Origin of the sequence: Bordetella genomosp. 11 (assembly GCF_002261215.1) — a bacterium.
Taxonomy (GTDB): Bacteria; Pseudomonadota; Gammaproteobacteria; order Burkholderiales; family Burkholderiaceae_B; genus Bordetella_C.
Genome location: NZ_NEVS01000004.1, coordinates 1 through 228,373, shown reverse-complemented (window position 1 = coordinate 228,373; position 228,373 = coordinate 1). Strand labels below are relative to the sequence as shown.

Below are 228,373 nucleotides of genomic sequence, written 5' to 3'. Positions count from 1 at the left end.
GTCATGCACCCATCCAGGCTGGTTCGTGGCATTCACGAGCAACGCAACGGTCTTCTTGTCCATGTCCCATCCGATTCAGGCGTTCACGTCATACCTACTCCGCGCAGATAGTGCGCGCAGTAATGCGAGAGCTCCAGAATGCGTTCACCCTAGGCCGTACGAGCGACGGGGCATAGGGCGCTTCCTAGGTCGAAAGCACGGACCTACAACTATCGATCTACAGGCGAGGCCGCACCATGCCTTGTGCCTAGTGGCGGCCCGGGCCCTGGACCGGCCGCTACGCGGCGGGCGTGGTCGGCCGGGCGGCCGCCGCGGGGAGGCGAAATTCGAAGACGGCCCCCCGGCCCGATCGCGGCACCAGCCGTATATCGCCGCCATGCAAGGCGAGAATGCGATGCACGGCAAGCAGGCCCAGGCCGCCGGACTCGGCGCGATCCGAGCGCCATACGGAGGCGCGGGTGAAGAGATTTTCGCGCAGGGGCTCGGGTATACCCGGTCCGTCGTCGCCGACCGTGACGATGGCCGCGCCCCGGTCAGCGCTCATGCGAACGTCTACCGTACCGCCCGACGGGCTATGGCGGATGGCATTGTCGAGCAGATTGGTCAGAACCCGGTCGATCATGCCAATGTCCGCCTCCACAGGCGGTAGATCGCGGTCGAAGCCGGCCGACAGGTGCAGGCCGCGCGCTTCGGCCGCGAGCTCGAATTTCTGGAAGACATCCTGCACGAGGTCGGGCAGCGCGAAGACTTCCTTATCCGGCTGGATCAGGCCGGATTCCAGCCTCGCCAGCTCGAACAGGGATTGCGCCAGGCGGCCGACCTTGCGGCTTTGTCCCAGGGCGATCTCCAGGTAGCGGCGCCGGTCCGCGTCATCCAGGGTATCGGCCTTTATCAGCAGGGTTTCCAGGTATCCGTGCAGGGAGGTCAGCGGCGTGCGCAGGTCGTGTGAAATATTGGCGACGAGCTCGCGCCGCTGCTGGTCCTGCCGGCTGAGCTCGCGCCATTGCTCCGCGATGCGGGCCGCCATCTGGCGGAAGGCCTGTTCCAGCACGCCGATTTCATCGCCGCCGGCGGGCGGCATGGCGGCCGCCGGCGATGCGCGCAAGGTCTCGGTGGCGGCCTGCTCATTGGCGTCGAAGTCCCGCACCACCGCCGTCAATCGACGCAGCGGCCGCGTGATCAGGGCGAAGGCAACCAGCCCGGCTATCAGGCAGCACAGGGCCACGAGCCCCAGGGACATCAGCATCGTGCGCGTCGTCGCGCTGGCGGCCAGATTGGCCGACAGGGCGTCGCGCCGCTCTCCCTGCAGGACCACGTAGACATAGCCCGCGTTCTCGCCGCGTACCGTCAAAGGCGCGGCATCGAAGACCTTGCGCCCTGTCGCGCTGCGCGGATCGTCGCCAAGGACAGGCAGGGGGGCGCCGGCCAGCAGCTGCCGCACCGGCTCCATATCGACCCGCTCGCGCTTGAGGTGTCCACGCGGCGCCGCGTCGCCGACGATACGACCGTCCCTGGACAACAGGTAGACCTCGACGCTGGGGTTGACGGCCATCAGCTTGTCGAACAAATCCCGCACGGCGCCGGGACGCAGCCCGTCCGCGTCCATCAGCGGCGCGCTGTCGGCGATGTGCCGCGCCAGTCCGCTGGACAAGCGCTGCGCGGTTTCCTCTTCCCGCAAGTGGTTGGCGTTGATCTGCAGCCAGGCCGCCGCCGCCGTACATGCCAACAGCAGCACCGCGAAGACCAGGGACAGGCGCTGCGACAGGCTCAGGTGCCTCATGCGGCATCCCCGCCGCCGGCCGCCGCGAAACGGTAGCCCTTGCCCCATACCGTCAGGATGCGCCGGGGCTCCGCGGGATTGGCCTCTACCTTCAGGCGCAGCCGGTTGATGTGCGTATTGACCGTATGTTCGTAGCCATCGTGCTGGTAGCCCCAGACCTCGTGCAGCAGGTCCATGCGGGAGAAAACCTTGCCGGGATGGCGCGCGAAGAAATACAGCAGGTCGAACTCGCGCGGCGTCAGGTCCACGGCGTTGCCGTCGACGAAGGCCTCGCGCGCGAGCGGATCGATGCGCAGGCCGGCGATATCGAGCATGCCGCCTTCCATGCGGGCGTCGCGGGCCAGCGCCTCCACGCGGCGCAGCAGGGCCTTCACGCGGGCGACCAGCTCCATCATGGAGAAAGGCTTGGCCAGGTAGTCGTCGGCGCCCAGCTCCAGGCCGATGATGCGATGGACTTCGCTGGCGCGGGCGCTGGTTACGATGATGGGCGTGTAGCGGGTCATCGCGCGCGCGCGGCGGCAGATCTCCAGCCCGTCCACGCCCGGCAGCATGAGATCGAGCACGAGCAGGTCCCAGCCCCCGCCTTCCAGCAGGCGCAGGCCGTTGTCGCCGTCCGCGGCGTGGACCACGTCGTAGCCTTCGTCGCGCAGGTGCAGGCGCAGCAGTTCGGCGATATGGGCGTCGTCTTCGACGATAAGGATGCGTTTTGCGGAGGTCATATCGGTAACGGCGTCCGGGCGCCGGTATGGGCCGGCGGTCGCTATTGTCGCGCAGGCGCGCGCCGTCGCGGCGGCAATATCACGGTTAATTTAAGTTTCCGGGGGTGCGGCGGCGCCATAATTTGTTCGCCCCCGCCCCTTCGGAGCCCCATCATGACATTCGCCGCCCGTTTCCCGGCCAAATGGCCTTTCCTGGCGCTTGCCGCCTGCGCGGCCGCCGCGACGGTCCTGTTCGCCGGACATGCCCCCGCCCGCGCCGCCGAGGCCGCGGTCGCCATCCCGCCCCCCGTCCGGGACGAGCCCGCCACGACCGCCGCCACCGAAACCGCCGTCTTCGCCGGCGGCTGCTTCTGGGGCGTGCAAGGGGTATTCCAGCACGTGCGCGGCGTGAAGCAGGCGGTTTCCGGCTATGCCGGCGGCAGCGCCGGCACGGCGCACTACGATGACGTCAGCGGCGGCGACACCGGCCACGCGGAGTCGGTCGCGGTGACCTACGATCCGCGCCAGATCAGCTACGGCAAACTGCTGCAGGTATATTTTTCCGTGGCCCACGATCCTACGCAGCTGAACCGGCAAGGCCCGGATACCGGCACGCAGTACCGATCCACCGTGTTCTACGCCAACGATATGCAGCGCGAAGTGGCGCTTGCGTATATCGCCCAGCTGGGCAAGGCCGGCGTCTATGCCAAGCCCATCGTCACCACGCTGGAGAACCTGAAGGGCTTTTATCCGGCCGAGGCCTATCACCAGAACTTCCTGGTGAACAATCCGCGCTATCCGTACATCGTCTACAACGATCTGCCCAAGATCGCCAATCTGAAGCAGATGTTCGCGGATATCTACCAGGAGCAGCCGGTCCTGGTGGCGGTCAAATAGCGATCAATCCTTGCCTGGCTGCGCGGCAATGCCCGGCGCGGCGACGGAGGCCGCGACCTGCACCAGGCTGGGACGCCAGCGCCGCCTGCAGGATTCGACGCTTTTGCCGTCCTGCAGCGCCCGCAGGAACCCCGCGGCCTGTTCCACCGTCCGGAAGTGGTAAAAACTGCCGCCATGCCTGACCATGCGTCCGTCGCGACCTGAGTCCATGCTGCACCTCCAGGAGTGGAGAGTGTCGATAGCAAGGCGCATGCCCGGAAAATCGTACCGGCGACGGCCGGCACGGTCGGCCGGCAACCGCCGTCAGCGCAAAGCCGAATAGGCCGTGGGCGCCAGGAACTGGTTTTCCACCCGCTCGACGATGATCTTCTCGGCCTCGGTGGCATTGCGCTGGCGGACCCAGTCCGGATCCGCCTGGAAGGCGTTCCATTTCTGCTCGCGTTCGGCCAGGCTCTCCCATTTCAGCAGATAGGTCAGCGTCTGGTTGCTCGGCCCCGCCAGCGTGGTCCAGAAGCCGATCTGCTCGATGCCATACTTCTTGAAGAACCCCAACGTAATGTTGGTGAAGCGCTCGTTCAGCGCGGGCAGCCTGCCCGGAGCGCAGTGATAGACACGCATTTCGACGATCATCCGTTCATCTCCTTGGTTGGAACCGCGGACGGATCATACCGTCCCTCGGCGGATTGAATTGTATTATTGACTGACTGTCCGACATTACCTATCATCGCCCGATCCCGCATCCGAGACGGAGGAGACCCGCCATGCTTCCCGAGTACGAAGTCTTCGCCATCAAATATGGCGAACATCAACGCACCGCCAGCGCCAATTTCCTGGGCGGCGACCCGCACAACGGCCCCATGCCCATGGACTATTTCGTGTGGCTGATCCGCGATGCCGGGCGCACCTGGGTGGTGGACGCGGGCTTCGACGCCGACGAGGCGCGCGCGCGCGGCCGCAAACTGATCCATCCAATGCGCGATGCGATGAAGCTGATGGATGTGGACGTCGACGCGGTGCGCGATCTGATCGTCACACACATGCACTACGACCACATCGGCAATCTGGCGGCCTATCCCAACGCGGTCTTCCATCTGCAGGACCGCGAAATGGAGTACGCCACCGGCCGCTATATGGCTCACCGCTGCATGGCGGAAGCCTTCAACCTGCGCGACGTGCTGCAAATGGTCGAACAGGTCTATGCGGGCCGCGTCCGCTTTCACGATGGCGATGCCGAGATCGCGCCCGGGATCACCGTGCACCGTATCGGCGGACATACCAAGGGCTTGCAGGTGGTGCGCGTGCACACGGCGCGCGGCTGGGTCGTGCTGGCCTCCGATGCCTCGCACTATTACCGCAACATGGAGGAAGGCCGCCCGTTTCCCGCCGTGCTCAATGTCGGCGACATGCTGGAAGGCCACCGCCGGCTGGACACGCTGGCCGACAGCCACGCGCACATCGTGCCGGGCCACGATCCCCAGGTCCTGCTGCGCTATCCGCCGCCCGCGCCGGCGCTGGCCGGCAAGGTCGCGGTGCTGCACGTGCCTCCGTCGCAATAGGCAGGCGGCGCCGGCGCGCCCCACGCCATGGCGGCGCGCGGCGGCGTCCGGGCGATCGGCTAGGCGCCCCGCGCGGCCCACGCCTCTTCCAGGATGGGCACGGCCACCGCGGCGCCGTGGATGCCTATCGTGCTGACGATTTCCAGCACTTCCATGAGTTCCTGCGCGGTAGCCCCGTAGCCGATGGCGTTGCGCATATGCAGCTTCAGGCCGGGCAGGTACAGGTGCGTGGCCGACGCGTCGAAGGCGCAGTACATCAGCTCTTTGACCTTCGGCGCCAGCACTCCGGTGCGCCACGGCACGGAGGAAAAGTCGAGGTAGGCCTGGAAGAAATCGGGATCCAGTTCGAGCAGGCCGTCGAAGGTCTCGTGCCAATAGCCACGATTCTTGCGGAAGTCCCGCTTCAACGCCTCGCGGCGCTCGTCCAGCGGAGCGGGCGCGTCGCGCAGTCCTTCTTCCCGCAGCACCTCCAGCAGCACCGGAACACCCGCGTTGGCGGCGTGGATCCCCACAGTGCTGATCAGTTCCAGTACCTCCATCAATTCCTCGCGCGTCGCGCCATGGCGTATCGCGGCTTCGATATGCGCCTTGATGCCAGGACGGTACAGATGCGTGGCCGCCGCGTCGGCGGCGATGTGGATGAATTCCCTTACCTTGGGTTCCAGTTGCCCCTTAAGCCAGGGTACCGAGGCCAGGTTCAGATAGGCCTCGAAGAATCCCGGGTCCAGCCTGAGGATGCTTTCCCATTCCTCGCCCCAGGCGCCACGCAGGCGCACGAAGGCATCTTTCAGGTTTTGCTGTCGTTGCGTCAGCGCCATCATCGTGTCCCCTGGTCCTTGAGCCTGACGCCGCCCGAGACGTCGCCGATCGCATCGACCACGCGGTTGCTGATCTTGTCGCCATAACCCAGCGCCGTGGCCAGGCCGAAGCAGGACAAGGGGCCGGCCGCATTGAGCGACGCCACGCCCAGCTCGCGCGCCAGGTCCACGTACAGCACCACATCCTTGGTCATCAGCTTGCTCGTCAAACCGCCTTCCAGATAATTGCCATCGACGATGTACGGGAAGCGGTTCTGCGTGGCGAAGTTCACGCCGCTGCTGCTGTTCAATACCTCCAGCAGTTGATGCAGGTCCAGCCCGGCCTTCTTGCCGGCCACCATCACCTCGGCAGTCGCGGCCAGGCTGACCGCATTCAGGAAGTTGTTCAACAGCTTGGTCGCATGCCCCGCCCCGCTCGCGCCCATGTGCAGCGCCTTGGCGCTGAAGGGCTCGAATACCCAGCGCACCGCTTCCACGGCCTGGGCATCGCCGCCTATCATCAGCGTCAGCGTGCCTTTTTCGGCGGCCGCCGCGCCGCCCGAAATCCCCGCATCGATATAGTGGACGCCCTTGTCGCGGAACAGTTCGTGCAGCCGCATGGTCGAACTGGCCGCGGCGGTACTCAAGTCCACGATGGCCTGCCCCGCGCGGCAATGCGCGAGCACGCCGTCGGCGCCCTCGACCACCGCCTCGACCACATGGCTGTCCGGCAGCGACATCAGGATGACGTCGGCCGCGGCCACCACTTCGCCCACGCTACGCGCGGCCGCCGCGCCGCACGCAGCGGCCCGCGACGCGTCCGTATCGAAGCCGGTCACCGCGATGCCGGCGTCCACCAGGCGCCGCGTCATGCGTCCGCCCATATTGCCCAGGCCAATGAAGCCTGCCCTATCCTTGCGCATGGTCGTCATCCTTAAAAATCCACATCGCGGGTCTCGGGACCCATCATGGCGCCGATCGTGCCGATCACGCCGCCGATCACCAGCAATGCCACCGGCGCCAAGCGCATCGGCATGAGACGGCCCAGCCAGTTCATGTAGAAGGCATAGAACGACGGGATGATCACCGACAGGCTGAATCCCACGCCGAAGCCGGTGGCGCGCACGTCGGTCACGAAACGCTCGTTGATGTATGTGACGATCACGCCCCATGGCGAAGTCACCAGGATCGACAGCAGGACGACCAGCAGCATGATCACCGGCAGCGGCATGCCGCCGGCCCGCGAGAGCGCATAGAACAGGGCCGCGCCGACGGTCGCGATCAGCGGCCCCGCCACGAGGAAAAAGCGGCGGCGACCGATGCGCTGCCCCAGCATGCCGGAACCGATATAGCTGAAGAACAGCGTTCCATAGCACACCAGCAGCGTGGCGGCGGTGTCGAAAGCGCTCAGGTGCAGCGTGGCGGCCAGCAATCCCGTGGGCATATAGATGGTGATCAGATTCTGCGTCAGCCAGAAGCCGGTCATCAGAAGCAGCACCTGCAGCAGGTTGCGTCCGCTGCGTCCGCGAACCAGGTCCATCAGCGGCAGTTTCTCCCTGGCCGGTCCGGCGCCGGCGCCATCCTTCTTCACCTCGGTTTGCCAGATCTCCGACTCGGCGACCTTATGGATGTAATACCAGGCCAGTACGCCGGCCAACGCCGCGCCGATCAGGAAGGGAATCCGCCAGCCCACCTGCGCGTAAGGCGATTGCGCACCGGCCAGCGGGAAGAGCGCGAACATCAGCATCGCCACCAGATTGATGCAGACATAGGCGGCCGGAAACCCCGCCAGTATCAGGCCGCCGACGAATCCGCGCTGCGACTTGCGCGAGTATTCGATGGCCAGCGGCATGGCGCCGGTATACCCGCCACCCAGGAAAATGCCGTCGACGAACCGCAGCGCGACCAGCAACAGATAGGATGCGATGCCGATGCTGTCATAACCCGGCAGCAGGCCGATCAACAGTGTCACCACGCCGAAGCCCGACACCGACCAGATGGAAGCTTTGCGGCGGCCGATACGGTCGGCGACCATGCCGAAGATCAGCGCACCGATCGGTCGGCCCAGCAAGGTCGTGATGAATACCAGCGACGCCAGGAGGACCTCGGTTTCCGGGGCAATACCGCGTGGCTGGAAATAGAACAGCACCGGGGCCAGCACGACCACCGGCAGATAGATATCGAACATATCGATGAATTCCGAGAAGAACGCGCCCTTGATGGCATTCCTGCGTTTCTGCTCGGTGGAAGTGCCGGCGAGACGCACCGGCGCGGCTTGGGCTACTGAAACCATTTGGCTGCTTCCTCCTTTTTCGATCTTATTGACGGATTGTCTGACGACAAACCGGACTAAAAAAATGCCGCCGGAATCGGCGGTGCGGGACGGCCTCGGCGGGTCGATCGCATCATGGACGCCGTGTTGGGCCGATGGCGCGGAGAATGTCCGCGTAGCGGCGGGCCATCCAGGCGACGCGCCGATCGAGCGGCGGTCCAGGTACAGACTAGATCCCGTAATACAATCGGTCAATATTATTGACTCAGGGTTTTCCCGCAGCCACCCGGGAATGCGGCGTTCGCCGTCCTGCCCTGCGCCGACACCCACGCCCCGCAACGACGCCGCGGGCAGAACCGGCCCGCGCCGCGTGTATCCGCCGGCGTCCGGCGATTCAGCCGTTGATCATCCCGCCATCGATATTGATGATCTGGCCCGTGATGTAGCTGGCCGCGTCGCTGCACAGGAATACCACCGTGCCGGCGACTTCGTCGGCGGTCCCCCACCGCCCCAGCGGGATCTCGCGCCGTACCGCGTCGCCGCGCGCGGCGATCAACTGGGCCGGCATGGCCGTGTCGATAATGCCCGGCGCGACGGCATTGACCAGCACCTGTGGCGCCAGCCGCCGCGACAGCGCGCGCGTCAGGCCGGCGATGCCGCCCTTGGAAGCCGAATAGGCAAGATGGTCGAAAGAGCCCCGCCGATAGGCCAGCGAGGCGGCCATGACGATGCGGGCCCCTCGCCCGCCGCGATCGCACAGCCGGGGCGCCGCCGCGCTGGCCAGGTCGAAAGCCATGTCCAGGTTGACCGCCATCGTGCGGTCCCACACCGCCCGGCTTTCCGGCGCCAGGTCGTCGGTCTGGTAGATGCCGGCCATGTGGATCAGCCCGTACAGTTCGTCGATCGAATCGAAGACCTCCCTGCACGCGCCGGGTTCGCTAAGATCGGCGGCGACGATACGCCGTACGCCATCGGGGCGCAGCGTCGCCGCCACGCGCTGCAGCGCGGCTTCGTCACGGTCCATCAGGATCACGGAAGCGCCCAGCGCGTCGAGCTGGCGGGCGCAGGCGGCGCCTATGCCCCCCGCCGCGCCGGTAATCGCTATCGCCCGGTCCGACCATGTCTCGGTAGCCATGCTTGTCTCCTGTTCGATTTATCAGGTTTTTCGTATGGCGGCGGATATCCGCCGGCGCACCCGCGCACGCGGATTGCTCATGGACTCTACATCCGTTTTCGAACCGCCGGCTCGCCGCCGCCACGTCGCCGGATAGCTCTTCTGCAAGGTGTCGCGAAAAGGCAATATATCCCTGCAGCGCGTCCGCCTTACCGATGGCATAGTATCGCCACACGATTAAATAAAAGGCGCGTTGAGCATGACCCGCAACGCCAGACTGAAGGGGCACCGCCCCAGCATTGCCTCGGAGAGATGGGATGTCCGCTGCTCTACCTGATCAGCAACCGCGCTGCGTGGATGGCGCGCTGGAAGTATTCCCCGCCATCTTCGAGGAATTCCGCCATCCCGTTATCGTCAAGGATGAGCACTCCCGTTTTCTTTATATGAATCCGCTTGCCTGCGCCATGATGCGGCGGCCTTTGGCGGAGGTCATCGGAAGGACGGACTACGACTTCCTGCCCCACGACGAGGCGGATGCCATCGTCGCGGTCGACCGGGCGATATTCGCCACCGGCGAACCTCGCATCTTCGAAGAAACCATCACCTCGCCCGAGGGCAGCAAAACCTTCGTCACGCACAAGCACCGCATCCTGTTCCCGGAGTCGGGCCTCTCCCGCAGGCTGCTGCTCGTCCTGATCACGGATGTGACGCAATTGCGGGAAGCGGAACGCGTCCTGCGGGAAAGCGAGGAGCGCTACCGGTCGCTGGTCGAGCTTCATCCGCAGATCCCATGGATTGCCGATGCGGCCGGCCACGTCATCGAAGCCGGAGCGACGTGGACCCAGGTATCGGGCCTGTCTCCGCAATCCACCTACGGGTCCGGCTGGACCGACAGCGTCCATCCCGACGATCTGCCGCTGGCCCAGGAGCGCTGGGACGCTTCGGTCAGGACCGGAGATCCCTGCGATATCGAATACCGGGTTCGCCTGACCGACGGCACCTACAAATGGTTCAGGAGCCGCGCGGCGGCCCGCCTGGACGAGCATGGCCGGGTCTCGAGATGGTACGGACTGCTGGAGGACGTGCACGAACGCAAGAGCGCCGAAGAGGCCGTCCGCGAAAGCGAGATCCTGATCCGCAGCATCTTCCAGAGCAGCCCGGACTGTGTGCGGCTGCTGGACTTGAACGGAAAGCCGCTGCTCATGAACCGGGCGGGCCGCGAGATCTTCGGTTTGTCCGACGCTGCCGACGTGAGCGAAGCGCGATGGGACAAGGTGGTCGCGCCGGATAATATGCGCACGGTAACGGCCGCCTTCGAACGCGCGCGCGCGGGACACCGCGCGCGATTCGAAACGACGATCACCACCCACGACGGCAAGGAACGCTGCATGGACGTGGTCACCACGCCGGTGCCTGGCAAGGATGGAAAGCCGGCGCGCATCCTGACCATCTGGCGCGATATCACAGAGGCCAAGGCGGCCCGCGACGTGACCGAGTCGGCGCGGCGGGCGGCGGAGAAAGCGGCGGACCGGCTCGCATCCGTCCTGGAAAGTACCCTGGATTGCGTGCTCGTCGTGGATCCCGCCTGGCGGCTGACGTACATGAATTCGAATGCCCGGCGCCTGCTGGGCCTGGGAGACGAGGCGATAGGCACCGGCCTTTGGCGCCTTTACCCCGATGAAGAGAACGGCGCCTTCGCCGCCCAATGCCGCAAGGCGCTGGCGACGCGGGATTCGGTGACATTCGAGGAGTACGTCGCCGCCCTGGGCATGTGGCTGGAAGTCCACGCGGCCCCGACGGAAGAAGGACTCTCGATCTTCTTCCGCGACACGTCCGACCGGCGTCGCGCCGAGCAGGAGCGCTTCCAGGCGCTGACCCAGATATCGCACATGTCCCGGCACGATGCCCTGACGAACCTGCCGAACCGGGTGCTGTTCCGCGAACGCCTGGACCGCGACCTTGCCCGCCTGGCCCCCGGCACCCAACTGGCGATCCTGATACTGGATCTGGACGGCTTCAAGTCGGTGAACGACGCCTACGGCCATCCGGTGGGAGACCTGCTGCTGCGCCAGGCGGCGGACCGCCTGCGGTCGTGTGTCGACGACACCGACACCATCGCCCGCCTGGGAGGCGACGAGTTCGTCGTCATACAGCCAGCCGTCCGCGCCCCCGAGGATGTCGAGGAACTGGCGGAGCGGATCATCCGCACGCTGGATGAACCCTTCCAGCTGGAAGGCGTCTCCGTCACCATCGGGGCCAGCATCGGGATCGCTTTCGCGCCTGCCGCAGGCAGCACCGCGGACCAGCTGATCCGCGCCGCGGACGTCGCGCTCTATCGCGCCAAGTCGGAGGGTCGCGGCACCTATCGGCGGTATGTGGATAGCATGGATGCCAGCGTCCAGGCCCAGCAGGAGCTCAAGGTCGCATTGAAGGGCGCCATTGCCCGCCAGGAGCTGGAAGTCTACTTCCAGCCCGTGGTCGAACTGGCGACGAACAAGGTCAGTACCTGCGAGGCGCTTATACGCTGGCGACATCCCGGCAAAGGAATGATCTCCCCCGCGGAGTTCATCCCGCTGGCGGAGGAAAGCGGCCTGATCATCCCGATCGGGGAATGGGTACTGCAGACGGCGTGCCGCGAAGCCAGCCGCTGGCCGGACGGCACCGCCGTGGCGGTGAACCTGTCGCCGCTGCAATTCCGAAACGGCGATCTCGTGCATACGGTGTCGGCGGCGCTGGCCGCGTCGGGGCTTCCCGCCAGCCGCCTGCAATTGGAAATCACGGAATCCGTCATGCTGGACGAGTGCGATACGAATCTGCGGATACTGCAGGATATCCGCCTGCTGGGCGTGAAGATCGCCATGGACGACTTCGGCACCGGCTATTCGTCCCTGGGCTATCTGCGCACTTTCCCGTTCGATAAGATCAAGGTGGACGGCGCCTTCATCAGCGACTTGCCGGACGGCAGGGAGTCGCTGGCCATCATCCGCGCGGTCGCGGGCATCGGCCGCAGCCTGGGGATCACGACGACGGTGGAGGGCGTCGAAACCCAGGCGCAGCTTGACGCGGTGAAAAGGGAAGGCTTCGACGAAGCGCAAGGCTTCCTGTTTTCGCGGCCCGTGCCGGCGGCTGACATCGCCCGGGTGCTCGGCGCCATCCAGGGGTGATGGCTCAAGCCTGCCTGGGCCGGCCGCGGTTGGGCCGGGCGATCAGCCGGAGGTCTCCGGTCCACGGGCGCGAGCTGCCTCGCCGACCCGCAGCCGCGTTTCCGATTCGATGAACACGCGTTTGATGCGGCTATAGCGCGACCGTATCCGCGCATCGATGCGGTCCAGCGTTTCATGGGCCTGAGCACGATCCAGGGCCGGGGACAGCATCAGGCTGATGTTCACCAATATGAAGTCCGGGCCGATATGCATGGTCAGGACTTCATTGACGCGATCGACGCCGGGGGTCTCTTCGACCAATGCGCGGATACCGTCCACGACCTCTGGATTGGCACTCTCGCCGATCAGCAAGCCTTTGGTCTCCCTGGCCAACAGGATTGCCACCGACGCGAGTATCAGCCCGATGACGATCGAAGCCGCGCCGTCATACAGCATGTTGCCCGTGACTTCGCTCAGGGTCAGCCCCGCCAGGGCGAACAGCAGCCCCAACATCGCGGCGCTGTCTTCCAGCAACACCGCGAACGCCGTGGGATCCTTGCCGGCCTCGACCGCTTCCAGGTAACCCCGCTTGCCCTTCTGCCTTCTGAACTCCTTCAGCGCCACCACCCACGCACTACCCTCGAACAGCATGCTCAGGCCGAGCACGATGTAGTTGACGAGCGGATTTTCAATCGAAACCGGGTGGCGGAGGTGCCGGATGCCCTCGTAGACCGAGATGCCGGCACCGAGCGAAAAGATGAGCAGAGCGACCACGAAGCTCCAGAAATAGATCTCCTTGCCATGCCCGAACGGAAAGCGCTTATCTGGCGGTAGCTTGGCCCGCCGCATGCCGTACAACAGGAAGCCGCCGTTTCCCGTATCCACCAGCGAATGGACGGCTTCCGACAGCATCGCCGAGCTGCCGGTATACAGCGCGGCGAACAACTTCGTCAGGGCGATGAGCAGATTGCCGGTCAGGGCAACGTAAATGACCTTCTTGCTTCCGGTAGCCATGCATCGAGCATAACGCCGATGCCGCCGGCCGGCACCCGGCAGGGTGCGCTGGTTTGCAGCCTCCGAAACCGGTGTGATAGGCTCGAACCCAATCTGGCCCTGGCGAACGCCCTGCGCCACGGCCCTGCACGCGCGGGGCCACCCGCATCCGGCCACCTTCTCAATCGCACGGCATGCAGTCTGCCCGCGCTGGCGGCCACTGGCCCGCCCCACCCTTGCACAGGAATGACTTTACTTACACACTCCAGCCCCTCGCACATCAATGAAAAGCCCGCACCGGGCAAAACCGTCCGACACCTGCCCGCCCTTACCCCATTGCGGGGCATCGCGGCACTGTGGGTCGTCCTCTACCACTACGGTGTCTTGTATTTCCCGAACATCCATCCTGACCGGCATACCGCATTGCTGAATAAGGGCTACCTCGCGGTGGATCTATTCTTCATGCTAAGCGGCTTCGTGATGATGCATGTGTATCGGGAAGAGTTTGCCTCGCGGGTTTCGCCGCGCGGCTACTGGACATTCCTTTCGGCGCGCATCGCGCGTATATATCCGCTGCATCTGGCAGTGCTGGGCTTGTTCCTGCTGATCGCGCTGGGGTCGCGCGTGGCGGAGCACGCTTCAGGCGGACTCCTGTCAGGTATTCCGCTCTATGGCGTGCGATCCCTGTTCGCCCTGCTGGCGAATCTGTTCATGCTGCAGGGAATTCATGCCAGCACCCTAAGCTGGAATTACGCGGCGTGGTCCATCAGCCTGGAATTCATGGCTTACCTCGCGTTCCCTTTTGTTGCCACGCTGGTCTGGCGCAGCGGTTGGCGAGCGCAGGCCCTGCCGGTTCTCGGTGCATTCGCCGTGCTGGCGCTGCTCGCCTGGCTGACCCACGACGATTACAACCAATGGGACGGATGGACCACCTTCATGCGCTGCATTCCGGAGTTCCTGCTCGGCATGCTGCTGTACCAGGGATATGCCGCATCGGCGCGCGGCGCATTGCCATCGCGCGACGCGCTCGCGCTTGCCGCGATGGCCGCGCTGCTGGCGGCGCTGCACTTCCAGGCCCCGGATCTACTGACGGTCGTCCTGCTGGCCGCGCTGCTCGTGGCCGTGGCGTCGAACCGTGGCCGGGCGGCCGCATGGCTGGATAACAGAGTGTTCGTATGGCTGGGCGAGATCTCGTATGCCTTGTACCTGGTCCATGGACTTGTGCAGCACGCGACGACGCAAGTGCTATCGCTGGGCGTACGCATCCAGGACCGGCAGGAACTCTCCAGCAGCGCGTCGATTGCGCTGATGGCGGTCATGCTGGCGATCAGCCTGCTTCTGGCGACAGCCTGCTCCCACGCCATCGAAAAGCCCGCGCAACGCTACCTGCGCGGCGTGCTGTCGGGGTCGGGCTCCCGCGTTGCGCAGGATTCGAACCCACGACCCCTTGGTTCGTAGCCTCGTGTCGGGCGGCGACACTCAGTGGTCCAGCGCCGCCGCCAATACCGGCACGATTTCGAACAGGTCGCCTACCAATCCGTAATCCGCCACGCCGAAGATCGGCGCTTCGGCGTCCTTATTGATGGCGACGATGACCTTGGAGTCCTTCATGCCGGCCAGATGCTGGATGGCGCCCGATATCCCGATCGCCACGTACAACTGCGGCGCGACGATCTTGCCGGTCTGCCCCACCTGCCAGTCATTGGGCGCATAGCCGGCGTCGACGGCGGCGCGCGATGCGCCGAGCGCCGCGCCCAGCTTGTCAGCCAGGGGCTCAAGGATGTGGAAGTTGTCGGCGCTACCCAGACCGCGGCCGCCCGACACCACCGCACGCGCGCCGGCAAGTTCCGGGCGATCGCTCTTGGCCACTTCACGGCCCACGAAAGACGACAGGCCGCTGTCGGCCACGGCCGCCAGGCTTTCCACCGCCGCCGAGCCGCCTTGCGCGGCCACGGCGTCAAAGCCCGTGGTACGCACAGTGATTACCTTCACCGCGTCGGACGACTGCACCGTAGCGATGGCGTTGCCGGCATAAATGGGACGCTGGAAGGTGTCGGCCGATTCCACCGCGATGATATCGGAGATCTGCGCCACGTCCAGCTTGGCGGCCACGCGTGGAGCCACGTTCTTGCCCGACGCGGTGGCGGGGAACAGGATGTGGCCGTAGTCCCTGGCGATGGCCAGCACCTGGGCCGCCAGGTTCTCGGCCAGGCCTTCGGCCAGTTGTGGCGCGTCGGCCAACAGCACCTTGGACACGCCGGAGGCCTGCGCGGCCTGCTCGGCCACGGCACGGACATTGCTGCCAGCCACCAGCACGTGCACGTCGCCACCAATCCTGGCAGCGGCTGCGATGGCGTTCAGGGTGGCGCCCCGGAGCTGGGCGTTATCGTGTTCGGCAATAACCAGAATCGTCATCTTCAGACCACCTTCGCTTCGTTCTTCAGCTTGTCCACCAGCGTGGCCGCGTCGGGCACCTTGATACCGGCCTTACGCACGGGCGGCGCCGAAACCTTCAGGGTCTTCAGACGTGGCGAGGGGTCGACACCCAGGTCTTGCGGCGTGACCGTATCCAGCTGCTTCTTCTTGGCCTTCATGATGTTGGGCAACGTGACATAGCGCGGCTCGTTCAGGCGCAGGTCGGTGGTAACGATGGCCGGCAGCTTCAGCACCAGCGTTTCCAGGCCGCCGTCGACTTCGCGCGTAACCCTGACCCGGCCGTCTTCGACTTCGACCTTGCTGGCGTAGGTGGCCTGCGGCCAGTCCAGCAGCGCGGCCAGCATCTGACCCGTCTGGTTCGCATCGTCATCGATGGCCTGCTTGCCCAGGATCACCATCTGCGGCTGCTCCTTGTCGACCACGGCTTTGAGCAGCTTGGCCACGGCCAGTGGCTGCAGCACGGCGTCGGTCTGGATGAGGATCCCGCGATCGGCGCCGATGGCCATGGCGGTGCGCAAGGTTTCCTGGCTTTGCTGCACGCCAGCCGACACGGCGATGACTTCCGTGGCCGCGCCCTTCTCCTTCAGGCGCGTCGCTTCTTCCACCGCGATTTCGTCGAACGGGTTCATCGACATCTTCACGTTGTCGATGTCCACACCGGTTTGATCCGATTTCACGCGCACTTTTACGTTGTAGTCGACGACGCGCTTTACAGGTACAAGTATCTTCATCACATCCCCAATAAGATCGAAGGCTCAGGATCTCTTACCAACCGGAATTCGTGCGGTCACACGCGTGAGCGAGTCGCTCTTTCCGTAAACAACTGGGCCAGGCGAGCATGCGCCACCGCGACGATCTCGTCCTGGCGCCGTCCGATATGCTTCTTCAGAAGCTCGGAGCACGCGTCGCTGTCGCGGCTTGCAAGCGCATCGACAATCCGATTGTGGTCATGGTGCGTCGCCCGGCGCGTTGGGGCGCCGAGATCTATCCACCGCACGAACTGTATGCGCGCATTGATGTTTTCAAGGACGCGCGACATCTCCAGATTCCCGGCCAGGGAGACGAGGCGCACATGGAACGCCTCGTCCTGCGCGATCAGATCCATCTGGGTGCAACCTTCCGCAGCGCCGTCCTCACGGACCATGGCCGCAAGCGCCTGGATCTGCTCGTCGCTGGCCCGCTCGATGGCCAACTGTGCCGCGGCCACTTCCAGCGCGGCACGCAGCTCGTAAAGGCTGAAGAGCTCCTTGGGATCCAGATCCCTGAAAAAGAACCCTTTGCCCGCGACCGAGCGCAAGAACCCTTCTGTCGTCAGGCGATGTAGTGCCGCGCGCAAAGGCGTGCGGGAGACGTTCAATTCGCGGGCCAATTCACCCTCGTTCAATCGTTCCCCCGGCAGAAACGCGTGGGTTACCGCCTTTGCCCGCACTGCCGCATAGACGGACGCGGCGATGTTGTCAGCCAGAACCTCCCGGTCCATGGAGTCTGCAGTACTCATGTCGTTCAAGCGGCGCAAAGCCGTCCTTGTATGTGATGCGGGGGCAAGAAGAACCACCGCCGAAGTGCGGGTTGAGCGTCCATCCCCATGTTAACCCTATTGTACGCGATCTGAATTTCGATCAGAATTCAGCTCAGAATACAGAACAGCGTTCTTCTAGGCAGAACCAACACCACGCAGGAAGGGTTTTATGACGATCAAGAAAAGGGCCTGCATTGCGGGCGTTTTCGAACACCCGTTGCGCAAGGCAGAGCAGCATTCGGTTGCTCAATTGCACGCGGAATGCGCGCGAGGCGCCCTCGCGGATGCGGGTTTGAGTATCCAGGACGTTGATGCCTATTTCTGCGCTGGCGACGCCCCGGGGTTGGGCGCCCTGTCCATGGTGGATTACCTGGGCCTGCGGGTAAGACACATGGACACGACAGAGACCGGAGGGTCCTCTTATCTCATCCACGTCGCCCACGCCGCGCAGGCAATCGCGGCGGGCAAGTGCAATGTGGCATTGATTACGTTGGCCGGCAGGCCGCGATCGGATCCCTCGACCGCCCGGCCTCGGGCGTACGGAGCGACATCGCCTGACACCGCATTCGAACAACCCTTCGGGATGAATACGCTGGCGGGCTACGCCATGGTGGCGCGGCGCCACATGTTCGAGTACGGAACCACCGCGGAGCAATTGGCCTGGATCAAAGTCGCGGCATCCATCCACGCCCAGCACAACCCTCACGCCATGCTGCGGAAGCCCGTTACGGTGGAAGACGTTGTCAATTCCCCACTGGTCGCGGATCCGCTTCATCGCCTGGACTGCTGCGTCGTCAGCGACGGCGGCGGCGCATTGGTCGTCACCCGGCCCGAAATCGCGCGCAGCCTCGCCCGGCCGGTCATCGACGTGTTGGGCGCTGGCGAGGCTGCGCGCGGCGTCTATGGCAATGGCAGCGATCTATTGGTGACTGGCGCCGCGCAATCGGGGCCCCAGGCTTTTACAGAGGCGGGCGTGACGCCGGCCGACATCCAGTACGCGTCCATTTACGACAGCTTCACCATCACCGTGCTGCTTCAGTTGGAGGACCTGGGTTTCTGCGCCAAAGGGGAAGGCGGCCGTTTCGTTCAGGACGGCAATCTCGTTTCCGGTGTCGGAAGACTGCCCTTCAACACCGACGGCGGCGGCTTATGCAACAACCACCCGGCCAACCGCGGGGGCATTACCAAAGTGATCGAAGCGGTACGCCAACTCCGAGGCGAAGCGCATCCCGAGGTACAGGTACCCGGCTGCGAACTCGCCCTGGCGCAGGGAACAGGCGGAAACCTCGGCGCTCGCCATGGAAGTGCGACGCTAATACTAGGAAGGAGCTGATTGAATGTTCATAGACAACCGCGAGTGGCAAGCGCCGGCAACAAACCCCGAAAACGAGGCATTTTTCGCGGCCGCCGCCCAAGGCAGATTGCTCTACGGTCATTGCCGCGCCTGCGAACAGGCGCACTACTATCCCCGCCGCTTTTGCCCTCATTGCTTTTCCGCCGAGGTGGACTGGGTTCCGGCCAGCGGCCGAGGCATCATCTATTCGTACACCGAAAACAGTGGCGATCCGGGCGGCCAGGCACTCGCTTTCATCGAACTGGATGAAGGCGTCCGGATGCTGAGCAACATCGTGGATGCGTCGCTCGAGCGGCTACACATAGGCGCTGTCGTGCGTGTCGCGTTCGCCCGCGCTGGCGCGGTCAGAGTCCCCGTGTTTGTCCTGGACGAGGCGGAGCCAAGCGCATGAATCTCGACGCCGTGAAAGCATGGAGCAAAACGACGCTCCACGATTACACCCTGCGCGACTCCGCCCTCTATGCGCTGGCGGTCGGTGCGATCTCGGATCCCCTCGATCCTCGTCAATTGCGGATGGTCGACGAAACCGACCAAGTGCCGGTCCCCACGATGGCCGCGGTGATTGCGTCTCCCGGATTCTGGGCACGCGACGAGCGTACCTTGGGCATGGACGCCACCCGGCTGGTCCAGGGGGAGCAGCGCGTCGACCTGGACCGGCCTTTGCCGGCAGAGGGCCGCATACTGGGTACATCGCGGATCTGCCGTGTGGTCGACAAGGGGCCGTCGAAAGGCGCATTAGTCACGGTCCGCAAGACACTGCAGTCGGAAGACGGCGACCTCTACGGCCGCGCCTGGCAGTTGTTCTATTGCCGCGGCGATGGCGGCTTTTCGGCGAACGGCGCAGAGGACGTCATACTGGACGCCGATACGCCGGCGCCCTTGACCGCGGCGCCAACGCGCCAACCCGACCTGCGTGCCGAGTATGCCGTCCGAAGCGATGCCGCACTTCTATATCGCCTTTGCGGGGACCGCAACCGATTGCACATCGATCACTCGGCCGCCCAGCGAGCGGGCTTTCCGCGTCCCATCCTCCACGGCCTGGCGACTTATGGCTTTGCGGCCATCGCGATCATCCGCGCGTTCGCCGACGGAGACGCCACGCGGCTCCGCGGTTTCGATGCCCGGTTCTCCGCTCCGGTCTATCCCTCCGACGTCATCGAGTTCCGGATGTGGAACGAGGGAACCCACATCGCGCTTGAAGGCTACGTCGCCGCCCGCGACGCCATCGTCATCAGTCATGCCCAAGGGCGCTTGCAACTATCGAGGAACGAATCATGAAGCTATCCATGTCAGACAAGGTCGCGATCGTCACGGGCGCGGGAGGTGGCATCGGCCGCGACATCGCGCTACAGCTTGCGCAGGCCGGCGCGCGGGTAGTCGTCAACGACATTGGCGCGTCCCTGAACGGCGAAGGCAGCGATACAGGTCCCGCAGCCGCGGTCGTGGCAGAGATCCGGGCAGCCGGGAGCGAAGCCTCGGCCAATACGGACTCCATCGCGACACGCAAGGGAGCACAGAATCTGGTTCAACAGGCGATCGATACCTTCGGCCGGGTAGATTGCATCATCAATAACGCCGGAATCCTGCGGGACCGCTTCTTCCACAAGATGAGCGATGAAGAATGGGACTCGGTGCTCAAGGTCCATCTCTATGGTTCCTTCTACACCAGCAGCGCGGCGGCACCGTTTTTCAAGGAGCAAGGTAGCGGCGCGTATGTCCACATGACCTCGACCTCCGGTCTGGTCGGAAACCGCGCCCAGGCGAACTACGCGGCCGCGAAGATGGGCATCGTCGGCCTTTCAAGAACCATTGCCATCGACATGCAGCGCGCGGGCGTGCGGTCCAATTGCATCGCCCCCTTTGCCTGGGGGCGCATGGTCGCATCCATACCGGTGACGACCGAGGAACAGAAGCGCGCGGCGGAGCGTAAGCAGCAGTTGATGACGCCCGCGAAGGTCGCGCCCCTCGCTGTCTTCCTGGGCAGCGAGCTGGCAAGCGACATCAATGGCCAGGTGTTCGCCGTGCGTGGCAACGAGATCATGCTGATGAGCCAGCCGCGCCCGGTGAAGTCGGTCCACCAATCCGAAGGTTGGACGCCGGAGAGTATCGGAGAGATTGCCATGCCCGCCATGCGGGGTGCGCTCACACCGCTCGAGGAAACGGCCGACTTTTTCAACTGGCCCCCGATCTGACCGCGATTCGCGGCGCCCCTTTTTCTGCCTGCAATCGGCACACCTGGAGATACCGTGGATCTGAGCTACAGTCCGCAGGACCTGGAGTTTCGCAACACCGTCGTCGAATGGCTACGGGAAAACCTTCCGAACGACTTAAGGACCAAGGTACTGAATCACAAGCGCCTGGACCGGGAAGACTTCGTTCGTTGGCACAAGATCGTAGCAGCCCAGGGTTGGGCCGGGGCGAGCTGGCCCGTGGAATATGGCGGCACCGGCTGGAACACGGTGCAGCGTCACATCTGGGACGAAGCTTGCGCCGCCGCCGGAGCCCCGATCATCATGCCCTTCGGGGTGAACATGGTGGCTCCCGTCATCATGGCCTTCGGGACCGATGCCCAGAAACGCCATTATCTGCCACGCATTCTTAACTGCGACGATTGGTGGTGCCAGGGCTACTCCGAGCCTGGCGCCGGCTCCGACCTTGCGGCGATAAAGACACGTGCCGAACGCGCGGGCGATCACTACATCGTTAACGGCCAGAAAACCTGGACCACATGGGCGCAGTACGCCAACATGATTTTCTGCCTGGTGCGTACCGATCCCACTGCGCGCAAGCAGGAAGGAATCTCCTTCATCCTGATGGATATGAATTCGCCTGGCATTACCGTTAGGCCCATCGTCATGCTGGATGAGGAACACGAGGTCAACGAAGTGTTCTTCGACAACGTGAAGGTACCGGCGCAGAACCTGATCGGCGAAGAGAACAAGGGGTGGACCTACGCCAAATATTTGCTAGGCCACGAGCGCACCAATATCGCGGCCGTCGGCCGCTCGAAACGCGAGCTCCGATCGCTCAAGCGGCTGGCATACAAGCAGAGGAAGAATGGGGAATCCTTGCTCAAGGATCCCCTCTTTGCGGCCAAGGTCGCCTCGCTGGAAATCGACCTGATGGGGCTGGAGATGCTGGTGCTGAAGACCATCTCTCTGGGGGAACAGCAGAAATCCCCGACGCCGGAGGCTTCGATGCTGAAGGTAAAAGGCAGCGAGATCCAGTTAGCCATCGCGGAACTCATGCTCGAGTCCGTCGGACCCTATGGATCGCCATTCGACCCCGCCTTCATTGCCGGCGAGCGAGATCATTCCGTGACCGAGAACGACGACGCGGCGCCACTCGCCTCTCTGTATTTCAACTCCAGAAAGATCGCGATCTACGGTGGGTCCAACGAAATCCAGAAGAACGTCATCGCCAAACTGGTGTTGGGTCTCTAAGGAACGGCAACATGGATTTCAACTATACGCAGGATCAACAGCAGTTCGCCAACGCAGTGCGCCGATGGGTCGAGAAAGACTACGGCTTTGAAGCACGCCGCTCTATCATCCGCAGCGACTCCGGCGTGTCGGAGCGGGCATGGCACGCACTCTCCGAGCTTGGCGTTCTTGCCCTGCCGCTTCCAGAATCCGTTGGCGGATTGGGTGGAACCGTAATGGACATGTTCATCGTCATGGAGGAATTGGGCAGGGGCCTCGTCGTGGAACCTGTACTTTCAACGGCGATGGCAGCGGAGTTCCTCCGATTATCGGGTGGTCACACTGCACTCCTGGAGGAAGTTGGCGCGGGTAAGCTGACGCTGGCGTGCGCGCTTGGAGAACGACAGTCCCGTCACGAACTTTTCGATGTGGCCACATCAGCCAGGCTGCACGATGGCGGCTACGTCCTTGACGGCGCCAAAGCGATTGCCCTGCACGGTGCGCAGGCCGGTTATGTGATCGTATCGGCACGCACATCCGGAGGCCAGCGGGAGCCCGATGGCATCTCCCTCTTCCTCGTTCCCGCAAACGCCGCCGGCCTGACCGCGCGCGGCTACCGGACGATCGATGGGCTGCGCGCCGCGGACATCGAGCTGAGAAATGTCCGTGTGCCTTCCTCGGCCATGCTGTCTGCGCAAGGCAACGGTTGGGGAATGCTGGAAGCAGTGACCGATTATGGCATCGTATTGGCGTGTGGCGAGGCCATCGGCGCCATGGAAGCGCTGAACGCGGCGACATTGGAATATCTCAAAACCCGCCAGCAATTCGGCGTGCCAATCGGCAGCTTCCAGGCGTTGCAGCATCGTATGGTCGACATGGCGATTCATCTGGCACAGGCGCGCGCGGTCGCAACACTGGCAGCAGCGGAAATGTCCACGCCGTTGGATGCAGGCGACCGCGAGCGGTTGGCCTCGGCAGCCAAAGTGCGCGCGGGGCAGGCCATGAAGTTCATCTCGCAGCAGGCGGTGCAGTTGCACGGCGGAATGGGGCTCTCGGACGAGCTGGCGGTCTCCCACTACGTGAAGCGGCTGACCGTTATCGAAGCAATGTTGGGCGACACCGACCACCACCTGGCGCGGTTTTCCAGCCAGCCTCACTTCCTAAACGGGGTAGATCGCCCCTGAGGCGACGCGCGGCCGCTACCGCGCTCTATCCCTTCCCTTCCCTTATGCCATGCTGGAGTCATCATGAATAATCATGTTTTCCTGTCGGTATGCAGGATTCTTTGTATTTCCGCTTGCGTCGGCGTGCAGGCCAACGTCGCAGCCGCCCCGTCCGGCTTTCCAGAAAAGCCCATCCGGATCATCGTGCCCACCAATGCAGGGGGCAGTATCGATACGATTGCGCGGATTCTCAGCGCCGAATTGTCCAACCAACTGAAGCAGCCGGTCATCGTAGAAAACCGAACGGGCGCAAGTGGCATGATCGCGGCCTCCACAGTCGCCCAGGCGCCAGCCGACGGCTATACCCTGTTGATGACCCATACCGGCGTATTGCAGGCGGATCTGCTGCACAAAAATGCCTCTTACCGGCTCAGCGATCTCGCACCCGTGGCGGAAGTCGCCAATACCCCCGTCGCATTCGGGGTGGGGATCCAGGTTCCGGTCACTGACCTGCAGTCGTTCGTTGCGCTTGCGAAGAAGGAGCCTGAACAATTGAGCTACGGCTCGTACGGTAAGGGATCATCTGCCCATATCTGGGCGGCGCAGTTCTCCCAACATGCCGGGATACAGCTGATCCATGTTCCTTATGGCGGCGAAATTCCGGCGCTGCAGGACATGTTGGCTGGCCGCACGACCAGCGCCTGGGGCGCAGTGGGCACCTACAAGCAGTACGCCGACGCCCATAAGATCCGCATACTCGCCGTCGCCAATCCCGTGCGGGCCATATTGCTCCCCGACGTTCCGACCTTCATCGAGGCGGGTTATCCCGAAATGAACGCCAGCGGCTGGTGTGGAATCTTCGCGCCTGCCGCAACGCCCAAAGCCGTGATCGACACAATATCCAAAGCAGTCCTGACCGCCGTCCACCGCAAGGATGTTGCCGATCGCATGATCGTGACGGGACAAGAACCGACCGGCACCGATCAGGAGACTTTCGGCAAACGCGTTGCCCGTGATCGCGAGACCTGGGCCAAAGCCATTTCCGATCTCCATATCACCCTCGATTGACCGCAATCAAGCCATACGAACAGGTCGACCATGACACCACAGAAAGTCAGCCACTGGCCCGGGCATCTTCCACACCAGATTGCGACGCCCGGGACGAACCTTCACTTCAATCTCCTGGTGTCGGCAACCCGCTTCCCGGAAAAGGCAGTCTTGATCGACGAGCGTGGCACCCTGACCTACCGCGAACTGCTGGCGGCGGTGGAGCGGATGTCGGGATTCCTGGAGCACCGCCTGGGCGTCCGCAGTTCGGAGCCCGTCATGCTCTATATGCAAAACTGCCGGGAATTCATCGTTGCCTACTATGCGATCCTGCGCCTCGGCGCTGTGGTCGTGCCCGTCAATCCGATGAACAAGCGCGGCGAACTTGGACATTACCAGGCAGACACAGGTGCGCGCATCGCATTCACCAGCGCCGGCATGGTGCCCGAGCTCTTGGGAATGGAAAACCCGTCCGCCCTTGCCGGCATAGTCGTCGTCGATAGCCTGCCAGGGGATCCGGCAATATCGTCCGAAGCGGACCACCGCACGCCTGAGTTACATGATTTCGAAGGCGTGCTGGAGGAGGATTTCTCCCCTTCCCGTCCCGTGGACCAGAGCCCGGACCAGCTTGCCGTGATCCTTTACAGCTCGGGCACCACCGGCAGGCCAAAGGGCTGCATGCATACGCACCGCTCGATGATGGCCAGTATCAACACCGTTGCCCACTGGATGCATATGCAGTCGGAAACCGTTGTGTTGGCGGCCTTGCCGTTTTTTCATATTACGGGCATGCAGAACATGATGAACACGCCGATATACGTCGGCGGTACGTTGGTCTTGTTGCCGCGCTGGAATCGCGATAGCGCAGCCGAATTGATCGCCCGGCATAAGGTCACCCATTGGAATACGATGCCCACCGTGATGATCGATTTCCTGGCCAGCGATCGGCTTTCCAGCTACGACCTGCGCTCGCTCCGCCGCCTGGGCGGCGGCGGCGCCGGTATGCCGCAGGCAATCGGCGAACGAATAAAAGCACTGCTGGGCGTGGACTTTCTGGAAGGCTACGGGCTGTCGGAGGGCATGCCTTTCATGGGAAATCCGGCGGCTCATTTCAAGCGCCAGTGCCTGGGCGTTCCCCTGTTCAACACCGACGCTCGTATCGTCGATCCCGAAACCCTGCAGGAACTGGCAGGGAGCGCGATAGGCGAGATAGTGATATGCAGCGACAAGATGTTTGGCGGTTACTGGCGAAACGAACAGGCCACCCGCGATGCCTTCATCGATCTGGACGGAAGATCGTTCTTTCGTACCGGAGACCTGGGCTACGTGGATAGCGAAGGATATTTTTTCATCGTTGACCGCCTGAAGCGCATGGTCAATGCGTCGGGATACAAGGTGTGGCCGACGGAGATCGAAGCGTTGCTGCATGAGCATCCTGACGTGCAGGAGGCGTGCGTCATAGCCGCGCATGACCCGTATCGTGGCGAGACGGTAAAGGCAGTCATCGTGCTGCGTGAAGGCGCAAAGGGGCGCGTTGAGCCCTGCCATATCATCGACTGGTGCAAAGCCAGAATGGCGGCCTACAAGTATCCGAGGCTGATCGATTTCGTCGACGACCTGCCTCGGCTTGCCACAGGGAAGATCGCATGGCGCGAATTGCAGGATGCCGAGCGCGCTCGAGCGCGTGCACAGACTGCAGGCCAGACGTAAGGGCGAAAACGCCGCGGCGGTTTTTTGTTGCAGCGGCGTCGCATTCTTTCAACGCCAGGCAATAAAAAAGCGGCTTGATGGATACACCCATCAAACCGCTTTAAGTCGCTGATCCAGCGAGAGAAATTCTGGCGCGCCCGGCAGGATTCGAACCCACGACCCCTTGGTTCGTAGCCAAGTACTCTATCCAACTGAGCTACGGGCGCTTTGGTACTGCTGCTGAAGTTTTGCCGGGTTTGGTGAACATTCCTGGCAACGCCTCAGTAAAGAAGCAAGATTATAGCACGCTTTTCTTGCCCTTCAAGTCCCCGCGGCGTCGGTGTGGAACCACGCCGTGGGTCCATCCGGGCCACCCGCCTTTAACGAAAAAGACGCCGGCTGCCCCGGGAAAGCGCGCAACTATAGCAGAAAGTCCGCCGGTCCGCGGCGGCCCGGCAAGCCGCCCCTTGCGAAAGCGATCAGCCGGCCCGCCGCGCGGCACGGCGGGCCGGCGCGGAAACGCGCGGCATCGTCCCGCCCTTCGAACCCTGCCGGGATACCTGGCTGAAGTAATCCTTGATGGCATCGGTGAAGGCCGTGCGGCTGTGGCGCGCGCGCTCCAGCAAACCCACCCGGCGATGCACGTCCACACCGGGCAAGGGAACCACGCGCAGCGCGCGGTCCTGCGACCAGGCGACGTTGGCCAGGCGCGGCACGATGGATACGCCGAAGCCGTGCCGCACGAGTTCGATAATGGCCTCGACTGAGTTCAATTCCATGCTGTCGCGCACGCGGGCGTCCACGCGGTCCAGGACCTCCTGCACCAGGATGCCGGTCCAGGTATTGCGTTCGAAGCGCAGGAAGGGCGAGGATTCCAGCACGCGGTCCATCCTGGCCGGCAGCGCGAAATGCGGCTCGCGGGGCACGATCAGGATCATGGGCTCCGTGTACAGCGGCGTCCAGAGCAGGTTGGACGACAAGGGGTGCGGCGGCTGCGTCACGATGGCCGCATCGAGCTCGCCCCGCTCGACCCGCAGCGCGAAATCGCTGGACAGCCCGGCGAACAGGCGCACGTCCAGTCGCGGGTAGCGCTGCCGCACGGTCCATAGCGCGTCGGCAAAGGCGCCCATCAGCGCCGATACCAGCGCGCCCACGACCATGGTGCCCGACATGCCGTCCCCGCCCGCCTCCGCGCCCAGCGACTCGTAGCGGCGGACGATATCGGAGACTTCCGGCACCAAGGCCCGGCCGGCTGGGTTCAGCACCGCCGCGCGGGCGCTGCGATCGAAAAGCTGGCAGTTCAGGCTTTCTTCGAGCGCGCGTATCTGCAAACCCACGGCAGCGGGCGTCAGCCCGATTTCCTTGCCGGCCGCGGCGAAGGTGCCGTGGCGGGCCACGGCGAGGAAGGTCTTGAGCGTGCGGATGGAGGACATGAGCGCCTGGTTGGAAAAAAAGGGCTGAAGAGCGGCGATTGACTATGGGCTGCATGCGGTGATGGGGCTGGCGATACGAACCAGGCGAACGGGCGAACGTAACCGCCTGGCCATGACAAGTTCCGCTTTCGCTCAACCGAAGAATTATTAGCTTTTACTTTATAGATGCCGCATAGAACAATGGGGCGGGCCCTGCCAGGCTGCAAAGCGACTCCGGCCCGCGCAACGAGAACGACAACAATATCCACAATAGCGTGGCGCAGGACGCCCGCGGCGGGTGACACGCCACCGGAGGAGACCCTATGAAACGCATCGCCCCCCGCGCCGCGTGCGCGTCCGCGTGGACCCGCGTCGGTGCCGTCACGGTGCCGCGTGCCCGCGCCACCCTGGCGGCCCAGCCCCGCCTGAGAGCCTGGTCGGCGGCCCTGGCCTGTAGCGCCATCCTGGCCTCGACGGCATCCGCGCCCGCCGCGGCCGCCGAGGCCAGCTACCCCGATCATCCCATTACCGTCGTGGTGCCTTTCAGCGCCGGCGGCGATGCCGACCTGGCCGCGCGCAACCTGGCCAAGGCCGTGCACGCCTACCTGCCGCAGCCGCTGGTGGTCCTGAACAAAGGCGGCGCCAACGGCGCGATCGGCTCGATGTTCGTGCGCGATGCCGCGCCGGACGGCTATACCCTGCTGCTGGCGCGCGTCGGCTCGCAGGCCATCCTGCCCGCGCTGCAGGCCGACCTGAAGTACCGCTGGGACGACTTCACCCCGCTGGGCCTGCTCGACCTCAATCCCATGGTCTGCGTGGTCAATGGCGACGCGCCCTACCGCACGCTGGGCGAGCTGGTGCAGGCCATCCGCGCGCAGCCCGGAAAGCTGAACTACAGCACCTCCGGCCCGGCGACCGTGCTGAACCTGGCGACCCAGATACTGCTGGACGCCGCCGGCCTGTCCCCGCGGTCCGCGGTGCAGATCGTCTACAAGGGCGGCGGCGAGGCCACCGCCGCGGTGCTGTCGAAGGAGGTACAGTTCAGTTGCAACAACGTCACGGCCCTGATCGGCAACGTCAAGGCAGGCCGCCTGCGCGCCCTGGTCACCACCACCGCGCAGCGACTGCCGGAGCTGCCGGACGTGCCGACGGCCAAAGAGACAGGCTATCCGCAGCTGGAGCGCATCAGCGGCTGGAGCGCGCTGTACGGGCCGCCGGGCATGCCGGCGCCGCTGGTGCGGAAATGGGGCGACGTGTTGCAGAAGCTGGCCAAGGATAAGGATTGGCTGGCCGGCGTGCGCAATATCGGCTCCATTCCGAACGTCATGCCGCCGGCCGCCACCGCCCGTTTCGCGCAGGATCAATATCAGTTGTTCCGCGACCTGGGCAAGAAGCTCGATATCCAGATCAAATAAGGCGTGCGCCGCGCGCGCCGAAGAAAGGAGGAAGACCCCATCATGACCCGATCCCGCAACGGCGCCGACGCGCTCGTGCAAACCCTGGCCAGCGCCGGGGTCAAACGCATCTTCACGCTTTCGGGCAATCACATCATGCCGGTGTTCGACGCCTGCATCGACGCGCACATCGAACTTATCCATGTGCGGCATGAAGGCGCCGCGGTGCATATGGCCGACGCCTGGGCGCGCCTGACCGGCGAGGTGGGCGTGGCCATGGTCACCGGCGGCCCTGGGCATGCCAACGCGGTTTCGGCGCTGTACACCGCGGGCATGGCGGAATCGCCCGTCCTGCTGCTGTCCGGCCACGCGCCCAACAACCAGCTGGGCATGGGAGCCTTCCAGGAGATGCGCCAGGCCGAGGTCGCCGCGCCGCTGACCAAATGGTCCGGCACGGTGGCCAGCGCCGACAGCATGGCGCACGACGTCGGCCAGGCCATGCGCATCGCCCGCTCGGGCCGTCCCGGGCCCGTCAGCCTGGGCCTGCCCACCGATGCGCTGGAAGCGGCATGCGCGGCGCAAGCCGATGCGCCGCAATCCTTCGATCCGGTTCCCCAGGCACTGGATACCGACACCGCGGCGTCGCTGATCCGCCGCCTGCAGGCCGCGAAGCGGCCCCTGATCCTGACGGGGCCGGCGGCCATGATGGGCCGCACGCTGGCGCTCGCGCGCGAACTGGAATCCGCCTGCGGCATCCCGGTGGTCGGCATGGAAAGCCCGCGCGGTATCGGAGACCCCAGCCTGGGTGCCTTCGCGCAGATGCTGGCGCAGGCCGACTGCATCCTGCTGCTGGGGAAGCGGCTGGACTTCACGCTGAAGTTCGGCAAGGCGCCGGCCATCGCCGCGGCCTGCACCTTCCTGCAGGTCGACGCCGAAGCGGCGGAATTCGAACGCACGCGCCGCGCGGTGGGGCCGCGCCTGGCCGAATGCGCGCTGGCGGATACCGCCTCCGCGCTGGGCGCCCTGCTGCAAGCCACGGCGGCCGCCTCGAACGGGCACGACGCATGGACGCGCGACGTGCGCGACGCCATCGCCTATCGCCCGCCCGCGTGGCAAACGGCTGCTTCCGCCGTGCCGGGCCGCATGCATCCCGTGCAGGCGCTGGCCCCGTTGCAGAAGCTGCTGGACAGCCATCCCGATTCCGTCTTCATCGCCGATGGCGGCGAAATCGGCCAATGGGCCCAGGCCTGCCTGCGCGCGCCCAACCGCGTCATCAACGGCGTGGCCGGGTCCATCGGCGCGGCCCTGCCCTTCGCGCTGGCCGCGCGCCTGGCCCGGCCGGAGGCCCCCGTCGTCGCCGTCATGGGCGACGGCACCTTCGGCTTTCATACGGCGGAGATCGATACCGCCGTGCGCTACCGGCTGCCGTTCATCGCCGTGGTGGGCAACGACGCGCGCTGGAACGCGGAATACCAGATCCAGCTGCGCGACTACGGCAAGGACCGGCTGATCGGCTGCGAGCTGCTGCCCGCCCGCTACGATGCGGTCACCGCGGCGTTCGGCGGCTTCGGCAGGCAGGTCACGGATCCCGCCCAGGTCGCCGCCGCTGTCGACGACGCGCATCGCGCCGCGCTGCCCGCCTGCCTGAACATCATGATCGAGGGCTTGCCGGCGCCCAACATATCCCGCCCGGCGCAAGCCTGAGCCACGAGGAATCCGCAACGATGTGGGATTTCCTGGTGTCACACTTGGGCTCGGCGGCGACCGGTATCGATACCGGTGCGCTGCTGGTCGCCGGCCTGGCGCTGATGGGCGGCTACGTTATCTTCGGCATGACCGGCTTCGGCTCGGCGATCGTGGCCATGCCGCTGCTGACGCAGGTCATGCCGCTGCACAGCGCCGTGCCCATCATGCTGGTCTGCGACATGATTTCCGGCCTGCTGTTGGGCGCGACCAGCCGCAGCAACGTGCAGATGTCGGAGCTGCGCCGCATCGTCCCCTGGATGCTACTGGGGATGCTGGCGGGGCTGGGCCTGCTGATGTACGTGCCGGAGCGGCCCCTGCTTATCGTGCTGGGGGTGGGCGTGTTGCTGTATTCCCTTTGGCGGCTGAGGGGTGGCGATGCCTTCCGGCAGCTGGGCCCGCGCTGGGCGATTCCGCTGGGATTCAGTGGCGGGGGCCTTACCGCGATGTTCGGGACGGGTGGGCCGCTCTACACCATCTACCTGGCCGGCCGCCTGGAAGACCGCAACGCGCTGCGCGCCACCGTCAGCACGCTCATCATGCTGACGGGCCTGACGCGCCTGGTCATGTTCGCGGTGACGGGGCTGCTGCTGCAGCCGGCCGTGCTGGCGCTGTCGGTGTGGATGGTGCCCTGTTGCCTGTTGGGCGTGCGCGCCGGATCCTGGCTGCGGCATCGCGTGCCGGCGGCATACATCTTTCGTATGCTGTGGACGGTTCTTATCGTGGGCAGCGCCAGCCTGCTGGCGAAAGCGCTCGCCGGATAACGGTCGCTGCCCCGCCCCGCATCAGGCGGCATCCTTCAGCAGGCTCTGGCCGGGCGCGACCCGGGTAAAGGCCACCGGCTCGCGGGCGATGCGGATCGCATCGCCGTCCCGGCGCACGACGGTATAGGCCGAGGCATCCAGGTCGCCCGCCTGAGGGAAGTCCTCCCGGAAGTGCGCCCCGCGCGAATCCTCCCGCGCCAGGGCCGCTTCGGTGATGACCTGGCTGACTTCGACCAGGCTGCGCAGGTTAAGCCAATCGTGCCAGGTCAGGTTGAAGGCGCGATCCGTACCCGCCACGCCGACGACCGACAGGCGATCGCGCAATCCGGCCAGCGTATCGCGCGCCCGCAACAGGCCGGCGCGGTCGCGCATGATACCGACATCCGTCCACATGCAGTCATACAAGGCTTCGCGGATGGAATGCAGTCCTTCGGATGAACGCGCGAAAGGCGCCAGCGCGCCATCGACAGCCGCCGAAATCGCCTGCTCGTCGGGCGCGCGCCAGTCTCCTTCCTGTCGCACCCACTGCGCCATGCTGTCGCCGGCGATACCGCCGAAGACGGTCGAATTGGCCACGCCATTGCCGCCCAGCCGGTTCGCGCCGTGCACGCCGCCGGTGTCCTCGCCCGCCGCGAACAGCCCCTGCAGCGCCGTCCGGCAATCCGGCTGGAAGACGACGCCGCCCATCATGTAGTGCGCGGTCGGCACCACTTCCACCAGGCCGCCCGCGAGATCGAAGCCGCAATCCGCGCAGCGCTCCACCATGCCCTTGAATTGCCGGCGTACCGCGTCGACGCCCAGATGATGCATCTGGAGATAGACCCCGCCATTGGGCGACGTCCGCCCTTCGCGCATTTCGGCGTAGATGCCGCGCGATACGATGTCCCGCGTGGCGCGTTCGCCGCGCGGATCGTAGCGCTGCATGAAGCGCTCCTGGTTGCCGTTCAGCAGATACCCGCCCGCGCCGCGCAGCCCTTCTTCCAGCACGGTACCGGTCATCCGCGTGTCCGTCCCGGCGAGCAAGCCCGTGGGATGGAACTGGACCATTTCCATATCCCGCAGCGGCAGGCCGGCCGCCAGGGCCATCGCCAACCCGTCGCAGCTCTTGTCGCCTGAAGGCGTGTGGTACTTGTACATCGTCGGCCCGCCGCCCGTGGCCAGCAGCACCGCGCGCGCCTGCACGAAGACGAACTCACCGGTTCGCACATCGATCATCAGTACGCCCGCCAGCGCCTGCCCGTCCGGCGTGCGGATCAAGGCCAGCGCGCGATGTTCTTCCAGCCGGCCGATGCCGCGCCGCCACACCTGCTCCGAAAGGCGGTTGATGATCTCGATGCCGGTCAGGTCGCCCTTGTGCACCGTGCGGTCGAAGGTCTGGCCGGCGAACGCCTTCTGGTGCACCGTGCCGTCCGGGTTGCGATCGAAGAAGCAACCCAGCTCGTTCTCCAGTTCATGGATGCGTTCGATGGCCGTACTGACCAGTGTCCACGCGAGGTCCTGGTTGGACAGCCACTTGCTGCCCTCGATGGTGTCCATGAAATGGCGTTCCACCGAATCGCCGGGCGCCAGCGCCACGTTGTAGCCGCCCTGCACCATGCGCGTGCAGCCGCACTTGCCCAGCAGCCCCTTCACGGCCACCGTGATGGAGAGCCCGGGGTCGCGCCGGTGCGCATGCAGCGCGGCGAACAATCCCGCGCCACCCGCGCCCAGGATCAGGATGTCGGTCTTCAACCGCTTGATCGGCAGGGGCAGGCTCATGACGCGGCCACCCCCAGGCTGGCCAGGACCGCCGCGCGGCGGGCTTCGGTGTCATGCCGGACGGCGTCGTACAGGCTGCCGCCATGGCTATCCATGGCGACCAGCAGCGGACCGAAATCGCGGATCCGGAACCGCCACAGCGATTCGGGATTCAGGTCGTCCAGGTCCACGTCCTCGATCTGTTCGATCCAGGTGGTTTCCAGCGCGGCGGTGCCGCCGATGATGGCCAGATAGGCGCCGCCCAGCTCGCGGAAGGCATCCTGCGAGCCCTGGCGCAGCCCGCCCTTGCCGATGACCAGGCGCACGCCGTATTCGGCCATCAGCGGCCGCGTGAAGCGCTCCATGCGGTCCGATGTCGTGGTCCCGATGCAGACGGATTCGTAGCCCGCGGGGTTTGCCTCGCTGACCGGCACCTTGCGGACATTGGGCGCGGTGTGGATGACCGCGTGGCCGTTCAGGTCCATCCGGGTCTTGCGTCCCTTGTCGAACATATGGATCTGCGTGGCATCGCGGATGCCGTAGAGCGTCCGTTGCAGCGTGACCGTATCGTTCACGCGCAGCTGCCGGACCTGCGCCTCGGTGACCGGCATGGTGAGTTCGTGATGCGCCATGATCAGAATCCGTAATCGATGCCTTGCGGCGTGAAGACCGCGCGGGCGCGCCGCGCCGAATGGCATTGCATGTTCACCGCGACCGGGTTCATCGTGATGTGGGTGTGCGCGAGCTCGATGTGCACGGCGAAGGCCGTGCCGTCGCCGCCCAGCCCCTGCGGCCCCACGCCCAGCTGGTTGACGGCGGCCGACAGCGCGCGCTCCAGTTCGGCGCCGCCGGGATCCTGGCACTGCGTGCCCAGCGGCCGGGTGGCGGCGCGCTTGGCAAGCGCCACGCACAGGTCGGAGGTTCCGCCCACGCCGACGCCGACGATGGTGGGGGGACAGGTCTTGCCGCCCGCGGCGATGACGCAATCCACGACGAAGGCCTTGATCGCGTCCACGCCTTCGGCCGGCACGGCCATCTTCAGGAAGGAATTGTTCTCCGACCCGCTGCCCTTGGGAATCATCTCGATGGAAAGGCGGTCCGGCGTGTCGTCGAAGTCGATGTGGATGACCGGGACATCGAAACCGCAGGATGTATGGTTGTTCTTCCGCGTCAACGGGTGGACGACGGACGAACGCAGGGGATGTTCGCGCGTCGCGCGCTCGCAGCCCTTGCGGATGGCCTGCTTCAGCGCATGTCCGTCCACCTGCACGTTGCGGCCGATCGCCACGTTATAGATGGGGATGCCGGTGTCCTGGCAAAGCAGGTTTTCCTGATCCTCGGCCACGCGGATGTTGGTGCGCATGGTTTGCAGCACCCCGCGCGCGACCGGCGAGCTTTCCATTTCCGCCAGGCTGTCTATCCCCGCCTTGATATCGGGCGGCAGGATCTTCAGCGCGCGGACGTAAAGATCTTTGGCGGCCTCTTCCACCGCCGCGAGGTCTGGCTTCATGCAACGTCTCCATCGCGACGCGCCGCCGCGCCGGCAAGGGCCGTCGCGGCGCGCGATCGCAGCGTTCAATCGATGGAAAGATTCCGGCGTTCGACGATCGCCTTCCACTTCCCGGATTCGTCCTGGATACTTTTGAACAGTTGATCCGGCGTATTGCCCACCGGCGTCATGCCCTGGCCGGCCAGCTTTTCGCGCACGGCGGGCATCTGCAATACCTTGGCGGTGTCGCGCTGGATCTTGTCGATGACGGCCTTGGGCGTGCCGGCGGCGGTCACCAGGGCAAACCATCCCGTCGTTTCGTAGTTCGGCAGGCCGGCTTCCTTGGCGGTGGGCACGTCGGGCATCATGGGCGAGCGCGCCGGCCCAGTGACGGCCAGCGCGCGCGCCTTGCCGCTCTTGGCGAACACCGAGGCCGCGGCAATGTTGCCGACCACCAGTTGCACCTGTCCGGCCATCAGATCGTTATAGGCCAGCGCTTCGCCCTTATAGGGGACATGGGTGATCTGGATGCCGGCGGCGTCGGCCAGGTATTCGCCGGCCATGTGGACCTGGCTGCCATTGCCGGCCGAACCGAAGTTCAGTTTCTTCGGCTGGGACTTGGCCAGCGCGATCAACTCCTTCAGGTTGTGGGCCGGCACCGAGTTGTTCACCAGCACCAGCATCGGGCCGCTGGCCACGTTGGTGATGTAGTCGAAGTCCTTCAGCGTATAGGGCAGATTGCGGTACAGGTAAGGATTCACCGTGAACATGCTGCCCGAGGCCATCAGCAAGGTATAGCCGTCGGGCGGCGACTTGGCCGTCAGCGTCGCGCCGATCGCGCCGCCCGCGCCGGGGCGATTATCGATGACGACCGATTGGTGCCACATCTGGCCCAGCTCGGCCCCGACCACCCGCGCCACCACGTCCGTCGTGCCGCCGGCGGTAAACGGAACGATGATGCGGACGGGCTTGTCGGGCCAGGCGGAATCGGCATGTACGATGCCGGACATCGCCATGGCGGTCGTCGCGAAGGCCAGGATACAGGTGTGCAGCCAATTCCTGGGGCGCCTGGACAGCTCGTACAGATACTCGTGCATGATGGTTGTCTCCGTTGAATTTCCGGCTTCGCATCTGCGGCGAAGCTCGTACCGCGAAAGGGGCGGCGCGTCAGCGTCGCACCTTGCCCCCGTTGCGTCAATGCGCGATTACCGCAGCAACGCCAGCAGAAACGCCAGGCCCGTACAGGCGCCGACACCCAGTCCCACAGCCAGCCAATCCTTGCGCAAATGGGTCCAGGGCGCGAATTCGATGACGAGCAGCCGCAAGCCGCCCATCAGATGCAGCGAAAGCAGTACCACCAGGCCCCACTCCGCGAACTTGAACAGCGGCCGGTCCGCGAAGCGCAGGAAGCCATCCAGCGCCTGCTCCCCCTTGATCGCCTGCCCCAGGGCCCAGAAATGCACGGGCAGGAAGAGCGCCAGCGCCAGGCCCGACAACCGGTGCACCAGGAATGCCCAATACGCCGGGTGATTGCGGGCGCGCGCATCGTTGCGACGCATCATGCGACCACCCCGTACACCGCGCGCAATCCCATGACGGCAAGCACGAGCGCGAAGGCCAGCGCGGCCGCCACCGCCGGAGGTCCGCGCCAGCGCAGCCATTCCTCCGCGATGCGCAGCAGGCCGATGGGCACATGCACCGCGCAGGCCAGTACGAAGACGCCGTAGAAGATGGCGAAGCCGATGCTGCCCTGCGTGCGCGCCAGTATCTCGGCGCCCGTCAGGCCGCCGCGCACGGCATAGACGATGATGCCGATATGGACGGCGACGAATAGCGCCAGCACCATTGCGCTGACGCGCTGGTAGTACCAAAGCCGCGCCTGCGTGCGTACACCCATCGCGGCCATCACAGCTCCCCTTTTACGGCGGCCTTGGCCGCCATCCGCTTCAGGCCGGCGATGCCGGCCGTGGGCGAGATGGCCTTGGGACAGCGCTCCGTACAGCTGCCTTGCGTATGGCACGAATGGCAGCCGGCGTCGCCCGCCACGGCTCGCAGGCGCTCCGCGCCCTGCGTATCGCGCTCGTCGTTCATCAACGTCCAGGCGCGGTTCAATGCCGCGGGACCCAGGTAATCGGGGCGCCAGGTCACCACGTCGCAGGACGCGTAGCAGACACCGCAGCCTATGCATTCGATGCCGGCGTCCACCGCCTGCCGGCGTGGCGAGGCCGGCGGCACGCGCGCGAAATCGTCATGCCGCGACAGCGTGCCGGTAAAACTGCCCTTGGCCTGGGCCCATTTATCGAAGAAGCTGCTCATGTCGGTGACCAGGTCCTTGATGACCGGCAGATTGGACAGCGGCGCGACTTCCAGCCGGCCATCCGTGGCCACCTTGGAGACATGGGTGCGACAGGTCCAGCGGGCCTTGCCATTGACCGTCATCGCACAGGAACCGCACATGCCCACGCGGCAGGCATAGCGGTATCCCAGGTCGGGCTGCAGCTCGCGCTGGATGTAGGTGACGACATCCAGCACGGTTTGACTGGTGTGGCGCGGCACGCGGTAGGTAACGAACTCGCCCGCGCCGGCACTGCGCCATACCCTGACTTCCAACATATCCATGGCGTATCCATTCGCGATGGAGAGGCATGCCTCTCGTGGTGGCCGTATTGTCGAATGGCGCCTATAAAAAGCAAAAGCGAATATTTATGCGATTCGAGTAAAGAAAATCTTTATCAGGAAGCCAGGATGGCGGTGATGCGCCGGGTGATCTCGTCGATGCCGAATGGCTTGGTGACCAGCTCCACGCCAGGATCGCGCAGGCCCTCGGTCAGCGCCAGGCTCTGCGCATAGCCCGTGACCAGGATGACTTTGAGGCCGGGATGGACAGCGCGCGCCTGCTCGACCATGCGGCGCCCGTCCATGCCGGGCAGCCCGATGTCGCTGATCACCAGCTGGATACTGGGCGTGTCGTTCAGGATGCGCAGTCCCGACAGGCCGTCGGCCGCCTCCACCACCCGGCATTGCAGGTCCAGCAGCACTTCCACCAACAGGTCGCGCACCCGGGGATCGTCTTCCACGACCAGCACCAGCGGTTGTTGCGTCGCCCGCAGGGCGGCCGCCGGCTCCGGCCCGGCGGGCGCATCCTGCTCCGGCGCCGGACGGCCCGTGTACCGCGGCAGGTACAGGCGGATGGATGTGCCCTCGCCCGGCCGGCTGTCCAGGTCCGTGTAGCCGCCCGACTGGCGGACGAAACCGTACACCATGGACAAGCCCAGGCCCGTGCCTTCGCCCTGCGGCTTGGTACTGAAAAAGGGTTCGAACGCCTTGGCGGCCACGTCGGCGGGCATGCCGACGCCGGTATCGGTGACGCAGATGCAGACGTACTCGCCCGCGGTCAGGATAACCGCGCTGTCCACGGCGACATTGTCGAGATCCACATTGCGCGCGGTGATGGTCAGTGTGCCGCCGTCGGGCATGGCGTCGCGTGCATTGATCACCAGGTTCAGTATGGCGTTTTCGAGCTGATGGGGGTCGCACAGGACGTCCCACAGATCATCCTGCAGGTCGACTTCCAGGGCGATCCTTTCGCCCAGCGTACGCTCGAAGAGCTCGGTCAGCGCCCGGATCAGCGCATTGGGCGGCGTGGGCTTGGGCGCCAGGGGCTGGCGGCGCGAAAACGCCAGGAGGCGGTGCGTCAGCGCCGCGGCGCGCTTGGCCGATTCCATTGCCATGTCGGCGTAGCGCGTGATATCCACCACCATGCCGCGATCGGCCCGCTTCTGCATGAGCTGCAATGCGCCGATGATGCCGGTCAACAGGTTATTGAAGTCGTGCGCGATGCCGCCGGTCAGTTGGCCGACCGCTTCCATCTTCTGCGACTGCCGCAGCGCTTCATGCGCCAGTTCCAGCTCTGCCATGGCCTCGTTCTCGGCGGTCACGTCCTGGGCCACCGCGTGGACCAGGCCATCGCCGGGCACGGCCGTCCACGACAGGGTACGGAAGCTGCCGTCCCGATGCCGGCACTCGCACACGAAGCGCGATGTCGCATGCCCGCGCTGAAGCCGCTTGAGCTGGCTCTGCGCCAGCAAGGCGTAATCGGAACGCACCAGCGCCAGGATATTGTTGCCCAGCAGTTCCTCGTGCTTCCAGCCCAGCTGCACCGTCCACGCCGGATTGGCATCCAGCACGTAGCCATCGAAGTCCGTCACCACCATCAGGTCGTTGGCCAACTGCCAGGTGCGGTCGCGTTCCGCCTTGCCCCGCGCCACTTCGTTCAGCAGCAGCCTTTGGCTGCGGCGCAGGTCGTTGCGGGCGGCGACGACCATATCGATGTCGAAAGCAATGATAAGCCAGCCGCCCACGCGGCCGTCCTCATCGATAGGCGCGGCACGGGCCATGAACCAGCGCCACGTGTTGTCGGCGGCGCGCAGGAAGCGAATTTCCATCTCGCAACCCACGCCCCTCATCATGGCATCGTGCCAGGCCCGCTGCACCGGCTTGCGGTCGTCCGGGTGGATGGATTCCGTCCAGTGCCCGCGCAGCTCGCCGCCCTGCTCGCGGCCCGTATAGCGGGACCAGTAGGGACTGGTATAGATGACGCGCCCACGAACGTCGGTGAAGAACGTCATCTGCGGCGAGCTTTCGACCAGGGCGCGGAACCGGGCGTCGACCGCCTTCGCCCTGCTCTCTGCCAGATGCACTTCCGTCCGGTCCCGGACGATCTTCAGGTAGCCGATGTGCTCGCCCGTGAGATCGTCCAGGAAGGGCTGCATCAGCCCGGATGCCCAGAGCCGCGAGCCGTCCTTGCGCATGTGCCAGCGCTCGTCCTCGGCTCGGCCCTGCGTGCGCGCGGTCTCCGCTTCCAGGCGGTGGTCGCCGCGCCGACGCGACTCCGGCGTGAAGATCATCGCGGAGTCCGCTCCCAGCGCCTCGTCCTCTGCCCAACCGAACACTTTGCATGCGCCGCTATTCCAGCTGGTAATGCGCAAGGATAGATCCACCGTGAAGATCGCGAAGTCGGTAGCGCTTTCCAGCAATGCACGGGCAACGCGATCCGTTGAAACGCGTCCCTTCCCGCCGGCTTCGCTCATGGGCCTCTCCGTTTACGTGGATGGATACCGGCAAATTCCCTGCCGTTCCTTGCCCTGGCGGGCACGGCAGGGGAGGCGGATGGGTCCGTATGAATGAAGCCTAGCACCGCGCGCTCACCGTTGGTTGCAACGTTCGCCGTGAAAGAGGGTAACTTCGAATGCCCGCCATGGATCGACAAGGGAGACGACATGGATGCCTCAAGCGAGATCGTCATCGACGGCCATCGTGTCATTTGCAAGATAACCCGGCAAGGGGAAGGCGGCTATGGCGTTGTCATCGCCACGACACGAGAAGACGAGCAAGGCATGCCCCCGCCCCTGTCCTGGCGCGCGGCCGCGACGCGCAACTTCGATACCCGCGAAGACGCGGAGCGCCATGCCAGGTACGTGCTCCTGGGCGTGTGCAGCGTCAGCCAGAACGGCGATCCGGTCCTGTCCGTGACGTGACGCGCGCCTGACGCAGGCCAGCGTCCTCCCCCCACCGATCCGGCCGACCCGCGCTGTCCCCGCTTGCCCGCCGGCGCGCCAGCTTCGCATGGCGGCGCCATTCCCGCGCCGCCCCCCCGCGGCGCACATGACCGGGAGCTAAGCATTTCTTGGTTCGCACGGCGGCGGAAAGCGCACATCATGATCGGGCTGCGCATCCGATGGCGGACACCGACAAGATCCGCGCGCGGCACGGCGGCAAAGCCGGTCGTGGGGGGTCTCTCGCAGGAGACAGCAATGAGCAGCTATACAGGCGGACAAGGGGTGGTACATGCCCCCGGGCATGCCGGGCATGGCCACGACGAACACGCGCACGGCGTGCCGCACGGCTGGCGACGCTGGCTGATGGCGACGAACCACAAGGACATCGGCACGATGTACCTGATTTTCTCGTTCGTCATGCTGCTGGAAGGCGGGGTCCTCGCCCTGCTGCTGCGCACCGAGCTCTTCGAGCCCGGCATCCAGTTCTTCCAGCCCGAATTGTTCAACCAGTTCACCACCATGCACGGCCTGGTGATGGTGTTCGGCGCGATCATGCCGGCCTTCGTGGGTTTCGCGAACTGGATGATCCCGATGCAGATCGGCGCGGCCGACATGGCGTTCGCGCGGATGAACAACCTGAGTTTCTGGATCCTGCCGATGGCCGCGGTGCTGCTGACCGCGTCGTTCTTCGTGCCCGGCGGCGCGACGGCAGCCGGGTGGACGCTGTATGCCCCGCTGTCGGTCCAGATGGGCCCGGGCATGGATATGGCGATCTTCGCGCTGCACATCATGGGCGCCTCGTCCATTATGGGCGCGATCAACATCATCGTCACCATCCTGAACATGCGCGCGCCCGGCATGACGCTGATGAAGATGCCGCTATTCTGCTGGACCTGGCTGATCACCGCCTTCCTGCTGCTGGGGGTGATGCCGGTGCTGGCGGCAACCGTCACCATGGTCCTGACGGACCGCCACTTCGGCACCGATTTCTTCAACGCCGCCGCCGGCGGCGATCCGGTCCTGTACCAGCACCTGTTCTGGTTCTTCGGGCATCCGGAGGTCTACATCATGATCCTGCCGGCGTTCGGGATCATCTCGGCCGTCATCCCGACGTTCTCCCGCAAGCAGCTGTTCGGCTACGCATCCATGGTCTACGCCGTGGCGGCGATCGCGGTGCTGTCCTTCATCGTGTGGGCGCACCATATGTTCGCCACCGGCATGCCGGTGACCGGGCAGCTGTACTTCATGTACGCGACCATGCTGATCTCCATCCCCACCGGGGTGAAGGTGTTCAACTGGGTGGCCACGATGTGGCGGGGACAGCTCAGCTTCGAGACCCCGATGCTGTTCGCCATCGGCTTCATTTTCGTCTTCACGATAGGCGGCTTCACCGGCCTGATCCTGTCGATCGCGCCCATCGACATCCAGGTGCATGACACCTATTACGTGGTGGCGCACTTCCATTACGTCCTGGTGGCCGGCTCGCTGTTCGGGCTGTTCGCCGGCACCTATTACTGGATTCCGAAGTGGACCGGCTACATGTACAGCGAGAAGCTGGGCAAGCTGCACTTCTGGTCCTCGATGATCTCGTTCAACCTGACCTTCTTTCCCATGCATTTCCTGGGCCTGGCGGGCATGCCGCGCCGCTATGTCGACTACGCCGCGCAGTTCACGACCTTTCACCAGATCGCCACCATCGGCGCGTACTGGTTCGGCCTGTCGCAGCTGATCTTCCTGTATGCGGTGCTGCGCTGCTTCGCCGGGAAAGGGGCCAGGGCACCGGCCAGCCCCTGGGAAGGCGCGGCGGGACTGGAGTGGACAGTGCCCTCCCCGGCGCCCTTCCATACCTTCGAAACGCCGCCGGAAGTAAAGTAGACGGGCATACCGCTTGCCCACGGCCTTTCGCGCCTGGACGGAAACCCGCATGAGACGCCTTAGCCTGAACACCGACGACCTGGCGTCGGCAGCCCCGCCGGCAGCCGGCGGCTGGGCGTTTCCATGGCGCCCGCCGCGCGGGTCCCGGGTCTGGCGCCTCAAGCGCAACTGCGCGTTGCGGCCGGTGCAGTACGCGGCGGGCATCGGCCTGCTCATGGGGATGTCGACGCTGGTGGCGCTGGCCTGCTGGATACGCGGCATCTGGCTGGTGCCGGTTTTCTGCGGCCTGGAGCTCGCCGCCGTCGGCACCGCGGCGTTGGCGTACGCCCGCCACGCCATAGACGGCGAAACCGTCACGTTGACGGATGCGCGCGAGGTCCGGGTAGAGGTAGACCAGGGTTTGCGGCATGAAACCTATCTGCTGCCGGCGCAGGGACTGCGCGTGATCAAGGACGCCGACGACACCTTGTGGCTGCGCCAGGGCGCCACACGCCTGCAGGTCGGCGCCCATGCGTCCGCGGCGGTGCGCGAGGCGTTCGAGGCGGACCTGCGCGCCATGCTGGCGGGCGGTATGGGGCCCTAGACCGCTGGACCGCTGGGCCGCTAGGACCGCCCCAGGCCCAGCTTCTCCATGACTTCCTGGGCATCGATCACCATCGAGGCCACCTCGGCCACCGTCACGCGCAGGCTGGTCGCCCGGGCGCGCATGTGCTCGTAGGCCTTGATCTCGTCCATGCCCTGGTGGTCCACCAGCACTTTGATGGCCTTGTCGATCTGGCGCCGCGATTTGATGGTGGCTTCCAGCTTCTGGATCTTGGCCTGCTGGCGCTGCTGGAAGCCCTGCGCCGAACGTGCCAGCACCAGCGTGCTCAATACGCCGGAAGACCGGAAGGGCTTGGTCAGCACGCCATGGGCGCTGCTGTCCAGCAACAGTTTCAGCGTGGTGGGGCTTTCGTAGTCAGACAAGGCGATCAACGTCGCCTCCGTCGCGCTGGCGCACCACATGCCGCCGCTGGGAATATCCTGCGACAGGTGGAAGAACACCACGTCCGCGCCGCGCGGCGGCTCCTGGCAATACGGCCAGAACACCTGCAGGCGGCAGCCGATGCGCTTGAGCTGCTCGATCAGCAGTTCGCGATCCTCGCCGGGCGGATGCACGACCGCGACGCTGATGCTGCGCAGATCTTCGTAGAGGCGGCGTATGCTGCTCATCGCGTTACTTCAGCCAGAACTCGGCCAGTCCGAAGGTGGACAGATAGGGATCCGGCCTGACCGGACCTGCCCCTTGCCAGACGACGTCGAACTGCCCGTCCTCGCGGCAAACGCCGATACGCGGCGTCAACAGGCAGTGATTGTTTTCCGCATCGATGGCCAGCGGCCCTTCCGGCGAATCGTAACGCACCGAATGGGCCGTGCGCACCAGTTTGGTCGGGTCCAGGCTGCCGGTGCGCTCCAGCGCGCGGGCGAACAGGTGGACCTGGTTGTATGCGGATTCGGACCACGTACTGGTGGGCCGGTCGCCATAGCGCGCGCGCCACAGGGCGGTGAAGCGCCGATTGCTTTCGTTGTCCAGGGAATTGAAATACGTCGCGGCGGTAATGTGCCCGGCGCAGAGCCGAGGCCCGATCAGGCGTATTTCTTCTTCCGCCATGGACAGGCTGGCGATGGGAACGCGGCGCGGATCCTGGCCGCTTTCGGCGTATTGCCGGTACAGCGTGCGGGCCGAATCGCCCACCACGGTGGAAAACACCACCTCCGGCTGGGCCGCCTGGATGTCCCGGATGACCTCCGCCACTTCCGCGGGGCCGGCCGTCAGCGGCAGGTAGACTTCGTCCAGCACTTCGCCGCCGTGCTGTTCGACCATGTCCCGCATCACGCGATTGGACTCGCGCGGATAGATATAGTCGGACCCGACCAGGAAGAACCGCGAACCGTTGTGCTGCAGCAGGTAGGCCGCCAGCTGCATGGCGTTCTGGTTGAGCACCGCCCCCGTGTAGACCACGTTGGGCGAATACTCGAAACCTTCATAGAACGAGCAATACCACAACAGTCCGTTATTGCGCTCCACTACCGGCAGGACGGCCTTGCGGCTGGACGAAGTGGAGCAGCCGAAGATCACATTGACGTCATCGTCCGCCATCAGTTGCGTGGCCAGGCGCCGGTATTCCGCCGGGTTGCTGGCCGGGTCATAGCAGACCGGGGCGAGCTGCCGGTCCAGCACGCCGCCCGCCTCGTTGATTTCCTCGACCGCCAGCGCGGTGCCCAGGAAATGCTCCGAGCCGGTGACTCGCGTCACGCCGGTCCGCGAAAACAGTATGCCGATCCGCCAGTCCGCCGACGATCCCCTGGTTGCAGTCATAGTTCCATCCTGGCCCACCGCGCGCCGGGACCCTGGGCCAGGCCTGATGCCTGGCCCAAGGCCTTAGACACGCAGATGGGCAAATATCGTTTCGGCCGCCGCCCCATCGCGGGCGTCGCCCTCTTCGACGATCTCGCCCTGCTTCAGGACCAGGTAGCGGTCGGCCACACGCAGCGCGAAGGCGACATTCTGTTCGATCAGCAGCATCGTCGTGCCATTTTCCTGGCGCTCCCACAACAGGGCTTGCGCCAGGCGGTCGATCACCGAAGGCTGCAGGCCCTCGGTGATTTCGTCCAGAAGGATAACGGATGGACGCAGCATCAGCGCGCGCGCCACCAGCAGCATCTTCTGCTCGCCCCCCGACAGCGTGCCGGCGGGCTGCCGGAGCCTGTCCTTGAACACCGGAAAGAGGGGCTCGATGGCGGCGAACCGCTCGGGGAAGTCCGCCTCCCGCGCCAGGCCCAGCCGCAGATTGTCGCGCACGCTCAGTTCGGTAAAGATGGCCTGTTCCTGCGCGGCATAGGCCACGCCCTTGCGCGCCACCCGGTGCGGCGCCAGCCGGGTGATGTCCTCGCCGTTCAGCGCCACGGTGCCGGACTGCTTGGGCAGATAGCCCATGACGGTCTTCAGCAAGGTGCTTTTGCCCATGCCGTTCTTGCCCAGCAGGGCCACCGCCTGGCCGGCGCCGATTTCCATCGACAGGCCGCGCAGCACGACCGAGGCGCCGTACCCGCTGGTCACCCCATCGAGTTTCAATAAACTCATTGGTGTCCCCCCTTGTCGCCCATCGCACCCCCCTGCCCCGTGCCGGCGTAGATCGTCTTGACCAGTTCCGACCCGACGACGCCGGCGAAGCTGCCGTCCATGACAATGGCGCCCTGGTGCAGGACGACGATGCGGGTGGCGACCTGCTCGACGAAATCCAGGTCGTGTTCCACCAGCAGGCAGCACAGGCCGTGGCGATGGGCCAGCGAAGCCAGGATTTCACCGATACGGGCGCGTTCATGCCGGCTCAAGCCCGCCGTCGGCTCATCCAGCAGCACGATGCGCGGCGCCAGGGCCAGCACCATGGCCAGTTCGAGCGCCTGCTGCTCGCCATGCGACAGGTCGCGGGCGACCTCGCCCAGCTTGCGATCGACCTCCGTCGCGCGCAGGACCTCCAGCGCGTAGGACGGCAGCCGCAGCGTATCCGACCGCCGCCACAGCGACGGCCTGTCATGCAGCGACCCCGCGATGCGCAGGCTGTCCGCGACGGTCAAGGTGTCGAAGATATTCGCGTTCTGGAACTTGCGTCCCAGGCCGTCGCGCACACAATCCTGCGGCGGTTGCCGGCCGATGTCGTGTCCGCACAGGGCGATGGTGCCGCCGTTGCGCTCGGCGCCATCGCTCAGCGCCCGCATCAGGGTGGTCTTGCCCGCGCCGTTGGGGCCGATCAGGCCCACCAGCTCACCGGCCCGCGCGGTCAGCGTAATGCCGCGCAGTACCTGCAGGGACCCGAAGTGCCGGCTGACGTCGCGCATGGCCAGCGCCGGCGGGCCGGACCGGTCGGGCTGCCCGACATCGCGCGCCTGCAGCACGGGGATGCGCGGTGCCAGCCGGCCCAGGCCGAACGGGCGCAGCAACAGCGGCACCAGGCCGCGGGGCAGCAACAGGATCACAGCGACGAATGCCACGCCCAGTATCAACTGCCAGGCGAAGGGCATGCTGCCGCTCAGGTAGGCACTGGCCACGTTGATCAGCACCGCGCCCACCAGCGGCCCCCACAAGGTTCCCCTGCCGCCCAGCGCGACCCAGACGATCAGTTCCGTGCCCAGCACGAAGCCGGTCAGCTCCGGCGCCACCACGCCGCTGAAGGCGCCGTAGCCGAATCCGGCCAGCCCCGCCACGACCGCCATCGCCACCAGCAGCAGGATGCGCACGCGCGATACGCGCAGGCCCAGGTATTCGCAGCGGGTCTCGTTGTCGCGGATGGCCGTCAGGACGCGGCCGCCATCGCTGCGCACCAGCAGCCACCCCGCCGCCGCGGCCACCGCCAGGGCGGCTCCGGCGACCCAGTACCAGCCAGCCAGCGAGAGATCGAAACTGTCGTAGCCGGTCAGGCCGGAGCTGGAGCCCGTCCATTCCCCGCCGGTCAGCACCAGCTGGGTCAGGACGATGGGCAGTACCAGCGATATCACCGTGGCGAAGAACGGCGACGCCCCGCGATAAAACGACAGCCAGCCCACGACGGCCGCCACCACCGCCGTCGCGGCGACCGCGGCCAGCAGCGCCAGCGCGACCACGCCCGGCGAAAAGCCGTAGTGCGTAAAGGCCAGCCCCGCGGCATACGCGCCCATGCCGAAGAAGGCCGACTGGCCGAAGGTCAGATACCCCGTGTAGCCCCACAACAGGTCCACGGTCAGGGCGGCGATGGCGAAGAAGTACGCCTTGATCAGGACGTTCAGCAAATAGGTGTCGAACAGGAAAGGCCCGGCGGCCACCAGCACCAGTCCCGCGACGGCCAGCGCGCCCAGTCCCCTGCCGGACGCCATCGACCTCGCCGCCTGGGTGGCGGGCGCGCCGGTACGATCGCTCATTGCATCACTCATGGGCAAACCCCTTCGGCCGCACGCGCAAGGTCAGCGCCGCCAGCACGGCAATGGTCAGGCCGCCCAGGACCGGGTTCACATAGATGCTGACCAATACCTGGCAAGCGCCGAATACCAGGCAGGTCAGCAACAGGCTCGTGATCGAATGCCCCGCCACCATCACCAGCATGAAGGCGCTGATCAGCCAGCCGACGCCCATATTGGGGTCGACGCTGGATAGCGGGGTCACCAGCGCGCCGCCCAGGGTGCCCAGGCCCGCGCCCAGGCTGAAGGTAATGAAGCGGATGCGCGCGGCATTGATGCCCAGTCCGCTGGCCAGCGGTTCGTTCATGATGACGGCGCGGGTGCGCACGCCGAAGCGTGTGCCGTTCAGCAGGCCGGCCAGCAATGCCCACAGCGCCAGCGCCGCCGGAATCAGGACGATGCGATACGCCGAATAGCCGGTACCCGCCACGGTCCAGATGCCGGACAGCGGCGCATCGGCGAACTGCACTTCGCGCCCGAAGGCCAGCACGATCAATTGCCCGATGACGATCCCCAGTCCCCAGGTCGCCAGGATCGCATCCAGCGGGCGCCGGTACAGCGGGCGCACGACCAGCCATTCCACCGCCATCCCCGCCACGATGCCGCAGAGCACGGCCAGGGGCCAGGCCAGCCACGGATCCAGGCCCAGCCGCGTGACGACGTAGCTGACGTAGCCGCCCAGGGTAATCAAGGCGCCATGGGCGAAATTGACGATCTTCATGACGCCGAAAATCACCATCAGCCCGGCCGTTACCACGAACAGCATCGCCGCCGTCGTCAGCACATCCAGTAGTAGGTCCATATCAGTGGTCCAGTGCGCCTTGCGCCATCCGCCTCCGGGCTGCCGGACGCATTACTTGATGTTGGGACATTGCGGGCCCGGATCGACCGCCGTGAAGGTTTGCAGGATTTTCACCGACCCATCCGCCTGGATCTGGCCCAGGTGCATGTTCAGGGCGGCGTGACGGCTTTTGTTCATGCTGACCGGTCCGCGCGGGCCGTCGTACGACACTTGCGCCAGCGCCGGGATGACCTTGTCGGAATCCGTCGTCCCGGCTTTTTCCACCGCGGCCTTGTACAGGAAAAAGGCTTCGTACTGGGGCTCGGACAGTTCATTGGGCGTCTTCAGCTCGGCGCCGAACTTCTTGTGCATGGCATCCAGGAAGCGCTTGTTCTGGGCGTTGTCGATGCTGGTCAGGTAGGACGCCGACAGGTACATCCCCGAGGCCACGTCGCCCATGGTCTTGGCCGTGCCTTCGTCGATCGCCAGGTTGCCGTACGGGATGGCGATGCCGGCCGCCTTCAGCTGCTTGGCCAGCGATACATTGGGCGCGCCGCCCGCGGTGGAACTGATCAGCGCGTCGGGCTTGGCGGCGCGGATCTTGGAAATCACCGCCGTCCAGTCGCTGCCGTCCATGGGCAGGTATTCCTCGCCCACGACCTTGCCGCCCTTCTGTTCGATGTATTTGCGCGTGAAGGCCAGCATGCCGCGGCCGAACGAGTAATCGCTGCCGACAAGGAAGAAGGTCTTGGCTTTCTCATGCCCGGTAAAGTAGTCCACCACCGGGGCCACCTGCTGTTCCGGCACCCATCCGTTGACATACAGCCACTTGCTGCACGAGCGGCCTTCGTAGAACGAAGTGTAGATATACGGCGTCTTGCCGCGCGCCACCACCGGCAGGCCGGCGCTGCGCGCCGCGCTGGTTTCCATGCCGATCACGGCGTCGACCTTCTTCTGGAAGACCAGCGTATCGAAAGCCTTCTGCGCGCCGACGGCGCCGGAGCCGTCATCGGCGATCTCCAGCTGCACCTGGCGGCCCAGGATGCCGCCGGACGCATTGATTTCGTCGACGGCCAATTGCGAGGACTGCACGGCCGCCGGCGCGACCACGCTGTTGGCGCCGGACAAGCCGACGGCGACGCCGATCCGGATCGGTTCGGCGGCCTGGGCCACGGCCAGCAGGCTGGCGCAGGCCAGGACGGCGGGGGCAAGGAAAGTAGCTGTGGTTTTCATCTTCTGTCCTGTGTAGTAAATAAGGTCGGACCGCCACGCGGCGGCGAACCGCGCCGTATCGCGCCGTATTGCGCGATACGGACCGGAGATGCGCGCGGACCGCGCTAGCCGGGACGCGTCTGCCCGGGCCCGGGTACGAGTCGATAAAGATCGTCGCGCCGGTCGCGCAGCACGACGTTGTAGGGATTCAGATGGCGGGCGGCGCGCGAGCGCTTCAGGTTGATCGCCGCGCAAAGGATTTCCTCCTGGTCGGGAGAGCCCGGCCCGGCCAGCGGCCAGCCCTGCGCGCCGACCACCAGGCTCTGGCCCAGGAACGGCTGGCCGCGCTCCACACCCACGCGATCGGCGCAAACGATGCTCAGGCCGTTGCTATGGGCCGCGGCCATTGCCAGGGTATTAGCCATGGTGGGGTGGCGCGGATCCTGTCCCGGCATGGGCACCCAGTTGGTCGGCATGCAGACGATATCGACGCCCTGCAGGGCGAGCAGGCGATACACCTCCGGAAACCACCCGTCATAGCAGATCGCCACGCCCAGCCGGCCATGCTCCGTATCGAAGACGGGCAAGCCCAGGTCGCCGGGCTCGAAGAACAGGTTCTCCTCGCCCCACAGATGCAGCTTGCGATAAGTGCCCAGGTAGCCGCGCGGGCCGATGACGGCCGCGGCGTTGTATAGGCGATCGCCCGCCCGCTCGGTGATGCCCGCCACGATATGGATGCCCAGGCGCGCCGCCGCCGCGATCCAGGCCTGGGCGGTGGGGCCGTCCGGCACGCTTTCCGCCAGGGCGAAGGCCTCGGGGCGGCTGTCGAAAACATAGCCCGTGTTGCACAGCTCGGGCAGCACCACAATGACCGCGCCGCGCGCCGCGGCCTGCTCGATCAATGCCAGCGAGCGCGCCACGTTCGCGTCCTTCTGCCCGATGCGGCAATCCATCTGCACGGCGGCCACGATGGTGTCCGGGAATACGCGCTCGCCGGCGGAAGCCAAAGACGACATGGAAACTCCAGAAACGAAAAATGCCTCCGCGCCGCGCCGGCAAGCCGGCTCGCTGCCGCAAGGAGGCATAGTCTTGCGGCGGCCCGGAAATAAAAAAGCCCTCGACCACGCTGGAAGCGCGATGCGAGGGCTTTCATAGCCTGTGTTTGCGCAGCAATCCTGCTGCGTCGGCCCGGGACAATATTGTCCTGGACCTGCGACAAATTATCCGGACTGCCACGTGCCGCTGTCAATGCAATACGGATTGGTGGATACCCTAGCCGGCTTCGCCCCGCCCCGCACGGCCACGGCGCGGACGAAGCGGGACCGCCATGCGCGCGGCGCGCTGCCGCCGCTATAGGTGCAGGCGGGTTTCCACGTACAAGGTGCGCCCGGGATACGGGTGATAGACGAAATACCTTTCGTCGAACAGGTTGTCCACGCCCACGCTGACCTCGCTATAGCGATTCAACCGGTAGGTGAACTTGGCATCCACGACGGTATACGTGCTGGTGCCGCCGAACACATCCGGATTGCTGTCGGTGTTGGTCAGCGTGTTGTACTGGCGTCCCGAATAGCGCACCGCGCCGGTCAGCGCGGCCTTGTCGCCAAAGCGATAGGTCGCGGCGAGGTTAGCGCGCCACAGGGGAATGCGATAGAAGTATTTGCCCACGGACGCCGGGTTCTGCGAATTGGCCAGTATCTTCGACTGCGTATAGGCGAGATTGGCGATGAGATCCAGCCCGCGGACACCGACGTCCTGCCCCTGGTAAGCGGTTTCGACGCCGCGCGAGCGCACTTTGTCGATGTTCTGGAAGCTGGTCACATTGGGAATCGTCGTGGTGTCGGTCTGGCTGAAGATGGTGTTTTCCACATCGTCCTGGAACAGCGACACGCGCAACACGCCGCTGTCGCCCGTCCATTGCGCGGTCAACTCCTTGGACAAGTCGTTTTCGGGCTGCAGGTCCGGGTTGTTGTTGATCAGCGTCGAACCGTTGATCTTCCCCTGGAACAACTCCCCCACGGTCGGAAAGCGGTAGGCGCGGCCGATGGAAGCCCGCAGCGTCAGGTCGTCCGTCGCATCGAAGGACAAGGATGCCTTGGGCGACGCATGGCGCTGATCGGCATTCGGGTACGACGCACGCACGCCGCCCACCGCCTGCGAGCCGCCATAGGCGCGCCAGTCCTCGTAGCGCAACCCATAAACGAATTTCCAGCGCGGAAGGAAACGCCACGCATCCTGGGCATACCAGGCCTGCGTCTGCGTGTTGCCCTTGAAGGCGTTGGCGAAGGCACCGGCGCTCCCATCCGACCAATCGTCCGTCGTGAAGGTCCTGCTGTCGGAAAAATAGCTGTCCACGTGGTAGCCGAACGCCAGGTCGTGGGCCGCCAGGCCCGCCGCCGATGCCGGCTGGGTATACGTCGACCGCAGGTCCAGCGTCTTCCATCCCGTGCCATCGCCATAGGTGACGGTGCCCGGCCCATCTCCCGGGCCGCCCTGGCTGGCGTTGCGGGCGACATTGCGCGCGACGTCGTAATACGAAGCGATCGCTTCCCCGTTCCAGCCGCTTGGATTGCGTGTTTTCAAGGACAGGCCATAGAGCCAGTTCTCGCTGTCGCCGCGGCTGGGCGCCAGCGCGGATGCAGGGATCGCGTACTCGTATCCGCCGATGTCGACCGTGCCCTGGTAGACCTTGTTCCCTGCGGGATCGCGCAGGAAGGTCGAGGTATCGCTGCGGTAGCGATCGCGCCAATAGCCCACCGTCGCGCCACCCTGCAGCGTGGGTGTGAAGTCGTATCGCAGCTTGAGCTTGAACTGGTCTTCCACGGTGCGCTCGATGCCCTCGCCGTTCACGCCCAGTACGACGGTGGGCGCGCCAGTCTGATTCTCGTAGAAGCGGGCGCCGGTCACGGGCGTGTCGCCCGCGCGGGCCGGCGTGGTCGAACGCGGCAGCGTGGCGAACTGCAGCGGCTGGCTGGTGTTCTCCAGATGGCCTGCGTCCAGGCGATAGGACAACTTGCCGACCCGGTCGCCGAAGGAAGCCGAGCTCTGGCCGCCCGTAAAGTCGCGATCGACGCCGAACAGATCGAAGTGCTGCGTATACCCCTTCACGTCCGCGTGGGCTTCGAAGGCTTCGGGCATGCGCGTGGTCATCAGCACGGTGGCGCCCAGCGAATTGCCCGGGTACAGCGCCGAATAAGGGCCGTAGATGACGTCGACGCGGTCGATCTCGTCGGGCGCGACCATGGACCAGCGCGGGGCGAAGCTAAAGCTGTTGCCCAGCAGATTGCTCAACAGCAGGCCATCGGCATAGACCAGGCCGCGCGCGCTCTGGCTATTGCTGGTGCCGCGCACGGCGATCAGGGAGTTCTGGTCGCCGATGAAGCGTTTGCGCACCGCCAGATTGGGCAGGTACTTCAGCGTGTCCTCGCTATTGACGACGTTCCAGTTTCCGAACTGCTCGCGCGAGACGGACTCCACCGAAGCCGGCAGGTCGGGATCGAAGGCGGGCGCATCGCCGGCGTCGGCGGTCACGCTGACGGTAGGAAGCACGGATGGCGCCGGATTGCCGGGCGCCGGTCCGGAAGGCACGGTGGCGGCCGCATCGCCAGGCGGGGCTTGCGGCGGAGAGGCGGATGGCGCATCGGGGGCCACGCCGACGGCGGGAGACAAGGCGGGCGTGGCATCGGCGGCGCAGGCGCGCGCGGGCAGCAGCAGCGGCAGGATGCCGCCACCGGCCAGCCCCGCCGCCAGGCGCGCGCACGACAGCGCGCGCCGCAAGGCAGGATAGGACATCGGATTTCCTGATATCGAAATGGGAAGACGAACGCACACGCCGACACGAGGCGGCGGCATTCGGATCGCGAGACGGGGATCAGGAAATGGCGGGCGGGGCGCGCGGGCGGCCCGAGGGGAAGGCGCCGAACGGCGTATAGCGCGTCAGGACCGGCAATACGAGCGTGCCGAACAGCAGCAAAAGCGGCGCGAGCGGCGCGGGCGGCACCATGGATATCGCGGGCGCATGGTTGAACAGATCGCAATAACCGCAATCGTCCATGGGCCCCGAGCGATGATCGGCATGGCCGCCGCTGCCGCCCGCCGCCGCGCCGTGTCGCATGCCCGGCATGTCTTTCATGCCGTTCATCGCCGTCGCGGCGGCACCGTCGGAGCGCGCGTCGACCGCAAACAGGCTGACCGTGTGTTCACCCTGGCCGTCGACCGTGCAGACGGGCAAAACGAAGGTCCGTGCGGCACGGACGAAATGGCTTGCCGTCGGCGCGAACGCGATCAGGCACATGGCGAGCAGGCCAAGCCAGGCGGTCAATTGTCGGCGAAGGTGACGGGCCATGATTTCGAAATGAGATTCGTTCTCTAGTGTACCCGCGAATCTTCGCACGGGTGACTGGACAAATTGCCCCAGTCCGTCGCGCCGCGGGCACGGGCTTCCGCAGGTTCCTAGGCGCTCATCCTGGCCCGCAGCCGTTGATTGATCGCCAGCAGGATCACGCTGGCCGTTCCGGCGAACAGGCTCAGCAGCACCGTCAAGGTCATGATCAGGTCGACGTTGTGCAGGCCGATGGCGCTCATCAAAAGAAACCCCAGTCCGCGCTGGGAAGCGAACATTTCTCCCAGCAAGGTGCCGATCAGCGTCAGCGAGAAACCGATGCGCAATCCGGCGAAGATTTCCGGCAACGCGGACGGGAAGATGATGCGCGTGACCATGTCCCACGGCGCCAGGCCCATGACCCTGCCCGTCTTCAGATGTACCGCGCGTACATTGCGCACCGCGTTGACCGTGAAGAGCGCGATGGGGATCACTCCATGGATGGTGCCGAACGCCACCTTGGAGGATATGCCCAGCCCGAAGGCCAGCAGCAGGATCGGGTACAGGGTGATCTTCGGGATCGAATACAGCGCGATCAGCATCGGCTCGAATACTTCGCCCAGGAAGCGGTGCCCGCCCAGCACGAAGCCGACCGCCAGGCCGATGATCACCGCCAGCGCCAGCGCCATCCCGAAGGCCCGTGCCGTTTCGGCCAGGTGCGCGCCGAACTGCGCCGTGGTCACGAAGCGCAGCGCGAATTCCAGCGTCTGCGCCGGGGAACGCAGGGCCACGTCGCCCACCAGCCAGTAGAGTATCTGCCAGGCGACCACTACCACGACCAGCAGGGTGAAGGTATTGCGCAGTATGGAGGGCCGGCGGTTCATCGCAATCCCCTGCGCGCCAGGATCGCCTTCTCCCAGCGCGCAAACAGCATATTGATCGACACGGACACCAGCAGGATCAGCAGGATCAGCGGGTACATGGTCTTGTTGTCGAAGTTGTTGTAGGCGAAGCTGATTTCGTAGCCCATGCCGCCGTTGGACATGATGAACTCCGCCCCGATGATGCCGATGAGCGAATAGGCCACCGCCAGCTTCGCGCCGGTCAGGATATACGGCGCGGCATAGGGCAGCGTGATGCGCCAGGCGGTTTCGCGCACGCCCATGTGCTGCACGCGCGCCGTCTTCAGCAGCACGCCGGGCACGCGGTCCAGCCCGTTCAGGGTGTTGACGATCACGGCCACCACGCCCAGCATCGCGCCGATGAATATCTGCGGCGCCGCATTCAGGCCGAAGACGATGATCAGCAGCGGATAGAAGGCGAACACCGGAATGGCGTAGTACGTGGCGAACAGCGGTTCCAGCGTGTCCCGCACACGACGCAGCCGGTGGATCACGATGGCGCCCGATACGCCCAGCGCCACCGCGGCGATGAACGCGACGGCGGCATTGCCCAGCGTCTTGGCGATGGCGCCGTTCAACGAACCCGACACCAGCATGTTGACCAGGTCCACGATCATGCGATGGGGCGGCTGCATGGTCAGATTGTCGATGACGCCGGCCAGGCAAAGCGCTTCCAGCAGCGCCACGCAAGCCAGCAGGATGGCGATGCGCCAGACGCGGGCCCGTTTCACGATTGTCCTCCGGGCGCCATGGCACCTATCGATTTCATGGACTCTTCGCGCAGCGCGCGCCACAGCCGCGCCGTGATGGCGCCGAAGCGTTCGTCCTGCACGATGCGGCTGTCGCGATCGCGCGACCAGCCGGTTTCGACGATATCGATCAATCTTCCCGGCCTGGCCGACATGACGCCGATCCGGTCGGCCAGCATCGCCGCCTCGTCCAGCGCGTGGGTAATCAGGAACACCGTCGCGCCGGTCTTGCGCCAGAGGTTCAGGACTTCGTCCCCCATCAGCAGGCGGGTCTGCTGGTCCAGGGCGCCGAAGGGTTCGTCCAGCAGGATCAGGCGCGGTTCTGTCACCAGCGTGCGAGCGATGCAAACACGCTGGCGCATGCCGCCGGACAGCTGGGCGGGATAGCTTTCCGCGAACGGCGCCAGCCCCATCATCGCCAGCGCGCGGTCCACGCGCCGCGCTTTTTCCGCGGCCTCGATGCGCTGGCGGCGCAGGCCGAAGGCAATGTTCTCGCGCACGGTCAGCCAGGGAAAGGACGCGTCCTCCTGGAACACCACGCCGACGCCGTCCGGAATGCGGCCGACGATGGGCTCGCCCTCGAAGGCCACCTCGCCGCGCGTGGCCGTGGACAGTCCCGCCACGAGCTCCAGCAGCGTGCTCTTGCCGCAGCCGGACGGGCCCACCACGGCAAAGAACTCGCCCTGGCGCAACTCCAGGTCTATCGGTCCGAGCGCGTGGAGCGTATCGTCGGGACCGCCCCCCGGCCGCGCGAACAGCTTGTCCACGCCGCGCATGGAAACGTGGGCGGCCGCCGGCGCGCCGGTCCTGGGATCGCCGGCGCGCCGGCCGGGCATGGCATGCGGATAGACTTGCGCGACGCGTGACATGGCTACTTCACCTTCTTCAGGTCATCGGGCAGGTAGCGCGTGTCGATCAGCTTGTCCAGGTCGACATCGCCCTTGATGGCGCCCACCATTTTCTGTACGTCGACCGCGCGTTTCAGGCCGTCCATATGGATCTCGCCGGCTCCCCAGTACGGGATGCCGTTGGTGCGGCTGGCGACCAGATTGCGCACGGCCGCGCGCGCGACGGCCGGCTCCAGGTTGTACACCTTGGCGACGATGTCGCCGGATTCGTCGGGGTGCTTCTCCATATATTCAACCGCCAGACGGCGCGCGCGGATCACCCCCTTGATGAAGGCCTCGCGTTCCGGCGACACGCCCGAACCCGCGGCGATCCCGATGACGTTGGCGATAGGCGGCAGCATGTCCTGGGCCACGGCGATGGCGCGGTACTTGTCGCGATACTTGGACCATAGGGGTTCCGGCACCGGCGTGGCATCCACCAGCCCGGTATCCAGCGCGGCAATGCCTTCGCCGAAGCCGCCGGTCTTTACCAGCTCGACGTCTTCCGTCTTCAGCCCGCCGGATTGCAGCACCAGCGTGGCCAGTGCCTGGCTGGTGGACCGGGGGTTGGTGTAGCCCATCTTCTTGCCCTTCAGGTCCTTGACCGAATGGATGGGCGCATCCTTCTTCACCGCCCACACGAACTCCGCCACCGTCAGGACGTTGTCGCTGACGATCTTGATGTCGGCGCCCTGCTGCGCGGCGGCGATAACGGCGTTGGGATTCACCTCCGCATACGGCGCGTTGCCGGCCAGCATATTGCGCAGCGTGGTACCGCCGCCGGCGGAGGTCAGGATGCCGGTTACGTTGGCACCCTCCTGCTTGAAGAAACCCTTGGCCATGGCCACCGCGAACGGCATGCCATTGGCGGAAACGCCGTAGTTGCTGACGACGATGTCCTCCGCCTGCGCGGCACCCGCCAGGGCAAGGCCCAGCAAGGCCGCGCCGGCGCGCCGCATCAGCGCGGTCCTGTCGAATCGTTTCTGCATGGTCTCCTCCGGTTCTTTTGGTTTGCTTCGTGGATAGTGACGTCACGGATGGGGCGGCTGGCCACCCTCGATCGCGCGCCAGCCTGCCAGGTCGGTCGCGCGGTCCAGTGCCTGGCGCACGTCGGCGCCGTCCGCCATGGGCACGAGCGGCGCCGTGCCGTCGGCATGGCGCCGCAGCGCGTTCAGGCCGTCGCGCAAGGCCCGCACCACCCGCAGGATCAGGCTGGCCGGATACGACACCTGTGTGTATCCCATTGCGCCCAGTTCGGCCGGGCTGAGCCAGGGCGTGTCGCCGCCCTCGAACATGGCCGCCGACAGATAGGCGCCCTTCAAGGCCGCGCCGACCCGCCGATAGTCTTCCTCGCGGCGCAGGCCGGCGATGAACACGCCATCCACGCCCAGCTTCAGGAAGCGCTCGGCCCGCCGCAGCGCCGCATCCAGGCCCAGCGGACCGTAGGCATCGGTGCGGCCGATGATGAACGTCTCGGGATTGCGGCGGGCCTGCATCGCGGCCTTGAGCTTGGCTTCGATGACGGCCTCGTCCACCACCAGGGCCGCCTTGTCGGCGCGCTGCTGCTTGTGGTCGCGGCTCTGGTCTTCCAGCAGGAATCCGCTGACGCCTATGGCCTCGTACTGCGCGACCAGCCGCGCCACGCTCTTGACGTCGCCATAGCCGTCGTCGGCATCGGCCAGGAAGGGCAGCCTCGACGCGGCGGCGATGTCGCGCAGGCCATCGGCCATATCGGTCAGGCCGATCAGGCCGATGTCGGGATACGCATGCCGAGCCGCGAGCATGGCGGAACCGCCCACCGCGAAAGCCTGGAAGCCGGCCTGCTCTATCAGGCGCGCGGACAACGCGTCGTGCGCCAGCGGCGTGATCAGCGGCGTTTCGCGCTTGAGCGCGTCGCGCAGGCTGGGACGGGTCATGATGCGGTACTCCTTTGCAACGCGGCGGGGAACAGCCAGCCGGATTCGGCGCGCCGGCGTTCATAGTGCGCCTCGATGGCCGGCAAACGGGACAGGGTCATGGCGATCTCGTCGTCACCGCGCATCAGCGCCTGCGCGCGCGAGACCGGGATGGAGAATGGATACGTCGCGCCGTCCGGGCCGGTAACGGTAAGCGTCGCCAGATCGACGCGGCAGGTGGGCGCGGCGCGGTCCTGCGCCGCGGCGCGCAATGCCCGATAGGCCCCGGTGTCGATGATGGCCGCCACCAGGCCGTTGCGGAAGGCGTTCTCGTAGAAGATATCGGCGAAGCTGGGCGCCAGCACGCAGCCGATGCCGAACTGCGCCAGCGCCCATACCGCCGCTTCGCGGGAACTCCCGCAACCGAAATTCTCGTCCGCCAGCAGGACGCGGGCGCGACGGTAGGGCTCGCGGTTCAGGATGAAGTCCGGCCGCTCCCGGTCCTGTTCGTCGTAGCGCCAGCCGCCGAACAGGCCCTTGCCCATGTCGGCGGTCGCGGTACGCAGCCATACCGACGGAATGATGGCGTCGGTATTGATGTCGGCCATGGGCATCGCCGCCATGACGCCCGCAATCTCGCGCACGGGTTGCCTCATGCCGCCGTCTCCCCCGCGCGCGTATGCGCCGGATGCATCCTGCCCGGGGCACACGCGCGGACACGCGCGATCGGTCTCATAGGAGCATCTCCTTGCGCACGTCGGCGATATGCCCGCGCAGCGCGGCCGCCGCCACCATGGCGGGGCTGGCCAGATGGGTACGGCTGGCCGGCCCCTGGCGGTTCTCGAAATTGCGATTGCTGGTGGCGATGCAGCGCGCGCCGGCGGGCACCATGTCATCGTTGATGCTGACGCACATGGAGCAGCCGGCCTCGCGCCATTCGAACCCGGCGTCGCGGAATACGCGATGCAGGCCCAGCGCCTCGGCCTCGCGCTTGACAGCCATGGAGCCCGGCACCACCAGCGCGCGCACGCCCGGGGCGACGCGCCGGCCCCGCACGACGGCGGCGGCGGCCTGCAGGTCGGACAGGCGGGAATTGGTACAGGATCCGATAAAGGCAACATCGACGGGGATGCCTTCCAGCGGCATGCCGGGCGTCAAGCCCATGTAGTCCAGCGCCGCCGCGACACTCTCGCGCTGCCTGGCGTCGGCATAGCCGGCGGGGTCGGGAACGCGGCCGTCCACGCCGCCGACATGGGCCGGCGTCGTACCCCAGGTGACCTGCGGCGCCATGTCCGCGCAGTCGACCGCCACATCGCGGTCGAAAACCGCATCGGCATCGCTGCGCAGCTCCCGCCACGCCCGCACGGCCTGCTCGAACGCCACACCCGCGGGGGCGAACTCGCGTCCCCGCACGTATTCGAAAGTCGCCTCGTCGGGCGCGACCAGGCCCAGCCGCGCGCCCAGCTCGATGGACATATTGCACAGCGTCAGGCGGCCTTCCACCGGCAACGCCCGCACGGCATCGCCCGCATACTCGACGGCGCAGCCGCGTCCGCCCGCCACGCCCAGCGCGCCCATGGCCAGCAGGATCAGGTCCTTGGCCGCGATGCCCGCGCCCGGCCGCCCCTGGAACCGGACCCGCATATTGCGGGGTCGCGCCAATGCCAGGGTCTGCGTGGCGAGGACATGCTCGACCTCGCTGGTGCCGACGCCGATCCCCAGGGCCCCCAGCCCGCCGGCCGTCGATGTATGGCTATCGCCGCAGGCCAGGATACTGCCCGGCAGCGCGAACCCCAGTTCCGGCGCAATGACGTGGACGATGCCCTGGCGCGGATCCTCGATGCCGAAATGGCGGATATGGCCTTGCAAGGCATTGGCGCGCATCAGCGTCAGCAGTTCGCGGCCGCCGGGGTAGCTGTCCTCGTCGCGTCCCGGCCGCGTGGAAACGATGTGATCCTGCGTGGCGATGGTCAGTTCGGGATGCCGCACGGTACGGCCTTCGCGCGCCAGGCCGGCAAAAGCGACGGCGCTGGTGGTTTCCTGCAGCACGTGGCGGTCGACGAACACCAGGTCGCGGCCGTCGTCCAGCCGATCGATCAGATGCGCGTCCCAGATCCTGTCGAAGACGGTCCGCGGGGAGTCGCCCCCGGTCCGCGTGTCCTGGACCTTCGAACGCGGCCGGGCGGCGTCGCCGCCAGCGATGCGTGGCATGATTTTTTCTCCTCCAGGGATGCTGCAGCGCAACCCGGCTTATCCATCACCGCGCGATCCTGCCGCGCGGTTTTCCGCTTTATTCTTCGCGGAGATTTTGCGTTAGGATAAATGCAAGCCCTGGCGCTTCAAACCAAAATTTATGCAGGGTCCCTTGAGAAAAACTCAGAGCACATGGCCAGACGCCTTCCTCCCCTGAACGCGCTGCGGGCCTTCGAGGCCACCGCGCGCAACGGCAGCCTGACCCGCGCCGCCCAGGAACTATCCGTCACCCAGGGCGCCGTCAGCCGCCACGTCAGTCAGTTGGAGGATTGGCTGGGCGTCCAGCTGTGCCTGCGCCTGCGCCATGGCATCGAAACTACGGTCGAGGGCGCCAGCTATGCGGCAACCCTGCGCGCCGCATTCGACCTGATCGAAACGCAGACGCGGCAGTTGCGGGCACGGCCCACCGACAACATCCTGCGCATCAAGTTGCCGCCCACATTCGCCATTCGCTGGTTCGTGCCCCGGCTGGCGCGCTTTCACGCACTGTATCGCCACATCGACGTGCACATCACGACCTCGCACCAGCAAGTGGAATTCGATCGCGACGAAGTCGACCTGTGCATCCATTCCGGGCCGGCGCCGATCCCGGGGGCGGTCTGCCGCAAGCTGTTCGGAGAGATCCTGCTGCCGGTCTGCAGCCCTGGCCTGTTCAGGAACGCCCCTCCCCCGCGCGAGCCCGAGGATCTTTCGCGCTTCGTCCTGTTGTGCTCCATGCACCGCGCATCGGACTGGCCGGACTGGCTGGCCGCCGCCAACGTAACGACCATCGATGGCAACAGCGGCCTGAAGTTCGAGAACTCCGCGCTGGCCTATCAGGCGGCCACCGACGAACTGGGCATCGTCATGGCGCAGCGCGCCTTTGTAGAGGACGACCTGCGCACCGGGCGCCTGCTGGCGCCCCTGGCGCTGCGGGTAAACACCGCCAACGCCTACTACCTGGCCTACCCGAAGGGCCGGCAGGATACGCCGATGATCAAGGCCTTCGAGGAATGGATCGTCCAGGAGACCGCGCAGATGGAGGAGGCCGCCCGATAAGCCCGCACGGCCGCGGGCATTCCCAGGCGGCGCGCGCTCAGGCGATATCGAGCGGTTCGAAAGACTTCACCAGATCATCCAGACGCTTGAGCTGCGTCAGGAAAGGCTCCAGCTTGTCCAGCGGCAAGGCGCTGGGGCCGTCGCATTTCGCGTTGTCCGGATCCGGGTGGGCCTCCAGGAACAGTCCGGCCAACCCCGCCCCGATACCCGCGCGCGCCAGCTCGACGACCTGCTCGCGGCGTCCGCCCGAAGCCGCCGCGCCGGCGGCGCGCTGCTGCAGCGCATGCGTCACGTCGAAGATCACCGGACGGTTGCCGCTGACTTTCTTCATCACGCCGAAGCCCAGCATATCGACCACCAGGTTGTCGTAGCCGAAGCTGGTGCCGCGATCGCACAGGATGATCTGTTCGTTGCCCGCCTCGACGATTTTCTCGACGACGTTCTGGATCTGCGACGGGCTCATGAACTGCGGCTTCTTGATGTTGATCACGCGGCCGGTCCTGGCCAGGGCCACCGCCAGATCCGTCTGCCGCGCCAGGAAGGCCGGCAATTGCAGGACATCCACCACCTGGGCGACCGGGTCCGCCTGCCAGGGCTCGTGCACGTCCGTCAGCACCGGCACGCCGAACTCGGTTTTCACGGCTTCGAATATCCGCAGGCCTTCTTCCAGGCCGGGTCCGCGATAGGAATGGATGGACGAGCGGTTCGCCTTGTCGAAAGACGCCTTGAAAACGTAGGGGATACCGAGCTTGCGCGTGACTTTCTGGTAGTGCTCGCACGAGCGCAAGGCCAGGTCGCGCGATTCCAGCACATTGATGCCGCCAAACAGCACAAACGGCCGATCGTTACCGCAAGCGATATCCGGCGTAATGGAAACAAGGGACTGAGACATGGTCGGGGTCCGGACAGAAGAAAAGTAGAATCATAGTCTCCCGGCCCGGCCTCAAGAAAATGAACATGCCCGCCACGCGCACGTCCCGCCCCGCGCTTCCCGACGCCATCGATTTCCGCCTGGCATCCCCCGATCGCGACGCCGCCGAGCTGACCGCCCTGCTGCACCGCGCCTATGCGCGGCTCGGCGACATGGGCCTGCGCTACATGGCCGTCGACCAGACCGCCGATATCACCCGGCAACGCATGGCCATGGGGGAATGCCACCTGGCCGTGCTGGATGGCGCGATCGTCGGCACCGTGCTTTTCAAGCCCACCGACCGCACGCGTGGCAGCCCATGGCTGGACCGGCCGGATATCGCCAGCCTGGCACAACTTGCCGTGGATCCCCTGATCCAGGGAGCCGGGCTGGGCAACCGCCTGATGGCCCTGGCCGAAACGCGCGCCAGGAAATCCGGCGCGCGTGAAATCGCCCTCGATACGGCGGAACCCGCCACGCATCTCAGGCACTGGTACTCGTCGCGGGGCTACCGCTTTATCGAGTACGCGCAATGGAAGCACACCAACTACCGCAGCGTGGTCATGAGCAAGGTATTGCCGGCTTAGGCGATCGCTACGGGTCTTGTGCAGCGAGACCGGCCAGGGAATCCCGGGTAGCAGCCCGGGGCGCAAAAAAACCCGCAGGGCGCAATGCCGTGCGGGTTTTAGCCTGGATATCCTTACGCAGCCATGTTCGGCGGCCCGTCATGCCCAAAGTGGCGAGCTTGCCTGGAATACCCGACCAGGGCTGCGTTGCTGGAGAACATCAAACCGGCGTGTAGATGAAGTCCCGGATGATCTTGCCAGGCTGCTTCGCGTCGCCGTCGCGAATGGCCGGGCCAAACAGGGCGTTGAACAGATCCGCCTTGCGGTTCTCCACCGAGGTCATATAAAGGGAATCGAGATAACCGACCTGATATTCGGACGGCCGCCCGAACCCTTGGGCGGGTTTGTAGATGGAGAACGAATCGCCAGGTGCCGGCGTTCCGAACATTTCGGCGCGCAGGCCGTCCGCTTCTATCACCGTACCGCGCGAATCGAAGGCTCGCGGTGCGGTCTTTTCGCCGGTAATCCTGTTTTCCACCGTATAGAGCGGCTGGTTGGCGGTCCCGCTGAATTCGATCGAGAATGCCCCACGCGCAAAGACGTCTGCCTTGGAGCCGAAGAAGGCGCCGGCGCCCGTATTGCCGGGAAGGGCCCGGACTTCTCCATCGACCGCGCGCAAATCGAAATAGGGCTGGCCATCCTGATGATTGGCGTCGACGCGGTCGTAGTCGAACTGGCCTTCGATCCAGCTTTCGGCCCAGGCGCGATCGCGCGTGCGGCCCATGGCCGCTTCCTTCTCCTGTACCTGGCTGATCAGGCCCTCGTAGTTGCCGGAATCCTTCAGCCGCTGTACGGCAGCCTGCTGCAAGGTGTCGTAGAGACCGCTTTTCTTGGTCTCGGAGACCACAAAGTCGTAGGTGGCCTGCAAGGCTCCGACACGCTGGGCAGCGTCGGACTTCGGCCCCAGCGTCGGGTCCTGCCGCATACGGTTGACCAGGGTTTTCACCTCTTGTTGGGCCTTGTTGATCAGCCCGACTTTTTCCTGCAGCTGCACGGTCTCGTAAGACGGCGTGCCGCACATTCCATTGGATAGGAATGCGCCCCGGCCGATGTCCGGTTGGGCGGAAGAGGTCGCGGGCGCCTCGTAGGAGGCGAATGCCTCTGCCGCGCCGAGCTGGCCGCCCTGCGGCTCGGTGGGGGCCTGGTATCCGGCGTAGGCGTGAACGGGATTGGAATTGACTGAGGTAATAGACATATGAGGGTTCCTTATCGCGCATTGAAAGCAATGCGCAAGTAAGTGGCCGTCGCCATACGTCCCTCTCGGGCCAAAGTCCAATTTCCTGGGCGATTTTGTCGTACTGGAACCACGGCATTAAACGCTACTGTTACCGCGGCTTGCCAGAGATGACAGGAATACAAGACGCGCCGTGCGTCCGCCCGGCCGACCGCATGGCCCACCGGCCGGGATATCGACGGCACCGACAGGCACCAAGGACAGGACCGCATCCGGTCCGCACAACAAGGCGCGAGCGAAACGAGCAGGGCATCCGTCATACCTATAATCCCCAGATCGCAGAGACCCTGACATGCCTATGTTTCGCCCTTCGAGCCTTCTTTCGCTGATCATGCTGCGCACGATTGCTGGCGACGGCGCGGCATCCGTGCCACCGACGCGGGACCGGCCGGCCGATTTCGTCGATGTCGCGGCATTCAGCCAACGGGACAAGCCGCGCCGCGTCCAGATCGACATGCGGTATGCCGGCAGCGATAACTTCATCGGCCGGCCCGTCGCGGGATACGGCGCGAACAAATGCCTGCTTACGCAGGCGGCCGCGCGCGCAGCCATGCAGGTGGCCGACCAACTGGAACCCTACGGCCTGACCTTGCGATTCCTGGACGCATATCGTCCGCAGCGCGCCGTGGACGATTTCGTCGCCTGGGCCGGGACGCCGGGCGATGAGCGGATGAAAGCCTCGTTCTATCCCGATGTCGACAAACAGAACCTGTTCAAGGAAGGCTATCTGGCGCAAAGATCCAGCCACAGCCGCGGCAGCGCCATGGACGTCGTCATCGCGGCGATCGACGGCGTGCCGGGCGAAACGCTGGATTTCGGCACACCGTACGACTACTTCGGCCGCCAGTCCCACCCCTCATACGCGGCACTGTCGGCGGCGCAAAAAGCCAACCGGCTGCTACTGCGCACCTTGATGGTCCAGGCGGGGTTCAAGCCGATAGAAACGGAATGGTGGCACTTCCAGCTCGCCGACGAACCCTATCCGCGGACCTACTTCGACTTCCCGGTGGAATGATCCGCCCCTTGGAGTTCTGTTGGCAGGCAATCCGGGGGGCTGTACAGCGGATGTGGGTCCTCGGTAACGCCTGAAATCTGTCTTTGCTGAAGAAGCCGGTGCCGGGCGAAGGCCTTCCGAATCAATTGCCTGGGTCTTGAATAACAGCGCCCCACCTCTTGATTTCCGCTTCAAGGAAATGACGGTGGCCGTCCGGCGCGAGTCGTTCATCTGTGATGACATTAAGGCCCGCATCCGCCTGTTCCTTGCGGAATTCAGGGTCGTGAACCACGGTTCGGAGTGCCTCTGAGATTTTCCGGACGACAGAATCATCCGTTTTGGCCGGGGCGTAAAGTCCATACCAGACCGTCAACGGCGCGATGGGAATGCCGAACTGCTGCATCGTTGGCGTGGTTCCCAGGACAGTGCCAATCAGCGGCTGGGGGACTGTGACAGCGATCGCCCTGACCTTCCCTGCCTGGATTTGAGGAATGGCATTGGCAGTCAAATCGCACATAAGATCGACCTGACCACTTAGAAGATCGATCATGGCCGGACCCGTGCCCCGATACGGAACCATGGTGATACTTTTCTTCATCCGGGACTGCAATAGCGAACCGCACAGGAACGACGCCGAGCCTGTTCCCGCATTGGCCATACTGACCTGGGCTTGACTCGTCATCCACCGCAGGAAGTTATCTTTGTTGTCTACAGGGATCCCAGGCCGGGCTATCAGTACGAGTGGAGACTCGACGAAAATGCCCAAAGGGGTGAAGTCACCCAACGGGTTGAAGTCCAGCTTGCGATCGAGCGACGGTGCCGTGGCCATATGGGTGTGGTCCAACAATAGCGTGTACCCATCCGGCGCGGCGTGCTTGGCACTTATCACGCCGATGTTGCCGCCCGCGCCGCCCCGGTTAAGGATGACGATCGGCTGGTTAAGCTGCGGGATGAGTTTGGCTGCGAGTTGACGCGCAAGCCTATCCATGGGACCGCCCGCGGCGTAGGGAACGATCAGCGTGATCGGATGATCCGGAAAAGCCGCATGGGCGACGCCTGGCCCCAGGATAAAGAACGCAAGCGATGCGGCGAGCCCTCTCTTCAGGAATTTCATGATGTGCTCCGTCTTCGCCTCAGGTGTCCAGTCGTTGCGCGGCCTGGGCTACGGCTTGTGCACGAATTGCGTGGCGCTTGCGGGTTGCATCCAGGCAGCGCTGGACGATGTAGTCGGGAGACGTGCGTGGCGTGCCGCCTGCGAAGGGAGGCTCCGGGTCGTATTCGATCTGCAATTGGATTTGCTGCGCGGTATCGTCGCCGAGCATCATGGCAACGACCTTGATGGCCATATCGATGCCGGAAGTCACACCGCCAGAGGTGAAGATGTTGCCGTCCACGCACATGCGGGATTCGTCCGGAATGGCGCCGAATTCACTCAAGAACTCTCGTGCCTGCCAGTGGCAGGCTGCGCGCCTGCCACGAAGCAACCCGGCTGCTCCAAGCAGAAGCGAGCCGGTGCAAATACCGAAGATGTACCTGGCCTGTGCAGCCTGGCGGGCAGTGAAATCCACCCAGCGTTGATCCACCAAGGCATCGTCAGTCCCCGGCCCACCGGGAACGACCAATAGATCGCAGGGCTTGGCATTGTCGAACGTTGCGGTGGGAAGCATGGTCAAGCCACGGTCGGATCGGACTGGCTCCATGGATGGAGAGACCAAATCGATCTCGAAGCCCGGCGCACGAGCCAAAACTTCGTACGGCCCGGTCAAATCGAGTTGAGTGAGCGCGGGAAAGAGCAGAAAATTGACTTGCATATAGGAACCCCTTGAAAGTCTCCAAGGTAGAGGTCTTCGTGAATGAACATGCGCCAAAAGCAGCGGGAATTGCGCCAATTCACATTGGCTTTCTCGTGTTCCCCGGGTTTCAACCGATTGATTTGAGTGGGCCGTGGCAGGCGTTCACGACAGCCAACGATGAACTCGGCTACGGGCGTTATCGCCTTTCCACCTTTGGTCCCGAAACGCCCGCGCAAACCACCGACGGAGGCCTACGGGTCCTGGTCGACCACACGCTGGACGCGGCAACTGAATTTCGCCTGCACACGCTGATCGTCCCGGGTGGGGACGGTGTGCATCGCGCTGCTCAAGATCCTGTCATCCTGCAATGGTTGCGTGCCCGCGACCTGATCACGGCTCGAACCTGCAGCGTTTGCACGGGTGCGTTTTTGCTGGCGTCAGCCGGGTTTCTGGACGGACGGCTCGTCACCACGCATTGGCGTACCGCCGACCGGCTTCGCCAGGCGTTTCCAAACCTGGACGTTGTCGATGAACGTATCTTTTGCGAAAGCGGAAAATACTGGACGACCGCCGGCGTCACTGCCGGTATCGATCTGGCACTGACCTTGATCGAACATGATTGCGGCATCGCGATTGCCCAGCGTGTTGCCCGACGCCTGGTTGTCTATTTGAGGCGAAGCGGCGACCAACGCCAGTACAGCCAGACCCTGCGCGTGCAAGACCGTGCCAGCGCGCCATTCCGGGATCTCATCGGCAGCATGGAAAAGAGCCTGGCTTCGCCATGGACCGTGGATGACATGGCCGATCGGTGCAACATGTCGCGCCGGACGTTCCAGCGCAGATTCAAGCAGCACTTCGGCGTCCCGCCCCAGGAGCTGCTCAAGACTTTGAGACAGGAAAATGCCAGGCTGCTGCTGGCAAGCGGCAAGTTGACCAAGAAGGAACTTGCGCGGCAAGTGGGTTTGCCGGTGACCGACCTCGCCAACTTGATGTGAGGTGACCTTAAACGCTGCGGTACGACCGGATGAAGGGGCGTCCGGTACGGTCAGCCGCTTGCCCGCCCGGTCGCGGGTTCCGCGCCCGATCGCGCACCAGGGCCCTGATGGAAATGTCTTGCGCCACGCACTCGTTGACTATCATCCGCCCGCTCATCCCAGCGGCACCGGTTATCAAGTACATAAGACCGGTGGCTCCCGAGGGGCAGCGCACCCTCGTCACATTGGGACTAGCCCTGGATGGAGACGTTGGTGATTTCCTCGCTTCTGCGCCAGAGTTCTTCGGCCGCGCCCGGGTCGACCGCATAGGCTAGGACGCCAGTGCCGCGATTGGCACGATCTTCGGACAGACCGAAAGAGTTGCCATCTGGCAGAATCGGAGCGATATCGGAATCGGCGCAGAACACCCCGCCTTTACCCTCGAGTTGCGGACTGACCGCACACCAGACATGGGTGGCCGCGCCCTGCGGCACCGATTTCAAGTCACGGGCCAGATCGATGACCGGGCGACCATTCTGGTCGACGAATCCGGTCTTTTTCAGCATTTCCACCCCCACATGCGTGCCGAGGTTCGTCCCCGCGATTCCACCCGGATGGAGCGCGAATGCGCGAATGCCCTCGTCCTTGCCTCGCCGATCGAGGCCAACCGCGAAGAGAATGTTGGCGGTCTTCGACTGACCGTAGGCTTTGAAAGGCTCATAATCGCGGCGCTCGAAATTGATGTCGTTGAAGACGACCGGCGAGAAGCGATGCCCAGCGGACGAGACGGATACGACGCGCGCGCCACCGGCGCGCTTGAGCGCCGGCCAAAGTCGCAGAGCCAGCCTGAAATGGCCAAGGTGGTTGGTGGAAAACTGAAGCTCATTGCCTTGTGCGTCGCGCTTCAGCTCGGGCAGCGCCATGATGCCGGCGTTGTTGATGAGTAGATGAAGTGGCAGACCCGTTTCAACGAAATCGCGTGCGAAGTCATCGATCGAGTGAGGATCGGTGAGATCCATCGATTGAACCTCCATGCCGCCACCGACTTCGGCGACGGCCCTGCGTGCGCGCTCGACATCACGCGCCGGCACGATGATGCGCGCACCGGCTGACGCTAGCGAGCGTGCCGCTTCAAGCCCGAGGCCCGAATAACCTCCCGTAACGATAGCCACCTTGCCGACCAGATCGATGCCCTTGATGACGTCGGCGGTCGTGGAAGCGCGGCTAAAGCCTGAACCGATGGGTGCTTGTGCTGTAGTCATTGCCATATCTTCTTTTCCTTGATCAAACCAGGTTCGTGGTGCCCCATGCGATGGCGCGGTATCTCACTTCCATCAGGCCCGGGAAAATGACGGCACGGTTCGGCCATCGACCGTCATGCCGGAGAAGGCCAGCATCGGCGCCAGGGTTTCGTTGTTCTCGGACGGGAAATTCAGCTTCGGCTTGGAGACCAGGCTGAGTTTGCCGATCTGCTCGGCGGACAACGTCACTTCGAGAGAATCGAGATTGGCTTTGAGCTGATCCAGCCGCCTGGCACCGATCAGGGTGGATGTGACCCCAGCCTGCAAGCGGACCCACGCCAGCGCCACCGACGCGGGGCTGATGCCAAGCTCCGATGCAAGCTCCACGACGGCTTCGATGATGTCGTAGTCGGCCTCGCCCGGCACGCCGACCATGCTCGTACGCTTCGTATCGATCTGGCCTGTGCCGCCGCGCCGAAACTTGCCGCTCAGGAAACCGCTCTTGAGCGGTGACCACGGCATGATGCCCATACCCATCGCTTGCGCCATCGGAAACAGTTCGCCCTCGCTCGTCCGTTCCAGCAGCGAATATTCGAGTTGCAGCGCGATGATCGGCGCCCATCCGCGAAAGCGGGTGATCGTCTGGGCCTCGGCCGTCTTCCAGGCGGGGATGTCCGAGAACCCGACATAACGGATCTTGCCGGCCGTGACGAGATCGTCGAGGCCGCGCAACGTTTCCTCGATCGGTGCCATCCGATCCCAGTTGTGCAGCCAGTAGATGTCGATGTAGTCGCTGCGGAGCCGGTTCAACGAGGCTTCGCACTGCTGAACGAGCGCCTTGCGTCCGGCGCCGCCACCGTTCGGATCACCCGGGAAAAGGTTGCAATAGAACTTCGTGCCAAGCACGATCTCGTCGCGCCGGACTTTGTTCTGCTTGAGATAGTCGCCGATGATCCGTTCGGAATGGCCGGCGGTATAGATATTCGCCGTATCCACGAAGTTACCGCCGCGATTTCGATACTCGTCGAGCATGGCGAACGACTCTTCGGAGCTTGCGCCCCAACCGAAGTCTTCGCCGAAGGTCATGGTTCCAAGGCAATACGGGCTCACGCGCAAGCCCGAACGGCCGAGCGTGACATAGTGATTGAGAGGCATGGATTCTCCTGTCCAGGTCAGAAAATTCAGGCGATGACGAATAGCCTCTACGCATGGTAGGGTGTTGGTCATGTACGGAGAAGTCGTACCCGTCCAATTTTTATGCGCGAGAGTTCAATTTTGTTAGCCGATCCGCTGTCAGACCTGCTGAACTTCCTTCAAGCGAGGTGTCGCTTGTCTGGGCGAGTCGTAGCTGGCGGAACGTGGGCACGCCGCTTCGCCAATCTGGACGCGATCAAATTCTGCGCGGTCACAGAGGGAGGCTGCTGGTATTTGATCGATGGCATGTCCGAGCCGGCCAGGGTGGACGCGGGCGATGTCTTGATCACCAATGGCACACGCACTCTGACCCTGGCTAGCGCCGCGCCCCTGATCCAGGGAGCAACGACCACACCCCTCGTTAGAGATGAGGACGGTGAATTCCAGCTGGGGCAAGGCCGCGATTTCGTCATGCTGGGCGGCACGGTACAAGTCGATGCCGATCGGCAATCGCTACTCTTGAACGGTTTGCCGCCTCTCATCCATGTGCGAGGAACCATGGGCGAAGCCGAGCCGCTTTCCTGGTTGCTTGAACAACTGGTGTCGGAAATGAAAGGAGGACGCCCCGGCGGTGCCGTCGTCATAGCGGGGCTAACGCAATTATTGTTCGTTCAGACATTGCGAGCCTATTTGGCTCACGCGTCAAACGGCGATGCTGGCTGGTTGAAAGGCTTTGGTGATCAGCGGCTGGCCGTTGTGCTCAGTAGCATTCATGGCGAGCCGTCCCACAACTGGGGCCTGGAAGAGCTTGCAAGAAAAGCGGGGATGTCGAGAACATCGCTTGCGGTTCGATTCCGCGAAATAATGGGCATTCCGCCTCTCGCTTACTTGACCCAATGGCGGATGTATCTGGCGCGACGCGAACTTCGGGCGGGCGCTTCAATTTCCGAGGCCGCAGCGACGGTTGGGTACGCGTCCGAAAGTGCCTTCAGCAATGCGTTCAAACGCGTGATGGATGTTGCGCCCGGCCAATACAGAAGAACGGTGCTGGGAGATGGCGAAACGCCGCAAACCAACAGCAAGGCAGGTGCAACCGGATTTTAGAAGAGGCGGAAAGCAACCGATCGGCTTGCTCGCTCATGGGGCTAGACATGCCGCCAGCCAGCCCTTGATAAACACGCCCTATCGGGCTGCATCGCACTCCGGCGAAATTCGGTGCCGTGAAATCAGCGCGAAACAAAAAACCCGCAGAGCCTGACGCTGTGCGGGTTTTAGGACAATGCGGGCCAACTCTGTGCGAGCTGGTGGCGGAGACGGTGTCATCAGAACAGTCTCACTCTACGCCTATAAAGCTCAGTTCTTGGTTGTGCGAATTCTTGAAATACCCCCATCAATACCCACAGGGACGGGCGGATCGACGTATTAGCGATCTTCACCACCTCAACGATATCCCGGGTGCGCCGCGAGCTGTAACAGGGTATAACATAGCGTTCTCAATTGAATACGAGGGGTCACCGTGCGGATCTTTTCCCTGGCCACTACCGGGCAAAGGCTAACTAGCGGACATTGCTCGCGCGCGTCGAAGTACTGCCCGAGGACGACATCCACGTAAAAGTGAAAGCCATCGACTTCTATCAACGTTTGAAAGAATACATGGACAGAGACTGGGTGAAGCCCTTGGTCCGGAGGGTCTAGTAAGCTGGTTCGACCAGACGGGCAACTTCAATGTTCGGGCGGTTTCTTCGTGACCAGAGTGGTGTCTCCTTTCATCTCATCCGAACAATTAAACGCAAGCACCTTCGGTAAGCATCGGCCCCCAGGGCCATAGAGGATAAGAACGTGACTGATAGCAACTGGAAGCCATTGCGAGAGCTTCAAGACCCGTTCAACGATGCGGAGAACTATCGTACTCGGCCCCAAAAGGACTTCTTCAATCAATTGTTTCTGAGGACTGAAGACCTCTACAAATGTCTCGATCCGGCGACCTACTACCTATTGGGCGAAAAGGGCTCAGGAAAAACGGCTTACGCGACGTATCTGGAAAACAATACGATCAATGATACGCAGTGCAAGCTATCCACAATGACCGAGAGCCAGTACAAGCGTTTCATCGCGCTCAAGCGCCAGGGCAAGCTAGAGTACAGCGACTATGCCAATATTTGGCGTCCCATTCTGCTGACGATGATGTCCCAGGTCCTTGTGCAACGCTGCAAAAGCTTTCTAGGCAACATCACAGGGAAGTTTTCCGCTATCGAGAAGCTTATCTCTGAGTTCAATGCCGACGCACTGAATCCAGAAGTAGAGGTAGCCTTCCGGATCGTTAGTGAGTCGAAGGACAAGGTCAGTATTGGATCTTAAAACGTGGGCTCTTTCGGCGTTGAAGAATCCTTCCAGCGCACCGATGAAATTGAAGTAATTCGACACCACCTTCTGCAGAAGGAGTCGGAGCTCAAGAAGGCCATCGGAGAACTTCGCGTGGGGAAAAACGTTGCACTTTTCATGGACGGCATCGATTTCCGACCGGAGAGCGTGCCATACATCGACTACATCGAGTGCATCAAAGGCCTTGGCGAGGCTGCCTGGCACTTGAACTCCGACTTCTTTGGCAACATAAGAGACTCCAAGGGTCGACTAAAGATTGTTCTCCTGCTCCGGCCAGACGTCTTCCATTCGATGAATATCTACAACTCCAATTCGAGGTTACGAGACAACTCCGTTCTGCTCGATTGGTCCACCACGGAAAAGGAGATGCGCGTCTCCAAGTTGTACAGCGCCGCAGGAAGATATTTCGCCAGCCAACAGGGCCGACATGTCGACTCTGTGAATCCAGTCGAGGCGGCCGACAACTACTTCAGCTCCCAGCACGACAACACTATATTCCGTCGCTTTCTTCGCACCTCGTTCCAAAAGCCGAGGGATGTCCTCACATTCATACAGACGGCGCGTCAAGTATCAGTGTTGAAACTGAACAAGGGCGATGACAGCCGCCTTGCTCCGGAGGTCGTGACTCACCCGTTGTTCACCAAAGACTACGCCGTCTACTTATTGGGTGAGGTCAAGAACTATGCCGCCTTCTATATGGAGCAAAGCGACTTCGCGACCTATCTAAAGTTCTTTCAATACCTCGACGGGAGGAGCGAGTTCACATATTCGCAGTTTTGTGAAGCATTCCGTAGGTTCAAAAAGTGGATCAACGGTGAACCTTTGAAAGCCACCACATACCTACGAGACGCCGAGGCCCTCCTCCAATTCTTCTACGACGTCAATGTGATTGGGTACAGCGAGGCAATGGAGGACCAGAAGAGCGACACCCGCTCTCCGAAGGCTACTTTCTACCACTGGGCCTATCGTGAACGGACGCTAATCGACATTGCACCGAAAGTAAAGATGTCGGGCCTGCTGAGGGTCAACCCCGGCATCTCGAAGGCATTGGATATTGGCCTCCACGCGCAGCATCCTGGATCCAAAGAGCCTGAGCGCACGAGAAAAGCACGGTTTGCGAGACCCGGCCACCGAAAGGCGAACAAGCAGACGGACAAGCGCAGCGGAACGGCCCCATCCCTACAAATTCAGGGTGGATCCAAGACCGATCACAAAGTAGCGCTTACCAATAGAGATGACGGACGAAAGCCTTACCAGGATGACCGTGCAGCCACCACAACGGCGCGACAGCAACAACGCCATCGCCAGTCCAACGCAAACGGAACAAAGACGCAAGATAGTGGAAGAGCGCCTAGCAGCCTAGGCGCGCGGGCACGCTTCAAAAAATAGCTTAAGCCCTTCCGCACCGCCGCACATAGGGGTGCGGCCTAAATTTTCCCGCCCAAGCGATCATCTATTAGCAAACAACCCGCACCACTTCCGGCGTCGTTGAACAATCCAAGTGGTTCAGCCTAGGACACCGCGGTCGTAGCCCACGTTGAGGACTGCATTAGGGGACACGCACCATGTCATCTCCTGGCCCCCAGACGTACCAACAAGCGTGCTCGCCCGCATACCAGATCCTTCTGAAGGGATGCGATGGCGCTTGGGCGCAAACCGAGCGGAGGGTAATCACGATCACATCGTCCGGGGTGATTATGGCCGGCTCCCAACACACCAGCAACTCCACCGGATAGGCCGTCCGATAGTGCTTATTTAGTTTCGAGCGAATGATCCTTGCAGTTGGATCTTCGGTACTGAATACGACCACCTGCCCACGCCGGCCTGTCATCGCAACCGCTATGTCCTGGTCTATCAGGCGCACAAGCTCGAAAGCGATGCATCCTTCATCAACGTGATGGCACAGCAAGTCCGGTTCTGGTGATGGCCGGCTTTCTATCGTTGTCCATGAATCTCTGTTCCCTAGACGATTTACAAAAGATTCGAATGCACATCGCTCCGCGGCCGCCTTCACTATCGCCTTTCCGCTCGTGCCTTCCATCGTTATCCTCCGCGCGGTTTTGCATTGCGATGATAGCTTCGCGTAAGTACCGTTGGGGAAGCCAGGACGCCTCGGGAAAAACCTAACCTTCCTAACCGAAATGAGGGAATCACCCGGAGAGCCTTTATTCATGCGGGTTTCGGCCATTTCTCAAAACCTAACTTTTTTCCAACCAATCCCTAACCAGGTTAGGTATATACATCCTGACCTCATGAGAAATAAAAATTCTTATAAATCAATGAATTAGAATGTGGTTAGATTTTAGGTTAGATCCGGTTAGGTTTTAACCCTAGCGGCCGCCCAAGCTGAATCACAGCTGCAATGACGACGAAATAGCTGTCAACCTGAACCAATACGTCGAGGAAGCGGTCAACCGGCGCCAGCAAGTCCCCAACCTGCGCGAACTCAAGAAGGTTCTCCGTACCAGCCGCAGGCACAAATTCGTCGGAGTAAAAACGGTCAAGAGCCGAATCCGCGCCAACGCAAGCGGAGCCAGCACGGTGCACTGCTGGGTCTTCCGCAAGGGGGTGTGACGTGACGAAGCCTACCCCCGAGCAGATCGAGCGCGCGTACGTCGAGGCAAATCTCCGCGTGTCGCTGGCCGATGCGCTCCGAGACCCTTTGCTGGCACGCTGCCTTGAGATCACAGCCGAAGCCCTCGCCCATCTGCAGGGCGACCAGATGCCGCCGCCTGCAGCCGCTCCGCCTCTCCCTCTGCTGCCCGCTCCACACTCCACCCTGACTACTTATCCGCGACGCGACTTCAAACGCGCGTGCGCAGCCGATAGAGATGAAGAATGAACAGAAAGCAAAAGACCCGAGAAGGCGATACGGTGAGCCGCGCTGGCGCCGCCAAGGTTGTGACGCAACCCACCACCCTGCTGGCCGGCGCACTTTATTCGTGGAAGGAGATCGCGCCATTCGTACGAGTAGGAAGGGAAACGTGGCGTCGCCGCGTCAATGCCGGGACGGCCCCGCAGCCCGTTCCTATGGGCTCACGCTGCACCAGATACCGGGGTGAGGACGTACAGGCCTGGATCGCCAATCCAGCGGGATACACGGCGGCCAAGAAGCGGCCCGTCAGGCGGCCTTGACGAGTTCGAGCGGGTTTGCCGGGCCGGCCACGAGTTTATCCAGGTAGTCGGCCCATAACTGCATAAAGGCTACACGCTCATCCAGGAACTGCGTGCGGTTGTATGCCCTGCCAAGTGCATCAGACACCTTATGGCTGATCTGCAATTCCAGGATACGTTCGTCGATGCGCAACCGTTCGGCCGCAAGCGTCCAAGCCGAGGCACGAAAGCCGTGCGCCGTCATCTTTCCGGCGAAGCCAAGGCGCCTCACTGCGGCCCGGACCGCGCCATCGGATAAGGGCTGTTCGGATACCCTCTGCGACTTGAATACAAGCCCCGTGTGCGCCGTAAGGGGTCTGAGCGCCTCCAGGACACCTACAGCCTGGCGCGAGAGCGGCACGAGGTGGGATTCCCAGCCCGTGCGGGTTATCTTGGTGTCGCCTTCCGCGTCAACACGCTGCGCCGGGATTTCCCACATGGGCGTGCCCCAGGCATTCCCCACGAGGTCGAACTCGGACCACCGCGCTTGCCGCAGTTCACTCGGTCGCTGAAACACAAGCGGCGATAGTTGCAGCAGACAACGCGTGACCAGCTCGCCCGAATAGCCACGCATCGCGCGCAACAGCTTGCCGAATTCGTCGGGCGATGTAATGGCTGCGAAGTGCTTTCCCTTGCGGGTAATGATGGCCCCGCGCATGGACGCTGTCGGATCGTGTTTCGCGTGACCGCGCGCCATGGCGTAACGGAAGACCTGCCCGCAGATTGTGCGCAGCCGCCGTGCCGTCTCCGCGGCGCGTTGCTCCACGCGGTTCAAGATGGCCAGGATCTCCGGATCTTGAATTTGGCTTATCGGTCGCTTGCCGATCCACGGGAACACATCTTTTTCCAATTTTTCGAGCACCGAGTCGACATACCCCTTTGACCGCCCGGCGGCGCGCTGGTCGGCCCACATCTGCCGAGCGATGGTTTCGAAATCCCGTTCCGCCTCCTCGCGTGCCGTCAGCTTTTGCAGCTTGCGGTCGGCCATCGGATCGACGCCAGCGGCTAGCTTGAGCCGCGCATCTTGATGCTGTTCTCGTGCGGCCTTGGCAGACACCTCGGGATAGATACCGAAGGACATCGTGCGGTAGGCGCCGTGGAAGCGATAGTTGTAGCGCCAGTAGCGCGTCCCATCAGTCGCCACGAGCACGTATAGGCCGCCGCCGTCCGCGAGCTTGTAGCTCTTCTCGCCCGCCTTGGCCGTACGGAGTTTTATCTCAGTGAGCTTGGCATCTCCCGCCATCCTTGCCCCTTGGAATTGAGGGTATTTTTTCGGCCGGGATACCCCCAAACCGCAAAGTACCCCCAAAAATACCCTCACATTCGGTGGGCTGGCAAGGGTTGCCAGGGGGCAGGCTGGGGCAAGAAAAAACCCGCAGAGCCTTACGCTGTGCGGGTTTTGGGGCAATGCGAGCCAAGTCTGTGCAAGCTCTTGGCGGAGACGGTGGGATTCGAACCCACGATGCAGTTTTTAGCCACATACTCCCTTAGCAGGGGAGCCCCTTCAGCCTCTCGGGCACGTCTCCGAAGAATTCGCGATTCTAGCATAAAGAACCGCGGTTTCGCTGTCATCCGGCCGCAACAGCGCCGGGCGGCAGCAGGGTTTCAACACTAACCCTTACGCCTTTTCGCCCGGCGCCTGGTCCAGGCCGAACGCCTTGTGCAGCGAGCGCACGGCCAGTTCCATGTACTTGTCGTCGATGATCACCGAGGTCTTGATTTCGCTGGTGCTGATCATCTGGATGTTGATGCCTTCGTTCGACAGCGTCTGGAACATCAGGCTGGCGACGCCGACGTGCGAGCGCATGCCGATGCCGACGATGGACACCTTGCAGACCTTGTCGTCCGTGACCAGTTCGCGGGCGTGCACCGCGGGCATGACGTCGCGCTTGAGCACGTCGATGGTGCGCAGGAATTCGTTGCGGTTGACGGTGAAGGAGAAGTCCGTCGTGCCGGCGACCGATTGGTTCTGCACGATCATGTCGACGTCGATGTTGGCGGCGGCGACGGGGCCCAGGATGGAATAGGCGACGCCCGGCTTGTCCGGCACGGCCAACAGGGTGATCTTGGCTTCGTCGCGGCTGAAGGCGATGCCGGAGACAACGGCGGCTTCCATTTTTTCGTCATCCTCAAAGGTAATCAGCGTGCCCGAGCGCATTTCCTCGTCGAGCGGAATCATGGGGTCGGTCAGCGAGGACAGTACGCGCGTGGGAACGCGATACTTGCCGGCGAACTCGACGGAGCGGATCTGCAGGACCTTGGAGCCCAGCGAGGCCATTTCCAGCATTTCCTCGAAGGACACCACCGGCATGCGGCGCGCTTCCGGCACGACGCGCGGGTCGGTCGTGTACACGCCGTCCACGTCGGTGTAGATCAGGCATTCGTCGGCCTTGATGGCGGCGGCCACGGCGACGGCGGAGGTATCGGAACCGCCGCGACCCAGCGTGGTGATGTGCCCTTCGTCATCGACGCCCTGGAACCCGGTCACGATCACGACACGGCCGGCGTCCAGGTCGGCGCGGATGCGCGCATCGTCGATCGACGTGATGCGGGCCTTGGTGTAGGCAGAGTCGGTGCGGACGGGCACCTGCCAGCCGGCGTAGCTGCGAGCTTCCACGCCTTCGGCGTGCAGCGCGATAGCCAGTAGGCCGCTGGACGCCTGTTCGCCGGTGGCGGCAATCATGTCCAGTTCGCGGCCGTCAGGCTGCGGGGCGATCTCCCGCGCCAGGCCCAGCAGGCGATTGGTTTCGCCCGACATGGCGGATGGCACGACCACGACTTTGTGGCCGGCGGCATGCCACTTCGCGACGCGGCGCGCCACGTTCTTGATGCGCTCGACCGAGCCCATCGAGGTACCGCCATATTTGTGAACGATCAGGGACATCTCGTACTCTGGCTGGAAATCTGCCGTCATGCCCGGCAGGCAAAGTCCGCTATTTTAGCGTGCCGTGGAAAAAGCGCTGGACGGCGCCCGCGCGGCGCCCATGATCCGCCCTCGGCAAGCCGCCGGCAGCCGGCCCGCCTGCCCGGCAGGCGGCGCTCAGGCCGCTTCCCGTGGCTCGATGCTGACCCGTCCCCGGATGCAGCGCACGCGGTGGCCGGCGTGGTTCCAGACCAGTTGGCGGTCGTGCCCCAGGCTATGCAGTTGCCGCAACTGTTTGAGCAGCTCCGCCAGCCGTGCCTCTGTGGGCATGCGCGCGCCCTGCCGTCCCAGCCAGTAGCGCAGGACGTGGGCCTGCCGGGCGGCCGATAAGGATCGCCATGCCGCCAGGGAAAAGCTGTCTCCCGTGGCAGAGGGATCCAGCCCGGCGAAATCGGCGCTTGCGACTTCGTCCAGGATCTGCGCGGCTTCCCGCGCCAGGCGGGCATGGCGCGCGACGATTGCCTGCCAGCCGGGCCAGCGCGCATCCAGGGCGGGCACCAGCAGGTTGCGCAGGGCGGCGCGGGTATAGCGTTCGTCGGCATTGGAGGGATCCTGCACCGGCATCCATCCGTGCCGGGCCGCATAGGCCGCCGCGGCGTCACGGATCAGGCCGCGGGGGATATCCAGCCAGGGCCGCAGGTAGACAAGGCCGTCCCGCGCCGTGGACGGCGACATGGCCGCCAGCCCCTCCGGCCCGGCGCCGCGCAGCAGGCGCAGCAGGACGGTTTCCGCCTGGTCGTCGCGGTGATGGGCGAGCAGGATGTGGCGCAGCCCCAGGCTCGCCGCCGCCTGCCCCAGCGCGGCGTAGCGCGCCTGGCGCGCGGCGGCCTCGATGCCGGTACCGCCGCCGGCTGCCACCTGGACGCGCATGATGTGCGCGGGACATTGCAACGCCTCGCCCAGCCGGTGCACGGCATCGGCCCAGTCGTCGGCCTGTTCGTACAAGCCGTGGTGGATATGCAGAAGATGCAGCGGGACGCCCATATCCCGCGCCACCTCGGCCGCATGGACCGCCAGCATGACGGAATCGGCGCCGCCGCTGACGGCAACGCCCACGGGGATCGATTCCGCGCGGGCCGCCGACAGCGCATGCCGCAGCGGACGCATCAGCGCGATGCGCGCATCCTCGGGACCGGATGCGGGCTTGCCGCGGCCAACAGGGTCGGATTCGTCGCCGGTGGCCATGGCGCGCGGTCCCGGGAAATTCAGGTGCGCGCTTCCTGGACGCGACCGTACGCCAGGACGCGTTGCAGGCGCTGTTCGACCAGTTGGTCGGCGCTCATGCCGGACAGCTGGCGCAGGGTATCGCCCAGGGACCGGCGCAGCAGCCGGGCCATGACGCGCGGATCGCGATGCGCGCCGCCCACGGGCTCGTTGACCACGCGGTCGATCAGGCCCAGGTCTTTCAGGCGCGGCGCGGTGATGCCCAGCGCTTCGGCGGCTTCCGGCGCCTTATCGGCGCTGCGCCACAGGATGGAGGCGCAGCCTTCGGGGGAAATCACGGAATAGGTGGCGTACTGCAGCATGAGGACCGCGTTGCCTACGGCAATGGCCAGGGCGCCGCCGGAGCCGCCTTCACCGATGATGGTGGCGATGATGGGAACGCGCAGTTCCGCCATGGCGTACAGGTTGTGGCCGATGGCTTCGGACTGCCCGCGTTCTTCCGCGCCGATGCCGGGATAGGCGCCCGGGGTATCGACGAAGGTGAAAACCGGGATGCCGAATTTTTCCGCCAGGCGCATCAGGCGCATTGCCTTGCGATAGCCTTCGGGGCGCGGCATGCCGAAGTTGCGCATCGCGCGCTCTTTGGTGTCGCGGCCCTTCTGGTGGCCGATCACCATGCAGGACGTGCCATTGAAGCGGGCCAGGCCGCCGATGATGGACTGATCGTCGGCGAACATGCGGTCGCCGTGCAGTTCATGGAAATCGGTGAAGATCTCCCGCACATAGTCCATGGTGTACGGACGCTGCGGATGCCGCGCGACCAATGCGGTCTGCCACGGCGTCAGTTTGCCGTAGATTTCCTTGGCCAGGGCCTGGCTTTTCTGCTGCAGGCGTGCGATTTCGTCGGAGATGTCGACCGCCGAGTCGGCTTGCACGAAGCGCAGCTGTTCGATCTTGTTGTCGAGCTCGGCCAGCGGTTGTTCGAAATCCAGGAAGGTATTGCGCATGTAGGTGTGGTTCCGTTGATGGGCCATGCGGTATCGGGACGTGGCCTAGACCGCCAGAGGGTCCAGGCTGCGCCACAGATACCAGGTTGCCACGGTACGCCAGGGTTGCCAGGCCAGCGAAACTTCCCGCGCCTCGAAGCGAGAGACAGGTTCGCCGCTGAAATAGTGTAGCGAGATCGCCTTGAGCAATCCCAGGTCGTCCAGCGGCAGGACGTCCGGCCGCTGGAGGTTGAAGATCAGGAACATTTCCGCCGTCCAGCGGCTGATGCCCCGGATGGCGACCAGTTCGTCGATGACCGCCTCGTCTTCCATCAGGGGCCAGCGGTCCGGATGGACGCGGCGCTCGCTGAAATGCAGCGCCAGATCCTGCACGTACTCGGCCTTGCGCTTGGACAGCCCGGCTTCGCGCAACCCTTCCACCCCGACACGCAGGACCGCGGTGGGCGAAGGCCGCGCCCCGGTCGCCTGGACGAAGCGCTGCCATGCGGCTTCGGCCGCTTTCACGGAAATCTGCTGGCCGACGATGGAACGCGCCAGCGTGACGAAGGGCGTGCCCAGCGGGGTCAGCCAGACTTCCGGATGCTGGGGAATGAGTTTTTTCAGAATGCGGTCGCGGCGCACCAGATGGGAAACGGCATCTTCCCAATAGTGGGGCTTGCTGACGGCGGTATCGGCGGACGGCATGACGGGCGGCTCCTGGATGCGGCTCAAACCCGGCGCCAATTCGTGACGCCGCCCGGCTTGTCTTCGAGCTCTATCCCGGCTTCGCGCAGCGCGCCGCGGATGCGGTCGGCTTCGGCGAAATCGCGATCGCGCTTGGCGGCGGCGCGCGCGTCGATGAGGCCCTGGATGGCCTGGTCGTCCATCACGGTCGAGGCGGCCGCGCCGGCCGGAGCGCCCTGCTTGTAGCGGGTGGGCGTGCGCAGATAGGCCTGGGGGTCATGCTGCAGCAGGCCCAGGATGGCGCCCAGGGCCTTCAACTGCCCGGCCGTGCGCGCGCTGCCGGTGCGGTTGGCGTCGCCAGCCAGCTGGAACAACGCCGCGACAGCGCCGGAAGTATTGAAATCGTCGTCCATCGCGGCCTTGAAGGCCTGCGCCTGTGGCTCGTTCCAATCCACGCCCTGATCGTCGGGCGCCACGTTGGCCAGCGCCTGGTACAGGCGGTCCAGGGCGTTTTGCGCGTCGTTCAGGTTGTCCGGCGTGTAGTTCTGGGGGCTGCGGTAGTGATTGCGCACGATGAAGAAGCGCAGCATTTCCGCTTCGCGCGCGTTGAAGGCGTAATCCGCCTTGCTGTCGTCCAGCGGGCCGGAGGCGACGGTCTGGCGGATGGTGCGGAAGTTGTTCAGCGACTTCGACATCTTGTCGTCGTCGACCATGAGCGGACCGCAATGCATCCACACATTGGCCAGCACCCCGCCGAAAGCGCCTTCGGTCTGCGCGATTTCGTTTTCGTGATGGGGGAATTTCAGGTCCGGCCCCCCGCCGTGGATATCGAGCGGCAGGCCCAGCAGGCTTTTGCTCATCGCGGAGCATTCGATATGCCAGCCCGGGCGGCCCATGCCGTAGGGCGACGGCCATTTGGTGTCGTCCGGTTCCTCGGTCTTGGCCGCCTTCCAGAGCACGAAATCCAGCGGATCGCGCTTGCCGGCGGCGACCGCCACGCGCTCGCCGGCGCGCAGATCGTCCAGCGTCTTGCCGGACAGCTTGCCGTAGCCGGGAAAACCACGCACCGCGAAATTGACGTCGCCGTCATCGGCCCGGTAGGCGAGGCCCTTGTCTTCGAGCTTGCCGATGATGTCCAGCATGTCGCCGATATGCGCGGTGGCGCGCGGCTCGTGATCCGGCGCCTGCACGCCCAGCGCGCGCTCGTCGGCATGCATGGCGTCGATGAAGAAGGAGGTTACCTCGCCGATGCGGCGGTTGGTCTGCACGGCGCGGCGGATGATCTTGTCATCGATGTCGGTGATATTGCGCACGTAATCGACCCGCAGGCCGCTGGCGCGCAGCCAGCGCTGAACGACGTCGAAACCGACCAGCATCCGGGCATGGCCCAGGTGACAGTAATCGTAGACGGTCATGCCGCACACATACATGCGCACCCGGCCGGCTTCGACGGGGTTGAAAGGGACTTTCGTGCGCGATAGCGTGTCGTAGATGTGCAGCATAAATATGAGAGTGATGAGCCGGTATCGGGACGCCGCCATCGCCGCGTCCCCGCGCCTGGCACGGGCGCGATCGCGGGGATGGGCCGGCAGATCCCTGCCACGCCGGCGGTGCCGTGGGACGGTCCGGCGGGCAGCCGGCGCGGCTCCACTGCGGTTTTACCGCGGTTTTCGCCCTGCCCTTGCACACCCCGTGTCCCAGCCCTTGTCCCGCCCGTTGCCCCAACCGATGGCCCCGCGCCTTGCCCAGTCCCTTGCCTAACCCCTTGCCCAGCCCGGTCGCGCAGCGCGTCGTTTACCGGCGGTTGCCGCCCCGAAACTGAACCAAGGCTAAAATGGCGGTCGTCAAGTATAGCAAGCGGCCTGACCGCGCGCGCACGACGCGTGGACTGGCTTACACTGGAAATCCTAGTGACCATCAAGACACGACTCCTTCCGGCCCTGCTGGCCACCGTCCTATTGTGGCTGCCCATAAGCGCGGCGCAGGCCCAGGGCATGCCCGGCGGCATGAGCGGCCCGGGCCGCAACAGCAATGCAACGACGCTGGACGAGCCGCCGCCCGAAGGCGGCTGGGACGCGCTGGCACGACTGCTGGAAGCGGCCAAGCCCGGAGTCGACACGCGCCTGCAACCCACGCCGTCGCAGATCACCGACAAGATCGAGCAATTGATCACCGCCGGCCGGAACGAGCAGGCACTGGCGATGATCGAAAAGCGCCTGGCCGACACCGCCAACCCGCCCCCGCCGGGCGGCACCGATGTCCAGCTGGAATTCCAGCACGCGCGCGTCCTGGCCGCCCTGGGCCGCGAACAGGAAGCGCTGGATATTTATGAACACATGACTTCGCGCTACCCGGAGCTGCCGGAACCCTGGAACAACATGGCCGTGATCTATGCCAAGCGCGGTGAAATCGACCGCGCCGAAACGGCCCTGCGCAGCGCCCTGGTGGCCGACCCGAATTACGCGGCCGCGCGTGCCAACATGGCCGACGTGCAGTTGCTCCAGGCCAAGCGATCCTATGGAGAAGCCGCCAAACTCGGCGTTACCGGCAGCGGCAACAAAGCGCGCGCCGTCGACAATCTGTTGAAGGAACCGACCAAACAATGACGTTTTCAGCTTCTGTACTGCGCGTGCTGCGCTATGCGGCATGCGGCGTGGCATTCGCCGCGATCCTGCCGGCGGCCGCCGGCGCCGCACCCTCGGGCGCGGCCTCCACCAACACCACCGAAGGTAAACATTCCATGGCTGCTTCCCCCCGCGTCAAAATGACGACCAACTATGGCGCTTTTGTCATCACCCTGGACGCCGACAAGGCCCCCAAGACGGTGGCGAACTTCCTGACCTACGTCAAGGAAGGCTTCTATAACAACACCGTCTTTCATCGCGTTATCGACGGCTTCATGATCCAGGGCGGCGGCTTCGAGCCCGGCATGAAGCAAAAGCAAACCCACGCCCCCGTGGAAAACGAGGCCAACAACGGCCTGAAGAACGACAAGTACACGGTGGCCATGGCCCGTACCAGCGATCCGCAATCGGCGACCGCGCAGTTCTTCGTCAACGTCGCCGACAACGACTTCCTGAACTTCACCGCGCCCACCGCCAACGGCTGGGGCTATGCGGTATTCGGCAAGGTCACCGAAGGCACGGACACGATCGACAAGATCAAGGCCGTCAAGACCGGCAACAGCGGCTTCCACCAGAACGTACCCGCGCAGGACGTCATCATCGAGAAGGCCGAAGTCGTTGAATAAGATCACGCTGCCCGGAACGATCTGGGTCGCTTCGGACATGCATTTGGGGCCGGCGGCGCCGGCCACCACCGAAGCCTTCCTGAGCTTCCTGGAGGCCGCGGCGGACGAAGCATCGGCGCTGCTGCTGCCCGGGGATATCTTCGACGCGTGGATAGGCGACGATGTCATCCGCCAGCCGCCGCCCTGGCTGGCGTCGGTCCTGCAGGCGTTGAAAACCACGGCCGCCGCCATCCCCGTCTGGCTGGGGCGCGGCAACCGCGATTTCCTGATGGGTACCGAACTTGCCGAAACGGTGGGTGCGCGGCTGCTCCCGGAACCCGCGCTGCTCGATACGGACTACGGCCTGATCCTGCTGACGCACGGCGACGAATTGTGCCTGGACGATCAGGCTTACCAGGCGTTCCGCGCCATGGTGCGCGACCCCGCGTGGCAGAAGGAATTCCTGGGCAAATCCATTCCGGAACGTTTGACCCTGGCGCAACAGGCGCGCGGCGAAAGCAAGGCCGCCACGCAGGCGAAACAGGCCGACATCATGGATGTGAACCCGGACGCGGTCGAATCCCTGTTCCGCGAAACCGGCGTGGCGACGCTGGTGCATGGCCATACGCACCGGCCTGACCGCCATGTGCTGGAAGTGGCGGGCAAGCGCCGCGAACGCTGGGTCCTGCCCGACTGGGACTGCGATCACGCCCGCCCGCCCCGTGGCGGCTGGCTGGCCATCGACCGGGATGGGATGCAGTTCTACGATCTGGAAGTCGCCTGATGACCGCCGCCGGCCATAGCCGCCCGCCTCGTCGAAAAAAACCGGGAACCCTCCCGGTTTTTTTTTGCGCGTGCGGCGCTGGCGAAAGCGGCCGTGACGGCCGCACGGGCCGTCGCGGCGGCTCGCCGCGTCAGTGGGCGAACAGCACCGCCGCGACCAGGATGCCCAGCGCGATGCGATACCACGCGAAGACGCGATACGTGTGATTGGCCACGAAGCGCAGCACGGCGCGGACGACGACCAGCGCGCTCAGGAAGGCCGCGATAAAGCCCACCGCAATGCCCACGACGTCGTGCTGGCTGAGGACGCTCATGTTGCGGTAGGAGTCGTACACCGCGGCGCCCAGCATCGTCGGCATGGCCAGGAAGAAAGAGAACTCCGTCGCCGTCTTGCGCTGGATGCCGGCGATCATGCCGCCGATGATGGTGGAACCCGAACGCGATACGCCCGGGACCATCGCCAGGCATTGCGCCACCCCCACGCCCAGCGCCTGCTTCCAGGAGATGTCTTCCAGCCGGTGCGCCGTCGCGTGCGCCTCGGATGCGCTGTCGTCCCCGCCTGCCCCGGCGGCCGCCCCACGCGTGCGATGCGTGTGGCGTTCCACATAGAGCATGACCAGCCCGCCCAGGACCAGGGTGACCGCCACCACGCCGGGGTGGTAGAACAAACTCTTGATGGCGTGGATGAAGATCGCGCCGATGACCGCCGCCGGCAGGAAAGCCACCAACAGATTGCGCGTGAACATCATTTCGCTGCGCACACCGGTGAAGGTGCCGTGGATCAGCCGCCACAGGCGCTCCCGGAAGATCCACATGACGGCCAGGATGGACCCGAACTGGATGACCACTTCGAAAACCTTGGCGGAACTCGACTGGAAGTTGATCCAATCGCCGAAGAGGATGAGGTGCCCGGTACTGGATACGGGAATGAACTCGGTCAGGCCCTCGATGATGCCCAGGAAGAAGGCCTTGATCAGGTACAGGGTGTAGTCGGTCACGATGCGGCTCGGAGAATCACGATGTGGCGCCTTCGTCGGCAGGCGAAAGCTCGAAGGGTAGGCGCTCCACCCCGACGGAGGCTATACGCCGTCCGTCCAATTGCAGTACTTCGAATCGGTAGCGCTGATGCGGCGATACGAACTCGCAGTTGTCGCCGGGCTGCGGCAAATGGCCGAAGCGCGACAGCAGATAGCCGGCCAGTGTGGCGTAATCCTGCGCCTCGTCCACCAGGCCGTCGGTTTCCAGCACCTGCTCGACATGCCGCAGATCCGCCGCGCCGTCGATCTTCCACTTGCCGTCGCCCTCGTGCACGATGTCCGGCAGCTCGTCCTCGTCCGGGAATTCGCCAGCGATGGCCTCGAACAGGTCCATGGGCGTCACCAGGCCTTCAATGGCGCCGAACTCGTCGGCCACCAGCACCAGCTGCCCGCGCGCCCGCTTGAGCGTATCCATCAGGCGCAGGATGCCGATGGATTCGTGGACGATGATGGGATCGCGCAGGCGGTTGCGGCGTATGCTGCCTTCGGTGATCAGGTCGGCGATCATTTCCTTGGCGCGGCCGATGCCCAGGACTTCGTCCAGGCTGCCGCGGCAGACCGGGAAGAAACTGTGCGGGGCGGCCTCGATCTGCGCGCGCATGGTGGCCGCGTCATCCTCGATATCGATCCACGAGATGTCCGTGCGCGGCGTCATGATGGAATGGATGGAACGCTCGGCCAGCGTGAGCACGCCGCTGACCATGTTGCGCTCCTCCACGCCAAAGGCCGGCGCATCCTGGTATTCCTGCGTTTGCGCGGCCTCCGGCTCGTCCATGGCGGGCTGGGGAGGACGCTTGCCCAGCATGCGCAGCACGCCTTCGGCGGTGCGTTCGCGCATCGGGCGCCGCGCGTCCAGCTTGAGCAGATTGCGCCGCGCCACCTGGTTCAATGCTTCGATCAGCACCGAGAAACCGATGGCGGCGTACAGATAGCCCTTGGGCACCTTGAAGCCAAAGGCCTCTGCAACCAGCGAAAAGCCGATCATCAACAGGAAGCCCAGGCACAGCACCACTACCGTGGGATGCGCGTTGACGAAGCGTGTCAGCGGCTTGGAGGCCACCAGCATGATGCCGATCGCGATGATGACGGCCATCATCATCACCCCCAGATGATCCACCATGCCGACGGCGGTGATGATGGAGTCCAGCGAGAAGACGGCGTCCAGCACGACGATTTGCGTGACGATCACCCAGAAGCTGGCATAGACGCGGGGCCCATAGGTAACCTGCACCCCGCCTTCCAGGCGCTCGTGCAGCTCCATGGTCCCCTTGAAAAGCAGGAAGAAACCGCCCACCATCAAGATGAGGTCGCGTGCCGAGGGATGCAGCGGGCCCAACGAAAAAAGCGGCTCGGTCAGCGTGACCAGCCAGGACATGACGGACAACAGCACCAGGCGCATGACCAGCGCCATGGACAGCCCCATGATGCGCGCGCGATCCCGTTGCGCGGGCGGCAGCTTGTCCGCCAGGATGGCTATGAAGATAAGGTTGTCGATCCCGAGAACGATTTCGAGGATGACGAGGGTAAGCAAGCCGACCCAGGCAGCGGGGTCCAGCAGCCACTCCATTGGCAACTCCAGCAGTGAAGGACCGGTAATCGTACATGGAAACGTAGCAACACGCCGGTCACGCAAGAACCGATCCGGCAAGCGGTCCGCGCCTTAGTTCTTGTGGGCGATGGCGAGTTCGGCGCGCGGGCGCTGAAATACGTGCACAGACCCGATCGGCCCCCTGCCCGAGTGCCCGCGGCCCCCTCTCCCCCGGCCTACCCACAAGTTGGCCCCGCGCGCGCAAGGCCAGGCCCGACGGGTCTGACCATTTTCAGGGATCACCGCGCGACGCGCCGCACGGAACGGTTTCCCCGGCCGGGCACGCCGCCGATCCAGCGCCGCCGGCCCGCCGGCGTCGCGCCTGAAGACGATGCGCGCGGCACTTCGGGAGCGGGCTCAGGCCCCCTGGAGCACGCCGAGCATCTGCGTGAAGATCTTGGGACTGGCGGCCAGGACATTGCCCGACTCCAGCCAGCCCTGCTCGCCGGTGAAGTCCGCCACCAGGCCGCCGGCCTCTTGCACCAGCAGGCTGCCCGCGGCCATGTCCCAGGGCTTGAGCGCGACACCGCAGAAGCCGTCCAGCCGGCCGCAGGCCACGTAGGCGAGGTCCAGGACGGTGGCGCCCATGCGGCGCACGCCGGCGCTGCCCTGCGCCATCTGCTTGAACTTGCCGCCCCCCTGGTCCGGGCCGGCCGAGCCCGGCCAGTGCGCGCCCAGCAAGGCCTCGTGGTATCGCGTGCGGCCGGAGACCCGGACGCGGCGATCGTTCAGGAACGCGCCACCGCCACGGCTGGCGGTGAACATCTCGTTGCGCGAGGGATCGTAGATCACCGCCTGCACCGCCAGGCCGCGCTGCATCAGCGCGATCGATACGGCATAGTTGGGCAGGCCGTGGATGAAATTGGTGGTGCCGTCCAGGGGATCGATGATCCAGCGGAATTCAGCATGCTCGTCGCCCTGCAACCCGTATTCCTCTCCCACCACGGCGTGGTCGGGGTAGGCCGCGCGCAGCGTTTCCACGATGGAGGTCTCGGCGGCCTGGTCGACTTCCGTGACATAATCCCGCGGCCCCTTTCGAGCCACGTTCAGTCTTTCCAGGTCGAGGCTGGCACGATTGATGATGGTGCCGGCACGCCGGGCCGCCTTGATGGCGATGTTGAGCATCGGGTGCATAAAATTCCGTACGATTCCGCTAATGCGCGGTCGGAAGCCCTGCCGGACGGCCGGTTCCGCTGCGCCAAACGTGACATTTTAAATGACTCAGGCATCAACACCCCAGCGGGCATTCGCGCGGGTACGTTTCGTGATGGTCGAGCCCAGCCATCCGGGCAATGTGGGCAGCGCCGCCCGGGCCATCAAAACCATGGGTTTTTCCGACCTGGCGCTGGTCGCGCCGCGGCTGGAAGACATGGTGGCGCAGCCGGAAGCGGTGGCGCTGGCCAGCGGGGCCGGCGACGTGCTGGCCGCCGCCACCGTGCACGACACGCTGGAATCCGCGTTGGCGCCGGTCACTTTGGCCTTCGCGCTGACGGCGCGGGTGCGCGACCTGGGGCCGCCGCCCTGCGACATCCGTCAGGCCGCGGAGCTGGCGCGCGGCCACCTGGCCGGCCACGAAGCCGGCAGCGTGGCCATCGTGCTGGGCACGGAACGGGCCGGGCTGACCAATGCGCAGATCGCCGCCTGCCACCGCATTTGCCATATCCCCGCCAACCCCGAATACAGTTCGCTGAACGTCGCGCAGGCCCTGCAGCTGGCGGCATGGGAGCTGCGCTATGCCTTGATCTCGGCGCAGGGAGGCAGCCTGCTGCCGGCCACGACGGCGCAGGCGCCCGATCCCGGGGCGGAGCCCGCGCCGGTCGAAGCCGTGCACGCCCTGCTGACGCATTGGGAAGAAGCCCTGGTGGCCGTGAAGTTCCTGGATCCCAAACATCCCAAGAAGCTGATGCCGCGCATGCGCCACCTGTTCAGCCGCAGCGCCCTGACCCGGGATGAAGTCGATATGCTGCGCGGGGTGTGTACCGCCATGCTGAAGGCAGCCGGCGCCAGGCGCGGCGACTGATTCCGCCGCGCCGGGGCTGCCGCGTGCGCGGCGCCGCCGGCCAGCAGGGAACGCCTGTCAGTCGACGCGCGCCCCCGACGCCTTGACCACGGTCGCCCAGGTCTTGACCTCCGACTGGATGAACTCGCCGAACTGCTCCGGCGTGGTCTTGGACGGCACGGCGCCCAATTTGTCGAATGCATCCTTCACTTCAGGCTTGTCCAGCGCCTTCACCATCGCCGCGTTCAGCGTCTTGATCACGTCCGGGGGGGTGCCCTTGGGCGCGATCAGTCCGAACCACGACGAGACGTCGAAGGTGGGGAACCCCGATTCCGCCATGGTGGGCAGATTCGGCGCCGTCGGCGAGCGTTCCTTGGTCGTCACGGCCAGCGCGCGCAGCTTGCCGGATTGGACGTGGGGCCACGATGAAGGCATGTTGTCGAACATGAACTGGACCTGGCCGCCGATCAGGTCGGTGAGTGCCGGCGCGCTGCCCTTGTAGGGCACGTGCAGCACATCGACACCGGCCTGCAGCTTGAAGAGTTCGCCGGCCATGTGGATGGAAGTACCGCTGCCGGAAGATGCGAAGGCCAGCTTGCCGGGATGGGCCTTGGCGTAGTCGACCAGTTCCTTGACGGACTTGACCGGCAATTGCGGATTCACCACCAGCACATTGGGCACCTTGGCGGCCAGCGCGATGGGCGCGAAGTCCTTCACCAGATCGAAGTTCAGCTTGGAATACAGGGTCTGGTTGATGGCGCTGGTGACGGCGACGAAGTACAAGGTGTAGCCGTCCGGTGTGGCGCGCGCGACGTATTCCGTCCCGATATTGCTGCCGGCACCGGGCTTGTTTTCGATCACGAAGGACTGGTGCAGCGACTCCGTCAGCTCCTTGGCCATAATGCGGGCGATCACATCGGTGGTCCCGCCGGCGCTGAAGCCGACAACGATGCGCACGGGCTTATCCGGGTAGGCGGCCTGCGCGGGGGCGGTGGCGGCAAAGAGGGCGGCCGCGCTCGCGAGCGTGGCGGCGGTACGACGGAACAGGGCAAGCTTTTGACTCATCTGTCTCACTCCAATGTGTCCAGGTAATGGACGTTTCGATTAGGCCGTCCGGGTGGTGGACGCTTAGAATTGTTTTTCGGGCGGATTGTCCGCGTTAGAGCAACATGCTGCAACAACTATGGCCCATTTCGTCCGTCACGCGGACGTTTGATTTTTGCTTTTATGCCTGAGCTTTCCCTCCCCCCCGCTGCCGGCCGTCCCCTGGCGCCTGCCGCGGAAGACGCCTCGCCCCAGGCCGCCGGGCCGCGCACCTTGCGCCGCGGCCTGCAAGTCCTGGCTGCGCTGCGCGACCATGGCACGGATGGACTGTGCGTCACCGACCTCGCGCGCTATACCGGCATCCAGCGTCCGACGATCTACCGGTTGATGGCCGCGTTGATGGAAGCCGGCCTGGCCCAGCCCGTGCCGGGGACCAAGCGCTACCGCGCCCAACTGACGCAGGAAATGGGGGTACCGGAGGCCGATCCCAGGCTGCGGCAGACGCTGCCGGCCCTGCGGCGGCTGGCGCAACGGACGGGCGACGCCGTCTTCCTCGTGGTGCGCGAGGGCGACGAATCGGTCAGCCTGCATCGCGAAATCGGCGGCTATCCGGTCCAGATCCTTGCCACCTATGCCGGCAAGCGCCAGCCGCTGGGAGTGGGCTCCGGCGGCATGGCGCTACTGGCCGCCCTTCCCGACGACGAAGCCCGCAGCATCGTGGACCGCAATGCCGCGCACCTGGACGAATACGGCGGGATGACCTCGCATGAAATGCTGCGCCTGATCGAGAACACCCGCGCGCGCGGCTATTCGGTGGTGGGCAATCATGCCGTGCGCGGGGCGTTGGGCGTGGGATGCGCCCTGCTCGATGCGCAGGGGCTGCCGGTGCTGGCCATCAGCGTGACCGCCATCATCGACCGCATGCCGGCGCAACGGCAAAGGGAAATCGCCGGCTGGATCAAGGCCGAACTGGCGCGTCTGCAGCAGAACTGACGGCAGGCTGCTGCGCCGGCGCGGCTTCCTGGCCGACATTCGCGTAGGTCACTTCGCGCACCGGCACCGGCGGACGCAAACCGGCGGCGTCCAGCGCCAGGCGGGTCTTGTGCAGCAGGTCCCAGCGGAATTCCCAATAGCGCGCGGTCTCCGCCCATACCCGGGTATTTACGACAACGACGTTGTCGCGGTATTCGAAGACCCGCACGTCCGGCGCGGGCGATTGCAGCGCCAGCGGGTGGGCATTGACCGTGTCGCGCAGCGTGGCGATGGCAAGGTCGAGGTCGTCGCCGTAGCGGATGCCCACCGCCATGTCGAAACGGCGCGTCGCGTTGCGGCTGTAGTTGGTGATGGTGGCGTTCCAGATCGTACTGTTGGGCAACGTGACGTGAATGCCGTCCCCCTGCACCAGCCGCGTCAGGAACAGCCCGACTTCCTCCACGGTGCCTTCGCTCCCGGAACTCAGCGCGATATATTCGCCGGCGCGGATAGGCCGCAGCATCAGCAACATGATCCCCGCCGCGATGTTTTGCAGCGTGCCCTGCAAGGCCAGTCCGACCGCCAGGCCGGCGGCGCCGAGTACCGCGATGATGCTGGCGGTTTGCACGCCGAACTGCGCCAGCACTGCTATCACCGTGAAGATGCGTACCGACCATACCACCGTCGTGCAGAACATCGGCACCACCGTGGGATCGACCCGGTCGGATCGCTGCGCCAGGCGGCGCACCCAGCGGCCGAGCAGGCCGGCGGCCCACCAGCCCAGCCCAAGTATCACCACGCCCCAGATCAGCTGCAGGCCGATATCGACCATGGGCGAGAGGACGGCCCCGAGGCCGGACAAGTTGGTGACCATTCCGTAGCTCCTGTGTATCCCTGGCAGGCGGCGACCGCCGCCGAAAACCTGCCGGACTTTATCAGATGAGCATGGCCCTATCCTGCCGCGCCGCCGAGGCGGCATCCCGCGCAGGCCGGCGACGCGGCGGCGCGGGATCCTGGAGCGGGTCGCTTTTACGCTTTCAACGCGTTGCGCGCGGCAGGACGCGCCGTGCCCGGATGCAGCCAGCGATGCAGGACACGGCTGATGAAGGGGATCAGGAAAAACGACAGGATGGGACTCATGGTGGACGTCGTCACCAGCACGCGCCAGAACAGCGAGAGCGACGCCAATTGCTCCTGGAACAGAATGTTGAACAGCAGCAGCGACGGGCAATAGACCACCCAGATGCTGAAGGCCTGCTTCCAGCGCGGCGGCGCGCTCTTTTGCGGGCCGAACCAGGCGTCCATCCCGGTCGCCCGGTGCACGCGGCTTTCGCGCACCAGCTCCCGTCCGCGCTCCAGCCACATCCGTCGCGGCAGGGAGTTCTCCCAGCGCGACAGGCTCTGTTCGTCATGGAAGCGCAATACGATCTGGTACTGGTCTCCGCCTTCCGGCGGCTGCAGCACGCCCGAACCCAGGAAACCAGGAAAGCCGGCAGCCAGTATTTCCCCCTGGCGCAGCCACGCCAGGAAATCGCTGTAGCGTTCCGGCGCGATCTGTCGCGTGATCAGCATGGTGACGGGAGCCGGCATTGCAACGGCGGGGGCGGACATGGCTACTACTCCTCGATCAAGCCAGATACAGCACTGGCGTTATCTCAAGAGCAATATGCGTGCCAATTTTGCGCCGCAATAAACTCCCCTTGCCTATGGCAGCGAGCGGGATCGACCGAGCCTATCTTGCACTGCACAATTCACCGACCTAGTGAAAACCCTGGGGTTATGCACCGCCTCGGTGCACAAATAAAGCGGGCATCGGGACCGCGGTTTGCGGCCCGGCGCCCGCCCGGCCTCTACACTGGCCATGCCTCTTCAACCCAAGCCTAGGAAGCGAAAACCATGGACTACCAGATCACCGTCCTTGTCGGCAGCCTGCGCAAGGCTTCGTTCAACCTGCAACTGGCCCGCGCGATGGAAAAGCTGATGCCCCCGCATTTCAAGCTGACCCACGCCAACCTGGACCTGCCCTTATACAACCAGGATCTGGACCAGGCCATGCCCGCCGCGCCCCTGGCGCTGAAGGACCAGATTCGCCGATCGCAGGGTTTGTTGTTCGTCACCCCGGAACACAACCGCTCCATCCCGGCCGCGCTGAAGAACGCCATCGACTGGGGCTCGCGCCCCTACGGCCAGAACGTCTGGACCGGCAAGCCCAGCGGCATCGTCGGGATCTCGCCCAGCAATGCGGGCACCGCGCTGGCCCAGCAGCATCTGCGCAACATCCTGGCGGCGGAAGGCTCGATGGCGCTGACGCTTCCCGAGGTGTTCCTGCAGATGAAAGACGGCTTTTTCGACGCCGACGGCGCCATCGCGAATACCGACACCCGCGCCTTTTTGCAGGGTTGGGTGGACCGGTATGTCGCGTGGGTCGAAAAACTGGCGTAGGCATGCGGGGCGAGGATCGCCCCGGTCAGTCCGCGTCCTCGATACGCATGCCGATCTTCAGGCAAACCTGCCAGTGCGCCACCTTGCCCTGCTCGATGTGCCCGCGCACGTTCGTCACCTCGAACCATTCGATATTGCGCAGGGTCGAGGATGCCCGCTCGATGGCGCGGGAAATCGCGTCGTCGCTGGAGCTGGTCGACGAGCCTACCAGCTCGATCTGCTTGTATACGTGATTGGCCATGTGAAGTCTCCTTGATTGCCGCGCGCGGCGGGTGCGCCGGGACCGGACGGCCCGGCCCACCTCGTCCGCAAATGTCGTGCGCGGGCCAGGTCGCGGCGGGCGGTCCATGCGTCCATGTCGCGTGCGTGGCCATATCGTGCGCGGCACCGAAGCGCCGCGCACGCCGCCGACCGGCATGGGGTTTGCTGCACATACGCCACACCTGTCGGGCCCATTCCGAGCCCGGTTTCAGATGGAGGTGATCATGCCCGAACGCAAAACCCTCGCTCGCGCGGAGCGCGACAAGAAGCAAGGCAAGTCGGCGTCTACCCAGGCCGGCGAATTCGTCCGCGAGCAAGTCGAACATGTCCGCGAAGGCAAGCACGGCGTGCGATCGGCCAAGCAGGCGGTGGCCATCGGCCTGTCCGAAGCGCGCCGTGCCGGCGTCAAGGTTCCCACCAAGTCGACCGCGTCCAAGGCGACCAAGAAAAAAGCCAGCCAGGATGAAGCCAAGGCGCACAAAGGCGGCGCCAAATCCGCCAAGCGCTCCGCGGCCACCACCCGGGCCCTGAAGCGCGAAAGCACGGCCGGCGCATCCAGCCGCGCGCTATCGGGCCAGGCCAAGAGCGCGGCCCGCAAGCGCACCACGGCCGATCGTTCGGCGGCGGCGCGCAAGGCGGCGCAAACCAAGGGCGCAGCGGGCCGCTCCGCCGCCGCCCGCAAGGCGGCGCGCACACGCGCGGCCAACCGGCATGCCCAGCACGCCCATTGAGCCCGCGCGGAGGTACACATGGCATCCCCAACGTCCAAGAATGTGTCGCAGTTGCTGGCGTTCCTGTCCGCCAAGCCGGCGATCGGACCGGTGAACCTGAATGAAAAGGAACGCTGGCTGTCCGGCGTCGGCGGCGGCGCCCTGGTACTGGCCGGGCTGCGGCGGGGCGGCATCCTCGGCGTGCTGTCCGCCCTGGCGGGCGGCGCGCTGGTAAGCCGGGGGCTGTCCGGCCGCTGCGCGGTCAAGGCCCGCCTGGCCAAGACGCCGCACGAGCGCACGGTCGCGGCCGAACAAGGCTGGCGCACGGCGGCGGCATCCTCGCAACGCATCGTCGTCCAGCGCCCTATCGAAGAGGTTTACGCGTTCTGCCGTCAATTCCAGAACCTGGCGCAGTTCATGCAGCATATCAAGCGGGTGGACGTGGTCGACGACCGCCACAGCCACTGGACCATCGAGGCGCCGCTGGGCCAGACGCTGGAATGGGATACGGTCGTGACCGAAGACGTGCCCAACGTCCGCATTGCCTGGGAATCCATGCCGGAATCGCCGATACGGCATACCGGATCGTTGAGCTTCAGCGATGTGGTGGGCCTGGGCACGGAGGTCCAGGCCGTCATCGCCTACGAGCCGCCGGCCGGCGAGCTGGGGCGTATCGTGGCCAAGCTCTGGGGCGACACCCCGGGCGTGCAGGCGCGCGACGACCTGCTCAGGTTGAAGCGCTTCCTGGAAGCGGGACAGGACCGCGCCACGGCCAGCGAAGACGGCGATTAGCGCGGGTACCGGCAGGCGGCCGGCTCATGCCGGCCGCCGATGCCCGCTGATATCCGCGCCGGCGTTGGCCGGCAGGCGGACGCTGTCGATGATCGCTACCGCGGCCAAGGCCGCGGACAGCAGCAGGGCGATCCGGAACTGCAAGGGCCCCGGCGGCGCCGATCCGTTGCCGGACATCCATTCGGCGGCCCGCAGCGCCACCGCGCCGAAAGCGATACCCAGCCCGGCATTAAGCTGCTGGCAGGCGCTGAACAGCGTTGTCGCCCCCGTCATGGCGGGCTTGGGAATGTCGGCGAACCCCAGGGTATTCAGGGCCGTGAATTGCATGGACCGGCTCATGCCGCTGAAGAACAGCAGGGCCGACGTCCACCAGACAGGGGTGCCGGGGGCCAGGGTGGCGCACAGCGCGAAACCCGCCGCCACCAGCAGCCCGTTGACCACCAGCACGCGCCGGAAGCCATAGGTTCGCATCACCCAGCCTGTGGCGGGCTTCATCGCCAGGTTGCCCGCGAACAGGGCCAGCATCAGCGAACCTGCCTGCACCGGCGACAGGCCGAAGCCCACCTGGAACATCAAGGGCAGCAGGAAAGGCGCGCTGCCGATGGCGACGCGAAACAGGGAGCCGCCGTACATCGTGACCGCGAAAGTCTGGTACCGCATGGGTGACAGGTCCACCAGCGGATGCGGCGCGCGGCGCAGGTGGCGCGCCGCCAGGGCCAGCGACACCACGGCCAGCACCAGCAGGCCCAGGACCGTGCCCAGGTCGACGTCCAGCTTGCCGCACAGGTCGACCGCATACATCAGCACGCTGCAGCCAACGCCGGTCAGCACGAAGCCCGTGACATCGAAGGGCCGCGGCCCGCCCGCGGCGCCACGCACCAGGCGGGCGTTGGCGACCAGCGCGGCCAGGCCCAAGGGCACGTTGAGGAAAAAAATCCAGTGCCAGCTAAGGGCGGTGGTCACGATCCCGCCCACCAGCGGCCCGATCACGGGGGCCGCCAACCCCGGCCAGGTGATGATGGCGATCGCCTTCACCAGGTCCTGCCTGGGCGTGACGCGCAATACCGCCAGGCGGCCGACCGGCACCATCATCGCGCCGCCCAGGCCCTGCAGGATGCGGGCTCCGGTGAATTGCACCAAGGACTGCGAGAGGCCGCACAGCACCGAAGCTACGGTAAACAGCGCCAGCGCGGACCCGAATACGCGCCGCGGCCCGTAGCGGTCCGCGACCCAGCCGCTGACCGGAATGAAAACCGCCAGCGCCAGCAGGTAGGCGCTCATGCCGATGGACATATCCGCCGGCCGCACGCCGAAGCTGTGCGCCATTTCCGGCAACGCGGTGGTGATGACGGTGGCATCCAGCATTTCCATGAAGAAGGCTCCGGCCACCAGCCAGGCGACCCCCCGGCCGCCCCCTGGTTCCTGCCCGTTTGCCGGTGTGTCCGCCCGTCCGGCGGCCCCCTCGTCCTTCGCGATGCTCACGGCGTCTCCTGCGTGGCGCCGCGCCGATGCACCGGGGATGGCGCGGCACGGCGGTTACTGACCGGCCGAAATTGTAAATACAACCGCCCATGCCGGCTCGCTGCCGGCAAAAGGCCAAAATGGCCCGGTAGTCGCCCGCTGATCGGGTATCCCCGCAGGGGCGGGCGGTGGCAACATGCCTGCGGCCCCGCCCCATGCGGGCACGGCCTTGGCGCCACTAACCAGCAGACACGCATGACTTATTCCTCCGCCGCGCCGCCCTCGCCCGACGGTTCACTGGACCCCGACGACTGGACGGCCCTGCGCGCCCAGGGCCACCGGATGCTCGACGACATGTTCGATTACCTGGGAACCCTGCGCGAGCGTCCCGTCTGGCAGGCGGCGCCGGCCGAGGTACGCGCCGGCTTCCACGCCCCCTTGCCGCGCGCCCCGTCCAGCCTGGAAGCGGCGCACGACCGTTTCATGCGCGACATCCTTCCCTATGCCGTGGGCAACGCCCATCCGGGCTTCATGGGTTGGGTACATGGCGGCGGCACCGCCATCGGCATGCTGGCCGAAACCCTGGCGGCGGGCCTGAACGCCAACCTGGGCGGCCGCAACCAGGTCCCGGTCGAAGTGGAACGGCAGATCACGCGCTGGATGCGCGAGCTGTTCGGCTTTCCCGAGACGGCCAGCGGCCTGTTCGTCACGGGTACCTCGATGGCCAATCTGGTCGGCGTGCTGGTGGCGCGCGCGGCGGCGATGGGCCGCGCGGTACGGCGCGCCGGCGTGGCCGCGCAAGAGACACGGCTGGTCGCCTATACGTCGGCCTGCGCGCACAACTGCATCGCGCAGGCCATGGACATCACCGGCCTGGGATCTGACGCATTGCGCCTGATACCGGTAGACGATGAATTCCGCATGGACGTCTCCGCCTTGCGGGCGGCGATCGCCGCGGACCGGCGGGCCGGCCTGCGGCCTTTCCTGATAGCCGGGACCGCGGGCACCGTCGATGTCGGAGCGGTGGATCCGCTGGACGCGCTGGCGGAGGTCGCCGCCGACGAAGGCCTGTGGTTCCATGTGGACGGCGCATTCGGCGCGCTGGCGATGCTGTCGCCCGCCCTGGCCCCTTTGCTGGCCGGCATCGAGCGCGCCGATTCGATCGCCTTCGATTTTCACAAGTGGGGGCAGGTGCCCTACGACGCGGGCTTCATCCTGGTGCGGGACGCCGAGACGCACCGCGCCGCGTTCGACGCCAGCGTCGCCTACCTGAGCCGGGAAACCCGCGGCATGGCGGCGGATTCGCCGTGGCCGTGCGACTACGGCCCCGACCTGTCGCGCGGCTTTCGCGCCTTGAAGACCTGGTTCACGCTGACGGTGTACGGCGCCGACAGGCTGGGCGCGGCGATCGCGCGTACCTGCGAAGTCGCGCGCCATCTGGCGCGCCGCGTGCGAGCCGAACCCGAACTCGAATTGCTGGCGCCCGTCGCGCTGAACATCGTCTGCTTCCGCTATCGTCCGGCCGGCAACGCCGGCGACGGCGACCGGCTGAACGCGGACATCGTGCTGGCCGTGCAGGAATCCGGCATCGCCGCGCCCTCCACCACGCGCGTGCATGGCAAGCTGGCCATCCGCGCGGCCATCGTCAACCATCGCACTTCCGCCGCCGACGTCGATCGCCTGTGCGACGCGGTACTGCGTATCGGCGCCGGACTCGCCACCGTGTCCGAGCGCGAACCCCACCCCATACCATGAACGACATCGCCTCCCCCACCGCCGGCAATACCGAACGCCCCGCGCTGATCGGCAAGGCCCGCCTGATCACCCTGGCATTCCAGCAGGGCGACCTGGAAGGAATGCGCCGGCAGTTGCTGGCGCGTGCCGAACAGGACCCTGGCGATGCCAACGCCGCGCTGGATCTTTCCATGACGCTGCTGCTGATGGGTCAACGCGACACCGCGCTGGCATTGCAGCGGCATGCGGTACAAGCGCAACCGCTGTATCACCTGCCCGCCACGGGGCCCGCGACGTTGCGACTGCTGGCCCTGGTGTCCTGCGGCGATTTCCTTGCCAACACGCCGCTGGAATTCCTGATTGCCGATTCCGATATTTCGCTGGACATCCTGTACGTGGGCGAAGGCGTGCCGGCACCGGCCATGCTGCCCGAGCACGACGTCCTGATGGTGGCCATCGGCGAATCCGCCGTCAACCGTCCGCTGCTCCAGGCATTGGCCGCGCCGGTGGGGCAATGGCACAAGCCCGTGGTGAACCGGCCCGAACACGTCCTGAATACCTCGCGGGACGGGCTGTCCGCCGTCCTGCGCGGCGCGGCGGGCGTCGTCGTGCCGGACATCGCGCGGGTCGAACGCGCCGCGATTGCCGCCATCGCGCAAGGCGATGCCACGCCGGCCGATATCCTGCCCGGCGTGGACTATCCCGTGCTGGTGCGCCCGGTCGATTCGCATGCCGGCAACGGACTGGCCAGGATCGATCGCGCGGCCGACATGGCGCAATACCTGGCCGGCAGCGAGGCGAACGATTTCTATCTATCGCGATTCGTCGAGTACCGCAGCGCGGACGGCCGCTATCGCAAATACCGCGTCGTGCTGATCGAAGGCCAGCCCTATCTGGGCCACCTGGGTATTTCGCCGCGCTGGATGGTGCATTACCTGAATGCCGACATGGCGGAGAACGCGGCCAACCGCGCGGAAGAAGCCGAACAGATGCGCGACTTCGCCGCCGGCTTCGGCGGCCGCCACGCCGCGGCCTTCGCCGATATCCATCGGCGGGTCGGCCTCGATTACTTCGTCATGGATTGCGCCGAAACGCCGGACGGACAGCTGCTCGTGTTCGAGGGCGATACCTGCGGCATCGTCCATGCGATGGATCCGGAAGACCTATATCCGTACAAACCCGCCTACATGCGGCGCATTTTCGCGGCATTCCAGGACCTGCTAAGGCGCAAGGCATCGGGCCGGGGTTAGCGGGGCCGGCGCGCGGCGCCGCGTCGGCGTGGGTATGGGGCGTACCGGCGCCTCATAGACGATGCCTATATGCCTGTTCACAAAAATTGAGTTTCTTCGGCGGCGAAAGGCGCATACATTGCTGCTACGTCGGCGGCTCCGTCGAGCCCGACACCGTTACACAGGCGCCCTACACCATGACCGATGATCGCAAAACCCTGACCACCGATGCGGGAGCCCCCGTCCCCGACAACCAGAACGCCCTGACCGCCGGCCCGCGCGGCCCGTTGCTGGTACAGGATTTTCAGCTATTCGAAAAACATGCGCATTTCAACCGCGAGCGTATTCCCGAACGCGTGGTGCACGCCAAGGGTTCCGCCGCCTACGGCACGCTGACGGTCACGCACGACATCAGCCAATACACCAAGGCCAAGGCCTTGCGCAAAGGCGCCCAGACGCCCCTGCTGCTGCGCTTTTCCACCGTGGCGGGTGAACGCGGCGCGGCCGATGCCGAGCGCGACGTGCGCGGTTTCGCCATCAAGTTCTATACGGAAGAAGGCAACTGGGACCTGGTCGGCAACAACACGCCGGTCTTCTTCGTACGCGATCCCTACAAGTTCCCGGATTTCATCCATACCCAGAAACGCGACCCGCGCACCAATATGCGCAGCGCCACCGCGATGTGGGATTTCTGGTCGCTGTCGCCGGAGTCCCTGCACCAGGTCACCATCCTGATGAGCGACCGCGGCCTGCCCTCGTCCCTGCGCAAGATGCATGGCTTCGGCAGCCATACCTATAGCTTCATCAACGCGCGCAACGAGCGCTTCTGGGTCAAGTTCCACCTGAAAAGCCAGCAGGGTATCGAGAACTGGACCAACGAGCACGCGGCCAAGGTCATCGGCGAGGATCGCGAGTCGCACCAGCGCGACCTGTACGATGCCATCGAGCGCAAGGACTTTCCGCGCTGGACGATGTATGTGCAGATCATGCCCGAATCCGATGCGGACAAAACGCCGTACAACCCGTTCGATCTGACCAAGGTATGGCCGCACAAGGATTACCCGCTGGTCGAAGTGGGCGTGCTGGAGTTGAACCGCAACCCGGAAAACTATTTCGCGGAAGTCGAACAGTCCAGTTTTTCGCCCGCCAATGTCGTGCCGGGCATCGGCCATAGCCCGGACAAGATGCTGCAGTTCCGCATTTTTTCGTATGCCGACGCGGCGCGTTATCGCCTGGGCGTCAACCACGACCAGTTGCCGGTGAACCGCCCGCGCTGTCCCGTGCACAACTACGCGCGCGACGGCGAGATGCGTTTCGACGGCAATGGCGGCGGCAGCGTCAACTACGAGCCGAACTCCTTCGGCGGGCCGGTGCAGGACAAATCGGTACAGGAACCGCCGCTGAAGCTGACGGGCGATGCCGATCGCTACGATCACCGCGAAGGCAACGACGACTACACGCAGGCGGGCAACCTGTTCCGGCTGATGAACGACAGCCAGAAACAGCAGCTTTTCGGCAATATCGCCGCCGCCATGCAGGGCGTGCCCGAGCCGATCGTGCGACGCCAGCTGGGGCATTTCGCCAAGGCCGACCCCGCCTATGCGGCCGGCGTCGCCAAGGCGCTGGGTATCGAGGGCTGATCGCGCCCGCGCCGGCCGGCGAGCCGGCGACGGGCCTGCCAGCCCGTCGCCGCGCTACTCCAGCCGGTAGGCGTCCCATTCGTAGCCGACGAATGCCGCGCGCTCGCCGGTATGGACGACAGGGTCGCGGCGCAAACCGATGATGATGCCATTGGCGGGCAGGCGGATGTCTTCCAGCGGCTTGCCGTGTATATCCATGGACGCGCCCAGCTTGTCGCCGGACGATAGCGTATCGCCGGCCTGGACTTCCGGCACGAACAGTCCGCCGCGATCGAAGGTAATCCAGCCGCGGCGCGTCACGCGCCGCACCGAGGCCGGCGCATCCGCCGCGCCGTCCAGGATGCCCATCTGCACGGCCAGCCGTTCGAATCCGCGCTCCGCCAGTGCCGCATAGGCCGCTTCGAAACGGCTGCCACCGCCCAGTTCCAACATGAACGCGGGAATGCGCGCGGCCAGGCATTGGTAATCCAGCGCGCCGGCGATATTGCCGGGCAGCTCGCCCTTGCCTCCCACATCCATCCGGCAGGCGACGTGCGGTTCGAACAGCGCGATGGCGCGCAGCAGATCGCGTTCGGACACGCCGCTATCCGGATGCAGCTTGTACACCGCATAGGGCTTGGAGTCGAACAGCGCATTCATCGTGTGCAGATTGATCACCAGGTCTGCGGTGCCGCGGATTTCCTCGATCAGCGCATGCGCCAGCCTTTCGGAAATCAGGCCGCGCGGGTTGCCGGGGTAGCACTGGTCCAGGTCCAGGTCGTCGTAGGGATTGCGCTTGCGCCGGCTGTCCAGCGCATGCGGATTGCCGGTCGGGGTAACCACGACGTTGCCGCGCATGGATGCGGGGTCCAGGCGCGCGGCGAATCGCAGCGCGGCGACCATGCCGTTGATTTCGTCGCCATGCACCTGTCCGTGCAGCCACAGCGTCTTGCCCGGCCGCGCGCCGCGCACGGCGACGTATGGCAATTCGATCGCCATGCCCGACGACATCGACCCGACCGCGATCGCGCCGTGACGGCGGGCGCCGCCGTCGCGGCCCGCCAGGAATTCTCCGATCATGCCCATATTGATGCTCCTTGCTTGAATCGATTGTCTATTCCCGCCAGGGCTCTGCCTGTACCAGGCAGCTCATGGCGTTGGGTCCCTGCGTCAGCGTGGACGTACCCACGTCCAGCGTCAGTACATTGGCGGTTCCCGCCGTTTCCGGTGCGTCCTCGCGCGCGCCGGGCGCGAACCAGGCGCCCGTGGACATGACCACGGTGCCCGGCAGCAACCCGTCGTCGAGCCGCGCCCCGGCCAGGCATGCGCCGCGCGCGTTGAACAGCCGCACGACATCGCCGTCGCGCAGGCCGCGCGCGCGCGCGTCATCCGGATGGATGCGCACGGCTTCGTGTCCGGCCACCTTGTTCGACTGCGCCAGCGGCGCGGCATCCATCTGGCTGTGCAGCCGATCGGCCGGCTGCACCGTCAACAAGTGCAACGGATACTCGCGCACGCTGTCCGCGCCCAGCCATTCCCGCGGCGGCATCCAGCGCGGATGCGGTCCGCAATCGGCGCAGCCGTAGGCGGCCAGCGTCTCGCTGTAGAGTTCGATGCGCCCGCTGGGCGTGCGTAGCGGATGGGCGGCCGGATCGGCGCGGAAGTCCTCGAAGAGGATGAAGTCGCGGCCGGGCGACGGCAGCTTGACGTGGCCCTGTCGCCAGAACGTTTCGAAATCCGGCAGGGGGACGCCGGCCTGCTCGTGCGTGTGCGCGAACCGCGCGTAGATATGCCGTATCCACGCCATCTCGCCGCGGCCTTCGGTATAGCGTTCGCCATAGCCCAGGCGGTGGGCCAGATCGGCGAATACGTCCAGGTCGTTGCGGGCCAGGCCGACCGGATCGATGGCGCGATGCATGGCCAGCGCATAGCGGTCGCGCGACGAGCCGCCGATATCGTTGCGCTCCAGCGATGTGGTGATGGGCAGCACGATATCGGCATGCCGGGCCACCGGGGTCCACCATATCTCGTTGACCACGATGGTGCGTGGCTTGGCGCGCCACGCCGCCAGCAGGCGGTTCAACTGCTGATGGTGGTGAAAGGGATTGCCGCCCGCCCAATGAATGAAATCGATGTCCGGATAATGCCGGGTCTCGCCCTGGAAGGGATACGGCTGGCCCGGCTTTTCGAGCATCTCGGTCAGCCGCGCCACCGGTATCGACATGTCCGCGGGATTGCGCCCCACGGGCATTTCCGGTCCCGGCGTCGCGATGCGCGGATTGCCCACGCCGTTCATGGACCCGTGGCCGAAGCCGAAGCCGCCGCCCGGCAGGCCGATCTGCCCCAGCATCGCGGCCAGCGCGATCGCCATCCAGTACGGCTGCTCGCCATGCTGCGCGCGCTGCACGGCGAAGGAACATGTCAGGTAGCTGCGTTTGCCGCACAGGGCGTGCGCCAGCGCCCGGATGCGGGGCGCCGGGATGCCGGTGATGGGTGCGGCCCACTCGGCATCCTTGGCCACGCCGTCCGCCGTTCCCATGAAATACGACTCCAGGGCCTCATAGCCCACGCAGTGGCTGGCCAGGAAAGCGCTGTCGTGCGCGCCGGCGCGCCGCAGTTCATGCGCCAGCGCCAGCATCAGCGCGACGTCGGTATTCGGCCGTATCGGGATCCACTCCGCGTCCAGGAAAGCGGGGCAATCGTCGCGCGTCGGGCTGACGTTGATGACGCGCGCGCCGTTGGCGGCCAGCCGGCGCAGCCAATATTCCTGCGTATGCTCGGCCGCCCCGCCCGACGACACCTGGCCGTTCTTCAAGGCCAGGCCGCCGAAGGCGAGGAAAACGTCGGTGTGTTCGACGATGCTGGGCCAGGACGTGACGCGCCCGGTCAATGGCGTATAGGTGCCGATCACATGCGGCAGCAGGAACTGCGCGGTGCCCCAGCTATAGTTGCCGACCTGGTCGACGCCGCCACCGCCGGCGAAGTAGAAGCGGCGGATCAGCGAACGGGCATGATGCAGCCGCCCGGCGGACGACCAGCCGTAGGAACCGCAGAAGATCCCGCCGGGTCCCCGTTCCTCCCGCGTGCGGGCGATCTCGCCCGCCACCAGGTCCAGCGCCTCGTCCCAGCCGATCTCGACAAATTCGTCGCGGCCGCGCAGGGCCCCGCCCGCCGCGCCGCGCGTGGCCAGCCAGGACTTGCGCACCGCCGGCCGCGCGATGCGGCGCGGCGAATACACCATGGGCGCGATGGCCTCCAGCATCCGGGACGGCGCCGGGTCGTGCTCGAAGGGCTCGCAGGCATGCAGCCGGCCATCGCGCACGACGGCGGTGAACGCGCCCCAATGCGCCAGCTGCGGATAACGTCGCTCGGTCGACGGAATGGATGTCATGGGCAGCTCCCGCGGCGGCATACGCCGCCGCCAATTCCGTTCATCAATCCAGCCGGATGTCGGCCTTCTTGACCAGATCCGCCCATTTCGCGCGTTCCTTGGCCATCAGCGCGCCGAACTCGGCCGGCGTGTCGGAGGTCGCGGTCATGCCCGACGCCGCCAGTTGCTTGACGATGTCCGGATTCTTCATGGCCTGCGCGAAGGCGCGGTTCAGCGTATCGACGATATCGCGCGGCACGCCGGCCGGCGCGATGACGCCGTACCAGTTGGTCAGCTCATAGCCGGGAATGCCGGCCTGGCCGATGGGCGGGGCGCCGGGAAACTCATCGGACGGCGTCACGGTGGTGACGCCCAGCGCCTTCAGCTTGCCGGACTGGACCAGCGACTTGACGGAGGGATCGGAGAACGTCACTTCCACCAGGCCACCCGCCACATCGGTCAGGGCCGGCGTGGTGCCCTTATAGGGGATGTGCCGCATGTGCACGCCGGCCATCATGTTGAACTGTTCGGCCGCCATCTGGCCGATGGTGCCGTTGCCGCCCGATGCGTAGGTGACGTCCTTGGTCTTGGCGCGCGCGATCAGGTCCGCGATGCTGTTGATGCCGGACTTCGGGCTGGTGACGAGCACGTTGGGCATGGTGACCAGCAGCGAGATCGGCGTGAAATCCTTGGCGGGATCGTAGGGCACTTTCTGCAGGCTGGGCAGGATGGTGAGCGAACCCGGCGTGGCGATATACAGCGTGTAGCCGTCGGGCTTCGCGCGCGACACGTAGTCGGTCGCGATAATGCCGCTGGCGCCGGGCCGGTTCTCGACCATGACGTTGGTATTCAGGGCTTTGGAGACGCCCAGCGCGGCTGCCCGCGCCAGCACATCGGCACCGCCGCCGGGCGGAAAACCGACGACGATGCGGACCGGCGTGCCCGGTTCCGGAAAAGCCGCCTGGGCGGCGGAGACAGACAGCGCGCACAGCGCAGCGGCGCCGAAGGCGGCGATTTTCTTGAGTTGCATGCTACTTCCCCTTGTCGGCCGCGATATGGCTACTTGACGGCCGTGTTGATAAAACGACTTCGTTGACGAATACGGGCGCGACGGGCCTCCGGATACTTCCCCATGGGCTTTCGACGCGGAATGGAGCGCCCCCTAGGCTGGCGCGGCCGAGCCGGCGTGCCGCGACGACACGCCCGGCACCTCGGCCGCCACGCCCAGCGGCACCCCGGGACGCAGGATATCGGACAGGAACTTGCGGGCGCGCGGATGCGCCGGGTCGGCGAAAAACCGGTCCGGCGTGGAATCCTCCAGGATGCGCCCTTCGTCCATGAACCAGATGCGGTCGGCGACTTCGCGGGCGAACCCCATCTCGTGCGTGACCACGACCATGGTCATGCCCTCCGAGGCCAGGCGCTTCATGACGGCCAGGACCTCGCCGACCATTTCCGGATCGAGCGCGCTGGTGGGCTCGTCGAACAGGATCAGCGGCGGATGCTGCGCCAGCGCGCGGGCGATCGCCACGCGCTGCTGCTGGCCGCCCGACAGGCTGGCCGGCATGGCGTCGAATTTGTGTTCCAGCCCCACCTTGGCCAGCAGTTCGCGCGCCAGCCCGGCGGCACGCTGGCGCGGCATGCCCGCGACGCGCACGGGCGACAGCATGATGTTCTCGGCGACCGACAGATGCGGGAACAGGTTGAACTGCTGGAAGACGAAACCGATCCCCGCGCGCAGCGCGTTGATATCGCGTCCCGGCGCATGGATATCCTGCCCGGCCACGCGGATCGTGCCGCCCTGTATCGGCTCCAGGCGGTTCAGGGTGCGTATCATCGTGGACTTGCCGGATCCCGAAGGCCCGCAAACCACCACCACCTGTCCCTGCTCCACGCGTCCGCAAACGTTGTCCAGCGCGTGGTAGCTTCCATACCATTTCTGAACGTTGTCGAGTTCTATCACGGCAATCTCCAAGGCGACGGCGCGCCGTCAGGCCGCGCGCAGGCGCTTGCGCGCCAATCCGCGTTCCAGCCGGCCCGCCAGGCGCGACAGGGTAAAGCACGGCACGAAATACAAGGCGGCCAGCACCAGGAATGTCTGCAGCGTATACGCGGTTTCCATGCTGTTGACCTGCTGGGCGGCGAAGGTCACTTCCTGGACGCCGATCACGTACACGATGGACGTGGCCTTGATGGTCGACACGAATTGGTTGACCAGCGAAGGGATCATGTTGGCCAGCGCCTGCGGCAGGATGACGTGGCGCATGGATTTCGCGTAGTTCAGGCCGACCGCCCGCGCGGCCTCGGTCTGGCCCGGCGGCAACCCCTCCAGGCCGGCGCGCACGATCTCTCCCAGAAAGGCCGATTCGTACAGCACGATGGCGCACAGCGCGGTGGTGAACGCCGGCACGGTCGCGCCGGTCAGCACCGGCAGGACAAAATACGCCCAGAAGATGATCATGATCAGCGGCACGCCGCGGAAGGCGTATACCCACGCGGTAGCGGGCCAGCGCAGGACGCGCACGCTGCTGGTGCGGGCCAATCCCAGGCAGATCGCCAGCGGAAAGGAGATCGCCAGGCCGGCACCTGCCAGGATCAGCGTCGCGACGAAACCGCCCAGCGGCCCTCGCGGCCAGGCGCCCACCAGGAACATCAGGCCATAGTCATGCAGGATCTGCCACATGGCTCATCTCCTGAAGGCGGGCGGATAACGCCGGCCGAACCACGCGCCCAGGCCCATGAGCGCCAGCGAGGCGGCCAGATACAGGGCGGTCGACACGGCGAACACCTCGAAGGAGCGGAAGGTCGCATTCTCGATCGCCTTTACCTGGTAGGTCAGTTCGCCCACGCCGATCACCATCGCCAGGCTGGTGTCCTTGAACAGGATCAGCGAGCGGTTGATCAAGGGCGGCACCGCGATGCGGACCGCCTGCGGCAGCATGACGTGGCGCAGCGCGCCCCAGCCGCTCAGTCCGACGGAACGGGCCGCTTCCACCTGTGTCCCGGGGATGGCGCGCAGCCCGGCGCGGATATCCTCCGACATGAAGCCGCTGACGTTCAGGCTCAGGGCGATCAGGCCGAACAGGAACTCCGTGTCGCCGCGATTGATCCACAGACGCAAGCCTTCCGGCAGGATCTGCGGCATGCCGAAGTACCACACCATGATCTGCACCACGGTGGGCACGTTGCGGTGGTATTCGACGAAGGCCGTGACCGCCAGCTGCAGCGGGCGCCAGGGAACCGCGCGCAGCACGACCAGCAGCAGCGCGATCAGGAACCCCAGCACCCATGCGCCCGCGAACAGGCGCACCGTGGTGAGCGCGCCCGCCAGCAGCGTGGCACCGTAGTTGCCGCTGGTCAGGAAAGCGAAATCGAAATGCATGACGCTTCCAGGCCGCCCTACTCGGCGTCGACCGGCTCGACCTTGAAGGTACGGGTCAGCTTGTAGATCGAACCCGCGCCCAGCCACTTGTCGTACATGGCATCCAGCCTGCCATCCTTGTCCATATCCTGGATCACCTTATTCACGGCGGCCAGCAGCTTGGGATTGCCCTTGTTGACGACGACGCCGATATGCTCGACGTAGGTGGGTTCGGGCAGCAATACCGCCGGCGTGCCGGCCTTCTGCGAATCCAGCTCGAAGCGCTTCAGTATCAGTTCTCCCGCCGTGAAGCCGTCCACTTTCTGGTTCTGCAGTCCCAGGTAGCAGGACGCCACGTCCTGGAAGGACAGCACCTGCGAATTCGGCAGCACCCGCGCGGCGATGGCCGCCGAACTGGACCCCTTGGAGGCGCAAATCTTGTGGCCGGCCAAATCCTTCAACGACGAGATCCCGGAATCCTTGCGCACCAGCACCTTGATGCTGCCCTGCAGGTATTGCAGGCTGTAGTCGACCTGCTGCGCCCGCTCCGGCAGGTAGGCCATGGAACCGGCGACCACGTCGACGCGGTTCATCTTCAGTTCCGGAATACGCGCCTCGGTCGACAGCGGCTTGTGCTCCAGCGCCACGCCCAGTCCCTTGGCCAGCGCCGCGCACATGTCGACGTCATAGCCGACGAAGCTGCGCGTGGCGGTGTCCTGGTAGGCGTAGGGCACGCTCGCGCTCTGCGTGCCGCAGATCAGCTTGCCGCGCGCCTTGACCTCGTCCAGCACGTCGGCGTGGGCCAGCGTGGCGCCCAGCGTGGCGGCCGCGGCGAACAGGTACAGAGTGGTTTTCATCGTTGTTTCCCCTGGTGGTTGGCGCCGGACCGGCCGGCGGTGCGTTTCAGTCCTGGTCCGGATGGACTGGAAAACGGAAGATCGACCGCTCCTGTTCGTCGATCTGGTGAATGAGATTGGTTTCCCACGCCAGATACTGGCGCGCGGCGGCCTTGTTGCCGTCGTGGCGGTCGTGCACGAAGAACAGATAGTCGATGCAATCCTCGTCGGCCGGCACGTCGTCGCCCGCCTCCATCGGCAGGCCGGCGCCGCGCCATGCCTGCGGCCCGTCCAGATTCACCCGCACCTGGGCGATCCCCATTTCGGCCAGCTCGCGCGCCGCCAGCGCCGCCACCGACGGATCGGCGGCCAACAGGATGACCCGCGCATCCGCCGGCAGGTCCAGGGCGCCCATCCGCGGCCGTATCGTCCAGCGCGCGCCGGCGATATGCGCCTTCCTGTAGGCCATGCCGGGACGCACGTCCAGGAACACGGCGCCGTCGCGCAAGGCGGCGGCCAGGTCGGCGGTCGCGATCGCCGGCGGCGCGGGCAAGCGGACCTGCGGCACCGGCGCCGCCACATCCGCCGCCACGCCCTCGGCAAGCACATAGACGTCCCAGCCCATCTGGCGCAGCCAGCTCGCCACCACGGGCGCGCGCACGCCTTCGTCGTCGGCCACCACCACGCGCGCATTGCGCACGCCGATGTACTGGTCGGTGGACTGGATCAGTTGTCCCCCCGGGGTATGCTGCGCGCCGGCCAGCGTGCCGGCCGCGTATTCTTCTTCCGTCCGGACGTCGCACAGATAGGTGGTGCGGCCGGCATCGGCCAGCCACTCGCGCACCTGCGCGGCATCGACGGTGACGACACCATGCCGCCGAGCGAGGGCTTGCGCGCGCTCGCGCAGCACCGGCAGCGCGTCGCCCGAAATCGCGTCGGCGTACTTGCGCTGCGAACCGTGCTCCAGCGGCAGATCCGCCAGGTACCACCCCTGGGTGCCGTTTTCCAGCGCCAGCACCGGGTTCGGCACGCCCAGGTCGATCAGCGTCTGCGCGCCGATGATGCTGCGCGTACGTCCCGCGCAGTTGACGACGATCGTCGTATCGGCGTCGGGCACCAGGTCCTGGACGCGCAAGGCGAGTTCGCCGTTGGGGCAGCAGATGCCGCCCGGAATGTTCATCTTCCGGTACTCGGTGTAGGGCCGGCCGTCCAGCACGACCAGCTTGTCGCCGCCGCGCTGCCGGTCGGCCAGCTCGGTGGCGCTGATACGAGGCGTGTGGTGGATGTGCTCCGCCAGTTCGCCGAACGTCTTGCTGGGCAGGTTGACCCCGGCGAACAGGGTGTAGCCCGCGGCACGCCAGGCCGGCGCGCCGCCTTGCAGGACATGGACATCCGTATAGCCCAGCGCGCGCAGGGCCGCGGCCGCGCGGGGCGCCACGCCGTCGCCGGCATCGAAGGCCACCAGGCGGGCGCCGCGGCGCGGCAGCAGGCGCGGCGCCTCGGCCTCCAGCCGGCTGTACGGCAGCGACACCGCCAGGAAGGGATGCCCTTCCCCATATTGGCCATGTTCGCGGACGTCCAGCAGGCCGATTTCGGCGCCGTCATGCAGCCAGCGCTTGAGCGTCGGCGCATCGATGCTCGGTATGGACGAAATATCGGTAGGAAGCTGCGTCATGGGGCTCTGCAAGAAATCGAGGAAAAAGCATCCCCCTCACGCCGCGCGGACGCGGCGTGCCGGGATGGGTAGTCGTAGCGCGGCGCGCGTGGCGCCGGGACCTAGCGCCGGAGCGCGGTCATGGCCTGCTCCAGATCGGCGATCAGGTCTTCGGGATCTTCCAGGCCGATATGCAGGCGCAGGATGGCCCCGCGCCCCGACCAGTCCGCAACCGTCCGCGCGCGCGCCATGTTGACGGGCACGCACAGGCTTTCGAAGCCGCCCCAGGACGCGCCCAGGCCGAACAAACGGAAGGCATCGATCATGCGTTCGACGTCGGCGTCATCGATGCCGCGCGCGAACTCGATGGACAGCAGGCCGTTGGTCCCGCTGCAATCGCGCTTCCAGAGCGCATGGCCGGGATCGTCGGGCAGGGCCGGACACAATACGCGCGCCACTTCGGCGCGTCCCTGCAGCCATTCGGCGACGCGCAACGCGTGGCGGGCGTGCATCGCCAGCCGCGCCGCCATGGACCGCATGCCGCGCAGCACCAGGTATGCATCGTCGGCGCCCACCGTCTGGCCCATGTCCACGGTGGCGCGCTCCAGCGGCGCCCAGGCGCGTTCGGTCGTGACGACCGTGCCCATCATCACATCCGCGTGGCCGCCCAGGTATTTGGTCGCGGCGGTAACGGAGATATCGGCGCCCAGGGCCAGCGGCCGGTACAACAGGCCCGAACCCCAGGTGTTGTCCACGGCCAGCCAGCAATCGTGGCGATGCGCCAACTCCGCGACCGCCGGCAGGTCCATCATCTCGTAGACCAGTGAACCGGGACATTCCGCGTAGATCATGCGGGTGTTGGGACGGATCCGGTCCGGCAGATCGCTGCCGTCGGGCAGGTAATAGCTGAACTCGATCCCCCAGCGCGACAGCTGGTCCGCGCAGAACCGGCGCACCGGCTCGTACACCGCGTCGGTGATCAGGACGTGATCGCCCGCCTTCAGGTAAGCCAGCATCACCACCGCGATGGCGGCCTGCCCCGTGGGATACATCTTGGCGCGATAACCGCCTTCCAGCTCGACCAGCGCGTCTTCCAGCGCATACGTGCTGTCCGTCCCGCGCGCACCGTAGGACAGCAGCCGTTCCTGGTCGCGGCGCGCGCGCGTGTCGCGCCACTGCCCCACGCTGTCGAAAACATACGTACTGGCGCGCGTCACCGGCGTGTTGATCCAGCCGCGATGCGGCCGCCCGGCACGCAGCAGGCGCGTGCCCGGCTTGTATTGTTCTTCCATGGCCCGGGTTCCCGTCAGCGGCGCGTCTGGACGCCGATCGGCATGACCTGGCAGGTGCCGGCATCCAGGTCGAAGGACAGGCGTTCCGTCAGCGTTTCCAGCGCGCGGCCATACATGTGCAAATGGCGGATCACGCTGTCGCCACGGATCTCCACGGCGTGGATGTCTTCGGGCATCAGGGCGATGCCGGTACCGGGCTCGACCACCACGGTGTCCTTCTTCGCAAGGCGTCCCACGCCGGGCTCCTTGCCATCGTCCAGCCTGTCGTAGACGTAGTTGTATTCGACGCCTTCGACCGCCGCGATGCATGCCCAGGTCGTATGGTCGTGCGGGACGATTTTCTTGCCCGGGCGCATCACGTTCAGGTACAGGGCATATTCCTTGTCGGGCGTTTCGCTGATCAGGTAGCGCGCCTGGCGTTCGTCGCCCTCCGGCGCCGGATAGCGGTCGGCAGCCCACCAGTCGCGATGGCTGGCCAGACCGATCACGGTGCGCAGGACGTCATCCAGGCTGCCGCGGTTCAGCCCCTGGGTTCGTACAGTATTCTTTATGTTTTCAATCGCCAGCGTGATGTCCTGGTCATGCGGATGTGGGCTGCCCATGCGGAAAAACTCCTGTAATGAAGCGATTTCGTTGGTACTCTACGGCCATGCTCGCTTCGTGACAAATTAAATTGCCTTAATAACTCATTAGCATGCGTAATATGTAGGAGACCGTATGCGGAATCTGGATCTCGACCTGCTCCGCACCCTGGCGGCGATCGATCAGGCCCAGACCTTTTCGGGCGCGGCCGAGCGCCTGCACAAGACCCAATCCGCCATCACCCAGCAGATGCAGCGCCTGGAAAGCCTGGTCGGGCTGCCGCTGTTCGAGAAACAAGGACGCAACAAACTGCTGTCGCCCCACGGACGCAAGCTGGTGGACTATGCGCGGCACATGCTGGCCATCAACGACGAGGCAATGCGCGCCATGCAGGATGGCCAGCTGGAAGGCGAACTGCGCCTGGGCTCGCCGCATGACGTGGCCGATACGATCCTGCCCACCGTGCTGACGCACATCACGCGCTGGTCGCCGCGTGTCAGGCTGGAAATACGCGTGGACCGCAGCCCATTCCTGATGAACGCGTTGCGCGCGGGAGAGCTGGACCTGTGCATATCGACGCGCTTCGATCCGGCCTACGAAGGGGTGGTGCTGCGCACCTCGCCCACGGCCTGGATCGCCTCCGCGGCCTATGTGCACGATGCCGGCGCGCCGGTGCCGCTGGTACTGGCCGACGAACCCAGCCTCTTTCGCCGCCTGGCGCTGAATGCGCTCGAACAGGCGCGCGTGCCCTGGCAGACGAACTATGTCGCGCCGAACCTGGTGGGCATCCGCGCGGCGGTGCGCGCGGGCCTGGGCGTTACGGCGCGCAGCATCGAGTTCCTGGGACCGGATATGCGGGTGCTGGGGGAAAAGGACGGCTTGCCGCCGCTGCCCGACGCCAACTATTTCCTGTGGATGCGGGGCGACTCGATCAACCCGCTTACCCGCTATGTGTTCGACATGCTGATTGCCAAGATGGGCCTGACCGACCGCGGCACGCCGGCGGCAAGCGTGCAGGCGCGGCAGTTTTAAGCAGGCCGCTGGCGCGCGCCGAATCCGCCGCCCCCGGCGGACTCCATCAACACCCGATCGCCGGGCTTGAGCACGCGCTGCTCCGTCGGGTCCGTTTCCGCTCCATTGATCACCAGCCGTCCGCGCTGCCCCGGCTCGCCGCCGTGCAGCCCGGGCGGCGGGTGTTTCAGGCGCGTCATCAGGAACGAGGTCGCCACGCTGGAGGCCTCCGGCGTGATTTCGAATTCGAAAGTCAGGCCGTCGCCCCCGCGATGCTGCCCTTCGCCGCCGCTGCCGCGGCGTATCTCGCGCCGATGCACCAGGATGGGAGCCAGGCTTTCCATCATTTCCACCGGCGTGTTGCCCAGATTGGCCGGGAAGGAGATAGCGGACAAGCCGTCGCGGGAGGCCGTCGCGCCTTGGCCGCCATTGATGAAGTTGACCACGTTGAAGGGCCGGTCGCGATAACGGCCGAACATCGTCACGGAGGAATTCGCCGATCCCGATGCCCATACCCGTTCGGGCAATACCTCGGCCAGCGCCAGGAAAATCGCGGGCGACAGCATATGGCCTATCGCGCCCCGCCCGCCCGAGGCGGCCGGATAGGTGGGATTCAGGATGGACCCGAGCGGCGCCTGCGTGGTGATCGGCAGGAAACCGCCCTCGTTATTCGGCACTTCCGGACACAGCAGCGCCTTGATCGGATACGCGGAATAGGCGAAGGCGTAAATGGGCACCACATTGACGGCGCGCGGCTGCTGCGGGCTGGACCCCGCGTAGTCGATGGCAATGGTGTCGCCTGCCACGGTCAGCCGGCAATGGATGCGTATGGGCTCCTCGAAGCCGTCGTGCAGCACCTCTGATTCGTACGTGCCGTCCGGCAAGGCCGCGATGGCCTCGCGCATCGCCGTTTCCGAGCGCAGGCGGATGGCCGCGCCCAGCGCGTCCAGGTCCACGGATTCCAGCAGCGGCAGCAGCCTTTCCTCCATCATGCGGCAGGCGCTGACCTGCGCCCAGATGTCGCCCATGCCTTGTTCCGGCACGCGGATGTTCTGGCTGATCATGTCCACCAGCGTCTCGTTCACCCGCCCCGCGTCCATCAGCTTGAGCAGCGGAATCTGCAGCCCCTCTTCGTAGATCTCGCGGTTGGCGTTGCTGCGCAGCCGCCCGCCGATGTCCGGCAGGTGCGATACCAATGCCGCGAAGGCCACCAGCCGGCCCCGGAAGAAGATGGGCATGACGGTATTGACGTCGTGGATGTGGCCGGTGCCCATCCAGGGATCGTTGGTGATCAGCACGTCCCCCGGCTTGAGGGTGTCCGCCGGATATTTGCGCAGGAAGTGCTTGACCGTCGCCGGCAGGCTGCCGATGAACGAGGGGATGCTCATCGTCGATTGGGCCAGCGAACGTCCCTGCGCGTCGGTCAGCACGACAGCGAAATCGTTGGCGTCGCGCACCAGCGTCGAAAAGCAGGTGCGCACGAAAGCGGTGGATGCTTCATCGACAATGCTGATCAGCCTGCGCCAGAGTATCTCCAGCTCGATCGGATCGAAGCGCCGCGGCGGCTGGCCAGCGGTCTCGCGGAGGGCGCCATGGACATCGGCCGGCATCATTCGAACTCCTTCAAGGCAACCGAGACAGTCAGATCGGGCAGGATGTCGACCTCCGCCCGCACGGGAACGACAAGGGTGGACTCGCGTTCCTCCAGCACCAGCGGACCCGCCAGGCGCGTGCCGGGGCTTAGCGAATAGCGGTCGTACACATCGACGGCCCCGAACGCCCGCCGCAACGGCAGATAGATCTCGCGCCGGCGCGGCTTGCCGGCACCCGCGTCCCGTCCGCGGCTGTCGCCCCAATGGAAGGTGCGCGCGACCGATGGCGAGCGCCCGGTCAGGCGCCAGGTCAGGGCCTGCGGGCGGGCGCCCGGCACCAGATGGCCATACAAGGTTTCGTAGCGCCGCTCGAAGGCCTGGCGCAGCACCTGGCCCGCCTCCCGGCCGAACACCTGCCACGGCAGGGACACGGTCACGTTGTCTCCCTGCCCGTAGTAGCGCATTTCCGCGCCTATCGTCCATTGCAAATCCCGCGCGCGCGCGCCGGCCGCTTCCAGTTCGGCCTCCGCCTCGGCCAGCAACCGCGCCAAGCGCTCGTTGACGTCACGCCAGTCGATTTCCTCCAGCAATGCCGGCTGCGACCAGGAGCGATCCGCTCGCGCCGGCGCCGCCAGCATCCCCAGGCAGGATCCGGCGCCCGCCGCGATGGTGGCAAGAAGCCGCGGGATGCGCAGCTTGCGCGCGACCTCCGCGGCGTGCACGGGCCCGGCGCCGCCGGTCGCGACGAAGGTAAAGTCGCGCGGGTCGTGGCCTTTCTCCGCGATATGGATGCGCGCGGCGCTGGCCATGTTCTCGTTGACCATATCGTGGATGCCCCAGGCCACATCCAGCGGCTGCATGCCCAGGCGGTCCGCGAGGCGTCGCATTCCCTCCAGGGCCAGGTCCTTGCGCAGGCGCATTTCACCGCCGAGGAAATTGTCCGGGTTCAGATAGCCCAGCACCAGGTCCGCGTCGGTGACGGTGACCTCGGTACCCCCGTTGCCATAGCAGATGGGCCCGGGCTGGGAGCCCGACGATTCCGGACCGATGTTCAGCAGGCCCATGCGATTGAGGTGGGCGATCGAACCGCCGCCCGCGCCGATTTCGATCAGGTCGATGCTGGGGATCAGGATGGGCAAGCCGGAGCCGCGCTTGAATCGGCGCACGCGCGCGCATTCGAAGCTGTGCGCGATCGGCGGCTCTCCTTCGGCCACCACGCAGGCCTTGGCCGTGGTGCCGCCCATATCGAAGGCCAGCACCCGCTGCAAATCCTGCGCGCGCGCGGTATTCAAGGCCGACAGCACGCCGGCGGCCGGCCCCGATTCCAGCAGGAAGATCGGCGTATGCGCGGCCGATCGCGCCGATGTGAAACCGCCGCTGGACACCATGATGCGCAAGGGCACGCCGCACTGCACCGCGTCCACGCGCGACTCCAGCTGGCGCAGGTAATCGGCCACGATGGGCTTGACGTACGCGTTCGCCGCCACGGTCGAGGTCCGCTCGAATTCCTTCACCTCGCGCGCCAGATCGGCGGACAGCGAAACTTCCACGCCGGGCAGCGCGGATTGCAGGTAGGCGCCGATTTCCCGCTCGTGTTCGTCGTTCAGGTAGGAATGCAGCAAAGATACCGCCACGGAGCGCACGCCCAGCGCGCGGACATCCGCGGCGATGCGGTCGAGTTCCGCCCGGTTCAGCGCCACCAGCACCTGGCCGGAAGCGTTCAGCCTTTCGTTGGCCTCCACCCGCTTGCCGGCGTCGATCAGCGGCCGCGGCAGGACCAGCTCCAGGTCGTACAGGTCGTAGCGCCATTCCCGGCCGATATCCAGCGCGTCGCGCATGCCCTGCGTCGTCACCAGCGCGGTATCCACCCCCTTGCGCTCGATCAGCGTATTGGTCACCAGCGTCGTGCCGTGCACCACCTCGTCCAGCACGCAGGCGCCGCCGGCGCGCGCCTGCTCCAGCAGGTTGGCGATGACGGCCGATACCGCGATGCCGGGATCATCCGGCGTGGTCAGGGTCTTGCCCACCCAGATGCAGCCGTCGGATTCGCGCGTCGCCACGCCGTCGGTAAATGTGCCGCCGATGTCGACGGCGATGCGCAGCTTCCGCGCCTCCGCCTGCCCGGACTGCGATTCGATTTTCCCCAAGTTCCCGCTCCTTCAAGCCGTGAGGGCACGCCAGCCCGGGCGGACGCGACCGTATCGGCGTCCTGCCCGATGCATCGATGCTTGCTTTCGCCTTCTCCGGATTCGCCGGACGGCAAAAAAATGATAAGTAGCGGCCATTCACCACTACAAATGAAAAATTCGGGTTGATTGATTCGTACCGCCTATATATTCTGTGCGGGCGATTCAACTCCGCCGGTATCCCACCATGTCGACCATCATCACGTTGCGCCACCTGCGCAGCTTCGTCGCCGTCGCCGATACGGGTTCGTTCACGCGCGCCGCCGAACGCCTCTTCCTGACCCAGTCCTCGCTTAGCTCGACCATCCACCAGTTGGAGGAAGACGTCGGCATCAAGCTGTTCGACCGCACCACGCGCAGCGTGACCTTGACTCCCGCCGCGACGCACCTGCACCAGCAGGCCAAGGCGCTGCTGCTGCAATTCGATGCCATGGTCAGCGACCTGCGCGCGGTGGCGCTGCGCCAGCATGGACATCTGCGCATCGCCGCCGCGCCCTCGATCGTCGCCTGGCTGCTGATACCGTCGCTGCCGCGTTTCCAGGCCGAATATCCCCACGTCACCCTTTCCGTGCGCGAAGCGGGTTCGGCGGAAATCGAACGCCGCGTGCGCGATGGCGAAGTGGACTTCGGCATCACCAGCCGCCTGTCCGACTACGCCGACCTCGAATACACGCTGCTGCTGCGCGACCGCTACGGCGTCGTGTGCAGCCCGGATCATCCGCTGGCCACGGCGACCGCCTCGATAGGCTGGTCGCAGGTATCGCCCTACCGGCAGGACCTGGTGGGCCTGGCCTCGGACACGCAGATCGGCAGCCTGCATCGCCGCACGCTGCAGGACTTCGACCTGGCCGAACATCGCGAAGAGGTATCGAGCTCCACCTCGCTGTATCCCATGCTGATGCTGGGCCGCCGCCTGTGCATACTGCCCCGCCTGACGGCACTGACGCATCAGCTGGAGAACCTGCCATTCCAGCCGCTGGAAAACCCGGTGCTGCATCGGGAGCTATTCCTGGTATCGCGCAGCCTGCGCGCCCTGTCCTCGTCGGCGCAGGGATTGCAAGCCGCGCTGGCCGACACCCTGCGCCAACGCAGCCTGCCCGAGGGCATCGAGCAGGCCTGAACGCCCGGCCATCGCCGATCGCGGCATCATGCCCGCGCATTCAAGGCCCGTATCTCCTCGCGCCGCTTCAGCCACCAGGCATAGTCGGTCGGCAACAGATCCAGCGGTTCGGTCACGCCCAGCGCGCGCGCCGCCTGCACCGGCCAGTTCGGATTCGCCATCAGTTCGCGGGCCAATGCGATCAGGTCCGCGCTGCCTTCGCGCAGGATGTCCTCGGCGTGCGCGGGCTCCGTAATCAAGCCGACCGCGCACGTCGGCATGCCGGCTTCGCGCCGCACGCGCGCGGCATACGGCACCTGGTAGCCCGGCGTGCGCGGGACCACGGCCATGTTCAAGGGTCCGTCTATGCCGCCGGACGAACACGTAACGACATCGATGCCGCGCTCGCGCAAGGCGCGGGACAACGCCACCGTATCGTCCATATCCCAGGCCCCGCCTTCGCCATCGACGGCGGAAACGCGGAAGAACACCGGCTTGTCCGCCGGCCACTCTTGCCTGACCGCTTCGGAGATCTCCAATGCCAGCCGCATGCGGCCTTCCAGGTCGCCGCCCCACGCGTCGGTACGCCGATTGGCCAGGGGCGACAGGAATTGATGGATCAGATAACCGTGCGCGCCGTGGACCTCGCAGACATCGAAACCCGCGTCGATACTGCGGCGCGCCGCGATCCGCCAGGCCTGGATCATCAGACGGATATCGTCCTCGTTCATCTGCGTGGGCACCAGCGCGCCCGGCTTGGCGGGCAGCGGACTGGCCGACACGCCCCGCCAGGGCGGCATGCCGCGCGCCGCGTCCTCCTCGGTCAGGGGCCGAAATCCCGTCCAGGGGGGACCGCAGGAGGCCTTGCGGCCGGCATGCCCCAACTGAATGCCGGCGGCCGCGCCCGCCTCGTGGATGAAATCCGTCACGCGGCGGGAAGCCGCCACGTGGCGGTCCTCGTACATGCCCGCGCAACCGTAGGTCTTGCGTCCGCGCGCCTCGACCGCCGTTTCCTCGCAGAACACCAGGCCGGCGCCCCCCATGGCGAACTTGCCCAGATGCACCAGATGCCAGTCCGTGGCGGCACCGCCGTCCGACTTGTACTGGCACATCGGGGACACCACCACACGATTGCGCAGCGTCAGCCGACGCAGGGTATAGGGCGTGAACAGCAGCGGCGTGTCCGCGGCCCCCGGCGCATCGGCGTTTTCGAGATGGGTGCTTCTGGCGATGGAATTTGGCACGTTGGTATTCGGTACGTTGATGTTCGGTATGTCGATGTTCGGTATGTCGATGTTCGGTATGTCGATGTTCGGTACGCTGACGCCGGGCATGTCGTCGCGCGGAGGCCCCGCGCGGCTCAGGGCAGCTTGATGCCGCGCTGCTCGATCAGCGTTCCCCACTTGCGGCTCTCCGTCTTGGCATAGGTGCGATAAGCCTCGGGCGCGCCGCCGTTCAACTCGAAACCTTGCGCGGCCAGCTGTGCCCGCGTCTGCGGGTCGCGCAGCACATCGTTCAGCACGCCGTTCAGTTTCCGCACCAGTTCCGCCGGCATCCCCGCCGGCGCGAACAGCCCGAACGTCGTCAGCGACTCGAACCCCGGCGCACCGGCCTCCGACAACGTGGGCACATCGGGCAACAAATCCGCCCGCCGGGTACCGCTGGTGCCCAGCGCGCGCAGCTTGCCGGCGCGTATCAGGGGTTCGGCCACGCTGATGTCGACGAAGCCCACCTGGGTCTGGCCGCCCAGGATGCCCTGCACCGCGGGGGCGCCGCCGCGATAGGGGACATGCAGCATGTCGATGTTCGTCATCGCCATCAGCAGCTCGGTTGCCAGATGGCTGGAACCGCCCACGCCGGAGGACGCGTAGCTGATGGCGCCCGGCCGCGCCTTGGCCGCGGCCACCAGGTCCGATAGCGTTTTATACGGCTCGTCGGGGCGCACGCATAGCACCTGCTGGTTCGCGCCTATCATGCCGATGGCGGCGAAGTCCTTGTCCGTGTCGTAAGGCAGCGCGTGATAGAAATGCGGCGCAATGGCGAAGGTGCTATTGGTGCCGAGCAGCAGCGTATAGCCGTCTCGATCCGCCCGCGCCACCTGGGCATAACCTATCGTCCCCGTCGCGCCGGGCTTGTTTTCCACCACAACGGCCGTACCCAGGCGCTTGCCCATGCCCTCGGCCAGTACGCGGCCCAGCATATCGGTCGATCCCCCCACCGACCACGGGATGATCAGCCGGATGGGGCGATCCGGATAGGCGGCGCGCGCCGCCGTACCGGAAACGACAAGAACGGCCATACAGGCGGCCGCCGAAAGCAGCGTGCGTATCGATCTGTGCATCCAAGCCCCTTGCGATCGTATGTCAGGCCCGCCGTCCAGCGTCGCGGCAGACGTTTTTCAGGAACTATGAGCGAGCGCCCGCTACGGCGACAAATTAAAAATACGAATGCATTTATCGGCCAGCCCCACGAATCGGCGCGCGCACCGCCCTGTGCGCCACGATGGCGCGGCGTGCACCATGACGCCCCGCCGGCCGGGCGCCCGCTCATCCATCCCGATACAATCGAACCTTTGCGCGGCCGGCGCGGCCACGCCCGTTATTTGCCTGGTGTTAATGGAAAAAAGCGATCTGTCCGGCCACACGCCGATGATGCAGCAATACCTGCGGCTGAAAGCCGAGGCGGGCCCCCTGCTGCTGTTCTACCGCATGGGCGACTTCTACGAGATGTTCTATGAAGACGCGGAACGCGGCGCGCGGCTGCTCAATCTGACCCTGACCAAGCGCGGCGCCTCCAATGGCAGCCCCATCCCCATGGCGGGCGTGCCTGTCCACGCCATGGAGCAATACCTGGCCAAGCTGGTCGCGCTGGGGGAATCGATCGCCATCTGCGAACAGATCGGCGACCCGGCCACGTCCAAGGGGCCGGTCGAACGCCGTATCGTGCGCATCGTCACGCCGGGCACGCTGACCGACGATGCGCTGCTGCCCGCCAAGGCGGACCGCAGCCTGGCCGCGGTGTTTCCCGGCGGCGGACGCGCGCCCCGCGCCGGCCTGGCCTGGCTGAACCTTGCCAGCGGCGATTTCCACGTCACGGAATGCGCGCCCGGGCAGATCGAATCGGAATTGCATCGCATCGCCCCGGCGGAAATCATCTACCCGGAGGGCACGGAGCTGCGCGTCAGCATCGAGGGCGCGCAGACCCGCGTTCCCGATTGGCATTTCGAAACCGATGGCGCGCGTGCCCACCTGCTGACGCATTTCCGTACCGATTCCCTGGCGGGATTCGATGTGGAAGACATGCCGGCCGGCGTACGCGCCGCCGGCGCGCTGCTGCGCTACGCCGCGCGTACCCAATCGCAGGCGCTATCGCACGTGCAGGGCATCAGCGTGGAACGCCCCGGGCAGTACGTGCTGATGGACCCGGTCACGCGCCGCAACCTGGAACTCACGCAGACGCTCAGCGGCGAGGAATCGCCCACGCTGTTCTCCATCCTGGACAACTGCCGTACCCCGATGGGCAGCCGGCTGCTGCGGCGCTGGCTGCATCACCCCTTGCGCGACAACACGCCAGTGCGGGAACGCCAGCGGGCCATCGCCGCGCTGCTGGCGGCGCGGCTGGATACGCCGGCCGGACTGGCGGCGGCGCTGCCGCTGGAAATGCTGCGCGATACGCTCAAGCGTTTCCCGGATATAGAACGCATCTCCGCGCGCGTCGCGCTGAAATCCGTGCGGCCGCGCGAACTCGCCAGCCTGCGCGACGCGCTGGCGGAACTGCCGCCGCTGTGCGAGCAGGTTCGGCTGCTGGATAACGACGGACGCTTCGCCGCGCTTGCCGCGCATTTGTCGCCCGATCCCGCCATTCATACCCTGCTGGCGGGCGCCATCGCCGCCGAGCCGGCCGCGGCCATCCGCGACGGTGGCGTCATCGCCAGCGGCCACGACGGCGACCTGGACGAACTGCGGGCGCTGGCCACCGACGGTGGCGACTTCCTGGTCCAGCTGGAAGCCCGCGAACGCGAGCGCAGCGGCATCTCCAACCTGCGTGTCGAATTCAACCGTGTGCACGGCTTCTACATCGAGGTCAGCAAAGGCCAGGCCGACAAGGTGCCGGAGGACTACCGCCGCCGGCAGACCCTGAAGAACGCCGAACGCTACATCACGCCGGAACTCAAGACCTGGGAAGACCGCGTGCTGTCGGCCCAGGACCGCTCGCTGGCACGGGAAAAGTGGCTGTACGAACAGGTCCTGGAACAACTCGGCGGCCACGTACGCGCCCTGTCGGATTGCGCGTCCGCCCTGGCCGAACTCGACACGCTGGCGGCGCTGGCCGAACACGCGCGGCGCCACGACTGGAATGCGCCAGAGCTTTCCGAGGAAGCGGAGATCGATATCGAGGCGGGCCGCCATCCGGTAGTGGAGCGCGCCATCGAACGCTTCACGCCCAACAGCTGCAAACTGGACGCGACGCGCCGCATGCTGCTGATCACCGGCCCGAACATGGGCGGCAAATCCACGTATATGCGGCAGGTCGCGCTTATCGCCCTGCTCGCGCGCACGGGCAGTTTCGTGCCCGCCGCGCGCGCACGCATCGGCAGGCTGGATCGCATCTTCACCCGCATCGGGGCAGCGGACGACCTGGCGGGCGGCCGCTCCACGTTCATGATGGAAATGACCGAGGCCGCCGCCATCCTGGCCGCCAGCACGCCCGCCAGCCTGGTCCTGATGGACGAGATCGGCCGCGGCACCTCCACCTACGACGGCCTGGCCCTGGCCTGGGCCATCGCGCTGCGCCTGCTGACGCACAACCGCGCGCTGACCTTGTTCGCGACGCATTATTTCGAGATCACCCGCATGCCCGCGGAACAACCGACGGCCGCCAACGTCCACCTGGCGGCGGCGGAATCGGCCGGCGGCATCGTCTTCCTGCACGAGGTGCGCGACGGCCCGGCCAGCCGCAGCTATGGGATCCAGGTCGCGCAGCGCGCCGGCGTGCCGGCCGCCGTCATTCGCCAGGCATCGCGCGAACTCGAACGGCTGGAAGCCCAGGGCGCGCCCACGCCGCAATTGGGTTTGTTCGCGGCGGCGGCGCAGGCGGACGCGCAATCCGCGGCGCAATCCGCGGCCGCGCAGGAAAGCGAATCGCTGCTGTCCTTGCGCGATGCGCTGGCGGACGTCGATCCCGACAGCCTGACGCCGCGCGAAGCCCTGGAAACGCTCTATCGATTGAAGGCGCACCTGCAATGACGGCCGCCGCCCGCCCTGTCCGGGCGTTCCCGGGCAACTCCTATCGTCCCAAGGCATATCGGCCATGACGTTTCCGCATCCGAACCAGCCGCTGGATCTGCTGGGGGGCCGCACGCCGGCCCAGTTCATGAAATCCCACTGGCAGCGCAAGCCGCTGCTGATCCGCCAGGCCATCCCGGGGTTCAAGCCGCCGGTCGGCATCCCGGAGCTGAAGCGGATGGCGCGCCGCGACGACGTCGCATCGCGCCTGATCTGGCGCGAGGACAAACAATGGCAGATGGAGCAAGGCCCCTTCGCCAGGCTGCCCAAGGCCTCCGAGCCGGACTGGACCTTGCTGGTGCAAAGCGTGGATCTGCATCACGATGCGGCGGCCGAACTGATGCACCGTTTCCGCTTCATTCCCGATGCCCGCCTGGATGACGTGATGATCAGCATCGCGACCGACGGCGGAGGAGTCGGCCCGCACTTCGACAGCTACGATGTCTTCCTGCTGCAGGCCGTGGGGCGCCGCGAATGGCGCGTCGGCCGCCAGCGCGATCTGGAGCTGCAACCCGACCTGCCGCTGAAGATCCTGCGCCGCTTCGAACCCGAAGCCACCTACGTCCTGGAGCCGGGCGACATGCTGTACCTGCCGCCGCAGGTGGCGCACGACGGTATCGCGCGGGGCGATTGCATGACGATATCCATCGGCTTTCGCGCGCCCGACCAGGCGACGCTGGCGCGTGGCATGCTGGAAGCCGCCGCCGAGCAGGTACTGGCGCGCGCCGGCCTGCCCAGCGGCCCTTACGGCGAGCCCGCCTTGCCTGGCCCCCGGCTGGCAGGCCGCTATCGGGATCCCGGCCAGGCCGCGACGGCGCGGCCGGCCGAACTGCCGGACGGCCTGGCCGCCGCCGCGCTGGATGCCGTGGGCCGCGTCCGTTTCGACGAGGCGCTGGCCCATCGATTCCTGGGCTGCTGGCTGACGGAACCGGGCGCGTCCGCGGTCTTCGACACGCCGGCGGCCGATGGTCCAGACCTCGCGGCCCACTGGCCCGGCGCGGGCACGCTGCGCCTGGACCGCCGCACCCGCATGCTGTATCGCGGCAAACAACTATTCATCAATGGCGAGACGGCGCCGGTACCCGCCAGCGCGGCCCTGCGCAAGCTGGCGGATGCCAGGCGCCTGGCCTGCGCGGATCCGTCGGCGCGCGGGCTGACCGATGAAGAACGGGAATGCCTGACGCAATGGATGGACGATGGCTGGCTGGTCTACGACCCGGGCCTGTGACACGCGGCAATCCCGCCTCGGCGAGGAAAACCGCGCCGGGGCACAGTCCGACCATCGGCCCGGCTGATCCCACGACTCCGGCCAGGCGGCAACGGACCAGCCAACAGGCACTCGGCACCGGCCCCACGCAGCCCCGGCAAGGAAAAACCAGACAATTGCGCGACGTCCCCCAATGCGGCCCTGCCCGCGACAACGTCCCCTGAAAACCCCGATAAGTTTCCAGACCACACAATTCGGACGTTTTTCCGGCAGAATCGACACATTAGGAAAAACCCTATACATCCATGCAAGGCTTGTTTCCTTTGTGATTCGCCAGCTTTAATTTCCATACTCAATCATTGGGGTATCTCCTGTAGCCTGAATCCGTCATCCCGGCTAGGAACCTGCGCGGGCAGGCTGGCCGGGTCGCATGGATGCCATCACAAAGGAGAATCGAATGATGACGAAAACACTGCTTCTGGCGAGCGTTCTGGCGGTTTCGCTGACTGCCTGCAACAAGAACGACAGCACGCCGGCCAGTTCGTCCAGCCCCACGCCTTCCACTTCGGCACCTTCCACCGCGCCGTCCACGCCCGCGCCTTCCAGCTCGGCGCCCACGCCTCCGGCGGGCGGCGGCGGTGCCACCACGACGCCCGGCGCGGGCAGCGGCGGCGGCACCACCGGCGGCACCACCCAGTAATCGCCGCCATACCCCGGGGCTGCCTTGGCAGCTCCGGCAACAAAAAAGGAACGCATATCGCGTTCCTTTTTTGTTGCGCTTCCGGCTTTCGGCCCGATACGCGTCCACTGGGTGGCGCCTTGCCGGCGATGGCCGCGGGCGCCCTACCGGCGGCCGCCCCGCGAGGGACGAACCGCCCGATATACCGCCTTACTGGACGGCCGACATCTTGTCCGCCAGCACGCTCAACAGGCGCTGGGCCGTCGGGCTGCTGTCGACCTTGCCATTGGTGTCCAGCACCGTCACCTGCGTGGTGTCGCCCTGGCCCACTACGTGGATGCGGTATTGCGGCGCCTGGCTGGGACGCGCGGTACCGAAGAGGCGGCTGAAGAAGCCGGGCTCGTCGCGCTGCAAGCCGGTATCCGTATCCAGGTAACGGACGTAGAAGTCGCCCGCCGACCGGTCGCGGTCGTCCACCGTAAAGCCGCCAGAATCCAGTGCCACGCCGACGCGGCGCCAGGCGCGATCGAAGGATTCCTGCACATTCAGGCGTGCGCCGTCGGCCTGCACGTCGCGCACGACCTTGGGCTGCGCGGGTGCCGCGTCCGCCTTCGCGACCATGGTCTTGGCCTGGTCGACGCTGGTACCCAGGAAGACCATCAGGCGCGCCAGCATGGCGGCATTCAGGCCGGGATCTTCGGGACCGGGTTGCCATTGCAGGTTGCCGGAGTCGCGCTGTCCGACGTTCTTTTCCACCATATGCTGGTGGCTGATGTAGATCTCGGTATGCCCGTTGACGCGCTCCATACGGGTACGGAATTTTTCCCGCTCGCCGCTATCGTAGGCCTGCTCCAGGACGAATCCCAGGGCCTGGCGCAACCAGCTTTCCGGAATCTTGGCGCGGTTTTCCGCCCAGTCCGTTTCGATCAGGCCGGCGGTCGGATTGTTGGTCTGGATTGTGAAGCCGTTGCTGGTCCAGAAATCCACCACCTTGCCGAAAATCTGATCCGGCGGCAGGTCGACGACCAGCCAGCGGACATCGCCGTCGCGTTCGACGTGCATATCGGTACGCTGCGGCAACACCCCGCTGTTGGGATTGCCCTGGGCCTGGGCAGCCGCCTGCTGCTGGCCTTCCGCCTGGTATTGCGTGAAGGTGGTCGTACCGCCCGGAGGCGCCTTGTAGCGCGGATCCGCCGCGGCCTGGGTCAGGTCGGGAGGAATGCTGAGCGGCTGAGCCTGCTGGCTGCTCGCGCTTTTGTAGTCGATCGGCTCTTCCTTGCCGAGTATTTGATTGACGTCGCTGCAACCGGCCAGCATGACCAGGGTAAGCAATGCCGCGAAACCGGCATGGCGCTTGTTCATACGTATCCTCATTGAATGCTTTTAAAGCAGGCCCGCGTCCCTTAACGCGGCTTCCACCGTGGCGTGGTGCTGCGAGCCGAGTTCCACCAGCGGCAGCCTGTAGCCCAGGGGCATGCGCCCCATCCGGGACAGGGCCCATTTGACCGGAATCGGGTTGGCTTCGACAAAAAGAGCCTTGTTTAGACGAGCCACTCGGGCATTGAGTTCACGCACCCGGGGCACGTCCATGGCCAGCGCCGCGGCGCACAGTTCGTGCATGAGCCGTGGAGCGACGTTGGCGGTTACGGAAATATTTCCCCGGCCGCCCAGCAGCATCAGGGCGGCGGCCGTGGGGTCGTCGCCGCTGAATATCTGGAAATCGGCGGGCGCTTCGCGCAGCAGCAAGGCACCGCGAGCGATATCGCCCGTGGCGTCCTTGATGCCGACGATGCCCGGCACCTGCGCCAGTCGCAGCACCGTTTCGTTGGACATGTCCGCCACGGTCCGTCCCGGCACGTTGTACAGGACGGTGGGCAGGTCCACGGCTTCGGCGATGCGGCGGAAATGCTGATACAGGCCTTCCTGCGAAGGCTTGTTGTAATAGGGAACGACCGACAGTCCGGCCTGCGCGCCCACCGACTTGGCGTGGCGGGCCAGATGGATGGCTTCGTCGGTGGAATTGGCGCCAACCCCCGCGATCACGGGGACGCGTCCCGCCGCATGCTCCACCGCCACGCGTATCAGCTCGGCATGTTCTTCCATCGACACGGTGGGCGATTCGCCCGTCGTGCCGACCACCACCAGGGCGTCGGTGCCTTCGGCCACATGCCAGTCGATCAGCGCGCGGTAAGCCGCGTAATCGAGGGTGCCGTCGGGGTGCATGGGAGTGACGAGGGCCACCATGCTGCCCTGAAAAGTAACGCCAGCGGCGGATGCCGAGGATGCCATGTGAGAGGGGCTCCGGAGCCCGCCGACGCGTGCCAGCGGGGGACTTGAACAGGAAATCCCGCGAGTTTACCGGATAGCGCGAAAAAACCTATAGAAACCAGCTGACCACGGTGTTCCCCAGCGCGAAAATCGGCCGGAGGAAGACCCAGAGCCCGCCGCTGAAAAGAAGCAGCAGCACGATCATCATGCCGTAAGGTTCGATCCGCGAATACTGATAGGCCAGACGCTGGGGCAGCAGGCTGTACAGCATCCGTCCCCCATCCAGCGGCAGCAGCGGCAACAGGTTCAGCGCCATCAGGACCAGATTGATCTGCACGCCGGCCACGGCCATTTGGAACCAGTAGCCGTCGGCGCCGCCGCCCTGGAAAAGCAGCTTGAGCATGATGCCCCACAGGATGGCCATCACCAGATTGGAAGCGGGCCCGGCGGCCGCCACCCACAGCATGTCCTGCTTCGGACGCCGCAGGCGACCGAAATCCACCGGCACGGGCTTGGCCCAGCCGAACAGGATGCCGGGGCTGCCCAGCAGCTTGGAGGCCAGCAGGATAACCAGCGGCACCAGCAGGGTGCCGACCGGATCGATATGCCGGGCGGGATTCAGGCTGACCCGGCCCATCTGGTAAGCGGTGGGATCGCCGAACATGCGCGCGACATAGCCATGCGCCGCCTCGTGCAGCGTGATGGCGAAAATAACGGGGATCGCGTATATCGCGATCGACTGGATGATGTCGTCCATGGATCAGGCGATTCCGAGCTGGGAGGGGTCGCCTCGCCCCACCCGGATGAGTTGCGCGTTATCGCCGGTCAGGTCGACGACGGTGGTGGGTTCCTTGGGGCAGGCGCCGCTGTCCACGACCGCCGCCAGCACATGCTCGTAGCGTTCGCGGATTTCCTGCGCGTCGTTCAAGGCCTCGGTTTCGCCGGCCGGGATCAGCGTCGTGGAAAGCAACGGTTCGCCGAACTGTTCCAGCAGGCCCAGCGTGACCGGGTGGTCGGGCACGCGCAGGCCTATCGTCTTGCGGGAAGGATGGGAAACGCGCCGGGGTACTTCGCGCGTGGCTTCCAGGATAAAAGTGAAAGGCCCGGGAGTGGCGGCCTTCAGCATACGGTACTGGCGGTTATCCACGCGGGCGAAATGGCCCAGCTGAGCGAGGTCCCGGCAGATCAGCGTCAGATGGTGGCGTTCGTCCAGGCCGCGCAGCCGGCGCAGCCCATCCGCCGCGGCCTTGTCATCCAGCCGCGCGATGACGGCGTAGCTGGAATCGGTGGGCACGGCGGCCAAACCGCCGTCGCGCAGCAATAGCGCTGCCTGCTTCAATAAACGCGGCTGTGGATTCGCGGGATGTACAGTGAAGAATTGCGCCATGCGGCTATCCTAACATCTTGCAAGAAGACAACGCCGCCCGGCGGCGCGAAGGAGAAACTCATGCGCTTGGACGATTCGCGTGAAAGTGAAAATGTGGAAGATCGGCGCGGCATGGGAATGCGCGTCGGCGGCGGCAGCCTGGGCATAGGCGCCATCATCCTGGCACTGGTCGCCATGTATTTCGGCGTGGATCCCACCGTGGTGCTGCAGATGCTGCAGGAACCCGCCGGCCAGCAGGCGCCGCCGGCCGCCACGGCTCCTGCCGCCAACGACCCGCAGCGTCGCTTCGTGGCGAAGGTGCTGGGCGAAACCGAGGATACCTGGCAGGTTATCTTCCGCGATCATGCCAAGCGGCCTTACGTACCGCCCAAGCTGGTGCTGTACAGCGGCGCGACCAGCACCGCCTGCGGGACGGGACGCGCCGCCATGGGTCCCTTCTACTGCCCGGCCGACAGCAAGGTCTACCTGGATCTGAGTTTCTTCGACGATATGAAGCGGCGCTTCCAGGCACCCGGCGATTTCGCGCAAGCCTATGTCATCGCGCATGAAGTCGGCCACCATGTACAGAACCTGCTGGGCATTTCGCAACGCGTGGCCTCGCTGCAGCAGGAAAACCCGCGCCAGGCCAATGCCCTGTCGGTGCGGCTGGAGCTGCAGGCCGACTGCTACGCGGGTTTGTGGGCCAAGCAGGCGGACAGCGCCAGGCACATCCTGGAATCCGGCGACGTGGAAGAAGCATTGAACGCCGCCAGCGCCATCGGCGACGACAGGCTGCAAAAGCAAAGCCAGGGCTATGTCGTTCCCGACGCCTTCACGCACGGATCGTCGGCGCAGCGCGTGCGCTGGTTCAAGCGCGGCCTGGCCAGCGGCGACCCGCGGCAGTGCGATACCTTCAGCGCGCAGGCACTCTAGCAGGCGCTGGGACCCCCGGCGCGCGGCGGGCAGGCCATTCGCGGGCGGCCACTTTCGCGGCCCGTGGGGCGTCCGTCTACAGCAACTGGAACCCGGCGCCGCCGCGATAGCGCCGGAATGCATCGACGGTGGCACGCACATGCGGCATCATCGGCAAAGGCGCGGCAGCCGGGTCCACCCAGCGCAGGTCGGGGGTTTCGAGCGGGTCGCCGCGCATCTCCCCCTGGAATCCGGTGCAGTGGAACAGCACGGCGTGGTAGTGGCAGACATCGCCATTGGGCAGGGTCACGATTTCTACTGCCGGGTCCGACGCATGCCCGAAAGGATGCAGGTCCCCGACCGCGAGCCCGGTCTCTTCCCGCACTTCGCGGCGCGCGGCCTGCGTCGCGGATTCGCCCACCTCGATGTGTCCGCCCGGCAAACCCCACATACCGGCGAAGTCGGCGCGCGCGTGCAACAGGATGGCCCCATCGGCCCGCTCCAATACGACACGCACGCATGGGCACAGCAAAGGCCGTGGCCCCACCAGGGCTCGCAGCCGTCCCAGTGTGGACTGGGCAAAGCCTGTCATGACGCGGCCAGGCGCGCTCCACACAGGCCATCGACGATTTCGCGTCCATAGGCCACGGCCGCATGGACGGCCTCGGCGGGGCTGTAAACGAAGCCGCCATCCATAAAGCGTGGAATGGGATATTCGTCGCCATCCGTGGGCTGCAACGAAGCTGGCGCCACGCACACCACCGCGCGGAACACCGGCGCCCCGCCATCCACGGGCGGAGGCACATCCCGCGCCACCTTGGCGGTCAAACGGTAACCCTTGTAGACGTCGTTATTTCGATGCACACGTTCTCCCCTGTACGAAGCTGCACAGCGCAGCATACCGCCGGCGCATGACATGTCGCGGAATGTTTTGTAACCATCAAATGACAAAAAGTTAACCCGGGTTTTCCCGCCAGAGGGGCAAAAACGGGTCCGCCGGCGCATTGATCGGGAATGCGACTTGCAGCTGTATAGGTCGAAAAGCGCCGTGCACATCAGTGCCGGCCACGCGGAGGCGGCCATGTTGACCGAGCAACAACTACAACTGCTTAAACAAATTCACGCCGGCGAATTGGCGGGGAATGCCCCGGGGACGGAAGACTTGCTGGAGCGCGGGCTGGTTGCCCGGGAACAGGGAAATCTGGAGGTCACGCCGCAGGGCCGGGACGCGCTGGGACTGCGCGAGGGCCTGGGCGACGCAATCGTCGATGCCATCCTGCCCGGCGAAGGCGCGCGGCAGGCGGAAGAACACGGGACTGGCGCGCCCGCGGTCGGAGCGTCGGCCCCGGCTACCGGCGCGCACGCGGCCGGTCAACCGAAAGGGGAATAAGCGGGCCGCATTTGCGCGGCCGTTCGCGCAGGCGCCCCTATGGCGCCGGCGCGGCAGCCGCACACTCGGCCCTTCGATATCAAGACTTCAAGGCGGCCAGGACGCCGTCGCGCATCGACTCGAAGCCGGCGACGTATTGCTGGCTTTCGGAGCGCGCAAGCAAGCCCGCATAGTTCTGCTCCAGGCGGCTTTCCACGGCCTCGCGCAGGCCCGGTGTGCCACGCGCGATATGCAGCACGCACAGCAGCGACGCGGTCAATGCGCTGATCTGGCCGCCCTGATGAGCGATGGTTTGTGCGATAAGAGCCAGTTTTTCGTCGGTGTCCATGACTATGCCTCGGTATACGGTGGGCGTCCCCGGCCGGCGATGGCGACCGGCCGGAACGTGCATCGTGGTGTAGCGGTCCTGCATCGATTGTCCGCCTGTCCAGGCGGCGCATGCTAGCACGTCCGTTTTGCGCCCCGACTGCCGGCTCTGCGCATCCACGGTTCCGATACCGCATCGGCCATCGGGATAGGGTTGCCGTCTTTGCCGTATCAGGCCAACATCGACGCTATAAGGCCAAGGCCGGGACCGTTCCGCAGGTCCGCTTATATAAATGGATAGAACAGATAGATAGAAGTGCCCGCCCCATGAGAAAACCCGCCAAAATCGCCATCCTCACCCTTGTCCTGCTGGCCGTGATCGTCGTCGGGGGGCTGCATATTGCTTCGCGTGTTGTCGTCAGCCGTATCCAGGACATGATGGGCGACAAAGGCCACGCCGCGCATATCGATGTGGGCTGGACGCGCATCGTGCTGCAGGACGTGGAAATCGGCGCCCCGCCCGACTGGCCATCGCGCCAGACCCTGCGCGCCGCGCGCGTGACGCTGGAACCGGACTGGCGCTCCCTGCTTTCGGACCGCCTCGATATCCGCCGCGTGGAAATCACCGATTACTACCTCTCCGTCCTGCGCTCTGCGGACGGCAGCCTGCAGGTCCTGCCGACGCTGCGCCAGCGCGCCCGCGAGCGCGCCCAGGCGCGCGGCGAAGATACCGACGAACAAGGCCGTTCCAAGCGCGAAACCTCGGTCGGCAAGATCGTGCTGGACAAGGGCCGCCTGGACTTCTTCGACGGCCGCATCGCCAAAACCCCTTATCGGGTGCCGTTCGAGAACGTCCACGCGGAGATAGGCCCGCTGCATGCACCCGCCAACGACGCGCACACCCAGATCCAGCTGCGCGGCCAGATGGTGGGCAAGCAGCGGCGAGGCACCGTCACCGTCGATGGCTGGCTTGCGCTGCCCAGCCACGACGCGGATATCCGCACCACGACCACCGGCGCCGACGTCGGCCTGCTGTCGCCCTATCTGCAAAGGCACGCGCCGTCGATCCTGGCGGCGGGCCAGATGGACCTGGACATGACCACCCACATACGCGACCAGCAGCTCTCCGCCCAGGGCAAGGCCAAGCTGCGCGACGTGGAATTCAGCAACAGCGGCGGCCTTGGCGACTTGCCGCGCAAGGCCGTCATGGCGGCCCTGGAAAACCGCAAGGGCGAAGTGAATTTCGACTTCACCCTGCAGGGCAGCCTGAAGGATCCGAAGTTCTCCTTGACCGACGATCTATCCACCCGCATCGTCGGCGGCTTTGCCAAGGCCCTGGGCGTCAGCGTCGAAGGCGTGGCGGAAGGCGTGGGCTCGGCGGTCAAGGGACTGGGCGGCGCGCTGGGGGAACTGCTGGGCAAATAGCGAGCCGGCGTCAGGCCACCCAGCCGCCGTCCGGGGCGCTGGGGCCCGGCATCGGCAATCCTTCGTCCCGTCCTTTGCCCGGCGCGGGCGGAACGGGCGTATCGGAAGGCGGCTTGCCCGGGCCCGGCACGGGGTCCTTGGGCGGGATATCGGGGTTTTCGGGCAGGCCGGGGTCGATCGGTCCGATGGGGCGGACCGGCTGTACCGGATCGATGGGCGAAGCAAGCGTCATGGCGGTTTCCTTGTTTCCGTGTGAATTGGTCTTTCCGCAAACGCTATGCCAAGCCATGCCGCCAGGCGGCCATGGGGCCTTGCCCTTGACATCGAGCCCTGTCACAGCGCAACCATGCGGCCTCGGCCTTGACGCGGAGCCATATCAGCGCCGCAACTATGCGGGCTCGCCCCTGCCACCGAGCCATGTCACCGCGCTAGCCGGTCGTCGATGTAAGCCTTGGCGCGCGTAACGGCGGCCTCGCGGGCGGCGGCATCGTCAAGGAATACATACTGCGAGCGCTTGCAAAGGTACTCGGGCGGCGCGAACGAGCCGTCCGCGGCCGGGCCGGCGACCATAATGGTCGTCATATAGACGCCGGTATCCGATTCCGCCGAAGGCTGGCGGATTTCGATAGTGACCCGATGGCCGCGGTATTCGAACGATTCGGTATCGCGCATGCATTTTCCCCTGAACTGTCCGCTGCGGCCTCGACGGCCAACCGTGGCCGATTATGTTGCTGGCCTGTATTGCTGGCCTGTATTGCTGGCCCGTGTTGCCGACTCATGCTGCCAGCCCATGCCCATGTTGCCGGACGGTATCGCAGCCCGTGTCGGCGGCCCATGTTGCCGGAATATAGGACAATCGCGTCTGCCTTTCATGTCCGTGTTTCATCAGGGAGCCGCGATGCCACTCCGCGATCTGGCCCTGGCCTTCGTCGTCATTCTGGCCTGGGGAATGAACTTCGTCGTTATCAAGGTCGGCCTGCATGGCATCCCTCCCATGCTGCTGGGCGGACTGCGCTTTACGCTGGCGGCCGTTCCCGCCATCTTTTTCGTCAAGCGGCCCGCCATCCCGCTGCGCTGGCTGGTGGCTTACGGCGCCACCATCTCCCTGGGCCAATTCGCTTTTCTCTTCACCGCCATGGCCGTGGGCATGCCGGCGGGCCTGGCGTCGGTGGTGCTGCAAGCCCAGGCGTTCTTCACGGTGGCGCTGGGCGCACTGCTGCTGCATGAGCGTTTCCACGCGCACAATGCCGTGGGCCTGGTCGTCGCGGCCTGCGGCCTGGCATTGATCGGCGAACAAGGCGGCACCGGCATGACGCTGATGGGCTTCATCCTGACGCTGTGCGCGGCGCTGATGTGGGGCCTGGGAAATATCGCCACCAAAAAGGCCGGCAAGGCGGACATGCTGGGATTGGTGGTCTGGGGAAGCCTGATTCCGCCCATCCCGTTTTTCGCGCTGTCCTGGTGGCTGGAGGGACCCGATCGCATCCACGGCGCGCTCGCATCGATCGACGGGTCGTCGGTGTTCGCGGTGCTCTACCTGTCCTTCATCGCGACGCTGGTTGGCTACGGCTTATGGGCGTGGCTGATGTCGCGCCATCCGGCGGCCCAGGTGGCGCCGTTCTCGCTGCTGATCCCGGTTATCGGCCTGGCGGCCGCGGCGGCATTGCTGGGCGAAATCCCTTCGGTGCCGCAGATCGGCGGCGCCCTGCTGGTGATGGCGGGATTGCTGATCAACACCTTTGGCGGACGCTTGCGGACGCGTGCGGATCGGCCCGCCTAGCCGGCCCGCTTCACACGGCGGCCAGACGGGCCGGACTGCCGCTGCGCCATTCGCCCGGCTGCGTGACGCCGGGCGAATGGTCAACAGCGCGGTGCTGCCTTACGACCGGGCCTCACCCGCCGCCGAGCCGCGACGACCGATGCCGTCGTCGGCCCTGGGCGTCCCGCCCTGCGCGTCGGACTGCGCGTCGGACTGCGCGGCCACGCCTTGCAGGCCCGTGGACGTCTGCGACACATTGCTGGCCGAGCTGCCGCGGTAGATGTCCGATTGCGGCACGGAAGCCGTCCTGGCGGCCTGGCGGTCGCGGCGCAACCTGGCCACGGTGTCGATAAGCCCCGAGAAGCGCTTGCTTACCCATTGGGTCAAGCGGCGGCGCGGCTTCGTGGACTTGGCGGCGGAAGCGGTATCGGTCGAGTTGCCCTGGCCATTGGACACGGAGGGCGCTGCGGCGATAGGCAGCAAGTTGCGGGACGCGGCCGACGACTTGCGAGAGTCCGTTGCCGGATCCGCCGCGCCCAACGAGGACGGCGCCGACCCGTTGCGCGGCATCCGCATCGCCATGTCCGGGATCGATCCGGCGCTTTGCATCGCCCGCACGGTTTGTGCGCGATCCATGCGCCCGGACAGCGTATTGCCGTGGACCGACATTTCCTGCCGGAATCGTTCCTGAAGCGCCTGCATGGCGGGATCGTCATAATGCTGCGGGGTGGAATCGGCATGCTGTGTGTCCAGCGAGGCCATGCGGGCCATCGACAGGCTCTGGAAAACCGATGGCGCATACTGGACTTCCGGCGGAACGCCGATCTGCTGCGCATGCGAGGTCAGGTCCGCTTCGTTCAGCCACAGGTCGTGCGCGGCCGCGCCTTCGGGCAGCGGCGTTCCCGGCGCCAGAAGGTTCACTACCAACGCATTGCCCTGCAGTGCGCGATCCCGGAAGTGATCCAACAGGGTCCGCCCCGAGGGCGTGTTTTCGATCACGCGCAGGATATCGACAAGGCGCTCACGGTGCGGCTTGACGGCGTGCGCGAGATACGCGTCCAGGAACCCGTCCAGCGGGTCCAGTGCGGGGGCCGGCGGCCGGGCGGGCACACCCGTGTCCAGCGGGATCGAAGGGGTAGTGGCGATGGCGTTTGGGGTAATCGTCATGGAGTCTCCTTTAGGGCGTACGTGAGGCGAGTGGACAGGCGGGCGAACAGACTCGTCGTCCCGCGTCTATTTCCATTCTTCCCCCTGCTTCGGCCAGCGGCCTGACGGGGAACGTTGATGACGAAGGAAGCTGGGTCGCCCAGTTCCCTTGATGATGGGACGCTCGGGCGTGCCGACTGCAGGCTCCGGCGATTCGTGCACGGCGGACGCGGCCTGGCCGGGGACGTCCGCGACGCATTGCAGAGGAAGTTTGTCGGGCGTCGCAGGGCCGGGAGGCTTGGGATGGGCGTCGCCGCCGGCCCCATCGCGGCGGCGAAGCACGAAGTTCCTGAACGCCTGCACCTTCTGCTCGGTCCAGCGGAACACGCGCCGCGCTGTCGGCTCGGCGGCGGCAGTCCGCCCGTTCGTGCCCGGCTCCGTGACCGCCTCGTAAGGATGGACGTCCCCGGCATCCTTGCCGGACGGAATGCACAATAGCGACACGGCGCGCGCCTCGCAGCCGTCCGTCACGGCCGTCAAGGGCGCATGGGCCTCTATCGGCCGCATCGGCAGGCGAGGCACCGCCGCCGCGCTGCCGGCGGCATCGGCGATGCCGGGCTTGGGCCCGAGCGCACCCAACGCCTGCAGTTCCTTTCGGAAGGCCACGACCGTGGCGATGGGATCCATGGGGACATCGATGGGCTCGATCCGCACGGGCCGGGCATGATTGCCTTGCGCGCGCGCCGCCAGCGCATTCCGGATTTGCACCAGCCGCAGCACCACCGAAGGAGCATGTTCGACCTCCGGCGCCAGGCCGATTTCAGAGGCCGGTGCCGTCAGCGTGGCTTCGCTGAGGAACAGGCCATGGGGCTTCGAGGCCTCCCGCGTCGGCATATCCCTGGGCGGGGCGAGGTCGACAAACGGGTGATGGCCCCGCCCCGCGAGCGTGCGGATGTCGTACAGCAACTCCCGCCCTATCTGCGTCCTGTCGACCACATAGAGGATGTCGAGGAGCCGCTCGCGATAAGGCTGTACCGCCGGGGCCACCGTCGCCGTCATCAATCCCCCCAGCGTATCGCGCTGTGGCTCCGGCGGACGCGGAGGCGCGCCCTGATCCGCAATGGGAATGCCGTGGGACCCTTCTATTTGCATAAGGCTGCCTCCATGAAAACCAGGGCGCGCCGCCCTTGCCGTGGTACGTGGAGTTAACCCAGCACGCGTTCCGCTTTTCCGACAGCGGAAAACCCGTATTCCCACCGGGCAATTCCTGCGAACCGCGTGTCTCTTCCAGGCATGGCGCAAGGCCGCGCGCGGGGGCTCGCCGCATATCGGAGAGGGGGCCGCGCCAAGGCGCGATGGTATAGTCCTCCGCTGTCGGCAGCGGCCGTTCAAGGGCCCTGCTCTGCCATAACAATTCCCACGATGCGGCAAGGAGTGGAAAGGAAGATGGAGCAGCCCCTGGACCCGGATTCCGTGCAACGCGACGCGGCCCCGTCGTTCCTCGCTGGGGGCGGCGAAATGGGCGCGTTGATCCGCGCTCACGACTGGAACTCCACTCCCCTCGGCCCGCCGCGGGAATGGCCGCAAAGCCTCCGGACCGCCCTGCGCATCATGCTCGCGTCCCGCCAGCCGATCTGGATCGGCTGGGGTGAAAGCCTGATCTTCTTCTACAACGATCCCTACAAAAGCATCATCGGCGGCAAGCATCCGGCTTCCCTCGGACGTCCGACCCTGGAAGTCTGGCGCGAGATCTCCGACGACATCGAGCCGCTGCTGCGCACCGCCATGGGCGGCATGGAAGGCACCTATGTCGAGGAAAAGTTTCTTCTCATGGAGCGTAACGGCTATCCGGAAGAAACCTACTACACCTTCTCGTACAGCCCCATCCCGCTGGATGACGGCAACGCGGGCGGCATCATCTGCGCCAACAGCGACGACACCGCGCGGGTGATCGGGGAACGGCAGGTCCGGCTGCTGCGCGAACTGGCCACGGTAACCACCCAGGCCCATAGTTGGGACGAGGCCTGCCGTCTCGGCGCGCGCGCCCTGGGCCTGAATCCCTATGACGTTCCCTTCGCGATGCTGTACGTCGCCGAACCCGGCAGCGATACGGTCACGCTGATGGGCAGCAGCGGCATCGAGGACGGACACGCCGCCGCGCCGCACACCATGCAGGCGGGTCCCGGCGCGGCATGGCCCGTCCATGAGGCGCTGCGCCGCCAGGGGCTGGCCATCGTGGACATCCCGCCGGGCCGTTTCGATACGGCGCTGCCCTCCGGCCCCTGGCGGCATACGCCGTCGCGGGCGGCGTTGCTGCCCATCGCGCCCACCGCCGATACCAGCCGGGCGGGGGTCCTTATTGTCGGCCTGAACCCGTATCGTCTTGTCGACGACAGCTATCGCGGCTTCCTCAACCTGATGGCCGGCCAGATCAGCGCCGCCCTCGCTTATGCCTATGCCTACGAGGAAGAGCGGCGCCGCGCGCATGCGCTGGAAGAGATCGATCGCGTCAAGACGACGTTCTTTTCCAACATCAGCCACGAATTCCGCACCCCTCTGACGCTGATGCTGGGCCCGCTGGAGGAGCTGCTGCGTCGCTCCGAGGAAGGCGACGGCCAGCACGCGCTGGTGGACCTGACCTATCGCAACGGCCTGCGCCTGCTCAAGCTCGTCAATAGCCTGCTCGATTTTTCCCGCATCGAGGCCGGGCGTGTGCAGGCCAAGTTCCAGCCGACCGATCTGCCCGCGCTGACGGTGGAACTGGCATCGCTGTTCCGGTCGGCGACCGAGAAAGCCGGCCTGGCGCTTACGGTGGACTGCACGCCCCTGCCGCAGGCGGCCTACGTCGACCGGGAAATGTGGGAAAAGATCGTCCTGAACCTGTTGTCCAATGCGTTCAAGTTCACGTTCGACGGTGGCATCCATGTCGAGCTGCAACCCAGCGCGGATGGGGCGGCGGTCCAGATGCGGGTGCGCGACAGCGGCATCGGTATTCCGGCCCACGAATTGCCGCACGTATTCGACCGCTTCCACCGCGTCAGCGGGGCGGTCGGCCGCAGTATCGAGGGCAGCGGCATCGGCCTGGCGCTGGTACAGGAACTGGTGCGCCTGCACGGAGGCACGATCGCGGTCGAGAGCGAGCCCGGCGTCGGCACCACCTTCACCGTCACGCTGCCGCTGGGCAAGGCCCATCTGCCGGCCCCGGCGACGCAGGAAGACGGTCCGGGCTGCGGTACCAGCGTCAACGCCCAGGCCTACGTGGCCGACGCCCTGCGCTGGGTACCGGAAGGCGAGATCCTGCCCGCGCAGGCGCCGACGCTGTCGTCCATGCTGGATACGGGTATTGCCGACAGCACGGGCCGCACGGATCGCGTGCTGGTGGTCGACGACAACGCGGACCTGCGCGACTACGTCGGCCGCATGCTGGCTTCGGCCGGCTATCGCGTGGAAACCTGCGTGGATGGCCACCATGCCCTGGCGGCGGCTCGCCGCCAGCCGCCCAGCCTGATTCTTTCCGACATCATGATGCCGGGCCTGGACGGCTACGGGCTGCTGGCGGAGGTGCGCGCCGATGCGCAGTTGCGCGAGATCCCCGTGCTGCTGATGTCCGCGCGCGCGGGCGAGGAAGCGCGCGTCGAGGGGCTGGGCGCGGGCGCGGATGACTACCTGACCAAGCCCTTTTCCGCGCGCGAGCTGATGGCGCGGGTGGCCAGCAACGTCAAGATGTACCGCCTGCGGCAGGAGACGGCCGGCCAGTTGACCGAGGATGCCCGCATCCTGGAAGTGCTGAATCGCGTCGGCACCACGATCGCGGCCGAGCTGGACCTGGGCCGCGCGGTGCAGGCCGTCACCGACGCGGCGACGGAATTGACCGGCGCGGCCTTCGGGGCGTTTTTCTACAACGTGCTGGACGATGCCGGCGCGCGCTATACCTTGTACACGCTGTCGGGCGCACCGAAAGAAGCCTTCGCGGGATTCCCGATGCCGCGCAGTACCGCTGTGTTCGGGCCGACGTTCAGGGGCGAGGGCATCGTTCGCTCCGACGACATCACGCAGGATCCCCGCTACGGGAAAAACGCGCCCCGCCGCGGCATGCCGCCCGGCCATCTGCCGGTGCGCAGCTACCTGGCGGTGCCCGTCGTGTCGCGCACCGGCGAGGTGCTGGGCGGGCTGTTCTTCGGCCATTCGGAACGCGGCGTGTTCGACGAGGCAGCGGAACGCCTGGCTACCGGCATTGCCTCCCAGGCCGCCATCGCGATCGACAACGCCAGCCTTTACCAGGCCGCGCAGAACGAGATCGCCCGGCGGTCCCGCGCCGAACAGGCACTGCGGCAGCTCAACGAAACCCTGGAACTACGCGTGACCGAAGCCGTGGCCGAACGCGAGCGCCTGTGGGAGCTCAGCGAGGACCTGCTGGCGATCGGCGACTACAACGGCAGGCTGCTGCGCGCCAGTCCGTCGTGGACCCGCGTGCTCGGCCATAGCCGCGATACCCTGGCCACGCACCATTACAAGGATCTGTTGCACCCGGACGACCACGCGGCCGCCGCGGCTGCCTTGCGTACCCTGCGCGAGCATGCGCGCCCGGCCGCTTTCGAATGCCGCATGCGCACCGCGGCCGGGCTCTGGCGCTGGATTTCGTGGACGCTGTCGCCCGACCCCGAACATGACCGCGTGCACGGCGTGGGCCGCGACGTCACGGCGGACAAGGAAGCCGCCGAGGCCTTGCGCCAGGCCGAGGAAGCCCTGAGGATGGCGCAGAAGATGGAAGCCGTGGGCAAGCTGACCGGCGGCGTCGCGCACGACTTCAACAATCTGCTGCAGGTCATCGGCGGCAATCTGCAACTGCTCGCCATGGACGTCGCGGGCGACGAGCGCGCCGGCAAGCGCGTCCGCAATGCGCTGACCAGCGTCGCGCGCGGCGCCAAGCTGGCCTCGCAGTTGCTGGCCTTCGGCCGCCGCCAGCCGCTGGCGCCCAAGGTCGTCAACCTGGGCCGCTTCATCCGCGGGCTGGACGACATGCTGCGGCGCGCCCTGGGCGATGGCATCGAAATCGAAACCGTCGTCTCCGGCGGACTCTGGAATACCCTGGTCGATCCCTCGCAGGTGGAGAATGCCCTGCTGAATCTGGCCATCAACGCCCGCGACGCCATGCAGGGGCACGGCAAGCTCACTATCGAGGCCGGCAACGCGCTGCTGGACGACGACTATGCCCTGCGCAATGCCGACGTCAAACCGGGGCAGTACGTCATGGTCGCGGTGACGGATACCGGCGCCGGCATGACCCCGGACGTGCTGGAGCACGTTTTCGAGCCGTTCTTCACCACCAAGCCGGAGGGGCGCGGGACCGGCCTGGGCCTGAGCATGGTGTACGGCTTCATCAAGCAATCCAACGGCCATATCAAGATCTATAGCGAACCCGGACAAGGGACCACCGTGCGCCTGTACCTGCCGCGCGAACGGCAGCAAGAGGACCTGGCGACCGAGACCGATACCGGACCCATCGCCGGCGGCAGCGAGACCATCCTCGCCGTCGAGGACGACGAAGACGTCCGCGCCACCGTCGTGGAAATGCTGGCCGAACTGGGCTACAGCGTGCTCAAGGCCAAGGACGCGCAAAGCGCGCTGGCCATCGTGGAGAGCGGCGTGCCCATCGACCTGCTGTTCACCGACGTCGTCATGCCGGGCCCCTTGCGCAGCCCCGAGCTGGCGCGCAAGACGCGCGAGCGCCTGCCGAATGTCGCGGTGCTGTTCACGTCCGGCTATACGGAGAACGCCATCGTGCACGGCGGCCGGCTGGACGAAGGCATCGATCTGCTCAGCAAGCCCTACACGCGCGAGGCGCTGGCGCGCAAGATCCGCCACGTCCTGCGCAACCAGCAGCAGCGCAACGCCGCGCAGGCGGCCCGCCAGCGCAACCTGCCGCTGCCGGCGGCCGCGCGCGACGGCACCGCGGCCGCCGCCCTGCGCGTGCTGCTGGTGGAAGACGACGGCCTGATACGTTCCAGCACGGCGGAAATGCTGGAAGCCATGGGACACACCGTAGTGCCGGCCAGCCATGCGACGGCCGCGCTGGCCGCGCTGGACCAGGGCAACGTCGACGTCCTGATGACGGATATCGGCCTGCCGGGCGTCTCGGGCGTGGAGCTGGCGGCCCAGGCCCGACGCCAGCTTCCCGGCCTGCGAATCGTCTTCGCCTCCGGCCTGGATGCGGATGCGGACGCGCTCGACGGCACGCTGGCCGGCGCGCTGCATCTGCTCAAGCCCTATACACCGGAGGACCTGGCGCGCGCCCTGGATACGCTGCAGCAGATGGAATGATGGCCTGCCGGTATGCGCGGCCGGCGATCCCTATGCGGCTTCCGGCGCGGGCGGCCGGCCGGCGACACCTATCCGCCACAAGCGCAGGGCCACGTGGATTTCCAGGGCGCGGCCGCCATCGCGCCAATCGCCCAGCAGCGCTTCGGCGCTGGCCAGCCTCTGGCGCGCCGTGTTGACATGAATCGACAGCGCGGCTGCCGTCGTCGTGGCGTTCTGCCCATGATCGAAATAAGCCAGCAGCGTAGCCGCCAGTTCGGTTCCGCGTTGCGCGTCGTACTCCGTCACGGCGCCGATGGTCGCCGCCAGGAAAGCATCCAGGCCCGCGCGATCCTGGCTTTCGAACAGGACCGAATACAACGCCATCTCGTTCTGGTCGACGATGCGGCCGCGCATGCCCAGCCGCCCGACGACGGCCAGCGCACGCCGTAGCGCCGCATACAGGGCCGGCATTTCCGCCGGGCTGCGGACCGGGCGCGACACGACCCCGCGATAGGCCTCGCCGAGTTCGCGGCGCGCGAAATCGCCGAAGGCCCGCAGTACCGCCGCCGTTCTTTCCGCCGCGCACACCAGCACCAGGACGCCGTCGACTTCGTCCACCGCCAGCCAGGGCAGCGCCAGGCCATCGCGCAGGCGCCGCGCCAGAAAGAGGGGTTTGGGCCGGTCCGACTCGACCAGCGTCAGCGACAAGGGCCGCGACAGGTCCAGGCCGAAGCGATCGGCCCGGTCGCGCGCCAGCGCGGGTTCGCCCTGCCGGGGCGACACCAGCGACCGCAGGAACTCGGAAACGTCGCGGTTCCGGCTTGCCTCCATGCGCTCCTGCGACAGCAGCACGATGCCGATGACGCTCGAACTTCGCTCGAATGTCCGGATGGAGATATCGCGCATGTCCTCGTGCCGGAACAGCAGGACGGCGCCCAGCACGCCGTCGCCGCCGATCACCGCGATCGCGCGGCAAATCTCGCCATCGCTTTCGTAGGCGATGGTGGAGCGGCCGGCCCGCCGGCTGTCCTTCAGGGCTTGCGCGAGCGCGCCGCCATACGGCCCGTAGGGATCGTAGGCATCGGCTGCACGGCCCGCGTAGCCCGGCGCCACGGCGCGGCCGATGACGTGATGCGCTTCGTCCAGTACCAGGATACTGCCCTGCAGCAGCTGGGCGATGGCCTGGCACAGTTCCCCCAGCGATTCGCCCCGGGCCAGCAGCGAGGTCAGGCGCTCGTGCGCTTCCACGGCATCCTGGACATCGCGCGCGTGCCGCTCCAGTTCGGCGCGTGCCTGGCCGGTTTTCTCCAGCGCCGCGCGCGCGTCCGCGAAGGCCTTGGCGTTGTTGATCGCCACGGCGGCGTGCGTCGCCAGCGTGCAAAGGATGGAGACGTTCAGCGCCGTATGGGTCCGGTGATAGCGATCGGCCACGAACAGCAGGCCGATAACGTTGTCTTCCCAGATCAGCGGCGCGCCCACCAGCGCCGCCACGCCCTCGTCGCGGAAAATGTCGTCCAGGTCCGGGTCGTGGGTAAAGCGGTTGTCGTGCAGGTAATCCGGCGTGGAGAAAGGCAATCGCGTGGACATGACCACGCCCGCGACACCGAGCTTGCGCTTGGCCGTCATCCTGCCGGTGCGCTGGGCAATGGCGCCATCGGCCACCACGACCTTGAATTCGCCGGCCTCCGCGTCATAGATGGTCAGCCAGCACAGGTGCGCCCGCAGCAGATCCCTCGCCCGCGTCACGATCGCCTGCAGCAGTTCGGGCAGATCGAGGCGGCTGGCCAGATCCTGCGCCGAGTCGATCACCGCCAGCATGCCCCGCTCGCGTTGCTCGTGCTGTTCCAGCCGGTGACGCAGGCCCATCGCCATGCGGGCAAGTTCGACCAGGCCGCTCTTGCGCGGCAACCCGTCCGGCAGGGCCTCCAGGGAGGCCAGCCGGGCGGCGAAGTCGTCCGCCGGCGCATTGGCGTGCAGCAGGCCCAGGAGATCGGCGGCGATGGCGTCGATACCGGGTTCCGCCGCGGCCAGCGGCATATTGCCTGTTTGTCTTTTGCGTTCCATGGACCGCCGCGACGGAAGGAGAAGGCCGGGCGTCGGCACCGTTTGCCGGACAGCCCGCCGGAACCGGATCGAACACCCCTTGAGTGCGAACATCATATCAACATGGGCTTGTTAGTGTGAGAATCGCACATAGCCTGGACCGCCCGTTTCCGGGACACTCACCGTACTTGCTGGAAATCGGGAGACAAACACGTGTCCATGAGCGTCATCGACTCGCTGCGACCCATGCCGGGCCTGCGCGTCCTCGTCACCGCCGGCGGCGCCGGCATCGGGGCCGCCGTGGCGCGGGCTTTCCGGGAAGCCCGCGCCCGCGTCCACGTGTGCGATATCGACCGCGCCGCGCTGGACCGGCTGACGGCCGAGGCGCCGGAAATCACTACCAGCACGGCCGACGCATCCGTCGCCCGCGACGTGGACACCGTCTTCGACGACGTCAGGAACGCCCTGGGCGGCCTGGACGTCCTGGTCAATAACGTCGGCATCGCCGGACCGACCGGCCCGGTGGAACAGCTGGCGCGTGGCGACTGGGACCGCACCGTCGACGTGAACCTGAACAGCCACTTCTATTTCGCGTCCCGCGCGGTACCGCTGCTGAAGGACTCGCCCCACCACCCCTGCCTGATCGCCATGAGCTCCGTGGCGGGCCGGCTCGGCTACCCGCTGCGCACCCCTTATGCCTCGACCAAATGGGCCATCGTCGGCCTGATGAAATCGCTGGCGATCGAGCTGGGCCCGCATGGCGTGCGCGCCAATGCCATCCTGCCCGGGGTGGTGGAAGGCGACCGCATGGACAGCGTGATAGGCGCGCGCGCGGCGGCGGCCGGCGTGCCGGAGCAAGCCATGCGACAGGAGTATCTGCGCAAGATCTCGCTGCGCCGCATGGTAACGGCCGAGGATGTCGCCGCGATGGCGCTGTTCCTCTGCTCGCCGGCCGCGCGCAACGTGACCGGGCAAGCGATCAGCGTGGACGGCAACGTGGAATATCTGTGACCGCCCGGGCCGAGGTCCCGCCACCACCTCAGTTCCATTCAAAAAAACCAGGAGACAACCATGAACAAGCTCGACCTTCCGGCCATCGCCGTCGTTTCCGCGTTGGGTATCTTCAGCGCCATGCCCGCATCGGCGGCGCCGGTGAAGATCGGCCTGGTGGAAACGCTGTCCGGGCCGCAGGCGTCCTCCGGCCAGGCATACCGGACGGCGGTGCGCTATGCCATCGACCAGATCAACGCGGCCGGCGGATGGAACGGCGAACCGGTGCAACTGCTGGAATACGATAACCAGGGCGGCCCGGCCGGCGCGGCCGACAAGCTCAAGGCGGCCGCCGCCGACGGCGTGCAGATCGTCGTGCAAGGCGCGTCCTCGGCCATCGGCGGGCAGATCACCGAGGACGTGCGCAAGTACAACCTGCGCAACCCCGGCAAGGAGATGGTCTACATCAACGTAGGTGCCGAAGCGCTGGAGCTTACCGGCGAAAAGTGCAACTTCTACCACTTCCGCTTCGCCGGCAATGCCGAGGTCCGCACCAAGTCGCTGATCGAAGGCATGCGCAAGGCCAACGCGCTGGGCACCAAGGTCTACTCCATCAACCAGAATTATTCCTGGGGCCAGGACATGGAGAAAGCCATCGTCGACGACCAGAAGCTGGGCGGCTACACGGTGGTGGAAAAGACGCTGCACGACGTCAACAAGATCCAGGATTTTTCTCCCTACGTCGCGAAGATCGCCGCCTCCGGCGCCGATACGGTGATCACCGGCAACTGGTCCAACGACCTGCTCCTGCTGATGAAGGCATCGAAGGCGGCCGGCCTGAAAGCGCGCTACGGCACCGTGTACCTGGACCAGCCGGGCAATCTGGCCAATGCGGGCGAACTGGCCGTGGGCAACTTCGTTGTCCATACCTTCAATGCCGAGGCCGGCGGCGATGACGCCGCGCAATTCGTCGACGATTACAAGGCCAAGACCGGCCACATTCCGGTGTTCGTCGAACCGCAAACGTTCTACGGCATGAGGATGGTCGCCGACGCGCTCAAGCGCACGCCTCCCGCCAACGGCGCGTTGAACGTCAACGAATTCGCCAAGGCGCTGGAAACGGCGCGCATCCCGACCCCCATGGGCGAGATCAGCATGCGCGCGTCGGACCACCAGGCGCAGCTCCCCATGGTGGTTTCGACGGTGACGCGCGATGCCAGGTACAAGGTGGACGGCACCGATATGGGGTTCAAGCCGGTCCTGCTGCTTACGGCGCAGCAAGCATCCACGCCGGCGCAAGCCACCTGCAAGATGAAGCGGCCGGCCTGAACCGACGCGCGGCCGCCGCCATGGACCAAATCCTGTTTTCGCTGCTGAACGGCGTCATCTATGGACTATTGCTGTTCATGGTGTCCGCCGGCCTGACGCTGATCTTCGGCATGATGGGCGTGCTGAATTTCGCTCACGCGTCCTTCTACATGCTGGGCGCCTACTTCGCCTATGCACTGCAGGGCGCGATCGGCTTCTGGCCCGCCGTGATCGTATCGCCCCTGCTGGTCGGGCTGGTCGGCGTCGTAGTGGAACGCTATTTCCTGCGCCGCGTGCATCATCACGGCCACGCGCACGAGTTGCTGCTGACCTTCGGCCTGTCGTTCATCATCGCGGAATCGATCAAGCTGATCTTCGGCAACTATCCGGTCGATTACCGCGTGCCCGCGTCGCTGGATTTCTCCGCCTTCAGCATCGGAGGCACGCAGTATCCGGCCTACCGCGTGCTGATGGGCGGCATCGCGATCCTGATGTTCGTCGCCATCTACCTGGTCCTGACCCGCACGCGGGTAGGCATCGTGGTGCGCTCGGCGATCCACAAGCCGCGCATGGCGGAAGCGCTGGGGCATAACGTTCCGCTGGTCTTCATGGGCGTCTTCGGCGCGGGTGCCGCGCTGGCCGGACTGGCGGGCGCGGTGGCGGGCGCCTTCTACACCACCAATCCCAATATGGCGCTGGAGCTGGGCGTCATGGTGTTCGTGGTGGTCGTCGTCGGCGGCCTGGGCTCGCTGGTCGGCGCGATGCTGGCCTCGCTGCTGATCGGCATCGTCACGTCGCTGGCGGTGGCCGTGGATGCCAGCCTGGCGGACCTCTTCGCCTGGTTCGGCCTGGGAGACTGGGCGCGCGGCATCGGCGGCCTGATGACGCTGAGCCTGTCCAGCCTGGCAGGCACTCTGCCTTTCGCCATCATGCTGCTGATCCTGCTGGTCAGGCCCGGCGGCCTCATGGGCGAGAAGGAGTAAGGCCATGAAGACGATCCTTCCCGCATGCCTGGCCGGTGCCGCGGTGCTCGCCGCGCTGCCTTTTCTGCTGTCCCAGGGGCTGCTCAACGCGGCCGTCCAGATGCTGATCGCCGCCCTCTTCGCCAGCGCCTACAACCTGCTGTGCGGCCAGGCCGGGATGCTGTCCTTCGGGCATGCCGCCTACTTCGGCGTCGGCGCCTTCGCCACGGTTCATGCCATGAACGCCCTGGGGGGCGCGGGCCTGCTGCCTACCCCGTTGATGCCCTTGGCGGGCGCGGCCGGCGGGCTGGTATTCGGCGGTATCGCCGGCTGGTTCGCCACGCAGCGCAGCGGCACCTATTTCGCCATGATCACGCTGGCCATCGCCGAACTGGTCCACGCGCTGGCCCCGCACCTGAAGGGATTGTTCGGCGGCGAGGCGGGTATTTCGACCATGCGCATGCCGGCCTGGGGCCTGGACTTCGGCTCGACCACGCAGGTGTATTACCTGACGCTGGCCTGGGTGTTGCTGGCCCTGGCCCTGCTTTACCTGTATACCCGCACGCCACTGGGCCGGCTGACCCTGGGCCTGCGTGAAAACAGCCATCGCCTGAAGTTCCTGGGCTACAACGTCCACGGACTCAGCACCCTGGTATTCGCCATCTCCGCGATGTTCTCCGGCCTGGCCGGCGGATTGCTCGTCATTTCGAACGAATCGGCCAACTACGTCCTGTTCGACCCGGCCCTGTCGGCCGCGGCGGTCCTGAACACCTATATCGGCGGCGTGCAGGTTTTCCTCGGGCCGGCCTTCGGCGCCTCGCTGATGACATTCTTCGGCTACGCGGTCTCGGACCTGACCCGCTCCTGGCTGCTATACCAGGGCATCCTCTTCGTGCTGGTCATGATGTTCATGCCCACCGGCTTGGCCGGTCTGATACGGCGCGCGCGGCGGCCGCTGGCCACGCCGGCGGATCGCCCTGCCGACAAGGAAATGGCATGAGCGCCCCCCTGCTGAGCCTGCGCGCGCTACGCAAATCCTTCGGGATGACCGAGATCATCCGCGGCGTGGACCTGGACGTGCAACAGGGCGAACGGCATGCGCTGATCGGTCCCAACGGCGCGGGCAAATCCACCGTCTTTCACCTGGTCTCCGGCCAGCTCGCGCCCAGCTCGGGCAGCATCCGCTTCGAGGGAAAGGAAATCGGCGGGCGTTCGCCGCAGGCCATCAACCGGCTGGGCCTGGCGCGGTCGTTCCAGATCACCAACATCTTTCCCCGCCTGAGCACCTACGAGAACGTGCGCCTGGCGGTGATGCGCGCGTACGGGTCGCAATACGTGTTCTGGCGCTTCATCGACCGGGACCGCCGCATCCGCGACGAGACCGAACGGCTGCTGGCGCTCGTGCGCCTGACGGCCAAGGCATCCGTCATCGCGGGCGAGATGGCTTACTCGGAGCAAAGATCGCTGGAAATCGCCATGACGCTGGCTTCGGATCCCCGGCTCGTCCTGCTGGACGAACCCATGGCCGGCATGTCCAACGAAGAAACGGCGTACACCGCCCAATTGATCCGCGAAGCCACGGCGGGACGCACGCTGGTCATCGTGGAGCACGACATGGATGTGGTCTTCGCGCTGAGCGATCGCATCAGCGTGCTGGTCTATGGCGAGGTCATCGCCACCGGCACGCCCGAGGCGATACGGGCGGACGCACGCGTGCGCGAGGCCTACCTGGGCGACGAGGTGACGGCATGAACCCGAACCCCACGCCCCTGCTGGAAGTCGATAACGTGCACGCGCATTACGGCAAAAGCCACGTGCTGCACGGCGTCAGCCTGCGCGTGGCCGCCGACGAAGTCGTCAGCCTGGTCGGCCGCAACGGATCGGGACGATCGACCACCATGAAGACGATCATGGGCCTGGTCGCGCCGACGGCCGGCCACATCCGTCTGCGCGGACGCGACCTGGCCGGCGCGCGTCCCTACGCCATCTGCCGGGCCGGTATCGCCTACGTGCCGGAAGAGCGCGAGATCTTCGCCAACCTGACCGTCGAGGAGAACCTGCGCATGGGCGAGCAGCCGCCGGTGGCGGGCGCGCACCGCTGGACGATGGAGCAGATGTTCGACTATTTCCCCCGGCTGAAGGAACGGCGCAATACCAAGGCCGGCAGCATGTCGGGCGGCGAGCAGCAAATGCTGACGATATGCCGCTCGCTGCTGGCCAATCCGCTGGTGATCCTGATCGACGAGCCCACCGAGGGCCTGGCGCCCAGGATCGTCAGCCAGGTCGGCGAATGCATCCGGGACATGCATCGCAAAGGCGTATCGGTGCTGCTGGTCGAACAGAAACTGACCATCGCGCTGAAGGTCTCGACGCGGGTTTGCGTGATGGGGCATGGCCGTATCGTCTTCGAGGGCAGCCCCGCCGAACTGGGCGCCAACCAGGCCGTCGTCTCGCAATGGCTGGCCGTATAAGCCGCCGTTTTTCCACTCCGAGCCACCATTCGCCATGAAAACCAGCCAGCAAAAAGTCATCATTTCCTGCGCGGTCACCGGGTCCGTCCATACGCCCACCATGTCGCCGCATCTTGCGCTCACGCCGGAACAGATCGCCGCGCAGGCCATCGAGGCGGCACAGGCCGGCGCGGCCATCCTGCATCTGCATGCGCGCGACCCGGGCGACGGCAGGCCGACCGCGGACCCCGCCGTATTCGATGCCTTCGTCCCGGTCATCCGCGACGCCACCGACGCGGTGATCAACATCACCACCGGCGGCAGCACGCGCATGACGCTGGAGGAAAGGCTGGCCTATCCGCTGCGCGCCAAGCCGGAAATGTGCTCGCTGAACATGGGATCGATGAACTTCTCCATCCACCCCGCGGCGCGGCGCATCGCGCAATGGAAGCACGACTGGGAGAAGCCCTACATCGAGGGCATGGAAGACCTGATCTTCCGCAATACCTTCCGCGACATCCGGCACATCCTGAAGGTGCTGGGCGAGGACTGCGGCACCCGCTTCGAGTTCGAATGCTATGACATGGGACACCTGTACAACCTGGCGCATTTCGTCGACGAGGGATTGGTGAAAGGGCCTTTGTTCATCCAGAGCATCTTCGGCATCCTGGGCGGCATGGGTCCTGATCCGGAGAACCTGGCCACCATGAAGACCACCGCGGACCGGCTGTTCGGCCGCGACGGCTACCGCTTCTCGGTGCTCGGCGCCGGCCGGCACCAGATGCCGCTGGTGACCATGGGCGCCATCCTGGGCGGCAATGTACGCGTCGGGCTGGAAGACAGCCTTTACCTGGGGAAGGGGCAATTGGCGAAGTCCTGCGCGGAGCAGGTGCGGAAGATCCGCCGCATCCTGGAAGAACTCTCGCTGGAAATCGCCACGCCCGACGAGGCCCGTGCCATGCTGGGGCTGAAAGGCGCCGGTGCGGTCGCCTTCTGACGGCGGCACCGGCACGCCGCGGCACCGCGGCGCACGCCTTCGGACGAATCCGGCATGGAAGTTGCTGCGCACGAGCGATCGGCGCAGGCGGGCTGGCGCATGCGCCCTGGAAAACAGGAGTTGCCATGGCCTCGTCCACAAGAACGATCTGGAAAGGCGCCATCTCGTTCGGGTTGGTCAACATACCGGTCGGGCTGCATACCGCCACCGTGGAATCCGGCGTCGATTTCGACTGGCTCGACAAGCGCACCATGGACCCGGTGGGCTACAAGCGCATCAACAAGCGCACCGGCCGCGAGATAGATAGGGAAAACATCGTCAAGGGCGTCGAGTACGAGGACGGCCAGTACGTGATCATCTCGCCGGAAGAAATCGCCGAAGCCTATCCGCGCACCACGCAGACCATAGAGATACAGCGCTTCGTTCCCGCCGGGCAACTCTCCTTTGTCTACCTGGAGCGGCCTTACTACGTCGCCCCGATCAACAAGGGCCAGAAGGTGTATGCGCTGCTGCGCGATACCCTGGCCAAGACCGGCAAGATCGGCATCGCCAAGGTCGTGATCCAGACCAAGCAGCACCTGGCCGCGCTGGTGCCGTCCGGCGACGCACTGGTGTTGAATCTGATGCGCTGGGGTGACGAGGTGAAGTCCCTGGAGGGACTGGACCTGCCGGCGGTCGGCGCCAAGGCATTGGCCGCCAGCCCGCAGGAACAGAAAATGGCCAAGATGCTGGTGGACGACATGTCCGGCGATTGGGATCCGGAGGACTTCAAGGACGAATTCCGCCAGGCCATCATGGCGCTGGTGGAGCAGAAGGTAAAAGCCGGCAAGACCGAGACCGTGATCGAGCCGCAGGAAGAAGCGCCGGAGGCGTCTTCGAGCAACGTCATCGACCTGACCGAGCTGCTGCAACGCAGCCTGAAAGGCCGGCATGCGGGCGGCAAGACGGCGTCGGCCGGACATGCGGGCGCTACCAAAAAAAGTCCGGCGCGCAAATCGGCCGCCAAGACGAAGTCCGCGAAGTCCGCCTCGAAATCGGGCGGCCGTGCGCGTAAGGCGGCCTGACCATGGCGGATACCCTTGCCAAGTACCGGCAGAAGCGCAACTTCGAGGTCACGTCGGAACCTGCCGGCGGCGGCAAGCCCAACGCGGCGGCACGCGCCTTCGTGATCCAGAAGCACTGGGCCACGCGCCTGCACTACGATTTCCGGCTGGAGCTCGACGGCGCCATGAAAAGCTGGGCGGTCCCCAAAGGACCCAGCTACGATCCCGCCGTCAAGCGCATGGCCGTGCAGGTGGAGGACCACCCCATCGCCTACAACCAGTTCGAAGGCGAGATCCCCAAGGGCCAGTATGGCGCCGGCAAGGTCATCATCTGGGATGAAGGCACCTGGCAGCCGGTGGGCGATCCGCGCAAGGGATATCGGGAAGGCCATCTGAAGTTCGACCTCATGGGCGCCAAGATGCAGGGGCGCTGGGCACTCGTGCGATTGCACGGCAAGGAAAACGAACGCCAGCCGCCCTGGCTGCTGATCAAGGACCGCGACGAGTTTGCCCGCGCCGAGCAGGAGTTCAGCGTGGTGGACGAGATGCCTGACAGCGTGGTGCCGCTGCGCGCGCAGCGCAAAAAGGCACTGGCCCGGGCCGCGCGCGGCGGCAAGCCGACAGCGGCAAAGGCGCAACAGGAAAGCCCGGAACCGAAACTGCCCGGCGTGGCGCGCGCGGTGCCCGCCACCCTGAAACCGCAACTGGCCACGCTGGTGGACGGCGTGCCGCCGAACGCAGCCGATTGGGTCTACGAGCTGAAGTTCGACGGCTATCGCCTGCTGGCCCGCCTGGACGAAAAAGGCGCGCGGCTTTACACCCGCAATGGCCACGACTGGAGCGCCAGGATGCCGCATCTGGTGAAGGCGCTGGGCAAGCTGAAGGTGCCGGGGACGTGGATCGACGGCGAAATCGTGGTCCTTGCGGACAACGGGACGCCCAGCTTCCAGGCATTGCAGAACGCCTTCGACAGCGAGCGGACGGGCGATATCGTCTTCTATGCCTTCGACCTGCCCTTCGTCGCGGGCCGCGACGTGCGCGAGGAGCCGCTCACCACCCGCCGTGCCTTGCTGGAACAGCTGCTGGGAGCCGCCAAGGAAGGCCCCGTGCGGTTCAGCGCGGCCTTCGACGCGCCGCCCAAGGACCTGGTGCAGTCGGCGTGCAAAATGGGCCTGGAAGGCATCATCGCGAAACGCCGCAACGCTACTTATGTCTCGCGGCGATCCGACAATTGGGTAAAGATCAAATGCGCCCAGAGGCAGGAATTCGTTATCGTCGGCTATACCGATCCCGCCGGCAGCCGCACCGGCTTCGGGGCGTTGCTGGTGGCGGTGCATGACGAGAAAGGCGGCCTGCGCTATGCCGGCAAGGTGGGTACGGGCTTCGATACGCGGGGACTGGACGACATGGCGCGCAAGATGCGGGCACTGGCGGTCGCGGAACGCCCCCTGCCCCAGCAGGCCGACATGCCGCGTCGCGCACACTGGATCAAGCCCGAACTCGTGGCGGAGGTGTCGTTCGGCGAATGGACGAAATCCGGCCATATACGCCATTCGGTATTCCGCGGCCTGCGCACGGACAAGCCAGCGCGCGCGATAACGCGCGAAAAGGCAGTCCCGGCCAAGGCGGTGAAGGCGGCCGGGACGGCGAAGACGGCCAAAACGACGAAGGCGGCGAAAACGGCGAAGTCCGGGCGCCTGTCCAATCCGGATCGCGTCATCGATCCCTCCACCGGACTGACCAAGCTGGATCTGGCGCGCTATTACGGCCTGGTCGCGCCCCTGCTGCTGCCGCACTTGAAAGGCAGGCCGGTATCCCTGGTGCGCGCGCCGGGCGGCATACAGGAACCGCTGTTCTTCCAGAAGCACCTGGAAGCGGCCATGCCCGGGGTCAAGGCGCTGCCGGAACGCCTGGACCCCGACCACCCATCGCTACTGGAGGTGCCTTCGGGCGCGGCGATCATGTCCGCCGCGCAGATGAACGTGGTCGAATTCCACACATGGAACGCCGTCAAGACCGCGATCGACAAGCCCGATCGCATGCTGCTCGACCTGGACCCCGGAGATGGCGTGAAGTGGGCAACCATGCAGCAGGCCGCCGGACTGGTCCGCGTGCTGCTGGAGGAAATCGGACTGCAATGCTGGCTGAAAACCAGCGGCGGCAAGGGCCTGCATGTGGTCGTCCCCCTGCGCAAGCAGTACGGGTGGGACGCCATCAAGGGGTTCTCGGAGGCCATCGTGCGGCATCTGGCCAGGACCCTGCCGCAGCTCTTCGTGGCGAAAAGCGGCCCGAAGAACCGCGTCGGAAAGATCTTTCCGGATTACCTGCGCAACGGCTTCGGCGCGACCACCGTCGCCGCCTGGTCGGCGCGCGCGCGGCCGGGGCTGGGCATCTCGGTACCGATCGGCTGGGACGAGCTGGCGCAAATCAAAAGCGGTGCGCAGTGGACGATCGCCACCGCGCACACGCGCCTGGATGTCGGCAACGATCCCTGGCGCGATTACCGGCCGCAATCCGTCGGGCCCGCGATGAAGCAGCTGGACTTCGACCCGAAGGCCTGAGCGCCACGCACCCGATATCCGAGGAGACGACAATGGAAAATGCAGGGATGACCATGGACCGCGACGTCCTGGAATCGCATTTCATGGATTGGCTGCGCGATGCGCACGCCATGGAACAGCAGGCGGAAACGATGTTGACGGCCATGGCCAGGCGCATCGAGAACTACCCCGACCTGAAGCGCAGGATCGAACAGCATATCGAAGAGACCCGCGACCAGGCCTGGCTGGTTGCCGCCTGCATCAAACGGCGCGGCGGCGACACCTCGGCGATGAAGGACCTGGCGGGCAAGGCGATGGCGGGCATGCAGGGCGCCGTGGGGATGTTCGCCAGCGACGAAATCGTCAAGGGCAGCATGCTGAGCTATGCGTTCGAGCATTTCGAGATCGCCTCGTACCGGAACCTGATCGAGGCCGCGCGGCTGCTGGGCGACCGCGAGACGATGGCGGTATGCGAACGCATCCTGCCGCAGGAGCAGGCCATGGCGGATTGGCTGGAACACAACATGGCAAGCGTTGCGCGGCGTTTCCTGGAACTGGCCCAGATGCCGGGAGCCAAGGCGAAGGTCTGAACGCGCGGCGGGCACGCGGGCCGCCCGCCAGGCGCCTGCCGCGCCCTGGCCGGCACCCTCCCCAGCGTCATTGCGCTACATGGAGACGATCGCCAGCGAAAAACCATCCCATCCCTTGCTGCCCACGGTCTGCAAGGCGGTGCAGGTCAGGCGCAGATCCCGCGCCATATCGGCCAGGAAGGTGCGCGCGCCGCGCACATCCGGATCGTCCTGGGCGTCCTCGGCGTGCAGGCGGCCGCCCCGTATGATGTTGTCGCCGACGATAACGGTGCCATCGCGCGCAAGCCGCAGGGCGGCCGCCAGATAACGCGGGTTGTCTTTCTTGTCCGCGTCGATGAAGATCAGGTCGAAAGGCGCGGCCTCTTCCGCCACCATGCGGTCCAGGGTCGTGGCGGCATCGCCGACCACGACGTCCACCATCCGCTCCAGGCCGGCCGCGCGTATGTTCTCGCGCGCGACCCGGGCATAGCGCGCATCGCGCTCCAGGGATACGAGCTTGCCGCCCTCCGGCAGGGCATCCGCCATGCAGATGGCGCTATAGCCGCCCAGCGTGCCGATCTCCAGGATGCGGCGCGCGCGGACCATTCGTGCAAAAATCTGCAGCATCCTGCCCTGGTTCAGGGCCACGCCATGCGGCGGCAGGCCCGCCTGCTCCGCACGGGCCAGCGCCGCGTCCAGGCGGGCATCCCGCAGAAACAGTACGTCTTCGAGGAAGGAATCCAGGGCGTTCCAGGTTTCGGCGTTCATAGCGGTTCCCGCAATGCGTGTTCAATGACGCTGCCCATCCTACGCGGCGCCGCTGCCGTGGAATATCGATTTATCCTGCGCGTTTGTCAGTTTTCCTGACGAATCGCGGCGGCAGCCGGGACCGTGGCGGCGCCCGGCTCGCCGACGCGCCGGGCGGGTGCGCCTGCTCCGCCCAGCCCCTGCTGGAGCACGCGCGGCCGCCACCAGGCCGGCAATAGCGCGCGCACCTTGGCGCGGCCGAACCGGTCATCGATCAGGTAGACGCTGCCCCGGTCCGTTTCCGTACGGATCACGCGGCCCGCCGCCTGCACGACCTTCTGCAGGCCGGGGAACAGGTAGGTGTAGTCGAAACCGTTGCCGAAGCGTGCCTGCATGCGCCGCATCATTTGCTCATTCACCGGGTTGACCTGCGGCAGCCCCAGCGTAACGATGAAGGCGCCGATCAGCCGATCGCCAGGCAGGTCCACCCCCTCGCCGAATACACCGCCCAGCACGGCGAAGCCGATGCCCGCGCCGCCGGGCACGAAGCGCGCCAAAAACGCATCGCGGTTCACCGCCTGCATTCCCGCGGCCTGCTCCCATACAGGCATTTGGGGAAAACGCGCGCGCATATGGGCCGCCAGGCGGCCCGCGTAATCGAAGCTGCTGGCGAAGCACAGGTAATTGCCCGGTCGCTCCGCGTACTCTCGCGCCATGATGTCCACGATAGCCGGGACGGACGCATCCCGGTCGCGGTAGCGCGTCGAAACATCGCCCACCACATGCACCGCCAGCTGTTCCGCGCGGAACGGACCGGGAACGTCCAGCCATTGGCAGCCGCGCGGCAGGCCCAAGGTATCGCGATGGAAATCCATGGGGTGCAAGGTCGCGGAGAAAAGCACGGCGCCATGCGCGGCCGCCCACCGCGGCGCGAGGAAAGGCGCCGGCACGACATTGCGGATGCACAGCGTTCCGTGTACGTGCCGGCCCGTCGCGCCGTCGTCGCGCGAGATATCGAAAATGGCGTGTTCGCCGAAAGTTTCCGCCAGCCGCGCGAAGGCCAGGACGTCGAAGTACAGGCGCAGCAGCGGCTCGGACGCATCGCCGCCCTGCTCGGCGAAATGTCCTGCCAGCGCGGTCGCCGTCCGCTGCAACTGCGCGAGGAGCGCCGGCGGGACACATTCGTGCGCCGCATACGCGCCCGGCTGTTCGGCCAACAGGCCGCGGCACACGCGCCGCAGCGCATCCAGGGGCCGGCGCAGGCCGGCCGGCGCGGCGCGGCGCGCCAGCGTTATGTCGTCCAGCCCGAGGGTGCAGGAATACATGCGGCGCGCCCGTTCGAGCATGTTGTGCGCTTCGTCCACCAGCAGGCCGGCGCGCCATTGGTTGGCCATGGTCAGGCCATACAGCATCGCGCTGGAATCGAAGTAGTAGTTGTAGTCGCCCACCACCACGTCGCTCCAGCGTGCCAGCTCCTGGCCGAGGAAATACGGGCAGATGTCGTGCGCCAGGGCGGCGGCGCGAACGCTGCCCCGGTCCATGGAATACGTGGCCAGGGCCGCGGCGCGTGCCGCCGGCAGGCGGTCGTGGAAGCCCCGCGCCAGCGGGCATGATTCGCCATGGCAGGCCTTGTCCGGATGCTCGCAGGCCTGGTCGCGCGCCACCAGTTCCAGCGCGCGCAGCGGCAGGCCGGGCGTCTCCTGCCGCAAGCAGTCCAGCGCATCGAGGGCGGACCGCCGGCCCGCCGTCTTGGCGCAAAGGAAAAAGACCTTGTCCAGCGTATCCGCGCAGGCCTTCAGCATGGGAAACAGCGTGGCCATGGTTTTTCCGATGCCGGTCGGCGCCTGCGCGAGCACGCAGTGCGCATCGCGCGCCGCGCGGAATACCGATTTGGCCAGGTCGCGCTGCCCCGCGCGGAACGGGCCCAACGGGAATTCCAGGCGGCGCATCGCCGCGTCGCGGGCCTGCCGGTGGGCGATTTCCTGGCGCGCCCATGCCAGGAACCGATCGCATTGCTCGACGAAAAAATCGCGCAGCTCGCCCGCGCTGTGCGCATGGACGAGCACGGTTTCCTGTTGACTGCCCAGGTCCAGGTACACCAGCGCGATATCGAGCCGGGACAGGTTCCGGGCCTCGCAGAGAAGATGGCCGTAGACCTTGGCCTGGGCCCAGTGCAAGGCGCGGTGGTTGGCCGGAATGCGCTCGACATCGCCGCGATGGGTTTTGATCTCTTCCAGGCGATTGCGGCCGGCATCGTAGCCGTCCGCGCGACCGCGCACGCGCAGCGGACCGTGCATGCCGGCCAGTGCGATTTCGGCTTCGTACTCGGCGCCCCGCCGCGCCGCGACCAGACCATGTCCCGCGACGCCCTCTTGCGCGGACGGCGAAGGCGTGAAGCGCAAATCCAGGTCGCCGCGCCGCGCGGTGAACTCGCACAGCGCGCGTACGGCCACGACATAGGTGGCGGCTTCGTCGGGGCGCGCGGCGGACGGCGGCGGGCCCGCGGTGGGCGGCTGGCTCGACATGGAAGAGGCGATATCTGCAAGGGGCATGCTGTTGCCTCCAGCGGTCACGCAACCACTGGATGGATATACAGATATTACCCCGACAGGCCCCTGGCCCGCCGCCCCCTCCCCCGTCCGCACGGGCATGGTTCCTGCGATGGGCGCCACACCCGCGCGCCTGCCGCCGCACCGCGGCACGCGCGCATACACACAAAAGGGTGTCCCAGACTTGCCTCCGGCCGCGCCGGACGGCCCATGCCGACCACGATCGCGCATGGGGGCCACCCGAAGATGAGGGTACGAGCAAATGGCGAAAGAACACACTTCTTCCGGGCCGCATACCGACCCGGCCGGCGGTTGGGGATCGGCGCGCGCCGTCGGATCCATCCTGGTCAGGGAACATCGACTGATGCACGGCACGAAAGTGCTGATGCACCAGAACAAACCCGATGGCTTCATGTGCGTCAGCTGTTCCTGGGCCAAGCCGGCCCATCCCCATCCATTCGAGTTCTGCGAGAACGGTGCCAAGGCCACCGCCTGGGACATCACGAGCAAGCAGGTCCCTGCCAGTTTCTTCGACTCGCACACCTGCACCGAACTGGAATCCTGGTCCGATCACGAGCTGGAAGCGATCGGCCGGTTAACGGTCCCCATGCGCTGGAACGCCGCCACCGACAAGTATGTCGAGATCGGCTGGCAACAGGCCTTCGAAGAAATCGGCGCGCTGCTGCGCGGACGCGATCCCGATTCGGCGGTGTTTTATACCTCCGGCCGCGCGTCGCTGGAAACCTCCTACATGTATGCCCTGTTCGCTCGCATGTACGGCACCAACAACCTGCCCGACAGCTCGAACATGTGCCACGAAAGCACCTCCGTGGGCCTGCCCAAGACCATAGGCGTACCGGTGGGCACGGTGACCCTGGAGGACTTCGAACACACCGACTGCATGCTGTTCTTCGGCCACAACACGGGCACCAACGCGCCGCGCATGCTGCATCCCTTGCAGGATGCGCGCAAGCGCGGTGTCCCCATCGTGACCTTCAATCCTTTGCGCGAACCGGGGCTGGTCGGTTTCACCAACCCGCAATCGCCAGTGGAGATGCTGACCGGCAAGGAAACGCAGATCAGCACCCAGTACCTGCAGCTGAAGCTCGGCGGCGATACCGCGGCGCTGGCCGGCCTGTGCAAATGGCTGATCGAAGCCGACGACGCCGCCCGCCTGGACGGTACCGAGCCGGTGCTGGATCATGCCTTCATCGCCGAGCACACGCATGGCTTCGAGGCCTTCGCCCAGGCGATGCGCCAGACCACGTGGACGGACATCGAACGTGAATCCGGCCTGAGCCGGGCCCAGCTGGCCGAGGCGGCCGCGACCTATGCCCGCGCCAAGGCCGCCATGCTGCTGTACGGCATGGGGCTGACCCAGCACCGCAACGGCGTGCAAAGCGTGCAGATGGTGACCAACCTGCTGCTGCTGCGAGGCAATATCGGCAAACCGGGCGCGGGTGTCTGCCCGATACGCGGGCACTCCAACGTGCAGGGACAACGCACGGTCGGCATCACGGAAAAACCCGAGCACGTTCCCGCCGACAAGCTGCGCGAGCTTTACGATTTCGATCCGCCGGCCAAAAAAGGCATGAATACCGTGGAAGCCTGCGAGGCGATCCTGGACGGACGGGTTACCGCCTTTATCGGCCTGGGCGGGAATTTCGCCCGCGCCACGCCGGACCACTACCGCATGGAACCGGCGTGGCGCCGGCTGGATCTGACCGTGGGCATCACGACGCGGCTGAACCGCAGCCACTTGCTGCACGGCAAACAAGCCTACCTGCTGCCTTGCCTGAGCCGCATCGAGGTGGACCGGCAGGCCAGCGGCGAACAGGCCGTGTCGATGGAAGACAGCACGGGCTGCTTTCATGGGTCGCGCGGCATCCATGAGCCCGCGCGCGGCAAGCTGCTTTCCGAACCGGCCATCGTCGCCGGCATCGCCAAAGCCACCCTGCCGCCGAATCCCGGCGTCGATTGGGACCGCTGGGTCGGCGACTATTCCCTGGTGCGCGACGCCATCGAAGCCACGTATCCGAAGATCTTCCAGGACTTCAACCGGCGCATGTGGAATCCCGGCGGCTTCCACCGCCCCCTGGGCGCGGCGCAACGCAAATGGGAAACGGAAACCGGCAAGGCCAACTTCGTCGTACCGGAAACGCTGAGCGCCGATCCCGACATGCCCGAGCGCGGCGGCGACGTCATCCGCCTGATGACCACGCGCGGCGATAACCAGTTCAATACCACGGTGTACGCGCTGGATGACCGCTTCCGCGGCGTGCACGGCACGCGCAAGGTCCTCATGATGAACGCGGACGACATGGCGCGGCTGGGCCTGCGGGAAGGCGACACCGTGGTGGCCAGTACCGTGGCGAACGACGGCTTCAAGCGCGAGGTGGACGGACTGGCGGTCCATCCCTACAACATCCCCGCCGGCTGCGCGTGGTCCTATTACCCGGAATGCAATCCGCTGATCCCGCTATGGCACCACGCCAGGGAAAGCAAGGTGCCGGCCGCCAAGTCGGTGCCCATCACCGTGCGCAAGGAGGCCTGAGACACCTCTGATTCCGACACCGGCCCGCCGCCTCAGCCCGGGCGCCTGGCGGCCGTGACGATGATCTCCACCAGCAGATCGGGCGAAGCCAGCCTGGCCTCGCAGGTCGCGCGCGTCGGCAGCGCATCGGCCGGCGCCCATTCGGCCCATACCTGGTTCATGCCGGCGAAATCGCGCTCGATGTCCTTAAGCCAGATCTGCACCGACAGCAGACGCGTCTTGTCCGTATCGGCCCGCGCCAGATAGCCGTCGATCCTGGCCAGCACGTCGCGCGTCTGCGCGACGATGCCGCCCTCCGCGGAAGAGGTCACGCCCGCCACGTACACGGTGTCGCCGTGAATCACGATGCGGCTCAGGCGCTCATTGGAATCCTTGCGCACGATATCGGTCATGGGTGCTGCTCCTTGGGAATGGATGCCAGCGCGGTCGTGGCGCCGGCGAAACGGTCAATGGCGAACGGTGCGATGGGCAGGTCGGTCGCGCCCGTGGTAATCAGGTCGGCCATGATGCGGCCGACGATCGGACCCAACTCGAAGCCATGCGCGGAAAAGCCGAAGGCATGAAAGGCGCTATCGTACCGGCGGCTGCGCCCGATCACGGGGATCTCGTCGGGCATGGCGGCCTCGATGCCGGCCCAGCCGCGATTCACCACCGCGTGGCGCATATGCGGAAACAGGTCGCACACCGTGCGCGCGCCCTCGGCCAGCGAATGAAAATCCAGTTCGGTCCATTCCGCATCGCGGTCGACCCAGGCGCGGCGGCCGCCGCCGATCAGCACGGTGCCGTTGGCGCGCTGCTTGAACGACAGCGGCCGGCCGGTGCCCAGCACCACCGCATCCAGGAAATGGTCCATGCGCAGCGTGACCAGCATCATCGGGCTGATGGCGGTCAGCGGCACCGGCTCGCCCCATTCGGCGGCGATGCGGTCGGCCCAGGCGCCGGCGCAGTTGAGTACCCGCGGCGCGGTGTACACGCCGGCGTCGGTCTCGATCCGCCACTGTCCCTGCTCATGCGCGGTGCGCAGCACGCGCACGCCTTCCAGGAAGCGTGCGCCCAGGCTGGCGGCCTTGCGGCGGAACGCCAGGGTGGTGCGGTAGGGATCGGCCGCCGCGTCCTCGCGCGCGATTAGTCCGCCGTGCACCGTGGGCGCCAGCGCGGGGATCATCGCCAGCAGTTCGTCGCGGTCTATCCATTGTTCATGGGTGTAGCCATGCGCCTGCATCGTCGCCAGGCGTTCGCGCAGCGCCGCGGCGTCGGCCTCGTTCTCGGCCACGCGCACCTGCCCGTGCTGTTCGAAGCCGCAGTCGTCGTCGACCAGCTCGCCGATGCGATACCAAAGCTCGCGCGAGGCCAGCGCCAGCGGCACCTCGGCCAGATGCCGCGCCAGCGTGCGCACGCCGCCCGCATTCACGCCCGAAGCATGGCGGCCGACGTAGTTCTTCTCGATTACCAGCGCCGGCACACCGGCACGCGCCAGGTGCAGCGCCGCCGAACTGCCGTGCAGGCCGCCGCCGATGATGACGACGGCGGCCGAACGCGAAGCGTCCGTCATGGCGGCCTCCTACTTCTTCAGGCGCACCACCGCCTGGCGGGACTCGTCGGTCTGCGGCAGCGACGCCAACTCGCCCAGCGTCAGCGGCTTGGTCGGGAAACGCAGGCGGTAATAGCCTACTTCCGGCACCGGCACGCTGCGTTCCTCGGCGATGATCTCCGATACCGTCAGGCCGCAGAAGCGGCCCTGGCACGGCCCCATGCCGCAGCGCAGGAAGGCCTTCATCTGGTTCGGACCGCTGCAACCCAGCTTGACGGTGTCGCGCACCTGCGCCGCCGTCACTTCCTCGCAGCGGCAGACGATGGTGTCTCCGGTGGGACGACGGAAGGTTTCCGGGGCCTTGTACAGGACGTCGAAGAACTCGCGTCCGCGCACCGCCCGCGCCAGCGCGGCGCGCGGCGCGGCGGCTTCGCTGTCGCGCCGTGCCGTGTCGATGCGGCCGAGCAGATGCGCCGCCTGCAACGCCGCCAGCCGGCCGCGCTGCTCGGCCGCCAGCGCGCCGGCGATGCCGGCGCCGTCGCCCGCCATGCCGACGCCGTCCACCGAGGTCAGGCCCCACTCATCCACGTCCGGTTCCCAGCAGTCCAGCGCCGTGTTCCAGCGGTGCTCGGCGCCGATGGCGCGCGACAGGTTGACGTTCGGCACAACGCCCTGGTGCAGCATCAGTTGCTGCGCGGGTAGCGTCCTGGTTTCTCCCGCCGCGGTGGTGTAGCGCACGCTTTCCAGCTTGTCCTGGCCCTGCGCTTCCAGCGCCGTCACGCCCTTGACGATGGGTATCGCCGCCTTGACTGCGCGCAACAGCGACAGCCCCTTGCCCAGGTAGGGCGAACGCAGGAAGTCCCACACCTTCGGCAAGGCCTGGCGCAGGCGGCCAGGCGGTGTGGTTTCGAGCAGCGCGTCGACTTTCACGCCGGCGTTCAGGTACTGCCACGCCACCAGGTACAGCAGCGGGCCACAGCCCGCCAGCACGGTACGGTCGGCCGGCACCACACCCGCCGACTTCAACAGGATCTGCGCCGCGCCGGCGGTGATGACGCCCGGCAACGTCCAGCCCGGAATCGGGAAGGGACGTTCCTGCGCGCCGGTGGCCAGCAGCAGGCGCCGCGCATGCACGATGCGCGCCTCGCCCGCCACCGAATATGCCACCTCGAAGCCGAGCGCCGGCTCGGGCGCGGTACGCTCGGCCACCGCCCACACGGTCGCGCCCGGCACATAGTGCGCGCCCGACTGCCTGAAGGGCTCGACCAGCGAGGCGCCGTGCCAGTAGTCCCGGCCCAGCACGGCGCGGTCGGTGACCGGCGTGGTGGTGATGGCGCGGTAGATCTGCCCACCCGGCGCGGGCTGTTCATCCAGCAATACCGTGTCCACGCCCAGCCGCGCGGCCGTCGTGGCCGCGGCCAGCCCGGCGGGACCGGCGCCCACCACCAGCAAATCGCATTGCGTCGTCTCGATCATGCCCGCACCTTGCGCGCGCCCAGCTGGCGCTCGATCTTCATGCCTTCGCGCACGGCCGTCATGCAGCCCTGCTGGTTGGCCTGGCCATCGATGGTGACCAGGCAGTCGTAGCACACGCCCATCATGCAATAGGGCCCGCGCGGCACCTCGCCCACCGCGGTATCTCGACAGGCCTGCATGCCGCCGGCGAACAATGCCGCGGCCACGCTGTCGCCGGCGCGGCATTGCAACTCGGCGCCATTGACCGTCACCCGCACCGGCGCGCCTTGCGCCTGGCGCTGCGCTTCGTCAAGCCTCTTGAACATGAAACCTCCGGGTCGAGAATGGCGCCATGTCGTCGGCCAATTGGCCGGCGGCGATCATGGGCGCCAGTTTGAGCGCGTGCGCGGCGGCCAGGGTAACGCCGCTGTGGCAGGTGGCGACGAAAGCGCCGGGGCACGTCTCGGATTGTTGATAGATGGGAAAACCGTCCTTGGACATCACCCGCAGCGCGGCCCAGCTGCGCACCACCCGCACCTCGCGCAAGGCGGGCAGCGTGCGCACGGCGCGGTCGGCCAGCGTGCCCAGGATCGGCAGGCCTACCTGGTTGTCCACATAGCCGGCCTCTTCCTGCGAATCGCCGATCAGCCAGGTGCCCTCATCGGTCTGGCGCAACGTGGAAAGCGGCGTTTCCAGCAGGCGGCGGGTGCGCTCCAGCACCACGATCTGGCCGCGCTGCGGCCGCACCGGCACCGCCAGGCCGACCTGCTCGCCCAGCGCCTTGTTCGACAGGCCGCTGGCCAGCACCAACTTGCGCGCGCGCACCGTGCCGGACGGGGTGGTGACCTCGAACACGCCGTCGCGCTGCCGGATCTGCTGCGCCGGGCGGCGCGGCAGGTAATCCACGGCCCGCTGGGCAAAGCTCATGTGCAGCGCGCGCAGCAGCTTGAGCGGATTGGCGATGCCGTCCACCGGCGTCCAGCTGGCGCCGCGCACCTCCGGACCGATGCCAGGCATCATGTCGGCCAGCTCGTGGCGATCCAGCAGCTTCCAGTCGTACTGCGCCATGCCGGGCTGCGCCAGCAGCGTGCGCATGAAGATGGCGCGCGCTTCCATTTCCTCGTCGCTCAAGAGCACGTGCAGGCCGCCGCGCTGCTCCAGGTGCAAGTCCACGCCGGTCTGGTCCTGCAGCTCGGCCGCCAGTTGCGGCCAGGCGGTTGCCGACGCCATGGTCCACACGCCGTAGCGCGGCAGCCCCATGCCCTTGCTCTGCACCCATATCAGGCCGAAATTGCCGCGCGAGGCACGGTAGGCGACGTCGCCCTCGTCCAGCACCGCGACGTGGTCCAGTTCGCGCCGCAGCCCGTAGGCCAAGGCCGAGCCGACCAGGCCGCCGCCGATCACCACGGCGTCGTAGATGCCGCGATGCGCCGGCGCGCGCGGCGCGCTTTGTTGTGTTTCGTCCGTCATTAACGTCCCTTTCCGACAAACAGCTTTTCCAGGCCCACCGCGCGGTCCAGGATGAAAATGGCGATGATGGTCACGTAGATCAGCACCGCCGACACGGCCGTCACCAAGGGATCGATGGTGTCCTCGATGTGCAGGAAGATGCGCACCGGCAGCGTGGTGGTGGACGGCGAGGCGATGAAGATGGACATGGTCAGCTCGTCGAAGCTGGTGATGAAGGCGATCACCCAGCCGCTCACCACGCCCGGCAGCAGCAGCGGCAGCACCACGCGCCGGAAAGCGGTCCAGTTCGACGCGCCCAGCGACTGCGCCGCGCGTTCCAGCGCGGGGTCTATGCCGGTGGCTGACGCCAGCACCAGCCGCAGCGCATAGGGCATCACCAGGATCACGTGCGCCACCACCAGCCCGACATAGGTGCCGGCCAGGTCCACGGTGGTGAAGAACTTCAGGAAGGCCAGCCCCAGCACGACGTGCGGAATCATCAGCGGCGACAGGAAGAAGGCCAGCAAGGCTTCGCGGCCGGCGAAGCGGTTGCGCGCCAGCGCCAGCGCGCTGGGGACCGCCAGCCCGATCGCCAGCGTGGCCGACAGCGTGCCCAGCCCCAGGCTGAACCAGAACGCCTCGATGAAGCGCGGGTTGTCGAGGATGGCGCGGAACCAGCGCAGCGACAGCCCGCCGCTGGGCAGCGAGATGAAGCCTTCGGACGTGAACGCCACCGCGCACACCATCACGATGGGCGCCAGGATGAACAGGATGAAAAGCGTATGGAACAGCAGGCCGATGGGGCCGTTGCGGAAGTTCATGTCAGGCTCCCGACGGATTGAAGACCGCGCCATAACGGCGCTCGATCAGCCGGTTGGCCGACAACAGCACCACCACGGTCGCCACCAGCAGCACCACCGCCAGGGCCGCGCCGAGCGGCCAGTTCAGCGTATTCAGGAATTCGTCGTAGGCGGCGGTGGCCACGTTCTTCAGGCGCCGGCCACCGATGATGGCGGGCGTGGCGAAGGAACTGGCGGCCAGCGCGAACACCATGATCGAGCCCGACAGGATGCCGGGCATGACCTGCGGCACGATCACGCGCCGGATCACGGTGAACTGGCTCGCGCCCAGCGACAGCGCGGCGGCCTCGGTCGACGGATTGATCCGCTGCAATGACGCCCACACCGAGATCACCATGAACGGCACCAGCACATGCGTGAGCGCGATGCCCACGCCCAGATTGCTGTACATCAGGTCGATCGGCGTCGAGGCCAGGCCGATGCCCATCAGCGTCTTGTTGATGAGGCCGGTGGAGCCGAACAGCAAGGCCCAGCCCAGCGTGCGCACCACCACCGAGATCAGCAGCGGCCCCAGCACCACCATCAGGAACAGGCCCTTCCAAGGATTGGCCATGCGCGACAGCACATAGGCTTCGGCCGTGCCCAGCACCAGGCAGGCCAGCGTCACCAGCGCCGCCACGCCGAAAGTACGGGCATAGATTTCGTAGTAATAGCCGTCGCCCAGGATCTCGATGTAGTTCTTCCAGGTGAAAGTGGCCTGTATGCCGCCATAGAACTGGAAGTCGAAGAAGCTGATAAGGAATACCAGCGCCATCGGCACCACCAGGAAGGTGGCGTAGAGCGCCAGCGCCGGCCCGCTCAGCAGCCAGGGGTTGGTGCGCGCGCTCATTGAGCGGCCTCCTGCCCGGCCACCGCGCACATGTCTTGCGCGCGCCAGCGCAGATGCACGGTCTCGCCCTCGGCGGGCACCGGCACGCCGTCGTTCTGGCGGATCACCAGCACCTCGCCGACAGAGGTGTCCACCTGGCATAGCCAGTGATTGCCCTGGAACACGCGCGTCTTCATGCGGCCGGGCAGCGCACAAGCCCCGGCCTCGGTGAACAGGATCTTTTCCGGCCGCACGATTACCGCGCCCTGCGGAAGCGGCCGGCCTTCCATGGCGATATGGGCCTCGCCGATGCGCGCCCGCATCTCGCCCGCATAGGGCTGCGCCGTGGGCGTGAAAATGTTGGCCTTGCCCAGGAACCCGCCGACAAAGCGGCTCGACGGTGCCTCATAGGCCGCGAAAGGCTCTGCCACCTGCTCGACCCGGCCCTGGTTCATCACCACGATACGGTCGGATAGCGCCAGGGCCTCGGACTGATCGTGAGTGACCAGGATGGTGGTGGTGCCGACGGTGCGCTGGATACTGCGCAGCTCCAGCTGCATTTCCTCGCGCAGCTTGGCGTCCAGGTTCGACAGCGGTTCGTCCAGCAGCAGCACGCTGGGGCGGATGACCAGCGCGCGCGCCAGCGCCACGCGCTGCTGCTGGCCGCCCGACATGCGCGCCGGATGGCGGTCGGCCAGGTGCGACAGGCCCACCAGCTTGAGCGTCTCGGCCACCCGCGTCCGCCGCTCCTCCTTGCCGACGCGCTGCATCTCCAGGCCGAACGACACGTTCTCCGCCGCCGTCATGTGCGGAAACAGCGCGTAGTTCTGAAACACCATGCCCAGGCCGCGCTTGTTGGCCGGGATGCGGCTGACGTCCTTGCCGTCCAGCACGATGCTGCCGCCGCTGGGTTCGACGAATCCGGCGATCATCTGCAGGGTCGTGGTCTTGCCGCAGCCCGACGGTCCCAGCAGCGAGATGAACTCGCCGCGTTCGACCGACAGGCTCAGATCCTCGACTGCCGTCAGGTCGCCGTAGCGCTTGGACAGGCGGTTCAATACGAGATAGCTCATGGATACTCCCGCTGGCGGCGCGCCCGCGCCGCCGTTGCCTCATCGCTCGATTTCACGCGTCCAGCGCTTGTTCCAGTCGTCGCGGTTCTGGTTGACGGTGTCCCAGTCGATCACGATCAGGTCGGCGGCGCGCTTGCCGATCGGCAGCGGCACGCGCGGATCGTCGACCACCTTGGCCTGCTTGTTCACCGGGCCATAGCCATAGGCATTGGCCAGCCGCTCCTGCACCTTAGGGCTGACCAGGTAGTTGACGAAGGCCTGCGCCAGCGGACTGGCGTTGGGCTTGGCCACCGGGCACACCGACGACAGCAGGGCATAGGCCCCTTCCCGCGGATAAACGAAGCCCACCGGGAAGCCGGTGTCGGCGAAGGACTTGACGCGGCCGCTGCCCCACACCGCGATGTTGGCCTGGCCGCTGGAGAACAGCTCGGTCATCTTGCCGGGCGAGGGCTCGTACACCAGCACGTTGGGGCCGATCTCGTCCTTGAAGGTCTTGAATCCGGGATCGATCTTCTTCTCGCCGCCGCCGCCTTCGCGGGCGTATTCCACCAGCGCGTGCAGGCCGTAGGTGTTGTTCAGCGGCGGCACCACCAACTGCTTCTTGTACTTGGGATCCTTCAGATCCTTCCACGAGGTGGGCGCGGCCCACTTGCGCTCGTCGAAGACCTTCTTGTTGTACATGATGCCGGTGGCGACGATGCCGATGGCCACGGCCTTGTCGTCCTTGTAGCGCGCGGTGCCGTACAGGTCGTCGACCGGCAGGCCCTGGATCGGCGCGCAGAAGCCGAGCGCGATGGCCTGGTACATCGGACCGTCGTCGATGATGGCGACGTCGATCTGCTGATTGCTTTTCTGCGCCTGCAGCCGCGCCACCGTGTTGGTGGAGTTGCCGGCCACGTAGTCCAGCTCGACGCCATGCTGCTTGGCGAAGGGTGGAAAGATGTCCTGGCGCATGATGTCTTCGAACGAGCCGCCGTAGCCGGCGACCACCAGTTTCTGCTGCGCCTGCGCGTTGGCGCATACACCGATGGCCACCGTGGCCGCCGTCAGGACTGCGAGTACCTTGCCCATGAAAACCCCCGGTTATTGGAAGAGAACTGCAAGAACTGCCGATGCCGCCTGAATCCGGGGATGGACTCTCCGCAAAAAAATTGCGGACCCGCTTGCCCCGCGACCTCATGTCCGCCGTACAATTTGTCCGTACATGAATGTCCGGACAAATAATGAATGCGCGGAGACGGCCTTGTCAATCGGTTATTGTCCGGACAAACCCCGATAGAACGAGAAAAGGAAGACCCATGATCCGATCCTCCGAAGGCGCGGCCGAGGCGCGCGAGGCCCGTGGCCAGGCCACGGGGCCGGACGACGAGGCTGGCGGCCCGCGCTACAAAAGCATCTACCAGCAGCTGGCGCGCGACATCGGCAGCGGCCGCTATCCGGTCATGACGCTGCTGCCGACCGAACATGAACTATGCGAGCAATTCGGCGCCAGCCGCCACACCATCCGCGAGGCCATCCGCATGTTGACGGTGGCGGGCATGGTGTCGCGTCGCCCGGGCGTGGGCACGCGCGTGGAGACCGCCCACGCCAGCACCCGGTTCACGCAGCGCATCTCGCAATTCCCCGACCTGCTGCAATACGCGCGCAACGCCGCGCTGCTGGTCCAGGATGTACGCACGGTCAAGCTGGCCAAGCGGCTGGCCGAAACACTGGGCGCCGAACCCGGCCAGTCGTGGCTGCACATCAACTCCATCAAGACGCTGGACGACCAGGACACGCCGGTCGCGTGCACGCTGATCTACGCCGATCCGGCGCATTCCGACCTGCGCGCCGACATCCAGCCGCGTATCTCGCTGCTTCGGTTGATCGAGGACCACTTCGGCCACCGCATCCACGAGGTCAACCAGGAGTTCTCGGCCACGCCCATCGCCGCGCCCATCGCCCGGCAACTGCACGTGGAACCGCGGACGGCGGGCTTCGTCATTACCCGCCGCTACTACGGCAGCGGCGGCGTGCTCCTGCTGGCCACCATCACCACCTTTCCCCACGACAAGATGAAGTACTCGATGTCGCTGAACGTGGCGTAGCCGACACATCGCAGCCGGTCAGTCCGGCCGGATACCGTGATACGCCGCCAGCAGTAACTGATGTATGGCGTCCCGCTGGCCCGCGTCGATCTGGCGCGGATTCCAGTAAGGCGCCTGCACGGCCAAATCCGCCGCATGCGCCAGGTCGGCTTCCGCGATGCCGCCCAATACCTTCAAGGCCACCGGCGCGCCGTTGTCCCGGGCCAGATCGAACAAGGCCGCGGCGGCGCTGGACGCCCCTTGCGTGCCCAGCGCGCGTTCGATGCGCGCCATGGCCGGCCGGGCGAAGGGCGCATTGAACGCGATGGCCTGCGGAAGGATCACGGTATGGACTTCCGCGTGCGGCAGATTGAACGTCCCGCCCAAGGTGTGGCACAGCTTGTGGTGCAGCGCCATGCCTACATTGCCCAACACGGTGCCGCACAGCCAGGCGCCGTACAGCGCGTCGGCGCGCGCATCGGCATCCGTGGGCTGGCGCCGCAGGACGGGCATCGCCCCGGCCAGGGCACGTATGCCTTCTTCGGCCATCATCGCCATGATGGGATTGCCATCCTTCGCGTACAGCCCTTCCGCGGCGTGCGCGATGGCGTTCATGCCGCTGGTGATGCTTAGCGCGACCGGCAGGCGCAACGTCAAGTCGGGGTCGTAAATGACCGTACGGGGAAGCACGCGCGGGTCCTTGCCCGTTTTCTTGACACCCCCTTCCGTCATGCCGTAGATGGGCGTCATCTCGCTGCCGGCGTATGTGGTGGGGATGGCCAGGATGGGCAGGTCCAGCTCTAGCGCGATCGCCTTGGCGAGGCCCACGGTGGAGCCGCCGCCCATGGCGACGAGGCAGTCCGCGCCCAGCCGGCGCGCCTCGGCGCGCGCCTCCGACACGAGCGCCATCGGCACATGCATGACCGCGCGCGGGAATATACCCGCGGCGCGCCGGTCCAGGCGTTGCGCGATGGCCTGCGCCGGGCCCTGCTGGCCCGGCGTGGACAGCACCACGACGCGTTCCGCCCCCAGAAGTTCGACCTCCTGCTCCAGGGATTCAAGCGCGCCGCTGCCGAAAACCACCCTGCCCGGCTGGCTGTTGTAGATGAATGCTTTCACATCGCCCCCATCGCGACTGGAGCCAATACGAAGTCGTATTCCACCAGATACGTCCCATCGGCCTGGGCTTTCCAGTCGGCGATCAGGGACTGCCTGACGCCGAACACCGCATCCGAATCCAGGTATGCATCGTCGCCGCGAAAAACATGGGTGATCAGCGTTTCGTAGCCGGGCGCCTCGATCATGAAATGCAGGTGCGCCGGACGCCAGGGATGTCGTCCCGTGGCATCGAGCAGCTCGCCCACCGGTCCGTCGTGCGGAATCGCATAGGGCACCGCCAGGATGGAGCGGAAGTGATAGCGGCCCTGTGCATCGGCATGCAGTACGCCACGGGCCTGCGCGTGGTCGATGTCGGCATACTGAACGTCGTAGCGGCCGTCCTGGTCGGATTGCCATACATCCATGCGCGCGTTCGGCACCGGCGATCCATCCGGCCCCCTGACCGTGCCGCGAACCAGGCAGGGGATCCCGCGCGCGCCGTTGGCGATATCGGCGCCCAGCTCGTACTTGGGGGCCCCTTGCACATGGAACGGACCGAAGACGGTCGACTCCGTGCATTGGGCCGGCTTGTCGTTGTTCATGGCGACGGTCAGCATGGACAGGCCCAGCACATCGGAGAGCAGGATGAACTCCTGCCGTTTGTCGTCCGTGATATGCCCGCATCGGGTCAGAAATGCGATGCCTTTGAACCATTCGTCCTCGGTCAGTCGCACCTCCCGCGCGAAATCGTGCAGATGCCGGACCAGGCTGTCCATGATCTGCTTCATGCGGGGATTAGCCGTTTGCCCCTGAGATTCCAGGACAGCCTCGGTAATGGTTTCGTGATTCAGATTGCGCAAGATAGTTTCCTTCAAGCCGCCCCGGCCCGGTACGGGCCGCGGGAGGTCGACCAGAACGTCGACGGCTCGCCCAGGGCCCCGTTGACGGATCCTGCGAATATAGCCATTTCACGCGGGTAATACGATCAGCGGCCTTTCCCCACATAGGGAATGGCGTGATCGATGGTGTCCCAGATGAAGCGGCCGGAGGGCTCCTGCTGTTCTTCGGCGATATGGGAAACCAGCCCCGCCGCACGCGATATGACGGCGAAGCCCCGCATCAATGCGGTCGGCACGCCGATTTCGCCCAGCAACGCAGCCACGGCGCCCGTCGCGTTAATGGTGATGTGCCGCCCGTGGATGTCGTCGACGACGCGCGCCAGCAGGCGCAGCGCGCGCAGCCAGTGCCCCGGCAGCTCTGCCTCGGCCTCGCCCAAGGCCAGCAGCTTCAGCGCGCGGGGATCGTCCGGCTTGTGCAGGTGATGGCCGAAGCCGGGCAGATGGGCGCGGGATTCGCGATACCCGAGGACGATATCGCGCGCCTCGGCCTCCGGATCGGCGGCATCGACCAGGCGCCCCAGCAGGCCGGCGCAGTTTTCCATGGTGCCAACGAACTGGCTGCCCACGGCGAGCAAGCCCGCGGACACGGCGCCCTGCAGGTTCTCCGGCGCGCTCATGTAGACCAGCCGCGTGGCGATCGCGCTGGGTGTCAGGCCGTGCTCCATCAGGGTGATCAGCACGGCGTCGACCACCCGCAGGTCCGTCGGGCGCGCCGCGCGTCCCATGATCTGCATGAACATGACTTCGGTGAAGGTCTTGTGGCCGATCAGTTCCTCGACCAGATCGGCATCGCGATAATGCATGCCGGTCAGGGAATGGGTGCACAGGCGGGTGACTGGAGCATTCATGGTTGGTTTCCTTTACGGGGCAGTCGGATTGCGTCGCGGACGGCTTCAGTGTCCGGTACCGGCAACGGCGGAGGCCTCGCGCAACACTTGCTCGCGCACGGCGGTTTTCAGTACCTTGCCTACCGGCGAGCGCGGCAGGCTGTCGTAGAAATGGACGTACTTCGGGGCCTGGACCGGCCCCAGCAGGGCGCGCACGTGCGCCCTGAGCGCATCGGCGCTGGCCGTACGGCCGGCGTGCAACTGCACGGCGGCATGCACCGCCTCGCCCCATTTTTCGTGCGGCAAGCCGAACACCGCGCTTTCGTAGACGGCCGGATGATTGGCCAGCGCGTTCTCCACGTCGATGGGATAGACATTGAAGCCGCCGGTGATGATGACGTCGCGCAGGCGGTCCTTGATGTGCAGGAAGCCCTCCGGATCGAGCATGCCCACGTCGCCGGTATGCAGCCATCCGTCCACGATGGTCTCGGCCGTCTTCTCCGGCAGCCGCCAATAGCCGCTCATGACGAGATCGCCGCGCACGACGATCTCGCCCGCCTGTCCATCGGGCAGCAGCGTACCGTCCGGCGCCATGATGGCCAGCTCCGAGAACCAGGTCACGCGCCCCACCGCGCCGCGCCGGTGCGGCCCATCGAAATCGCGCGGCCGCATGGCGGTGACGATCTGCGGCGCTTCCGTCTGCCCGTAGGTCGTACCGACCACCGGCCCGAAGAAAGCCTGGACCTCTGCCAGCTTGTCCACCGGCATGGGCGCGCCGCCGTAGATCAAGGCGCGCAAGGCCGGGAAATCGGCACGGCTGACGCCTTCCTGCGCCATCAGCATGTAGATCAGCGTGGGCGGCATGAACGACAGCGTGCCGCCGCGCTCGCGAAAGGCCTGCGTGATGGTGTCCGGGTTAATGGTGTCCAGCAGCAGATGCGTCCCGCCCTGCGCGAGCACCGGCAACAGGTAGGTCGACGTGCCGTGGGTGACCGGCGCGGCGACGACATAGCGGTCGTCCTCGGTCAGCTCCCAGTTGGCGATCTGGTTCACGATCAAGGCGTTCCAGGCGCGATAGGGCTGCATGACACCCTTCGGCATGCCGGTGGTTCCGCCGGTGAACTTGATGGCCTGCGTGTCGTCGCGCGAGAGAGCGTGACGCACGGGAACGCCGCCCGCGTGGCGCGCCAGCAGATCCGCCAGCGTGCCCGGGCCGCTGCCGTCCAACCGGATGCCGACGGCATCGTGGGCGGCCAGCGCGGGCTCCAGCAGCGGCGCGCCGGTATCGTCCATGATCAGGATGTCGGGCTCGGTGGCCTGGACGATGCGGGCCAGCTCCGGCGCGGTGCTGCGGGTGTTCAGGGGTACCCAGGTCTTGCCGGCGGCGAGCACCGCCAACAGGGCCACGATGTGCCCGGCGGTGTTGCCCGCGCCGATGCAGACGCGGCTGGAGGGACGCGGGTCGGCCGCCTGCAGGGCGCATGCCAGGGCATCGACCTCGGCACGCAGGCGGGAATAGCGATAGGTAGCGCCCGGGCTGTCCAGGGCGATACGGTCGGGATGCCGACGCGCGGCGCGGTAGAAAAAATCGATCGGGTACACACCTGCTCCCTGGGCGCGGTTGATGCGGTGAACGCGCCGCGTCCGGCGCCATGGCCACGGCACGCATGGCCCCTGCGGACGGGTTCAATCCGCCTTCAGGTCGGCCGCCTTGATGACCTTGGCCCACTTGGCGATCTCGCTGTCTATCCACATGGCGTACGTCCGCGGGGTATTGGGCTGCGACGGCGCGACGAAGCCGCCGTGCTCGTAGGCCTCGCGCATGGCGGGACTGGCCAGGGCGCGATTGATCGCGGCATTCAGTTTGTCGACGATGGGCCGCGGCGTGCCGGCCGGCGCCATCAGCCCGAACCACGACTGTACGGAGAAGTCCTTCAACCCGGCCTCCGCCAGCGTGGGCACGTCCGGCGCCAGCGATACGCGGGCCGGCGAGGTCACGCCGAGCGCCCGCAGCTTGCCGGCACGCACCTGCGGCAGCGACGAAGGCAGGTTGTCGAACATGGAATCCACCTGCCCGCCGAGCAGGTCCGCCACGGCCGGTCCGCTGCCGCGGTACGGCACGTGCAGGATGTCCGTTCCCGTTTGCTGCTTGAACAACTCGCAGGACAGATGAATCGACGAGCCGGCCCCGGACGAGGCGCAGCTCAGTTTGCCGGGATGCGCTTTCGCATAGGCGATGTATTGCTGCACGGAAGTCACGGGAAGTCGGGGATTGACGACCAGGATATTGGGTACCGTCGCCAGCATCCCGATCGGCGCGAAATCCCTGACGAAGTCGTAGTTCAGCTTGCGAAAAAGCGTGGTGTTGATGGTGTTGGCGATAGAGCCGACATACAGGGTGTAGCCATCCGGCGCGGCGCGCGCCACGACTTCCGCGCCGATGTTGCTGCTGGCGCCGGTCTTGTTCTCGACGACAAAAGACCGGCCGAGCTCCTCGGACAGCGACTTGGCAATCAGCCTGGCGACGATATCGGTGGCGCCGCCGGCGGCATAGCCGACGACCAGCGTCACGGGCCGTTCGGGATAGGCATCGGCATTTGCATTCGTGTTGGCGCCGCCACTGGGGGCGGGGTTGGCGTTGCCGGCCAGGCCGAGGGCTGCCGCCAGCGCGGTGGCGGCCGCCAGGCCCCGCAGGAAGCGGGACGAAACGGTATGCATAGTTGTCTCCTGGTTTTATGTTTTGTCTATATTTTGGACATCTGTTTGTCCTGACGCAGGCGCATATTCCGGATATATTCGCCGTCTGACAAACGAATGTGTCCAAAAAATGAACAAACTGGAATCCGCTCCAACAGCCGGCCCCCGCACGCTGCGCCGTGGCCTGCTGGTGCTGGATGCCCTGCGGCGGGCCGGTCCCGGCGGACTGTCCATCATGGAGGTCGCGCGGGCCACGGGCATTCAGCGCCCTACCGTCTATCGCTTCCTGGACGTGCTGGTCGAAGAAGGCTGCGCATCGCGCTGCGCGGATACGCGGCGCTACAGCGTGACGCAGACCTGGGCTGCCCCCGTGGATACGCATGCCGCGGCCATGGCGCGGCTCAAGCCCGCCCTGCGTCGCATCAGCGACGAGACGGGGGACGCCGCGTTTCTCGTATGCCGCTCCGGCGGCGATTCGCTATGCCTGCACCGCGAGGTCGGCAGCTATCCCGTGCAGGTTCTGGTGGTAACGGTAGGGCACCGCCAGCCCCTGGGCGTGGGCGCGGCAGGCCTGGCGCTGCTGGCCGCGCTGCCCGAGCAGGAATCCAGGGCCATCATCCATGAAAACCGCAATGCCCTGCCGGCGTATGGCGGAATGTCGCCGACCCAGATGCAGCGGCTGGTGGCCAACACCCGCGGGCGCGGTTGGTCGGTGGTGGGCAATGCCGCGGTGCCGGGCGTCGTGGGCGTGGGCGCCGCCTTGCTCGATGCGCGTGGCTATCCTGTGCTTGCGGTAAGCGTTTCCAGCACCGTGGACAGGATGTCGTCATCGCGCCAGAAGCAGGTGGCCGGCATCATCCGGCGCGAACTGGACGCCGCCGCGCCGGCGTACTGATCTTCCCCTTCGCGGCCGCTTGACCAAGGTCAAGGTACCCTGGAACAACGCAGGCTTCGCCACCTTTCGGTCGTCCACCGGCCATGCCGGAGGACCAAGCCCCGCTGAGCGTCAAGCGGCGCGCGGCAGATATCGCGGACCGGGCGTACGATGGCCGAACTGTTGCGACAGCTGTTTGCGCATGGCCTCGTAGGCATCCCATGCCGCGCCGTCCTGCAGCGGCGGGATGGTGACCACTTCCCCGGCATCCAGACCTGCCAGCGCGGCGTCGACCATGCTTTCCGTCGACATCACGATCTCGTTCGGCAGCTCGCTATGCGGCAGGCCCGCATTGCCCCAGAAATCCGTGGCGGTGGCCCCCGGCAGGACGGCCTGCACGCGCAGGCCCTTCGCGCCGAGTTCGTGCTGCAGCGATTGCGTCAGGGCCAGGACGAAGGCCTTGGTGCCGCCATAGACACCGTTCAGGATCTCCGGCCCGATGGCGACGATCGAGGCGATATTGACGATGGTGCCGCCGCCCTGCTTGATGAAAGCGGGTACGGCCGCGTAGGTCAGGCGCGTCAGCGCTGTCACGTTGATGTCGATCATCCCGGTCATCGTCGCGACATCGCTGTCGAGCAGCGGCTTGACGGCGCCGAAGCCGGCATTGTTCACCAGCATGTGGATCCCACCCTTCGCCAACAATGCCTCGACCTGCGCGGAATCGCCTTTGTCGGCCAGGTCGGCCTGGAGCAGCGAGACGCTTCGGCCGGTGCCCGTGCGGATACGCTCGGCGACGGCGGCCAGCCGGTCCATGTTGCGGGCGACCAGGACGAGGTCATAGCCGCGCCGCGCCAGGCGATCGGCGTAAACGGCACCTATACCCGAAGAGGCACCGGTGATCAGGGCAGTCTGTGCGGCCATGTTGAATACTTTCCAGGATGAATAGAGAGACGACCATTGTGCCGACAAGCCGGAACCCGCTTCTGACAAAGAAACGGCATTTCAGGACATCGCCTTCCGCGGCCTCCTCCCGGCGCGCCCCGGTTCGGGGTTCCGTACAGCGACAAAGCGGAGATGGCCCGGAAGTAGCAGGGAACCGGCCAATAGCACCTGTGTCACAACGGCTATTTTTCGGTCCCTGGGAAGGGGCTCGAATCGGGAGCAGCCGTCTTGTCCGTTGTGAATGCCCTGGCCTCGGCCAGGAATAATCCTTCGTCTCCTCCAATCTACCCACGATCGCCAAAGGCGCCCGATCTCGCCCTGACCGGGATCGCCGCCGCGACGGCAAAAGAGGCGCTGGCCCTGGGCCGCCCGGCGGCGGCGATGGCTGACCGGCTTGCCAAGGCAGACGCGCGATCCGGCGATACGCCAGCCAACGCCGACGCCCGCCGGGAAATGGCGGCCAGCCTGACCGCCGCTTTCGTCGAACACGCACGCGTCAGGCTCGGCCTGGCCGCCGAAGACGACGCGGCCCGTGTCATCGCCGCCTTTTTCGCCGCTTCCCCCAAGCCCGATACCAACGCCGCCGGACGATGGCTGGAACACGACGCGGACTTGATGCTTTGCCTGGCCCGCGCATGCCGGCTTTTCGCCCACGAGCCTGCCGCCGCGGACCTCGGCCCCGGCCAGCGGCGCCTGCTGGCCAACGGTCTCGCGCTCGCGCTGACCGACTCCATCGACTGGCCGGCGGCATTGAACGCGGATGCCGCCGACGGCACCGCCGTGTTCTACGACGGCCTTACCCTGCGCAATGCCAACAAGCTGTCCATCGAGGACGCAGCAGCGGCAATCGAAGCCCGCATCGGAAAGACCCTGGCCGCCTCCGCCGCCACGCGGGGGTTCGCGCCCATCGTTGCGCAGCTGCGCGTCGCCTTGATCGGCGATCCGACGCTCAGCTTCGAACCGCTGTCGCCATCGCCGCGCTACGGTAGCCGCGACTGGGTAAAGCTGTGGATCGGCATCCAGGCATGCGCGGCAGCCGGCGTGGACGCCACCGCCATGACGGCCGCGCAGGTCAGCGCATTCGGCCAGGCCATCGATATCGACTCAGCCCAGCAGAACCACCGCAACACGGCGCCTCCCCCGCTGGCGCAGGATCAGGCGGAAACAGGGCAGCGCCCCCCGCTCCCGCAGGGGGAGGCGGCGCACCCCGTCCCGCTGCCATCCCAGATCGGCCTGCTACTGATGGCGCACGCCGCCGGCCAGGTGGATCTGATGCAGCTGCGCGAAGGAGAGCAGGCCGCAATCGCGGAAAAAGTCCAAGCCTTTGCCGCCGACGAGTTCCGCACCGAACTGGCGCTGGGCGAGGCCATCGACCGCTTGCTGGCCCTGGATCCCCCGCCCAGCGCACGCGGCATCGCGGAGGACGCGCTCAGGGACCAGGGCCTGGATCCCATGGCCATCGTCATCGAAGAGCCCATCTCCTCCAAGGGCAGGCGCGAGAGCCATAAGCTGCATGAGTTCTATGTGAAGTTCAACGACCTGGCAGAGATCGAACCCAACCGGTTCAACCGCAAGCTGATCGCAAAAACGAGCCGCGACGCGCCCCTGTACAAGGATCTCTACGAGCGGAAATTCGATGCCTATATCGCCGATTACCTGGACGCCCACAAGAAAATGCTGGGCCTTATGCTGGACACGGCGGCCAGGGATGGCTTCCAGTCCGGCGACAGTGAGGCGTCCGTTTCCATCCACCGCGCCCGCATCACGTCGCACCCCGGCGCTCAGGCCCACGGTTTCTTCGTCACCTGCACGGATGCCCAGCGCCCGTACCGATACTTTGTCTCGCCCGGCGGAACCATCGAAACAATCCCGGACCAGGTGGACCATCAGGATTGGCTGGTACAGAACCGCCATAGCGCGTTAACCCAGGAGGACCTGAACGGAATAAAGCGCGCCTCCGGTTCAGACATGGCGTTCTCCTGCGTGCTGGAGCAAACGTTCTCCGGCGAAGCCAGCCGCATCGGCGATGCCGTCGATGCGCATTTCCGGCCCGGCTTGCTGGAGCTCAAAAAACACAGCACGCCCATCCAGGACGGCATCAGCAAAGCGGACCGCGTGCTGGAGACCATCGTGCCGTTCTACGGCACCTACACGTCCATGAAGCGAGGCGAATATGCATCGGCATACATCTCGTTCGTGACCGGGGTCTTCGCGTTGATACCTACGGCCTTTGCCGCCAGCAAACTGGTCGGCGTCAGCAGGAAAGCCCTGGTCGGGGGGATTCGGGTCGCACTCGGCTCGCTCGCGGGACACGGCCCCGTCAACAGCGCGGGGCTGGGTTTCAGGCACGCCGGCGCCCATCTGCCTTCGATGGGGCTGCATGCCATGCATACCGCCGGAACGCTACTCGACACGCTGTGCCCGGTGCCTGTCGGCACACGCTCGTTCGGCGAGCTGTTCGCCCGCGCTTACCGGCACTTGAAGCCGACGACGCTGCGCCGGATCGCCGACGCGCCCGGGCAGCTATTCTCCGGCCGCACCCGCACGACCGCGCCGCCCACGGCGTCTCCCACGACCTTCACGCTACTGCCCGGGACGGGAGCGCGGCCGCCGGTGCCCGTCGCGCCTGGCGGACAGGGCATCCCCATCGCCGGCAACGCCCAGCCGCCGTTCGTCAAGGCCGCGGACGCGGAGGGTGGCACACGATGGCTGCGCCGCGTCGGCAGCGCCTATGCCCAATTCGACCCGCACCGCTTGCACCCGGTAGGACCTGTTCTCGTGCGCGGACGCAAGGGCGCGCTCACCCCCTCGCTCCACGTAACCGAACTGGCGCATCATGCGGTTTCCGACCCCGCCACGCTCAGCATGCTGGCGCGCGCGCGGGTATCCGCCCAGGGCACGGTCACGCTCGACGACAGGATCTTCGCGCCCATCGCCGGCGCCTATATCGAAATCGCGCCGCGTACGCCCACGCCGGTGGGAGAACCGCCGGCGTGGTACCCGGTCCCCGCCGTTGCACGCGCGGCGAGCGATGCGGCCGAGGACATGCCAACGCTGTTGACCTATCATCCAGGCCAAGGGGGCTGGATCGACCTGGCCCATCGCGCGCGTGACGTGGCACTGCCCCCCGGCGTTCTCGACCGCTACCGGGTCGCGGACGCCGGCTTACGGGAAGCGCTTGCAAGGGCCCGGGTGTCCGGGGACGGCACCATCATGCTGGGCGCCAGGCGCTACGCACCCATTCATGGCGACTATCTCGAACTGGTGGCCGACCATGCGGCCAGCACGCCGGAACGGCCGGTCTGGCGCATTGCCGGCGCGCCCCTGAGCGGCACCCGCAACGGCACGCCCAGGCTCGCCTGGGACAAGGACCTGCGCGTCTGGCGCGAACCGCGCCGCATTCCCGCGCTTCGCGGCGGCGGCGCACTGCACAGCGCGCCCGCCGGCGCGAAGGTCAATCCGATCAAGCGCGTCATTGTCGATGAGGACACCATGAAGAGTATGGCCGAACGCATCGTGATGCAGCACGACGGCGGCGTGGGCCTCATCCCGATACGCCTGAAGAATACAGAGACCGTCCACGAATCGGAAAGAGTGCTGCGGGAAGCCACGGATCTGACCCGCTATCCCTGGTGGGAAGAAGAATTCGACGACTACCTGGGCATCATGGTGCTCGATCTGGAGAAATCCGCCTACGCCAAGGTCGATCCCCGCCTGGCCGACGCGGCGGACGCCGGGCGCTTCAAGCGCGAGATCGAAGAGGACATGCGAACCTTCCTGACGGACCTTTATGCCAGATCCGAAACGTTCCGCGGCCTGGTCAACAACGCCAAGGCCAAGGGGAGACTGAAGAAAGACCGCGCATGGACGATCCATATCTCCTTGCCTGCCACGCTGAAGAACGGAAAAGCGATCCTTGCCGACGAGCCGCTGGTCGCTGGCGCGATGATCCCGGGTTCCATCGATACCGGGGTAAAGAAGATCGTCGTGCCCGAGGTCAAATCGCCGCCGTTCTTCAGTACCGGCCAGGTGCTGAACCAGGAACGAAAGGTCACGCTGGGCATCATCGTCGATGGTGGAAAACACGCGCCGCAACAGGCTCCCTCGTGCATCGTCCATGAGTTCATGCACTTCCTGACGCTGAAGGACGATCCGGCCGAGACCTGGGACCGCGGCGCCGTCGAATACCTGGCGCAGCGCATCCTGAAGGAAGCCGGCTACTCGCAACCCCGCCGGCTGACCTACACGACGCCTATCGATGGGAACAAGGCATTCGAGTACGGCAAGACCCAGGTGGAAAGACTGCATCGGTACGTCGACGCGCAGGACGAATATCTGAAGGCGCGCTTTCCGATGCCGGACCCTCCGACGGACGCCTGGAACCCGTCCCAAGGGAACGAGCGGTGGGGGAAGGTCGATACCACGACGGCCGGCGATTTTTTCCCGTCGCACTGAAGGCTCGGCTGCGCGGCCATGTCGACGTGCCTGGTCGCGGTTCGCGCGTCGCGCGGGAAATCCCGCAGCATAAAAAAGGCGCCAGTTTTACTATAAGTACATGACTTTCAACATCTGACGCAGATCGCCGGCCTGTAATTGGCAAGCAGGAACGGGCGTCGCCGAAGTCGTCGGCAAACTACTACCGCGGTAACACATTGCATGTCGATGCCAACGCCCTTTCTGCAGTAACTCAACGCATTTGCGGCGACGTCCCTTTCGCAGACGTGCAACTTACCAGCTGACCCTGAGTGGACGCCGTCGTCCCCCAAGGGTTCTCGGGTCGAATCGCCTCACGCCCGGGTGAAGGCCAGCACAGTAAACCGGTCTTATAACGCAGGAGCCAATCACGTCTGTTTCGCAGCATGAATCAGAATCGATCTGTGCTCACAGCAGATTATTCCCACAGCAATCACCACACTTCCCGGGGCTCTCTCTTTGTCCCAACAGCGCCGCCATGCCGCAACCAAACGCTCCGTCAGCCTTCCCGATTCCGCAGCGGCCCGCAGCTGCGGAATCGGCTTTTAACGCGGGATGGAGAAACCGAACCATGATGACCAAAGAAATCATCCAGCACTTGGAACAAGTCCAGCGCAATGCAGCAGAAGAGGAGAAGACTGTTGAAGAGATTTCACAATCTGAACTCGATCAGATCTGCGGCGCCGGAGGTGTAGGAGGATTTGCAAACGCGAGTTGGCCGAAGTCCTTTTAATCGTCCCATGGCCATTCCTTGAAGCGCCTCCATGGGTCCGACGAGGCCCATGGCAATCATTCACGGAGAGCACGCAAGGATGCATTACATCGAGATAATCCTAAAGGTTGCAGAAAGGTGCAATCTAAATTGCACGTACTGTTATTTCTTCAACAAAGAAAACAAAGACTTTGAAGATCACCCCGCGCTAATCTCACCGGACACGGTTCGTCAACTCGTCCAGTTTCTACGGACGTCCTCTCACGAGATCTCCGAGACGGTCTTCCAAATCGATATCCACGGCGGGGAACCGCTATTACTGGGACCGAGGCGTTTCTCCGAGATGGTGTCGATCATCGAGAACGGTCTGCAGGACGCAAAGGAAGTCCGCTTCACCGTGCAAACCAATGCGGTTCTGATAAACGACGCTTGGCTCGACGTCTTCTCGCGTCATAAGGTTTTTGTCGGAGTCAGCGTGGATGGCCCCAAAGATCGGCACGACGCGAATCGAATTGACCGGCGCGGCCGCGGAACATTCGACAGCATGGTACCGAAGATCGCCGCACTGAAGCAGGCAACTTCTGAAGCACGTATACCGGGCTTCGGTTCCATCAGTGTGGTGAGCCCAGAGTCGAATGGGCGTGCGACCTATACGTGCCTAACCCAGGAACTGGGTTTCTCCAAATTGCAGTTTCTGTTCCCCGACGACACACACGATTCCGCCAACCCTGCAAACGCCGGGCGGTTCATAAGCTTCGTGGACGATTTGTTCGAGTGCTGGGAGGAGGATAACAGCCGTGACGTTCGTATAAAGTTCATCGACCAGACGCTCGTGGCCCTTCTTCAGAATAAACACTATATCCAGCGCGGCCGTCGCGTGAATCCGGCTTTCGAGGGCGTGGTTTTCACCGTATCAAGTGCAGGCGACATAGGCCATGACGACACGCTCCGCAACGTCGCGCCGGAGCTGTTCAAATCCGGCATGAATGTCGCTAACGCGAAGTTCCCAGAGTTTATCGCCTGGCACAACATGGTCTCCGGGATCCTCGTCTCACCTGACCTTCCCGCTCCATGCGCGTCATGCGCCTGGAACAACATCTGTGAGCATGTCACAGGCTCATATACCCCTCTTCACCGCATGAAGAACGGCACTGCAGATCAACCGTCGGTGTATTGCGAAGCCTTGAAAGTCGCTTACCAGAGGGGCGCGGAGTATCTGGCGAAGCGAGGTCACCCCATCCACCAGATCTCGAAGAACCTAAATCCTGCCTAACGGACAATATCGTAATGAAGATCAGCACGATAATTATCTCCTTCTTGACTATGGCGGGGTTGACTTCGACCCTACCGTTGAATGCGAGTGCAGGAAGCTGTTCGACAGGATTGACGACACATGTCGCGCAATTCGAAAGTGCGATTCAATACGACGACGAGCAGAGCAAGTCCAATCCAACCGTCCATGTCATGGTCAACGGCAAGCTTGCGAAGATGATGTTGGATACGGGCGCCAACAAGAATTTGCTATGGGACCCCTCCTTACTCGATGAGACGCCTGGTCCACAGTCTCAAAGCGTTGATTCGCATGTTGCCTCAGCCGACTCCCGGAGCGTTGAGGCGGTACTGGGAGATGGCCGCGGACATGCTCAACGTCAACAGTTCTATCTGCTTGCCAACTCCGTTCTTGCGGCCGACGGTTACTCCGGCATCCTAAGCCCGCAAGCCATCGCTGGCCAAAATGCTGTCGTTATCGATTTCGAAAGAAACTGCTTCTTCACAAGTGCGCCTTTTGACATCGATTCAGTCAAAGAAGTACAGATACGTCGTGGAAAGACTATTCAGAACCCCTACGATGTCATGGCGATCCACGTGGAGCTTGACGGCCGCAACATTCCGCTGCTCGTGGACTCCGGTGCACCCCGTACGACCATCATTGCTTCGCTAATCGCAACCAAGCCGAAGGGACCAGAGAGCCCGAGGATGATGGATGTGTTCGGTGCCGAATTACCGAAAGCCGAGCAGATGCGCCTTGTCGACTTGAAAGTCAATGGGCAAGCCCTTACGGCGCATCCCGTCATCCCGGCGCCAGCGACAAGCAATAAAGGCATCGAGAACTCTGGCTATATTGGCATGGACATCCTCAAGGAGCGGGTCCTCTATTACGACGGAGTACGGCAAGAGTTCGATCTTTTGACTCGACAGCCTATCGTGAAATACACCATTGTTAAACCCGAAACACACACAGACTGACACTGCGACGGCCATGTTTAGGAAGGCCGCTCTCGAAGCGAATCGATCACGGGCGTTGGGCGAGGTCATTATCGCCCGACCTCCTTCAGCGAAGATTCTCACCGCATTCTCAGCCTCGGTCGGAGCCGCTCTACTTGCCATCTTTACGATGGGAAGTTATACGCAGCACGCCTCCGTGGTCGGACGCCTAATTCCGCAAGGTGGCATTGCCAAGGTCTCTTCTCCATCCCCTGGCACCATAAAAAAGAAGCATGTCGCGGATGGTCAGCCAGTAAAGGCCGGGGACACGCTCTACGTCATTTCGGGCGAACGACGGGATGGTAGTGGAAATGCAACATTGGCGACCGTCATTGAGCACATTTCGGTACGGCGACATCAGCTTCTGCAGGAGCTTTCCGCCCTGGAGCACTCGCAGCTCATTGAATTGAGACAATGGAGGCAGCGCCTCGCCAGCCAACTCCAGGAGATCGCGAAATATGACGACCTGATCTCCGCACAACGAAAGCTCGTCATACTAGCGCGCGACAACGCGAACCGATATCGTCGGCTTGCGGCGATGAGAGCAGTATCGACGGAACAGGCGGATATCGCGCAAGCCGATTTTCATGAAAAGCAGAGCAGGCTGTATACCCTCGAACGAGATCGCCTCATCGTTAGCCGGGCGAAGACAGACTCCGAGGAGACCTTAGCCTCGATGCTGCATAAACACCAACAGGAACGTTCGCAGATCAGCAGAACTCTAGCGGAAGTATCGCAGGAGCTGGCGGAAAATGAAGCGGTGCGCGAGTTCACCGTTGTCGCACCAATCGATGGCACCGCCACATCCGTCATCGCGCATGTTGGGCAGCGTATAACTGACAACAAGCCTCTGATGTCCATCATCCCGCATGACCAACCCTTGGAAGCGCATCTATATGTGCAAAGCCACGCAGTAGGCCACCTGAAGACTGGAGCTCCAGTCCGGTTGCGCTATCACGCTTTTCCCTACCAGAGCTATGGCATGCCACTCGGGCATATTGTGTCCGTCTCCGGAGTATCTTCGCCACACGAAGAGATTTCGGATATTAGCTCGTACCACCAAAGCATCGAAGGGCCGCTCTATCTTGTGAAGGTTCGTCTGCAGCGCCAAGCGGTTGCAGACGTTCGCGGGGAGGCACATCCACTGCGCGCCGGGATGCTGCTAGATGCGAATGTCGCTCGGGAGACGCGACGTCTGTATGAATGGGCGTTCGTTCCGCTATATCGACTCAGGGATAAGCTGTGACACGCCAGACAAGCAACGCAACGCCCGTATTGTTCTCTTTCCGTGGACACCGCAGCATAACGACAGTCCTTCAGGTAGAAGCCGCGGAGTGTGGTCTGGCCTGTCTGTCTATGATCGCGGGATACTATGGACATCGCGTCGGACTGTCGGAGCTGCGTAGACGGAACGCGATCTCTCAAAAAGGCGGCAATTTCGCTGGACTCGTACAGATTGCCAATCAGCTGCGGCTCGCCAGTCGCGCAGTGCGGCTGGAACTCGACTCCCTTGGAAGCCTAAAAACACCGTGTATTCTGCATTGGGAGTTCAATCACTTTGTAGTGCTGGAACGTGTTAAGTCTGGCGTGGCATATATTCATGATCCTGCCCACGGCTTCCGAAAAGTCTCAATGGCAGAGGTATCGCGAAAATTTACCGGTGTAGCGCTTGAAACCTGGCCAGCCGAAGGGTTCGAAAAGATCAACGAGACGACCGTCATCCGACTGTCCCGCCTGATCGGCTCTCTCAAAGGCCTGCGAGGCACGTTCTTGCAACTGCTGGCCTTGTCGGCATCTCTCGAGATCTTTGTGCTGGCCGCGCCGTTTTATGTTCAATGGACGGTTGATCACGCCATCCCCTCGGCGGACTTCGATTTGATGGCGCTATTGGCGGTCGGCTTTGTGGTGCTGGTGATATGTCAGCACGCAACGGCCCTAGTACGGTCATGGCTCTTGATGCATCTGGGCGCAGCTTGGAATGTCCGTTGGCGAGCCAATATCTTTTCACACCTGATTCACTTGCCTCTGGAATTTTTCATCAAACGTCATCTAGGGGATTTGCTGTCGAAGTTTGGCGCCGCTGATGAAATACAGCGCACTGTGACCACTTCGTTCTTGGAAGGCACAATCGATGGCTTGATGACTTTCTTGACTCTGGCGCTTCTGTTCCTGTATAGCCCGACACTTGCCTGCATCGCATTCCTGGCCGCCGTAATCTATGCAGTTATCCGCGCGTCGTGGTTTGGCCCCTTGCGCGCCGCTGTACAAACGCATTTGATTCACGCGGCTAAGCAGCAAAGCCATTTCTTGGAAACACTGCGCGGCATACGAGCAATCAAATTATTCTCACGTGAGGCCGATCGCCGTGCGGCCTGGCTCTCCTTATTGGCGGATCAAATAAACGCCGACGTTCGTGTACAGCGGCTGTCCCTGGTTTATAAGCATTCGAACGGCCTCTTGTCGGGCCTAGAAAATATCCTTGTCGTATGGTTGGGCGCGCATTTCGTAATCGACGGCACCTTGACGGTAGGTGCGCTGATGGCATTCATCGCATACAAAACGCTCTTCCAGAATCGGATGAGCGCTCTCATAGACAAGATTGCGGAGTATCGGATGCTGTCCGTGCAAGCAGACCGGCTGTCGGACATTGCGCTGGCGCAGGCGGAGGAGCCCGAAGATAGCCCGTTGAGTTGCGATTCAGTTGCGACCGACGTCGACGCCGTCGAGGTCGAGGTGTCGCATCTGAGCTTTCGTTATGGCGACTTTGAACCGCTCGTGTTGGACGATGTCAGCTTCACGATTTATCCGGGGGAATCCGTGGCGATAACAGGGGCCTCTGGTAGCGGCAAGTCGACGTTGGCGCACATGCTACTGGGCATTCTCGCCCCTACGAGTGGTTCGATTGTCCTGCGCACTTCGGCAATCCTACACAGGGATGTTAGAGCTCTGCGTCGAGCGTTCGGCACTGTCATGCAGGATGACATGCTGCTGGCTGGATCGCTGTTCGAGAACATCAGTTTCTTCGATGCTGGGGCTGATCCGGCGTGGGTGACAGCCTGCGCGAAGATGGCGTGTATCCATGATGACATCGAAGCAATGCCTATGCGTTACGACACTCTGGTCGGCGATATGGGAAGCGTGCTGTCCGGAGGACAGAAGCAGCGCATCCTGCTGGCACGGGCACTCTATAAAAAGCCCGCATGCCTACTGCTTGACGAGGCGACCAGCCACTTGGATATCGCCTGCGAGCGACAGGTAAACGCCGCCGTGCGGGCTCTGCGAATGACTCGGATCATCATTGCGCATAGACCTGAAACTATAGCTAGTGCAGATCGTGTGCTATACCTTGAGCGCGGCAGAATCGTGACCGAGCGTTAGAGCAGGTGTCGCGCATCGGCATATAGGCGCCTGAGCTGTGTGGTGAAACGAGCCCAACAACGAGAGGACAAGACTCCAAGCGTCTATTTGTTTGCAGCGACGCTTCGCGGAGTCTGCTATTCGAGGTCTGGTTAGGGTTCATCGTGGCAAGATGCAATGAACGCATGGATCCGGACGGACGATGGAACGGTCAACAAGGGAGACCTAGTCCCCGATCACGACCTTTACTTCGCATTGCAGGATATTCAGCCTACGGCCATCTCCAGCAAGCTCGAGAAGCAAGCCAGGATGCCTACGACTTTGCCGGCACGCCAAACCCGCCACAACGCACAAACATTACGACCGGCGGCGCGTGCGCAGTGCGGACGCCACGGAGTAAGGTGGAAAATTCGGAATTCCGTTGGAAATTTCGTATCGCGAAAAGAAAAAGGCGCCTCGGTTTCCCGTAAGCGCCTGATTCGTAATAAGTTTTTTGGGGTGGCTGATGGGACTCGAACCCACGACAACCGGAATCACAATCCGGGACTCTACCAACTGAGCTACAGCCACCGCAGCAAAGAAGCGAGATTCTAGCATGCTTTATAGGGGCCTTTTCAAGTCCCGGGCATCGGGCGCGGTGGCCGGCCGGCGACCGTCTTCAGGCCCCCGGTGCGCCTTCCGAATGCCGGAGCGGGCCGGAGCCGGCCGTGTCGTTTGTGTCCATACCGCCACAGTTGCGGGCCGGGGCTTGGTATCCTCCTGAGCTAGCCGGTTCGCAGGGGGCCGGCGCACCGCTTTTGCGACTCGCTGGGCAAACGAATACCAACAACCATGCGCGAACTGCATCAGATCCTGGAAACCTACTGGCCGCATATCGTTTTCACCGTCAGCCTGGTGGCCGGCGCGGGCGCCGCAGTCCATGCCGCCATGACCAAGAACGATGTGCGCGCCGCCATTGGCTGGGTAGGTATCACCCTTTTTTCCCCCCTGCTGGGCGCCGCGGCCTACTTCGTGGCCGGGGTCAACCGTATCCGCATCACGCGCGTATCGCAGCAGCGCGACGATGCCATGGTCGCCTATGCGCGCGAATCCTCGGCGCCCGACCCGGACGTGGTGCCGCTGTCCGCCCCGCAGTTCGCCTCGCTGAAAACACTGGCGGACAAGGTCAGCCATTTCCAGCTGCTGGGCGGCAATTCGGTACAACTGCTGGATGGCGGCGACGAAGCGTATCCGGCAATGATCCAGGCAATCCGCCAGGCGCGCTACACGATCGCGCTGCAAAGCTATATCTTCGACAACGACCCGATCGGCCGTGAAATGGCCCAGGCCCTGATCGAGGCCCAGGCGCGCGGCGTCCAGGTGCGAGTCCTGATCGATGCGATCGGTTCGCACTATTCCCGCCCGCCCATCATCCGGATGCTGAAGAAAGGCGGCGTGCCGACGGCGCGCTTCATGACCAACCCGCTGGGCGTGCTGCGCATGCCCTACGCCAACCTGCGCAGCCACCGCAAGATCCTGGTGGTGGACGGCCGGATCGGGTTCTCCGGGGGCATGAACATCCGCGCGGCCTTCGTCAGCGCGCTGGCTCGGGACGACACCAACCGGGATACGCACTTCCGCTACGAAGGCCCCGTCGTCACGCAGTTGCTGTCGGTGTTCGCGCATGACTGGGACTTCACCACGGGCGAGTCCCTGGCCGGCAGCCTTTGGTTCAATCACGCGGCAGGCACGGTGAACGGTATCCCGGCAGGGGCTGCCGGCGCGCCAGGCAGCGCGGCGGTGCGCTGCGTACCCTCGGGTCCCGACCGCTCGTTGGGCAGCACCCACAATATGCTGCTGGGCGCGCTCGCCGTGGCCCAGCAGCATGTGCGTATCCAGTCCCCCTACTTCCTGCCCGACCAGACCCTGATCGGCGCCCTCGCGACGGCAGCGCGGCGCGGCGTGCGGGTGGACATCGTGATCCCGGGAAAGAACAATCTGCGGCTGGTCGACTACGCGATGACGGCGCAGCTGGACCAGGTCATCCGCTGGGGCTGCAAAGTGTGGCGCACGACCGGCATGTTCGACCACTCCAAGCTGATGACCGTGGACGATGCGTGGTCCTATACGGGGTCGTCCAACCTCGACCCGCGCAGCCTGCGGCTGAACTTCGAGCTGGATACCGAAATCTACGATCGCGCCACGGCCCGCGCCATCGGGTCGCGCATCGACGCCACCATCGCCGCCGCTATCCCGCAAACGCTGGAAACGCTGCACGCGGCGCCTTTCCTCAAGCGCCTGCGCAACAAGGTGATCTGGCTGGCCACACCTTATCTGTAGGCATGCGCGGCAAGGGACGAAGCGCCTACGGCCGCAGCCCCCGCGTGAGCGGAACGCCACCGATCCGGCGCTGGCTTACTGCTTGGGCAGCCAGGGCGCGAACGGCCCGATGTCCTGATCCGGGAGCACATACCATACCTTGCGCACGGCATCCCATTTCGCGCCGAGCGCCTTGGCGATGTCCTTGTCCGCATAGGGAACGGATAGATCGCGGCGCGCCCGGGATACCGCCTCGCGCCGCGGCTCCTGCCGGAGGACGGCGTCCGCATACGCTTCCGTCTGCGTCAAGCGCATCCGCGCGATGAACGGGCTGCGACGATCTTCCCCGGCCGGCGCGATCAAGGTCAGGCGAGATCGCGCACGCGTAGCGGCCACATAGAAAAGGTTTTCCTCATCGCGCGGATCGTGGATCGCGCTGGGAAACTCCCCGGCGGCCAGGAACGGAATCAACACATGGTCGTATTCCTTGCCCTTGGAATGCGCGGCGTATTCGATCAACACCAGATTCCTGCTTCGCCGCGAAGAGACGAACTCATCGGCGGCACCCAGCCAGTCGTGGAAATCCCGCAGGCTCATGGCCGAACGCTGCGCCATGGCGACGAAACCGTCGATGGAATACGTGATGATCGCCGCCTCATGCGGATCGATATAAACACGGTGAGCAAGCGCCTCCACGTCCAGGAGCTTGCACACCGCCCGGAGCGTCTCGTATGCCGGCGTCTCCGGCGGGGCCGAGCGCACCGACTGTACGGCGGCGGTGATGCGAGCGCTGACCGCCTGGTTCCCTACCCGGGTGATCTGCCCGACAAAGAAGTCCCGCAGCATCTCGGGATGACGCGCTATGGTTTGTTTCGCCTCGTCTATTTCCTTCGGTTCCAGCGGCACCTCGCCGAACACCGCCAGCGCCTCGACGATGGCGCCGCGAACCGACGCGGAACGCACCGCCTCGAGGTTATCCAATGCGATGGCGAGCATGCCGCGAAGGAACAGGATTTCCTCGCGCAGCAGATAACTTGTCATACTGCCGGTCCGGTAGCCGATATTGGCCTGCATCAACGCGTTCTCGATCTCCACGGACTGGTGCCTTTCCCGCAGCAGGATCGCGCAACCATCCAGCGGCTTTTTCCTGGACTGCCACGCCTGTACGGCTTGCACTACCCGATTCGCGCATTCACTCGCCTGCGCATCGGGATAGGTCAGCAACTCGATATCGGTACGCGAGGAAAGCGCGGAGTCGACGGGTTTATTCTTCAGCTCGCGCATCGCATAGGCCAGGTGCGGGCCATGGCGGTAGGTCAGCGTCAACGGGTAGCGCGAGGCGTATGCGAAGCGCTGCATCAGAAATTGCGCGTCGGCGCCGACCTGGGTGTGAATGACCTGGTCCCGGTCGCCGGCGCCCACGAAATAGACGTCGGCCCGCCGATACAGCGCTTCCAGGACACTGAAGGAAGCTTCATTCAGGTCGTGCAGCTCATCCGCCGTTATCAGGGCGACGTCCGGCAGGCGCTCCGCGGATTCCGGTTCTTCGCGCAGCAGCTTCGCCAGGTCATAGGTGGCGTCGAACGGACCGCGAAAGCTCACCTCAGCAAATAAACCCCGCCGCAGCTTTTCGTATTCCAGCGACCATAGATAAGTCGTCAGCGTTACACCCAGATCCTCGGCAACGAACTCCAGGCCAGGCGCATCGTCGACGCTTTCGAATGCCATCCTGGCCTTCAGCCGCAGCAATGCATCGAGAAACTGGCTTACCGCTACGTTATGCGTCCGGATATCGAGCGAGGCCTCCAGGTCTTGGTAGGCCAGGCTGACGTTCTCCAGCGCCTCGAGCGCCGTCTCTCGCAGTTGCCGGCTCGAAGGGCGCTTCGGCGGTACGGCATCCTCGATCCCTTTCAACACGTCGTGCGCCAGGTCCTCCATGGTCGTCACCCATATACGAGAGGCGATGCCGGATGCAATGCCGACCTCGATCAACCGTGCACGCATCACGTCCCGCGCCTCGGGCGTGAACGTAAGCGCCAGGATGCGCTCCGGCGCAAGCCCGCGCGCGAGGGCTTCGCCTATGCGAAGCGCCAAGGTGGTGGTCTTGGCCGCCCCCGCATTGGCTTCGATAAGGGTGACTCGATGACGCGACAACTGGATATCGCACTGCTCGCGCGTGGGTACGAAACGTTGGGGAACGAACAATGGAGTTGCAGGCTGGCTCATCGCGATATCGTCAATCTTCGACTGGCCGGGATGCGGGGCTGCGGGCGCCCTGTCATCGATGACCATGGATCTTGCGGGAGCCTATTGAATCGCAGTCCGTCTGCAAAGGACAAGCGATTTCCCGGTATGCGCCATGCGAGGCAGGCGGTCCTGGCCTGGAAAGCAGGCCCGCGGACGATCCGCTGGCGTCAGCCCTTCAGCCAGCCGGCGGCTTCCACCATGGCGCGGGCGACTTCGCCGATGCGCTGCTGGCTCTTCATGGCATGGTCGCGCAGCATGCGGTAGGCCTCTTCCTCCGAGACGCCGCGCAGCGACATCAGCAGGCCCTTGGCCTTGTCGACCCACTGCCGCTCGGCCAGGCGCTGGCGCGCCTCGGTCAGCTCTTCGCGACGCGCGCGATCGACGGCGTAGCGCTCGATGGCGACGTCGAGCAGGCTGCGGATGCGGGACGCGGGCACCTCGCCGACGACATACGCGGCCACCCCGGCTTGCAAGGCGGCGCGCATGGCCTGGCGGTCGTTGCTTTCGGTGAACATGACAACCGGGCGGTCGCCGTGCGCGCTGGCCACGCAGACCCCTTCCAGCGTGTCGCGCGACGGCGCGTCGGCATCGATCAGCACCACATCCGGCGCGTGACGGGCAATCAGGGAGGACAGATCCGCGGCCGGCAGGACCTCCGCGACGATGCGAACGCCCCCTTGTTCCAGGGTGCTCCGCAGCTCCGCCACGCGTCCTTCGCCGTCCTTGATCAACATCACCCTGAGCATGTGCCCTCCGCACGCCACCACCTTGTGCAATGCAAGATGCATGCCATTTCGGACCGCGGCCCTGCCCCGCAATAGCCGTGGTCCGGTCCACGCGGCAGGCGCGTGCACCATACCCGGACCGCGCGCACCGTAATGGCGCACACCGCCGCCGCACTGCACCATCAGGCCGCACGCGCGGCGATGCCAATTGGGGCAGCGCTGGGAGCAAAACGCGTCGATCGCCGTCGATGATTCCGCCAAGCCATTGATAATTAAGTAAATCTTTCCACCAACCGGGCGGCATGGATTTTGGCATAGGTATTGCTTCTGAAGAATCACGGACGGCCAACGGGGGCCGTCATACGCCGCCAAGCGGCGACCGGGACAACGACGTTCCGCACGCACAGGGATAGCCCTGCGCGCGCGGAACGTTTTTTTTTTGGCCGGCCGCGAGCAAGGCCTCTTTCTGGGACGATCGAATGAAGCTCAAGACTTTTCCGCAGCATCCGACCCTCGCCGCCGCGCCGGCCGATTTCCAGCGGCGCCGCGTCATGAGATGGGCGACCCGGACGCTGGCCGGCGCCAGCATCCTTGGCGTGGTCGATCCGCGCGTGCGTGCCGGCGCCTGGGCAGCGGGCACCGACACCCCGGAAAAGACCGAGGTCAAGATCGGCTTTATTCCGCTGACCGATTGTTCGTCCGTGGTCATGGCCTCGGTGCTGGGCCTGGACAAGAAGCATGGCGTGAAATTCGTGCTGTCCAAGGAAGCGTCGTGGGCCGGCGTGCGGGACAAGCTTATCAACGGTGAACTCGATCTGGCTCATGTCCTTTACGGACTGGTCTATGGGGTGCATTTGGGGATAGGCGGGCCGAAGAAGGACATGGCCGTGCTGATGGGACTGAACCAGAACGGCCAGGCCATCTCGCTGTCGCAGCAGTTGAAGGATGCCGGCGTCACCGATGGCGCCGCGCTGGCGCGCCTGATGGCCGAGAAGAAGCGCGAATTCACCTTCGCGCAGACGTTCCCCACCGGCACGCATGCGATGTGGCTGTACTACTGGCTGGCGGCCAACGGCATCCATCCCATGCGCGACGCCAAGGTCATCACCGTACCGCCGCCCCAGATGGTCGCCAATATGCGCATCGGCAATATGGACGGCTTCTGCGTGGGCGAGCCCTGGAATGCCCGCGCCATCCTGGACAAGGTGGGATTCACGGCGGTCACGACGCAGCAGATCTGGGCCGACCATCCCGAGAAAGTCCTCGGCGGCACGGCGGAGTTCGCCACCCGTTATCCCAATACCGCCCGCGCCGCGACGGCCGCCGTGCTGGAGGCCAGCAAGTGGATCGATGCGTCGCCGGAAAACCGCCGCAAGACGGCCGAAACCGTGGCGGCCAAGTCGTACATCAACACCGACATGGCCGTGATCGTCGACCGCATGCTGGGCCGCTACGAGAACGGACTGGGCAAGACCTGGAACGACGAGCACCCCATGCGCTTCTACGGCGATGGCGCGGTCAATTTCCCCTATCTGAGCGACGGCATGTGGTTCCTTACCCAGCACAAGCGCTGGGGCCTGCTGAAGGAACATCCGGACTACCTGGCGGTCGCCACGCAGATCAACCGCATCGATATCTACAAGCAGGCCGCCGCCATCGTCGGTGCCCCGCTGCCGCCGAAAGAGATGCGCGCGTCCACGCTGATCGACGGCGTGGTGTGGGACGGCAGCAACCCGGCGGCGTATGCCGACGGATTCAAGATCAAGGCCTGAGGACTTCGCCATGGACCGCTCCCTTCCCCTATCCGGCGCACGCCCGTCCTGGCCGTGGCGCGAATATCTCGAGGGCATGCTGCGCGCCGTCGTCGGCCCGGCCGCCGGCTTCGCCGTCTTTGTGCTGGTGTGGCAGGTCATTGCCCTGCTGGTGCCGGCCATCCCCACGCCCGCCAGGACCTGGGACGCGGCGGTCGTGCTGTTCGCCCATCCCTTCTATGACAACGGCCCGAACGACCAGGGCATAGGCTGGAACGTGCTGGCCTCGCTGGCGCGCGTGGCGGCGGGTTTCGGGCTGGCGGCGCTGATCGGCATTCCGCTGGGCTTTGCCATCGGCCGCTTCAAGGCCTTGAACGCAATGGTGTCGCCCATCGTCAGCCTGCTGCGCCCGGTTTCCCCGCTGGCCTGGCTTCCGCTGGGGCTGCTGCTGTTCAAGGCGGCCAATCCGGCCGCGATCTGGACCATCCTGATCTGTTCGATATGGCCGATGATCCTGAACACCGCGGCGGGCGTGCAGCGTGTGCCACAGGACTACCTGAATGTGGCCCGTGTGCTGGACCTGTCCGAATGGAAGGTCATGACGCGCGTGCTGCTGCCGGCCGCGCTGCCGCACGTACTGACCGGCGTACGGCTGTCCATCGGCACCGCCTGGCTGGTCATCGTCGCGGCCGAGATGCTGACCGGCGGCACCGGCATCGGCTTCTGGCTGTGGGACGAGTGGAACAACCTCAAGGTCGAACACATCGTGATCGCGATATTCGTGATCGGCATCGTCGGGCTGACACTCGATGTGCTGCTGATGCAACTGGCCAAACGCTACACCTACGAGGAGTAAGGCGATGGAAAAATTCGTACGCATCGAAAGCGTGGGCCAGGTCTTCGGCACGCGCAAGGGGCCGTTCGTCGCCCTGCGCGATATCGATCTGACCGTCGCCCAAGGCGAATTCATCACCCTCATCGGCCATTCCGGCTGCGGCAAGTCCACGCTGCTGAACCTGGTGGCGGGACTGACCCGGCCCACCTCCGGCGTGCTGCTGTGCGCGGAGAAGGAAATCACCGGGCCCGGCCCGGAACGCGCCGTCGTGTTCCAGAATCATTCCCTGCTGCCCTGGCTGAGCTGCTTCCAGAATGTGCACCTGGCCGTCGAACGGGTCTTCGGGAAGCAGGAAAGCAAGGCCCGCCTGGCGGAACGCGCGCATGCCGCGCTGGAGCTCGTGGGGCTGGGCCACGCGCAGGCCAAGCTGCCACGCGAGATCTCCGGCGGCATGAAGCAGCGCGTCGGCATCGCCCGCGCCCTGGCGATCGAGCCCAAGGTGCTGTTGATGGACGAACCTTTCGGCGCCCTGGACGCCTTGACGCGCGCGCATCTGCAGGACGAATTGCTGAAGATCGTCGCCAAGACGCGCACCACGACGATGATGGTGACCCACGACGTCGACGAAGCCGTGTTGCTGTCCGACCGCGTCGTCATGCTGACCAACGGCCCGGCGGCCACCATCGGCCAGATCCAGGAAGTCCCCCTGCCGCGCCCGCGCGACCGCGTCGCGCTGGCGGAAGACCCCCGCTACCTGGCCTGCCGCGCCGCGGTGGTGGATTTCCTGCATCGCCGCTACGGGAACCCGGCCCAATCCGGCTCGCGCGCCGAGACCGCCGCGCCGGCGCCCGCCGCCGCGGCCCCCTTCGTCCATTCCGCGCAGCTCGAACCGGCACGGGCGCGAAACGCCGCCTGACACGCCGGCACGTGGGCTTCCCGGAGACAAGACATGGAAAAGCAGAAGCTGGTCGTGGTAGGCAATGGAATGGCGGGAACGCGCACGCTGGAAGAGCTTCTGGCGCTCGACCCCGGCCTGTACGACATCACGGTATTCGGCGCGGAGCCCCATCCCAACTACAACCGCATCATGTTGTCTCCGGTGCTGACGGGCGAGCAAAGCCTGCGGGATATCGTCCTGAACGATGAGCAATGGTATGCCGATCATGGCATCCGGCTGCTGCTGAACCGCCCCGTGACGAAGATCGATCGCGCGCGCCGGCAGGTCCATGCGGCGGATGGCACCGTCACGCCGTACGACAAGCTGCTGCTGGCCACCGGCTCCACGCCATTCGTCCTGCCCGTGCCCGGCAACGATCTGCGCGGCGTGCTCACGTTCCGGGACATCCAGGACGTCAACCGCATGATCGAGGCGGCGGCCACGCACCGGCGCGCCGTCGTCATCGGCGGCGGCCTGTTGGGCCTGGAAGCCGCCAACGGCCTGGCCACCCGGGGCATGGACGTATCGGTCGTCCACCTGGGCACGAGCCTGCTGGACCGCCAGCTGGATGCCCAGGCGGCCGGCCTGCTGCAAAACAGCCTGCAGGCGCGCGGATTGAAGTTCCTGATGGCCCGCCAGACCGCCGCCATCCTGGGCGACGACGAGGGCCACGTGCGCGCATTGCGATTCGCCGACGGCGAGGAAATCGCCGCCGACCTGGTCATCATGGCGGTCGGCATCCGGCCGCATACGGCGCTGGCCGAGCGCGCCAGCCTGTACGTCAATCGCGGCATCGTCGTCAGCGACACCATGCAGACCTACGACCCATTGATCTATGCGGTGGGCGAATGCGTCAGCCATCGCGGTATCGCCTATGGCCTGGTCGCGCCGCTGTTCGAGCAGGCCAAGGTCGCGGCCAACCACCTCGCCCTGCGCGGCACCGGCCGCTACGCCGGCAGCATCACCTCGACCAAGCTGAAAGTCACCGGCATCGATGTGTTCTCCGCCGGCGATTTCATCGGCGGAGACGGCACGCAGGCGATCACGCTGACCGATACCGTGGACGGCATCTACAAGAAACTGGTCATCAAGGGCGACAAACTGGTGGGAGCCTGCCTGTACGGCGACACCGCCGACGGCGCCTGGTATTTCCGGCTGATCCGCGAGGGCACGGCACTGGCCGGCCTGCGCGACCGCCTGATGCTGGGCGAATCGGCCGCCACGGGGGAATCTTGAACGCACACGACCACCGCCCGGCCGGCTCATCGGACCGTGGCGCGATCCCCGCAGTGGAGTCCTGACGATGGATGCACCGTATTTCCTGGAAAACGCCGCCGATGCGGCGAATCCGACCGCCTCGCGCACCGTGTCCTCGGTTTGCTGCTACTGCGGGACGGGCTGCGGCGTGCGCGTGCAGGCCCAAGGCAACCGCGTGATCGCCATCGCCGGCGATGACAGTCACCCGTCCAACCTTGGACGCCTCTGCAGCAAAGGCCTGCGGCTGGCCGATACCGTCCGCGCCGACGCCGCGCGGGTGCTGCGGGCGCAATGGCGCCCGGGGCGCGGCGAAGCGCGTACCGACATCGCGCTGGACCGGGCGCTGGACATCGCGGCGGACAGGCTGGCCGACATCATCGGCCGCCATGGCCCGGATGCCGTGGGCTTCTACTTGTCCGGCCAATTGCTGACCGAAGACTACAGCGTCTTCAACAAACTGGCGCGCGCGCTGGTGGGCACCAACAACGTCGATACCAATTCGCGGCTGTGCATGTCCAGCGCCGTCGCGGGCTACAAGCAGACGCTGGGCGCCGACGCGCCGCCGGCATGCTACGACGACCTGGAACTGGCGGATACGGTGTTCATCGCCGGGGCCAATGTGGCGTACGCCCATCCGGTGCTGTTCCGCCGGCTGGAAGCCGCGCGCCAGGCGCGCCCGCATATGCGCGTCATCGTGGTGGATCCGCGCCGCACGGACACCGCGGCCGCCGCGGACCTGCACCTGCCCATCCTGCCCGGCACGGACGTCGCGCTATTCCACGCCATGCTGCACGTCATGGTGGCGGAGTCGTCCATCGACAGGGCCTACATCGAACGCCACACCGAGGGGTTCGAGCCCCTGGAACGCCGGATCCGCGAATTCACGCCGGAGGCCGCGCAGGCGATCTGCGGCGTGCCGGCCGCGGATATCGTCCAGGCGGCGCGCTGGTTCGCCCAGGTACCCGCGACCCTGTCGCTGTACACCATGGGCCTGAACCAGTCCAGTAGCGGCACCGCCAAGAACGCGGCGCTGATCCACCTACACCTGGCCACCGGCAAGATCGGCAAGCCGGGCAGCGGACCGTTTTCGCTGACGGGCCAGCCCAATGCCATGGGCGGCCGCGAAGCGGGCGGCATGGCGACGCTGCTGCCCGGCCATCGCGATCCCGGCAGCGCGGCCGATCGGGCCGAAGTCGCGGCGCTGTGGGAAGTGGACGGCATCCCCGCCACGCCCGGGCTGCCCGCGCTGGAGATGTTCGACGCGGTGCTGGACGGCCGTATCAAGGCCCTGTGGATCGTGGCGACCAATCCGGCCCAATCCCTGCCCGACCAGGCGCGCGTGCGGGCCGCGCTGGAGAAGGCCGAACTGGTCATCGTGCAGGACGCCTATGCCGGCACCGAAACGCTGGCCTACGCCGACCTGGTGCTGCCCGCCGCCACATGGCCGGAAAAAGAAGGCACCGTGACGAATTCCGAAAGACGCATCAGCCGCGTGCGCGCGGCGATCGCGCCGCCCGGCGACGCCCGGCCCGACTGGCGCCTGGCCGCCGGCGTGGCCACCCGCCTGGCGCGGCGCATCGCGCCCGCCAGGGCCGCGCGGTTCGACTATGCCGACGAAAGCGAGGTCTTCGCCGAACACGCGCGCACGACGGCCGGCCGCGACCTGGACTACAGCGCGCTCAGCTACGCCATCCTGGAACGGGACGGCCCCCAGCAATGGCCGTATCGCCGCGACGCGCAAGGCGGCGTCCGGCGCCTGTACGCCGATGGCCGCTTCGCCACGCCCGGCGGCCGCGCACGTTTCGCCGACATCGGCTACACCCCCGTTGCCGAACCGGTTTGCGCGGACTACCCGCTGCGGCTGACCACCGGCCGCCTGCGCGACCACTGGCACACCATGGCGCGTACCGCGCTGTCGGCGGCGCTGACACGGCACGTCGAGCAACCCTGGATGTCGCTGCACCCGCGCGACATGGCGGCCGCCGGGCTGGCCGACGGCGCGCTGGCCAAAGTCAGGTCGCGGCGCGGCCAGTTGTATATCGCCGTGCGCGCGGACGACAGCCTGCGCGCCGGCCAGGCTTTCCTGCCCATGCATTGGGGCAGCGCCTTCATCGCCGGGGACGGCGTGAACGCGTTGACCAATCCCGCCCGCGATCCGCTATCGCGCCAGCCCGAACTGAAGCACTGCGCGATCGCGGTGGAACACGCCGCGCTGCCGTGGCAGGCGGCAGGCTGGATCCGCGGCGATGCCGCGCTGTTGCGGCAACGCCTGGCTCCGTGGCTGCGCCGCTTTCCTTATGCGGCGGTGCTGCCGACGGCGCTGGGCGCGGACGGCGCGCGGATCGCCCTGGCGGCGGCGCAGGCGCCGGACATCGACACGCTGGAGGCCTTGTGCGCGGAACTGGACCTGGCGCGGCCGCAGGCGGCCTATGACGATCCGCATCGCGGCATCGTGCGGCGCATCGCCCTGGCCGGCACATCGCCGGCGGCCTTCCTGCTGGCCGGAGACACGCGCGTCGTGGACACCCTGGAGGCCTGGGCGGACGGCGGCCCGCCGCCCGCCAGCCTGGCACAACTGCTGATGGGCCGCACCCGCCCCGTCGCCCGTGACCGCACCATCTGCGTATGCCACGGCGTCACCGACCGCGCCATCCAGGCCGGAATCGCCGCCGGCCTGGACCTGGACGGCCTGCGGCACACCCTGCGCTGCGGAACCGGCTGCGGATCCTGCGGTCCGGAAGTCGCGCGCATGGTGGCGCGCGCGCATAGTCACGAAGGAGCCTAGGATGAGACCCACCCCCGAAACGGCGCGCGCCACGACGGATTCCCCGGCAGGCGCGCCCACGCGGCGCGGCAAAGTGTGGCTGGTCGGCGCCGGGCCGGGCGATCCCGACCTGCTCACCGTGAAGGCCGCGCGCATTCTGCGGCAGGCCGATGTCTGGCTCGTCGACGACCTTGTCGGCGCGGACATCCATGCCCTGGCGGCGCCGGGCACGCGCATCGTCAAGGTCGGCAAGCGCGGCGGCTGCCGCTCCACGCCACAGGATTTCATCCTGCGCCTGATGGCACGCTACGCCCGCCAGGGCCGCAGCGTGGCACGCGTAAAAGGCGGGGACCCCTTCATTTTCGGGCGCGGCGGCGAAGAACTGCAGTGGCTGGCGGCCCGCGGCATCGACGCCGAAGCCGTGGCCGGCATCACCGCGGGCCTGGCGGCGGGCGCCGCGCTGGGGCTGCCGCTGACGCATCGCGGGCTGAGTCGCGGCGTGGCGCTGGTCACCGCGCACACCATGGACGATACCCGGCCCGACTGGCGCGTACTGGCCGCCAGCGGCCTGACGCTGGTGTGCTACATGGGCATGCGCGACGCGGGCACGCTGGCGCGCGAGCTGCAGGAAGCGGGTTTTGCCGCGGATACGCCGGTCGCCGTGGCGCATCGCGTATCGTGCCCGGAGCAGCGCCATATCGTGACCCGCCTGGATCGCATGGCCGCGGATATCGTTCAGGCGGGCCTGTCCAGCCCCGCCGTCATCGTGATCGGACCGGCGGTATCGTTGATCGACGCGGCCGCCCAACCCGCCGCCTTCGCCATGGTGGCCTGAGGTTTTCAACGGCCCGATAACGCAAAAGCCGCGAAAAACCCCTTTTTTTAGGGCTCTGTGAAGGCGCAACCGTTGTTGTAGCGCCTCTACAGGGCTTTTTCGCGTGCAATACACGCCAAATAATGTACATAACTGCGCGGCTTAAGTATTATCGCGTTCAGCCGTCGCCAGGCGTACGGCTTGAGCCTTCTGCTATTTCAACCTAACCATTCTTTCGACCATGGCCACTAAAGCTAAAGCTCCTGCAAAGAAAGCCTCCACGACTGCTGCCAAGAAAGCCCCGGCCAAAAAAGCCGTTGCCAAGAAGGCCGCTGTAACCAAGACCGCGCCGGCCAAGAAAGCCGCCGCGCCCGTAACCGCGTTGAAGAGCGCACTGAACAAAAGCCAACTGGTCGCCCACGTGGTCGAACAGAGCGGCGTGGAAGCCAAGTCGGTCAAGGCCGTCCTGGCAAGCCTGGAAGGTGCCGTGCTGGCGTCCGTGAACAAGAAGGGCTCCGGCGAATTCACGCTGCCCGGCCTGTTCAAGGTCTCCGTGCAAAAAGTCCCCGCCAAGCCCAAGCGTTTCGGCAAGGATCCGTTCTCCGGTGAAGAGCGCTGGTTCCCCGCCAAGCCCGCTTCGGTCAAGGTGAAGGTCCGTCCGCTGAAGAAACTGAAGGACGCCGCGCAGTAATGCGCGCAAGTTCTGAAGGCAGCTTCAGAAGCCTGCTTTAAAAGCATGCATTAAAGGCAGCGTGCTTTCGAAGCGAGCGTCACGTTGGAAAACCCGCCGCAAGGCGGGTTTTTCTTTGGCGGCGTTTTGCCACCAAATAAGCCCACCGTCTAAGCAAATAACCTGCGGTCAATAGCCGGGACACGCGGCCTTCTTCCACGCTACGATTGCGGTTTCCGGTCCGTTTCCAGGGCTGCCGCACCCGCTTCCGGCGTGCGTTTCGAGGCGCATAGACATGTACGTGTATGACCCCATAGACCAGCAACTGGTCGAAGAACGCGTGGCCCAGTTCCGCGACCAGACGCAACGTTTCCTGGCCGGCGACTTGTCCGAAGACGACTTCCGCACCCTGCGTTTGCAGAACGGCCTGTATATACAGCGGCACGCTCCCATGCTGCGCGTGGCGATTCCGTATGGCATGCTGACGTCCCGCCAGCTGCGCATGCTGGGACATATCGCGCGCAAGTACGACCGCGGATACGGCCATTTCAGCACGCGCCAGAACATGCAGTTCAATTGGCCCAAGCTGGAAGACGTGCCGGATATCCTGGCCGATCTGGCCACCGTGCAGATGCACGCGATCCAGACCAGCGGCAATTGCATACGCAACACCACCACCGATCACTTCGCCGGCGTGGCGCCGGACGAGGTGACCAATCCCCTGGTGTGGTGCGAAATCATCCGCCAATGGTCGATGCTGCATCCGGAATTCGCCTTCCTGCCCCGCAAGTTCAAGATCGCGGTCAGCGGCGCCCACGAGGACCGCGCCGCGGTCGGCGTGCACGACATCGGCCTGCAGGCACTGGAACAGGACGGCCACGTCGGCTTTCGCGTCTGGGTCGGCGGCGGCATGGGCCGTACGCCCATCGTCGGCAAGCTGATCCGCCCGTTCGTCGCATGGGAAGACCTGCTGACCTACCTGCAGGCCATCCTGCGCGTGTACAACCTGCACGGGCGCCGCGACAACAAGTACAAGGCCCGCATCAAGATCCTGGTGAAGGACCTGACGCCCGAGGTGTTCACCGAGCAGGTCGAACAGGAATGGGCCTACCTGAAGGACGGCCCGAACAAGCTCAAGCAGGCCGAGCTGGACAAAATCGCCAGCCGCTTCACGTGGCCGGCGTACGACGCGGCCGCCGGGCAGGAACACGATCCCACCGATACGCTGGCGGCGGCGGACCCCGCCTTCGGCCGCTGGCTGCGCAAGAATGTCCGCCCGCACCGGGTGGCCGGCTATGCCTCGGTCACGCTGTCCCTCAAGCCGACCGGCACCCCACCCGGCGATGTGACCGCCGACCAGATGGACGCCATCGCCGCGCTGGCCGACGACTATTCATTCGGCGAAATGCGTGTCTCGCATGAGCAGAACCTGATCCTGGCGGACGTGCGCCGCAGCCGCCTCTACGAACTATGGACCGCGCTCAAGCCGCTGAACCTCGCCACGCCCAATATCGGCCTGCTGACCAACATCATCGCCTGTCCGGGCGGCGATTTCTGCGCGCTGGCCAATGCCGTCTCCATACCCGTGGCCGACGCCATCCAGCGACGCTTCGATAACCTGGACTACCTGTACGAGATCGGCGAACTCGACCTGAACATCTCCGGCTGTATCAATGCCTGTGGGCACCACCACGTCGGCCATATCGGCATCCTGGGCGTCGACAAGGCCGGCGAGGAGTGGTACCAGGTCACGATAGGCGGCCGGCAGAACGGCGCCGGCGACAACCTGAACGATGTCGACCCGCTGCGGGCGGGCGGCGCGGCGATCGGTCGCATCATCGGTCCGTCTTTCGCCCGCGACGAGATTCCCGATGTCGTCGAAACCCTGATCCGCACCTACCTGCGCCTGCGCGACAGCGACGAAGAACGCTTTGTCGATGTGGTCGCCCGCGTCGGGATCGACCCCTTCAAGCACGATGTCTATGGCGATACCGATCGCCAGAAGACCGGAGAGCCCGTTCATGCCTGACCAGACTTTCCCCCACACCCTGATCCGTTACGGCCGCCTGCAGGCCGATACGTCGCGCCACTATGAACCCGCGGACGCGGACGACGCGGCCGCCGGCCCGCCCGACGAGCCGGACTGGATCGTCCCCTTGTCCACCTGGCTGAAGGCGCGCGACATATTGCGCGCGCGGCGCCATCCCGTCGCCATTCTGCTGGGACCGGACGCGGAACCTGCGGATTTACTGGAGAACGGCGCGCGCGAAATCGACCCCCGCGGCATTGCCTATATCGCCGTGAATTTCCCCATGTACACGGACGGACGCGGTTATTCCATCGCGCAGATCCTGCGCACGCATCACGGCTGGCAGGGCGAGCTGCGCGCGGTGGGAGACGTCCTGATCGATACGATCCACTACCAGGCCCGATGCGGATTCGACAGCTTCGCGGTCAAGGCCGGGCACGACCCCGTGAAGGCGCTGCACGCGCTCAAGACGTTCAGCCACCACTATCAACACGGGTATGCGCGTCCGCCCGAGCCGCAACTCGCCGACGCATAAGCGCCATCGCACCAGCGTCCGCACGCAGGTACGACGCAAACAAACGGCCCGTCCAGAACGGGCCGTTTGCCATTGAAAGGGAGGACGGGCACTCCGCCCCCCTACGCGCGCCGGCTCTCTATTTCGGAAAGTTCAGGTCTATCCATTTGCGCGCCCAGGCGCCGGTCTGTTCGCGGGCATCGTCCGGCGTGGGGTAGCTGCCCACAGGCGGGAAGGCATAGCGCCCCGCCGCGGCATCACCGGCCTGTTTCTGGCTGCCGCGCGTGCCCTCCGGCGCGCGCTGGCCGGAATCTCCGTCCGGCCGTTTGTCGGCCTTCAGGTTGGGCGAACCCGCGCCGCGCGCCTCCTCGCCCTTGCCCCCATGCTGGCCGCCGCGCGCTTCGTGGATGACGAAGGCTGCCTCATACTGGCCCGCCGCATCCGGGACGATGGTCATCTCGATATCGAAATCGCGGTAATCCGCCATGGCGTACTCCTCTTTTATCGGGGGCTGACCTGGCCGCCACGCGGCACGCCGGCCGACGTCGCGCGGCCCATCGACTCAGGTTCGCGCTCGGGTGGGCGCAAGGGATCGAAATCCACCCAGCGTCCGTCCTGCCAGCGGCCCTGCGCGCGCTCCACATCCACGCCGCCGGCGTCCCGCAGCACCCTGCACGCCAGTTCTTCTCGGCTCTGGTCGGTATGCAATGCCAGCAGCACGCCGGCATGCCGGGCCTCGGGGTGCTCTGCGGGCGCGCCACGGTTGCGCGACACCCCCGGCTTGCGGCGACCGGTTACCCACAGCGCGCCCATCAATGATCCGATATACGCGCCTACCGCCGCGACGGCCAGCACGCCCAGCGGCGCCAAACCCAGGGCGCCCCCGATCAGCCCGCCAGCGACGGCGCCGACCAGGGCCAGTCCCGCGCCACCCAGCAGCGCGCCATATTGCGCGCCCCCGGCGTCCGGGTCGGCCTGGCGGTCCCCGCCTATGGGATATGTGGCGTGCGCGCCCGCCATATTGACGTAGAAAACATGCACGTCGTCTTCGGCGAATCCCTGGGCGAACAAAGCTCTCGCGGCGCCCTGGGCCTGCTCGAAGGTGGTGAACCGTGCGGCAACGATAAGTGCCATGACAGCCTCCCTGGATAGCCTTTGGTTTGTAGCCATGCCGCATCGGCGTATCGATGGGCACTTGTCCAGGTCCGCAAGCGTCATGCCATGGACGGATGAGCACCGCCGGCGCGCGCACCGTAGAGCAGGATGTCGCGCCTTTCGGCGATTGCGAGCAAATTCCGCATGGCTACGCGCGAGCCGGCGGAAGAAAGCCCATCCATATAGCGCTCGGGAAAGCGGGACCTATGCTTTCGTTGGTGTGTTGGGCTGGCATGGGTCGCGAACGGCCCCCGGAGCTAACGGTAGCGAGTTCCGGACGCTCGGCCAGGGCGTCAATACTTAATTCCGCTGTGCGGCCCTGGATTCGACGATGGCTTTCCATTCTCGATACTCAGCCGCGATCAAGTCCAGGAGCAATCCCGGGCCGTTAGGTGACTGGGGAAGGATGTATCCACGCGCTCCGACGGCCTGTTGGACCTCTTTGTCCGTCAGGGCGCAATTGAGTGCCTCGTTCAGTTGCAGTGCGATATCCGACGGTGTCCCGGCCGGTGCCATAAGACCGTACCAGTTGTCGAGAAAAAACCCGGCAAAGCCGCTCTCTTCCATGGTCGGCGTATCCGGTAGGCAAGCAATGCGCTTTCGGCCGGCCACCGCGATGGGGCGGAGGCTGCCCGCCTCGATATGCGGTTGTGACGAAGGAAAACTTTCGAACTTGGCGTCGACACGGCCGGCCAGCAAGTCGTCGAGCGCCGGGCCGGCACCTCGATATGGAATATTCAGTACATCGCTCTGAGTCGCAAGCTTGAAGAGCTCGCACAACAAATGGCTGCTGGAGCCCGGCCCGGCGGACGCGAAGGTAAGATTCCCGGGGGCCCGGCGTGCCAGCGACACGAACTCGTCGACGGTCCTTGCCGCCACATCGGGGTGCGCCACCAGGACATTCGAAGCAGTGGCGATCAAGCCGATAGGTACGAAATCCCGCATCATATCGACGTCCAGTACCCGATATAGCAGCTGATTCATGGTATTTCCCCGGTAGCACACGTAGAGCGTATAGCCGTTGGGAGCCGCGTGAGCAGCGGACGCGGCACCTCTATTCCCCGCGGCGCCCGGCCGGTTCTGGATAATGACGCGTTGCCCCAATACCCTTCTCATGGACCGGGAAATCAACGAAGCCAGGAAATGGACCGGTCCTCCACGTGGGAAGCCGACAACGAAGGTTATCGGGTGGCGTGGATAATTGACAGGCACCGCCTGGTCGATTGTCCCAGGCACGTTCGCCGCCGCCTGGCAAGTCGGGAACGATGTTCGTATGGACATTGCATTCGTCTCCATCCACGGTTCAATGCATCCGGCACTACCGGGTCGCTACGACGCCGACGAGCTAGTGCAAACTGATTTCACGGGCCTTCGTGGTCCAGTACCAGCGCTCAGCCTCCGCGGCCAGCAGATCCCGAAATACCTCGGGCGTATTCAACCGCGGCGGCAATGCGTAACCTGCACGCATGTAGGCGTTCTTCACGCGCGCATCATCCAGGACGGTATTCAGCGAGCCATTCAACCTCGTGAGTATCTCCTGGGGGGTTCCGGTGGGCGCCAATAATCCATACCACGATTCCACGTAAAGTCCCGGACCGCCCGCCTCTTCCAAGGTAGGAATCTCCGGCGCGATGCCCGATCGCTCCTTCGATAAAATTCCAAGGGCACGCAGGTCGCCGCGCCGTATGTGTTCGAGCGAGGAAGGCAGGCTGTCGAACTTGCTGTCGACCTGCCCGGCCATGATGTCTATCAGGGCCGGCCCAGCGCCCCGATAGGGAACATGCAGCATTTCTGTGCGCGTCTCCCTTTGGAACAGCTCGCACAAGAGATGGCTTGTCGAACCCACGCCGCCCGAAGCGCAGCTGAGCCTGCCCGGATCGGCTTTGGCCTGCGCGATGAACTGCGAGGCGCGGGTCGCCGATGAAGACTTGCCCACTACCAGCACATTGGGAACGGTTGCGAGCATGCCAACAGGAGCGAAATCCCGATCCAGTTTGTAGTCCGTGCTTCCGTTCAGGACTTCATTAAGTACGTTGGCGCGGGTCGCCAGATATACCGTATATCCGTCAGGTGTTGCGCGGGCTACGGAAGCAGCGGCTACATTACCCGCCGCGCCGGGTCGGTTTTCGACCACTATCTTCTGACGAAGGTCCTCGCCCATGCGTTGGGCGACGATGCGTGCCAAACCATCGGTGGGCCCGCCAGGCGGAAACCCGACCACTATCGTCACCGGTCTTTGAGGATACATTGACTCCGCTGCCAGGGCACCGGGACATATGGGGATCGCCGTACTCAGGAACAGAGCCGCGAATTCCGGCTTCCGGAAAAGTATCACAGTCACCACCTATCGAATTGAACAGCGACAGCCTGCGCGCTGTCCGCCGGGCGATAGGTACAGTCATACGGCGGCGAGTTCCCCGGACTCCCGATCCTGCGATCAAAGCATCACAGCCCCTGACTGGCGGGAGGCACCCCCAACAACCCCAACACCCGGGGCAGGATCGGCAGATTATTCCGCGGGTTCCACACCACGGAGTACTCCGCATGTGCCTTGACGCCTTCGATGGGGCGGAATACGACGCCCGGCAGTGCGGCGCGCGCGAAGGCGCGCGGGACCAGGGAGACGCCGCGACCCATCGCGACGAGACTGACTACCGACACCAGGTGCATCGCATAGTGGCGGATGTTGGGACTGAAGCCGGCCTGCATACAGGCCGTTATGACCAGATCGTGAAACGTAGGCGCGCTCTGGCGCGGTATGAGAATGAACGGGTCGCCGATCAGGCGTCCCAGCGGCACGCGCCGCCGCGAGGCCAGGGGATGGGACTGCGGCATGGCGACGACCAGGGGGTCGCTGGCGACCCGATGAAAACCCATGCCCGCCGGTCCATTGGAAATTTGCCCGAATCCCAGGTCGATGCGATCCTGCCTTAGCGCTTCCAGTTGGTCGGACGAGCCCATTTCCTCCCAGACGCTATCGATGCCGGAGGCCTCGCGATCGATGCGCCGGAAAACCGCTTCCACGCCCATGAACAGTACCGCGGCGACGAAACCGATGCGCACCCTGCCGGTATCGCCGAGCGCGCTGCGCTGCACGGCCCGCATGGACAGCTCGCTCTGCGCCAACAGGCGCCTGGCTTCTTCCATCAACGTCAGCCCGGCCGGCGTCAGGCGCACGCTGCGCTTGTTGCGGTCGAACAGCGACACGCCCAGCCGGGCCTCCAGCTGCTGGATGCTCTTGGTGAGCGGCGGCTGGGAGATATGCAACCGTTGCGCCGCCCTGCCGTAATGCAGTTCTTCGGCGACCGCAAGAAAGTAGCGTAGGGACTTGGGATCCATCGATATGCCTTTGCGACGCGGATGTATGCTGACACCCTGCGCGGGTGAGGCAGCCGCGCTGCGCCACGGTTCCCCGCGAAGTCTGTAATTCTATTTTGGAATTAAAGCTTTCCAAAAAATATATTGGACTGGAGCCAATCCGCCGCCCAGAATTCCAGCCGACACCGCGTGGACGCGCGACGGACAGCATAACGAAGGAGACCCAGATGGCACGCATACAACCGCTGCAACCCGGCCAGATGAACGCCGAACAACAGCGCATTCATGACCTGATCGCGAGCGGCCCGCGTGGCCGCGTCCGCGGCCCCCTGGCCGTGTGGCTGCATCGGCCCGGACTGGCGGAACCCGCTCAGGCGCTGGGACGGTACTGCCGCTATGAAACCAGCCTGTCCCCGCGCCTTTCCGAATGGGCGATCCTGATCCTGGCCAGGCACTGGCGCTCGGAGTTCGAGTGGTGGGCGCACAAGCAGCTGGCGCTGAAGGCAGGCCTGGCCGAAGCCATGATAGACGCGCTGCGCGACGGCAAGCCCATCCCCTACGTCAACGATGACGAGATCCTGGTGCACGAGTTCCTGACGACGCTGCATGCGCAGCGCCGCATCCCGGACGCGCTCTACGAGAAAGCCACCATGGTCCTGGGCGAAGCGGGCATCATCGACCTGGTCGGCATCGCGGGCTATTACTCGCTGGTGTCGATGACGCTGAATGTCTTCGAGGTCATGCCGCCTGACGGCGAGCCGCGCGAGATGGGCTCGATCCCCCCGTCGGCAATCGAATAAAAACGCCCGGAAACGCTGGAGACACACAATGAGCGGAAGACTGCAAGACAAGGTAGCCATCGTGGTCGGCGCGGGATGCGTCGGGCCGGGCTGGGGCAATGGACGGGCCGTCGCGGTCCGCTTCGCCCAGGAAGGCGCGCGCATTTTCGCGGTCGACAAGGACGCCGACGCAATGACGGAAACCCTGGAGCGCATCCGCGCCGCGGGAGGCGACGTCACGCCCTGGACCTGCGACGTCACGCGCGACGACGAGGTCGCCGCCATGGTGCAAGCCTGCCGCGAGCAGTACGGCCGGGTGGATATCCTGGTCAACAATGTGGGCGGTTCGGCCAAGGGCGGGCCGGTGACGCTGTCAGAGGAAGTCTGGGACGCCCAGATCGCCTTCAACCTGAAGAGCGTGTTCCTGACCTGCAAGCACGTGCTGCCGCTGATGGAAGCGCAGGGCGGCGGGGCCATCGTCAACACCGCTTCGACCTCCGGCATCCGCTGGACCGGCTCGGCCCAGGTCGGCTATGCCTCGGCCAAGGCCGGCGTGATCCAGTTTTCGCGCGTCGTGGCGGTGGAGTACGCCAAGAAGAACATCCGCGTGAACACCGTCATCCCGGGCCAGATGCATACCCCGATGGTCGAGGCGCGCCTGGCGAAGCAGCGCGCGGGCGGCGATGTGGAGACCCTGTTGCAGCAGCGCCAGTCGCGCATCCCGCTAAGCTTCATGGGCGACGGGCGCGATACCGCGAACGCGGCGCTTTTCCTGGCATCGGACGAGGCACGCTTCATCACCGGCGCGGAAATCGTGGTCGACGGCGGCATGAGCGTGCGCTGCGACTGAACCCAGGAGAACCAAGACGCCATGGCACAACAGGCCCCGCGACCCGAGTCGCAACAGGCCGCGCGGGAAAGCGCGCGGCAGGACGACATCTGGGACAGCCATTTCCATGTCTTCGGTCCATGGGATACATATCCCCTGCCGCCGAATCCTTCCTATCGCCCCGCCGAAGCCTCGTTCGATATGGCGCACGCCCTGCACGCCCGCATGGGCGTGACGCGCGGCGTCATTGTCCATGGGGCGAACTACGGGGCCGACCATTCGGCGATGCTGGGCGCGCTGGCCGCCAGCCGTGGCGCCTACCGCGGCATCGCCATCATCGATCCCGACATTCCCGAAGAGACGCTGCGCGCCATGCACGATGCCGGCGTGCGCGGCATCCGCTTCAACGTACTGGCGCATTTGAGCGGCGGCGCGCCGCACATCGATGCCGCGCGCATGCGGGCAACCGTCGCCAGGGTGGCGCCCTATGGCTGGCATGCGCTGGTCCACGCCGGGCCGGCCGACACCATCGCCGTGCTGCAGGCACTGGACGGCTGCGGCGTACCGGTGGTGGTCGACCACATGGCGCGCCTGCCGGCGGATGGCGGCTTGATTAGCGACGCGGGCCAGGCGCTGCTGCGCTGGCTGGAATCGCCCGATGTGTGGGTCAAGGTATCGGGCGCCGATCGCGTCACCGACGGCCAGCCGCACCGGGCGATCGACCAGATGCGGGCGCTGATCGCCGCCGCGCCGGACCGCGTGCTATGGGGTACCGACTGGCCGCACGTCAACGTCAAGTACACGGCGCCGGACGACGGCGCGCTGCTGGACCTGGCGCGGCAAGCCTGCGGCGATGCCGCCACCGCGCACGCACTGCTGACACGCAACCCGGCACGGCTGTACGCCTGACGCCGCGCGGTCGTCCATCGCATTATCTGGAGCCATCACCATGTGGGAACCCGCGCAACGCTACCCGGATCCGGCCGTGCGCAGCCTGACGCCGGCCTTCGACGCCCTGCACCTGCCCCTGGCAGCGGTCGAGCGCATCGCCACCGGCAGCCGCTGGGCCGAAGGCCCGGTCTGGTTCGGCGATGGCCGCTACCTGCTGTGGAGCGACATCCCCAACGACCGCATCCTGCGCTGGGACGAGGCCACCGGGCAGGTCGGCGTATTCCGGCAGCCATCCAATCACGCCAACGGCAACACGCGCGACCGCCAGGGCCGGCTGATCACCTGCGAGCACGGCGGCAGGCGCGTCACACGCACCGAATACGACGGCCGCATCACCGTCCTGGCGGATACCTACGACGGCAAGCGGCTGAATTCTCCCAATGACGTGGTCGTGAGATCCGACGGCTCGATCTGGTTCACGGATCCGCCCTTCGGCATCGCGGGCTATTACCAGGGCGAGAAAGCAGAGCAGGAACTGCCCGCCAACATTTACCGGCTGGATCCCGGCACCGGCCGCCTGGAGGTCGTGGCCGACGACGTCAATGGCCCAAACGGCCTGGCGTTTTCTCCCGACGAAACCACGCTGTACGTCATCGAATCGCGGGCGCGGCCGCGCGCGATCCGGGCCTTCGATGTGACGGCGCAGGGCACGCGCCTGGCGAACAGCCGCGTGCTGGTCGACGCTGGCCCCGGCACGCCGGACGGCTTCCGTGTCGATGTCCACGGCAACCTGTGGTGCGGCTGGGGCATGGGTACGCCGGAGCTGGACGGCGTGCGCGTGTTTTCGCCGCAGGGCGAAGCCATCGGCCACATCGGCCTGCCCGAACGTTGCGCCAATCTGTGCTTCGGCGGCAAGCACCGCAACAGGCTGTTCATGGCTTCCTGCACATCGATCTATTCGCTGTACGTCAATACGCAGGGCGTGGCGGGCGGCTGATGCCCCTGCCCCGCCCTGCGGGGCAGGATCGCGGGGCGGCACGCAGCGGCGCAAGGGCGCGGGCAATGTCCCGCGCCGGCGCCGTGGGCGCTATACTCGGCAAATTATCGATAGATCAACTATTGCCGCCGGAACGACCGCCGCCGGCAAGCCGCCACGCACGAGGACAGGCCGTGACCGCATTTTCCGCATCATCCTCCACAGGATCCGCATCTTCGGCGCAGCGCCCGACCGTGGGCGTTCTGGGCATCGGCATCATGGGATCGGCGATCTCGGCGAACCTCGTCAAGGCGGGGTTCCCCGTGGTGGGCTATGACCCCTTGCCGGCGGCGCGGGCGGCCCTGCAAGCCGCCGGAGCGACGGCGGTCAGCGTCCCGGAGGAGGCGATCGCCGCGGCGCGATTCCTGATTCTGTGCCTGCCCAACGACGCCGCGCTCTGCGACGTATCCCGGCAGATCGCGGCGGCAGGCGCGGAAGGATTGCGGGTCGCCGAAACCAGCACCCTGGCCATTCCAGTTAAACAGCAGGCCGCCGACCTGCTCGCGGCCCGCGGCATCACCCTGCTGGACTGCCCGCTATCGGGCACCGGCGCGCAGGCCGTCAACCGCGATCTCGCCGTCTATGCCAGCGGCGATGCCGCGGCGATCGAAGCCATGCAGGACGTCTTCGACGGCTTCGCGCGCGTGACCTACAACATCGGCGCCTTCGGCAACGGCATGCGCATGAAGCTGATGGCGAATCTGCTGGTGGCCATCCACAATATTTCCGCGGCCGAGGCCTTGCTGATGGGGCACCGCCTGGGGATCGATCTGGATCTCGCCGTCAAGGTGTTGTCCGATGGCGCCGGCGGTTCGCGCATGCTGCAGGTTCGCGGCCCCGCCATGAGCGCGGGCACCTGGGACGAAGCCACCATGAAGGTCTCGACCTGGCAAAAGGACATGAAGCTGATCGGGGCCGCGCTGGCCGACGCCAACGTACCGGCGCCGCTGTTCAGTGCCTGCATACCGGTCTACAACGCCGCCATGGGGATGGGGCATGGCGAATCGGACACCGCGGCCGTCTATGACGTGCTGGAAAAGATGTCGGCGATATCGCGATAGCGATCGCCATGCAAGCGCCGGGGGCGTAGCACCGCCCCGGCTGCCCGGCCGCTAGGACCGTATCGCGCCGACGGCCTCGAACAGGCCGCGTATCGCCGCCGCCTTGATGTTGCGGGTGATGAACACCAGGCGCGAGCCATGGTCCTCGCCGGGCCATTCGTCCAGCGTGACCGGCGGATGCATGATGTGCTGCACGGCCTGCACCACCACCGGCTTGCCTTCCACGTTGACGATACCCTTCACGCGCAACAGGTCCACGCCGCGCATGCTGATCAGCATATCCATCGCCGCCGCGAAGACATCCCAGGTAAAAGGCGCCTCGAAGCGCAGCGCCAGCGTATCGATGCCCGGGTGCCGGGAAGGCACGCGCTCGCCCAGATAACCGCCCTGCTCGCCGTCCGCCGGCGGCTGGTCGAATGCCGTCCCCAGGAATCGCAGCGCGCCTTCCCGCGAACGCGCGCTGGTCAGGCCCAGTCCCGTCAGTTCGGCCGGCTCGATCTGCCCCATGCTGGTATGCCGCACCGCCGCGTTGCCATTGATCTCGCGCAGCGAAGCCATCAGCGCGCGCACGCTGGCCGGCTGCGCCAGATCTTCCTTGGTGATGACCAGCAGATCCGCCACCGCCGCCTGCTTGACGGCCTCGGGTTGGCTCGTGAGTTGTTCGGGCCCGTTCACCGCGTCGACCAGCGTCACCACGCCATCCAGCCTGTACTGGGCGCCCAGCATCGTGTCGCTGGCCAGCGTCTGGATGACGGGCGCGGGGTCGGCCAGGCCGGTGGTTTCTATGACCACGCGGTCGAAATCGGCGATCTGGCCGGCGCGGCGCTGGCCGAACAATTCGCGCAACGTTTCCTGCAAATCAGTGCGCACGGTGCAGCACAGGCAGCCGTTGGCCAGCAGGCTGACGTTTTCCGACGACATGACAACGAGGTCGTTGTCGATGCCGATCTCGCCGACCTCGTTGATCACCACAGCCACCCGGTTCATGTCCGGGTGGGTCAGCAGCCGACGGATCAGCGTGGTCTTGCCGCTGCCCAGAAAGCCGGTGATGAGCGTGACGGGCAACTTGCCCGCCAGGGGATCGCGCTGATATGCCATGCGGGAAGGTCCGGCCGCGCCGGTCAGAGGGTCATCTCGAGAATGTACAGGCCGCCGGAGAAGCGGTCGATCGTGTAGACGATGCGGCGGTCGTCGACGTAGACGTCGTTCAACTGGATGGCGCCGGCCGGCGACAGCTTGGGCGCGCCCGGGACATAGTAGGCGACTTCTTCCACATGATAGGGATCGGTCGTGTCGTAGACCCGCACGCCGCCATTGAAGAACGTGCCGACGATCAAGGTATCCGACTGGAAGGAGACCGGCAGCGGCAGGTTTTCGTGCAGATTGTGCGCGCCGAAGCGGCCGCCGCGCTTGGCGAAGGCTTCCACCGGCGGCATCGGGAAAGTGCCGATGGGCAGCGGATGCGTTTCGGACTTGGCGTTCACCACCCAGACCAGCTTGGGCCAGTCCGCGCCGTCGTCCTGGACGCATTCGTCGCTGACGATCCACAGATCGCGGTCGAACAGCGGCAGCACCGTGTGCGTGAAGCCGTTGTTGGGCGGCGAGTGGTTCCAGCTGGAGACCACCTTGATATTGGATTTGTCGGAGATATCCAGGACGAAGGCACCGCCGTCGATGTAGCCGACATAGGCGCGATCGGGACGCTGGGGATATACGTTGGTGTTGTGCGCGCGAAAGCCCGTATCGAATTTTTCCGGCAGGCGCCGCGGCTGCGGTTCCTTATCGCCGACACGGGTTCCGGGATACCACCAGCGCCCGGCCTCGACCGGCTTGGCGGGGTCGCTGACGTCCACGATGCGGTAGAACTGGTCATCCTTGGGATCGTGCGGCTGGAAATCCGGCGCGCCGGACGCCATGTGCACGGTCTTGCCGTCGACGAACCACAGCGCGTGCACGCCGCGCGAATACGGCCCGGCGCAGTCGAAGTGCGACAGCAGGCGCGGCTGCTCGGGAACCGAGATATCGAACAGGTCGAAGCCGGCGGGCTTCATGCCCGGGGACTGCACCTGATAGGCGACCGCCATCAGGTTGCCGCACACATCCAGGGAGTTGGACCGCACCTTCATATGCGGAAGCTCGGTCTGCACCACCATGCGGGGCTGGCGCGGATCGGTCACGTCGACAGCGGTGAAATTCTTCGGCGCGGATTCGTGCGCCATCCACAGGATGCGGCGGCCGTCGCCGGTCTGCTGCATGGCGATGCCCTCGCCCAGCCCGCCAAAGCCTTCCAGCTCGTGTTGGGCCAATAGTTTCATATTGTGGGCCAGGGTCTGGTCGGCACGGCCGGCCTGGCTGGGACTGCTGAAATTCGCCATGAAATTTCCCGCTGAGGATTCTGTGATTGCTTTCTAATTTATCGATCGATAGTATATCCGCAAAGGCGCCGCATAGAACGGCGCCCTCATATACCACCAGGAGACAAGGAATGTACCCCCAAACCACGGCCCGCATGGCCGCGGCAGCGCTGCTCGCCCTATGGGCCAGCGTCGCCACGGCCGCTTTTCCCGATCGTCCCGTCCACCTTGTCGTGACTTTCCCGCCCGGCGGCGCATCCGACCTGATGGCCCGCATCCTTGGCCAGCGCCTGGGCGATGTCTGGAAGCAACCGGTGATTATCGACAACAAGCCCGGCGCGGCCGGGTCGCTGGGCACCGAGTACGCCGCACGCCAGCCGGCCGACGGCTACACCTTCATGATGGGGAATATGGGGCCGACGCTGGTCAATCCCCTTCTGAGCAAAGTGCCCTACAACATGGAGCGCGACTTCCTACCCGTATCGCTGGTGGCCACCGGCCCCGTGGTGCTGGTGGTGAACCCCAAATCGCCCTACAAGTCGCTGCAGGAAATCATCCAGGCGGCCAAGGCGAAACCGGGCGCGCTGAATTTCGGCTCGGGCGGCGCCGGCACCCTGGCCCATCTGAGCGGAGAAATGCTGGACGAGGCGGCCGGCATCAAGATGCAGCACGTCCCCTACAAAGGCGGTGTCGCGGCGGTCAACGACGTGATGGGCGGCCAGATCGATATGATCTTCGCCGATACCCAGGCCGTGATGCAGTACATCAAGGCGGGCAAGCTGCGGCCGCTGGCCATCACCAGCGCGCAGCGCTTCCCGCAACTGCCCGATGTGCCGACGGTAGCCGAAAGCGGATTGCCGGGCATGGTGGCCTTGAATTCATGGGGCGTTTACCTGCCTGCCCGCACGCCCGCCGATGTGGTGGCCAGCTACCGCGAGGCCATCCGCCGCGCCATGTCCGACCCGGCGCTCGTCAAGCTTTACTATGACCTGGGGGTGGACGCCATGCATACCAGCCCCGAAGAACTGGTACGCTTCAATCGCGCCGAGACCGGCAAATACGCCAAAATCATCAAGGACAACGGCATACGCGTGGATTGAACGCGTCGCCGCACACGGGAAGAATCTCAATGAGCAACGTGCTGCTGGAACAGGCGGACCGCATCGCCGACGAGGCCCTCAAGCAGGGGCGCGAGCGCGGATTCGCACCCTTGACGGTGGCCATCATGGATGCCGGCGGGCACCTGGTGGTCCTCAAGCGCGCCGACCACTCGGGCATCATGCGGCCGCAGCTTGCCATGGCCAAGGCCTGGGGCGTACTGGGCATGGGACTGGGCGGCCGTGAACTGGCGCGCCGGGCCCAGGGCGCGCCAGTGTTTTTCGCCGCCCTGAACACGATCTCCGAAGGTCGGCTGGCGCCCGTGGCGGGCGGCGCGCTGATCCGCGATGCCGCGGGCCATGTGATCGGCTCCATCGGCATTTCCGGCGACACCTCGGATAACGACGAGCTCTGCCTGGTCCCGGCGGTACGCGCGGCGGGCCTGATACCCGATACGGGGGACCCGCTGTAATCGCCATGGCGTCGACCACCAAGTCCACGAAAGCGGCGACATCCTCGCCAGAGAAAAAACCCCGCCTGCGGGCGGCGGAACGCGAGCAGCAGATCCTGCACGGCGCCATCCGCTATTTCTCGGAAAAGGGCTTTGCCGGCCACACGCGCGAGCTCTCGCAGCGGCTGGGCATTACCCAGCCGCTGCTTTACCGGTACTTCAAATCCAAGCAGGACCTGATCGACAAAGTCTATCTGCACGTTTTCATGGGGCGCTGGCAGCCGCAGTGGGTGACGCTGCTGCGCGACCGCTCCGTACCGTTGCAGGAAAGGCTGGCGCGGTTCTACGTCGAATACGCCCGCGCGACCTACCAGCCGGAATGGATACGCATCTATATGTTCGCGGGGCTGGAAAGCAGCGGCCTGAACCGGCGCTATCTGCAATTGATCAAGAAAGAACTGCTCGCGCCCTGCTGCGAGGAATTGCGGCACTACTGCGGCCTTCCGGACGACACGCCGATTTCCGAACAGGAAATCGAGTTCTACTGGACGCTGCACGACGGTCTGTTCTACACCGCGATCCGCGAGACCATCTATCAATCGCCGATGGAAGTTTCCTTCGACGACAAGGTGCGTTACGCGGTAGAGAATTTCCTCGCCGGGGCCCGTAGCGTGTATCCGCGGCTGGTCAGCGCCGAACGCGAGGCCGCGGGCGCCGCCGCGCCGGCCAAACGGCGGCGCGCCGAAACCGCACGCCCGGTATCGGGCCGCTAAGCGCCCGCGGGCGTACAGGTAGCGGATCTGGGAACGTGAGGAAGGCGGGGTTGCCTCGCCCGCCCTGCCTTGCCGGCAGAATCACCGGTCCAGCGTTTCCGTCCCCGACGGCCCGCGCAGTTCGTCCGTGCCATCCGCCAGGGTGACGAAAAGCGGCGGTGCCGACATCGAATGCACCGAGGCTTCCGCCGCGCTGTCGGGTAGTTCGCGGAACAGGCCGTCCACGTACAGGAAAGTCAGCTGGGCGGCCAGATGTCGCAGCGCGGCGCCCAGGTCCGGCAGATCCTGCCCCTGGATGCTACCCTGGTCCAGACGGTAGCCGTAGCGCCCGCCTTCTTCGAACAGATCGCCCACCTCGACGACTTTCCCCGCGGCATTCTGGATGTAAAGCCGGCCTGCCGCCGCCGATAAGGCGAACTGGTGCGCCGCGGGCGATCCGTCCCGCAGCTGCTTCGCGTCCATGGGGGTTTCCACGCCAAGCTCCATCGCCAGTCCGCGCATCGTGTCTTTCAAGGTGTTCATCGCGCATCTCCAATAGCCCGGAATGGGGCCGCAATCGGCATTCCCGACGCGGGCATGCGGATTGCTTGTTAGCCCCGCCGCCTGCTCATCCGTAGCCGCGGCGCCATCCCCCGGAGCATTACCATGACCGACCAGCCACGCATCACCGAAGGTTCGCCATTTCCCCTGGGCGCGACCTGGGACGGCGAAGGCGTGAACTTCGCCCTGTTCTCCGCCCACGCCACCCGGGTGGAGGTCTGCCTGTTCGACCCCACCGGCCAGAAGCAAATCGAATGCATCGAACTGCCCGAATTTACCGACGAGGTCTGGCACGTCCATGTGCGCGGCCTCCAGCCGGGCACCGTGTACGGCTACCGCGTGCATGGCCCCTACGACCCCGAGAACGGTCATCGCTTCAATCCGCACAAGCTGCTTCTGGATCCCTACGCCAAGGCCTACGTCGGCGAACTCAAATGGGACCCCGCGGTATTCGGCTATACCCTGGGCGCCGAGGATGGCGACCTGACCTTCGACGAACGCGATAGCGCCCCTTTCGTACCCAAATGCCAGGTCGTCGACCAGCGCTTCAGCTGGGAACACCCGACACGCGTGCGCGTCCCCTGGGAACAGACCATCTTCTACGAGACCCACGCGCGCGGCTACACCAAACGCCACCCCGCGGTGCCGGAATCCTTGCGCGGCACCTTCGCGGGCCTCGGACATAAGGCGGTGATCGACCACATCAAATCCCTGGGCGTGACATCGGTGGAACTGCTGCCCATCCATGCCTTCGTCAACGACAGCCATTTGCTGGACAAAGGTCTGACGAATTATTGGGGCTACAACACCATCGGTTTCTTCGCCCCGGACCCGCGCTATTTCGCCAAGGGCTCCGGCGAGATCGCCGAACTGAAGCAGATGATCGACCACTTCCATGAAGCGAACCTGGAAGTCGTCCTGGACGTGGTCTACAACCATACGGCCGAGGGCAGCGAACTCGGGCCGACGCTATCCTTCCGCGGTATCGACAACGCCTCGTACTACCGCCTGCTGCCGGACCAGAAGCGGTACTACATCAACGATACGGGCACGGGCAATACGCTGAACCTGTCCCATCCGCGCGTGCTGCAGATGGTCATGGACAGCCTGCGCTACTGGGTCACCGAGATGAACGTCGACGGCTTCCGCTTCGACCTGGCCACCATCCTGGGTCGCGAGCCAGGCGGCTTCGACTATGAAAGCGGCTTCCTGAAGGCCTGCCGGCAGGATCCCATCCTGTCCAGCGTCAAGCTGATCGCCGAGCCCTGGGACTGCGGACCCGGCGGCTACCAGGTGGGCGGTTTTCCGCCGGGATGGGCGGAATGGAACGACCGGTTCCGCGACTGCGTGCGCGGCTACTGGAAAGGGGACGAAGGCGTCGTGGCCGAACTGGCGGCGCGCATTACCGCTTCAGGCGACAAGTTCAACCACAACGGGCGCCGGCCCTGGGCCAGCGTCAACTTCATCACCGCCCACGACGGTTTCACCCTGCACGATTTGGTCTCGTACAACGACAAGCACAACGAGGCCAATGGCGAGGAGAACCGCGACGGTCATTCCGACAACCGCTCGTGGAACTGCGGCGTGGAAGGCCCGACCGACGACGCCGATATCCGCGCGCTGCGCGAACGCCAGAAGCGCAATATGCTGGCCACGCTGCTGTTCTCGCAGGGCACGCCCATGCTGCTGGCCGGCGATGAATTCGGGCGCACCCAGCAGGGCAACAACAATGCCTATTGCCAGGACAACGAAATCAGCTGGGTGGACTGGAACATCGGCGAGGAAGGACAGGCGCTGATCGAATTCACGCGCAAGCTGACCACGCTGCGCCATACGCTGCCGGTACTGCGGCGGGGGCGTTTCCTGACGGGGGAATACGACGACCTGCTGGACGTGGCGGATGTGCGCTGGATCAGCCCGGCGGGCGTCGACATCGCCGAGGAACAGTGGGCCGATCCGGGCATGCGCTGCTTCGGCCTGATCATCGATGGCCGCGCGCGGGCCACCGGCATCCGCCGGCCCGCGTCCGACGCGACCTTGATGCTGGTATTCAATGCCTACCACGACATCGTCGAGTTCAAGGTGCCGGAGATCCCCGGCAGCGATCAGTGGACATGCATGATCGATACGAACGCGCCTGTCCGCACGGAGCTGCCCAGCTATGGATCGGGAGATATCTACCAGGTCACCGGTCGTTCGCTGCTGCTGTTCACCCTGCAAACCAAGGGACAGACGGGACGGGTGCTGGAGAACCTGGAAGAAGCGATGACGGACGACGAGGCGCCGGCCAAGTAATACCGGCAGCACAAGGGCGGCTCGCGCCGCCCTTGTGCCCGCAAGGCGCCGTACCGGCGGTACGGCGCCCCGCGGATTGCCGCTTATGCGGCAAAAGGATCAGGGCTGGTCGTTCTTCTTGATGTCTTCGCGCGCGTCGCCGACGGCCTTCTGCGCCTTGCCCACACCCTGCTGGACGTCGCCCTTGAGCTCCTGGCTCTTGTTGCCGGTCACCTTGCCGACCGTCTCGTTGACCTTGCCCTTGACCTGTTCGCCCACGCCCTTCACTTGGTCTTTGTTCATCGCTGTGCTCCTGTCAAAACACGCCGGAATTGGCGCAACGATCACAGTTCAGCAAAGACCGTGCCCGGCAGTGGACAGGGGGCCCGCGGCCTTTCCAGCGATCCGTCGCGCCGGCGCGTCATGGATGAGTAGCGATGGAAATCATCACAGCCCCTCGCGGGACAAGCGCGTGCGCGTGTGCGCCGCGATGTCCTTCAGCCACGGTTGCCTTTTCCAATGGTCCGCGGCGTAGCGGTCGATCTGCTCGCGGTAGGTCAGGGACAGGCCGATGCTATCCAGGCCCTCGAGGAACATGCGCTTATGCCGCGGCACCAGTTCGAAGTCCGTCCGCACGGATCGGCTTTGCAGCGTCTGCGTGGCGATATCGATCGTGACGGCGTTATGCGCGGGATCGTCCGCATCGGACATCAGCCTCGCGATATCGTCGGCCGGCAAGGCGACCAGCAGCAGCCGGTTGTTCATCGCATTGGAATGGAAAATTTCCGCGAAGCTGGGGGCGACCACGGCCCGGATGCCGAACTGCTGAAGGCCCCACACCGCATGCTCGCGGCTGGATCCGCAGCCGAAGTTCGATCCCCCGATCAGGACCGACACGCCGGCATAGGCGTCCCGGTTCAGCACGAAATCCGGACAGGGCCGGCCCTGCGGGTCGTAGCGCAGATCGTAAAGCAGTCCGTCCTTCAAGCCTGACTTGTCGATGCCCCGCAGAAACTGCTTGGGCATGATCTGGTCGGTGTCCAGGTTTTCGATGCGCAGGGCCGCCGCGCGGCCTTCGATGCGGGCGGTGTGGGTCATTGTGCCTGCTCCTTCAATTCGCGTACGTCCATGATGCGGCCGGCGGTCGCGGCCGCCGCCGCCATTGCCGGGCTCATGAGATGGGTAATGGCGCCCCTGCCCTGGCGGCCCTCGAAATTGCGGTTCGTCGTCGACGCGCAACGCACGCCCTCTTCCAACACATCATCGTTCATGGCCAGGCACATCGAACAACCGGCATTGCGCCATTCGAAACCTGCCTCGATGAAGACCTTGTCCAGCCCTTCGGCTTCCGCGGCCGCCTTCACCGCCCCCGACCCGGGCACCACCATCGCCCGCACGCCCGCGGCGACGCGGCGGCCGCGCGCGACGGCGGCGGCGGCACGAAGATCCTCGATGCGGCCGTTGGTGCAAGAGCCGATGAAGACGTGCTGCACCGGCGTTCCGGCAATGGCGGCGCCGGCGGGCAGGCGGGTGTATTCCATGGCCCGTGCGGCGCTGCCGCGCGCCACCGCGTCCTGCACCTGGTCCAGATGCGGCACGTGGCCGTCGATGGCGATGACCTGGTCCGGGCTGGTGCCCCAGGTGACCTGCGGCGCGATCGTGCCGGCATCGATGCGGTGGACCGCATCGAAATGCGCCCCTTCGTCGGTACGCAGGTCGCGCCAGGCTTCCAGCGCGGCCTGCCTGTGCGGTCCGGCCAGATCCGGGGCGCGCGCCATGACGTAGTCGATGGCCTTTTGGTCGGGCGCGACCAGCGCGCCGCGCGCGCCGGCCTCCACGAGCATGTTGCACAGCGTGAAGCGCGCCTCGATGGAAAGCGCTTCCACCGCGCTGCCGCTGTATTCGACCACGTACCCGCGCGCGCCCTGGGCGCCGATCCGCCCGACGATGGCCAGCACCAGGTCCTTGCTCGTGACGCCGAACGGCAGCTGGCCGTCGATACGGATCTGCATGGTCTTCGCCACGCGATAGACCAGGGTTTGCGTGGCCAGGACATGTTCCACTTCGGTCGTGCCGATGCCGAAGCCCAGCGCCCCCAGCGCGCCGTAAGTCGTCGTATGGCTGTCGCCGCAGATGACCACCATGCCGGGCCGGATCATGCCGTGTTCCGGGGCCACCACGTGCTCGATGCCCTGCAAGGCATCGTTGGTGTCGAACAGCGGAATATCGAAGGCATCGCAGTTTCTCTTCAGGTTACTGGCCTGAAGCGCCGAGGCGGCGTCGGCAATCACCCTTACCTTGCCCGGATGGGTGGGAATGATGTGGCTGACCGTGGCCACATTCTGCCCGGGCATGGCCACGGTGCGCCCCGCGTCGCGCAGTCCCGCGAAAGCCTGGGGACTGGTGTACTCGTTCATCAGGTGCAGGTCGCAGAAAAGCAGGACGTTCTGTTCGTCCAGCGTTGCCACCGTGTGGGTATCCAGCAGTTTCTGGTAAAGCGTTCGTGGGGACATGTGAGCCAGGGGTAGGAAGGACATGAAGGACGGCAAGCGGGCTCACTGCATCGTGATGCCGCTTTCCTTGATGAGTTTTGCCCACTGGGGCATTTCGGTTTCCAGGCGCGTGCGCGCCTGGGCGGGCGACGACGGCGTGGCCTCGAAGCCTTCGCGCGTCATGCGGTCCACCATCGCGGGCGATGCCAGCACATGGGCCAGCGTTTCGTTCAGCTTGTCGATGACCGGCTTGGGCGTATTCGCCGGGGCGAACACCATGAACCAGGTCTCGAAGGCATAGCCCGGCAATCCGGCTTCGGCGATGGCGGGTACGTCCGGCATCAGGGGCGAACGCTTGCTTCCGGTGACGCCCAGCGCGCGCACCTTGCCGGCCTCGACCTGCCCGCGCGCGGCGGATAGGACCGGGAAACACAACTGGACCTGTCCGCCGATCGTATCGATCAGGGCCGGGCCGCCGCCACGATAGGGAATGTGGACGATATCCACGCCGGCCACGGAGGTGAACAGCGCGGCCGCCATATGGAAGGTGCTGCCGGGGCCGGCGGAGGCGTAGCTGAGCTTGCCCGGTTCGCGTTTCGCCAGATCGACCAGTTCCCTGACGCTCTTGGCGGGCACCTGGTCGTTGACGACGAGCACGTGCTGCGACGACGCCACCATGCCGATGGGCGCAAGGTCCTTCAATGTGTCGTAGGGCATGCTGGAGAACAACGCCGGATTGATCGCCAGCGAGACCGACTGCACGCCGATGGTGTAGCCGTCGGCCGCGGCTTTCGCCACGGCATCCACGCCGACATTGCCGCCGGCGCCACCCCGGTTTTCGATCACGATGGGACGGCCCAGTGTCCTGGCCCATTCGTCGCTGATCATGCGGGCGACGATGTCGACGCTTCCGCCCGGGGCGTAGGGGACGATCAGCTTGACCGGACGTTCCGGATATTGCGCCGCGGCCGATGCGCAGATGAACAGTGAGGAAATCAGGGTGAGAAAGCGACGGCTGAACATGGTTTGTCTCCCGTTGTGGTTTCTTGTGTGCTTGAATGTTAATAGTGAATTAATCTCCTATAGTGTCATTCAAATTAGTTGTTCATTTCTTTTGAGTTAACAATGAGTGCGCTTTCGGACCTGGAGTTTTTCTCCCTCGTCGCCAAACACAGCAACCTGCGGGAAGTCGCGCAACACCTGGGAATCACGCCCCCCGCCGTCAGCAAGCGCCTGGCGGCACTGGAGCGGCGGCTGGGGGTGCGCCTTCTGCAACGCACGACCCGGCGCGCCAGCCTGACGCCGGAAGGAGAAACCTATCTGGTCGAAGGGGCCAGGGTGCTGGAGGACCTGGAGGCGCTGGAGCGCAAGGTCGCCGGCGCGCGGGCGATGCCGCGCGGAATCCTGCGCGTGGTCAGCACCTTGGGATTCGGCCGTCGGCACGTCGCGCCTGCCCTGTCGGCCTTCGCGCGGCGCTATCCCGAAGTCGAAGTCCAGCTGACGCTGACCGACCGGCCCGTGAACATGATCGAACAGGGCTACGACCTGCAGATTCGCGTCGGCGAGTTACCCGATTCGACATTGACGGCCAGGCTGCTGGCCCATAACCGCCGCGTGCTGGGCGCGGCCAGGACCTACCTGGCCAGGCACGGCCAGCCTGCCAGCCCGCGCGAGCTGGCGCGGCACGCCTGCCTGTTCATACAGGAAAGCGACGAGACCTTCGGCACCTGGCACCTGCGGTCAGGCACGCATGCGGAAACCGTAAAGGTCCGTGGCCCGCTCGCCTGCAACGATGGCGAATGCGTCGTGGGCTGGGCGCTGGACGGACACGGCATCCTGATGCGCTCGCTATGGGAGATCGCCCCATTGCTGCGATCCGGCAGGCTGCGGCGCGTCCTGCCCAAATGGGACCCGCCGCCCGCGGATATCTATGCGGTCTTTCCCACGCGCAGCCATCTTTCTGCGAAAACCCGCGCCCTTGTCGATTTTCTGATGGAGGCTTTCGAACCGCACCGCCGCGATCGGGACGGACAGTGGTAGCACGGCAAACCATCGCCTTGCGGGCTTGGCCGCCTGGCAAGGACGAATGGCCCGCCCTACACGATTCGAACCAGGATAGGAAACTGAGTGGTTTTAGGCATTTCTTACTCGATTTCTTACTCAAAAAGCGTAGATTGGCTGGATGTAACTGGACTACTCTGGACCGTTGGTCGCGTCGTCGACAACCACGTAGGCCAACTGCCGTTGATGCTTGATCGCCAGCAGTAGCACCTGGGTATCCGAATGCGCGTACAGCACGGTGTGCTGATCCACCACGTACTCACGAAGCTCCGGCATCCCGGTCTGCTTTGCCAAATCCAACACGGGCGCAAGTCTCAAGCGTGCCTGGGCGGACCTGGTTGCGTGAAACCTGGCGGGCCGTCCACTGGCGGGCGACCACGCCAGAATGTCCATCATCTCGCTCAGCTTTGCACGCAGTTTAGCTGCCCTGCGCCCTGCGGAATCCTCATCCTGCTCGACGAAGAACTCCCTTGCTACTTCAAGACCACGATGAAAGTTTGGAACCGCCTCAACGCTGACATTCACCGGCAACGCCATTTAGTCCAGCGCCTTCAAGATGTCTTCGCGCGGGATGCGCTTGCCTTCTAAGTATTCACGCAAGCCGACCTCCGCCTCGTTCAACAACACCAAGGCTGCATGCTCTTCTTCAAGCGCATGGTAGTAGTCGAGCTTGCGAGCATCGACGATAGCCACATGCGCCGCGCCATTCTTGGTCAGAATCTTTTCTGCCCCGGCGACGACTTCATCGGACAGCTCGGTCAGACGAGCGCGGGCTTCGCTGATGGGAACGATGTCTTGTGCAGAGAAGCTCATAGCGCACCTCTTTAATAAATTCATTAAAGAATAGCGTAACATACGGGTTCAGGGCAAAACAACCACTGCGCGGGCAGATTTCTTCTCATGCACGCGTTTCTTATCCCTTCTCACTTACAAGCTCCAACTCAAATCCCCCCGGTCTCTGGGCTACCCGCCTCAGTGGAATGTCCATTGCTTTGCATAGTTCCTTCATGACAGCTTCGTCATCAGTAGCCGTCATAGAGCCAAGAATTACAGCGCTGGGTTTCGGCATGGGTTGCTCGGCGTTGGCATAGGAAGGCCCCAGCGGGACGATGATTCGCCACTCCTTCTCATAGGACCAATCCTTTTGCTTGATTAAGCACATATAGATGACCTGCCCCCTCCCAGCCGTACCAGCGTAATGGCAGCGAAGTCCGTCAACTTGGAGAATGACGGACATGAGAAAGAGCAGATTTACCGAGGAGCAGATCATCGGTTTCATCAAGCAGGCCGAGGC

The 228,373-nt window shown here is 65.5% G+C and carries 200 protein-coding genes, 3 tRNA genes and 3 pseudogenes (1 of these 206 cut by a window edge); 84 read left to right on the top strand and 122 right to left on the bottom strand.

What is annotated here, in order from left to right:
• From CAL28_RS08670 to CAL28_RS08660, 3 genes are all read right to left on the bottom strand, one after another.
• On the bottom strand, nt 1–63 hold the start of the coding sequence (locus CAL28_RS08670) for a glucosamine inositolphosphorylceramide transferase family protein (protein WP_094841023.1). It extends 1,566 nt beyond the left edge of the window; the window shows 63 of its 1,629 coding nt (coding positions 1–63); its start codon is at nt 61–63; the stop codon falls past the left edge of the window.
• A 214-nt stretch (nt 64–277) separates the two neighbouring features.
• Nucleotides 278–1,780, bottom strand: coding sequence for a sensor histidine kinase (locus CAL28_RS08665; RefSeq protein ID WP_094841022.1), 1,503 nt, complete (start codon nt 1,778–1,780; stop codon nt 278–280).
• On the bottom strand, nt 1,777–2,499 hold the full coding sequence (locus tag CAL28_RS08660; RefSeq protein WP_094841021.1) for a response regulator transcription factor: 723 nt from the start codon (nt 2,497–2,499) through the stop codon (nt 1,777–1,779). Before CAL28_RS08660 ends, CAL28_RS08665 begins: the two co-directional genes overlap by 4 nt.
• A gap of 153 nt (nt 2,500–2,652) precedes the next feature.
• On the opposite strand from CAL28_RS08660, the gene msrA reads away from it, so the two are divergent.
• Nucleotides 2,653–3,375 (top strand): peptide-methionine (S)-S-oxide reductase MsrA, encoded by a 723-nt coding sequence (gene msrA / locus CAL28_RS08655; protein WP_094841020.1) that lies wholly within the window; start codon nt 2,653–2,655, stop codon nt 3,373–3,375.
• 3 nt (nt 3,376–3,378) lie between these two features.
• On the opposite strand, the gene CAL28_RS08650 is transcribed toward msrA, so the two are convergent.
• On the bottom strand, nt 3,379–3,585 hold the full coding sequence (locus tag CAL28_RS08650; protein ID WP_141218155.1) for a hypothetical protein: 207 nt from the start codon (nt 3,583–3,585) through the stop codon (nt 3,379–3,381).
• A 93-nt stretch (nt 3,586–3,678) separates the two neighbouring features.
• A complete protein-coding gene (locus CAL28_RS08645) occupies nt 3,679–4,005 on the bottom strand; it encodes an NIPSNAP family protein (RefSeq protein WP_094841018.1) in 327 nt (108 codons plus the stop codon).
• Nucleotides 4,006–4,136: 131 nt separating this feature from the next.
• On the opposite strand from CAL28_RS08645, the gene CAL28_RS08640 reads away from it, so the two are divergent.
• Nucleotides 4,137–4,931, top strand: a complete 795-nt coding sequence (locus CAL28_RS08640; RefSeq protein ID WP_094841017.1) for an N-acyl homoserine lactonase family protein — start codon at nt 4,137–4,139, stop codon at nt 4,929–4,931.
• Nucleotides 4,932–4,990: 59 nt separating this feature from the next.
• Here CAL28_RS08640 and CAL28_RS08635 read toward each other — a convergent pair whose 3' ends face one another.
• The 4 genes from CAL28_RS08635 to CAL28_RS08620 all read right to left on the bottom strand — a co-directional run bounded on the left by CAL28_RS08635 (nt 4,991) and on the right by CAL28_RS08620 (nt 9,135).
• Complete coding sequence (locus CAL28_RS08635) at nt 4,991–5,752, bottom strand: carboxymuconolactone decarboxylase family protein (protein WP_254926055.1); 762 nt, start codon at nt 5,750–5,752, stop codon at nt 4,991–4,993.
• Nucleotides 5,749–6,651 (bottom strand): NAD(P)-dependent oxidoreductase, encoded by a 903-nt coding sequence (locus CAL28_RS08630; protein WP_094844496.1) that lies wholly within the window; start codon nt 6,649–6,651, stop codon nt 5,749–5,751. The genes CAL28_RS08635 and CAL28_RS08630 overlap by 4 nt, the downstream gene beginning before the upstream one ends.
• A gap of 11 nt (nt 6,652–6,662) precedes the next feature.
• Nucleotides 6,663–8,021 carry an MFS transporter gene (locus CAL28_RS08625; protein WP_094841015.1) on the bottom strand — a complete coding sequence of 453 codons (1,359 nt, stop codon included), beginning with the start codon at nt 8,019–8,021 and terminating at the stop codon, nt 6,663–6,665.
• 373 nt (nt 8,022–8,394) lie between these two features.
• A complete protein-coding gene (locus CAL28_RS08620) occupies nt 8,395–9,135 on the bottom strand; it encodes an SDR family NAD(P)-dependent oxidoreductase (RefSeq protein WP_094841014.1) in 741 nt (246 codons plus the stop codon).
• A gap of 296 nt (nt 9,136–9,431) precedes the next feature.
• Between CAL28_RS08620 and CAL28_RS08615 the strand changes: the two genes are divergently transcribed.
• A complete protein-coding gene (locus CAL28_RS08615; protein WP_094841013.1) occupies nt 9,432–12,278 on the top strand; it encodes an EAL domain-containing protein in 2,847 nt (948 codons plus the stop codon).
• A gap of 42 nt (nt 12,279–12,320) precedes the next feature.
• Here the strand turns inward: CAL28_RS08615 and CAL28_RS08610 are convergent, their stop codons facing one another.
• Nucleotides 12,321–13,391, bottom strand: a complete 1,071-nt coding sequence (locus CAL28_RS08610; RefSeq protein WP_217906555.1) for a cation diffusion facilitator family transporter — start codon at nt 13,389–13,391, stop codon at nt 12,321–12,323.
• A 105-nt stretch (nt 13,392–13,496) separates the two neighbouring features.
• Between CAL28_RS08610 and CAL28_RS08605 the strand changes: the two genes are divergently transcribed.
• Nucleotides 13,497–14,708, top strand: a complete 1,212-nt coding sequence (locus CAL28_RS08605) for an acyltransferase family protein (RefSeq protein ID WP_176463934.1) — start codon at nt 13,497–13,499, stop codon at nt 14,706–14,708.
• A 21-nt stretch (nt 14,709–14,729) separates the two neighbouring features.
• On the opposite strand, the gene CAL28_RS08600 is transcribed toward CAL28_RS08605, so the two are convergent.
• The 3 genes from CAL28_RS08600 to CAL28_RS08590 are packed head-to-tail and all read right to left on the bottom strand — an operon-like array spanning nt 14,730 to nt 17,166.
• Nucleotides 14,730–15,665, bottom strand: a complete 936-nt coding sequence (locus CAL28_RS08600; RefSeq protein ID WP_094841010.1) for an electron transfer flavoprotein subunit alpha/FixB family protein — start codon at nt 15,663–15,665, stop codon at nt 14,730–14,732.
• Between the two features lie 2 nt (nt 15,666–15,667).
• Nucleotides 15,668–16,417 (bottom strand): electron transfer flavoprotein subunit beta/FixA family protein, encoded by a 750-nt coding sequence (locus CAL28_RS08595; protein ID WP_094841009.1) that lies wholly within the window; start codon nt 16,415–16,417, stop codon nt 15,668–15,670.
• Nucleotides 16,418–16,473: 56 nt separating this feature from the next.
• Complete coding sequence (locus tag CAL28_RS08590; RefSeq protein WP_254926054.1) at nt 16,474–17,166, bottom strand: GntR family transcriptional regulator; 693 nt, start codon at nt 17,164–17,166, stop codon at nt 16,474–16,476.
• A 208-nt stretch (nt 17,167–17,374) separates the two neighbouring features.
• On the opposite strand from CAL28_RS08590, the gene CAL28_RS08585 reads away from it, so the two are divergent.
• The 8 genes from CAL28_RS08585 (at nt 17,375) to CAL28_RS08550 (ending at nt 25,901) form a co-directional block, all read left to right on the top strand.
• A complete protein-coding gene (locus CAL28_RS08585) occupies nt 17,375–18,538 on the top strand; it encodes a thiolase domain-containing protein (RefSeq protein ID WP_094841007.1) in 1,164 nt (387 codons plus the stop codon).
• Between the two features lie 4 nt (nt 18,539–18,542).
• Nucleotides 18,543–18,950, top strand: a complete 408-nt coding sequence (locus CAL28_RS08580) for a Zn-ribbon domain-containing OB-fold protein (RefSeq protein ID WP_094841006.1) — start codon at nt 18,543–18,545, stop codon at nt 18,948–18,950.
• Nucleotides 18,947–19,837, top strand: a complete 891-nt coding sequence (locus CAL28_RS08575; RefSeq protein WP_094841005.1) for a MaoC/PaaZ C-terminal domain-containing protein — start codon at nt 18,947–18,949, stop codon at nt 19,835–19,837. Before CAL28_RS08580 ends, CAL28_RS08575 begins: the two co-directional genes overlap by 4 nt.
• The gene (locus tag CAL28_RS08570; RefSeq protein WP_094841004.1) at nt 19,834–20,751 is read left to right on the top strand and encodes an SDR family NAD(P)-dependent oxidoreductase; all 918 of its coding nucleotides are present in this window, start codon (nt 19,834–19,836) and stop codon (nt 20,749–20,751) included. Before CAL28_RS08575 ends, CAL28_RS08570 begins: the two co-directional genes overlap by 4 nt.
• A 54-nt stretch (nt 20,752–20,805) precedes the next feature.
• Nucleotides 20,806–22,002 (top strand): acyl-CoA dehydrogenase family protein, encoded by a 1,197-nt coding sequence (locus CAL28_RS08565; RefSeq protein WP_094841003.1) that lies wholly within the window; start codon nt 20,806–20,808, stop codon nt 22,000–22,002.
• Between the two features lie 11 nt (nt 22,003–22,013).
• Nucleotides 22,014–23,165, top strand: coding sequence for an acyl-CoA dehydrogenase family protein (locus CAL28_RS08560; RefSeq protein WP_094841002.1), 1,152 nt, complete (start codon nt 22,014–22,016; stop codon nt 23,163–23,165).
• A gap of 63 nt (nt 23,166–23,228) precedes the next feature.
• The gene (locus tag CAL28_RS08555; protein WP_094841001.1) at nt 23,229–24,212 is read left to right on the top strand and encodes a Bug family tripartite tricarboxylate transporter substrate binding protein; all 984 of its coding nucleotides are present in this window, start codon (nt 23,229–23,231) and stop codon (nt 24,210–24,212) included.
• 30 nt (nt 24,213–24,242) lie between these two features.
• Nucleotides 24,243–25,901 (top strand): long-chain-fatty-acid--CoA ligase, encoded by a 1,659-nt coding sequence (locus CAL28_RS08550; protein ID WP_094841000.1) that lies wholly within the window; start codon nt 24,243–24,245, stop codon nt 25,899–25,901.
• A gap of 129 nt (nt 25,902–26,030) precedes the next feature.
• Here CAL28_RS08550 and CAL28_RS08545 read toward each other — a convergent pair.
• Together CAL28_RS08545 and CAL28_RS08540 are read right to left on the bottom strand one after the other, a co-directional pair.
• Nucleotides 26,031–26,107 (bottom strand) — tRNA-Arg (locus CAL28_RS08545).
• Nucleotides 26,108–26,359: 252 nt separating this feature from the next.
• On the bottom strand, nt 26,360–27,313 hold the full coding sequence (locus CAL28_RS08540; protein ID WP_094840999.1) for a LysR substrate-binding domain-containing protein: 954 nt from the start codon (nt 27,311–27,313) through the stop codon (nt 26,360–26,362).
• Between the two features lie 302 nt (nt 27,314–27,615).
• Here CAL28_RS08540 and CAL28_RS08535 point away from each other — a divergent pair, with 302 nt between their 5' ends.
• From CAL28_RS08535 to CAL28_RS08525, 3 genes are read left to right on the top strand one after another with little or no spacing between them, the layout of a single operon-like run.
• A complete protein-coding gene (locus CAL28_RS08535) occupies nt 27,616–28,707 on the top strand; it encodes a tripartite tricarboxylate transporter substrate binding protein (RefSeq protein WP_094840998.1) in 1,092 nt (363 codons plus the stop codon).
• 42 nt (nt 28,708–28,749) lie between these two features.
• Nucleotides 28,750–30,390: a thiamine pyrophosphate-binding protein gene (locus CAL28_RS08530; RefSeq protein WP_094840997.1), complete on the top strand. Its 1,641-nt coding sequence runs from the start codon at nt 28,750–28,752 to the stop codon at nt 30,388–30,390.
• Nucleotides 30,391–30,410: 20 nt separating this feature from the next.
• The gene (locus CAL28_RS08525; protein ID WP_094840996.1) at nt 30,411–31,193 is read left to right on the top strand and encodes a sulfite exporter TauE/SafE family protein; all 783 of its coding nucleotides are present in this window, start codon (nt 30,411–30,413) and stop codon (nt 31,191–31,193) included.
• Between the two features lie 21 nt (nt 31,194–31,214).
• On the opposite strand, the gene CAL28_RS08520 is transcribed toward CAL28_RS08525, so the two are convergent.
• From CAL28_RS08520 to CAL28_RS08485, 8 genes are all read right to left on the bottom strand, one after another.
• A complete protein-coding gene (locus tag CAL28_RS08520; protein ID WP_094840995.1) occupies nt 31,215–32,951 on the bottom strand; it encodes an L-aspartate oxidase in 1,737 nt (578 codons plus the stop codon).
• Complete coding sequence (locus CAL28_RS08515; protein ID WP_094840994.1) at nt 32,948–33,562, bottom strand: fumarate hydratase C-terminal domain-containing protein; 615 nt, start codon at nt 33,560–33,562, stop codon at nt 32,948–32,950. The genes CAL28_RS08520 and CAL28_RS08515 overlap by 4 nt, the downstream gene beginning before the upstream one ends.
• Before the next feature lie 2 nt (nt 33,563–33,564).
• The gene (locus CAL28_RS08510) at nt 33,565–34,440 is read right to left on the bottom strand and encodes a fumarate hydratase (protein ID WP_094840993.1); all 876 of its coding nucleotides are present in this window, start codon (nt 34,438–34,440) and stop codon (nt 33,565–33,567) included.
• A gap of 65 nt (nt 34,441–34,505) precedes the next feature.
• The gene (locus tag CAL28_RS08505) at nt 34,506–35,516 is read right to left on the bottom strand and encodes a Bug family tripartite tricarboxylate transporter substrate binding protein (protein WP_094840992.1); all 1,011 of its coding nucleotides are present in this window, start codon (nt 35,514–35,516) and stop codon (nt 34,506–34,508) included.
• A gap of 108 nt (nt 35,517–35,624) precedes the next feature.
• Nucleotides 35,625–35,978 (bottom strand): succinate dehydrogenase, cytochrome b556 subunit, encoded by a 354-nt coding sequence (gene sdhC, locus CAL28_RS08500; protein ID WP_094844495.1) that lies wholly within the window; start codon nt 35,976–35,978, stop codon nt 35,625–35,627.
• A complete protein-coding gene (locus CAL28_RS08495) occupies nt 35,978–36,325 on the bottom strand; it encodes a succinate dehydrogenase (protein WP_094840991.1) in 348 nt (115 codons plus the stop codon). The genes sdhC and CAL28_RS08495 overlap by 1 nt, the downstream gene beginning before the upstream one ends.
• Nucleotides 36,325–37,038 (bottom strand): succinate dehydrogenase/fumarate reductase iron-sulfur subunit, encoded by a 714-nt coding sequence (locus CAL28_RS08490; RefSeq protein ID WP_094840990.1) that lies wholly within the window; start codon nt 37,036–37,038, stop codon nt 36,325–36,327. Before CAL28_RS08490 ends, CAL28_RS08495 begins: the two co-directional genes overlap by 1 nt.
• A gap of 113 nt (nt 37,039–37,151) precedes the next feature.
• On the bottom strand, nt 37,152–39,509 hold the full coding sequence (locus tag CAL28_RS08485; protein WP_094840989.1) for a PAS domain-containing hybrid sensor histidine kinase/response regulator: 2,358 nt from the start codon (nt 39,507–39,509) through the stop codon (nt 37,152–37,154).
• A gap of 189 nt (nt 39,510–39,698) precedes the next feature.
• On the opposite strand from CAL28_RS08485, the gene CAL28_RS08480 reads away from it, so the two are divergent.
• The 3 genes from CAL28_RS08480 (at nt 39,699) to CAL28_RS08470 (ending at nt 42,435) form a co-directional block, all read left to right on the top strand.
• Complete coding sequence (locus tag CAL28_RS08480) at nt 39,699–39,956, top strand: hypothetical protein (RefSeq protein WP_094840988.1); 258 nt, start codon at nt 39,699–39,701, stop codon at nt 39,954–39,956.
• 276 nt (nt 39,957–40,232) lie between these two features.
• Entirely contained in the window at nt 40,233–41,852 is a 1,620-nt protein-coding gene (ctaD, locus tag CAL28_RS08475; protein ID WP_094840987.1) for a cytochrome c oxidase subunit I, read from the top strand.
• Nucleotides 41,853–41,901: 49 nt separating this feature from the next.
• Nucleotides 41,902–42,435 (top strand): DUF2244 domain-containing protein, encoded by a 534-nt coding sequence (locus CAL28_RS08470; RefSeq protein ID WP_094840986.1) that lies wholly within the window; start codon nt 41,902–41,904, stop codon nt 42,433–42,435.
• A 20-nt stretch (nt 42,436–42,455) separates the two neighbouring features.
• Here CAL28_RS08470 and CAL28_RS08465 read toward each other — a convergent pair whose 3' ends face one another.
• The 16 genes from CAL28_RS08465 to leuC (CAL28_RS08390) all read right to left on the bottom strand — a co-directional run bounded on the left by CAL28_RS08465 (nt 42,456) and on the right by leuC (CAL28_RS08390) (nt 59,781).
• A complete protein-coding gene (locus CAL28_RS08465) occupies nt 42,456–43,064 on the bottom strand; it encodes an ANTAR domain-containing response regulator (RefSeq protein WP_094840985.1) in 609 nt (202 codons plus the stop codon).
• 4 nt (nt 43,065–43,068) lie between these two features.
• Complete coding sequence (locus CAL28_RS08460; protein ID WP_094840984.1) at nt 43,069–44,211, bottom strand: transporter substrate-binding domain-containing protein; 1,143 nt, start codon at nt 44,209–44,211, stop codon at nt 43,069–43,071.
• 63 nt (nt 44,212–44,274) lie between these two features.
• Nucleotides 44,275–44,976 carry a branched-chain amino acid ABC transporter ATP-binding protein gene (locus tag CAL28_RS08455; RefSeq protein WP_094840983.1) on the bottom strand — a complete coding sequence of 234 codons (702 nt, stop codon included), beginning with the start codon at nt 44,974–44,976 and terminating at the stop codon, nt 44,275–44,277.
• Nucleotides 44,973–46,742: a branched-chain amino acid ABC transporter ATP-binding protein/permease gene (locus tag CAL28_RS08450; protein WP_254926269.1), complete on the bottom strand. Its 1,770-nt coding sequence runs from the start codon at nt 46,740–46,742 to the stop codon at nt 44,973–44,975. Before CAL28_RS08450 ends, CAL28_RS08455 begins: the two co-directional genes overlap by 4 nt.
• 49 nt (nt 46,743–46,791) lie before the next feature.
• A complete protein-coding gene (locus CAL28_RS08445; RefSeq protein ID WP_094840981.1) occupies nt 46,792–47,625 on the bottom strand; it encodes a branched-chain amino acid ABC transporter permease in 834 nt (277 codons plus the stop codon).
• Nucleotides 47,626–47,676: 51 nt separating this feature from the next.
• A complete protein-coding gene (locus tag CAL28_RS08440; protein ID WP_094840980.1) occupies nt 47,677–48,837 on the bottom strand; it encodes a substrate-binding protein in 1,161 nt (386 codons plus the stop codon).
• Nucleotides 48,838–48,941: 104 nt separating this feature from the next.
• Nucleotides 48,942–49,832, bottom strand: a complete 891-nt coding sequence (locus CAL28_RS08435) for a nitrilase family protein (protein WP_217906554.1) — start codon at nt 49,830–49,832, stop codon at nt 48,942–48,944.
• A gap of 334 nt (nt 49,833–50,166) precedes the next feature.
• Nucleotides 50,167–52,608 carry a TonB-dependent receptor gene (locus CAL28_RS08430; RefSeq protein WP_094840979.1) on the bottom strand — a complete coding sequence of 814 codons (2,442 nt, stop codon included), beginning with the start codon at nt 52,606–52,608 and terminating at the stop codon, nt 50,167–50,169.
• Nucleotides 52,609–52,687: 79 nt separating this feature from the next.
• Nucleotides 52,688–53,161 carry a DUF2946 domain-containing protein gene (locus tag CAL28_RS08425; protein WP_094840978.1) on the bottom strand — a complete coding sequence of 158 codons (474 nt, stop codon included), beginning with the start codon at nt 53,159–53,161 and terminating at the stop codon, nt 52,688–52,690.
• 107 nt (nt 53,162–53,268) lie between these two features.
• Nucleotides 53,269–54,021 carry an ABC transporter permease gene (locus tag CAL28_RS08420; protein WP_094840977.1) on the bottom strand — a complete coding sequence of 251 codons (753 nt, stop codon included), beginning with the start codon at nt 54,019–54,021 and terminating at the stop codon, nt 53,269–53,271.
• Entirely contained in the window at nt 54,018–54,770 is a 753-nt protein-coding gene (locus tag CAL28_RS08415; protein ID WP_217906553.1) for an ABC transporter permease, read from the bottom strand. The genes CAL28_RS08420 and CAL28_RS08415 overlap by 4 nt, the downstream gene beginning before the upstream one ends.
• Nucleotides 54,767–55,657, bottom strand: coding sequence for an ABC transporter ATP-binding protein (locus tag CAL28_RS08410; protein WP_254926053.1), 891 nt, complete (start codon nt 55,655–55,657; stop codon nt 54,767–54,769). Before CAL28_RS08410 ends, CAL28_RS08415 begins: the two co-directional genes overlap by 4 nt.
• Before the next feature lie 2 nt (nt 55,658–55,659).
• Nucleotides 55,660–56,664, bottom strand: coding sequence for an ABC transporter substrate-binding protein (locus CAL28_RS08405; protein ID WP_094840976.1), 1,005 nt, complete (start codon nt 56,662–56,664; stop codon nt 55,660–55,662).
• Between the two features lie 42 nt (nt 56,665–56,706).
• Nucleotides 56,707–57,591, bottom strand: a complete 885-nt coding sequence (locus tag CAL28_RS08400) for an isocitrate lyase/PEP mutase family protein (RefSeq protein ID WP_094840975.1) — start codon at nt 57,589–57,591, stop codon at nt 56,707–56,709.
• Nucleotides 57,588–58,226 (bottom strand): 3-isopropylmalate dehydratase small subunit, encoded by a 639-nt coding sequence (leuD, locus tag CAL28_RS08395; protein WP_094840974.1) that lies wholly within the window; start codon nt 58,224–58,226, stop codon nt 57,588–57,590. Before leuD (CAL28_RS08395) ends, CAL28_RS08400 begins: the two co-directional genes overlap by 4 nt.
• Before the next feature lie 76 nt (nt 58,227–58,302).
• A complete protein-coding gene (gene leuC / locus CAL28_RS08390; protein ID WP_094840973.1) occupies nt 58,303–59,781 on the bottom strand; it encodes a 3-isopropylmalate dehydratase large subunit in 1,479 nt (492 codons plus the stop codon).
• A 174-nt stretch (nt 59,782–59,955) separates the two neighbouring features.
• On the opposite strand from leuC (CAL28_RS08390), the gene gcvA reads away from it, so the two are divergent.
• Nucleotides 59,956–60,861 carry a transcriptional regulator GcvA gene (gene gcvA / locus CAL28_RS08385; RefSeq protein ID WP_176463933.1) on the top strand — a complete coding sequence of 302 codons (906 nt, stop codon included), beginning with the start codon at nt 59,956–59,958 and terminating at the stop codon, nt 60,859–60,861.
• Nucleotides 60,862–60,898: 37 nt separating this feature from the next.
• On the opposite strand, the gene kdsA is transcribed toward gcvA, so the two are convergent.
• Entirely contained in the window at nt 60,899–61,753 is an 855-nt protein-coding gene (gene kdsA, locus CAL28_RS08380) for a 3-deoxy-8-phosphooctulonate synthase (RefSeq protein WP_094840971.1), read from the bottom strand.
• Between the two features lie 65 nt (nt 61,754–61,818).
• Between kdsA and CAL28_RS08375 the strand changes: the two genes are divergently transcribed.
• The gene (locus CAL28_RS08375; RefSeq protein ID WP_217906552.1) at nt 61,819–62,358 is read left to right on the top strand and encodes a GNAT family N-acetyltransferase; all 540 of its coding nucleotides are present in this window, start codon (nt 61,819–61,821) and stop codon (nt 62,356–62,358) included.
• Nucleotides 62,359–62,557: 199 nt separating this feature from the next.
• Here CAL28_RS08375 and CAL28_RS08370 read toward each other — a convergent pair whose 3' ends face one another.
• Nucleotides 62,558–63,592 carry a hypothetical protein gene (locus tag CAL28_RS08370; RefSeq protein WP_094840969.1) on the bottom strand — a complete coding sequence of 345 codons (1,035 nt, stop codon included), beginning with the start codon at nt 63,590–63,592 and terminating at the stop codon, nt 62,558–62,560.
• 331 nt (nt 63,593–63,923) lie between these two features.
• Between CAL28_RS08370 and CAL28_RS08365 the strand changes: the two genes are divergently transcribed.
• On the top strand, nt 63,924–64,646 hold the full coding sequence (locus tag CAL28_RS08365) for a M15 family metallopeptidase (protein ID WP_217906551.1): 723 nt from the start codon (nt 63,924–63,926) through the stop codon (nt 64,644–64,646).
• Nucleotides 64,647–64,767: 121 nt separating this feature from the next.
• Here the strand turns inward: CAL28_RS08365 and CAL28_RS08360 are convergent, their stop codons facing one another.
• Both CAL28_RS08360 and CAL28_RS08355 read right to left on the bottom strand, forming a co-directional pair.
• Nucleotides 64,768–65,739 carry a tripartite tricarboxylate transporter substrate-binding protein gene (locus CAL28_RS08360; protein WP_094840968.1) on the bottom strand — a complete coding sequence of 324 codons (972 nt, stop codon included), beginning with the start codon at nt 65,737–65,739 and terminating at the stop codon, nt 64,768–64,770.
• Nucleotides 65,740–65,758: 19 nt separating this feature from the next.
• Complete coding sequence (locus CAL28_RS08355) at nt 65,759–66,436, bottom strand: DJ-1/PfpI family protein (protein ID WP_094840967.1); 678 nt, start codon at nt 66,434–66,436, stop codon at nt 65,759–65,761.
• A gap of 11 nt (nt 66,437–66,447) precedes the next feature.
• On the opposite strand from CAL28_RS08355, the gene CAL28_RS08350 reads away from it, so the two are divergent.
• Entirely contained in the window at nt 66,448–67,413 is a 966-nt protein-coding gene (locus CAL28_RS08350) for a GlxA family transcriptional regulator (protein ID WP_369597665.1), read from the top strand.
• Between the two features lie 230 nt (nt 67,414–67,643).
• Here the strand turns inward: CAL28_RS08350 and CAL28_RS08345 are convergent, their stop codons facing one another.
• Nucleotides 67,644–68,654 carry an SDR family NAD(P)-dependent oxidoreductase gene (locus tag CAL28_RS08345; RefSeq protein WP_094844489.1) on the bottom strand — a complete coding sequence of 337 codons (1,011 nt, stop codon included), beginning with the start codon at nt 68,652–68,654 and terminating at the stop codon, nt 67,644–67,646.
• A gap of 72 nt (nt 68,655–68,726) precedes the next feature.
• Nucleotides 68,727–69,788: an aldo/keto reductase gene (locus CAL28_RS08340; RefSeq protein WP_094840966.1), complete on the bottom strand. Its 1,062-nt coding sequence runs from the start codon at nt 69,786–69,788 to the stop codon at nt 68,727–68,729.
• Between the two features lie 102 nt (nt 69,789–69,890).
• Here CAL28_RS08340 and CAL28_RS08335 point away from each other — a divergent pair, with 102 nt between their 5' ends.
• The 3 genes from CAL28_RS08335 (at nt 69,891) to CAL28_RS08325 (ending at nt 73,538) form a co-directional block, all read left to right on the top strand.
• Nucleotides 69,891–70,871 (top strand): AraC family transcriptional regulator, encoded by a 981-nt coding sequence (locus tag CAL28_RS08335; protein WP_217906550.1) that lies wholly within the window; start codon nt 69,891–69,893, stop codon nt 70,869–70,871.
• Between the two features lie 735 nt (nt 70,872–71,606).
• Complete coding sequence (locus CAL28_RS29710) at nt 71,607–72,125, top strand: hypothetical protein (protein WP_176463932.1); 519 nt, start codon at nt 71,607–71,609, stop codon at nt 72,123–72,125.
• 3 nt (nt 72,126–72,128) lie between these two features.
• Nucleotides 72,129–73,538, top strand: coding sequence for a P-loop ATPase, Sll1717 family (locus CAL28_RS08325; protein ID WP_094840965.1), 1,410 nt, complete (start codon nt 72,129–72,131; stop codon nt 73,536–73,538).
• Nucleotides 73,539–75,270: 1,732 nt separating this feature from the next.
• Here CAL28_RS08325 and CAL28_RS08305 read toward each other — a convergent pair.
• The 7 genes from CAL28_RS08305 to cysS all read right to left on the bottom strand — a co-directional run bounded on the left by CAL28_RS08305 (nt 75,271) and on the right by cysS (nt 82,561).
• Entirely contained in the window at nt 75,271–76,545 is a 1,275-nt protein-coding gene (locus tag CAL28_RS08305) for a tyrosine-type recombinase/integrase (protein ID WP_094840963.1), read from the bottom strand.
• 190 nt (nt 76,546–76,735) lie between these two features.
• Nucleotides 76,736–76,828: transfer RNA gene (locus tag CAL28_RS08300), tRNA-Ser, on the bottom strand.
• A gap of 92 nt (nt 76,829–76,920) precedes the next feature.
• Nucleotides 76,921–78,186: an aspartate kinase gene (locus CAL28_RS08295; RefSeq protein WP_094840962.1), complete on the bottom strand. Its 1,266-nt coding sequence runs from the start codon at nt 78,184–78,186 to the stop codon at nt 76,921–76,923.
• 156 nt (nt 78,187–78,342) lie between these two features.
• Nucleotides 78,343–79,323, bottom strand: coding sequence for a tRNA lysidine(34) synthetase TilS (gene tilS, locus CAL28_RS08290; protein WP_440588429.1), 981 nt, complete (start codon nt 79,321–79,323; stop codon nt 78,343–78,345).
• A gap of 107 nt (nt 79,324–79,430) precedes the next feature.
• Nucleotides 79,431–80,396, bottom strand: a complete 966-nt coding sequence (locus tag CAL28_RS08285; RefSeq protein WP_094844485.1) for an acetyl-CoA carboxylase carboxyltransferase subunit alpha — start codon at nt 80,394–80,396, stop codon at nt 79,431–79,433.
• A gap of 45 nt (nt 80,397–80,441) precedes the next feature.
• On the bottom strand, nt 80,442–81,080 hold the full coding sequence (locus tag CAL28_RS08280; RefSeq protein WP_094840961.1) for a DNA-3-methyladenine glycosylase family protein: 639 nt from the start codon (nt 81,078–81,080) through the stop codon (nt 80,442–80,444).
• A 23-nt stretch (nt 81,081–81,103) separates the two neighbouring features.
• Complete coding sequence (cysS, locus tag CAL28_RS08275) at nt 81,104–82,561, bottom strand: cysteine--tRNA ligase (protein ID WP_094840960.1); 1,458 nt, start codon at nt 82,559–82,561, stop codon at nt 81,104–81,106.
• 408 nt (nt 82,562–82,969) lie between these two features.
• Here cysS and CAL28_RS08270 point away from each other — a divergent pair, with 408 nt between their 5' ends.
• The 3 genes from CAL28_RS08270 to CAL28_RS08260 all read left to right on the top strand — a co-directional run bounded on the left by CAL28_RS08270 (nt 82,970) and on the right by CAL28_RS08260 (nt 85,072).
• The gene (locus tag CAL28_RS08270; RefSeq protein ID WP_254926052.1) at nt 82,970–83,665 is read left to right on the top strand and encodes a tetratricopeptide repeat protein; all 696 of its coding nucleotides are present in this window, start codon (nt 82,970–82,972) and stop codon (nt 83,663–83,665) included.
• 134 nt (nt 83,666–83,799) lie between these two features.
• Complete coding sequence (locus tag CAL28_RS08265; RefSeq protein WP_094844483.1) at nt 83,800–84,309, top strand: peptidylprolyl isomerase; 510 nt, start codon at nt 83,800–83,802, stop codon at nt 84,307–84,309.
• Nucleotides 84,302–85,072, top strand: coding sequence for a UDP-2,3-diacylglucosamine diphosphatase (locus tag CAL28_RS08260; protein ID WP_094840959.1), 771 nt, complete (start codon nt 84,302–84,304; stop codon nt 85,070–85,072). Before CAL28_RS08265 ends, CAL28_RS08260 begins: the two co-directional genes overlap by 8 nt.
• A 130-nt stretch (nt 85,073–85,202) precedes the next feature.
• Here CAL28_RS08260 and CAL28_RS08255 read toward each other — a convergent pair whose 3' ends face one another.
• From CAL28_RS08255 to CAL28_RS08245, 3 genes are all read right to left on the bottom strand, one after another.
• Nucleotides 85,203–86,069 (bottom strand): undecaprenyl-diphosphate phosphatase, encoded by an 867-nt coding sequence (locus CAL28_RS08255; RefSeq protein WP_094840958.1) that lies wholly within the window; start codon nt 86,067–86,069, stop codon nt 85,203–85,205.
• Nucleotides 86,070–86,085: 16 nt separating this feature from the next.
• Nucleotides 86,086–87,675 (bottom strand): TerC family protein, encoded by a 1,590-nt coding sequence (locus CAL28_RS08250; RefSeq protein ID WP_094840957.1) that lies wholly within the window; start codon nt 87,673–87,675, stop codon nt 86,086–86,088.
• Between the two features lie 378 nt (nt 87,676–88,053).
• Nucleotides 88,054–88,830 (bottom strand): inositol monophosphatase family protein, encoded by a 777-nt coding sequence (locus CAL28_RS08245; RefSeq protein WP_094840956.1) that lies wholly within the window; start codon nt 88,828–88,830, stop codon nt 88,054–88,056.
• Nucleotides 88,831–88,912: 82 nt separating this feature from the next.
• On the opposite strand from CAL28_RS08245, the gene CAL28_RS08240 reads away from it, so the two are divergent.
• Nucleotides 88,913–89,716 (top strand): RNA methyltransferase, encoded by an 804-nt coding sequence (locus CAL28_RS08240; protein ID WP_094840955.1) that lies wholly within the window; start codon nt 88,913–88,915, stop codon nt 89,714–89,716.
• 57 nt (nt 89,717–89,773) lie between these two features.
• Here the strand turns inward: CAL28_RS08240 and CAL28_RS08235 are convergent, their stop codons facing one another.
• Entirely contained in the window at nt 89,774–90,760 is a 987-nt protein-coding gene (locus tag CAL28_RS08235; RefSeq protein WP_094840954.1) for a Bug family tripartite tricarboxylate transporter substrate binding protein, read from the bottom strand.
• Between the two features lie 162 nt (nt 90,761–90,922).
• On the opposite strand from CAL28_RS08235, the gene CAL28_RS08230 reads away from it, so the two are divergent.
• Nucleotides 90,923–91,732: an IclR family transcriptional regulator gene (locus CAL28_RS08230; RefSeq protein ID WP_094840953.1), complete on the top strand. Its 810-nt coding sequence runs from the start codon at nt 90,923–90,925 to the stop codon at nt 91,730–91,732.
• Here the strand turns inward: CAL28_RS08230 and CAL28_RS08225 are convergent.
• A complete protein-coding gene (locus tag CAL28_RS08225) occupies nt 91,698–92,585 on the bottom strand; it encodes a mechanosensitive ion channel family protein (RefSeq protein WP_094840952.1) in 888 nt (295 codons plus the stop codon). The genes CAL28_RS08230 and CAL28_RS08225 overlap by 35 nt on opposite strands.
• A gap of 155 nt (nt 92,586–92,740) precedes the next feature.
• A complete protein-coding gene (locus tag CAL28_RS08220; RefSeq protein ID WP_094840951.1) occupies nt 92,741–93,322 on the bottom strand; it encodes an antibiotic biosynthesis monooxygenase in 582 nt (193 codons plus the stop codon).
• Between the two features lie 285 nt (nt 93,323–93,607).
• On the opposite strand from CAL28_RS08220, the gene CAL28_RS08215 reads away from it, so the two are divergent.
• Nucleotides 93,608–94,153 carry an NADPH-dependent FMN reductase gene (locus CAL28_RS08215; RefSeq protein ID WP_094840950.1) on the top strand — a complete coding sequence of 182 codons (546 nt, stop codon included), beginning with the start codon at nt 93,608–93,610 and terminating at the stop codon, nt 94,151–94,153.
• 25 nt (nt 94,154–94,178) lie between these two features.
• Here the strand turns inward: CAL28_RS08215 and CAL28_RS08210 are convergent, their stop codons facing one another.
• Entirely contained in the window at nt 94,179–94,394 is a 216-nt protein-coding gene (locus CAL28_RS08210) for a dodecin (protein ID WP_094840949.1), read from the bottom strand.
• Between the two features lie 244 nt (nt 94,395–94,638).
• Here CAL28_RS08210 and CAL28_RS08205 point away from each other — a divergent pair, with 244 nt between their 5' ends.
• Entirely contained in the window at nt 94,639–95,145 is a 507-nt protein-coding gene (locus CAL28_RS08205; RefSeq protein WP_094844482.1) for a DUF6496 domain-containing protein, read from the top strand.
• 18 nt (nt 95,146–95,163) lie between these two features.
• Nucleotides 95,164–95,916, top strand: coding sequence for an SRPBCC family protein (locus CAL28_RS08200; RefSeq protein WP_094840948.1), 753 nt, complete (start codon nt 95,164–95,166; stop codon nt 95,914–95,916).
• A 24-nt stretch (nt 95,917–95,940) separates the two neighbouring features.
• Here CAL28_RS08200 and CAL28_RS08195 read toward each other — a convergent pair whose 3' ends face one another.
• On the bottom strand, nt 95,941–97,398 hold the full coding sequence (locus tag CAL28_RS08195) for an MFS transporter (RefSeq protein WP_254926050.1): 1,458 nt from the start codon (nt 97,396–97,398) through the stop codon (nt 95,941–95,943).
• Nucleotides 97,399–97,632: 234 nt separating this feature from the next.
• Between CAL28_RS08195 and CAL28_RS08190 the strand changes: the two genes are divergently transcribed.
• The 3 genes from CAL28_RS08190 to CAL28_RS08180 all read left to right on the top strand — a co-directional run bounded on the left by CAL28_RS08190 (nt 97,633) and on the right by CAL28_RS08180 (nt 101,980).
• Entirely contained in the window at nt 97,633–99,132 is a 1,500-nt protein-coding gene (locus CAL28_RS08190) for a pyridoxal phosphate-dependent decarboxylase family protein (protein ID WP_094840947.1), read from the top strand.
• Nucleotides 99,129–100,361 carry an ATP-grasp domain-containing protein gene (locus CAL28_RS08185; RefSeq protein ID WP_094840946.1) on the top strand — a complete coding sequence of 411 codons (1,233 nt, stop codon included), beginning with the start codon at nt 99,129–99,131 and terminating at the stop codon, nt 100,359–100,361. Before CAL28_RS08190 ends, CAL28_RS08185 begins: the two co-directional genes overlap by 4 nt.
• A gap of 176 nt (nt 100,362–100,537) precedes the next feature.
• The gene (locus CAL28_RS08180) at nt 100,538–101,980 is read left to right on the top strand and encodes a catalase (protein WP_094844480.1); all 1,443 of its coding nucleotides are present in this window, start codon (nt 100,538–100,540) and stop codon (nt 101,978–101,980) included.
• A gap of 54 nt (nt 101,981–102,034) precedes the next feature.
• On the opposite strand, the gene CAL28_RS08175 is transcribed toward CAL28_RS08180, so the two are convergent.
• The 10 genes from CAL28_RS08175 to CAL28_RS08130 form a co-directional block, all read right to left on the bottom strand.
• The gene (locus CAL28_RS08175) at nt 102,035–103,045 is read right to left on the bottom strand and encodes a M14 family metallopeptidase (RefSeq protein ID WP_094840945.1); all 1,011 of its coding nucleotides are present in this window, start codon (nt 103,043–103,045) and stop codon (nt 102,035–102,037) included.
• A 28-nt stretch (nt 103,046–103,073) separates the two neighbouring features.
• On the bottom strand, nt 103,074–105,350 hold the full coding sequence (locus CAL28_RS08170) for a molybdopterin-dependent oxidoreductase (RefSeq protein ID WP_094844479.1): 2,277 nt from the start codon (nt 105,348–105,350) through the stop codon (nt 103,074–103,076).
• A gap of 43 nt (nt 105,351–105,393) precedes the next feature.
• Nucleotides 105,394–106,359, bottom strand: coding sequence for a Bug family tripartite tricarboxylate transporter substrate binding protein (locus CAL28_RS08165; RefSeq protein WP_094840944.1), 966 nt, complete (start codon nt 106,357–106,359; stop codon nt 105,394–105,396).
• 132 nt (nt 106,360–106,491) lie between these two features.
• Nucleotides 106,492–107,292, bottom strand: coding sequence for an amino acid ABC transporter ATP-binding protein (locus CAL28_RS08160; protein WP_094840943.1), 801 nt, complete (start codon nt 107,290–107,292; stop codon nt 106,492–106,494).
• A 27-nt stretch (nt 107,293–107,319) separates the two neighbouring features.
• Nucleotides 107,320–108,012 carry an amino acid ABC transporter permease gene (locus tag CAL28_RS08155; protein ID WP_094840942.1) on the bottom strand — a complete coding sequence of 231 codons (693 nt, stop codon included), beginning with the start codon at nt 108,010–108,012 and terminating at the stop codon, nt 107,320–107,322.
• A gap of 3 nt (nt 108,013–108,015) precedes the next feature.
• On the bottom strand, nt 108,016–108,711 hold the full coding sequence (locus tag CAL28_RS08150) for an amino acid ABC transporter permease (RefSeq protein ID WP_094840941.1): 696 nt from the start codon (nt 108,709–108,711) through the stop codon (nt 108,016–108,018).
• A 17-nt stretch (nt 108,712–108,728) separates the two neighbouring features.
• Nucleotides 108,729–109,547, bottom strand: a complete 819-nt coding sequence (locus CAL28_RS08145; RefSeq protein ID WP_094840940.1) for an ABC transporter substrate-binding protein — start codon at nt 109,545–109,547, stop codon at nt 108,729–108,731.
• A gap of 46 nt (nt 109,548–109,593) precedes the next feature.
• Nucleotides 109,594–111,201 (bottom strand): rhodanese-like domain-containing protein, encoded by a 1,608-nt coding sequence (locus CAL28_RS08140; RefSeq protein ID WP_094840939.1) that lies wholly within the window; start codon nt 111,199–111,201, stop codon nt 109,594–109,596.
• A 101-nt stretch (nt 111,202–111,302) separates the two neighbouring features.
• Nucleotides 111,303–112,472 (bottom strand): cystathionine beta-lyase, encoded by a 1,170-nt coding sequence (metC, locus tag CAL28_RS08135; protein WP_094840938.1) that lies wholly within the window; start codon nt 112,470–112,472, stop codon nt 111,303–111,305.
• 14 nt (nt 112,473–112,486) lie between these two features.
• Nucleotides 112,487–113,074, bottom strand: a complete 588-nt coding sequence (locus CAL28_RS08130; protein WP_094840937.1) for a hypothetical protein — start codon at nt 113,072–113,074, stop codon at nt 112,487–112,489.
• 115 nt (nt 113,075–113,189) lie between these two features.
• Here CAL28_RS08130 and CAL28_RS08125 point away from each other — a divergent pair, with 115 nt between their 5' ends.
• On the top strand, nt 113,190–114,086 hold the full coding sequence (locus CAL28_RS08125) for a LysR substrate-binding domain-containing protein (RefSeq protein WP_094840936.1): 897 nt from the start codon (nt 113,190–113,192) through the stop codon (nt 114,084–114,086).
• Here CAL28_RS08125 and CAL28_RS08120 read toward each other — a convergent pair.
• Nucleotides 114,083–115,678 carry a hydantoinase B/oxoprolinase family protein gene (locus CAL28_RS08120; protein WP_254926049.1) on the bottom strand — a complete coding sequence of 532 codons (1,596 nt, stop codon included), beginning with the start codon at nt 115,676–115,678 and terminating at the stop codon, nt 114,083–114,085. The two genes, CAL28_RS08125 and CAL28_RS08120, sit on opposite strands and share 4 nt — an antisense overlap.
• Complete coding sequence (locus tag CAL28_RS08115; protein WP_094840935.1) at nt 115,675–117,804, bottom strand: hydantoinase/oxoprolinase family protein; 2,130 nt, start codon at nt 117,802–117,804, stop codon at nt 115,675–115,677. The genes CAL28_RS08120 and CAL28_RS08115 overlap by 4 nt, the downstream gene beginning before the upstream one ends.
• Nucleotides 117,805–118,030: 226 nt before the next feature.
• Here CAL28_RS08115 and CAL28_RS08110 point away from each other — a divergent pair, with 226 nt between their 5' ends.
• Nucleotides 118,031–118,963, top strand: a complete 933-nt coding sequence (locus tag CAL28_RS08110) for a LysR family transcriptional regulator (protein WP_094840934.1) — start codon at nt 118,031–118,033, stop codon at nt 118,961–118,963.
• A 26-nt stretch (nt 118,964–118,989) separates the two neighbouring features.
• On the opposite strand, the gene CAL28_RS08105 is transcribed toward CAL28_RS08110, so the two are convergent.
• Both CAL28_RS08105 and CAL28_RS08100 read right to left on the bottom strand, forming a co-directional pair.
• Complete coding sequence (locus tag CAL28_RS08105; protein WP_176463931.1) at nt 118,990–120,276, bottom strand: NADH:flavin oxidoreductase/NADH oxidase; 1,287 nt, start codon at nt 120,274–120,276, stop codon at nt 118,990–118,992.
• A 26-nt stretch (nt 120,277–120,302) separates the two neighbouring features.
• Nucleotides 120,303–121,283, bottom strand: a complete 981-nt coding sequence (locus CAL28_RS08100; protein ID WP_094840933.1) for a Bug family tripartite tricarboxylate transporter substrate binding protein — start codon at nt 121,281–121,283, stop codon at nt 120,303–120,305.
• 274 nt (nt 121,284–121,557) lie between these two features.
• On the opposite strand from CAL28_RS08100, the gene mutS reads away from it, so the two are divergent.
• Both mutS and CAL28_RS08090 read left to right on the top strand, forming a co-directional pair.
• On the top strand, nt 121,558–124,188 hold the full coding sequence (mutS, locus tag CAL28_RS08095; RefSeq protein WP_254926048.1) for a DNA mismatch repair protein MutS: 2,631 nt from the start codon (nt 121,558–121,560) through the stop codon (nt 124,186–124,188).
• Nucleotides 124,189–124,252: 64 nt separating this feature from the next.
• Nucleotides 124,253–125,455 (top strand): cupin domain-containing protein, encoded by a 1,203-nt coding sequence (locus CAL28_RS08090; RefSeq protein ID WP_094840932.1) that lies wholly within the window; start codon nt 124,253–124,255, stop codon nt 125,453–125,455.
• A gap of 375 nt (nt 125,456–125,830) precedes the next feature.
• Here the strand turns inward: CAL28_RS08090 and CAL28_RS29705 are convergent, their stop codons facing one another.
• From CAL28_RS29705 to CAL28_RS08065, 5 genes are all read right to left on the bottom strand, one after another.
• A complete protein-coding gene (locus tag CAL28_RS29705) occupies nt 125,831–126,190 on the bottom strand; it encodes a hypothetical protein (protein WP_176463930.1) in 360 nt (119 codons plus the stop codon).
• 133 nt (nt 126,191–126,323) lie between these two features.
• Nucleotides 126,324–127,475 (bottom strand): outer membrane protein assembly factor BamC, encoded by a 1,152-nt coding sequence (gene bamC / locus CAL28_RS08080; RefSeq protein ID WP_094840930.1) that lies wholly within the window; start codon nt 127,473–127,475, stop codon nt 126,324–126,326.
• A gap of 21 nt (nt 127,476–127,496) precedes the next feature.
• Nucleotides 127,497–128,402, bottom strand: a complete 906-nt coding sequence (dapA, locus tag CAL28_RS08075; RefSeq protein ID WP_094840929.1) for a 4-hydroxy-tetrahydrodipicolinate synthase — start codon at nt 128,400–128,402, stop codon at nt 127,497–127,499.
• An 88-nt stretch (nt 128,403–128,490) separates the two neighbouring features.
• Nucleotides 128,491–129,138: a site-2 protease family protein gene (locus CAL28_RS08070; RefSeq protein ID WP_094840928.1), complete on the bottom strand. Its 648-nt coding sequence runs from the start codon at nt 129,136–129,138 to the stop codon at nt 128,491–128,493.
• A gap of 3 nt (nt 129,139–129,141) precedes the next feature.
• Complete coding sequence (locus tag CAL28_RS08065; protein WP_094840927.1) at nt 129,142–129,768, bottom strand: L-threonylcarbamoyladenylate synthase; 627 nt, start codon at nt 129,766–129,768, stop codon at nt 129,142–129,144.
• A gap of 60 nt (nt 129,769–129,828) precedes the next feature.
• Here CAL28_RS08065 and ypfJ point away from each other — a divergent pair, with 60 nt between their 5' ends.
• Nucleotides 129,829–130,680 carry a KPN_02809 family neutral zinc metallopeptidase gene (ypfJ, locus tag CAL28_RS08060; protein ID WP_094840926.1) on the top strand — a complete coding sequence of 284 codons (852 nt, stop codon included), beginning with the start codon at nt 129,829–129,831 and terminating at the stop codon, nt 130,678–130,680.
• Between the two features lie 76 nt (nt 130,681–130,756).
• On the opposite strand, the gene CAL28_RS08055 is transcribed toward ypfJ, so the two are convergent.
• Together CAL28_RS08055 and CAL28_RS08050 are read right to left on the bottom strand one after the other, a co-directional pair.
• Nucleotides 130,757–131,251 (bottom strand): NUDIX domain-containing protein, encoded by a 495-nt coding sequence (locus tag CAL28_RS08055; protein WP_094840925.1) that lies wholly within the window; start codon nt 131,249–131,251, stop codon nt 130,757–130,759.
• Nucleotides 131,248–131,523: a hypothetical protein gene (locus tag CAL28_RS08050; protein ID WP_094840924.1), complete on the bottom strand. Its 276-nt coding sequence runs from the start codon at nt 131,521–131,523 to the stop codon at nt 131,248–131,250. Before CAL28_RS08050 ends, CAL28_RS08055 begins: the two co-directional genes overlap by 4 nt.
• 217 nt (nt 131,524–131,740) lie before the next feature.
• Here CAL28_RS08050 and CAL28_RS08045 point away from each other — a divergent pair, with 217 nt between their 5' ends.
• Nucleotides 131,741–132,049: a hypothetical protein gene (locus tag CAL28_RS08045; RefSeq protein ID WP_141218153.1), complete on the top strand. Its 309-nt coding sequence runs from the start codon at nt 131,741–131,743 to the stop codon at nt 132,047–132,049.
• A 79-nt stretch (nt 132,050–132,128) separates the two neighbouring features.
• Here the strand turns inward: CAL28_RS08045 and CAL28_RS08040 are convergent, their stop codons facing one another.
• Complete coding sequence (locus CAL28_RS08040) at nt 132,129–132,377, bottom strand: hypothetical protein (RefSeq protein ID WP_094840922.1); 249 nt, start codon at nt 132,375–132,377, stop codon at nt 132,129–132,131.
• 305 nt (nt 132,378–132,682) lie between these two features.
• On the opposite strand from CAL28_RS08040, the gene CAL28_RS08035 reads away from it, so the two are divergent.
• Nucleotides 132,683–133,780: a DUF748 domain-containing protein gene (locus CAL28_RS08035; protein ID WP_176463929.1), complete on the top strand. Its 1,098-nt coding sequence runs from the start codon at nt 132,683–132,685 to the stop codon at nt 133,778–133,780.
• A gap of 10 nt (nt 133,781–133,790) precedes the next feature.
• On the opposite strand, the gene CAL28_RS08030 is transcribed toward CAL28_RS08035, so the two are convergent.
• Nucleotides 133,791–134,012 carry a hypothetical protein gene (locus CAL28_RS08030; protein ID WP_094840920.1) on the bottom strand — a complete coding sequence of 74 codons (222 nt, stop codon included), beginning with the start codon at nt 134,010–134,012 and terminating at the stop codon, nt 133,791–133,793.
• Between the two features lie 188 nt (nt 134,013–134,200).
• Nucleotides 134,201–134,452 (bottom strand): hypothetical protein, encoded by a 252-nt coding sequence (locus CAL28_RS08025; protein WP_094840919.1) that lies wholly within the window; start codon nt 134,450–134,452, stop codon nt 134,201–134,203.
• 226 nt (nt 134,453–134,678) lie between these two features.
• Here CAL28_RS08025 and CAL28_RS08020 point away from each other — a divergent pair, with 226 nt between their 5' ends.
• Entirely contained in the window at nt 134,679–135,560 is an 882-nt protein-coding gene (locus CAL28_RS08020) for an EamA family transporter (protein ID WP_094844476.1), read from the top strand.
• Nucleotides 135,561–135,659: 99 nt separating this feature from the next.
• Here the strand turns inward: CAL28_RS08020 and CAL28_RS08015 are convergent, their stop codons facing one another.
• Complete coding sequence (locus CAL28_RS08015; protein WP_094840918.1) at nt 135,660–136,706, bottom strand: hypothetical protein; 1,047 nt, start codon at nt 136,704–136,706, stop codon at nt 135,660–135,662.
• Nucleotides 136,707–136,772: 66 nt separating this feature from the next.
• On the bottom strand, nt 136,773–137,837 hold the full coding sequence (locus CAL28_RS08010) for a hypothetical protein (RefSeq protein ID WP_094840917.1): 1,065 nt from the start codon (nt 137,835–137,837) through the stop codon (nt 136,773–136,775).
• Between the two features lie 294 nt (nt 137,838–138,131).
• Here CAL28_RS08010 and CAL28_RS08005 point away from each other — a divergent pair, with 294 nt between their 5' ends.
• Entirely contained in the window at nt 138,132–143,006 is a 4,875-nt protein-coding gene (locus CAL28_RS08005; RefSeq protein WP_176463928.1) for a response regulator, read from the top strand.
• A 30-nt stretch (nt 143,007–143,036) separates the two neighbouring features.
• On the opposite strand, the gene CAL28_RS08000 is transcribed toward CAL28_RS08005, so the two are convergent.
• Nucleotides 143,037–145,049, bottom strand: coding sequence for a helix-turn-helix domain-containing protein (locus CAL28_RS08000; RefSeq protein ID WP_094840915.1), 2,013 nt, complete (start codon nt 145,047–145,049; stop codon nt 143,037–143,039).
• Nucleotides 145,050–145,247: 198 nt separating this feature from the next.
• On the opposite strand from CAL28_RS08000, the gene CAL28_RS07995 reads away from it, so the two are divergent.
• The 10 genes and pseudogenes from CAL28_RS07995 (at nt 145,248) to CAL28_RS07950 (ending at nt 155,908) form a co-directional block, all read left to right on the top strand.
• Nucleotides 145,248–146,039 carry an SDR family oxidoreductase gene (locus CAL28_RS07995; protein WP_094840914.1) on the top strand — a complete coding sequence of 264 codons (792 nt, stop codon included), beginning with the start codon at nt 145,248–145,250 and terminating at the stop codon, nt 146,037–146,039.
• A 60-nt stretch (nt 146,040–146,099) separates the two neighbouring features.
• Complete coding sequence (locus tag CAL28_RS07990) at nt 146,100–147,347, top strand: branched-chain amino acid ABC transporter substrate-binding protein (RefSeq protein ID WP_094840913.1); 1,248 nt, start codon at nt 146,100–146,102, stop codon at nt 147,345–147,347.
• A gap of 20 nt (nt 147,348–147,367) precedes the next feature.
• Nucleotides 147,368–148,309, top strand: coding sequence for a branched-chain amino acid ABC transporter permease (locus CAL28_RS07985; RefSeq protein ID WP_094840912.1), 942 nt, complete (start codon nt 147,368–147,370; stop codon nt 148,307–148,309).
• A gap of 4 nt (nt 148,310–148,313) precedes the next feature.
• A pseudogene (locus CAL28_RS07980) lies at nt 148,314–149,228 on the top strand (branched-chain amino acid ABC transporter permease); the annotation flags it as partial.
• Between the two features lie 56 nt (nt 149,229–149,284).
• Nucleotides 149,285–150,040, top strand: a complete 756-nt coding sequence (locus CAL28_RS07975; RefSeq protein WP_094840911.1) for an ABC transporter ATP-binding protein — start codon at nt 149,285–149,287, stop codon at nt 150,038–150,040.
• Nucleotides 150,037–150,759 (top strand): ABC transporter ATP-binding protein, encoded by a 723-nt coding sequence (locus CAL28_RS07970; protein WP_094840910.1) that lies wholly within the window; start codon nt 150,037–150,039, stop codon nt 150,757–150,759. The genes CAL28_RS07975 and CAL28_RS07970 overlap by 4 nt, the downstream gene beginning before the upstream one ends.
• 34 nt (nt 150,760–150,793) lie before the next feature.
• Nucleotides 150,794–151,735, top strand: coding sequence for a 3-keto-5-aminohexanoate cleavage protein (locus tag CAL28_RS07965; protein ID WP_094840909.1), 942 nt, complete (start codon nt 150,794–150,796; stop codon nt 151,733–151,735).
• Between the two features lie 125 nt (nt 151,736–151,860).
• Nucleotides 151,861–152,799 (top strand): non-homologous end joining protein Ku, encoded by a 939-nt coding sequence (gene ku, locus CAL28_RS07960; RefSeq protein WP_094840908.1) that lies wholly within the window; start codon nt 151,861–151,863, stop codon nt 152,797–152,799.
• Between the two features lie 2 nt (nt 152,800–152,801).
• The gene (gene ligD / locus CAL28_RS07955; protein ID WP_176463927.1) at nt 152,802–155,339 is read left to right on the top strand and encodes a DNA ligase D; all 2,538 of its coding nucleotides are present in this window, start codon (nt 152,802–152,804) and stop codon (nt 155,337–155,339) included.
• Nucleotides 155,340–155,386: 47 nt separating this feature from the next.
• Entirely contained in the window at nt 155,387–155,908 is a 522-nt protein-coding gene (locus tag CAL28_RS07950; RefSeq protein ID WP_094844475.1) for a ferritin-like domain-containing protein, read from the top strand.
• 75 nt (nt 155,909–155,983) lie between these two features.
• Here CAL28_RS07950 and CAL28_RS07945 read toward each other — a convergent pair whose 3' ends face one another.
• Complete coding sequence (locus CAL28_RS07945) at nt 155,984–156,655, bottom strand: O-methyltransferase (protein WP_094840906.1); 672 nt, start codon at nt 156,653–156,655, stop codon at nt 155,984–155,986.
• Nucleotides 156,656–156,852: 197 nt separating this feature from the next.
• Nucleotides 156,853–159,186, bottom strand: a pseudogene (locus CAL28_RS07940) (helicase C-terminal domain-containing protein); the annotation flags it as partial.
• A gap of 259 nt (nt 159,187–159,445) precedes the next feature.
• Between CAL28_RS07940 and CAL28_RS07935 the strand changes: the two are divergent.
• A complete protein-coding gene (locus tag CAL28_RS07935) occupies nt 159,446–161,737 on the top strand; it encodes an FdhF/YdeP family oxidoreductase (protein WP_094840905.1) in 2,292 nt (763 codons plus the stop codon).
• Nucleotides 161,738–161,769: 32 nt separating this feature from the next.
• Here the strand turns inward: CAL28_RS07935 and CAL28_RS07930 are convergent, their stop codons facing one another.
• From CAL28_RS07930 to CAL28_RS07890, 9 genes are read right to left on the bottom strand one after another with little or no spacing between them, the layout of a single operon-like run.
• Complete coding sequence (locus tag CAL28_RS07930; RefSeq protein WP_094840904.1) at nt 161,770–162,129, bottom strand: RidA family protein; 360 nt, start codon at nt 162,127–162,129, stop codon at nt 161,770–161,772.
• Nucleotides 162,126–163,289, bottom strand: a complete 1,164-nt coding sequence (locus tag CAL28_RS07925) for an NAD(P)/FAD-dependent oxidoreductase (RefSeq protein ID WP_094840903.1) — start codon at nt 163,287–163,289, stop codon at nt 162,126–162,128. Before CAL28_RS07925 ends, CAL28_RS07930 begins: the two co-directional genes overlap by 4 nt.
• 9 nt (nt 163,290–163,298) lie before the next feature.
• Complete coding sequence (locus CAL28_RS07920; protein ID WP_094840902.1) at nt 163,299–164,744, bottom strand: NAD(P)/FAD-dependent oxidoreductase; 1,446 nt, start codon at nt 164,742–164,744, stop codon at nt 163,299–163,301.
• Complete coding sequence (locus CAL28_RS07915) at nt 164,741–165,049, bottom strand: (2Fe-2S)-binding protein (protein WP_094840901.1); 309 nt, start codon at nt 165,047–165,049, stop codon at nt 164,741–164,743. The genes CAL28_RS07920 and CAL28_RS07915 overlap by 4 nt, the downstream gene beginning before the upstream one ends.
• The gene (locus tag CAL28_RS07910) at nt 165,033–166,193 is read right to left on the bottom strand and encodes an NAD(P)/FAD-dependent oxidoreductase (protein ID WP_176463925.1); all 1,161 of its coding nucleotides are present in this window, start codon (nt 166,191–166,193) and stop codon (nt 165,033–165,035) included. Before CAL28_RS07910 ends, CAL28_RS07915 begins: the two co-directional genes overlap by 17 nt.
• Nucleotides 166,193–166,993, bottom strand: coding sequence for an ABC transporter permease (locus tag CAL28_RS07905; RefSeq protein ID WP_094840900.1), 801 nt, complete (start codon nt 166,991–166,993; stop codon nt 166,193–166,195). Before CAL28_RS07905 ends, CAL28_RS07910 begins: the two co-directional genes overlap by 1 nt.
• A gap of 1 nt (nt 166,994) precedes the next feature.
• Nucleotides 166,995–167,861, bottom strand: coding sequence for an ABC transporter permease (locus CAL28_RS07900; protein ID WP_094840899.1), 867 nt, complete (start codon nt 167,859–167,861; stop codon nt 166,995–166,997).
• On the bottom strand, nt 167,858–168,913 hold the full coding sequence (locus tag CAL28_RS07895) for an ABC transporter ATP-binding protein (RefSeq protein WP_094840898.1): 1,056 nt from the start codon (nt 168,911–168,913) through the stop codon (nt 167,858–167,860). The genes CAL28_RS07900 and CAL28_RS07895 overlap by 4 nt, the downstream gene beginning before the upstream one ends.
• A gap of 39 nt (nt 168,914–168,952) precedes the next feature.
• Nucleotides 168,953–169,984 carry an ABC transporter substrate-binding protein gene (locus tag CAL28_RS07890; protein ID WP_094840897.1) on the bottom strand — a complete coding sequence of 344 codons (1,032 nt, stop codon included), beginning with the start codon at nt 169,982–169,984 and terminating at the stop codon, nt 168,953–168,955.
• Between the two features lie 227 nt (nt 169,985–170,211).
• Here CAL28_RS07890 and CAL28_RS07885 point away from each other — a divergent pair, with 227 nt between their 5' ends.
• Nucleotides 170,212–171,000 carry a GntR family transcriptional regulator gene (locus CAL28_RS07885; protein WP_094840896.1) on the top strand — a complete coding sequence of 263 codons (789 nt, stop codon included), beginning with the start codon at nt 170,212–170,214 and terminating at the stop codon, nt 170,998–171,000.
• An 18-nt stretch (nt 171,001–171,018) separates the two neighbouring features.
• On the opposite strand, the gene CAL28_RS07880 is transcribed toward CAL28_RS07885, so the two are convergent.
• The 5 genes from CAL28_RS07880 to CAL28_RS07860 form a co-directional block, all read right to left on the bottom strand.
• Nucleotides 171,019–172,098, bottom strand: a complete 1,080-nt coding sequence (locus CAL28_RS07880) for a maleylacetate reductase (protein ID WP_094840895.1) — start codon at nt 172,096–172,098, stop codon at nt 171,019–171,021.
• On the bottom strand, nt 172,095–172,937 hold the full coding sequence (locus CAL28_RS07875) for an intradiol ring-cleavage dioxygenase (RefSeq protein WP_094840894.1): 843 nt from the start codon (nt 172,935–172,937) through the stop codon (nt 172,095–172,097). Before CAL28_RS07875 ends, CAL28_RS07880 begins: the two co-directional genes overlap by 4 nt.
• A gap of 125 nt (nt 172,938–173,062) precedes the next feature.
• Nucleotides 173,063–173,824 (bottom strand): citryl-CoA lyase, encoded by a 762-nt coding sequence (locus tag CAL28_RS07870; protein WP_094840893.1) that lies wholly within the window; start codon nt 173,822–173,824, stop codon nt 173,063–173,065.
• 45 nt (nt 173,825–173,869) lie between these two features.
• Nucleotides 173,870–175,405 carry a class I adenylate-forming enzyme family protein gene (locus CAL28_RS07865; protein WP_094840892.1) on the bottom strand — a complete coding sequence of 512 codons (1,536 nt, stop codon included), beginning with the start codon at nt 175,403–175,405 and terminating at the stop codon, nt 173,870–173,872.
• An 84-nt stretch (nt 175,406–175,489) separates the two neighbouring features.
• A complete protein-coding gene (locus CAL28_RS07860; RefSeq protein WP_094840891.1) occupies nt 175,490–176,521 on the bottom strand; it encodes a tripartite tricarboxylate transporter substrate binding protein in 1,032 nt (343 codons plus the stop codon).
• A 109-nt stretch (nt 176,522–176,630) separates the two neighbouring features.
• Between CAL28_RS07860 and CAL28_RS07855 the strand changes: the two genes are divergently transcribed.
• On the top strand, nt 176,631–177,395 hold the full coding sequence (locus CAL28_RS07855) for an IclR family transcriptional regulator (protein WP_094840890.1): 765 nt from the start codon (nt 176,631–176,633) through the stop codon (nt 177,393–177,395).
• Between the two features lie 111 nt (nt 177,396–177,506).
• Here the strand turns inward: CAL28_RS07855 and CAL28_RS07850 are convergent, their stop codons facing one another.
• Nucleotides 177,507–178,298, bottom strand: a complete 792-nt coding sequence (locus tag CAL28_RS07850; protein WP_094840889.1) for an SDR family NAD(P)-dependent oxidoreductase — start codon at nt 178,296–178,298, stop codon at nt 177,507–177,509.
• A 402-nt stretch (nt 178,299–178,700) separates the two neighbouring features.
• Between CAL28_RS07850 and CAL28_RS07845 the strand changes: the two genes are divergently transcribed.
• From CAL28_RS07845 to CAL28_RS07825, 6 genes are all read left to right on the top strand, one after another.
• Nucleotides 178,701–182,774 (top strand): hypothetical protein, encoded by a 4,074-nt coding sequence (locus CAL28_RS07845; protein WP_094840888.1) that lies wholly within the window; start codon nt 178,701–178,703, stop codon nt 182,772–182,774.
• Nucleotides 182,775–183,363: 589 nt separating this feature from the next.
• Nucleotides 183,364–183,525, top strand: coding sequence for a hypothetical protein (locus CAL28_RS29700; protein WP_176463924.1), 162 nt, complete (start codon nt 183,364–183,366; stop codon nt 183,523–183,525).
• Nucleotides 183,526–183,604: 79 nt separating this feature from the next.
• Entirely contained in the window at nt 183,605–184,777 is a 1,173-nt protein-coding gene (locus CAL28_RS07840) for a radical SAM protein (protein ID WP_176463923.1), read from the top strand.
• Nucleotides 184,778–184,791: 14 nt separating this feature from the next.
• Complete coding sequence (locus CAL28_RS07835) at nt 184,792–185,751, top strand: aspartyl protease family protein (protein WP_094840886.1); 960 nt, start codon at nt 184,792–184,794, stop codon at nt 185,749–185,751.
• Nucleotides 185,752–185,764: 13 nt separating this feature from the next.
• Entirely contained in the window at nt 185,765–187,015 is a 1,251-nt protein-coding gene (locus tag CAL28_RS07830; RefSeq protein WP_094840885.1) for an HlyD family secretion protein, read from the top strand.
• Nucleotides 187,012–189,147: a peptidase domain-containing ABC transporter gene (locus CAL28_RS07825; protein WP_217906549.1), complete on the top strand. Its 2,136-nt coding sequence runs from the start codon at nt 187,012–187,014 to the stop codon at nt 189,145–189,147. The genes CAL28_RS07830 and CAL28_RS07825 overlap by 4 nt, the downstream gene beginning before the upstream one ends.
• Before the next feature lie 473 nt (nt 189,148–189,620).
• Here CAL28_RS07825 and CAL28_RS07820 read toward each other — a convergent pair.
• Nucleotides 189,621–189,696 (bottom strand) — tRNA-His (locus tag CAL28_RS07820).
• A 261-nt stretch (nt 189,697–189,957) separates the two neighbouring features.
• Between CAL28_RS07820 and CAL28_RS07815 the strand changes: the two genes are divergently transcribed.
• Entirely contained in the window at nt 189,958–191,445 is a 1,488-nt protein-coding gene (locus CAL28_RS07815; protein WP_094840884.1) for a phospholipase D-like domain-containing protein, read from the top strand.
• Nucleotides 191,446–191,520: 75 nt separating this feature from the next.
• On the opposite strand, the gene CAL28_RS07810 is transcribed toward CAL28_RS07815, so the two are convergent.
• Both CAL28_RS07810 and CAL28_RS07805 read right to left on the bottom strand, forming a co-directional pair.
• Entirely contained in the window at nt 191,521–193,650 is a 2,130-nt protein-coding gene (locus CAL28_RS07810; protein ID WP_094844472.1) for a DUF5710 domain-containing protein, read from the bottom strand.
• A gap of 188 nt (nt 193,651–193,838) precedes the next feature.
• On the bottom strand, nt 193,839–194,459 hold the full coding sequence (locus CAL28_RS07805) for an ANTAR domain-containing response regulator (RefSeq protein WP_254926047.1): 621 nt from the start codon (nt 194,457–194,459) through the stop codon (nt 193,839–193,841).
• A gap of 416 nt (nt 194,460–194,875) precedes the next feature.
• On the opposite strand from CAL28_RS07805, the gene CAL28_RS07800 reads away from it, so the two are divergent.
• From CAL28_RS07800 to CAL28_RS07760, 9 genes and pseudogenes are all read left to right on the top strand, one after another.
• Nucleotides 194,876–196,168, top strand: a complete 1,293-nt coding sequence (locus CAL28_RS07800) for a CmpA/NrtA family ABC transporter substrate-binding protein (RefSeq protein ID WP_094840882.1) — start codon at nt 194,876–194,878, stop codon at nt 196,166–196,168.
• A 10-nt stretch (nt 196,169–196,178) separates the two neighbouring features.
• Nucleotides 196,179–197,003, top strand: coding sequence for a nitrate ABC transporter permease (gene ntrB / locus CAL28_RS07795; protein WP_440588370.1), 825 nt, complete (start codon nt 196,179–196,181; stop codon nt 197,001–197,003).
• Between the two features lie 4 nt (nt 197,004–197,007).
• Nucleotides 197,008–197,898, top strand: a complete 891-nt coding sequence (locus CAL28_RS07790) for an ABC transporter ATP-binding protein (protein WP_094840880.1) — start codon at nt 197,008–197,010, stop codon at nt 197,896–197,898.
• Nucleotides 197,899–197,931: 33 nt separating this feature from the next.
• Nucleotides 197,932–199,152 (top strand): annotated as a pseudogene (locus CAL28_RS07785) (NAD(P)/FAD-dependent oxidoreductase); the annotation flags it as partial.
• A 64-nt stretch (nt 199,153–199,216) separates the two neighbouring features.
• Nucleotides 199,217–201,961 (top strand): nitrate reductase, encoded by a 2,745-nt coding sequence (locus CAL28_RS07780; protein ID WP_440588428.1) that lies wholly within the window; start codon nt 199,217–199,219, stop codon nt 201,959–201,961.
• Nucleotide 201,962: 1 nt separating this feature from the next.
• Nucleotides 201,963–202,775, top strand: coding sequence for a uroporphyrinogen-III C-methyltransferase (cobA, locus tag CAL28_RS07775; RefSeq protein WP_094840877.1), 813 nt, complete (start codon nt 201,963–201,965; stop codon nt 202,773–202,775).
• Between the two features lie 220 nt (nt 202,776–202,995).
• Nucleotides 202,996–203,445, top strand: a complete 450-nt coding sequence (locus CAL28_RS07770) for an HU family DNA-binding protein (RefSeq protein ID WP_094840876.1) — start codon at nt 202,996–202,998, stop codon at nt 203,443–203,445.
• 274 nt (nt 203,446–203,719) lie between these two features.
• Nucleotides 203,720–205,453 (top strand): nitrite/sulfite reductase, encoded by a 1,734-nt coding sequence (locus CAL28_RS07765; protein ID WP_094840875.1) that lies wholly within the window; start codon nt 203,720–203,722, stop codon nt 205,451–205,453.
• Entirely contained in the window at nt 205,446–205,988 is a 543-nt protein-coding gene (locus CAL28_RS07760; RefSeq protein WP_094840874.1) for a DUF934 domain-containing protein, read from the top strand. The genes CAL28_RS07765 and CAL28_RS07760 overlap by 8 nt, the downstream gene beginning before the upstream one ends.
• 118 nt (nt 205,989–206,106) lie before the next feature.
• Here the strand turns inward: CAL28_RS07760 and CAL28_RS07755 are convergent, their stop codons facing one another.
• The 5 genes from CAL28_RS07755 to CAL28_RS07735 form a co-directional block, all read right to left on the bottom strand.
• Entirely contained in the window at nt 206,107–206,454 is a 348-nt protein-coding gene (locus CAL28_RS07755) for a hypothetical protein (RefSeq protein WP_094840873.1), read from the bottom strand.
• Nucleotides 206,455–206,468: 14 nt separating this feature from the next.
• A complete protein-coding gene (locus tag CAL28_RS07750) occupies nt 206,469–207,101 on the bottom strand; it encodes a hypothetical protein (protein WP_094840872.1) in 633 nt (210 codons plus the stop codon).
• Nucleotides 207,102–207,422: 321 nt separating this feature from the next.
• On the bottom strand, nt 207,423–208,238 hold the full coding sequence (locus CAL28_RS07745) for a tripartite tricarboxylate transporter substrate-binding protein (RefSeq protein WP_440588427.1): 816 nt from the start codon (nt 208,236–208,238) through the stop codon (nt 207,423–207,425).
• A gap of 229 nt (nt 208,239–208,467) precedes the next feature.
• The gene (locus CAL28_RS07740; protein WP_176463921.1) at nt 208,468–209,307 is read right to left on the bottom strand and encodes a Bug family tripartite tricarboxylate transporter substrate binding protein; all 840 of its coding nucleotides are present in this window, start codon (nt 209,305–209,307) and stop codon (nt 208,468–208,470) included.
• 260 nt (nt 209,308–209,567) lie between these two features.
• Nucleotides 209,568–210,461, bottom strand: a complete 894-nt coding sequence (locus CAL28_RS07735) for a LysR substrate-binding domain-containing protein (protein WP_094840869.1) — start codon at nt 210,459–210,461, stop codon at nt 209,568–209,570.
• Between the two features lie 206 nt (nt 210,462–210,667).
• Between CAL28_RS07735 and CAL28_RS07730 the strand changes: the two genes are divergently transcribed.
• The 5 genes from CAL28_RS07730 (at nt 210,668) to CAL28_RS07710 (ending at nt 215,036) form a co-directional block, all read left to right on the top strand.
• The gene (locus CAL28_RS07730) at nt 210,668–211,240 is read left to right on the top strand and encodes a carboxymuconolactone decarboxylase family protein (RefSeq protein WP_094840868.1); all 573 of its coding nucleotides are present in this window, start codon (nt 210,668–210,670) and stop codon (nt 211,238–211,240) included.
• Nucleotides 211,241–211,268: 28 nt separating this feature from the next.
• Nucleotides 211,269–212,069 carry an SDR family NAD(P)-dependent oxidoreductase gene (locus tag CAL28_RS07725; RefSeq protein WP_094840867.1) on the top strand — a complete coding sequence of 267 codons (801 nt, stop codon included), beginning with the start codon at nt 211,269–211,271 and terminating at the stop codon, nt 212,067–212,069.
• 21 nt (nt 212,070–212,090) lie between these two features.
• A complete protein-coding gene (locus CAL28_RS07720; RefSeq protein WP_094840866.1) occupies nt 212,091–212,957 on the top strand; it encodes an amidohydrolase family protein in 867 nt (288 codons plus the stop codon).
• Nucleotides 212,958–212,997: 40 nt separating this feature from the next.
• Nucleotides 212,998–213,936 (top strand): SMP-30/gluconolactonase/LRE family protein, encoded by a 939-nt coding sequence (locus CAL28_RS07715; RefSeq protein WP_094840865.1) that lies wholly within the window; start codon nt 212,998–213,000, stop codon nt 213,934–213,936.
• Between the two features lie 173 nt (nt 213,937–214,109).
• Nucleotides 214,110–215,036, top strand: a complete 927-nt coding sequence (locus CAL28_RS07710) for an NAD(P)-dependent oxidoreductase (RefSeq protein WP_176463920.1) — start codon at nt 214,110–214,112, stop codon at nt 215,034–215,036.
• A 51-nt stretch (nt 215,037–215,087) separates the two neighbouring features.
• On the opposite strand, the gene CAL28_RS07705 is transcribed toward CAL28_RS07710, so the two are convergent.
• The gene (locus tag CAL28_RS07705) at nt 215,088–216,134 is read right to left on the bottom strand and encodes a CobW family GTP-binding protein (RefSeq protein ID WP_094840863.1); all 1,047 of its coding nucleotides are present in this window, start codon (nt 216,132–216,134) and stop codon (nt 215,088–215,090) included.
• Between the two features lie 23 nt (nt 216,135–216,157).
• On the bottom strand, nt 216,158–217,411 hold the full coding sequence (locus tag CAL28_RS07700; RefSeq protein ID WP_217906548.1) for an LVIVD repeat-containing protein: 1,254 nt from the start codon (nt 217,409–217,411) through the stop codon (nt 216,158–216,160).
• A 110-nt stretch (nt 217,412–217,521) separates the two neighbouring features.
• On the opposite strand from CAL28_RS07700, the gene CAL28_RS07695 reads away from it, so the two are divergent.
• From CAL28_RS07695 to CAL28_RS07685, 3 genes are read left to right on the top strand one after another with little or no spacing between them, the layout of a single operon-like run.
• On the top strand, nt 217,522–218,490 hold the full coding sequence (locus CAL28_RS07695) for a Bug family tripartite tricarboxylate transporter substrate binding protein (RefSeq protein ID WP_094840862.1): 969 nt from the start codon (nt 217,522–217,524) through the stop codon (nt 218,488–218,490).
• A 29-nt stretch (nt 218,491–218,519) separates the two neighbouring features.
• Nucleotides 218,520–218,960 (top strand): GlcG/HbpS family heme-binding protein, encoded by a 441-nt coding sequence (locus CAL28_RS07690; RefSeq protein WP_094840861.1) that lies wholly within the window; start codon nt 218,520–218,522, stop codon nt 218,958–218,960.
• A gap of 5 nt (nt 218,961–218,965) precedes the next feature.
• Nucleotides 218,966–219,712 (top strand): TetR/AcrR family transcriptional regulator, encoded by a 747-nt coding sequence (locus CAL28_RS07685; RefSeq protein ID WP_094840860.1) that lies wholly within the window; start codon nt 218,966–218,968, stop codon nt 219,710–219,712.
• Nucleotides 219,713–219,793: 81 nt separating this feature from the next.
• Here the strand turns inward: CAL28_RS07685 and CAL28_RS07680 are convergent, their stop codons facing one another.
• Nucleotides 219,794–220,234, bottom strand: coding sequence for a hypothetical protein (locus tag CAL28_RS07680; protein WP_094840859.1), 441 nt, complete (start codon nt 220,232–220,234; stop codon nt 219,794–219,796).
• Nucleotides 220,235–220,357: 123 nt separating this feature from the next.
• Here CAL28_RS07680 and glgX point away from each other — a divergent pair, with 123 nt between their 5' ends.
• On the top strand, nt 220,358–222,547 hold the full coding sequence (gene glgX / locus CAL28_RS07675) for a glycogen debranching protein GlgX (protein ID WP_094840858.1): 2,190 nt from the start codon (nt 220,358–220,360) through the stop codon (nt 222,545–222,547).
• Between the two features lie 99 nt (nt 222,548–222,646).
• Here glgX and CAL28_RS07670 read toward each other — a convergent pair whose 3' ends face one another.
• From CAL28_RS07670 to CAL28_RS07655, 4 genes are all read right to left on the bottom strand, one after another.
• Complete coding sequence (locus CAL28_RS07670) at nt 222,647–222,829, bottom strand: CsbD family protein (protein WP_094840857.1); 183 nt, start codon at nt 222,827–222,829, stop codon at nt 222,647–222,649.
• Nucleotides 222,830–222,973: 144 nt separating this feature from the next.
• Nucleotides 222,974–223,624, bottom strand: a complete 651-nt coding sequence (gene leuD / locus CAL28_RS07665) for a 3-isopropylmalate dehydratase small subunit (protein WP_094840856.1) — start codon at nt 223,622–223,624, stop codon at nt 222,974–222,976.
• Nucleotides 223,621–225,039 (bottom strand): 3-isopropylmalate dehydratase large subunit, encoded by a 1,419-nt coding sequence (gene leuC, locus CAL28_RS07660; protein WP_094844470.1) that lies wholly within the window; start codon nt 225,037–225,039, stop codon nt 223,621–223,623. Before leuC (CAL28_RS07660) ends, leuD (CAL28_RS07665) begins: the two co-directional genes overlap by 4 nt.
• 42 nt (nt 225,040–225,081) lie before the next feature.
• Nucleotides 225,082–226,041 carry a tripartite tricarboxylate transporter substrate binding protein gene (locus CAL28_RS07655; RefSeq protein WP_094840855.1) on the bottom strand — a complete coding sequence of 320 codons (960 nt, stop codon included), beginning with the start codon at nt 226,039–226,041 and terminating at the stop codon, nt 225,082–225,084.
• A 102-nt stretch (nt 226,042–226,143) separates the two neighbouring features.
• Between CAL28_RS07655 and CAL28_RS07650 the strand changes: the two genes are divergently transcribed.
• On the top strand, nt 226,144–227,058 hold the full coding sequence (locus tag CAL28_RS07650) for a LysR family transcriptional regulator (RefSeq protein WP_094840854.1): 915 nt from the start codon (nt 226,144–226,146) through the stop codon (nt 227,056–227,058).
• Nucleotides 227,059–227,211: 153 nt separating this feature from the next.
• On the opposite strand, the gene CAL28_RS07645 is transcribed toward CAL28_RS07650, so the two are convergent.
• From CAL28_RS07645 to CAL28_RS29905, 3 genes are all read right to left on the bottom strand, one after another.
• Nucleotides 227,212–227,616, bottom strand: coding sequence for a hypothetical protein (locus tag CAL28_RS07645; RefSeq protein WP_094840853.1), 405 nt, complete (start codon nt 227,614–227,616; stop codon nt 227,212–227,214).
• Nucleotides 227,617–227,892: a type II toxin-antitoxin system Phd/YefM family antitoxin gene (locus CAL28_RS07640; protein ID WP_094840852.1), complete on the bottom strand. Its 276-nt coding sequence runs from the start codon at nt 227,890–227,892 to the stop codon at nt 227,617–227,619.
• A 100-nt stretch (nt 227,893–227,992) separates the two neighbouring features.
• On the bottom strand, nt 227,993–228,373 hold a 381-nt coding region (locus tag CAL28_RS29905), incomplete at its 5' end, for a DUF2971 domain-containing protein (RefSeq protein WP_217906547.1).

What these genes read in the sequence shown, in the direction of transcription:
- ku (WP_094840908.1), top strand. Translation starts at nt 151,861, where the DNA reads ATGGCCTCGTCCACAAGAACGATCTGGAAAGGCGCCATCTCGTTCGGG.
- CAL28_RS08620 (WP_094841014.1), bottom strand. Translation starts at nt 9,135, where the DNA reads ATGGCTACCGAGACATGGTCGGACCGGGCGATAGCGATTACCGGCGCG.
- CAL28_RS07950 (WP_094844475.1), top strand. Translation starts at nt 155,387, where the DNA reads ATGACCATGGACCGCGACGTCCTGGAATCGCATTTCATGGATTGGCTG.
- dapA (WP_094840929.1), bottom strand. Translation starts at nt 128,402, where the DNA reads ATGGCATCCTCGGCATCCGCCGCTGGCGTTACTTTTCAGGGCAGCATG.
- CAL28_RS07735 (WP_094840869.1), bottom strand. Translation starts at nt 210,461, where the DNA reads ATGGATCCCAAGTCCCTACGCTACTTTCTTGCGGTCGCCGAAGAACTG.
- metC (WP_094840938.1), bottom strand. Translation starts at nt 112,472, where the DNA reads ATGGAAGAACAATACAAGCCGGGCACGCGCCTGCTGCGTGCCGGGCGG.
- CAL28_RS07730 (WP_094840868.1), top strand. Translation starts at nt 210,668, where the DNA reads ATGGCACGCATACAACCGCTGCAACCCGGCCAGATGAACGCCGAACAA.
- CAL28_RS07920 (WP_094840902.1), bottom strand. Translation starts at nt 164,744, where the DNA reads ATGATCGAGACGACGCAATGCGATTTGCTGGTGGTGGGCGCCGGTCCC.
- CAL28_RS08065 (WP_094840927.1), bottom strand. Translation starts at nt 129,768, where the DNA reads ATGGCGCAATTCTTCACTGTACATCCCGCGAATCCACAGCCGCGTTTA.
- CAL28_RS08435 (WP_217906554.1), bottom strand. Translation starts at nt 49,832, where the DNA reads ATGTCGTCTTTGGCTTCCGCCGGCGAGCGCGTATTCCCGGACACCATC.
- CAL28_RS07805 (WP_254926047.1), bottom strand. Translation starts at nt 194,459, where the DNA reads ATGCATCTTGCATTGCACAAGGTGGTGGCGTGCGGAGGGCACATGCTC.
- CAL28_RS08210 (WP_094840949.1), bottom strand. Translation starts at nt 94,394, where the DNA reads ATGGCCAATCACGTATACAAGCAGATCGAGCTGGTAGGCTCGTCGACC.
- CAL28_RS08530 (WP_094840997.1), top strand. Translation starts at nt 28,750, where the DNA reads ATGACCCGATCCCGCAACGGCGCCGACGCGCTCGTGCAAACCCTGGCC.
- CAL28_RS07975 (WP_094840911.1), top strand. Translation starts at nt 149,285, where the DNA reads ATGAGCGCCCCCCTGCTGAGCCTGCGCGCGCTACGCAAATCCTTCGGG.
- CAL28_RS07870 (WP_094840893.1), bottom strand. Translation starts at nt 173,824, where the DNA reads ATGAATGCTCCAGTCACCCGCCTGTGCACCCATTCCCTGACCGGCATG.
- CAL28_RS08570 (WP_094841004.1), top strand. Translation starts at nt 19,834, where the DNA reads ATGAAGCTATCCATGTCAGACAAGGTCGCGATCGTCACGGGCGCGGGA.
- CAL28_RS07765 (WP_094840875.1), top strand. Translation starts at nt 203,720, where the DNA reads ATGTACGTGTATGACCCCATAGACCAGCAACTGGTCGAAGAACGCGTG.
- cysS (WP_094840960.1), bottom strand. Translation starts at nt 82,561, where the DNA reads ATGCTGCACATCTACGACACGCTATCGCGCACGAAAGTCCCTTTCAAC.
- CAL28_RS08365 (WP_217906551.1), top strand. Translation starts at nt 63,924, where the DNA reads ATGCCTATGTTTCGCCCTTCGAGCCTTCTTTCGCTGATCATGCTGCGC.
- CAL28_RS07685 (WP_094840860.1), top strand. Translation starts at nt 218,966, where the DNA reads ATGGCGTCGACCACCAAGTCCACGAAAGCGGCGACATCCTCGCCAGAG.
- ypfJ (WP_094840926.1), top strand. Translation starts at nt 129,829, where the DNA reads ATGCGCTTGGACGATTCGCGTGAAAGTGAAAATGTGGAAGATCGGCGC.
- CAL28_RS08070 (WP_094840928.1), bottom strand. Translation starts at nt 129,138, where the DNA reads ATGGACGACATCATCCAGTCGATCGCGATATACGCGATCCCCGTTATT.
- CAL28_RS07965 (WP_094840909.1), top strand. Translation starts at nt 150,794, where the DNA reads ATGAAAACCAGCCAGCAAAAAGTCATCATTTCCTGCGCGGTCACCGGG.
- CAL28_RS08295 (WP_094840962.1), bottom strand. Translation starts at nt 78,186, where the DNA reads ATGTCCCTGATCGTTCACAAATATGGCGGTACCTCGATGGGCTCGGTC.
- CAL28_RS07790 (WP_094840880.1), top strand. Translation starts at nt 197,008, where the DNA reads ATGGAAAAATTCGTACGCATCGAAAGCGTGGGCCAGGTCTTCGGCACG.
- CAL28_RS07700 (WP_217906548.1), bottom strand. Translation starts at nt 217,411, where the DNA reads ATGGCGAATTTCAGCAGTCCCAGCCAGGCCGGCCGTGCCGACCAGACC.
- CAL28_RS07640 (WP_094840852.1), bottom strand. Translation starts at nt 227,892, where the DNA reads ATGAGCTTCTCTGCACAAGACATCGTTCCCATCAGCGAAGCCCGCGCT.
- CAL28_RS08245 (WP_094840956.1), bottom strand. Translation starts at nt 88,830, where the DNA reads ATGCACCCGATGCTCAACATCGCCATCAAGGCGGCCCGGCGTGCCGGC.
- CAL28_RS08090 (WP_094840932.1), top strand. Translation starts at nt 124,253, where the DNA reads ATGACGTTTCCGCATCCGAACCAGCCGCTGGATCTGCTGGGGGGCCGC.
- leuD (WP_094840856.1), bottom strand. Translation starts at nt 223,624, where the DNA reads ATGACCCACACCGCCCGCATCGAAGGCCGCGCGGCGGCCCTGCGCATC.
- CAL28_RS07755 (WP_094840873.1), bottom strand. Translation starts at nt 206,454, where the DNA reads ATGGCGGATTACCGCGATTTCGATATCGAGATGACCATCGTCCCGGAT.
- CAL28_RS08420 (WP_094840977.1), bottom strand. Translation starts at nt 54,021, where the DNA reads ATGAACCGCCGGCCCTCCATACTGCGCAATACCTTCACCCTGCTGGTC.
- CAL28_RS08580 (WP_094841006.1), top strand. Translation starts at nt 18,543, where the DNA reads ATGTTCATAGACAACCGCGAGTGGCAAGCGCCGGCAACAAACCCCGAA.
- CAL28_RS08470 (WP_094840986.1), top strand. Translation starts at nt 41,902, where the DNA reads ATGAGACGCCTTAGCCTGAACACCGACGACCTGGCGTCGGCAGCCCCG.
- CAL28_RS07670 (WP_094840857.1), bottom strand. Translation starts at nt 222,829, where the DNA reads ATGAACAAAGACCAAGTGAAGGGCGTGGGCGAACAGGTCAAGGGCAAG.
- CAL28_RS08440 (WP_094840980.1), bottom strand. Translation starts at nt 48,837, where the DNA reads ATGAAAACCACAGCTACTTTCCTTGCCCCCGCCGTCCTGGCCTGCGCC.
- CAL28_RS08460 (WP_094840984.1), bottom strand. Translation starts at nt 44,211, where the DNA reads ATGACTGCAACCAGGGGATCGTCGGCGGACTGGCGGATCGGCATACTG.
- ntrB (WP_440588370.1), top strand. Translation starts at nt 196,179, where the DNA reads ATGGACCGCTCCCTTCCCCTATCCGGCGCACGCCCGTCCTGGCCGTGG.
- CAL28_RS07990 (WP_094840913.1), top strand. Translation starts at nt 146,100, where the DNA reads ATGAACAAGCTCGACCTTCCGGCCATCGCCGTCGTTTCCGCGTTGGGT.
- CAL28_RS08585 (WP_094841007.1), top strand. Translation starts at nt 17,375, where the DNA reads ATGACGATCAAGAAAAGGGCCTGCATTGCGGGCGTTTTCGAACACCCG.
- CAL28_RS07815 (WP_094840884.1), top strand. Translation starts at nt 189,958, where the DNA reads ATGCGCGAACTGCATCAGATCCTGGAAACCTACTGGCCGCATATCGTT.
- CAL28_RS08425 (WP_094840978.1), bottom strand. Translation starts at nt 53,161, where the DNA reads ATGGCCCGTCACCTTCGCCGACAATTGACCGCCTGGCTTGGCCTGCTC.
- CAL28_RS08510 (WP_094840993.1), bottom strand. Translation starts at nt 34,440, where the DNA reads ATGAAGCCAGACCTCGCGGCGGTGGAAGAGGCCGCCAAAGATCTTTAC.
- CAL28_RS07915 (WP_094840901.1), bottom strand. Translation starts at nt 165,049, where the DNA reads ATGTTCAAGAGGCTTGACGAAGCGCAGCGCCAGGCGCAAGGCGCGCCG.
- CAL28_RS08230 (WP_094840953.1), top strand. Translation starts at nt 90,923, where the DNA reads ATGCCTGAGCTTTCCCTCCCCCCCGCTGCCGGCCGTCCCCTGGCGCCT.
- CAL28_RS08360 (WP_094840968.1), bottom strand. Translation starts at nt 65,739, where the DNA reads ATGAAATTCCTGAAGAGAGGGCTCGCCGCATCGCTTGCGTTCTTTATC.
- CAL28_RS07800 (WP_094840882.1), top strand. Translation starts at nt 194,876, where the DNA reads ATGAAGCTCAAGACTTTTCCGCAGCATCCGACCCTCGCCGCCGCGCCG.
- CAL28_RS08215 (WP_094840950.1), top strand. Translation starts at nt 93,608, where the DNA reads ATGGACTACCAGATCACCGTCCTTGTCGGCAGCCTGCGCAAGGCTTCG.
- CAL28_RS08495 (WP_094840991.1), bottom strand. Translation starts at nt 36,325, where the DNA reads ATGGCCGCGATGGGTGTACGCACGCAGGCGCGGCTTTGGTACTACCAG.
- gcvA (WP_176463933.1), top strand. Translation starts at nt 59,956, where the DNA reads ATGGCCAGACGCCTTCCTCCCCTGAACGCGCTGCGGGCCTTCGAGGCC.
- CAL28_RS08220 (WP_094840951.1), bottom strand. Translation starts at nt 93,322, where the DNA reads ATGTCCGCCCCCGCCGTTGCAATGCCGGCTCCCGTCACCATGCTGATC.
- CAL28_RS08145 (WP_094840940.1), bottom strand. Translation starts at nt 109,547, where the DNA reads ATGAAAACCACTCTGTACCTGTTCGCCGCGGCCGCCACGCTGGGCGCC.
- CAL28_RS07680 (WP_094840859.1), bottom strand. Translation starts at nt 220,234, where the DNA reads ATGAACACCTTGAAAGACACGATGCGCGGACTGGCGATGGAGCTTGGC.
- glgX (WP_094840858.1), top strand. Translation starts at nt 220,358, where the DNA reads ATGACCGACCAGCCACGCATCACCGAAGGTTCGCCATTTCCCCTGGGC.
- CAL28_RS08200 (WP_094840948.1), top strand. Translation starts at nt 95,164, where the DNA reads ATGGCATCCCCAACGTCCAAGAATGTGTCGCAGTTGCTGGCGTTCCTG.
- CAL28_RS08030 (WP_094840920.1), bottom strand. Translation starts at nt 134,012, where the DNA reads ATGACGCTTGCTTCGCCCATCGATCCGGTACAGCCGGTCCGCCCCATC.
- CAL28_RS08265 (WP_094844483.1), top strand. Translation starts at nt 83,800, where the DNA reads ATGGCTGCTTCCCCCCGCGTCAAAATGACGACCAACTATGGCGCTTTT.
- CAL28_RS08630 (WP_094844496.1), bottom strand. Translation starts at nt 6,651, where the DNA reads ATGCGCAAGGATAGGGCAGGCTTCATTGGCCTGGGCAATATGGGCGGA.
- CAL28_RS08100 (WP_094840933.1), bottom strand. Translation starts at nt 121,283, where the DNA reads ATGCACAGATCGATACGCACGCTGCTTTCGGCGGCCGCCTGTATGGCC.
- CAL28_RS08615 (WP_094841013.1), top strand. Translation starts at nt 9,432, where the DNA reads ATGTCCGCTGCTCTACCTGATCAGCAACCGCGCTGCGTGGATGGCGCG.
- CAL28_RS07650 (WP_094840854.1), top strand. Translation starts at nt 226,144, where the DNA reads ATGAGTGCGCTTTCGGACCTGGAGTTTTTCTCCCTCGTCGCCAAACAC.
- CAL28_RS08560 (WP_094841002.1), top strand. Translation starts at nt 22,014, where the DNA reads ATGGATTTCAACTATACGCAGGATCAACAGCAGTTCGCCAACGCAGTG.
- CAL28_RS08155 (WP_094840942.1), bottom strand. Translation starts at nt 108,012, where the DNA reads ATGTGGCAGATCCTGCATGACTATGGCCTGATGTTCCTGGTGGGCGCC.
- CAL28_RS08625 (WP_094841015.1), bottom strand. Translation starts at nt 8,021, where the DNA reads ATGGTTTCAGTAGCCCAAGCCGCGCCGGTGCGTCTCGCCGGCACTTCC.
- CAL28_RS07770 (WP_094840876.1), top strand. Translation starts at nt 202,996, where the DNA reads ATGGCCACTAAAGCTAAAGCTCCTGCAAAGAAAGCCTCCACGACTGCT.
- CAL28_RS07925 (WP_094840903.1), bottom strand. Translation starts at nt 163,289, where the DNA reads ATGACGGACGCTTCGCGTTCGGCCGCCGTCGTCATCATCGGCGGCGGC.
- CAL28_RS07725 (WP_094840867.1), top strand. Translation starts at nt 211,269, where the DNA reads ATGAGCGGAAGACTGCAAGACAAGGTAGCCATCGTGGTCGGCGCGGGA.
- leuD (WP_094840974.1), bottom strand. Translation starts at nt 58,226, where the DNA reads ATGAGGCAACCCGTGCGCGAGATTGCGGGCGTCATGGCGGCGATGCCC.
- CAL28_RS07850 (WP_094840889.1), bottom strand. Translation starts at nt 178,298, where the DNA reads ATGGCCGCACAGACTGCCCTGATCACCGGTGCCTCTTCGGGTATAGGT.
- CAL28_RS07745 (WP_440588427.1), bottom strand. Translation starts at nt 208,238, where the DNA reads ATGAGAAGGGTATTGGGGCAACGCGTCATTATCCAGAACCGGCCGGGC.
- cobA (WP_094840877.1), top strand. Translation starts at nt 201,963, where the DNA reads ATGAGACCCACCCCCGAAACGGCGCGCGCCACGACGGATTCCCCGGCA.
- CAL28_RS07985 (WP_094840912.1), top strand. Translation starts at nt 147,368, where the DNA reads ATGGACCAAATCCTGTTTTCGCTGCTGAACGGCGTCATCTATGGACTA.
- CAL28_RS08015 (WP_094840918.1), bottom strand. Translation starts at nt 136,706, where the DNA reads ATGACGATTACCCCAAACGCCATCGCCACTACCCCTTCGATCCCGCTG.
- CAL28_RS08405 (WP_094840976.1), bottom strand. Translation starts at nt 56,664, where the DNA reads ATGCAGAAACGATTCGACAGGACCGCGCTGATGCGGCGCGCCGGCGCG.
- CAL28_RS08185 (WP_094840946.1), top strand. Translation starts at nt 99,129, where the DNA reads ATGAACGACATCGCCTCCCCCACCGCCGGCAATACCGAACGCCCCGCG.
- CAL28_RS08340 (WP_094840966.1), bottom strand. Translation starts at nt 69,788, where the DNA reads ATGCCTCTCAATCACTATGTCACGCTCGGCCGTTCGGGCTTGCGCGTG.
- CAL28_RS08250 (WP_094840957.1), bottom strand. Translation starts at nt 87,675, where the DNA reads ATGGAGTGGCTGCTGGACCCCGCTGCCTGGGTCGGCTTGCTTACCCTC.
- CAL28_RS08025 (WP_094840919.1), bottom strand. Translation starts at nt 134,452, where the DNA reads ATGCGCGATACCGAATCGTTCGAATACCGCGGCCATCGGGTCACTATC.
- leuC (WP_094844470.1), bottom strand. Translation starts at nt 225,039, where the DNA reads ATGTCCCCACGAACGCTTTACCAGAAACTGCTGGATACCCACACGGTG.
- CAL28_RS08485 (WP_094840989.1), bottom strand. Translation starts at nt 39,509, where the DNA reads ATGAGCGAAGCCGGCGGGAAGGGACGCGTTTCAACGGATCGCGTTGCC.
- msrA (WP_094841020.1), top strand. Translation starts at nt 2,653, where the DNA reads ATGACATTCGCCGCCCGTTTCCCGGCCAAATGGCCTTTCCTGGCGCTT.
- CAL28_RS08525 (WP_094840996.1), top strand. Translation starts at nt 30,411, where the DNA reads ATGTGGGATTTCCTGGTGTCACACTTGGGCTCGGCGGCGACCGGTATC.
- CAL28_RS08505 (WP_094840992.1), bottom strand. Translation starts at nt 35,516, where the DNA reads ATGCACGAGTATCTGTACGAGCTGTCCAGGCGCCCCAGGAATTGGCTG.
- CAL28_RS07895 (WP_094840898.1), bottom strand. Translation starts at nt 168,913, where the DNA reads ATGAGCTATCTCGTATTGAACCGCCTGTCCAAGCGCTACGGCGACCTG.
- CAL28_RS08535 (WP_094840998.1), top strand. Translation starts at nt 27,616, where the DNA reads ATGAAACGCATCGCCCCCCGCGCCGCGTGCGCGTCCGCGTGGACCCGC.
- CAL28_RS08190 (WP_094840947.1), top strand. Translation starts at nt 97,633, where the DNA reads ATGACTTATTCCTCCGCCGCGCCGCCCTCGCCCGACGGTTCACTGGAC.
- CAL28_RS07900 (WP_094840899.1), bottom strand. Translation starts at nt 167,861, where the DNA reads ATGAGCGCGCGCACCAACCCCTGGCTGCTGAGCGGGCCGGCGCTGGCG.
- CAL28_RS08110 (WP_094840934.1), top strand. Translation starts at nt 118,031, where the DNA reads ATGTCGACCATCATCACGTTGCGCCACCTGCGCAGCTTCGTCGCCGTC.
- CAL28_RS08600 (WP_094841010.1), bottom strand. Translation starts at nt 15,665, where the DNA reads ATGACGATTCTGGTTATTGCCGAACACGATAACGCCCAGCTCCGGGGC.
- CAL28_RS07970 (WP_094840910.1), top strand. Translation starts at nt 150,037, where the DNA reads ATGAACCCGAACCCCACGCCCCTGCTGGAAGTCGATAACGTGCACGCG.
- CAL28_RS08125 (WP_094840936.1), top strand. Translation starts at nt 113,190, where the DNA reads ATGCGGAATCTGGATCTCGACCTGCTCCGCACCCTGGCGGCGATCGAT.
- CAL28_RS08165 (WP_094840944.1), bottom strand. Translation starts at nt 106,359, where the DNA reads ATGCAACTCAAGAAAATCGCCGCCTTCGGCGCCGCTGCGCTGTGCGCG.
- CAL28_RS08170 (WP_094844479.1), bottom strand. Translation starts at nt 105,350, where the DNA reads ATGACATCCATTCCGTCGACCGAGCGACGTTATCCGCAGCTGGCGCAT.
- CAL28_RS08650 (WP_141218155.1), bottom strand. Translation starts at nt 3,585, where the DNA reads ATGGACTCAGGTCGCGACGGACGCATGGTCAGGCATGGCGGCAGTTTT.
- CAL28_RS08430 (WP_094840979.1), bottom strand. Translation starts at nt 52,608, where the DNA reads ATGTCCTATCCTGCCTTGCGGCGCGCGCTGTCGTGCGCGCGCCTGGCG.
- CAL28_RS08175 (WP_094840945.1), bottom strand. Translation starts at nt 103,045, where the DNA reads ATGGGCATGATCGGAGAATTCCTGGCGGGCCGCGACGGCGGCGCCCGC.
- CAL28_RS08355 (WP_094840967.1), bottom strand. Translation starts at nt 66,436, where the DNA reads ATGCAAGTCAATTTTCTGCTCTTTCCCGCGCTCACTCAACTCGATTTG.
- CAL28_RS08140 (WP_094840939.1), bottom strand. Translation starts at nt 111,201, where the DNA reads ATGACGCAGCTTCCTACCGATATTTCGTCCATACCGAGCATCGATGCG.
- CAL28_RS08040 (WP_094840922.1), bottom strand. Translation starts at nt 132,377, where the DNA reads ATGGACACCGACGAAAAACTGGCTCTTATCGCACAAACCATCGCTCAT.
- mutS (WP_254926048.1), top strand. Translation starts at nt 121,558, where the DNA reads ATGGAAAAAAGCGATCTGTCCGGCCACACGCCGATGATGCAGCAATAC.
- CAL28_RS08555 (WP_094841001.1), top strand. Translation starts at nt 23,229, where the DNA reads ATGAATAATCATGTTTTCCTGTCGGTATGCAGGATTCTTTGTATTTCC.
- CAL28_RS07830 (WP_094840885.1), top strand. Translation starts at nt 185,765, where the DNA reads ATGTTTAGGAAGGCCGCTCTCGAAGCGAATCGATCACGGGCGTTGGGC.
- CAL28_RS08480 (WP_094840988.1), top strand. Translation starts at nt 39,699, where the DNA reads ATGGATGCCTCAAGCGAGATCGTCATCGACGGCCATCGTGTCATTTGC.
- CAL28_RS08575 (WP_094841005.1), top strand. Translation starts at nt 18,947, where the DNA reads ATGAATCTCGACGCCGTGAAAGCATGGAGCAAAACGACGCTCCACGAT.
- CAL28_RS29700 (WP_176463924.1), top strand. Translation starts at nt 183,364, where the DNA reads ATGATGACCAAAGAAATCATCCAGCACTTGGAACAAGTCCAGCGCAAT.
- CAL28_RS08120 (WP_254926049.1), bottom strand. Translation starts at nt 115,678, where the DNA reads ATGATGCCGGCCGATGTCCATGGCGCCCTCCGCGAGACCGCTGGCCAG.
- CAL28_RS08520 (WP_094840995.1), bottom strand. Translation starts at nt 32,951, where the DNA reads ATGAGCCTGCCCCTGCCGATCAAGCGGTTGAAGACCGACATCCTGATC.
- CAL28_RS08490 (WP_094840990.1), bottom strand. Translation starts at nt 37,038, where the DNA reads ATGGATATGTTGGAAGTCAGGGTATGGCGCAGTGCCGGCGCGGGCGAG.
- CAL28_RS07760 (WP_094840874.1), top strand. Translation starts at nt 205,446, where the DNA reads ATGCCTGACCAGACTTTCCCCCACACCCTGATCCGTTACGGCCGCCTG.
- CAL28_RS08150 (WP_094840941.1), bottom strand. Translation starts at nt 108,711, where the DNA reads ATGCATTTCGATTTCGCTTTCCTGACCAGCGGCAACTACGGTGCCACG.
- CAL28_RS07935 (WP_094840905.1), top strand. Translation starts at nt 159,446, where the DNA reads ATGGCGAAAGAACACACTTCTTCCGGGCCGCATACCGACCCGGCCGGC.
- CAL28_RS08450 (WP_254926269.1), bottom strand. Translation starts at nt 46,742, where the DNA reads ATGGCGTCCGGCAGGGGACTGGGCGCGCTGGCCGTCGCGGGACTGGTG.
- CAL28_RS08640 (WP_094841017.1), top strand. Translation starts at nt 4,137, where the DNA reads ATGCTTCCCGAGTACGAAGTCTTCGCCATCAAATATGGCGAACATCAA.
- CAL28_RS07715 (WP_094840865.1), top strand. Translation starts at nt 212,998, where the DNA reads ATGTGGGAACCCGCGCAACGCTACCCGGATCCGGCCGTGCGCAGCCTG.
- CAL28_RS08335 (WP_217906550.1), top strand. Translation starts at nt 69,891, where the DNA reads ATGCGCGAGAGTTCAATTTTGTTAGCCGATCCGCTGTCAGACCTGCTG.
- CAL28_RS08370 (WP_094840969.1), bottom strand. Translation starts at nt 63,592, where the DNA reads ATGTCTATTACCTCAGTCAATTCCAATCCCGTTCACGCCTACGCCGGA.
- CAL28_RS08635 (WP_254926055.1), bottom strand. Translation starts at nt 5,752, where the DNA reads ATGATGGCGCTGACGCAACGACAGCAAAACCTGAAAGATGCCTTCGTG.
- leuC (WP_094840973.1), bottom strand. Translation starts at nt 59,781, where the DNA reads ATGCCACGCATCGCTGGCGGCGACGCCGCCCGGCCGCGTTCGAAGGTC.
- CAL28_RS07855 (WP_094840890.1), top strand. Translation starts at nt 176,631, where the DNA reads ATGAACAAACTGGAATCCGCTCCAACAGCCGGCCCCCGCACGCTGCGC.
- CAL28_RS07995 (WP_094840914.1), top strand. Translation starts at nt 145,248, where the DNA reads ATGAGCGTCATCGACTCGCTGCGACCCATGCCGGGCCTGCGCGTCCTC.
- CAL28_RS08010 (WP_094840917.1), bottom strand. Translation starts at nt 137,837, where the DNA reads ATGCAAATAGAAGGGTCCCACGGCATTCCCATTGCGGATCAGGGCGCG.
- CAL28_RS08305 (WP_094840963.1), bottom strand. Translation starts at nt 76,545, where the DNA reads ATGGCGGGAGATGCCAAGCTCACTGAGATAAAACTCCGTACGGCCAAG.
- CAL28_RS07690 (WP_094840861.1), top strand. Translation starts at nt 218,520, where the DNA reads ATGAGCAACGTGCTGCTGGAACAGGCGGACCGCATCGCCGACGAGGCC.
- CAL28_RS29705 (WP_176463930.1), bottom strand. Translation starts at nt 126,190, where the DNA reads ATGCGTTCCTTTTTTGTTGCCGGAGCTGCCAAGGCAGCCCCGGGGTAT.
- CAL28_RS08285 (WP_094844485.1), bottom strand. Translation starts at nt 80,396, where the DNA reads ATGCGCAATACCTTCCTGGATTTCGAACAACCGCTGGCCGAGCTCGAC.
- CAL28_RS08005 (WP_176463928.1), top strand. Translation starts at nt 138,132, where the DNA reads ATGGAGCAGCCCCTGGACCCGGATTCCGTGCAACGCGACGCGGCCCCG.
- CAL28_RS08280 (WP_094840961.1), bottom strand. Translation starts at nt 81,080, where the DNA reads ATGCCGTCCGCCGATACCGCCGTCAGCAAGCCCCACTATTGGGAAGAT.
- CAL28_RS08605 (WP_176463934.1), top strand. Translation starts at nt 13,497, where the DNA reads ATGACTTTACTTACACACTCCAGCCCCTCGCACATCAATGAAAAGCCC.
- CAL28_RS08105 (WP_176463931.1), bottom strand. Translation starts at nt 120,276, where the DNA reads ATGCCCGGCGTCAGCGTACCGAACATCGACATACCGAACATCGACATA.
- CAL28_RS08445 (WP_094840981.1), bottom strand. Translation starts at nt 47,625, where the DNA reads ATGGACCTACTACTGGATGTGCTGACGACGGCGGCGATGCTGTTCGTG.
- CAL28_RS07840 (WP_176463923.1), top strand. Translation starts at nt 183,605, where the DNA reads ATGCATTACATCGAGATAATCCTAAAGGTTGCAGAAAGGTGCAATCTA.
- CAL28_RS07885 (WP_094840896.1), top strand. Translation starts at nt 170,212, where the DNA reads ATGATCCGATCCTCCGAAGGCGCGGCCGAGGCGCGCGAGGCCCGTGGC.
- CAL28_RS08660 (WP_094841021.1), bottom strand. Translation starts at nt 2,499, where the DNA reads ATGACCTCCGCAAAACGCATCCTTATCGTCGAAGACGACGCCCATATC.
- CAL28_RS08515 (WP_094840994.1), bottom strand. Translation starts at nt 33,562, where the DNA reads ATGGCGCATCACGAACTCACCATGCCGGTCACCGAGGCGCAGGTCCGG.
- CAL28_RS08000 (WP_094840915.1), bottom strand. Translation starts at nt 145,049, where the DNA reads ATGGAACGCAAAAGACAAACAGGCAATATGCCGCTGGCCGCGGCGGAA.
- CAL28_RS08240 (WP_094840955.1), top strand. Translation starts at nt 88,913, where the DNA reads ATGACTCAGGCATCAACACCCCAGCGGGCATTCGCGCGGGTACGTTTC.
- CAL28_RS07810 (WP_094844472.1), bottom strand. Translation starts at nt 193,650, where the DNA reads ATGAGCCAGCCTGCAACTCCATTGTTCGTTCCCCAACGTTTCGTACCC.
- CAL28_RS07695 (WP_094840862.1), top strand. Translation starts at nt 217,522, where the DNA reads ATGTACCCCCAAACCACGGCCCGCATGGCCGCGGCAGCGCTGCTCGCC.
- CAL28_RS07860 (WP_094840891.1), bottom strand. Translation starts at nt 176,521, where the DNA reads ATGCATACCGTTTCGTCCCGCTTCCTGCGGGGCCTGGCGGCCGCCACC.
- CAL28_RS08455 (WP_094840983.1), bottom strand. Translation starts at nt 44,976, where the DNA reads ATGAGTTTATTGAAACTCGATGGGGTGACCAGCGGGTACGGCGCCTCG.
- CAL28_RS07705 (WP_094840863.1), bottom strand. Translation starts at nt 216,134, where the DNA reads ATGGCATATCAGCGCGATCCCCTGGCGGGCAAGTTGCCCGTCACGCTC.
- CAL28_RS08540 (WP_094840999.1), bottom strand. Translation starts at nt 27,313, where the DNA reads ATGTCCTCCATCCGCACGCTCAAGACCTTCCTCGCCGTGGCCCGCCAC.
- CAL28_RS08345 (WP_094844489.1), bottom strand. Translation starts at nt 68,654, where the DNA reads ATGACTACAGCACAAGCACCCATCGGTTCAGGCTTTAGCCGCGCTTCC.
- CAL28_RS08595 (WP_094841009.1), bottom strand. Translation starts at nt 16,417, where the DNA reads ATGAAGATACTTGTACCTGTAAAGCGCGTCGTCGACTACAACGTAAAA.
- CAL28_RS07905 (WP_094840900.1), bottom strand. Translation starts at nt 166,993, where the DNA reads ATGAACTTCCGCAACGGCCCCATCGGCCTGCTGTTCCATACGCTTTTC.
- CAL28_RS07890 (WP_094840897.1), bottom strand. Translation starts at nt 169,984, where the DNA reads ATGGGCAAGGTACTCGCAGTCCTGACGGCGGCCACGGTGGCCATCGGT.
- CAL28_RS07750 (WP_094840872.1), bottom strand. Translation starts at nt 207,101, where the DNA reads ATGGCACTTATCGTTGCCGCACGGTTCACCACCTTCGAGCAGGCCCAG.
- CAL28_RS08130 (WP_094840937.1), bottom strand. Translation starts at nt 113,074, where the DNA reads ATGGGCAGCCCACATCCGCATGACCAGGACATCACGCTGGCGATTGAA.
- CAL28_RS08410 (WP_254926053.1), bottom strand. Translation starts at nt 55,657, where the DNA reads ATGTCACGCGTCGCGCAAGTCTATCCGCATGCCATGCCCGGCCGGCGC.
- CAL28_RS08180 (WP_094844480.1), top strand. Translation starts at nt 100,538, where the DNA reads ATGACCGATGATCGCAAAACCCTGACCACCGATGCGGGAGCCCCCGTC.
- CAL28_RS07645 (WP_094840853.1), bottom strand. Translation starts at nt 227,616, where the DNA reads ATGGCGTTGCCGGTGAATGTCAGCGTTGAGGCGGTTCCAAACTTTCAT.
- CAL28_RS08590 (WP_254926054.1), bottom strand. Translation starts at nt 17,166, where the DNA reads ATGGACCGGGAGGTTCTGGCTGACAACATCGCCGCGTCCGTCTATGCG.
- CAL28_RS07720 (WP_094840866.1), top strand. Translation starts at nt 212,091, where the DNA reads ATGGCACAACAGGCCCCGCGACCCGAGTCGCAACAGGCCGCGCGGGAA.
- CAL28_RS08045 (WP_141218153.1), top strand. Translation starts at nt 131,741, where the DNA reads ATGTTGACCGAGCAACAACTACAACTGCTTAAACAAATTCACGCCGGC.
- CAL28_RS08375 (WP_217906552.1), top strand. Translation starts at nt 61,819, where the DNA reads ATGCCCGCCACGCGCACGTCCCGCCCCGCGCTTCCCGACGCCATCGAT.
- CAL28_RS08400 (WP_094840975.1), bottom strand. Translation starts at nt 57,591, where the DNA reads ATGACCCGTCCCAGCCTGCGCGACGCGCTCAAGCGCGAAACGCCGCTG.
- bamC (WP_094840930.1), bottom strand. Translation starts at nt 127,475, where the DNA reads ATGAACAAGCGCCATGCCGGTTTCGCGGCATTGCTTACCCTGGTCATG.
- CAL28_RS08645 (WP_094841018.1), bottom strand. Translation starts at nt 4,005, where the DNA reads ATGATCGTCGAAATGCGTGTCTATCACTGCGCTCCGGGCAGGCTGCCC.
- kdsA (WP_094840971.1), bottom strand. Translation starts at nt 61,753, where the DNA reads ATGTCTCAGTCCCTTGTTTCCATTACGCCGGATATCGCTTGCGGTAAC.
- CAL28_RS07945 (WP_094840906.1), bottom strand. Translation starts at nt 156,655, where the DNA reads ATGAACGCCGAAACCTGGAACGCCCTGGATTCCTTCCTCGAAGACGTA.
- CAL28_RS08035 (WP_176463929.1), top strand. Translation starts at nt 132,683, where the DNA reads ATGAGAAAACCCGCCAAAATCGCCATCCTCACCCTTGTCCTGCTGGCC.
- CAL28_RS07655 (WP_094840855.1), bottom strand. Translation starts at nt 226,041, where the DNA reads ATGTTCAGCCGTCGCTTTCTCACCCTGATTTCCTCACTGTTCATCTGC.
- CAL28_RS07910 (WP_176463925.1), bottom strand. Translation starts at nt 166,193, where the DNA reads ATGACGGACGAAACACAACAAAGCGCGCCGCGCGCGCCGGCGCATCGC.
- sdhC (WP_094844495.1), bottom strand. Translation starts at nt 35,978, where the DNA reads ATGCGTCGCAACGATGCGCGCGCCCGCAATCACCCGGCGTATTGGGCA.
- CAL28_RS08020 (WP_094844476.1), top strand. Translation starts at nt 134,679, where the DNA reads ATGCCACTCCGCGATCTGGCCCTGGCCTTCGTCGTCATTCTGGCCTGG.
- CAL28_RS08665 (WP_094841022.1), bottom strand. Translation starts at nt 1,780, where the DNA reads ATGAGGCACCTGAGCCTGTCGCAGCGCCTGTCCCTGGTCTTCGCGGTG.
- CAL28_RS07835 (WP_094840886.1), top strand. Translation starts at nt 184,792, where the DNA reads ATGAAGATCAGCACGATAATTATCTCCTTCTTGACTATGGCGGGGTTG.
- CAL28_RS08550 (WP_094841000.1), top strand. Translation starts at nt 24,243, where the DNA reads ATGACACCACAGAAAGTCAGCCACTGGCCCGGGCATCTTCCACACCAG.
- CAL28_RS08465 (WP_094840985.1), bottom strand. Translation starts at nt 43,064, where the DNA reads ATGAGCAGCATACGCCGCCTCTACGAAGATCTGCGCAGCATCAGCGTC.
- ctaD (WP_094840987.1), top strand. Translation starts at nt 40,233, where the DNA reads ATGAGCAGCTATACAGGCGGACAAGGGGTGGTACATGCCCCCGGGCAT.
- ligD (WP_176463927.1), top strand. Translation starts at nt 152,802, where the DNA reads ATGGCGGATACCCTTGCCAAGTACCGGCAGAAGCGCAACTTCGAGGTC.
- CAL28_RS07845 (WP_094840888.1), top strand. Translation starts at nt 178,701, where the DNA reads ATGGCTGACCGGCTTGCCAAGGCAGACGCGCGATCCGGCGATACGCCA.
- CAL28_RS08235 (WP_094840954.1), bottom strand. Translation starts at nt 90,760, where the DNA reads ATGAGTCAAAAGCTTGCCCTGTTCCGTCGTACCGCCGCCACGCTCGCG.
- CAL28_RS08225 (WP_094840952.1), bottom strand. Translation starts at nt 92,585, where the DNA reads ATGGTCACCAACTTGTCCGGCCTCGGGGCCGTCCTCTCGCCCATGGTC.
- CAL28_RS08055 (WP_094840925.1), bottom strand. Translation starts at nt 131,251, where the DNA reads ATGACAGGCTTTGCCCAGTCCACACTGGGACGGCTGCGAGCCCTGGTG.
- CAL28_RS08205 (WP_094844482.1), top strand. Translation starts at nt 94,639, where the DNA reads ATGCCCGAACGCAAAACCCTCGCTCGCGCGGAGCGCGACAAGAAGCAA.
- CAL28_RS07930 (WP_094840904.1), bottom strand. Translation starts at nt 162,129, where the DNA reads ATGACCGATATCGTGCGCAAGGATTCCAATGAGCGCCTGAGCCGCATC.